The sequence below is a fragment of the Marvinbryantia formatexigens DSM 14469 genome, assembly GCF_025148285.1.
Classification (GTDB): Bacteria; Bacillota; Clostridia; order Lachnospirales; family Lachnospiraceae; genus Marvinbryantia; species Marvinbryantia formatexigens.
Map to the genome: position 1 here is coordinate 3,973,528 of NZ_CP102268.1, position 230,686 is coordinate 4,204,213.

The 230,686-nt window shown below is 50.7% G+C and carries 228 protein-coding genes, 1 tRNA gene, 1 other RNA gene, 3 pseudogenes and 2 riboswitches (1 of these 235 cut by a window edge); of the genes and pseudogenes, 215 read left to right on the forward strand and 18 right to left on the reverse strand.

Translation table 11 applies throughout. The features are described from left to right. On the forward strand, positions 1 to 92 hold the final stretch of the coding sequence (locus NQ534_RS18505) for a hypothetical protein (protein WP_040784594.1). The gene continues 340 nt to the left of window position 1, outside the view; 92 of the gene's 432 nt are visible here — the last part of the coding sequence; its start codon lies off the left edge, out of view; it ends in the stop codon at positions 90 to 92. 191 nt (positions 93 to 283) lie between these two features. Beyond that, complete coding sequence (locus NQ534_RS18510) at positions 284 to 616, forward strand: hypothetical protein (protein ID WP_006863422.1); 333 nt, start codon at positions 284 to 286, stop codon at positions 614 to 616. 148 nt (positions 617 to 764) lie between these two features. On the opposite strand, the gene NQ534_RS18515 is transcribed toward NQ534_RS18510, so the two are convergent. After that, positions 765 to 1,292, reverse strand: coding sequence for a PadR family transcriptional regulator (locus NQ534_RS18515; protein ID WP_006863421.1), 528 nt, complete (start codon positions 1,290 to 1,292; stop codon positions 765 to 767). 122 nt (positions 1,293 to 1,414) lie between these two features. Here NQ534_RS18515 and NQ534_RS18520 point away from each other — a divergent pair, with 122 nt between their 5' ends. The 10 genes and pseudogenes from NQ534_RS18520 (at position 1,415) to NQ534_RS18560 (ending at position 9,178) form a co-directional block, all read left to right on the forward strand. Continuing rightward, complete coding sequence (locus NQ534_RS18520) at positions 1,415 to 2,800, forward strand: MATE family efflux transporter (RefSeq protein ID WP_006863420.1); 1,386 nt, start codon at positions 1,415 to 1,417, stop codon at positions 2,798 to 2,800. Positions 2,801 to 2,811: 11 nt separating this feature from the next. Continuing rightward, positions 2,812 to 3,000, forward strand: coding sequence for a cysteine-rich KTR domain-containing protein (locus NQ534_RS18525; protein WP_006863419.1), 189 nt, complete (start codon positions 2,812 to 2,814; stop codon positions 2,998 to 3,000). A gap of 338 nt (positions 3,001 to 3,338) precedes the next feature. Continuing rightward, the gene (locus NQ534_RS21975; RefSeq protein WP_006863418.1) at positions 3,339 to 3,800 is read left to right on the forward strand and encodes a hypothetical protein; all 462 of its coding nucleotides are present in this window, start codon (positions 3,339 to 3,341) and stop codon (positions 3,798 to 3,800) included. A 565-nt stretch (positions 3,801 to 4,365) separates the two neighbouring features. Next, positions 4,366 to 4,765, forward strand: a pseudogene (locus NQ534_RS18535) (type II toxin-antitoxin system PemK/MazF family toxin). Between the two features lie 42 nt (positions 4,766 to 4,807). Continuing rightward, positions 4,808 to 4,993, forward strand: a complete 186-nt coding sequence (locus NQ534_RS18540; protein WP_040784591.1) for an excisionase — start codon at positions 4,808 to 4,810, stop codon at positions 4,991 to 4,993. Between the two features lie 176 nt (positions 4,994 to 5,169). Further along, positions 5,170 to 5,874, forward strand: coding sequence for a site-specific integrase family protein (locus tag NQ534_RS18545; RefSeq protein WP_330371637.1), 705 nt, complete (start codon positions 5,170 to 5,172; stop codon positions 5,872 to 5,874). 11 nt (positions 5,875 to 5,885) lie between these two features. Beyond that, complete coding sequence (locus NQ534_RS21980; protein ID WP_006863414.1) at positions 5,886 to 6,203, forward strand: tyrosine-type recombinase/integrase; 318 nt, start codon at positions 5,886 to 5,888, stop codon at positions 6,201 to 6,203. A 407-nt stretch (positions 6,204 to 6,610) separates the two neighbouring features. Further along, positions 6,611 to 7,651 carry a PDDEXK nuclease domain-containing protein gene (locus NQ534_RS18550; protein ID WP_006863412.1) on the forward strand — a complete coding sequence of 347 codons (1,041 nt, stop codon included), beginning with the start codon at positions 6,611 to 6,613 and terminating at the stop codon, positions 7,649 to 7,651. Positions 7,652 to 7,925: 274 nt separating this feature from the next. After that, positions 7,926 to 8,540: a hypothetical protein gene (locus NQ534_RS18555; protein ID WP_006863410.1), complete on the forward strand. Its 615-nt coding sequence runs from the start codon at positions 7,926 to 7,928 to the stop codon at positions 8,538 to 8,540. Then, positions 8,465 to 9,178 (forward strand): P-loop ATPase, Sll1717 family, encoded by a 714-nt coding sequence (locus NQ534_RS18560; RefSeq protein ID WP_416388639.1) that lies wholly within the window; start codon positions 8,465 to 8,467, stop codon positions 9,176 to 9,178. The genes NQ534_RS18555 and NQ534_RS18560 overlap by 76 nt, the downstream gene beginning before the upstream one ends. 320 nt (positions 9,179 to 9,498) lie before the next feature. On the opposite strand, the gene NQ534_RS18565 is transcribed toward NQ534_RS18560, so the two are convergent. Beyond that, positions 9,499 to 10,380 (reverse strand): LysR family transcriptional regulator, encoded by an 882-nt coding sequence (locus tag NQ534_RS18565; protein WP_040784590.1) that lies wholly within the window; start codon positions 10,378 to 10,380, stop codon positions 9,499 to 9,501. A gap of 118 nt (positions 10,381 to 10,498) precedes the next feature. On the opposite strand from NQ534_RS18565, the gene NQ534_RS18570 reads away from it, so the two are divergent. The 8 genes and pseudogenes from NQ534_RS18570 to NQ534_RS21930 all read left to right on the forward strand — a co-directional run bounded on the left by NQ534_RS18570 (position 10,499) and on the right by NQ534_RS21930 (position 16,748). Then, on the forward strand, positions 10,499 to 11,875 hold the full coding sequence (locus NQ534_RS18570; protein ID WP_006863407.1) for an MATE family efflux transporter: 1,377 nt from the start codon (positions 10,499 to 10,501) through the stop codon (positions 11,873 to 11,875). Between the two features lie 58 nt (positions 11,876 to 11,933). Then, a pseudogene (locus tag NQ534_RS18575) lies at positions 11,934 to 12,626 on the forward strand (VapE domain-containing protein); the annotation flags it as partial. A 336-nt stretch (positions 12,627 to 12,962) separates the two neighbouring features. After that, positions 12,963 to 13,067: an excisionase gene (locus NQ534_RS21985; RefSeq protein ID WP_465220232.1), complete on the forward strand. Its 105-nt coding sequence runs from the start codon at positions 12,963 to 12,965 to the stop codon at positions 13,065 to 13,067. 189 nt (positions 13,068 to 13,256) lie between these two features. Continuing rightward, the gene (locus NQ534_RS18585; protein ID WP_006863404.1) at positions 13,257 to 14,456 is read left to right on the forward strand and encodes a site-specific integrase; all 1,200 of its coding nucleotides are present in this window, start codon (positions 13,257 to 13,259) and stop codon (positions 14,454 to 14,456) included. Between the two features lie 238 nt (positions 14,457 to 14,694). Then, the gene (locus NQ534_RS18590) at positions 14,695 to 15,153 is read left to right on the forward strand and encodes a low molecular weight protein-tyrosine-phosphatase (RefSeq protein ID WP_040784620.1); all 459 of its coding nucleotides are present in this window, start codon (positions 14,695 to 14,697) and stop codon (positions 15,151 to 15,153) included. Between the two features lie 45 nt (positions 15,154 to 15,198). Further along, positions 15,199 to 15,700 (forward strand): annotated as a pseudogene (locus NQ534_RS18595) (DUF1653 domain-containing protein). Further along, entirely contained in the window at positions 15,672 to 16,484 is an 813-nt protein-coding gene (locus tag NQ534_RS18600) for an SOS response-associated peptidase (protein ID WP_006863400.1), read from the forward strand. Before NQ534_RS18595 ends, NQ534_RS18600 begins: the two are co-directional and overlap by 29 nt. 75 nt (positions 16,485 to 16,559) lie before the next feature. After that, a complete protein-coding gene (locus tag NQ534_RS21930; RefSeq protein ID WP_074679879.1) occupies positions 16,560 to 16,748 on the forward strand; it encodes a hypothetical protein in 189 nt (62 codons plus the stop codon). Positions 16,749 to 16,926: 178 nt separating this feature from the next. On the opposite strand, the gene NQ534_RS18605 is transcribed toward NQ534_RS21930, so the two are convergent. After that, the gene (locus NQ534_RS18605) at positions 16,927 to 18,267 is read right to left on the reverse strand and encodes a radical SAM protein (protein ID WP_040784585.1); all 1,341 of its coding nucleotides are present in this window, start codon (positions 18,265 to 18,267) and stop codon (positions 16,927 to 16,929) included. A gap of 244 nt (positions 18,268 to 18,511) precedes the next feature. On the opposite strand from NQ534_RS18605, the gene NQ534_RS18610 reads away from it, so the two are divergent. Continuing rightward, a complete protein-coding gene (locus NQ534_RS18610) occupies positions 18,512 to 19,528 on the forward strand; it encodes a hypothetical protein (RefSeq protein ID WP_006863397.1) in 1,017 nt (338 codons plus the stop codon). Between the two features lie 78 nt (positions 19,529 to 19,606). Here the strand turns inward: NQ534_RS18610 and NQ534_RS18615 are convergent, their stop codons facing one another. Next, positions 19,607 to 20,086, reverse strand: a complete 480-nt coding sequence (locus tag NQ534_RS18615) for a TetR/AcrR family transcriptional regulator C-terminal domain-containing protein (RefSeq protein WP_242655392.1) — start codon at positions 20,084 to 20,086, stop codon at positions 19,607 to 19,609. A gap of 269 nt (positions 20,087 to 20,355) precedes the next feature. Here NQ534_RS18615 and NQ534_RS18620 point away from each other — a divergent pair, with 269 nt between their 5' ends. The 11 genes from NQ534_RS18620 (at position 20,356) to tnpA (ending at position 29,736) form a co-directional block, all read left to right on the forward strand. Next, positions 20,356 to 20,616 carry a hypothetical protein gene (locus tag NQ534_RS18620; RefSeq protein ID WP_006863395.1) on the forward strand — a complete coding sequence of 87 codons (261 nt, stop codon included), beginning with the start codon at positions 20,356 to 20,358 and terminating at the stop codon, positions 20,614 to 20,616. A gap of 60 nt (positions 20,617 to 20,676) precedes the next feature. Next, positions 20,677 to 20,808: a hypothetical protein gene (locus NQ534_RS18625; protein WP_260042845.1), complete on the forward strand. Its 132-nt coding sequence runs from the start codon at positions 20,677 to 20,679 to the stop codon at positions 20,806 to 20,808. Between the two features lie 131 nt (positions 20,809 to 20,939). Then, positions 20,940 to 22,223 carry a homoserine dehydrogenase gene (locus tag NQ534_RS18630; protein WP_040784583.1) on the forward strand — a complete coding sequence of 428 codons (1,284 nt, stop codon included), beginning with the start codon at positions 20,940 to 20,942 and terminating at the stop codon, positions 22,221 to 22,223. A 78-nt stretch (positions 22,224 to 22,301) separates the two neighbouring features. After that, positions 22,302 to 23,843 carry a 2,3-bisphosphoglycerate-independent phosphoglycerate mutase gene (gpmI, locus tag NQ534_RS18635; protein ID WP_040784581.1) on the forward strand — a complete coding sequence of 514 codons (1,542 nt, stop codon included), beginning with the start codon at positions 22,302 to 22,304 and terminating at the stop codon, positions 23,841 to 23,843. Between the two features lies 1 nt (position 23,844). Continuing rightward, positions 23,845 to 24,177 (forward strand): DUF3837 family protein, encoded by a 333-nt coding sequence (locus NQ534_RS18640; RefSeq protein WP_006863391.1) that lies wholly within the window; start codon positions 23,845 to 23,847, stop codon positions 24,175 to 24,177. A gap of 143 nt (positions 24,178 to 24,320) precedes the next feature. Further along, positions 24,321 to 25,586, forward strand: a complete 1,266-nt coding sequence (gene eno / locus NQ534_RS18645) for a phosphopyruvate hydratase (RefSeq protein WP_006863389.1) — start codon at positions 24,321 to 24,323, stop codon at positions 25,584 to 25,586. A gap of 69 nt (positions 25,587 to 25,655) precedes the next feature. After that, positions 25,656 to 25,895 carry a preprotein translocase subunit SecG gene (secG, locus tag NQ534_RS18650; RefSeq protein ID WP_040784579.1) on the forward strand — a complete coding sequence of 80 codons (240 nt, stop codon included), beginning with the start codon at positions 25,656 to 25,658 and terminating at the stop codon, positions 25,893 to 25,895. An 87-nt stretch (positions 25,896 to 25,982) separates the two neighbouring features. Continuing rightward, positions 25,983 to 28,112 carry a ribonuclease R gene (gene rnr, locus NQ534_RS18655; protein ID WP_006863387.1) on the forward strand — a complete coding sequence of 710 codons (2,130 nt, stop codon included), beginning with the start codon at positions 25,983 to 25,985 and terminating at the stop codon, positions 28,110 to 28,112. Between the two features lie 20 nt (positions 28,113 to 28,132). Next, on the forward strand, positions 28,133 to 28,606 hold the full coding sequence (gene smpB, locus NQ534_RS18660) for an SsrA-binding protein SmpB (RefSeq protein ID WP_006863386.1): 474 nt from the start codon (positions 28,133 to 28,135) through the stop codon (positions 28,604 to 28,606). 136 nt (positions 28,607 to 28,742) lie between these two features. Next, positions 28,743 to 29,090, forward strand: a transfer-messenger RNA (tmRNA) gene (gene ssrA, locus NQ534_RS18665). A 184-nt stretch (positions 29,091 to 29,274) separates the two neighbouring features. Next, positions 29,275 to 29,736, forward strand: a complete 462-nt coding sequence (gene tnpA, locus NQ534_RS18670) for an IS200/IS605 family transposase (protein WP_006862666.1) — start codon at positions 29,275 to 29,277, stop codon at positions 29,734 to 29,736. A gap of 176 nt (positions 29,737 to 29,912) precedes the next feature. Here tnpA and NQ534_RS18675 read toward each other — a convergent pair whose 3' ends face one another. Then, a complete protein-coding gene (locus NQ534_RS18675; RefSeq protein WP_040782526.1) occupies positions 29,913 to 31,649 on the reverse strand; it encodes an Rqc2 family fibronectin-binding protein in 1,737 nt (578 codons plus the stop codon). A gap of 175 nt (positions 31,650 to 31,824) precedes the next feature. Here NQ534_RS18675 and NQ534_RS18680 point away from each other — a divergent pair, with 175 nt between their 5' ends. From NQ534_RS18680 to NQ534_RS18715, 8 genes are read left to right on the forward strand one after another with little or no spacing between them, the layout of a single operon-like run. Beyond that, positions 31,825 to 32,703 carry a YicC/YloC family endoribonuclease gene (locus NQ534_RS18680; RefSeq protein WP_006861252.1) on the forward strand — a complete coding sequence of 293 codons (879 nt, stop codon included), beginning with the start codon at positions 31,825 to 31,827 and terminating at the stop codon, positions 32,701 to 32,703. A gap of 11 nt (positions 32,704 to 32,714) precedes the next feature. Then, positions 32,715 to 32,987: a DUF370 domain-containing protein gene (locus NQ534_RS18685; RefSeq protein WP_040782523.1), complete on the forward strand. Its 273-nt coding sequence runs from the start codon at positions 32,715 to 32,717 to the stop codon at positions 32,985 to 32,987. After that, a complete protein-coding gene (gene gmk, locus NQ534_RS18690; protein WP_006861250.1) occupies positions 32,977 to 33,600 on the forward strand; it encodes a guanylate kinase in 624 nt (207 codons plus the stop codon). The genes NQ534_RS18685 and gmk overlap by 11 nt, the downstream gene beginning before the upstream one ends. Positions 33,601 to 33,644: 44 nt before the next feature. Further along, positions 33,645 to 34,019: a DNA-directed RNA polymerase subunit omega gene (gene rpoZ, locus NQ534_RS18695; RefSeq protein ID WP_006861249.1), complete on the forward strand. Its 375-nt coding sequence runs from the start codon at positions 33,645 to 33,647 to the stop codon at positions 34,017 to 34,019. Positions 34,020 to 34,042: 23 nt separating this feature from the next. Then, entirely contained in the window at positions 34,043 to 34,708 is a 666-nt protein-coding gene (locus NQ534_RS18700; RefSeq protein WP_006861248.1) for an HdeD family acid-resistance protein, read from the forward strand. Then, positions 34,708 to 36,045, forward strand: a complete 1,338-nt coding sequence (gene rimO / locus NQ534_RS18705; protein ID WP_040782603.1) for a 30S ribosomal protein S12 methylthiotransferase RimO — start codon at positions 34,708 to 34,710, stop codon at positions 36,043 to 36,045. Before NQ534_RS18700 ends, rimO begins: the two co-directional genes overlap by 1 nt. After that, positions 36,029 to 36,565 (forward strand): CDP-diacylglycerol--glycerol-3-phosphate 3-phosphatidyltransferase, encoded by a 537-nt coding sequence (gene pgsA, locus NQ534_RS18710; protein ID WP_006861246.1) that lies wholly within the window; start codon positions 36,029 to 36,031, stop codon positions 36,563 to 36,565. Before rimO ends, pgsA begins: the two co-directional genes overlap by 17 nt. A 15-nt stretch (positions 36,566 to 36,580) precedes the next feature. Continuing rightward, positions 36,581 to 37,822 carry a competence/damage-inducible protein A gene (locus NQ534_RS18715; RefSeq protein ID WP_006861245.1) on the forward strand — a complete coding sequence of 414 codons (1,242 nt, stop codon included), beginning with the start codon at positions 36,581 to 36,583 and terminating at the stop codon, positions 37,820 to 37,822. Positions 37,823 to 37,896: 74 nt separating this feature from the next. On the opposite strand, the gene NQ534_RS18720 is transcribed toward NQ534_RS18715, so the two are convergent. Further along, positions 37,897 to 38,187, reverse strand: a complete 291-nt coding sequence (locus NQ534_RS18720) for a hypothetical protein (RefSeq protein ID WP_006861244.1) — start codon at positions 38,185 to 38,187, stop codon at positions 37,897 to 37,899. Positions 38,188 to 38,196: 9 nt separating this feature from the next. After that, the gene (locus NQ534_RS18725; protein ID WP_143115683.1) at positions 38,197 to 38,520 is read right to left on the reverse strand and encodes a hypothetical protein; all 324 of its coding nucleotides are present in this window, start codon (positions 38,518 to 38,520) and stop codon (positions 38,197 to 38,199) included. A gap of 354 nt (positions 38,521 to 38,874) precedes the next feature. Between NQ534_RS18725 and NQ534_RS18730 the strand changes: the two genes are divergently transcribed. Together NQ534_RS18730 and NQ534_RS18735 are read left to right on the forward strand one after the other, a co-directional pair. Beyond that, the gene (locus tag NQ534_RS18730) at positions 38,875 to 39,042 is read left to right on the forward strand and encodes a hypothetical protein (RefSeq protein WP_157200722.1); all 168 of its coding nucleotides are present in this window, start codon (positions 38,875 to 38,877) and stop codon (positions 39,040 to 39,042) included. Then, a complete protein-coding gene (locus tag NQ534_RS18735; RefSeq protein ID WP_143115684.1) occupies positions 39,005 to 39,238 on the forward strand; it encodes a hypothetical protein in 234 nt (77 codons plus the stop codon). Before NQ534_RS18730 ends, NQ534_RS18735 begins: the two co-directional genes overlap by 38 nt. On the opposite strand, the gene NQ534_RS18740 is transcribed toward NQ534_RS18735, so the two are convergent. Both NQ534_RS18740 and NQ534_RS18745 read right to left on the reverse strand, forming a co-directional pair. Then, positions 39,235 to 39,486, reverse strand: coding sequence for a hypothetical protein (locus NQ534_RS18740; protein WP_006861241.1), 252 nt, complete (start codon positions 39,484 to 39,486; stop codon positions 39,235 to 39,237). The two genes, NQ534_RS18735 and NQ534_RS18740, sit on opposite strands and share 4 nt — an antisense overlap. Before the next feature lie 58 nt (positions 39,487 to 39,544). Beyond that, positions 39,545 to 41,257, reverse strand: a complete 1,713-nt coding sequence (locus NQ534_RS18745; RefSeq protein WP_040782518.1) for a S8 family peptidase — start codon at positions 41,255 to 41,257, stop codon at positions 39,545 to 39,547. Positions 41,258 to 41,404: 147 nt separating this feature from the next. Here NQ534_RS18745 and NQ534_RS18750 point away from each other — a divergent pair, with 147 nt between their 5' ends. Together NQ534_RS18750 and NQ534_RS18755 are read left to right on the forward strand one after the other, a co-directional pair. Further along, complete coding sequence (locus NQ534_RS18750; RefSeq protein ID WP_006861237.1) at positions 41,405 to 42,292, forward strand: S8 family peptidase; 888 nt, start codon at positions 41,405 to 41,407, stop codon at positions 42,290 to 42,292. Between the two features lie 56 nt (positions 42,293 to 42,348). After that, positions 42,349 to 43,440 (forward strand): lactonase family protein, encoded by a 1,092-nt coding sequence (locus NQ534_RS18755; RefSeq protein WP_006861236.1) that lies wholly within the window; start codon positions 42,349 to 42,351, stop codon positions 43,438 to 43,440. A gap of 85 nt (positions 43,441 to 43,525) precedes the next feature. On the opposite strand, the gene aroC is transcribed toward NQ534_RS18755, so the two are convergent. Next, the gene (gene aroC, locus NQ534_RS18760; protein WP_006861235.1) at positions 43,526 to 44,626 is read right to left on the reverse strand and encodes a chorismate synthase; all 1,101 of its coding nucleotides are present in this window, start codon (positions 44,624 to 44,626) and stop codon (positions 43,526 to 43,528) included. 141 nt (positions 44,627 to 44,767) lie between these two features. Here aroC and NQ534_RS18765 point away from each other — a divergent pair, with 141 nt between their 5' ends. The 13 genes from NQ534_RS18765 (at position 44,768) to NQ534_RS18825 (ending at position 59,258) form a co-directional block, all read left to right on the forward strand. Next, on the forward strand, positions 44,768 to 45,622 hold the full coding sequence (locus NQ534_RS18765) for a DUF1751 domain-containing protein (RefSeq protein ID WP_006861234.1): 855 nt from the start codon (positions 44,768 to 44,770) through the stop codon (positions 45,620 to 45,622). A 140-nt stretch (positions 45,623 to 45,762) separates the two neighbouring features. Continuing rightward, positions 45,763 to 47,640 carry an LTA synthase family protein gene (locus tag NQ534_RS18770; protein WP_006861233.1) on the forward strand — a complete coding sequence of 626 codons (1,878 nt, stop codon included), beginning with the start codon at positions 45,763 to 45,765 and terminating at the stop codon, positions 47,638 to 47,640. 113 nt (positions 47,641 to 47,753) lie between these two features. Then, on the forward strand, positions 47,754 to 48,491 hold the full coding sequence (nagB, locus tag NQ534_RS18775; protein ID WP_006861232.1) for a glucosamine-6-phosphate deaminase: 738 nt from the start codon (positions 47,754 to 47,756) through the stop codon (positions 48,489 to 48,491). A 33-nt stretch (positions 48,492 to 48,524) separates the two neighbouring features. Continuing rightward, positions 48,525 to 49,661 (forward strand): N-acetylglucosamine-6-phosphate deacetylase, encoded by a 1,137-nt coding sequence (gene nagA, locus NQ534_RS18780; RefSeq protein ID WP_006861231.1) that lies wholly within the window; start codon positions 48,525 to 48,527, stop codon positions 49,659 to 49,661. Between the two features lie 129 nt (positions 49,662 to 49,790). After that, a complete protein-coding gene (locus NQ534_RS18785; RefSeq protein WP_040782601.1) occupies positions 49,791 to 51,074 on the forward strand; it encodes an O-acetylhomoserine aminocarboxypropyltransferase/cysteine synthase family protein in 1,284 nt (427 codons plus the stop codon). Positions 51,075 to 51,149: 75 nt separating this feature from the next. After that, positions 51,150 to 51,232, forward strand: a tRNA-Leu gene (locus NQ534_RS18790). 54 nt (positions 51,233 to 51,286) lie between these two features. Further along, complete coding sequence (locus tag NQ534_RS18795; protein WP_040782514.1) at positions 51,287 to 52,606, forward strand: MATE family efflux transporter; 1,320 nt, start codon at positions 51,287 to 51,289, stop codon at positions 52,604 to 52,606. Between the two features lie 84 nt (positions 52,607 to 52,690). Then, positions 52,691 to 53,227, forward strand: a complete 537-nt coding sequence (locus NQ534_RS18800; protein ID WP_006861228.1) for a zf-HC2 domain-containing protein — start codon at positions 52,691 to 52,693, stop codon at positions 53,225 to 53,227. A 9-nt stretch (positions 53,228 to 53,236) separates the two neighbouring features. Beyond that, a complete protein-coding gene (gene polA / locus NQ534_RS18805) occupies positions 53,237 to 55,879 on the forward strand; it encodes a DNA polymerase I (RefSeq protein ID WP_006861227.1) in 2,643 nt (880 codons plus the stop codon). Continuing rightward, positions 55,866 to 56,477 (forward strand): dephospho-CoA kinase, encoded by a 612-nt coding sequence (coaE, locus tag NQ534_RS18810; RefSeq protein ID WP_006861226.1) that lies wholly within the window; start codon positions 55,866 to 55,868, stop codon positions 56,475 to 56,477. Before polA ends, coaE begins: the two co-directional genes overlap by 14 nt. Next, complete coding sequence (locus NQ534_RS18815; RefSeq protein ID WP_006861225.1) at positions 56,464 to 57,261, forward strand: MBL fold metallo-hydrolase; 798 nt, start codon at positions 56,464 to 56,466, stop codon at positions 57,259 to 57,261. The genes coaE and NQ534_RS18815 overlap by 14 nt, the downstream gene beginning before the upstream one ends. A gap of 42 nt (positions 57,262 to 57,303) precedes the next feature. Further along, a complete protein-coding gene (locus tag NQ534_RS18820; protein WP_006861224.1) occupies positions 57,304 to 57,576 on the forward strand; it encodes an ACT domain-containing protein in 273 nt (90 codons plus the stop codon). A 317-nt stretch (positions 57,577 to 57,893) separates the two neighbouring features. Continuing rightward, complete coding sequence (locus NQ534_RS18825) at positions 57,894 to 59,258, forward strand: PFL family protein (RefSeq protein WP_040782595.1); 1,365 nt, start codon at positions 57,894 to 57,896, stop codon at positions 59,256 to 59,258. Between the two features lie 367 nt (positions 59,259 to 59,625). Here the strand turns inward: NQ534_RS18825 and NQ534_RS18830 are convergent, their stop codons facing one another. Then, positions 59,626 to 61,050: a tRNA(Met) cytidine acetate ligase gene (locus tag NQ534_RS18830; protein ID WP_074679791.1), complete on the reverse strand. Its 1,425-nt coding sequence runs from the start codon at positions 61,048 to 61,050 to the stop codon at positions 59,626 to 59,628. A 247-nt stretch (positions 61,051 to 61,297) separates the two neighbouring features. Between NQ534_RS18830 and NQ534_RS18835 the strand changes: the two genes are divergently transcribed. The 21 genes from NQ534_RS18835 to NQ534_RS18935 all read left to right on the forward strand — a co-directional run bounded on the left by NQ534_RS18835 (position 61,298) and on the right by NQ534_RS18935 (position 82,161). After that, entirely contained in the window at positions 61,298 to 62,140 is an 843-nt protein-coding gene (locus NQ534_RS18835) for a tyrosine-type recombinase/integrase (protein ID WP_040782593.1), read from the forward strand. 308 nt (positions 62,141 to 62,448) lie between these two features. Next, positions 62,449 to 63,111 carry a CpsB/CapC family capsule biosynthesis tyrosine phosphatase gene (locus NQ534_RS18840; protein ID WP_143115685.1) on the forward strand — a complete coding sequence of 221 codons (663 nt, stop codon included), beginning with the start codon at positions 62,449 to 62,451 and terminating at the stop codon, positions 63,109 to 63,111. A gap of 16 nt (positions 63,112 to 63,127) precedes the next feature. Next, positions 63,128 to 63,877, forward strand: a complete 750-nt coding sequence (locus NQ534_RS18845) for a YveK family protein (protein ID WP_006861218.1) — start codon at positions 63,128 to 63,130, stop codon at positions 63,875 to 63,877. Positions 63,878 to 63,890: 13 nt separating this feature from the next. Then, positions 63,891 to 64,571, forward strand: coding sequence for a CpsD/CapB family tyrosine-protein kinase (locus tag NQ534_RS18850; protein ID WP_006861217.1), 681 nt, complete (start codon positions 63,891 to 63,893; stop codon positions 64,569 to 64,571). A 15-nt stretch (positions 64,572 to 64,586) separates the two neighbouring features. Further along, positions 64,587 to 65,327, forward strand: coding sequence for a LytR C-terminal domain-containing protein (locus NQ534_RS18855; protein ID WP_006861216.1), 741 nt, complete (start codon positions 64,587 to 64,589; stop codon positions 65,325 to 65,327). 22 nt (positions 65,328 to 65,349) lie between these two features. Then, positions 65,350 to 66,777, forward strand: coding sequence for a sugar transferase (locus NQ534_RS18860; RefSeq protein WP_040782508.1), 1,428 nt, complete (start codon positions 65,350 to 65,352; stop codon positions 66,775 to 66,777). Between the two features lie 54 nt (positions 66,778 to 66,831). After that, on the forward strand, positions 66,832 to 67,905 hold the full coding sequence (locus tag NQ534_RS18865) for an NAD-dependent epimerase/dehydratase family protein (protein ID WP_006861214.1): 1,074 nt from the start codon (positions 66,832 to 66,834) through the stop codon (positions 67,903 to 67,905). Next, positions 67,889 to 68,710 (forward strand): DUF4422 domain-containing protein, encoded by an 822-nt coding sequence (locus NQ534_RS18870; protein WP_006861213.1) that lies wholly within the window; start codon positions 67,889 to 67,891, stop codon positions 68,708 to 68,710. The genes NQ534_RS18865 and NQ534_RS18870 overlap by 17 nt, the downstream gene beginning before the upstream one ends. Positions 68,711 to 68,732: 22 nt before the next feature. Then, positions 68,733 to 69,191 (forward strand): PssD/Cps14F family polysaccharide biosynthesis glycosyltransferase, encoded by a 459-nt coding sequence (pssD, locus tag NQ534_RS18875; protein WP_006861212.1) that lies wholly within the window; start codon positions 68,733 to 68,735, stop codon positions 69,189 to 69,191. Then, positions 69,179 to 69,682, forward strand: coding sequence for a PssE/Cps14G family polysaccharide biosynthesis glycosyltransferase (pssE, locus tag NQ534_RS18880; protein WP_416388649.1), 504 nt, complete (start codon positions 69,179 to 69,181; stop codon positions 69,680 to 69,682). Before pssD ends, pssE begins: the two co-directional genes overlap by 13 nt. Positions 69,683 to 70,079: 397 nt before the next feature. Beyond that, positions 70,080 to 70,754, forward strand: coding sequence for a glycosyltransferase (locus NQ534_RS18885; RefSeq protein ID WP_157200721.1), 675 nt, complete (start codon positions 70,080 to 70,082; stop codon positions 70,752 to 70,754). A 1-nt stretch (position 70,755) separates the two neighbouring features. Further along, entirely contained in the window at positions 70,756 to 71,811 is a 1,056-nt protein-coding gene (locus NQ534_RS18890) for a glycosyltransferase (protein ID WP_074679797.1), read from the forward strand. A 212-nt stretch (positions 71,812 to 72,023) separates the two neighbouring features. Then, on the forward strand, positions 72,024 to 73,115 hold the full coding sequence (locus NQ534_RS18895; RefSeq protein ID WP_157200719.1) for an O-antigen ligase family protein: 1,092 nt from the start codon (positions 72,024 to 72,026) through the stop codon (positions 73,113 to 73,115). Continuing rightward, the gene (locus NQ534_RS18900) at positions 73,081 to 74,127 is read left to right on the forward strand and encodes a glycosyltransferase family 2 protein (RefSeq protein WP_040782504.1); all 1,047 of its coding nucleotides are present in this window, start codon (positions 73,081 to 73,083) and stop codon (positions 74,125 to 74,127) included. The genes NQ534_RS18895 and NQ534_RS18900 overlap by 35 nt, the downstream gene beginning before the upstream one ends. Next, on the forward strand, positions 74,124 to 75,113 hold the full coding sequence (locus NQ534_RS18905) for a glycosyltransferase family 2 protein (RefSeq protein ID WP_006861205.1): 990 nt from the start codon (positions 74,124 to 74,126) through the stop codon (positions 75,111 to 75,113). The genes NQ534_RS18900 and NQ534_RS18905 overlap by 4 nt, the downstream gene beginning before the upstream one ends. Beyond that, positions 75,113 to 76,057 (forward strand): glycosyltransferase family 2 protein, encoded by a 945-nt coding sequence (locus NQ534_RS18910; RefSeq protein WP_006861204.1) that lies wholly within the window; start codon positions 75,113 to 75,115, stop codon positions 76,055 to 76,057. Before NQ534_RS18905 ends, NQ534_RS18910 begins: the two co-directional genes overlap by 1 nt. 20 nt (positions 76,058 to 76,077) lie before the next feature. Beyond that, positions 76,078 to 77,517: a lipopolysaccharide biosynthesis protein gene (locus NQ534_RS18915; RefSeq protein WP_006861203.1), complete on the forward strand. Its 1,440-nt coding sequence runs from the start codon at positions 76,078 to 76,080 to the stop codon at positions 77,515 to 77,517. Between the two features lie 9 nt (positions 77,518 to 77,526). After that, positions 77,527 to 78,666, forward strand: coding sequence for a DegT/DnrJ/EryC1/StrS family aminotransferase (locus NQ534_RS18920; RefSeq protein ID WP_006861202.1), 1,140 nt, complete (start codon positions 77,527 to 77,529; stop codon positions 78,664 to 78,666). A gap of 37 nt (positions 78,667 to 78,703) precedes the next feature. Next, positions 78,704 to 79,405: a WbqC family protein gene (locus tag NQ534_RS18925; RefSeq protein WP_006861201.1), complete on the forward strand. Its 702-nt coding sequence runs from the start codon at positions 78,704 to 78,706 to the stop codon at positions 79,403 to 79,405. Positions 79,406 to 79,428: 23 nt separating this feature from the next. Then, positions 79,429 to 80,694 carry an ATP-grasp domain-containing protein gene (locus NQ534_RS18930; protein WP_040782502.1) on the forward strand — a complete coding sequence of 422 codons (1,266 nt, stop codon included), beginning with the start codon at positions 79,429 to 79,431 and terminating at the stop codon, positions 80,692 to 80,694. Positions 80,695 to 80,709: 15 nt separating this feature from the next. Then, positions 80,710 to 82,161, forward strand: a complete 1,452-nt coding sequence (locus NQ534_RS18935; protein WP_006861199.1) for a GH39 family glycosyl hydrolase — start codon at positions 80,710 to 80,712, stop codon at positions 82,159 to 82,161. Between the two features lie 140 nt (positions 82,162 to 82,301). Here the strand turns inward: NQ534_RS18935 and NQ534_RS18940 are convergent, their stop codons facing one another. After that, the gene (locus NQ534_RS18940; protein WP_006861198.1) at positions 82,302 to 83,021 is read right to left on the reverse strand and encodes a DUF554 domain-containing protein; all 720 of its coding nucleotides are present in this window, start codon (positions 83,019 to 83,021) and stop codon (positions 82,302 to 82,304) included. A gap of 153 nt (positions 83,022 to 83,174) precedes the next feature. On the opposite strand from NQ534_RS18940, the gene NQ534_RS18945 reads away from it, so the two are divergent. The 28 genes from NQ534_RS18945 to pgeF all read left to right on the forward strand — a co-directional run bounded on the left by NQ534_RS18945 (position 83,175) and on the right by pgeF (position 109,759). Next, entirely contained in the window at positions 83,175 to 84,038 is an 864-nt protein-coding gene (locus NQ534_RS18945) for a tyrosine-type recombinase/integrase (protein ID WP_040782500.1), read from the forward strand. A 153-nt stretch (positions 84,039 to 84,191) separates the two neighbouring features. Next, positions 84,192 to 85,889 (forward strand): AAA family ATPase, encoded by a 1,698-nt coding sequence (locus NQ534_RS18950; RefSeq protein ID WP_074679800.1) that lies wholly within the window; start codon positions 84,192 to 84,194, stop codon positions 85,887 to 85,889. A 118-nt stretch (positions 85,890 to 86,007) separates the two neighbouring features. Beyond that, the gene (locus NQ534_RS18955) at positions 86,008 to 87,225 is read left to right on the forward strand and encodes an iron-containing alcohol dehydrogenase (RefSeq protein ID WP_006861194.1); all 1,218 of its coding nucleotides are present in this window, start codon (positions 86,008 to 86,010) and stop codon (positions 87,223 to 87,225) included. Further along, on the forward strand, positions 87,222 to 88,598 hold the full coding sequence (locus NQ534_RS18960; protein ID WP_006861193.1) for an aldehyde dehydrogenase: 1,377 nt from the start codon (positions 87,222 to 87,224) through the stop codon (positions 88,596 to 88,598). Before NQ534_RS18955 ends, NQ534_RS18960 begins: the two co-directional genes overlap by 4 nt. An 83-nt stretch (positions 88,599 to 88,681) precedes the next feature. Then, positions 88,682 to 89,680, forward strand: coding sequence for a phosphate acetyltransferase (gene pta / locus NQ534_RS18965; protein ID WP_006861192.1), 999 nt, complete (start codon positions 88,682 to 88,684; stop codon positions 89,678 to 89,680). A gap of 62 nt (positions 89,681 to 89,742) precedes the next feature. Then, positions 89,743 to 90,933 (forward strand): acetate kinase, encoded by a 1,191-nt coding sequence (locus tag NQ534_RS18970; RefSeq protein ID WP_006861191.1) that lies wholly within the window; start codon positions 89,743 to 89,745, stop codon positions 90,931 to 90,933. Positions 90,934 to 91,129: 196 nt separating this feature from the next. Then, entirely contained in the window at positions 91,130 to 92,515 is a 1,386-nt protein-coding gene (locus NQ534_RS18975; RefSeq protein WP_006861190.1) for an NCS2 family permease, read from the forward strand. A 104-nt stretch (positions 92,516 to 92,619) separates the two neighbouring features. Continuing rightward, a complete protein-coding gene (locus tag NQ534_RS18980; RefSeq protein ID WP_006861189.1) occupies positions 92,620 to 93,147 on the forward strand; it encodes a YceD family protein in 528 nt (175 codons plus the stop codon). A gap of 3 nt (positions 93,148 to 93,150) precedes the next feature. Beyond that, entirely contained in the window at positions 93,151 to 93,330 is a 180-nt protein-coding gene (gene rpmF, locus NQ534_RS18985) for a 50S ribosomal protein L32 (protein ID WP_006861188.1), read from the forward strand. A 116-nt stretch (positions 93,331 to 93,446) separates the two neighbouring features. Further along, the gene (gene plsX / locus NQ534_RS18990) at positions 93,447 to 94,472 is read left to right on the forward strand and encodes a phosphate acyltransferase PlsX (protein WP_040782497.1); all 1,026 of its coding nucleotides are present in this window, start codon (positions 93,447 to 93,449) and stop codon (positions 94,470 to 94,472) included. A 2-nt stretch (positions 94,473 to 94,474) separates the two neighbouring features. Continuing rightward, positions 94,475 to 94,705, forward strand: a complete 231-nt coding sequence (gene acpP / locus NQ534_RS18995) for an acyl carrier protein (protein WP_006861186.1) — start codon at positions 94,475 to 94,477, stop codon at positions 94,703 to 94,705. A 67-nt stretch (positions 94,706 to 94,772) separates the two neighbouring features. Further along, complete coding sequence (gene rnc / locus NQ534_RS19000; RefSeq protein ID WP_006861185.1) at positions 94,773 to 95,465, forward strand: ribonuclease III; 693 nt, start codon at positions 94,773 to 94,775, stop codon at positions 95,463 to 95,465. Between the two features lie 3 nt (positions 95,466 to 95,468). Continuing rightward, positions 95,469 to 99,029: a chromosome segregation protein SMC gene (gene smc, locus NQ534_RS19005; protein ID WP_074679803.1), complete on the forward strand. Its 3,561-nt coding sequence runs from the start codon at positions 95,469 to 95,471 to the stop codon at positions 99,027 to 99,029. Between the two features lie 37 nt (positions 99,030 to 99,066). Then, positions 99,067 to 100,002: a signal recognition particle-docking protein FtsY gene (gene ftsY, locus NQ534_RS19010; protein ID WP_006861182.1), complete on the forward strand. Its 936-nt coding sequence runs from the start codon at positions 99,067 to 99,069 to the stop codon at positions 100,000 to 100,002. A 12-nt stretch (positions 100,003 to 100,014) separates the two neighbouring features. Next, entirely contained in the window at positions 100,015 to 101,226 is a 1,212-nt protein-coding gene (ilvA, locus tag NQ534_RS19015) for a threonine ammonia-lyase (RefSeq protein ID WP_006861181.1), read from the forward strand. Positions 101,227 to 101,371: 145 nt separating this feature from the next. After that, positions 101,372 to 101,689 (forward strand): YlxM family DNA-binding protein, encoded by a 318-nt coding sequence (gene ylxM / locus NQ534_RS19020; protein WP_006861180.1) that lies wholly within the window; start codon positions 101,372 to 101,374, stop codon positions 101,687 to 101,689. Positions 101,690 to 101,691: 2 nt separating this feature from the next. After that, complete coding sequence (gene ffh, locus NQ534_RS19025) at positions 101,692 to 103,041, forward strand: signal recognition particle protein (RefSeq protein ID WP_040782495.1); 1,350 nt, start codon at positions 101,692 to 101,694, stop codon at positions 103,039 to 103,041. Positions 103,042 to 103,076: 35 nt separating this feature from the next. Continuing rightward, positions 103,077 to 103,322: a 30S ribosomal protein S16 gene (gene rpsP / locus NQ534_RS19030; protein ID WP_006861178.1), complete on the forward strand. Its 246-nt coding sequence runs from the start codon at positions 103,077 to 103,079 to the stop codon at positions 103,320 to 103,322. 16 nt (positions 103,323 to 103,338) lie between these two features. Continuing rightward, positions 103,339 to 103,566: a KH domain-containing protein gene (locus NQ534_RS19035; RefSeq protein WP_006861177.1), complete on the forward strand. Its 228-nt coding sequence runs from the start codon at positions 103,339 to 103,341 to the stop codon at positions 103,564 to 103,566. 83 nt (positions 103,567 to 103,649) lie between these two features. Further along, complete coding sequence (gene rimM, locus NQ534_RS19040; protein ID WP_006861176.1) at positions 103,650 to 104,156, forward strand: ribosome maturation factor RimM; 507 nt, start codon at positions 103,650 to 103,652, stop codon at positions 104,154 to 104,156. Then, complete coding sequence (gene trmD, locus NQ534_RS19045) at positions 104,153 to 104,887, forward strand: tRNA (guanosine(37)-N1)-methyltransferase TrmD (protein ID WP_006861175.1); 735 nt, start codon at positions 104,153 to 104,155, stop codon at positions 104,885 to 104,887. The genes rimM and trmD overlap by 4 nt, the downstream gene beginning before the upstream one ends. Continuing rightward, the gene (locus NQ534_RS19050; RefSeq protein ID WP_006861174.1) at positions 104,880 to 105,542 is read left to right on the forward strand and encodes a hypothetical protein; all 663 of its coding nucleotides are present in this window, start codon (positions 104,880 to 104,882) and stop codon (positions 105,540 to 105,542) included. The genes trmD and NQ534_RS19050 overlap by 8 nt, the downstream gene beginning before the upstream one ends. Before the next feature lie 115 nt (positions 105,543 to 105,657). Then, entirely contained in the window at positions 105,658 to 106,005 is a 348-nt protein-coding gene (rplS, locus tag NQ534_RS19055; RefSeq protein ID WP_006861173.1) for a 50S ribosomal protein L19, read from the forward strand. Between the two features lie 126 nt (positions 106,006 to 106,131). Beyond that, the gene (lepB, locus tag NQ534_RS19060) at positions 106,132 to 106,716 is read left to right on the forward strand and encodes a signal peptidase I (RefSeq protein ID WP_040782584.1); all 585 of its coding nucleotides are present in this window, start codon (positions 106,132 to 106,134) and stop codon (positions 106,714 to 106,716) included. A gap of 92 nt (positions 106,717 to 106,808) precedes the next feature. Then, positions 106,809 to 107,693: a ribosome biogenesis GTPase YlqF gene (gene ylqF, locus NQ534_RS19065; RefSeq protein WP_006861171.1), complete on the forward strand. Its 885-nt coding sequence runs from the start codon at positions 106,809 to 106,811 to the stop codon at positions 107,691 to 107,693. Positions 107,694 to 107,696: 3 nt separating this feature from the next. Beyond that, the gene (gene rnhB / locus NQ534_RS19070; RefSeq protein ID WP_006861170.1) at positions 107,697 to 108,455 is read left to right on the forward strand and encodes a ribonuclease HII; all 759 of its coding nucleotides are present in this window, start codon (positions 107,697 to 107,699) and stop codon (positions 108,453 to 108,455) included. Positions 108,456 to 108,496: 41 nt separating this feature from the next. Beyond that, entirely contained in the window at positions 108,497 to 108,847 is a 351-nt protein-coding gene (locus NQ534_RS19075) for a YraN family protein (RefSeq protein WP_040782491.1), read from the forward strand. Positions 108,848 to 108,883: 36 nt separating this feature from the next. Further along, the gene (pgeF, locus tag NQ534_RS19080; RefSeq protein WP_006861168.1) at positions 108,884 to 109,759 is read left to right on the forward strand and encodes a peptidoglycan editing factor PgeF; all 876 of its coding nucleotides are present in this window, start codon (positions 108,884 to 108,886) and stop codon (positions 109,757 to 109,759) included. 26 nt (positions 109,760 to 109,785) lie between these two features. Here pgeF and prs read toward each other — a convergent pair whose 3' ends face one another. Beyond that, positions 109,786 to 110,970 (reverse strand): ribose-phosphate pyrophosphokinase, encoded by a 1,185-nt coding sequence (prs, locus tag NQ534_RS19085; RefSeq protein WP_040782490.1) that lies wholly within the window; start codon positions 110,968 to 110,970, stop codon positions 109,786 to 109,788. 144 nt (positions 110,971 to 111,114) lie between these two features. Here prs and NQ534_RS19090 point away from each other — a divergent pair, with 144 nt between their 5' ends. The 37 genes from NQ534_RS19090 to NQ534_RS19270 all read left to right on the forward strand — a co-directional run bounded on the left by NQ534_RS19090 (position 111,115) and on the right by NQ534_RS19270 (position 149,472). Beyond that, the gene (locus tag NQ534_RS19090; protein WP_006861165.1) at positions 111,115 to 112,485 is read left to right on the forward strand and encodes a DUF512 domain-containing protein; all 1,371 of its coding nucleotides are present in this window, start codon (positions 111,115 to 111,117) and stop codon (positions 112,483 to 112,485) included. Then, complete coding sequence (der, locus tag NQ534_RS19095; protein ID WP_006861164.1) at positions 112,478 to 113,806, forward strand: ribosome biogenesis GTPase Der; 1,329 nt, start codon at positions 112,478 to 112,480, stop codon at positions 113,804 to 113,806. Before NQ534_RS19090 ends, der begins: the two co-directional genes overlap by 8 nt. Then, positions 113,806 to 114,459, forward strand: a complete 654-nt coding sequence (plsY, locus tag NQ534_RS19100; protein WP_006861163.1) for a glycerol-3-phosphate 1-O-acyltransferase PlsY — start codon at positions 113,806 to 113,808, stop codon at positions 114,457 to 114,459. The genes der and plsY overlap by 1 nt, the downstream gene beginning before the upstream one ends. Positions 114,460 to 114,474: 15 nt before the next feature. Next, positions 114,475 to 115,482: an NAD(P)H-dependent glycerol-3-phosphate dehydrogenase gene (locus tag NQ534_RS19105; protein WP_006861162.1), complete on the forward strand. Its 1,008-nt coding sequence runs from the start codon at positions 114,475 to 114,477 to the stop codon at positions 115,480 to 115,482. Positions 115,483 to 115,591: 109 nt separating this feature from the next. Beyond that, entirely contained in the window at positions 115,592 to 116,671 is a 1,080-nt protein-coding gene (locus tag NQ534_RS19110; protein WP_006861161.1) for an ABC transporter substrate-binding protein, read from the forward strand. Positions 116,672 to 116,722: 51 nt separating this feature from the next. Then, positions 116,723 to 117,691 (forward strand): ABC transporter permease, encoded by a 969-nt coding sequence (locus tag NQ534_RS19115; protein ID WP_006861160.1) that lies wholly within the window; start codon positions 116,723 to 116,725, stop codon positions 117,689 to 117,691. Next, a complete protein-coding gene (locus NQ534_RS19120; protein ID WP_006861159.1) occupies positions 117,684 to 118,478 on the forward strand; it encodes an ABC transporter ATP-binding protein in 795 nt (264 codons plus the stop codon). Before NQ534_RS19115 ends, NQ534_RS19120 begins: the two co-directional genes overlap by 8 nt. 170 nt (positions 118,479 to 118,648) lie before the next feature. Then, positions 118,649 to 119,077 carry a DUF8180 domain-containing protein gene (locus NQ534_RS19125; RefSeq protein ID WP_040782485.1) on the forward strand — a complete coding sequence of 143 codons (429 nt, stop codon included), beginning with the start codon at positions 118,649 to 118,651 and terminating at the stop codon, positions 119,075 to 119,077. A gap of 14 nt (positions 119,078 to 119,091) precedes the next feature. Then, complete coding sequence (locus NQ534_RS19130) at positions 119,092 to 119,274, forward strand: CooT family nickel-binding protein (protein WP_006861156.1); 183 nt, start codon at positions 119,092 to 119,094, stop codon at positions 119,272 to 119,274. Between the two features lie 53 nt (positions 119,275 to 119,327). Next, entirely contained in the window at positions 119,328 to 120,098 is a 771-nt protein-coding gene (locus tag NQ534_RS19135) for an ATP-binding protein (protein ID WP_040782483.1), read from the forward strand. A 28-nt stretch (positions 120,099 to 120,126) separates the two neighbouring features. After that, complete coding sequence (gene cooS / locus NQ534_RS19140) at positions 120,127 to 122,019, forward strand: anaerobic carbon-monoxide dehydrogenase catalytic subunit (RefSeq protein WP_040782480.1); 1,893 nt, start codon at positions 120,127 to 120,129, stop codon at positions 122,017 to 122,019. Between the two features lie 27 nt (positions 122,020 to 122,046). Further along, positions 122,047 to 122,823 (forward strand): ATP-binding protein, encoded by a 777-nt coding sequence (locus NQ534_RS19145; protein WP_006861153.1) that lies wholly within the window; start codon positions 122,047 to 122,049, stop codon positions 122,821 to 122,823. A 94-nt stretch (positions 122,824 to 122,917) separates the two neighbouring features. Then, positions 122,918 to 125,059 (forward strand): acetyl-CoA decarbonylase/synthase complex subunit alpha/beta, encoded by a 2,142-nt coding sequence (gene acsB, locus NQ534_RS19150; protein ID WP_040782576.1) that lies wholly within the window; start codon positions 122,918 to 122,920, stop codon positions 125,057 to 125,059. 462 nt (positions 125,060 to 125,521) lie between these two features. Beyond that, positions 125,522 to 126,463: an acetyl-CoA decarbonylase/synthase complex subunit delta gene (gene acsD / locus NQ534_RS19155; RefSeq protein WP_006861151.1), complete on the forward strand. Its 942-nt coding sequence runs from the start codon at positions 125,522 to 125,524 to the stop codon at positions 126,461 to 126,463. 31 nt (positions 126,464 to 126,494) lie between these two features. Then, on the forward strand, positions 126,495 to 127,841 hold the full coding sequence (acsC, locus tag NQ534_RS19160) for an acetyl-CoA decarbonylase/synthase complex subunit gamma (RefSeq protein ID WP_006861150.1): 1,347 nt from the start codon (positions 126,495 to 126,497) through the stop codon (positions 127,839 to 127,841). Positions 127,842 to 127,869: 28 nt separating this feature from the next. Continuing rightward, positions 127,870 to 128,655: a carbon monoxide dehydrogenase/acetyl-CoA synthase methytransferase subunit gene (acsE, locus tag NQ534_RS19165; RefSeq protein ID WP_006861149.1), complete on the forward strand. Its 786-nt coding sequence runs from the start codon at positions 127,870 to 127,872 to the stop codon at positions 128,653 to 128,655. Next, the gene (acsV, locus tag NQ534_RS19170) at positions 128,656 to 130,581 is read left to right on the forward strand and encodes a corrinoid activation/regeneration protein AcsV (RefSeq protein ID WP_006861148.1); all 1,926 of its coding nucleotides are present in this window, start codon (positions 128,656 to 128,658) and stop codon (positions 130,579 to 130,581) included. It abuts the gene before it with no gap. A gap of 30 nt (positions 130,582 to 130,611) precedes the next feature. Beyond that, positions 130,612 to 131,250: a DUF3786 domain-containing protein gene (locus NQ534_RS19175; RefSeq protein ID WP_006861147.1), complete on the forward strand. Its 639-nt coding sequence runs from the start codon at positions 130,612 to 130,614 to the stop codon at positions 131,248 to 131,250. An 18-nt stretch (positions 131,251 to 131,268) separates the two neighbouring features. Beyond that, complete coding sequence (locus NQ534_RS19180) at positions 131,269 to 132,954, forward strand: formate--tetrahydrofolate ligase (protein WP_040782473.1); 1,686 nt, start codon at positions 131,269 to 131,271, stop codon at positions 132,952 to 132,954. A gap of 110 nt (positions 132,955 to 133,064) precedes the next feature. After that, on the forward strand, positions 133,065 to 133,694 hold the full coding sequence (locus NQ534_RS19185) for a cyclodeaminase/cyclohydrolase family protein (protein WP_006861145.1): 630 nt from the start codon (positions 133,065 to 133,067) through the stop codon (positions 133,692 to 133,694). 12 nt (positions 133,695 to 133,706) lie between these two features. Continuing rightward, on the forward strand, positions 133,707 to 134,555 hold the full coding sequence (locus tag NQ534_RS19190) for a bifunctional 5,10-methylenetetrahydrofolate dehydrogenase/5,10-methenyltetrahydrofolate cyclohydrolase (protein WP_006861144.1): 849 nt from the start codon (positions 133,707 to 133,709) through the stop codon (positions 134,553 to 134,555). 115 nt (positions 134,556 to 134,670) lie between these two features. After that, positions 134,671 to 134,866, forward strand: a riboswitch (cobalamin riboswitch). A gap of 132 nt (positions 134,867 to 134,998) precedes the next feature. Continuing rightward, entirely contained in the window at positions 134,999 to 135,946 is a 948-nt protein-coding gene (locus NQ534_RS19195; RefSeq protein WP_006861143.1) for an L-lactate dehydrogenase, read from the forward strand. A gap of 78 nt (positions 135,947 to 136,024) precedes the next feature. After that, positions 136,025 to 136,819, forward strand: a complete 795-nt coding sequence (locus NQ534_RS19200) for a CoB--CoM heterodisulfide reductase iron-sulfur subunit B family protein (RefSeq protein WP_006861142.1) — start codon at positions 136,025 to 136,027, stop codon at positions 136,817 to 136,819. After that, positions 136,816 to 137,208 carry a 4Fe-4S dicluster domain-containing protein gene (locus NQ534_RS19205; protein ID WP_006861141.1) on the forward strand — a complete coding sequence of 131 codons (393 nt, stop codon included), beginning with the start codon at positions 136,816 to 136,818 and terminating at the stop codon, positions 137,206 to 137,208. The genes NQ534_RS19200 and NQ534_RS19205 overlap by 4 nt, the downstream gene beginning before the upstream one ends. 6 nt (positions 137,209 to 137,214) lie before the next feature. Next, entirely contained in the window at positions 137,215 to 139,203 is a 1,989-nt protein-coding gene (locus NQ534_RS19210; RefSeq protein ID WP_006861140.1) for a CoB--CoM heterodisulfide reductase iron-sulfur subunit A family protein, read from the forward strand. Beyond that, positions 139,194 to 139,637 carry a hydrogenase iron-sulfur subunit gene (locus NQ534_RS19215; protein WP_006861139.1) on the forward strand — a complete coding sequence of 148 codons (444 nt, stop codon included), beginning with the start codon at positions 139,194 to 139,196 and terminating at the stop codon, positions 139,635 to 139,637. Before NQ534_RS19210 ends, NQ534_RS19215 begins: the two co-directional genes overlap by 10 nt. Then, on the forward strand, positions 139,625 to 140,611 hold the full coding sequence (locus NQ534_RS19220; protein WP_006861138.1) for a 4Fe-4S dicluster domain-containing protein: 987 nt from the start codon (positions 139,625 to 139,627) through the stop codon (positions 140,609 to 140,611). The genes NQ534_RS19215 and NQ534_RS19220 overlap by 13 nt, the downstream gene beginning before the upstream one ends. Further along, complete coding sequence (locus tag NQ534_RS19225) at positions 140,604 to 141,653, forward strand: 4Fe-4S dicluster domain-containing protein (protein ID WP_006861137.1); 1,050 nt, start codon at positions 140,604 to 140,606, stop codon at positions 141,651 to 141,653. Before NQ534_RS19220 ends, NQ534_RS19225 begins: the two co-directional genes overlap by 8 nt. Further along, positions 141,650 to 142,504 carry an FAD/NAD(P)-binding protein gene (locus NQ534_RS19230; RefSeq protein ID WP_040782468.1) on the forward strand — a complete coding sequence of 285 codons (855 nt, stop codon included), beginning with the start codon at positions 141,650 to 141,652 and terminating at the stop codon, positions 142,502 to 142,504. The genes NQ534_RS19225 and NQ534_RS19230 overlap by 4 nt, the downstream gene beginning before the upstream one ends. Positions 142,505 to 142,614: 110 nt before the next feature. Next, a complete protein-coding gene (locus tag NQ534_RS19235; RefSeq protein WP_006861135.1) occupies positions 142,615 to 143,289 on the forward strand; it encodes a 2Fe-2S iron-sulfur cluster-binding protein in 675 nt (224 codons plus the stop codon). A gap of 12 nt (positions 143,290 to 143,301) precedes the next feature. Further along, positions 143,302 to 144,921: an FAD-dependent oxidoreductase gene (locus NQ534_RS19240; RefSeq protein ID WP_040782465.1), complete on the forward strand. Its 1,620-nt coding sequence runs from the start codon at positions 143,302 to 143,304 to the stop codon at positions 144,919 to 144,921. A 149-nt stretch (positions 144,922 to 145,070) separates the two neighbouring features. Continuing rightward, complete coding sequence (locus NQ534_RS19245) at positions 145,071 to 145,913, forward strand: fumarate hydratase (protein WP_006861133.1); 843 nt, start codon at positions 145,071 to 145,073, stop codon at positions 145,911 to 145,913. Beyond that, positions 145,914 to 146,471 (forward strand): Fe-S-containing hydro-lyase, encoded by a 558-nt coding sequence (locus NQ534_RS19250; RefSeq protein ID WP_006861132.1) that lies wholly within the window; start codon positions 145,914 to 145,916, stop codon positions 146,469 to 146,471. It begins immediately after the preceding gene. A gap of 91 nt (positions 146,472 to 146,562) precedes the next feature. Beyond that, the gene (locus NQ534_RS19255) at positions 146,563 to 146,865 is read left to right on the forward strand and encodes a hypothetical protein (protein WP_006861131.1); all 303 of its coding nucleotides are present in this window, start codon (positions 146,563 to 146,565) and stop codon (positions 146,863 to 146,865) included. A gap of 151 nt (positions 146,866 to 147,016) precedes the next feature. Then, complete coding sequence (locus NQ534_RS19260; RefSeq protein WP_040782462.1) at positions 147,017 to 147,472, forward strand: MarR family winged helix-turn-helix transcriptional regulator; 456 nt, start codon at positions 147,017 to 147,019, stop codon at positions 147,470 to 147,472. 96 nt (positions 147,473 to 147,568) lie between these two features. Continuing rightward, on the forward strand, positions 147,569 to 148,927 hold the full coding sequence (locus tag NQ534_RS19265; protein WP_006861128.1) for an MATE family efflux transporter: 1,359 nt from the start codon (positions 147,569 to 147,571) through the stop codon (positions 148,925 to 148,927). Continuing rightward, entirely contained in the window at positions 148,927 to 149,472 is a 546-nt protein-coding gene (locus NQ534_RS19270; RefSeq protein WP_006861127.1) for a flavodoxin family protein, read from the forward strand. Before NQ534_RS19265 ends, NQ534_RS19270 begins: the two co-directional genes overlap by 1 nt. A gap of 89 nt (positions 149,473 to 149,561) precedes the next feature. On the opposite strand, the gene NQ534_RS19275 is transcribed toward NQ534_RS19270, so the two are convergent. Beyond that, a complete protein-coding gene (locus NQ534_RS19275) occupies positions 149,562 to 150,134 on the reverse strand; it encodes a flavin reductase family protein (RefSeq protein ID WP_040782460.1) in 573 nt (190 codons plus the stop codon). Between the two features lie 148 nt (positions 150,135 to 150,282). On the opposite strand from NQ534_RS19275, the gene NQ534_RS19280 reads away from it, so the two are divergent. The 4 genes from NQ534_RS19280 (at position 150,283) to NQ534_RS19295 (ending at position 152,993) form a co-directional block, all read left to right on the forward strand. Then, the gene (locus tag NQ534_RS19280; RefSeq protein WP_006861125.1) at positions 150,283 to 150,618 is read left to right on the forward strand and encodes a winged helix-turn-helix transcriptional regulator; all 336 of its coding nucleotides are present in this window, start codon (positions 150,283 to 150,285) and stop codon (positions 150,616 to 150,618) included. 133 nt (positions 150,619 to 150,751) lie between these two features. Beyond that, entirely contained in the window at positions 150,752 to 151,597 is an 846-nt protein-coding gene (locus tag NQ534_RS19285) for a class II fructose-bisphosphate aldolase (RefSeq protein ID WP_006861124.1), read from the forward strand. A gap of 16 nt (positions 151,598 to 151,613) precedes the next feature. Then, a complete protein-coding gene (locus NQ534_RS19290) occupies positions 151,614 to 152,756 on the forward strand; it encodes a carbohydrate kinase family protein (protein WP_006861123.1) in 1,143 nt (380 codons plus the stop codon). Positions 152,757 to 152,759: 3 nt separating this feature from the next. Next, positions 152,760 to 152,993, forward strand: coding sequence for a hypothetical protein (locus NQ534_RS19295; RefSeq protein WP_006861122.1), 234 nt, complete (start codon positions 152,760 to 152,762; stop codon positions 152,991 to 152,993). Positions 152,994 to 153,021: 28 nt separating this feature from the next. Here NQ534_RS19295 and NQ534_RS19300 read toward each other — a convergent pair whose 3' ends face one another. Continuing rightward, on the reverse strand, positions 153,022 to 154,248 hold the full coding sequence (locus NQ534_RS19300; RefSeq protein WP_006861121.1) for an ATP-binding protein: 1,227 nt from the start codon (positions 154,246 to 154,248) through the stop codon (positions 153,022 to 153,024). Between the two features lie 243 nt (positions 154,249 to 154,491). Between NQ534_RS19300 and NQ534_RS19305 the strand changes: the two genes are divergently transcribed. Beyond that, positions 154,492 to 156,183, forward strand: coding sequence for an AAA family ATPase (locus tag NQ534_RS19305; protein WP_006861120.1), 1,692 nt, complete (start codon positions 154,492 to 154,494; stop codon positions 156,181 to 156,183). A gap of 31 nt (positions 156,184 to 156,214) precedes the next feature. Here the strand turns inward: NQ534_RS19305 and NQ534_RS19310 are convergent, their stop codons facing one another. After that, a complete protein-coding gene (locus NQ534_RS19310) occupies positions 156,215 to 156,949 on the reverse strand; it encodes a YoaK family protein (RefSeq protein ID WP_006861119.1) in 735 nt (244 codons plus the stop codon). A 2-nt stretch (positions 156,950 to 156,951) separates the two neighbouring features. Then, entirely contained in the window at positions 156,952 to 157,215 is a 264-nt protein-coding gene (locus NQ534_RS19315) for a hypothetical protein (protein ID WP_040782456.1), read from the reverse strand. A 279-nt stretch (positions 157,216 to 157,494) separates the two neighbouring features. Here NQ534_RS19315 and NQ534_RS19320 point away from each other — a divergent pair, with 279 nt between their 5' ends. From NQ534_RS19320 to NQ534_RS19390, 15 genes are all read left to right on the forward strand, one after another. Continuing rightward, a complete protein-coding gene (locus NQ534_RS19320) occupies positions 157,495 to 158,394 on the forward strand; it encodes a LysR family transcriptional regulator (protein ID WP_006861117.1) in 900 nt (299 codons plus the stop codon). Next, the gene (locus NQ534_RS19325; protein ID WP_040782573.1) at positions 158,394 to 159,065 is read left to right on the forward strand and encodes a response regulator transcription factor; all 672 of its coding nucleotides are present in this window, start codon (positions 158,394 to 158,396) and stop codon (positions 159,063 to 159,065) included. Before NQ534_RS19320 ends, NQ534_RS19325 begins: the two co-directional genes overlap by 1 nt. After that, on the forward strand, positions 159,055 to 160,047 hold the full coding sequence (locus tag NQ534_RS19330) for a sensor histidine kinase (protein ID WP_006861115.1): 993 nt from the start codon (positions 159,055 to 159,057) through the stop codon (positions 160,045 to 160,047). Before NQ534_RS19325 ends, NQ534_RS19330 begins: the two co-directional genes overlap by 11 nt. A 161-nt stretch (positions 160,048 to 160,208) precedes the next feature. Then, positions 160,209 to 160,976: an ABC transporter ATP-binding protein gene (locus NQ534_RS19335; protein WP_006861114.1), complete on the forward strand. Its 768-nt coding sequence runs from the start codon at positions 160,209 to 160,211 to the stop codon at positions 160,974 to 160,976. Next, the gene (locus tag NQ534_RS19340; protein WP_006861113.1) at positions 160,969 to 162,951 is read left to right on the forward strand and encodes an ABC transporter permease; all 1,983 of its coding nucleotides are present in this window, start codon (positions 160,969 to 160,971) and stop codon (positions 162,949 to 162,951) included. Before NQ534_RS19335 ends, NQ534_RS19340 begins: the two co-directional genes overlap by 8 nt. A 128-nt stretch (positions 162,952 to 163,079) precedes the next feature. Continuing rightward, the gene (locus NQ534_RS19345; RefSeq protein ID WP_006861112.1) at positions 163,080 to 163,685 is read left to right on the forward strand and encodes an RNA polymerase sigma factor; all 606 of its coding nucleotides are present in this window, start codon (positions 163,080 to 163,082) and stop codon (positions 163,683 to 163,685) included. Beyond that, entirely contained in the window at positions 163,639 to 165,264 is a 1,626-nt protein-coding gene (locus NQ534_RS19350; RefSeq protein WP_040782452.1) for a DUF4179 domain-containing protein, read from the forward strand. The genes NQ534_RS19345 and NQ534_RS19350 overlap by 47 nt, the downstream gene beginning before the upstream one ends. Before the next feature lie 189 nt (positions 165,265 to 165,453). Next, positions 165,454 to 165,726 carry a DUF1294 domain-containing protein gene (locus tag NQ534_RS19355; RefSeq protein ID WP_006861110.1) on the forward strand — a complete coding sequence of 91 codons (273 nt, stop codon included), beginning with the start codon at positions 165,454 to 165,456 and terminating at the stop codon, positions 165,724 to 165,726. Positions 165,727 to 165,917: 191 nt separating this feature from the next. Continuing rightward, a complete protein-coding gene (locus NQ534_RS19360) occupies positions 165,918 to 166,592 on the forward strand; it encodes a response regulator transcription factor (RefSeq protein WP_006861108.1) in 675 nt (224 codons plus the stop codon). After that, entirely contained in the window at positions 166,589 to 168,337 is a 1,749-nt protein-coding gene (locus tag NQ534_RS19365) for a sensor histidine kinase (protein WP_006861107.1), read from the forward strand. The genes NQ534_RS19360 and NQ534_RS19365 overlap by 4 nt, the downstream gene beginning before the upstream one ends. Next, positions 168,334 to 168,873, forward strand: coding sequence for a hypothetical protein (locus NQ534_RS19370; protein WP_006861106.1), 540 nt, complete (start codon positions 168,334 to 168,336; stop codon positions 168,871 to 168,873). Before NQ534_RS19365 ends, NQ534_RS19370 begins: the two co-directional genes overlap by 4 nt. Before the next feature lie 107 nt (positions 168,874 to 168,980). Then, positions 168,981 to 169,175, forward strand: a riboswitch (cobalamin riboswitch). A gap of 408 nt (positions 169,176 to 169,583) precedes the next feature. Then, entirely contained in the window at positions 169,584 to 170,066 is a 483-nt protein-coding gene (locus NQ534_RS19375; protein WP_040782447.1) for a complex I 24 kDa subunit family protein, read from the forward strand. Further along, complete coding sequence (locus NQ534_RS19380; protein WP_006861103.1) at positions 170,059 to 171,939, forward strand: NADH-ubiquinone oxidoreductase-F iron-sulfur binding region domain-containing protein; 1,881 nt, start codon at positions 170,059 to 170,061, stop codon at positions 171,937 to 171,939. The genes NQ534_RS19375 and NQ534_RS19380 overlap by 8 nt, the downstream gene beginning before the upstream one ends. Before the next feature lie 12 nt (positions 171,940 to 171,951). Then, positions 171,952 to 173,649 (forward strand): [FeFe] hydrogenase, group A, encoded by a 1,698-nt coding sequence (locus tag NQ534_RS19385; RefSeq protein ID WP_006861102.1) that lies wholly within the window; start codon positions 171,952 to 171,954, stop codon positions 173,647 to 173,649. A 213-nt stretch (positions 173,650 to 173,862) separates the two neighbouring features. Next, entirely contained in the window at positions 173,863 to 175,059 is a 1,197-nt protein-coding gene (locus tag NQ534_RS19390; RefSeq protein ID WP_040782445.1) for an NADP-dependent isocitrate dehydrogenase, read from the forward strand. A gap of 2 nt (positions 175,060 to 175,061) precedes the next feature. Here NQ534_RS19390 and NQ534_RS19395 read toward each other — a convergent pair whose 3' ends face one another. Continuing rightward, entirely contained in the window at positions 175,062 to 177,005 is a 1,944-nt protein-coding gene (locus NQ534_RS19395; protein WP_006861100.1) for an ABC-F family ATP-binding cassette domain-containing protein, read from the reverse strand. A 137-nt stretch (positions 177,006 to 177,142) separates the two neighbouring features. Between NQ534_RS19395 and NQ534_RS19400 the strand changes: the two genes are divergently transcribed. The 52 genes from NQ534_RS19400 to NQ534_RS19655 all read left to right on the forward strand — a co-directional run bounded on the left by NQ534_RS19400 (position 177,143) and on the right by NQ534_RS19655 (position 230,639). Further along, positions 177,143 to 178,462, forward strand: a complete 1,320-nt coding sequence (locus NQ534_RS19400; RefSeq protein WP_006861099.1) for an aspartate kinase — start codon at positions 177,143 to 177,145, stop codon at positions 178,460 to 178,462. Positions 178,463 to 178,521: 59 nt separating this feature from the next. Continuing rightward, positions 178,522 to 179,169, forward strand: a complete 648-nt coding sequence (locus NQ534_RS19405) for a redox-sensing transcriptional repressor Rex (RefSeq protein ID WP_006861098.1) — start codon at positions 178,522 to 178,524, stop codon at positions 179,167 to 179,169. 70 nt (positions 179,170 to 179,239) lie between these two features. Continuing rightward, positions 179,240 to 180,082, forward strand: coding sequence for an NAD(P)H-hydrate dehydratase (locus NQ534_RS19410; RefSeq protein WP_006861097.1), 843 nt, complete (start codon positions 179,240 to 179,242; stop codon positions 180,080 to 180,082). A gap of 158 nt (positions 180,083 to 180,240) precedes the next feature. Then, positions 180,241 to 181,413 (forward strand): alanine racemase, encoded by a 1,173-nt coding sequence (gene alr, locus NQ534_RS19415; RefSeq protein WP_006861096.1) that lies wholly within the window; start codon positions 180,241 to 180,243, stop codon positions 181,411 to 181,413. A gap of 74 nt (positions 181,414 to 181,487) precedes the next feature. Beyond that, on the forward strand, positions 181,488 to 181,844 hold the full coding sequence (locus tag NQ534_RS19420; RefSeq protein WP_040782565.1) for a type II toxin-antitoxin system PemK/MazF family toxin: 357 nt from the start codon (positions 181,488 to 181,490) through the stop codon (positions 181,842 to 181,844). 69 nt (positions 181,845 to 181,913) lie between these two features. After that, positions 181,914 to 182,783, forward strand: a complete 870-nt coding sequence (locus tag NQ534_RS19425) for a hemolysin family protein (protein ID WP_006861094.1) — start codon at positions 181,914 to 181,916, stop codon at positions 182,781 to 182,783. A 14-nt stretch (positions 182,784 to 182,797) separates the two neighbouring features. Next, complete coding sequence (locus tag NQ534_RS19430; RefSeq protein ID WP_006861093.1) at positions 182,798 to 183,526, forward strand: YebC/PmpR family DNA-binding transcriptional regulator; 729 nt, start codon at positions 182,798 to 182,800, stop codon at positions 183,524 to 183,526. A 3-nt stretch (positions 183,527 to 183,529) separates the two neighbouring features. Next, the gene (locus NQ534_RS19435) at positions 183,530 to 184,318 is read left to right on the forward strand and encodes a CFI-box extended C-terminal domain-containing protein (RefSeq protein ID WP_006861092.1); all 789 of its coding nucleotides are present in this window, start codon (positions 183,530 to 183,532) and stop codon (positions 184,316 to 184,318) included. Positions 184,319 to 184,473: 155 nt separating this feature from the next. Further along, positions 184,474 to 185,139: a ClpP family protease gene (locus NQ534_RS19440; RefSeq protein ID WP_006861091.1), complete on the forward strand. Its 666-nt coding sequence runs from the start codon at positions 184,474 to 184,476 to the stop codon at positions 185,137 to 185,139. Positions 185,140 to 185,203: 64 nt separating this feature from the next. Continuing rightward, complete coding sequence (locus tag NQ534_RS19445) at positions 185,204 to 186,082, forward strand: undecaprenyl-diphosphate phosphatase (protein WP_006861090.1); 879 nt, start codon at positions 185,204 to 185,206, stop codon at positions 186,080 to 186,082. A gap of 25 nt (positions 186,083 to 186,107) precedes the next feature. Continuing rightward, positions 186,108 to 189,344: a DNA translocase FtsK 4TM domain-containing protein gene (locus NQ534_RS19450; RefSeq protein ID WP_006861089.1), complete on the forward strand. Its 3,237-nt coding sequence runs from the start codon at positions 186,108 to 186,110 to the stop codon at positions 189,342 to 189,344. 80 nt (positions 189,345 to 189,424) lie between these two features. Continuing rightward, positions 189,425 to 190,318 carry a sulfide/dihydroorotate dehydrogenase-like FAD/NAD-binding protein gene (locus NQ534_RS19455; RefSeq protein WP_006861088.1) on the forward strand — a complete coding sequence of 298 codons (894 nt, stop codon included), beginning with the start codon at positions 189,425 to 189,427 and terminating at the stop codon, positions 190,316 to 190,318. Beyond that, on the forward strand, positions 190,318 to 191,706 hold the full coding sequence (gene gltA, locus NQ534_RS19460) for an NADPH-dependent glutamate synthase (RefSeq protein WP_006861087.1): 1,389 nt from the start codon (positions 190,318 to 190,320) through the stop codon (positions 191,704 to 191,706). The genes NQ534_RS19455 and gltA overlap by 1 nt, the downstream gene beginning before the upstream one ends. 82 nt (positions 191,707 to 191,788) lie before the next feature. Continuing rightward, positions 191,789 to 192,088 carry a Dabb family protein gene (locus NQ534_RS19465; RefSeq protein ID WP_006861086.1) on the forward strand — a complete coding sequence of 100 codons (300 nt, stop codon included), beginning with the start codon at positions 191,789 to 191,791 and terminating at the stop codon, positions 192,086 to 192,088. Further along, positions 192,088 to 192,567, forward strand: a complete 480-nt coding sequence (rlmH, locus tag NQ534_RS19470; RefSeq protein ID WP_006861085.1) for a 23S rRNA (pseudouridine(1915)-N(3))-methyltransferase RlmH — start codon at positions 192,088 to 192,090, stop codon at positions 192,565 to 192,567. Before NQ534_RS19465 ends, rlmH begins: the two co-directional genes overlap by 1 nt. 104 nt (positions 192,568 to 192,671) lie before the next feature. Next, the gene (locus tag NQ534_RS19475; protein WP_006861083.1) at positions 192,672 to 192,941 is read left to right on the forward strand and encodes a hypothetical protein; all 270 of its coding nucleotides are present in this window, start codon (positions 192,672 to 192,674) and stop codon (positions 192,939 to 192,941) included. Between the two features lie 56 nt (positions 192,942 to 192,997). After that, positions 192,998 to 193,459 carry a GNAT family N-acetyltransferase gene (locus NQ534_RS19480; RefSeq protein ID WP_006861082.1) on the forward strand — a complete coding sequence of 154 codons (462 nt, stop codon included), beginning with the start codon at positions 192,998 to 193,000 and terminating at the stop codon, positions 193,457 to 193,459. Positions 193,460 to 193,472: 13 nt separating this feature from the next. Next, positions 193,473 to 194,249, forward strand: coding sequence for an HAD family hydrolase (locus NQ534_RS19485; RefSeq protein ID WP_006861081.1), 777 nt, complete (start codon positions 193,473 to 193,475; stop codon positions 194,247 to 194,249). Beyond that, a complete protein-coding gene (locus tag NQ534_RS19490; RefSeq protein ID WP_006861080.1) occupies positions 194,246 to 194,800 on the forward strand; it encodes a DUF2284 domain-containing protein in 555 nt (184 codons plus the stop codon). Before NQ534_RS19485 ends, NQ534_RS19490 begins: the two co-directional genes overlap by 4 nt. 55 nt (positions 194,801 to 194,855) lie before the next feature. After that, the gene (locus tag NQ534_RS19495; RefSeq protein WP_006861079.1) at positions 194,856 to 195,107 is read left to right on the forward strand and encodes a YabP/YqfC family sporulation protein; all 252 of its coding nucleotides are present in this window, start codon (positions 194,856 to 194,858) and stop codon (positions 195,105 to 195,107) included. Further along, on the forward strand, positions 194,999 to 196,405 hold the full coding sequence (locus NQ534_RS19500; protein WP_074679806.1) for a sporulation protein YqfD: 1,407 nt from the start codon (positions 194,999 to 195,001) through the stop codon (positions 196,403 to 196,405). The genes NQ534_RS19495 and NQ534_RS19500 overlap by 109 nt, the downstream gene beginning before the upstream one ends. Then, the gene (locus tag NQ534_RS19505) at positions 196,402 to 197,424 is read left to right on the forward strand and encodes a PhoH family protein (protein ID WP_006861076.1); all 1,023 of its coding nucleotides are present in this window, start codon (positions 196,402 to 196,404) and stop codon (positions 197,422 to 197,424) included. The genes NQ534_RS19500 and NQ534_RS19505 overlap by 4 nt, the downstream gene beginning before the upstream one ends. Continuing rightward, positions 197,421 to 197,924 carry an rRNA maturation RNase YbeY gene (gene ybeY / locus NQ534_RS19510; protein WP_006861075.1) on the forward strand — a complete coding sequence of 168 codons (504 nt, stop codon included), beginning with the start codon at positions 197,421 to 197,423 and terminating at the stop codon, positions 197,922 to 197,924. Before NQ534_RS19505 ends, ybeY begins: the two co-directional genes overlap by 4 nt. 96 nt (positions 197,925 to 198,020) lie before the next feature. Continuing rightward, positions 198,021 to 199,127, forward strand: a complete 1,107-nt coding sequence (locus NQ534_RS19515; RefSeq protein WP_006861074.1) for a DUF3048 domain-containing protein — start codon at positions 198,021 to 198,023, stop codon at positions 199,125 to 199,127. Between the two features lie 25 nt (positions 199,128 to 199,152). After that, entirely contained in the window at positions 199,153 to 200,817 is a 1,665-nt protein-coding gene (locus NQ534_RS19520) for a putative polysaccharide biosynthesis protein (RefSeq protein WP_006861073.1), read from the forward strand. Between the two features lie 44 nt (positions 200,818 to 200,861). Further along, positions 200,862 to 201,713, forward strand: a complete 852-nt coding sequence (gene proB / locus NQ534_RS19525) for a glutamate 5-kinase (RefSeq protein ID WP_006861072.1) — start codon at positions 200,862 to 200,864, stop codon at positions 201,711 to 201,713. A gap of 15 nt (positions 201,714 to 201,728) precedes the next feature. Beyond that, positions 201,729 to 201,971 carry a DUF896 domain-containing protein gene (locus NQ534_RS19530; RefSeq protein ID WP_006861071.1) on the forward strand — a complete coding sequence of 81 codons (243 nt, stop codon included), beginning with the start codon at positions 201,729 to 201,731 and terminating at the stop codon, positions 201,969 to 201,971. Further along, positions 201,949 to 202,500, forward strand: coding sequence for a 5-formyltetrahydrofolate cyclo-ligase (locus NQ534_RS19535; protein ID WP_006861070.1), 552 nt, complete (start codon positions 201,949 to 201,951; stop codon positions 202,498 to 202,500). The genes NQ534_RS19530 and NQ534_RS19535 overlap by 23 nt, the downstream gene beginning before the upstream one ends. Next, complete coding sequence (locus tag NQ534_RS19540; protein ID WP_006861069.1) at positions 202,497 to 203,747, forward strand: glutamate-5-semialdehyde dehydrogenase; 1,251 nt, start codon at positions 202,497 to 202,499, stop codon at positions 203,745 to 203,747. Before NQ534_RS19535 ends, NQ534_RS19540 begins: the two co-directional genes overlap by 4 nt. An 85-nt stretch (positions 203,748 to 203,832) precedes the next feature. Then, the gene (gene miaB / locus NQ534_RS19545) at positions 203,833 to 205,278 is read left to right on the forward strand and encodes a tRNA (N6-isopentenyl adenosine(37)-C2)-methylthiotransferase MiaB (RefSeq protein WP_040782441.1); all 1,446 of its coding nucleotides are present in this window, start codon (positions 203,833 to 203,835) and stop codon (positions 205,276 to 205,278) included. A gap of 19 nt (positions 205,279 to 205,297) precedes the next feature. Further along, positions 205,298 to 207,925, forward strand: coding sequence for a DNA mismatch repair protein MutS (gene mutS, locus NQ534_RS19550; protein ID WP_006861067.1), 2,628 nt, complete (start codon positions 205,298 to 205,300; stop codon positions 207,923 to 207,925). Between the two features lie 36 nt (positions 207,926 to 207,961). After that, a complete protein-coding gene (gene mutL, locus NQ534_RS19555; RefSeq protein WP_006861066.1) occupies positions 207,962 to 210,193 on the forward strand; it encodes a DNA mismatch repair endonuclease MutL in 2,232 nt (743 codons plus the stop codon). Position 210,194: 1 nt separating this feature from the next. Next, complete coding sequence (gene miaA / locus NQ534_RS19560; protein ID WP_006861065.1) at positions 210,195 to 211,160, forward strand: tRNA (adenosine(37)-N6)-dimethylallyltransferase MiaA; 966 nt, start codon at positions 210,195 to 210,197, stop codon at positions 211,158 to 211,160. After that, positions 211,142 to 212,440, forward strand: a complete 1,299-nt coding sequence (locus tag NQ534_RS19565) for a methionine gamma-lyase family protein (protein ID WP_006861064.1) — start codon at positions 211,142 to 211,144, stop codon at positions 212,438 to 212,440. The genes miaA and NQ534_RS19565 overlap by 19 nt, the downstream gene beginning before the upstream one ends. Then, positions 212,437 to 213,837, forward strand: a complete 1,401-nt coding sequence (locus NQ534_RS19570; RefSeq protein WP_006861063.1) for a BaiN/RdsA family NAD(P)/FAD-dependent oxidoreductase — start codon at positions 212,437 to 212,439, stop codon at positions 213,835 to 213,837. Before NQ534_RS19565 ends, NQ534_RS19570 begins: the two co-directional genes overlap by 4 nt. After that, a complete protein-coding gene (locus NQ534_RS19575; RefSeq protein WP_006861062.1) occupies positions 213,834 to 215,444 on the forward strand; it encodes an NAD(P)/FAD-dependent oxidoreductase in 1,611 nt (536 codons plus the stop codon). The genes NQ534_RS19570 and NQ534_RS19575 overlap by 4 nt, the downstream gene beginning before the upstream one ends. A 481-nt stretch (positions 215,445 to 215,925) precedes the next feature. Next, positions 215,926 to 216,621, forward strand: coding sequence for a RadC family protein (radC, locus tag NQ534_RS19580; protein WP_006861061.1), 696 nt, complete (start codon positions 215,926 to 215,928; stop codon positions 216,619 to 216,621). 68 nt (positions 216,622 to 216,689) lie between these two features. Next, positions 216,690 to 217,709 (forward strand): rod shape-determining protein, encoded by a 1,020-nt coding sequence (locus tag NQ534_RS19585; protein ID WP_006861060.1) that lies wholly within the window; start codon positions 216,690 to 216,692, stop codon positions 217,707 to 217,709. A gap of 24 nt (positions 217,710 to 217,733) precedes the next feature. Beyond that, on the forward strand, positions 217,734 to 218,582 hold the full coding sequence (mreC, locus tag NQ534_RS19590; protein WP_006861059.1) for a rod shape-determining protein MreC: 849 nt from the start codon (positions 217,734 to 217,736) through the stop codon (positions 218,580 to 218,582). Positions 218,583 to 218,591: 9 nt separating this feature from the next. Beyond that, entirely contained in the window at positions 218,592 to 219,113 is a 522-nt protein-coding gene (mreD, locus tag NQ534_RS19595; RefSeq protein WP_006861058.1) for a rod shape-determining protein MreD, read from the forward strand. Further along, entirely contained in the window at positions 219,106 to 222,084 is a 2,979-nt protein-coding gene (locus tag NQ534_RS19600; protein ID WP_040782438.1) for a penicillin-binding transpeptidase domain-containing protein, read from the forward strand. The genes mreD and NQ534_RS19600 overlap by 8 nt, the downstream gene beginning before the upstream one ends. Positions 222,085 to 222,123: 39 nt before the next feature. Further along, the gene (locus tag NQ534_RS19605; protein WP_157200718.1) at positions 222,124 to 222,819 is read left to right on the forward strand and encodes a septum site-determining protein MinC; all 696 of its coding nucleotides are present in this window, start codon (positions 222,124 to 222,126) and stop codon (positions 222,817 to 222,819) included. 93 nt (positions 222,820 to 222,912) lie between these two features. After that, positions 222,913 to 223,704, forward strand: a complete 792-nt coding sequence (gene minD / locus NQ534_RS19610; RefSeq protein WP_006861055.1) for a septum site-determining protein MinD — start codon at positions 222,913 to 222,915, stop codon at positions 223,702 to 223,704. 12 nt (positions 223,705 to 223,716) lie between these two features. Further along, positions 223,717 to 223,953, forward strand: a complete 237-nt coding sequence (locus tag NQ534_RS19615; protein ID WP_006861054.1) for a cell division topological specificity factor MinE — start codon at positions 223,717 to 223,719, stop codon at positions 223,951 to 223,953. Then, complete coding sequence (locus NQ534_RS19620; RefSeq protein WP_006861053.1) at positions 223,922 to 225,025, forward strand: FtsW/RodA/SpoVE family cell cycle protein; 1,104 nt, start codon at positions 223,922 to 223,924, stop codon at positions 225,023 to 225,025. The genes NQ534_RS19615 and NQ534_RS19620 overlap by 32 nt, the downstream gene beginning before the upstream one ends. Before the next feature lie 30 nt (positions 225,026 to 225,055). Then, complete coding sequence (gene mgsA, locus NQ534_RS19625; protein WP_006861052.1) at positions 225,056 to 225,451, forward strand: methylglyoxal synthase; 396 nt, start codon at positions 225,056 to 225,058, stop codon at positions 225,449 to 225,451. Further along, positions 225,435 to 226,484 (forward strand): D-alanyl-D-alanine carboxypeptidase family protein, encoded by a 1,050-nt coding sequence (locus NQ534_RS19630; RefSeq protein ID WP_040782435.1) that lies wholly within the window; start codon positions 225,435 to 225,437, stop codon positions 226,482 to 226,484. Before mgsA ends, NQ534_RS19630 begins: the two co-directional genes overlap by 17 nt. A gap of 62 nt (positions 226,485 to 226,546) precedes the next feature. Further along, the gene (locus NQ534_RS19635) at positions 226,547 to 226,966 is read left to right on the forward strand and encodes a hypothetical protein (protein WP_006861050.1); all 420 of its coding nucleotides are present in this window, start codon (positions 226,547 to 226,549) and stop codon (positions 226,964 to 226,966) included. A 124-nt stretch (positions 226,967 to 227,090) separates the two neighbouring features. Further along, entirely contained in the window at positions 227,091 to 228,476 is a 1,386-nt protein-coding gene (locus tag NQ534_RS19640; RefSeq protein WP_006861049.1) for a biotin/lipoyl attachment domain-containing protein, read from the forward strand. A gap of 32 nt (positions 228,477 to 228,508) precedes the next feature. Continuing rightward, on the forward strand, positions 228,509 to 229,198 hold the full coding sequence (locus NQ534_RS19645; protein ID WP_006861048.1) for a YggS family pyridoxal phosphate-dependent enzyme: 690 nt from the start codon (positions 228,509 to 228,511) through the stop codon (positions 229,196 to 229,198). Positions 229,199 to 229,223: 25 nt separating this feature from the next. Beyond that, positions 229,224 to 229,829 carry a cell division protein SepF gene (locus tag NQ534_RS19650; RefSeq protein ID WP_006861047.1) on the forward strand — a complete coding sequence of 202 codons (606 nt, stop codon included), beginning with the start codon at positions 229,224 to 229,226 and terminating at the stop codon, positions 229,827 to 229,829. Between the two features lie 3 nt (positions 229,830 to 229,832). Continuing rightward, a complete protein-coding gene (locus NQ534_RS19655; protein ID WP_006861046.1) occupies positions 229,833 to 230,639 on the forward strand; it encodes a YlmH family RNA-binding protein in 807 nt (268 codons plus the stop codon). The last annotated feature ends 47 nt before the right edge of the window (positions 230,640 to 230,686 follow it).

Sequence of the window (230,686 nt, forward strand, 5' to 3'; positions counted from 1 at the left end):
GAGATGGTGTGCCAATTCAGCAAGTATTTGATGAAATGTATGATGAAAAATTTCAGATGTTGCGGAATGGAGATTTGAAATACATAAAGTAAAGTGTCTGTTGACATGGGAGTAAGCCTTGAGGGAGTAATCCTTTAGGGCTTTTCTTATGCAGAAATTTATGGAAGGAGGGGATTCCAATGGCAGGTAGAAAGCCAAAGCCTGCAGCGATTAAGGAACTGGAAGGCAATCCAGGTGGAGGAAGAGCTGGGAGAATGTTACTTCTCAGCTTGGAGCATATACGGTGCTTGCTAATGCGAAGGCTATGGTGGAGAAGCATCCGGGATATGAAGTGTATGACTGGAATGGTAAGCAGGGTTATCCTGAGGTGGCAGAGGGTGGCTCTGGAGATGGCATGAGTAATACGGATTGTCCGTTTATAGTGAAGGTAAGTATCCCGGATTTGAATATCAGGAAGGGTGCCGGAACGAATACGGATAAGACGGGTGCTTATACTGGTGTGGGAGTGTTTACTATCACCCAAGTAAAGAGCGGTAGTGGCTCAACACTTGGATGGGGTAAATTGAAATCTGGATTAAGCTGGATTAGCCTGGACTATTGTAAACGAGTTAACTAACACGCTGCTTTGGGAAACGGATGATTTTGTCATTATCTTCGAGATCATCTGCTTCCTGGATTTCAACATATTCTGCAGCAATGATTTTAGATGCCCTGGTTTCAAAAACAGAGGATGATTGAGCTGTTCTTATTATGGGGGATTGTAATTATTCGTATTTTAGTTTTAATTCTTCAATCCATGTTTCAATGGATTGTGCAAGAACGAATTGTTGTTGCAAGACCGCTAATCCTGTTTGTGGGATTTCGGGTACATTTTCTTTCACTTTCAAATTTTCTTCCAGATATGACTTTAGTGTTTTTACATTGGCTTCAATATCTGTTAGACATTTTATTTGATTTTCTGGCGAAAGGGCATCCAGGTTGACAATGACCGCATTAAAATCCAAGAAGATTTGAATAGGCTTTGCGGATATTTCAAACATAAGATTTTCAAGCTGCTTTTCGCCCGCTTCTGTTAAGGAGTAGATTGCCTTTTCTGGCATTTTTCCCTCTTTGACTATGCTACTTGAAATGTATCCCTTTTCCTCTAACTGGATAACTTTTTTATAGATTGACGGAGTGCTGATTTTTACCCATTTTGATATGTTACGGTATTCAACCAATTTTTGGATGTCGTAAGCACTTAGGGCTTCCTTTTTCAGCATTCCTAATACGATTAAATCTATTGTTGCCATGATATTCTCCTTTCTCTATTGACAACTACTATAATTTATAGTAGTATATACAACGCAGTTTTAAATGCTGTAATTTATACTACTATACTTTATATTTAAAGTCAAGAAAAGGAGTGTTAATTATGAATCAACAAAACAAGAAAATGCAACTATTAGGTAACGCACCTATCCCTCAAGCCCTATTAGCAATGGGTATCCCGACAATGATTGGAATGTTGGTAAACGCATTATACAATCTGGTGGATGCTTATTTTGTTGGAGGATTGGGAGAGAGCCAGATGGGAGCAATTTCAGTTGTGTACCCATTAGGACAGGTTGTGGTTGGTTTAGGGCTTCTATTTGGAAATGGGGCAGCATCCTACATTTCCAGATTGTTAGGACGCAATGATAAGGAAAAGGCAAACCAAGTTGTCAGTACAGCCTTATATAGCAGCGTTTTTGTCGGGGCAGTTATGATTATCCTGTCTGTCATTTTTCTAAAGCCGATACTAAGTATTTTGGGAGCGACAGAGAGTATTTTGCCCTATGCGGTCACATATGGAAGTATTTATATTATTTCCTGCATCTTCAATGTCTTTAATGTCACAATGAATAATATCGTGACAAGCGAGGGAGCAGCAAAGACGACCATGTGCGCTCTGCTGATGGGAGCCGTACTGAATATTGCATTAGACCCCATATTTATTTATGTACTGGATTTGGGAGTGGCAGGAGCCGCCATTGCTACTGCAATTTCACAGGTAGTATCTACTCTGGTGTATCTATTTTATATTTTTGAAAAGAAGAGTGTATTTGATTTTAAAATAAAGAATTACTGCCTTTCAAAAGAGGTTGTATCGGAAATTTTTAAGATTGGTATTCCAACGCTTGTGTTCCAGATATTAACAAGCCTTTCCATTTCTATCATCAACAATGCGGCGGCTGATTATGGAGATGCTGCAATCGCAGGAATGGGAGTTGTGACACGCCTTGTTTCAATGGGAAGTCTGACAATATTTGGTTTTATTAAAGGCTTTCAGCCAATCGCAGGGTACAGCTATGGGGCGAAAAAATTCAACCGCCTGCATGAAGCAATTAAAACCTCTATTATCTGGTCAACCGTGTTTTGTGTTGTTTATGGATTGATACTGGCTTTATTTTCAACGTCCATCGTGTCACAATTCGCAAGTGGCAATCTGGAGATGATTAAAGTAGGGGCAAGCTCATTAAGGGTAAATGGAATTTCTCTCATGCTGTTTGGCTTCTATACCGTATATTCCTCATTATTCCTTGCTTTAGGAAAAGGAAAAGAGGGCTTTATTCTCGGAGCTTGCAGGCAGGGAATTTGCTTTGTGCCAGTTATTCTCGTTCTTCCTATGATATGGGGACTGAATGGTATTCTGTATGCTCAGCCAGTTGCAGATGTGCTTTCGGCTATTATTACGGTATTTATGGCTATCCATCTTCACAGAGAATTAAATGAATCAGAAAAGCAAGCGGCTATTGCAGGAACTAATGAAGTACATTAAGGAGATGTTTTATGCAAAATGAAAAATGGGTACTTTGCCCCGTTTGTGGAAACAAAACACGGATAAAAATAAGAGAAAATACGGTACTTCTTAATTTTCCTCTTTTTTGTCCGAAGTGCAGGCAGGAACAGCTTATAAATGTTCAGCAATTAAAAGTAACTATCATCAAAGAGCCAGACGCACAGACGCAGAGCCGATGAATTTGTGAGAGATAAACTCACAGCTCATTGGCTCTTTCTTTTTATACAGAATAGGTTGGATAAGCCCACCGAATAAAAAAACGGAGCTTCGGTGGGCAGTTTTGTCATGCCTATATGAGAAATCCCCCATTCTCTGTTTTGAGTTTGGAGGGATTTTCTTTGTGTTGGTCTAAACCAGACCACCGCTTGATACAAATAGCGGTTTTATACATAGCATCATGTAAAAATAAGGATGATGCGTTAAAAAAAGCCATGCCCGTGCATGGAACTCCTATACCCACAAAGTAGAAGCTAAATATCTACAAAATAGAAATAGATACTCTTATAATCGTAAAGGTGTGACAGCCTTTACGGTTTTTCTTTTGTCGTTTTTTGCAGAACTCTGTAAAAGGCAGATTTGCGGCGTAGGCTGCCGTTTCCCCCCCCGGCCAATCTGGATTTTCAAAAAATTCATATTGATTGGAGGAAACAAATATGGCTTACAACAAAGCCAAAGAAGAAAGAAAATGGCGGCTCTGGAAAGAAGCCGAGGAAAAGAAATTGCGGAGAATTTAGGTGTCAGCGAGGATACCATAGAACGGCTCCGTATTCACGATTGGGCAATATTTAATTCTGACAGACGGTACTATGAGAAGTTGCAGGAAGCAGGTACATATCTGGAAGAAGTTGCCGAGAGTGCCCCGCAATCCGGGGTAAAGACGGTTGATGATTTTCTGGACAGCATCGAAAATGACCGTCTTTATGAAATTTTAATTGAAGTGGACAGGTTTAAAGAAAAATTGAAAAAATTTTTGAGGTAGAGGGGAATTTGACGGTTTCCCATCGGCTACTGGGTGAGAGGACAAAATCCTCCCGCCCAGTTTTCCTTGTGTGGCGAAAACGGGACTGTTCCTTGACAACCGAATACTCATTCGCCAAATACTTCCTCTTTGTGATTGTGATGAGCATAAGCGTGTGCAGCGGTACGCCATGACCTGCCAAATGGCAGCGAGCGATGAAAGGTGGTGAGCCAGTCTTTACCGATTCAAAATATCGGGCAGCTCTCGATTTCGCCATGACCCACAAAGAGAATAATGGTACTCCCGTCCAGTCACAGTCCGAACGGTATCCAACCCGTCACAGGCAATGAGGGCGGCTCTGTCAGAACGACAGTTGAGGTGGAACTCCTGTGGTGTCAGTTCGCTGCTGACCGTTTGGCGACTTCCCATAGCATTTCGGGGCGTCGAGGACAAATTGAAATGCTTTTATCATGATGCCAGATGCAGGGTGGTCTATGGAAACAGAGAATTGTTTATGCTCTCCTAACCTTAATTACTTCCTTGTGTCTGGCTGTTACATAGGCAGGATGTACCTGCCTAAATTCTGATGGGAGGTCAGACACTTATAGAAAGAATTATTAAGCGTGGCGACATTTATTATGCAGAGCTTAACCCTGTTATCGGCTCGGAGCAAGGCGGTACACGCCCTGTACTTATCATCTTGAACGATACAGGAGACAGGCACAGCCCTACCGTAATTGTTGCTGCAATTACAAGCAAATTGTATTCTAAAGCAAAATTACCAACTCATGCTGCTGTTAAGGATTCAGAAATTCTTGAAAAAAATTCGGTTGTTCTGCTTGAGCAAATCCGTACCATTGATAAGCAACGGCTAAAGGAGTTTGTAGGAACTTCTTGATAAAGGTTTTCTTTTATCTGTAGATAAAGCGTTAGCTGTTAGTATAGGGTTTCATTACGTTGATGAGGAGTATAAAGGAGCAAAATAATAATGTAGTGGTACAGATTATTTTATAAAAGGATTCATGTTTATGGCGGAACAGACACAGGTTGAAATAAAGGACAAATTTTGTTTTACTGTTGACGAAGCATCTGCTTACTTTAATATAGGAGAAAAGAAACTAAGGAAGATTGTCACGGATAATTTAGATACTGGTTTTATTATTCAAAATGGAGTAAAGTTTTTGATAAAAAGAGAACAGTTTGAAAATTCTTAGAAGATGTAACAGCGATTTAGAAATTAAAAGAGGAAAAAAGGGTAATTTCATCGGACGGCTGTTGGATATTTCCTTTACGAGTGCCGTCAAAATTTCAAGATAGAAAAAGAGCTTTGCCTATGGTATACTACAATATATCGTGGCAGGGCTCTTTTTCATATGAAAGGAGCATCGAAATGGGCGGAAAAAGACGAGACAGCAAAAAACGTATTCTTCGCAATGGAGAGAGCCAACGCCAAGATGGACGATATGCGTTCAAATACATTGATGCAACTGGTAAACCGCAATTTGTTTACAGTTGGAAACTGGAAAAAACAGATAAAACACCACAAGGGAAACGAGATGACATCTCGTTAAGGAAAAAAGAGAAGTTGATATTGAAAGATATTGACGATGCGATTGTTCCTTGTGGTGGAGAAATGACAGTGTTAGAACTGGTTAGGAAGTATCTGTTACAGAAAACAGGTGTACGGCATAATACCGAAGCTAATTATAACTTTGTTGTGAATATCATCAAAAAAGAGGACTTTGGTAAAAAGAGGATTGACAAAGTTAAATTGTCAGATGCTAAGTGCTGGCTCATCAAATTACAGAAAGACGGGCGTGGGTACAGCACAATCCACTCAGTTAGAGGTGTTGTCAGACCTGCATTTCAAATGGCAGTTGATGATGATTTGATAAGCAAGAACCCATTTGAATTTCAGCTTGCTACTGTCGTGGTTAATGATAGTGTGACAAGGGAAGCGCTTACAAGAAAACAGGAACGGGCATTTTTAGAATTTTTGGAAAATGATAAGCAGTTTTGCAGGTATTATGAGGGAATCTATATCCTGTTCAAAACAGGGCTTCGTATTTCTGAATTACAAATAGAAAGAAGCTGAAAGTTGAACCTATGATAGATGGTAAATGTGGTTTCTTATATTTGGACAAGAACGATATGCCGATGGTGGCTTTGCATTGGGAGAAATACTTTCAACATATTTGTGAGAAGTATAACAGTATTTATAAAGTGCAGATGCCTAAAGTTACACCGCACGTTTGTAGGCATAGGCATACCTTTTGTTCTAATATGGCAAAAAGCGGCATGAATCCAAAGATATTACAGTACCTCATGGGACATTCAGACATGGGCTTAACCTTAAATACTTATACACACATCGGATATGACGATGCGAAAGAAGAGTTAAAACGGGTGTCAAACGCCGAGTAGTAAAATAGCTATATTCCTCTTAAGTTACTACTTTTGAGGGAAAAGATATGCGAATTTATGCTACAATATGCCACAGACAGAAGATAAATGCAAACAAGAAAAAATGCCGAAAAATCAAGAAAATCCAGTAAAATCAAGGAGTTTAAATATATGATAAAAGTATTATTTGTTTGCCACGGCAGGATCTTGAAAAGTCCCGGAAAAGCCTGTAAAATCAATGGCTTCACGGCTTAAAAGGCATTTACTATACCACTACTGCACCATTTTGATTGGGGCAAGAGCCTTGATATGACAAGGGAAAGTGGAAACGAGATGAGATTTGCATTATTGTAGAATTTTGAGGAATATTTTGTTATGATATGAACTGGGTAGACGGCTTCTACCCAATTTAACCGGGAGGGTATTGCATGGAAAATATCGTGACAGGTGATTTTTTCGATAGGGTATTAGAAGTCCTTAAAAAAGCCAGAGAACAAGCAAAAATGGCACTAAATATTTCTATGGTCTATTCCTACTATGAAGTAGGACGGATGATTATAGAAGAAGAACAAAACGGGAAACAGAGAGCTGAATATGGGAAAGCTATTCTTAAAGAATTATCAAAGCGTTTGACAGAGAGCTTAGGAAAAGGATTTTCTGTGGAGAATCTGAAATTGATGCGTAGATTCTATGTAGTATATTCCCAGGATCAAATTGGGCAGAATGTGTCTACCCAATTTGAAAACTTGCCTGTAACAAGAGAAGGGAGAAAATTTTTTCTAAGTTTTTCGCACTATGTATTACTTATGCGTATTCCTAATATAGATGAACGGCATTTTTATGAAATTGAGGCAGTTCGTAATGGATGGGGCGTAAAGGAACTGGGAAGACAATATGACAGTGCATTATATGAACGATTAGCATTGAGTAGAGATAAAGAGGGCATAAAGCGATTATCAGCGGAAGGACAAATAATTGAGAAACCTGAAGATTTATTAAAAGATCCATATGTATTGGAGTTTACAGGTTTACCGGAACTTGCAAAATATTCAGAAACGGATTTGGAAACTAAGATAATTGATCATTTACAGGAGTTCCTGTTGGAATTAGGACGAGGATTTACTTTTGTTGGACGACAAGTAAGATTCACTTTTGAAGATGAACACTATAGAGTGGATTTAGTATTTTTCAATCGCTTATTGCGCTGCTTTGTGCTTTTTGACTTGAAGATTGGACGACTGAAGCATCAGGATATAGGACAGATGCAGATGTATGTGAATTATTATGACCGTAAAGTAAAGTTGGAAGATGAAAATCCGACAATAGGGATTTTGTTATGCAAGAATAAGAATGATGCTGTTGTTGAGATGACGTTACCAGAAGACAATAATCAGATATTTGCAAGCAAGTATCTAACTGTGTTGCCTAGCAAAGAGGAACTGAAGAAGTTGATGGAAAGTGAAAATTAAAAAAGTGCAATTATACTTTAGAAATGGTTGAAGAATGTTCTTGTCAATTCAAAGAGCACGAAAATGATTAAGAATTTTTTAGGAACAGAAGAAAGAGGTATTGCATGAATCAGAGAGGATTTAATGATTATATCAAAAATATGGGGTTGGGAAATTACCCCCCTTTAATTTATATACTGCAGAGAATGAACAAGAGTATGCGGATAAACTATTTGTTAGAGCAGATAATTACGATTCAATAAAAAGCAGTTTTGAGGGTAATAGGAGTATTATAGTGAGGGGGAATAGAGGAATTGGAAAAACTGCACTTCTTTTTGAATTGCAAAGAGGAGTGAATGCCCAAGAGCATTTTCTTTGTATGATTGATGATTACTCTATGTTAAATATAGAGCCCAGTATAGAAGAATACTATAACTTACTTATTCGAAACATGGCGGCCTGTTTGTTTGAATATCTGATTGGCAATGCGAAAAAACTTAAGAGATTAAGCCAAAATGAACGAATTTTTCTATCTATGATATTAAGTCAATATACTACTTCGACGACGAAAAATATATTGGCGCAGAAAATTGAAGCCATACAATTATCAAAACCTAAGAAAATAATAAAAAAGTATATTAATTTAATCCGGTTTATTATAAATTATGGACTTACCGCAGGAACAAATATAGTAAATGATGTTTTGAGAAATTATTATACGTGGCTTCCACCTGTAGAGGAGAACGGAATAAAAAATCTTCTTCCCACAATTAATTTAGATACCGATATAGAATTTGAACGAATTGATGCATCCTATAGCTTGATTATTCAATTATGCGATATATTGAAAAAATTGGATACAGTAGAATTACTATTATTTTGGATAAGTTCGATGAAGATGGTAGAATGAAAAATAATGCAGAAACAGTGTCAAAATTTTTTCTTCCTTTGTTAACGGATAATAAGATACTTGAAAATTCAAATATTCAACTTATTATAAGTGTTTGGAAAATACCGTTTAGAAGAATATTAACAGAAGTTAGAACTCAAAAACATTTTTGCCCGTTATTGTCATGGTCGATGGAGGCGTTAGAAAAGGCTTTGAGTCAAAGATTGTTGGTATTTAGTGATGGTAAAATAGTAGATTATAAATCTTTATTTGATGAGAGTGTTCAAAAGGAAAGTATTGATGAAATTTTTGAATTATCTAATGGAAATCCAAGAGATTTGTGGCATATTTTAAATTGCATATTTATGAAACAATACGAAATAGATTCAAATAGTGATAAGATTTCTGAAAATTCGATACGGAAAGGTATAGTAGAATTTGTGAAGGGATTTAATTTTTATGAATATTATCCGCGTAATCCAAAAGCAAAGTCTAATTCGATAGATATATATAGTTACATAAAACATTTGCAGAAATTAACCACAATAGAATTTACGAAAAACCAAATGAATATACAAGCTAATACAGGAAGTTCTACCAATAATTATGTGGTTGGCATGGAGAATATTGGATTAGTTGTAAACACAGGAAAAAAATAATGGTGGGGTTTTATATAAGATAAATGATCCAAAGGTTATTTACGCAATAAAGAATGGCATCGAAATATCTAAGAAATAGTTTTACTACACCATTTTTGAAAGAGCCTTGAAATGACATAAAAATATAGAGATATGATAGGCGGCAGCTTTCTAAGAGCAAGAAAGCTGTCGCTTGCTTTATGTGCTAAGAAATTATGTTCCTTGTGTTAATGCTCATGTGCGGTAGAGAAGCAACAACAAGAACAAGGCAAGGACAGCCCGTCCTACCGCTATTCCGTAAATAAAAGCAAAATTCATAAGAAACAAAAATAGTAGTTGCATTAACCCAGCATAGAGATAAAACGAGATAATGCTGGATTAGAATTTTTCTGTCCCCATACTGCATGGGAAAAAGCAATTTCATTCTCTCCCTCTAATGGTATGCAAATCAAATTCATTTCATTTTGCCATCGCTTTGCAATAAACTCAGGGACGATTGAGATTCCAATACCGGACGAAACCATAATAGGTATTGTATCAATATCCTCTTGCCGGATAAAATTGGGCATATATCCTGCACCTAAAAATTGTTGTAGTATTTTGGATATATCTTCTTCCAACTGTTCGTCGGTATTATTGGTAATGATTGCTTCTGTTGCGAGTTCTTTTCTGCTTATCCCCGTCCGATAAGACAGAGGATGGCGATGCGACATTGTAACAAAAAGTGGATGCCTGCAAATAAGATGGCTGTTCAATTCGGGATGCAATACGCTGTCAAATCCCACCAAAAATATAATATCCAATTCTTTATCATTTAACTTGTCAAGCAGAGCAACGGGGTTTTCACGGGTAAGTGACACATTTACTCCGGGGTTTTTCTCACAAAAGCACTGTATAACATTCGGAAAATCAGAGGCTTCATATCCTTTGATAAATCCAATTCGTAATATTCCAGATACACCCATCGACACAGATAAAATTTTTTCCTTTGCTTGGACAATTCGGGAAAGAATGGCCTCTGCTTCATGGATAAATACGCTGCCTGCGGGTGAAAGCTCTACTTTTCGTTTGTCACGGATAAAAAGCTCCGTTTCTAATTCCTGTTCAAGTGATTTTATCTGTTGTGTGATGGCTGATTGTGAAATGTAATTCTTTTCAGCGGCTTTTGTAAAATTGCAGAGCCTTGCTGCATCTAAAAAATATCTAAGCTGATTTATATTCATGTAGCGCCTCCAAATCATTAGCATTTACTTATTGTACAATGCGATTATCGAATTAGCAAGTCTATATTTGGTCTGATATAATAAGAAAAAACTTAGAAAAATAAAATTGGAGGTAACTATGGAAACACAAATCGAAAACAAAATGGGAGTCATGCCAGTCAACTCCCTTTTGCTAAAAACAGGGGCGCCCTTAATCTTTTCAATGCTGATTGGTGCTCTGTATAATGTTGTGGACAGTATGTTCGTTGCAAGGTTAGGTGAAAATGCTTTGACATCTGTATCGCTGGCATTTCCAATTCAAAGTATTGTTATCGCCTGTGGTTCTGGTATCGGTGTTGGTATCAGTTCTAATCTCTCAAGATTTCTTGGTCAAGGGGAAAAGCAGAAAGCAAATGCGGCCGCACGAAATGGTCTGCTTGTCGGCGGAGCAATTTATATTTTTTTCCTGCTCTTTGGTATTTGGGGAATCAACTGGTTTTTCAAAATCCAAACCGATATTGCGGAAATCATAGAAATGGGAAGTAACTATTTGCGCATTATTTCCCTCTTATCATTTTTTCAGATCTTTCAGATTATTTTAGAACGGCTTTTGCAATCCACCGGGAAAAGTATTTACAGTATGTATACACAGGTACTGGGGTGTATCGTTAATCTGATTTTAGATCCTATCATGATTTTTGGGTTATTTGGATTTCCTGCTATGGGTGTAACTGGTGCAGCATTGGCAACAATGATTGGCATTTTCTGTGGCATGGTGTTTGCACTGATTTTGAATATTACCAAAAATAAAGAGATTGCTTTTCTTACAAAGGAAAAACTATTAAGTTTGGAAAGAACAAAAGAGATATGCACAGTTGGTATTCCGACTGTACTTATGCAATCCATGTCCGCTATTTTATCGTTTGGTGTAAACAAAATACTGCTCTCGTATTCTGTAACAGCAGCAGCGACATTTGCAATCTTTTTCAAATTGCAGACATTCGTTTGTATGGCGATTTTTGGATTGGATGCTGCGTTGATTCCGATTGTTGCATATAATTATGGAGCAAAAAATTTGGAGCGAATTAAAAAAGCAATATTCCTGAGTGGTATCTATTCTACGTTGATTGGAATGATTGGAACGATTCTGCTGTTTACACTTCCGGAAACTTTTTTGAAAATGTTTGATGCTACGGAAAAAATGCTTGCAATCGGTATTCCTGCAATCAAAATCATGAGTATTTCTTTCTTGTTTGCGGGACTTGGCATTATGGTAAGCTATGCGTTCCAGGGCTTTGGAAAGGGTATTGCAAGTTTGATTATTTCTGCACTTCGTCAATGTATTATCCTGCTTCCACTTGCGTGGTTGTTAAGTAAATTTTGGGGCGTATATGGTGTTTGGTGGTCGTTTTTGATTGCAGAGGCGATTACAGCAGTGATTGCTTTTATCTGGTTACGCATTGAAGAACGGAAGCTGGAAGAAAAACTTTATCATCCGGTGGGTAATGATGTATAGGGAGGTGTTCACATTATGAAAAATCGAAATATTACAATTAGCCGTGAATTTGGCAGTGGAGATGATCGCCACCGCCAATGCCAGAAGCATTGAGGAAATCAAGTCGTTTCTAAGCCGTCAGAAAGAAACCTACAAAGTGCCGTATGAAACCCATCCGGCAGACCGGCTTCGTCAATGCGTGTTCGGAGGAACCACCAACCGGCAGGACTTTCTTCCCCGTGACCGCACCGGCAACCGGCGCTTTATTCCCGTGACCGTGTACCCGGAACGGGCGGAGGTTCACATACTGGACGATGAAGCGGCGGCGAGGGCGTATATCAGCCAGATGTGGGCGGAAGCCATGACGATCTACCGCAGCGGGAAATATAAGCTGTCATTCAGCGCAGAAATGAACGCATACTTAAAAGCCCACCAGCAGGATTTTATGCAGGAGGACACGCAGGCCGGTATGATCTACGCCTATTTGGAGGACTACACCGGCGACAGGGTATGTTCCAAACAGCTTTACGAGGAAGCATTGGGGAACAGCAATCCCCCGGCAGAGTGGGAAACACGGGCGATCTGCGAGATTATGAATACCGGCATTGCAAACGGCAGCATACAGGGCTGGACGGCCTACAAAAGCCCTAAGAGATATAAGAAGTACGGTTCACAAAAAGGCTGGGAGCGTGTCAACCAGTCCCCAGCGGACAAGGCCGGTTTTCGGGAGATCACGGAGGAAGAAGCCCGGCAGATGGAGCTTCCATTCTGAAAAAAGCCCCCGGTTGACAGTTTGGTTGACGTTTCGGTTGACAGTCGGTTGACAAGGAAAAGCTTGATATTCCGGTCATTTCTCCTCTTTGTCAACCATGTCAACCAAGAAATCAAAGAAAAAGTAAAATAGAATAATAGAGCGCCTGTGGATTGTTTTCAAAGTCTTTTGTGCCGGTTGACACGGTTTGGTTGACATTGAAACAGCCTGCGTCACACCAGCCTGACATTGCCTTGTCGGGCATATTTCATTTGCGCAGGCAATGAGCCAAGCGGATATGCTTGCATATCCATTTGGCGACTGCTGCGACAACGATAGTTATGGAGGTAAATGCCTATGAAAGAAATTCCCATCTGGGAAAAGAGCAATCTTAGCCTGGAAGAAGCAGCAGCCTATTCCGGGATTAGAGTAAACAAACTGCGGGACTTTACAAACGATTAAAATTGTCGCTTTGTCTTGTGGGTAGGAAATAAACGATTGATTAAGCGCCGCCTGTTCGACCAGTACATTGAGCAGGCGTATTCAATTTAAGGCTATCTTTTGCAAATAAGTGATGTAAAATCCGGTCTTGATATGATACAATGAGTGTGTCATATCAAGGCTCTTTCTATCACGGAAAGGAGTTTGACAATGTCCGAAAAACGCAAAGACAATAAGGGACGAATCCTGCGGAAAGGAGAGAGCCAGAGAAAAGACCTAATTTATCAGTACCGATACACAGACATTCGTGGAAAGCGGCAGACCGTTTATTCTTCTGACCTGAAAGAACTTCGGGAAAAAGAAAAGGAAATTCAGAAGCAGCTTGACGATGGTATTGACTATGCGGCGGGGAAGATCACTGTAATTCAGCTATTGGAACGCTATATCAGTTTGAAGCAGGGTGCTCGATATAACACCAAAGCCGGGTATAATTTTGTGTTGAACCTGATTAAGAAAGAAGATTTTGGATACCGTCAGATTCGGGATATTAAAGTATCGGATGCCCAGAAGTGGATTATGAAGCTCCACAGCGACGGCAAAGGGTACAGCATGATTACAAGCGTCAAGGGCGTTGTCAAACCGGCGTTTCAGATGGCTTATAACGAAGATATTATCCGAAGAAACCCTTTCGACTTCAAACTGGTGGACGTTGTTTCCAATGATTCGCAGAAGCGTATTGCCATGACTGACGAGCAGCAAAAAATCTGGATGAACTTCATTCGGGAGGATAAAACCTATTGCAAGTATTATGATGAATTTGTCGTGCTACTGGGAACCGGGATGCGTGTCAGTGAATTTTGTGGATTGACAAAGAGCGATCTTGACTTTGAAAATCGCAGAATCTGTGTTGATCATCAGCTTGTCCGGGAACGTGGCGGCAAATACTATGTGGAGAAAACCAAGACTGAGTGCGGTATCCGCTTCATTCCAATGACTGATGATGTGTACCAAAGTCTGAAAAATATCCTTGCCAATCGCCGGAAAATGAAAAAGGAGATTATCGTGGACGGGTACAGTGGCTTCATTCTGATTGACAAAGACTGTCATCCGAAAGTGGCGCTGCATATCGAGAATGAAATGCGGTGGGCGATGAAGAAATATAAGAAGCTGCATCCAGAACAGCCCTTTCCGCATATTACCCCTCATGTGTTCCGCCATACGTTCTGTACGAATATGGCAAATAAGGGTATGGATATTAAGACTTTGCAATATCTGATGGGATATTCTGATGTAGGTGTTACGCTGAATGTCTATACTCATGCCAGCTATGACCGGGCTGCCCAGCAGATGGCAAAAATCGTTGATTTGAGCGAGCAACGAGGAAAATTCGCTGCTTGCAGCGGAATTTGACGAGTGCCGGACAGTGAGGGATTTATTCTTCATGCAAGCAGATTGACACGCTGGAACAGCGGAGAAAATCAGGTTGATTGTACACCATTTTACTACACCAATTACTACACCATTTGTCCGGAAATCTACGCAGATTTATGGAGATTTGCGTAGATTTTGGGAAAAAGCAAAAATCAAAGAAAGTGCCAAAAAGCCCGGAATTACAGGGTTTTACAGGCTTATAAAGGAATATAAAATTATGATAAAAATACTTTTCGTGTGTCACGGCAATATTTGCCGCTCTACGATGTGTGAGAGCGTTTTCACTTACATGGTAAAAGAAAAAGGTCTGGAAAATCAGTTTATAATCGATTCTTGCGCTACCAGTACGGAGGAAATCGGAAATCCGCCGCACAGGGGCACTGTTAAGAAATTACGTGAAGTAAATATACCCATAGTGCCGCATAGAGCCAGACAGATTACATGGAGTGATTATAAGAAGTTTGATTACATCATTGGTATGGATACATGGAATATACGGAATCTTAACAGGATGTTAAAAGGGGATCCGGATGGAAAGGTATATAAATTGCTGTCTTTTGCAGGATCCGAAAGGAATATTGCAGACCCCTGGTATACCGGGAATTTTGATGTTACCTATGATGATGTGGTGGAGGGCTGCAAGGCTTTGCTGGAGCATATTCTGAGTGAGATGTAATAAAAGAACAGAAAATGAAAAATATAATACGGAGGGCTGGCGGAGATGGCAAAAGTAAAAATTGTTAAGAAAAATGATGATTACTCGATAGAATATGAGATAGGAGATATTCTGGAGGTAGAGGGAACGTGGTATGGCGGTGTGCATGTTGCGGGAAGAACGGGGGTGCCGGTATCGCTGGACAGGGAGGAATATATGGAACTGAAGGAAACTCCGGAAACAGGAGGAAAAGCGGCAGAGGATATGCCGGATTCTGCAGAGAAGCTGCCGGATGCGCATGGCATCCGTCCAGGTGATGTGGTGCGTCATTTTAAACGGGAATGGTCGGCTGAAAATTCGTCAGAGTATCTCTACCGGGTACTGACGTTTGCGCAGCATACGGAAACTGGAGAGCTTCTGGTGATTTATCAGGCGCTGTATGCGCCGTATAAAACCAGCGCCAGACCGTATGCGATATGCGATGTTTATGAGCGAGGTGGATCACCAGAAGTACCCGGAGGCGAAGCAGAAATATCGTTTTGAGAAGGAAGAAAGCTGGACGGTTTGAGGAGAGAGCGATGTGCGGACGTTATTATTATGACGATACGATTGCAGAGGAGATAGGAGAGCTGGTGGAGGAAATTGACCGGCGGGTGCTGCGGCAACCGTCCGGAGACATTCACCCGGTGGAGCGTGCACCGGTCCTGTGCGGGACGAAAACACCCGGAGACATTCATCCGACGGAGCGTGCACCGGTTCTGCGTGGGACGGAAACACCCGGAGACATTCACCCGGCGGAGTGCGCGCCGGTTCTGTGCGGGACGAAAACACCCGGAGACATTCATCCGACGGAGCGTGCACCGGTTCTGCGTGGGACGGGGGGCGCCGGGGAAAAGAACCGCCTGCAGTCTCCGGTGTGCGCAAGGCTGATGCGGTGGGGGTTCGTGCAGCCGACAGGAAGAGGTCTGCTGATTAATGCCAGAGCGGAGACGGCACTGCAGCGCCCGATGTTCTGCGAAGGGGTTCTGCACAGACGCTGCGTGATTCCGGCGCGTCATTTTTACGAATGGGATGCCGAAAAAGAGAAGGTGACGTTTTCAAACGGAGACGGGAAAACACTTTTCTTAGCCGGAATCTACAGCCGGTCCGGCGAAGAGGATTGCTTTGTCATTCTCACTACGCAGGCGAATGCATCCGTCCGTGCTGTACATCCGAGGATGCCGCTGGTTCTGAGGGAGAATGAGTGGCAGGACTGGATTTACGATGACCACTTTATGCGCAGGGCGCTTGAACAGACGCCGGACATGCTGAAAGCATATCGCGAGTATGAGCAGCAAAGCTTATTTTGCTGAAAAAGAAGCCCGGTCTGGCAGTACGCAAAATAAAATGATGTTGGGGTAAAATGCCCTGAATATGATGCCTGCGGATTGCGACGCGTAGCTAGTCCTTTAGGGTTACGTGCTTCGCACTTCCACATCTCCGCTTCGCTCCGGTCCGCGCTAAACGGATGTCCACCGGACATCCAGCGCCCTACCCGCTATTCGCATATCGTGGGATATACATCCCATTTTTATGCTCATATCGGGGCGGGGCCCAAGGTCTTACGCCCACTATAGAGCTGGCTCATGTGGGCTTAGACCTTGGGACCCTGGCATCATAAAATACAAAGATATTACGTTAAGCATAAGAACATGTGCGGCAAAACAAAGCAAGCCGGTCTGCATTTTGCAGACCGGCTGAAATTCAGCATACATTGTCCGAATTACCGGAAAATGTAATTTTAGCAATTAAGGATTATTTGTTTGCCCAAAGCTTGTCGGCGGTTTCCTTCCAGTTTTCCGCGTAAGGCGTTGTTTTGTCGCAAAGGGCGTCCGCGCTCTCCGGGCTCTGGTAATCGGTGCTCTTTGCGCCGGTTTCCGCTACCATTGCACGCAGCTTCTCCGGATTTTCCAGCATCGGACACGGACGCAGCATGTTCTCGTTGAACGGCTGGTTGTCATGATAAGCCATAAACAACGGGCTCTTCAGCGCGTCCAGCAGGGAAACATCGTGGATGTTGCAGTTGGAATAGTGGATGAATACGCACGGCTCCACATCGCCCTTGGCATTGATGTGCAGATAGTTTCTGCCGCCTGCGATACAGCCGCCCACATACTGGGCGTCGTTCTGGAAATCCATTGAAAAGATCGCCTTCGTGTTGCGGAATTCGCGGATACGGTGATAAACCGTCTCGCGCTGTTCCGGTGAGGGCAGCAGTGCGGTCGCGGCGTCGTTGCCGACCGGCATATAATGGAAGAGCCAGATAAACAGTGCGCCGCTGTCGATGATATCATCAAAGAAGCGCTCGCTGGTAATGTCCAGATAATTCTGGCTGGTATAACATACGGACATACCAAAAGGCAGCTTGTGGGATTTCAGAAGCTCCATTGCATGTCTTACCTTCTGATAAGCGCCCTCGCCGCGGCGGGAATCGTTTGCCTCCTCAAAGCCTTCCAGACTGATAGCGGGAACAAAGTTTTTCACGCGCAGCATTTCCTGGCAGAATTCCTCGTCAATCAGCGTACCGTTTGTGAAAGACAGGAATTCGCAGTCGGGATGCATTTCGCAGAGCTTAATAATATCTTTTTTCCGTACAAGCGGTTCGCCGCCGGTATAAATATAGAAATAAATGCCCAGCTCCTTGCCCTGGCGGATGATGCTGTCAATGTCATCCAGGGTCAGATTGAGCTTATGACCGTATTCTGCAGCCCAGCATCCGACACAGTGCATATTGCAGGCAGAAGTCGGGTCGAGAAGAATTGCCCAGGGAACGTTGCAGTTTTCACGTTCTTTTACCTCCTTCTGTCTGGCATAGCCCTCTAAACAGGCGTTGAACAGAAAGTTTTCAAAAAAAGACTTGCGCACGCCGGGGTCGAGGTCGTACACGCGCAGAATAAGGTCGTACCAGTTATTTTTTTCTTTCAATACATTGCGCAGGATTGCGCGCTGGCTTTCATACCATCCGTTGGGACAAAAACGGTCGACCATGTCCATCAGCTTCGGGAGATTTTCTTCCGGATTTCCCTCCACGTACTTTAAAGCCTGTGAAACGGCAAATGTCTGCATATGTTGTTTAATTGAGGTAAAGTTACTCATAGAATATTTCCACCTTTCCGCTCCTTTTTGGGAAGCCATTTTATAGGGATTATAGTGGGGAAAAGCGGAAAAGTCATTGGACAGGAGGGACATCCTGTCGAAAAATGAGACAAATCGTCGGAATTGCTGTGTTTTTTGACAAAAATAAGCAAATGTCCCTTGATTTTTTCCGGAAAGACCGCTATTCTGGAAGAAGTGAATTGTATGTACATTTTTATTAACTGCGGAAAGGAACGTGGTACGTATGGGAAGTAATGATACCCCACGTATATTAATAGAAACGATTGTGCGAAAAACGCTGAAGGATATCAAAGCCTCGCCCCGGCGCAGTACGCGGAATCTGGTGGATATGGCGCTGAATTTTTCGGAAGGGCGGTTTCAGCGCAATTTTTTTGAAACGGCGCAGAAGATGCTGGAAAACGGACAGAGTCCGTACTACGCGCTGATTCAGGACACCGTTGCCCATGTGGATACGGAGCGTCTGCTGCAGTTCGGCATGAATCTGGGGTATAATGGCTGCACGGTCGGAGCAAAAAAAATCCGGGAAACAGAGGAAAAGGAGCATTATAATATCCCGTGGATGCTCAGCTTCTATTTTGGACCGGAACAGCTTCCCGGAGACTGTCAGACTTACCAGTCGGCAATTTCTGCAGGGGAGAAGCTGGGAATTCATGTGTGGATGCTGAAGCCCGAAGGATGTGCGCAGGAGGCGCTTGCCCTTGTACGTGAGCACCGCAAAAGCGCGTTTGCGCTGTTCTGCTCCCCGCAGGAAATTACGGAGGAATTTCTGCGGGAGGTCCGGGAAATCAACAATCTGATGATTGTTGTTCATTATGGAAAGGATATGGAAGCTGCATGCCGGAAGCTGCGTGAAAATGGACTTCTGTATGCACTGCACTATACCTACACGCAGGAGGAAACGGAGAAAATACTCGACGGAGGAATGTTTGAGGAAATGCAGCAACTCTATCCGGCGGTCTCCATGCTGTCCGCGGCGCCCGGATGTCCGGAAAATATAAAAGAAGAAATATATGAGTATGTGAAAAAAGCACGGGAGGAGCAGCTATTCCGGACTGTTGTCTGGGAGGCGGACTACGACAGCCTTTTGGTTGACGGCATTATCTCGCAGGATGCCGCGCTGGCGTGGTTTGATACGGAAGGGTGCCTTGTCACTCTGGAGGGCAGGAAGGAAGGCGCGGATTTCCGGCTCTCACAGAGAAGTCTGCCGGATATTCTGAAGCAGGCGTTTCCGAAAAAATAAAATACACCGCAGCAGGACGGTCGTATATGACCGGGCGCTGCGCGCGGTAATACAGAAATGCTGATGCACAAAAAAGCGTCAGCATTCTGTTTCGTGATAGATATCTGCGGCGATTGCCTCAATCACCGGTTTTACCGTGTTTAAAAATTTTTCGGGCGGCATACAGTTTTTGTCCATAAGCCAGCGCTCGGTGGTGCAGATAAGACCGTCCGCCATAAAATCGACGCAGAGCTGCGGAACCTCGTTCTGTCCGATAATTTCTGCAATACGGCTTTGAATCAGCGGATACATGAATTCCCGCAGATGTTCAGAAAAGGAATTCTGCCCTTTAATCTGCAGCGCTTTGCGGTAGAAAGCTCTGTTTTCATAAAAATATTTGCTTGTAATCTCAAAAAAACTCCATTTGTCTGTCGGAGGACTCTTTAACAGCGTAATAAATTCCGTATCAAAAATCCAGTTTACCAAATCATACTTATCCCGGAAATGATAATAAAAGCTTTTGCGGTTCATATCGCATTTGTCGCAGATATGCGATACCGTTATTTTTTCAAACGGCATTTCCTGCATCAGCTCCCGGAGAGCGGAAGCCAGAGCCCGCTTTGTGATATTTGAGTCAGCCAGAGGAATCACCCCTTTTTCTTATGTGTGCAATCCATTTTGCAGGTAAGTATAGCAGAAAATGCAAATTTTTTCAACTGTACAGAAAAAAATACATGAGAGTGCATAAGTGACTTTTAGTCCTGGACGTTCTGGTTTTTCTTGGCATATTCCCTGCGGCGTGGTATGATATAAATAAAAAGCGCAGAATATGAAAAGGGGGCGGTCGGATGTTTACTATCTTTAATTCAAAAAGCCTGTGGGTTGGCAAAGACTTAAAGAAATTCAACCAGATACGGGAGAAGCTGGAGGCAAAACAGATCCCGTATGATTATAAGGTACACAACCGGATGGGGCAATGGAGCGGAAGGGGCACGCTGCGCGGAAACACCGGCAGCCTTGGAACGCCTTTTGACCAGATGTATGAGTATGATATCCGCGTCTACAGCAGGGATTTTGAGCTGGCGGAATACTGTTTGCGGGGAAATTGAAAAAAAACTTTTCAAAGGATGCTTTTTGTGGTATACTACCCCCATATTGGAGGTGCTGTCATGGAATTTAATTTAGCAGTATTTTTTATCGCGATTGCGCTTGTTATTGTGGCGGCAGTTGTTGCCGTTGTCGTATCGGTATCCGGTGCGGTGGCGGGCTTTGCGCACCGCAATCTTGACGAGGAAGAATAGCAGTCAAAAATAAGAGGAGAAAATGTGAGCAGGGGCTGAAAATGGTCCCTGCTTATAGTTGCCATGCATACGACAAAACGTCCGGTGGACTTTTTTAGTGCTGTATGCTCCGGAAGGAAAAGAGAACCGATATGAGAGATAACAAGATTCAGATTGCCCTGTTGGGGCTTGGCACGGTGGGAACCGGTGTCTACAAGGTTCTGGAGAGCCAGAAAGAAGAAATGCTTCCAAAGCTCGGCGTGGAGCTGGAGGTGAAAAAAATCCTTGTCCGCAATCTGGAAAAAGCGGCGGCAAAGGTGGACCGCAGTCTGCTGACAAATAACTGGCAGGAGATTGTGGAGGATGAGGAAATCGATATTGTCATTGAGGTGATGGGCGGCATGGAACCGGCGCGCACCTATATGCTGGAGGCGCTGCGGGCAGGCAAAAATGTCGTTACCGCAAATAAGGACCTGATTGCCACGGACGGCAAGACGCTGATGGACGCGGCAAAAGAGGCGCAGAGAGATTTCTTCTTTGAGGCGTCGGTGGCAGGCGGCATTCCGATTATCCGTCCGCTGAAGCAGAGTCTGGAGGGAAATCACATTTCTGAAATTGTTGGTATCGTGAATGGCACGACCAACTTTATCCTCACGAAAATGACGGAGGAGAATATGGAGTTTGACGAGGCGCTGGCGCTTGCCACAAAGCTTGGCTATGCCGAGGCGGACCCGACAGCGGATATCGAGGGGCTGGATGCGGCGCGCAAGATTGCCATCCTCGCGTCCATTGCCTTTAATTCCCGCGTGACCTTCTCAGATGTCTACACAGAGGGCATCACGAAGGTGACGGCGCGCGACATCCGCTATGCGGGGGAGATGGGCTGCGTGATCAAGCTGGTCGGTGTGGCGCGCAGCACGCAGACGGGTATCGAGGTGAGTGTACACCCGATGCTGATAGACAGCCGTCATCCGCTGGCATCGGTCAACGATTCCTACAACGCTGTATTTGTGCACGGCGACGCTGTCGGCGATACCATGTTCTACGGGCGCGGCGCCGGGGAGCTTCCGACGGCGAGCGCGGTCGTCGGGGATGTGTTTGACATCGCGAAGAATATGCTTTATCACTGCACGGGACATGTGAACTGTACCTGCTACAAGACGATTCCGGTGAAAAAGATGGACGATATCGTCAGCCGTTATTTTATGCGTCTGCAGGTGGAAGATCGTCCCGGCGTGCTCGCGGGCGTCACCAGCGTATTCGGAAACAATAACGTCAGCATCGAACAGTTTATCCAGAAGCGCAAGGAAGGAACGCTGGCGGAGATTGTGGTGATTACCGAGGAAGTGGTGGAGCGCAATTTCAATGATTCGCTGAAGATTCTGCGGACGATGTCGATGATTAAAGAGATATCTGCGGTTATCCGCGTTTATTAAGATGCCGGAAGCGTAAAGCACGGAAATATCCGGGGCATTCTTTACAATATTTCATAAAGAAAGATGAGGAGAAGCAAAATGAGCAAGAAACCGACTGTTTTAATGATTCTGGATGGTTACGGACTGAACAAAAGAGTGGACGGCAATGCTGTCGCCGAGGCGAATACGCCGGTGATGGACAAGCTGATGGCGGAGTGCCCGTTTGTTGAGGGGCAGGCAAGTGGTCTGGCGGTTGGTCTGCCGGACGGACAGATGGGAAATTCCGAGGTGGGACATCTGAACATGGGCGCAGGACGCATCGTGTATCAGGAACTCACCAGAATCACAAAAGAGATTGAGGACGGCGACTTCTTTAAAAACGAAGCGCTGCTGGCTGCCTGCAAAAACGCGAAGGAAAAGAATTCCGCGCTTCACCTTTACGGGCTGGTTTCCGACGGCGGCGTGCACAGCCACATCACACATATTTATGGTCTTCTGGAGCTGGCAAAGAGAGAGGGTCTTTCTAAGGTGTATGTTCACTGCTTCCTGGACGGACGTGATACCCCGCCGGAATCCGGAAAGGGCTACGTGGAACAGCTTGAAGCAAAGATGCGGGAGCTTGGCGTCGGCGAGTGCGTATCGGTGATGGGACGTTACTACGCGATGGACAGAGACAACCGCTGGGACAGAGTGGAAATGGCGTACAAAGCGCTTGTAAAGGGTGAGGGCGTGGAAGCATCCTCCATTACCGGCGCTATCCAGGATTCTTATGATAATGGCAAGACAGATGAATTTGTAATTCCGGCGGTTCTGGTAAGAGACGGAAAGCCGGTTGGCAGAATCGCCGACGGGGATTCCATTATCTTCTTTAACTTCCGCCCGGACCGTGCAAGAGAAATCAGCAGAGCTTTCTGCTGCGACGATTTTACCGGCTTTGCGCGTGAAAAACGACTGGATGTTACCTACGTCTGCTTTACGGAATATGACGAAACCATTCCGAACAAGCTGGTGGCATTCCACAAGGTTTCCATCACGAATACCTTCGGCGAGTATCTTGCTGCGCACGGCCTAAAGCAGGCGAGAATCGCCGAGACGGAAAAATATGCGCATGTTACCTTCTTCTTTAACGGCGGCGTGGAGGAACCAAATGAGGGAGAGACAAGAATTCTTGTAAAATCCCCGAAGGTTGCTACCTATGACCTGCAGCCGGAAATGAGCGCGTACGAGGTATGCGACAAGCTGTGCGAGGCTATCCGCTCCCAGGAGTACGACGTCATCATCATCAACTTTGCAAACCCGGATATGGTCGGACATACCGGCGTGGAGAGCGCTGCGATCAAGGCTGTCGAAGCGGTAGATGAGTGCGTCGGAAAGGCTGTTGCGGCAATTAAGGAAGTAAACGGCCAGATGTTTATCTGCGCGGACCACGGAAATGCCGAGCAGCTTATCGACTACGAGACGGGAGAGCCGTTTACCGCGCACACCACCAATCCGGTTCCGTTTATTCTGGTAAATGCAGACCCGGCTTATACGCTCCGCGAGGGCGGACGCCTGGCGGATATCATCCCGACGCTGATCGAGCTGATGGGCATGGAGCAGCCGGCGGAAATGACCGGAAAATCGCTGCTGGTGCGTAAATAATATGATAAAAGAGCTGGCGCGGGATGCCGTGCAGATTAAAATGAAGGCAAAAGAGGAGAGTCCGCTGATTTCCGTCTATGAATTCTGCTATGCAGCGGGACTTGGGCTGCGGGTAATGGGCATTCCGGCTGCGGAGGCGGAAAAGCTGCGCGGGGAGGAGGACTTTCTGGAGCTGAAAAAGAAGGTGCAGGAGCTTGTAAAGGATTCCGCCGCGTTTGCGGATTACCCGAATGGAGGGCGGCTGCAGAGCCTCATCACGGGCTGCCGCTTCAAGGGGCAGATGGCGCCGGAGGCGTATGAATTGTTTGATATGGGTTATCGGGGAGGAAAATAATGCGGCGCTTTGCCTGCACGGATGTGACAGAGTGGCATCTGCTCTGCCGCATGGCGGGCAGCTTCCCGGTAATTGGAAAATTACAGCAGACATAACCTGAAAAAAACAGGGCACAATATCTCCAGAAGGAGGTATTGTGCTTTATGTTTGAATACAGACAAATCATAGATGTGCTCGGCAGGGAGATTCTGGACTCCAGAGGAAATCCGACGGTGGAGGTAGAGGTGCTTGCGGAGGGCGGGGCGGTTGGCAGGGCAGCGGTGCCGTCCGGCGCATCGACGGGGAAATTTGAAGCGGTTGAGCTGCGTGACGGGGAAAAAAGATACGGCGGACTGGGTGTGACGCAGGCGGTGCATCATATTAATACCATTCTGGCGGATGCTGTGATCGGGGAAAATGTACTGCAGCAGGGACATATCGATAAGATTCTGCTGCGGGCGGACGGAACAAAGAATAAGTCGAACCTGGGGGCAAACGCTGTTCTGGGCGTATCGATGGCGGTGGCGAAAACGGCGGCGCAGAGCCTTGGCATTCCGCTGTACCGTTATCTGGGAGGCATCCGCTCCAATACGATGCCGGTACCGATGATGAATGTGCTAAACGGCGGCTGTCATGCGGATAACACCGTGGATTTACAGGAGTTTATGATTATGCCGGTGGGCGCCGGGCTGTTTTCCGACGGTCTTCAGATGTGCGCGGAGATCTATCACTGTCTGAAGAAGCTGCTGAAAGAGCGGGGGCTTTCCACTGGCGTGGGAGACGAGGGCGGCTTTGCTCCCGACCTGGCGGATACGGAGGCGGCGCTGGAGCTTTTGTGCGAGGCGGTGGAGGCGGCGGGTTACCGTCTGCGCGAGGATGTCTGCTTTGCTCTGGACGCGGCGGCCTCGGAGCTGTATGATGAGGAGCGCCAGGTATACCGTTTTCCGGGAGAGAGCAAAATGCGCGGGGAAACGGTGGAGCGCACGGCGGAGGAGATGATCGCCTATTACCGGGGGCTGCTGGAAAAATTTCCAATTATTTCCATAGAGGACGGGCTCAATGAGGAGGACTGGAGCGGCTGGCAGAAAATGACGAAGGAGCTGGGAGAGAAGGTGCAGCTTGTCGGGGACGACCTGTTTGTGACGAATCCGGAGCGTCTGAGAAAAGGCATTGCGCTCGGCGCGGCAAATGCGATTCTTATAAAGGTAAATCAGATCGGGACGCTCAGCGAGGCGCTGGAGGCGATAGAGATCGCGCAGAAGGCGGGATACCGCACGGTGATTTCCCACCGCTCCGGAGAAACGGAGGATACCACCATTGCCGACATTGCCGTTGCCTGCGGAGCCGGACAGATTAAGACCGGCGCGCCCTGCCGCAGCGAGCGGGTGGCAAAATACAATCAGCTTCTGCGCATTGAGGAACACTTTTAGCATAAAAAACAGTTGAAAAATCTTCCTATCTGTGTTACAGTAATTATGTTTGACATAGGAGGTGGAGAAGTGGGAGTTCTGAGAATCATTCTTACCATAATTTTTATCATTGATTGTATCGCGCTGACTGCTCTTGTACTGATGCAGGAAGGAAAACAGCAGGGACTGGCAAGCCTTGGTGGCGGAATGACAGAAACTTACTGGAGCAAGAACAAGGGACGTTCTATGGAGGGCGCTGTCGTAAAAGTAACAAAAGCGCTTGCAATAGGCTTCATTGTACTGGCGATTATTCTGAATCTGAACTTTTGATGATAAAAACACTCTTGTGGCTGACAAGAGTGTTTTTTATCGATACGGGGAATTTATAAAACAGAAAATATTTTAAACAGAGGTGTTATGGGAAATTTATACGAGGAGCGCAGACAGAAGGTATATGACCTCATCTGCGACCGGCACTATGTGCCCATGAAAATAAAGGAAATCGCTATTGTGATGCAGGTCGCCAGGGAGGACCGCCCGGAGCTGGAGAAGATTCTGGCGGACCTGCAGGCGGATGGGAAAATAGAGTGCACCAAACGCGGAAAGTATATAAAGGCGGAGAGCGTCAGGCTTACCGGTATTTTTTCCGCTACTGCGAAGGGCTTCGGGTTTGTGGAAGTTGAGGGACGCGCGGAGGATGTTTTTATTCCGGAAAATCACGTCGGCGGAGCAATGCATGGGGATACCGTGGAGGTCAGCGTTCTGCCCGGCAGGACCGGAAAGCGCTGTGAGGGCGTTATCACCAAAGTCTGTGAGCGCGCTGTCACCGAGGTGGTAGGTACCTATGAGAAGTGCAGAAATTACGGATTTGTGGTGCCGGATAACCAGAAGATCACGCGTGATATTTTTGTTCCGCAGGAATGGTCGAAGGGCGCGGTGGACGGACACAAGGTGCTGGTGGAGCTGACGGACTACGGCAGCCAGATGAAAAATCCGGAGGGAAAGGTAAAGCAGATTATCGGGCACAAAAACGACCCCGGAGTGGATATTCTTTCGATTGTATACGCGCACGGGCTGCCGCTGGAGTTTCCGGAGCGTGTGCTGAACCAGGCGGCGCGCGTGGCAAAGCCGGTTTCGGAGGCGGACTGCGCAGGAAGGCTCGATTTGCGCGGTGTGACGATGGTGACGATAGACGGCGAGGATGCAAAGGATCTGGACGATGCCGTTTCGCTTTCCTACGATGAGGAAAAAGCAGTCTGGCATCTGGGCGTGCACATTGCGGATGTCACAAATTACGTGCAGGAAAACAGCGCGCTGGACTGTGTGGCGCGCGAGCGCGGCACCAGCGTGTATCTGACGGACCGGGTGATTCCGATGCTGCCGCATACGCTGTCAAACGGCATCTGCTCGCTGAATGCCGGTGAGGACCGGCTGGCTCTGAGCTGCCTGATGGACATTGACGGAAAGGGAAATGTGATTGGGCATGAGATTGCGGAGACGGTTATCTGTGTAGACCGCCGCATGTCGTACACCAGCGTGAAGAAGATCTTGACGGACGGCGACGAGGCGGAGCGGGAAGAATACCGGGAGCTGGTGCCGATGTTTGAACAGATGGAGACGCTGGCGCAGATTTTACGGGAAAAGCGCCGGGCGCGCGGTTCCATTGATTTTGATTTTCCGGAGAGCAAAATTATTCTGGATGAAAAGGGACGTCCGCTGGAGATTAAGCCCTATGAGCGCAACACGGCGACGAAGATGATTGAGGATTTTATGCTGATTGCAAATGAGACCGTCGCGCAGGATTATTACTGGCAGGGACTGCCGTTTGTATACCGCGTGCACGATAATCCGGATCCGGAGAAAATCCGTCAGCTTGCGGTTTTTATCGCGAATTTCGGCTATGGCATCAGAGGCGGTGGCGATATTCATCCGAAGGAGCTGCAGAAGCTTCTTGCCCGCATTGAGGATTCGCCCCAGCAGTCGCTGATCAGCCGTCTGACGCTGCGCTCCATGAAGCAGGCGAAGTATTCGCCGCAGTGCAGCGGACATTTCGGACTGGCGGCAAAGTATTACTGCCATTTTACATCGCCCATCCGCCGTTATCCGGATCTGCAGATACACCGCATTATAAAGGAGAATCTGCGCGGGCGGATGACACCGGAGCGCATACAGCATTACGAAGAGATTCTTCCGGGCGTTGCCGAAAACTGCAGTAAGACAGAGCGGCGAGCGGAGGAGGCGGAGCGCGAGACCGTAAAAATGAAAATGGTGGAGTATATGCATGGACATATCGGCGAGACCTTTGAGGGCGTGATTTCCGGCATGAACAGCTATGGCTTTTTTGTGGAGCTGCCCAATACGGTGGAGGGAATGGTGCATGTCAGCAACCTGATTGACGACCACTATTATTACGATGAAACGACTTATGAAATGACTGGAAGCTCCACGGGCAGAGTATACCGCATGGGGCAGAAAATAAAGGTAATCGTCGCGGACGCCGATAAGGAGCTGCGGACCATTGATTTCCGCCCGGCGGGAGAAGGCTGAAAGAAGAGGAGTGAGGTTAAGTGGGAGCACAGTCTGTCAAACTGATTGCAAATAATAAGAAAGCGTATCACGATTACTTTATCGAGGATACGTTTGAGGCGGGGATTTCCCTCGCCGGTACGGAGGTAAAATCCCTGCGTATGGGAAAGTGCAGCGTGAAGGAATCCTTTATCCGCATTGAAAACGGGGAAGTGATCATTTACGGGATGCACATCAGCCCCTATGAAAAAGGAAATATTTTCAACAAGGACCCGCTGCGTGAGCGCAAGCTTCTGATGCACCGCCACGAGATTAACAAGCTGACCGGAAAAATGAAGGAAAAAGGCATGACGCTGGTTCCTCTGAAGGTCTATTTTAAGGGCAGTCTGGTGAAGGTGGAAGTGGGACTTGCGCGCGGCAAAAAGCTCTATGACAAGCGCGAGGACATCGCAAAGCGCGACCAGAGAAGAGAGGCGGAAAAAGAATTCAAAGAACGCAATACAAATAATACTTGACGCGGGGAAAAACATCATTTATACTATAACTATCCACAAACTATCGTCTGTCAGCCATACAACGTTTGTGCAGCTTCGCATCGCAGCGGATGCTTAAGTCTGTCCTGGACAGCAGCGAAGCCTGCATATAAGATTCGGGGTTGTACTGGTTTCGACGGGGGTTTCGAAGTTGGGGAAGCCATCTGCGGGCCGGGACCGCACAGTAAACCGGAAACTAAATATAAACGCAGACGAACAGTTAGCGTACGCAGCCTAATGGCTGCTGTCGGACTCAGGTTGCTCACAGCCTGAACAACCGGCATCAAATTCTGTGAGGCACTTCACTCTCAAAGCTTTGCGGGGGCGGAAGAACTTATGAAGCTACTGAAGTCAGAAGCCTGTCATTAGGCGTCTGACGGAGGGAATGTAAAAATAATGACTGTGATGGGAGATGCCGCAATGGACAGGCTTTCGGACAGGGGTTCGATTCCCCTCAGCTCCATGTAAAAAGTGCCGTATTTACGGCACTTTTTCTATTATGCGGGGCATCGACCCTGTTGAGTGCGCAAAGCGCACGAAATATCAACCACCCGCTATGCGGGTGCGCGGTGATTGTTATACAAAGAAATCACCTTTACGCCTATAATAGAGGTGTCCAAGCCACTATATAGAAAGGAAAGGTGATTTCAATGGCGAAGAAAGCCAACTCACTTGCACATACAAAGTGGATGTGTAAGTATCATATCGTCTTCACACCAAAGTATAGACGAAAAATGATTTACAATCAATACAAAGAAGACCTAAGAGATATTATAAAACAACTTTGTAATTATAAAGGTGTTGAAATAATAGAAGGTCATCTTATGCCAGACCATATTCATATGCTGGTAAGTATTCCGCCCAAAATAAGTGTATCAAGTTTCATGGGATATTTGAAAGGGAAAAGTGCCCTAATGATGTTTGACCGCCACGCAAATCTGAAATATAAATTTGGGAACAGACATTTTTGGGCAGAAGGATACTATGTCAGCACAGTAGGTCTCAATGAGGACACCATAAAGAAGTACATTCAGGAGCAAGAGAGAGCGGATATTATGATGGATAAATTGAGCGTGAAAGAATATGAGGACCCCTTTAGGGGTAGTCGGTAATACAAACGCCCCTTGAAGGGGCAGCGACGAGTGAAAAGCAAAGTGGCTTGAACGAAGTGAGAGCCAGCGCCTTGAGACGCGGGCCTAGTAACAAAGGCTTATAGCCGAAGCGCGAGCCACCCGTTAGACGGGTGGCAGCGACTCCCGCGAGCAATGAGCCGGGTGCATTTCCGGTTCTATCGGATTTCCTGTATGCCGCTGATATCGGAACCGATGACCATAGAATAGTTGGTGTGGTAGATAACGAAGCCGGGTTTGGCGCCGTTTACTTTTTTCACATGTTTTTTCTCCACGTAGTCGATTTCCACCTTCTCGGCGGCGCGGTTTTTGGAGTAGTAGGCGGCAAGGCGGGCGGCCTCCTCAAAGGTGGTGTCGGGGGGCATTTCGTTGTTCGCCTTCACGATCACATGCGAGCCGGGGGCGCCTTTTGCGTGGAACCACCAGTCGTTTCCGGTGGCGAATTTAAAGGTAAGCTCCTCGTTCTGGTAATTGTTTTTTCCGACGTAAATATGGTAGCCGTCCGAGGAGAGATAGTGGAACGGCTTTGAGGTAACCTTTACGCGCTTTCCGCCGGGATGGCGGCGTATGTAGCCATACTGCGTGAGCTCCTCTTTGATCTGCACCAGGTCCTCCTCCGAGAGGGCGATATCGAGCGCAGTGCCGATGGATTCCAGATGGGAAATCTCGTCCTCCGTCTCATGAATCAGCCCGCTTAAATGCTCGAAGGTGCGCTTCTGCTTGCTGTATCTGTCAAAGTATTTCCGGGCGTTTTCCTGCGGGGAGAGCGTGTCGTCCAGCGGGATTGTGATTTCCTCGTTTGTATAATAATTCAGCGCGGTAAATTTTTTGCTGCCCGGCTCCACGCCGTAGCCGTAGGTGTTGAGCAGCTCGCCGTATATACGGTATTTGTCGCGCTTTTCCGTATCCTTCAGCTGTTTTAGCTGCAGATCATATTTTTTGCGCTCGCGATCCAGCGCGGTCTGCACGATCCTGCGCAGGTCGGCGGATTTCTGCCGGATGCGCGTGACGGCGTTTCTGGCGGCGTAGTAGCTCTCCAGCATCTGGGACACGGTATCGCAGGGCGTCTGCTGCAAATCACGATACATGGTGAGGGGCAGCACCGAAAATTCGACCGGCTCGCTGCCGCGGGTGATGATGCAAGGAGAAAATTCGTGCTCCTTTACGCTGTCCATCAGAAGCTCAAACTGGCGGAACAGGTGGAGCAGCTCGTCATCAGAAAAGCTGTTCGCGCTCCGGGAGGATTCAAGCGATGCGCGGTGGCAGAGCTCCTCGGCGATCAGGGGGCTGATGCCGGTAAACGACGTATAAATCGCCTTTGCGAGCGGCACCGGTCTTCCGGAGATAACCTGCCGGAAAACATCATAGCTGACACTGAGCGGGTCGTGCTTGTTCTGGGTATCCGGAATAAAATATTTCCGTCCGGGAAGCACCTCGCGCACGGAGCTGACCTGCGAGGAAATGTGCTTGATACTGTCGATGATGGTGCCGTCCGGGCTGCAGAAAATAATATTGCTGTGCTTGCCCATGATTTCCACGGTAAGCGTTTTCTGGCAGATATCGCCGAGCTCATTCAGGTGCTCGATATCAAAGTGAATGATGCGCTCCAGACCGGGCTGGCGGATGGCGAGAATTTTTCCGCCGCTGATATGCTTGCGCAGCAGCATACAGAAATTGGGCGCCGTCAGCGGTCCCGGTTTATTTGTTTCGGTAAAATAGATGAGCGGAAGACTGGCGCCCGCCGAAATCAGCAGACGGTAATTTTTGCGCTCGTTTTTTATGGTAAGCATCAGCTCGTCCGGCTCTGGCTGGGCGATTTTGCTGATTCTTCCGCCAATGATGCAGCTTTTAAGCTCCTGCACCATTGCGGAAATGACAATGCCATCTAAAGCCATTCAGATTCATCCTTTCTGAGAAATACAATAACGATTATAGCAGATGCACACAGAACTGGCAAGTTAGAGATTGACTGAAAAATCAAATTGCCGTATAATGTTTAGAGTGGTTATTTATGCCATAAGGGCAGATATGTCTGCCCGCACATTATAACATAAAAAGGGTAATAAAGAAATGATAAAAAGCATGACAGGGTTCGGCCGCGGGGAATACCAGCAGGGCGAACGGAAATTCACGGTAGAAATGAAAGCCGTAAATCACCGGTATTTTGATGTCAGCATTAAGATGCCAAAGAAACTCAGCTTTTTCGAATCCGCAATCCGCGGATATCTGAAAAATGATATCCAGAGAGGAAAGGTGGATGTCTTCATTTCCTATGAGGATATGACGGAGCGAAACGTTTCTCTGAAATATAATGAGGGGATTGCCGCTGAGTATCTGAAATACTTCCGCAAAATGGCGGAGACCTTCCATCTGGAGGACGATATCCGGGTCTCCATGCTCGGAAGATGCCCGGAGGTTCTGACGATGGAAGAGCAGGTAGTGGATGAAAAGGAGCTCTGGGAGATTCTGGAGGGGGCGCTGCAGGGTGCCAGCCAGCAGTTTGCGGAGAGCCGTATCCGCGAGGGGGAGGCGCTGAAGAACGACCTCATGGAAAAGCTGGACGGTATGAAACGCGATGTTGAGGCGGTGGAGAGCCGTTTCCCGCAGATTGTCGCGGCATATCGCGAAAAGCTTACGGATAAGGTGCATGAGCTTCTCGGAGATACGCAGGTTGAGGAGAGCAGGATCGCCGCCGAGGTGGTGCTGTTTGCGGATAAAATCTGCACAGACGAGGAGACGGTCCGCCTGAAGAGCCACATTGACAGTATGCGCGCGGAGCTGGAGCGGGGTGGCAGCGTCGGCAGAAAGCTGGACTTCATCGCGCAGGAAATGAACCGGGAGGCGAACACCATTCTGTCAAAGGCGAACGATCTGGAGACCTCCAATCTGGCAATCAACTTAAAAACAGAAATAGAAAAAGTAAGAGAACAAATCCAGAATATTGAATAGGTGGGAGAAAATTGGCTAGATTAATGAATATTGGATTTGGAAACGTGATAAACACGGCGAAAATCATTGCGGTGGTCTCTCCGGAGGCGGCGCCGGTGAAGCGCATGGTGCAGAATGCCCGGCAGCTGGGCAAGGTAATCGACGCGACGCAGGGAAGACGGACAAAGTCCGTGATCGTCACGGAGAACGATTATATTGTGCTGTCTTCGCTGCAGCCGGAAACGCTGGCAAAGCGGTTCCAGATGATGGGAGACGACGGAAAAGGGGAGAACGATGAAGGCTAGGGGAATATTGCTGGTAATTTCCGGATTTGCCGGGACCGGAAAAGGAACACTTGTCTCGGCGCTGCTGGAAAAATACGATAATTACGCGCTTTCCGTTTCGGCGACCACGCGCAGCCCGCGTCCGGGCGAGGTGGACGGCGTGCACTATTTTTTTAAGTCGCAGGAGGAATTCCGGGCGATGATTCAGGCGGACGAACTGATTGAGTATGCGCAGTATGTGGATAATTTCTACGGGACGCCGCGCGCTTATGTGGAGCAGAAGCTGTCCGAGGGCAAGGATGTCATTCTGGAGATCGAGATGCAGGGAGCGCTGAAAATCAAGGAAAGGTTCCCGGATACGCTGCTTCTGTTCGTGGTTCCGCCGGATGCGGACACTCTGCAGAGCCGTCTGGCGGGAAGAGGCACGGAGACCGCTGATGTTATAAAGAAGCGCCTGCGGCGGGCGGTCGAGGAGACCGCTTATATCAGCCAGTACGATTATCTGGTTGTCAACGATAAAATTGATGTCTGCGTGGAGGAAATGCACGCGATTATCCAGAGCGAACACTTCCGGGTGGACAGGAATCTGGATTTTGTGGAGACGCTCCGCAAAGATATGGAAAAATTCAGGTAGCAGTTTGGAAAATATCACAGACAGAAAATGAGGAGGAAAAAAGTATGTTACATCCATCTTATGCAGAACTGATCAAGGTAGTCAACAGTGAGGCGGAGGCCGGGGAAGAGCCGGTAGTAAACAGCCGCTACTCGATTGTGCTTGCAACAGCAAAAAGAGCGAGACAGCTTATCGACGGCAGAAAGCCGCTGTCCATGCCCGCCATCAACAAGCCGCTCAGTATTGCGGTAGATGAGCTGAGCAAGGGGCTGATTAAGATCCTGCCGGAGGACGCTGCAGAGGAGCTGGAGATCAGCGAGATGCAGGAGGAAGTGGAAACCGCAGAGGCGGCAGAGCCGGATGCGGCGGAAGAGACTGCTGCACAGTCTGAGGAAGAGCCGGAAGAGGAAGCGTCTGCCCAGGAACAGCAGGAAGACTGAAAAGAGGTCCAGGAGGACAGAATATGGAACAGATCAGAGAAGTGAAAAAGAGCTTTTGTGTATTGTCGGCAGCCTATATCGTGCTGGGACTGGTGCTGCTGATATGGCCGGACATATCGGTGAGAACCTTCTGTTATGTTTTTGGCGTCGGCATGATCATTTTCGGCTGCGCCCATATGATTATGTATTTTGTGAAGGATAAGCTGCACAGCGTTATGCAGATGGATATGGTGTGCGGCATCGTCGGAATTGCCACCGGTCTGTATATCCTGCTGAAAATGGAGTACGTGCTGGAAATCATTCCGTTTGCACTCGGCATCGTGGCGCTTCTCGGTTCGGTCGTAAAATTACAGAACGCCTTTGATTTAAAGCGCTTCGGCTCGCGCAGATGGTATATCATGCTGATTTTTGCCGTGGCGCTGCTTGTTACGGGAGCACTGCTGATTGCCAATCCGTTTGAGGGGCTGGAGGTGATCGTCGTTCTGATCGGCGTATCGCTGATCGTGGACGGCGTCGGAAACCTTGCCGGTATTTTCTGGATTGGCTATGTGATTAAGCACCCGCCAAAAGTCAATGCAGAAAAACGCTGCGATGTGGTGGATGTGAATGTGGAGACAGTCGACGCTCCGGAGGAGATTACAGCAGTGGCGCGAAAGGGCGCAGACAGGGGCGATGGAGAAAACGGATGATGAAAATATTATTCATATCGCTTGGCTGTGACAAAAATCTGGTAGATTCCGAGGAAATGCTGGGACTTCTCGCCAGACGGGGTTACACCATGACGGACGATGAGGAGCAGGCGGATATCATTATCATCAACACCTGCTGCTTTATCAATGACGCGAAGGAGGAAAGCGTCCAGACGATCCTGGAAATGGCGGAGCACCGCAAAAACGGAACCTGCCGGGCGCTGATCGTCACCGGATGCCTGGCACAGCGCTATAGAGAGGAAATCACGACGGAAATCAGCGAGGTCGACGCCGTGCTCGGAACCTCCTCCTACGATGAGATCGTGGAAACGGTGGAGCGGGTGCTGGCAGGTCAGAAATACCTGCATTTCCAGGAGCTGGACCGTCTGCCGGCGCCGGATGGCGGGCGTGTGGTCACGACCGGCGGACATTATGCGCATCTGAAGATTGCGGAGGGGTGCGACAAGCATTGTACCTACTGTATTATTCCGCAGATACGCGGGAATTTCCGCAGCGTGCCGATGGAGCGTCTGCTGGCGCAGGCGGAGGAGCTTGCCGGAGGGGGCGTCCGGGAGCTGATCCTGGTGGCGCAGGAGACCACGCTGTACGGCGTGGATTTGTATGGGAAAAAGAGCCTTCATCTGCTGCTTCAGGAGCTCTGCAAAATTAAGGGGATACGCTGGATACGGATTTTATACTGTTATCCGGAGGAAATCTACGAGGAACTGATAGAGACTATCCGCACGGAAAAGAAAATCTGCCACTATCTCGACCTGCCGATCCAGCATGCGTCCAACCGGATACTGAAACGGATGGGACGGCGTACCTCCAGGGAGCAGCTGGCGGAAATCATCCATAAGCTGCGCCGGGAGATTCCAGATATTGCGCTCAGGACAACGCTGATTTCCGGCTTTCCGGGAGAGACGCAGGAGGACCACGAGGAGCTGATGGCGTTTGTGGATGAAATGGAATTTGACCGTCTCGGCGTATTTCCATACTCCCAGGAGGAGGGAACGCCGGCTGCCGCAATGCCGGACCAGATTCCCCAGGAGATAAAGGAAGCGCGCAGGGACGAGCTGATGGAGCTGCAGCAGGAGATTGTCTTTGAAAAGAACGATGCCATGTGCGGCAGAACGGTGACTGCGATGGTGGAGGGGTATCTCACGGATGAGAATGTCTATGTGGCAAGAACGTACGCGGATGCGCCCGGAGTAGACGGTTATCTGTTTATCGAGACGCAGGAGACCCTGATGAGCGGCGATTTCGTGAGGGTGCGCATTACCGGCGCGCTGGAATACGATTTGATAGGAGAGATAGAAGATGAATTTGCCGAATAAACTGACGACACTGAGAATGATTCTGATTGTCCCCTTTGTAATCTGCATGATACTGGGGGGCGACGGAAACTTACGCTTCCTCGCGCTGGCAATTTTTGTGATTGCGAGCATCACGGACTGGCTGGACGGCTACCTGGCAAGGAAGAATCATCTGGTAACGAATTTTGGAAAATTTATGGACCCGCTGGCGGACAAGCTGCTGGTAAGCGCGGCGATGATTTGTCTGGTGGAGCTGGGAAGGCTGCCGGCGTGGATCGTGATTATCATTATCAGCCGTGAATTTGCCATCAGTGGTTTCCGTCTGATTGCCTCGGACAATGGAATTGTCATCGCGGCGAGCTGGTGGGGGAAATTTAAGACCACCGCGCAGATGATAATGATCATTCTGCTGATTGCTGATCTGGGCGGCGTATTTGCCGTGCTGGAGCAGATTTTTATCTGGCTGGCGCTGGCGCTGACGGTTGTTTCACTGGTTGATTATATCTGGAAAAACAGACAGGTTCTGAGTATGCAGTCATAGACAGAGGAGAGGAATATGAACGTAGAACTGATTTCGGTTGGCACGGAAATTTTGCTTGGAAATATTGTAAACACAAACGCGGCGTATCTTTCTGAAAAATGTGCGCTGCTGGGACTGTCTCTGTATTATGAGACCGCGGTGGGCGATAACGAAAAGCGCCTGGAGGAGACTCTGAAAACGGCGCTTTCACGCTCGGACGTTGTAATCCTGTCGGGCGGGCTCGGACCGACGCAGGACGACCTCACAAAAGAGACCGCCGCGCGCGTGATGGGAAAGAAGCTCGTGGAGGATAAGCATTCGCGGGAGCGCATCGAGGAATACTTTAAAAACAGCAGTATGAAGAAGATTACGGAAAACAACTGGAAGCAGGCGATGGTTCCGGAGGGCTGTATCGTGGTGGACAACCAGAACGGCACGGCGCCCGGCATCATCATGGAGGAAAACGGAAAGACTGTGATTCTGCTTCCGGGACCGCCGAATGAATTAAAGCCGATGTTCGAGCACGATATCTTCCCCTACTTAAATAAAAAGCGTCCGGAGGTAATCTATTCCGTGATGGTGAAGCTGTGCGGCGTTGGCGAGAGCGCGGTGGAGACGCAGATAAAGGATTTGATCGATAAACAGACGAATCCGACTATTGCGACCTACGCAAAGACCGGCGAGGTGCATCTGCGGGTGACGGCGAGCGCGCCGGATGAAAAGGAAGCAAAGCGGTTGATCAGACCGATGGTAAAGGAGCTGAAAAACCGCTTTGGCAATGCGATTTATACAATGGATGAGCAGGTGACGCTGGAGCAGGCGGTGATTCAGATGCTGCGCGGACGTGAGCTGACGCTTACGACGGCGGAATCCATCACCGGCGGAATGCTGGCGGCGCGTCTGACGAATGTGCCGGGTGCGTCCGAGGTGTTCCGCCAGGGCTTTGTGACATACTGCAACCGCGCCAAGAGAAAGCTGCTGGATGTGAAGAAGACAACGCTCAAGGATTACGGTGCAGTCAGCGAGAAAACGGCAAAGGAAATGGCGAAAAACGGGGCGTTTATCACCGGCTCCGATGTCTGTATCTCTCTGACAGGAATCGCCGGTCCGGGCACGGAGGAGGATAAGCCGGTCGGACTGGTCTATATGGCGTGCTCCTATCACGGAAAGGTCACGGTCAGAGAATTTCATTTTAAGGGAGAGCGCGCAAAAATCCGTGAGAGCGCGGTGGTGAAGGCACTGACCATGCTGCGGGAATGTATTCTGGCGGAAGACTGACGCGCAGAAGCCTTGCCGGATTCAGATATCCGGCTGGTTGACGTCAGGTATGGACGCCTGGCAGCTCTGCCGCATCAGCGCATCTGCTTCATTTTCTGTATAAGGGAGACCATCTGCTCGATTTTTGCGGTTTCTTCCGGGGATTTTCCCTGCTTTAAAACTTCGAGAATCAGATTCGTCTCTTCATTTGTAAAGGATTTTCCGCTTGATTTTGTCTGGGAGGCTGCTGCCATGAGAAATGGCAGCAGCTCTTTTTGCGATTTACCCTTCCCCTGGTCTGCCAGCGTCATAAGCATCTGCAGCTTGGAAGCGTCGATATTTTTCAGCGCCGGATTGTTCATCCAGCTAAAATCATTATTTGCCATATCCGGACCTCACATTTTCTGGAATTCCTGGTACATTTTCAGGGTCGTCATTAAATTTACCGCCTGGTCGACAGACTGCCGCTGGGCGTCGTTGCAGTACGGAAGAATATCATTCAGAATTTCCTCCGGGCTGGCGGACGGCGCGCTGCAGGCGTGCACCGGATTGCTGTAATAAGAAAGAAGGTTGGAAACCTCCATCATCTTGATATAAACAGAAAAAGCCTTCTGCATGGAGGCGGGCAGATAAGGAATGGCGGCTTTCGCCATCTGGAGCCCTTTTCCGTCCGCAATCCGGTCCACGGCGGTCAGCGGCGCTTTTGCATTCTCTTCCATAGAAAACTCCCTGCATTTCTTTTCCATCATGTATATGCAGAAAGGATGGATTTTATGAATTATGCCGGTCCTCCGGCGCTGCTTTTGAAATGATGTACACCAGTCCGTCGCCACTTTTGGGATGACGTACACCAGTCCGGCGCTGCTTTTGAAATGATGTACACCAGTCCGTCGCCACTTTTGGGATGACATATACCAGTCCGTCGCTGCTTTTGGGATGACGTACACCAGTCCGTTACTGCTTTTGGTATGGCGCACACCAATCTGGCGTGTGCGACATACCGTAGAATAGAATGGCGCTGTTGTCTGAGTCTGACGTAAACAGCAGCTATAAAACAGCAAAAAGGAGTTATTATGAAAAGTCATATTGTAATAGATGGGAATGCGTTTTACGAGGTGGATGAGGAGTGTCTGCGCAGAAAAAAGAGCAGAGCAGAAAATACCGGAGCGGGAAAGGAAAAAGCGGCGAAGGACGGCCGGCAGAATGCGGCGCGCGCACAGCGGGGCGGTCGGCGGACATAGCGCCGCAGACCGGCGACAGAACGAAAGATATGGGAAGATATGGCGCCGCAGACCAGCGACGGAACGAAAGGATATGGCGCCGCAGACAGGCGGCGGAAAAAGATATGGCGTACTGGAAGGTGTGCTGGCAGAGAAAAACCCGGCGGAAAAGCCGGGTTTTTCCGGCTCCGTAAAGGAGCCGGGAAGTAAAGATTAGCAGCAGCCGCCCAGGTTAAAGCCGTTGCCGTTGCCGCAGAAGAGCAGCAGAAGGATAATCCAGCAGCAGCTGTTGTTGTCGCCGTCGCAGCCGCCAAAACCGTTGTTGTTGAACAGGGAAGCCAGAATCAGCAGCCAGAGGATGGTGCATCCGCAGTCTCCGCCGAAAATAGAACGTCCGTTGCCGCAGCCGTTGTCACAGTTGTTGTCACATCCGCATCCGCAGTTTGTAGCTGTTAAATCACTCATGATAAATCCTCCATGAATTTTCTTTACACTTCAAGATATGCAGGTGTGTTCCGGAGTGTTACATAAGAGTTTCAAAAATGCGGTAAAGGTTTAAGGTGCCGTAGCCCCACTCCCGGTTCGGATACACGACACCTCTCTGGCGGACGGCTCCGCGGGTCAGATAATCCTTTACCGAGCGGTTTGTGATAAACTGCGGGGAGGGCTGGTCCTGGTTCCAGTTCAGCAGCAGGGCGACGGCGCCCGCCGTGATGGCGGCGGCAGCGGAGGAGCCGGTGCGGCGGATGTAGGGATTGAGCGGCGGCAGATTTCCGGAGGCGGATGCCGGACCGTAGACGGATACACCCGGAGCGGTGATGTCCGGCTTGGTCATGCCGGTCCGTGTGTTTCCGCGCCCGGAATTGATAAACAGGCTGCCGGTGTAGGCATCGTAGGTGCTGACGGTGATAACGGATTCATCCGTGGAGGGAACCGTGAGCGTGGTGTAGGGGTCCGGGTCCAGAAAGACCGTGCCGGGGGAGAGGAAGCCGTCCACCGGAAGCCACATGTGAAAGGAGCCGAGCGGCGTCTGCGTGCTGGAAACACTGATGCGCCAGATGCCGGGCGTTGGCTTCAGAAACCGCAGAACGATGAGCTGCGCGCCGGAGGTATATTCTGCGATTTCATAGGAAACCTCCAGGACCGTGCGCTCCGCAATGAAGCTGTAGGTGCTGCGCGTGCCCGGACGCGGCGGAATGCGCGGGATGGTCTCACCGAGCGGGGAGGTGATGGAGACACCGTACAAATCGGGGGAATCCGCCCAGATTTCCAGGAAGACCCCGTCCGTATCCTCATCGATCAAAAGCTCCGTTCCGGGGGCGACCATAGAGGGCGACTGCGCCTGGTAAAAATGATGCGCCAGTCCGGTCTCGTTGCCCGCTGCCGCTGTACAGAAGCAGCCAAGATAGTCGAGGATAAAGGAAAGATAGCGCTCCAGCGGGGAATTTCCGCTGTGGTCGCCCTGGTTTGTGCCAAGGCTGATGCAGATGACGAGCGGAAGGCTGTAGCTTGCGGCAAGAGAGAGCAGATAGCGCAGTCCCATCATGATATCGGATTCCTGGAAAGCGACGGCGCCCTCGCGGACAAGAAAATAATCGCGCAGGTTTTGTTTGGCGGGCTTGAGCTTTACCGCCGCAATTTTGCAGGCGGGCGCAGCGCCGGTAAATTCGCCGGAGATATCCTCGCTTCCGGCGGCGACGCCGGCGACAAAGGTGCCGTGTCCATCCTCATCCTTCTGCGGGACGATTTCGTAGGGATTATCAGAGCGCAGGGCGCGGTTGATGTCTTCAGACGTATAGCCGGTGCCGTAGCCCATATCAAAGGGCGGGCTGGCGGAGGGGCGCGTCTGGTCCCAGATGCCGAGAATCCGGGTGTCGCCGGAGAGCGTGCGGAAAGCGGGGCGTGTATAATCAATGCCGGTATCCAGAAAGCCGAGGAGAATATCCTTGCCGCGGTAGCCAAGAGAGGGCTGCGTCTGCACCCGCAGAATCCCGGACACCTCCAGGCTGGTTGTGTCGAGCGTCGTAAAAAGCTTTGGTGTCAGCGAATAATTGATGCCCTGCGGCAGACTGCCGGGAACATTGCGCAGATGAACCATGCCGAAGCGCGCACCGAAAAGCTGCGCGCCAAGATGCGCGTAGGCTTCCAGAAAATTTTCACTGGAAATGGTAACGGGAAGTATGGCGTCAAAATAATCATTGGAATATATTTTGTCCTGCAGGGAAGGTTCCGGCATAGGCTGTTTCCTTCTTTCTTTTATACGCTATAGTATTTTATACGGTGCGGAGGCAGGTTTTGTGACGGTATCTGATCTTTTTACATATAATAATGATGCCAGGGGCAAAAGCTGTCCGGCGAAAGGGTTTCGTGACAGGAGGATTCCATGAACAGAGCAAGAAGAATTATTCATGCAGAGGAGGCGTGGGCGCGCGGACTTACCGGAAAGGGAATTACCGTGGCGGTGCTGGATACCGGTGCGGCGCCTCACCCGGATTATGCGAAGCGGCTCATCTGCTTCAGGGATTTCATCGGCGGACGTCCGGCGCCATACGACGATTACGGACACGGGACTCATGTGACCGGGATTCTCGCCGGAGGAGGCGTGCTGTCAAAAAATTTCCGGGGAATTGCACCGGAGGCGGAAATCGTACATCTGAAGGTGCTGGACAGAAACGGAAACGGCAGACGGGGCGACGTGATTAACGGGATACGCTGGATTCTTAAGCACCGGGAGGAATACGGCATCCGTGTGATGAATATTTCCGTCGGCACGGTGAAGGAGGGGGACGTCCGGGATGAACTGCTGGTGAAGGCGGTGGAGGAGGCGTGGGATGCGGGCATCGTGGTCGTGGTAGCCGCCGGCAATATGGGACCGCAGCCGCAGACAATCACGGCGCCTGGCAACAGCCGCAAGGTGATTACTGTCGGCTCATCGGACGATACGGCGCCGGTGTACTCCGGAAGAGGTCCGACCAGAAACTGTATCTGCAAGCCGGACATTGTGGCGCCCGGCTCCGGGATTGTATCCTGCAACGCAGCGTGGCAGAAGGGGCAGCCCGCCTACTGCCGCAAGAGCGGCACTTCGATGGCGACGCCGATGGTTTCCGGGGCAGTGGCGCTGCTTTTATCAAAGGAACCCTGGCTGACAAATGTGGAGGTAAAAATGCGTCTGATGGAGACGGCGCAGAATCTCGGATGGCCGCACAGCAGGCAGGGCTGGGGACTTCTGAATGTCAGCAGATTTTGCAGAATCTTCTTAACAAATGGATAGAATTATGTTATATTATACAAAGGAGCCGTGCGAAACGGCGGAAAGGACGGACGATTATGGACAAAGAGAAATATGTGGCGTATGTCGGAACCTATACGCACGGCAGCAGTGTAGGCGTTCATGTGTACGATCTGGACGTGGAAAACGGATATATGACGGAACGGGATGTCGTTCCGGTAAATAATGCATCGCATCTTACAAAGTCAGACAATGGAAAATATCTGTATTCGATTGCGGATGAGGGCGTGGAGGTGTTAAAAATAGACCCGGAGACGGGCGATCTTACGCCGATTAATAAAGTGGGTATCGACGGGATGAGAGGCTGCTTCCTCTCGACGGACCACCGGGGGAAATTTTTGTTTGTCGCCGGTTATCACGACGGCAAGGTGACGGTTGTCCACACGCACCGGGATGGACGCCTGGGCAGCGTGATGGATGGAATTTTCCACAAGGGGCTGTTCAGTGTGGCGGAGCGCAATTTCCGTCCGCATATCAGCTGCGTCATGCCGACGCCGGAGCAGAAATTCCTCTGCGTGGTGGACTGCGGTATCGACCATATCAACATTTATAAAGTAAATCCGACCAGCGGAAAATTAAAGCTGCTGGATGTGGTGCGCTGCGAGCTGGAATCGGGCCCGCGTCTGATCCGCTTCAGCAAGGATGGCAGATTTGCCTATGTCAACTGTGAGCTGAGCAATGAAATACTGGTGTACGCCTACGACGGAAGCGGAAAGCTTCCGAAGTTTGAGCTGCTCCAGAAGGTAGATTCCCGTATGGACAAAAAAGAGCTGCGGTGCGCCTGCTCCGGGCTCAGAATATCGCCGAGCGGAAAATATCTGTATACCTCGTCGGCGGGAGACAACAGCGTATCGATTTTCGCGATTGACCAGGAGAAGGGGACGCTTTCCAAAATCCTCTCTCTGCCGATAAGCGGAAAGTATCCGAAGGATATCGACGTTTTTCCGGATGAAAAGACGCTGGTCACGCTCAACCATGAATCAAACGAAATCCGTTTCTTCCGGATCGATTATGAAAGAGGGCTTCTCGTGATGAAGGGAAGACCGATTAAAATTGATACGCCGAACTGTATCCTTATCTCCAGGGTCGGAGAACCGGCTGAGGAGACGCAGCAGACAGTAAACGGGTAAGAACTGGCTGAGGCGATGCGGCAGATAACAGAAAAAGGGGATACCGCCGGTATGGCATCGGCGGTATCCTGCTCTGCAAAGCATATTATTTGTAAAAATCTGTAATGGCGTCCATTCTGGCGTACATGTTGGCGAAGAGGGCATCCACGATCGTGATGGCGGCCATAGACTCCACGACGACGACCGCGCGCGCGGCGATCAGCGGGTCGTGGCGTCCCTTTACGCGGACCGTGAGCGGCTCGCCGCTGCGGGAGACTGTCTGCTGCGGGACGGAAATGGACGGTGTGGGTTTAAAGCCGGCGCGCAGCAGAAGCTCGCTGCCGTCACTGATGCCGCCGAGTGTGCCGCCGCTGTGATTGGTAAGCTTTTGGATGGAGCCTGGCTCCCGGCAGACGAAGCCGTCGTTATTTTCACTGCCGCGCGCCCTGGACGCAGAAAATCCGTCGCCGATTTCAAAGGATTTGACTGCGCCGATGGAGCAGATTGCCTTGGCGAGATTGGCGCTTAACTTTTCGAAAACAGGGTCGCCAAGCCCGGCGGGAAGATGGCGCACGATGCATTCGACAACGCCGCCGGCGGAATCGCCGTTTGCTTTGCACTTTGAAAGATATTCAGCCGCCTGCTCTGCAGCCGCGGCATCCGGCATATTCAGCGGATTGCGGCTGATTTCCGCTTCGCAGAAGCGCGCGGGATCTATCTCCACCGGACCGATGGAGCGCACATAAGAGGTAAAGGAAATACCGAGGGATGCAAGGATCTTGCAGGCAACGGCGCCGGCGGCGACCCTGCCGATAGTTTCCCGTCCTGAGGAGCGGCCGCCGCCGCGGTAATCGCGGAAGCCGTATTTCTTATCGAAGGTGTAGTCCGCGTGACCGGGACGGTAGTAATTTGCGATTTCGCGATAGTCCGCGGAGCGCTGCGTCTGGTTGTAGACAAGCATGGAAATCGGACAGCCGGTCGTTTTTCCCTCAAAGACGCCTGAAAGGATCTCTACGGAATCCTCCTCTCTGCGCGGAGTGGAAAACGCGTTCTGTCCCGGTTTTCTGCGGTCCAGAAATTTCTGTATGTCGTCTTCGCAAAGTGCCAGACCGGCGGGACAACCGTCCACGACGACGCCAAGCGCCCTGCCGTGCGATTCGCCCCAGGTGCTGATCTGAAATAACCTGCCGTATGTAGAACCTGCCATGATATCTGCCTCCTGAAAAAAGTTTATTAATAGTATAGCGAATTATGAAAAGATTGTAAAGTCGTTTGGGCTGATTGACAAATTTTGCGGATAATTCTATACTAGATGAAATAAAAGACAACATGGAAAAGGTGTGGAAGTATGAAGTGGATTATAAAAATGGAACGGAAATATGGCAGATATGCGATTCGTAACCTGTCTGCCTATATTATTGCCCTCTATGCGGCGGGGTATCTGATGGAGCTGCTCAGTCCCAATATCCTTGGGTGGCTGACGCTGGAACCGGCATATATCCTGCGAGGGCAGGTCTGGAGACTGGTGTCGTGGATTCTGATTCCACCGGACAGTCTGGATATTTTTACGATTATCATGCTGTATTTTTACTACTCGGTCGGAAATACGCTGGAGAAGACCTGGGGAGCCTTCCGCTATAACCTGTATATTTTTTCGGGCGTCCTCTTTACGGTAATCGGTGCGTTTATTCTTTACGGTATTCTGCGTATGCAGTACCCCTCCAGTGTGATACCAAGCGTCGGAAGCGCTTTCAGCACATACTATATCAGTATGTCTATTCTGCTTGCGTTTACCGCCACCTATCCGGATGCGGAGGTGCTGCTGTATTTCTTTATCCCGATAAAGATGAAATGGCTGGGAATCGTTTACGGAATATTTATTGTTATCAATTTTATCAACAGCGGCTGGTCGGGCAAGGTGGTCATTATCGCGTCTCTGCTGAACTTTATCGTGTTCTTCCTCAGTACGCGCAACCTGAAGCGGTATTCGCCGAAGGAGCAGAAGCGCAGGCATGATTTTAAGAAGGCGACGGCGCCGACGCGGGTGAAAAACGGGCAGGTTACGCGCCATAAATGTGCAGTATGCGGAAGGACGGAGCTGGACGGCGATAATCTGGAATTCCGGTTCTGTTCGAAGTGCGACGGAAATTATGAGTATTGTCAGGACCATCTGTTTACGCACGAGCATATCCGCCGCTCCTAGCGTATAAAAATGGAAACTGCTCAGCCATCAGACCACAGGTCCGCGTTTCGCTCCGGTCTGTGTCAGACGTGTGCCGCTGGCACACGGCACCCTGCTGCGCAGGATATCCGCTGTTTGCAAAAAATGTTGTGAGGCACGAAATGAAGAAGGTATTTAATTTTAAAATAAAGGCAGGGTGGGCAAATGCGCTGGTGCTGGCGCTGATGCCCCCCCTGACGCTCTGCTGCCTGGAATTTTACACGCATGTGCCGTGGGATCTGACAGTACCGATTTTTCTTTTGAATCTGTTGTTTTACTATCTGCTGTTTGCAGTCTGCAGCTTTGTTTTTGGAAGCACGGCGGTGGGCTATGCGGTTGCGCCGCTGTTTCCGATGCTGTTCGGACTGATTAATTATTTTGTCGTGGACTTCCGCTCCTCGCCGATCGTTCCCTGGGATTTGTATTCGCTGGGAACGGCGGTTTCGGTTGCCGGCAATTATTCCTATACCATTTCCGCACGGCTGGTGCTGGTGGTGCTGGGCTTTCTGCTGATTGCTTTTCTGGGGAGCCGTACCAGTGTCCGCCTGAGAAAGCCGGTGGTGCGGATTGCGGGCGCTGCGGCGCTGGTGCTTTCTATCGCAGTATGGGTGCAGGCTATCGGGACGGATACGGCTGTTTCCGTATTCGGGCTGGATACCACGCTTTTTACGCCCAATGTTCTTTACCGCAACAACGGGCTGACGGTCGGCTTTCTCGGAAATCTGAAATATATGAAGGTGCAGAAGCCGGAGGGATACACGGCGCAGAGGGCGGAGGAGATTGCCGCGCCCTATAAAGAGGATGGACAGGACGCATCCGGTGCGCAGACAGAGCCGGAGGATGAAGCATCGGCTGCGCAGACAGGGACTTTGGCGGCGCAGGAGACGGCGGATATGCCGAATGTAATTGTTATCATGAATGAGGCGTTTTCCGATTTGTCGGTGTTTGGTGATTTTGAGACGGATTACGACTATATGCCGTTCATTCATTCACTGGAGGAGAATGTCATTAAGGGAAACTGCTATGTTTCGGTAAAGGGCGGCAACACGGCAAATTCGGAATATGAATTTCTGACCGGGGATTCGATGGCGTTTCTGCCGGCGGGCAGCGTGCCATACCAGCAGTATATCAAAAAGGATATGCCGTCGCTTGCCAGCTATCTGGGGTCGCTGGGCTACCGGACAACGGCGATTCATCCATACAATGCCTCCGGATGGGACCGGGATGATGTTTACCCCAGACTTGGATTTGATAATATGCTGTTTAAGAATGATTTCTCCAATCCGCTGCTGATTCGCAATTATGTCAGCGATAATTCGGCGTTTACGAAAATCATTGAGCTGTATGAAGAAAAGCAGGCGGACGAGCCTATGTTTGTTTTTGAAGTCACCATGCAGAATCACGGCGGCTACAGCAAGGACGTGGAGGGCTTTGAGGAATCCGTTCATCTGACAGATCTGGAAAATAAGACCACCAGTGTGCGCGCGGCGGAGAAATACCTTACGCTGATGCTGGAGAGCGACCGTGCGTTTGAGATGCTGGTGAATTACTTCGCGGGGCAGGAGGAGGATACCATCATTCTCATGTTCGGCGACCATCAGCCCTCGGATTATGTCACAAACACGATTCTGCGGCTGCTGGGTCTGGAACGTGAGGGCTCGGACGAGGTTTACTTTAATAATTATATTGTGCCCTATATTATGTGGGCGAACTTTGATCTGGACGGGGAAACAGAAGGGGAGGACACCAGTCTGAATTACCTGGGCGGAATGCTGCTGGAGAAGGCGGGCCTTCCTCTGACCGGCTACCAGAAATATCTGCAGGAGCTTCAAGTAACGGTGCCGGTAATCACGGCGAACATGATTATGACGGAGGATGGCGTGCGGTACCGCTATGATGACGGTGAGGAGCTGGTATCTTCACTGCTGGAGGATTATCATATGCTGATGTACAATCATCTGGCGGACAGTACAAACCTTGTCAGTGGATTTTTCGATTAAAAATGATGCCGGTGCAGGACTTTGAAGGCGCACAGCGCGGAAAGTCTGCCGGTATCATAGCCGGGCTTTATCCCGGCATTAATAAATATTAAATATTTAAGGAGGAAAGGATTATGAGATTTGTGAAAGCAAAGGACTACAACGACATGAGCAGAAAGGCGGCAAATATCATCAGTGCACAGGTGATTTTAAGACCGGACTGCGTGCTGGGGCTGGCGACCGGCTCCTCGCCGGTGGGGCTCTATCAGTGCCTGATAGAGTGGTATGAGAAGGGGGACCTTGATTTCTCGGGCGTTACCAGTGTCAATCTGGATGAATACCGCGGTCTTCCGCATGACAACCCGCAGAGCTACTATTATTTCATGAATGACCATTTATTCTCCCATATTAATACAGACCCGGCAAAAACGCATGTGCCGGACGGCATGATTGCGGATGCCGGCGAGGCGTGCAGCCAGTATGACGAGACGATCCGGAGCACCGGCGGCGTGGATCTTCAGCTTCTCGGTATGGGGCACAACGGACACATCGGCTTTAATGAGCCGGATGAGGAATTTGCGAAGGGTACTCACTGTGTAGACCTTGCACAGTCCACCATCGACGCCAACTCCAGATTTTTCGCTTCCCGCGAGGAAGTGCCGACGCAGGCGTACACGATGGGTATCCAGACCATCATGGCGGCGAAGAAGATTCTGGTGGTTGTCAGCGGCGCGGATAAGGCGGATATCGTGGAAAAGGCATTTTTCGGACCGATTACGCCGCATGTGCCGGCTTCCATTCTCCAGCTTCACGCGGATGTGACGGTTGTAGGCGACGAGGCGGCATTTGCGAAAATTGCAGACCGCATTTAAGGGCGGAGGCGACCGGACGGGAGGAAAAATAATATGATAATAAAAAACGGACTGGTATATGGAGAGGATTTCTCTTTTAAAAAAGCGGATATCCAGATAACCGGAGAAAGCTTCGGAGAGATTGCGCCGCAGCTTCCGGCAGACGAAAAAGAGCAGATAATCGATGCAGAAGGGCTGTATGTGATACCTGGTCTGGTGGATATTCATTTTCACGGATGCGCCGGTTATGATTTCTGCGACGGGACGGTAGAGGCATTCGACGCTATCATGCAGTATGAAATGGAGCACGGCGTCACCTCGGTATCCCCGGCAACGATGACGCTTTCGGAAGGGAAGCTTGCGCAGGTCTTTGAGAATGCCGGAAAATATGAGAATAACCGCGGAAGCCAGATACGCGGTATCACGATGGAGGGACCGTTTGTTTCGATGGCAAAGAAGGGCGCGCAGAACGCCAGCTATATTCATCGCCCGGATATGCGGTTCTTTGAGAAGATGCAGAAGCTTTCCGGTGGTATGATACGCCAGGTGGCAGTAGCGCCGGAGGAGGATAAGGATTTTGCTTTTATTAAAGAAGTGAAGGAGCAGACGTGTGCTTCCGTAGCGCACACCACGGCGGATTATGATACGGCGGCGGCAGCCTTTGCGGCGGGAGCCTGCCATGTGACACACCTGTTTAATGCAATGCCGCCCTTTTCACACCGGGCGCCCGGCGTGATCGGCGCAGCCTTTGACGCGAAAAATGTGTCTGTTGAGCTGATCTGCGACGGCATCCATGTACATCCTTCGATGGTGCGGGCAGCGTTTGCCATGTTCGGCGCAGAACGCATCTGCATGATCAGCGACAGTATGATGGCGACCGGCATGGAAAATGGAGATTACGCGCTTGGCGGGCAGCCGGTAAAGGTGGTCGGCAGACTGGCGACTCTGAAGGACGGCACTATTGCCGGTTCGGCGTCCAATCTTCTGGATTGTCTGCGTGTGGCTGTGAAGGATATGGGCATCCCGCTGGCGGATGCGGTGCGCGCGTGCACCGCCACACCGGCGCAATCGCTTGGCTTTTACGGGGAATGCGGCAGCATCAGTGCGGGAAAATCGGCGGACCTTGTGCTGCTTGATAAGGAGCTGAATCTGGTGCAGGTAATCTGCAGAGGAGCTGCAGTCCATAAGTAAAATACCCCACGGTAAGCAATGGAATATCTGACCCTCGCGGCAGAGGGACAAAGGCTGCATTGCGGAGCCATCCGCAGTCTGCAGGAACCGTAAATGCAGCCATATATCAGGATAGAAAAGAGGAACAACATGGAAAAGCAATACAGACAGGAAACGAAATGTATTCAGTCGGGCTGGACCCCGAAAAACGGGGAGCCGCGGATTATGCCGATTATCCAGAGCACGACCTTTAAATATGAATCGACGGAGGAAATGGGACGGCTGTTTGACCTGGAGGAGGATGGCTATTTTTATTCCCGCGTGCAGAATCCGACCAGCGATATGGTGGCGGCAAAGATTGCCGACTTGGAGGGCGGTGTTGCGGCGGTGCTTACCAGCTCCGGACAGGCGGCGAATTTCTATGCTGTGCTGAATATCTGCGAGGCGGGCGACCATATCGTGTCAGCTGCATCCATTTATGGCGGCACGTACAATCTGTTTGGCGTTACTTTAAAGAAGCTTGGCATCGAATGCACCTTCGTGGATGCGGATGCCGACGAGGAGACGATTGCGGCGGCATTCCGTCCGAATACGAAGGTGATGTTTGCAGAGACAATCGCCAATCCGGCGCTGGTGGTGCTCGATATTGAGAAATTTGCGCGTATCGCACACGCGCACCAGGTGCCGCTGATTGTCGACAATACCTTTGCCACGCCGATTAACTGCCGTCCGTTTGAGTGGGGCGCGGACATCGTCGTGCATTCCACCACAAAATATATGGATGGTCACGCCATGCAGATTGGCGGCGCCATTGTGGACAGCGGCAATTTCGACTGGGACGCCTGCGGCAGTAAATTCCACGGGCTGACAGAGCCGGACGAATCTTATCACGGTATCGTTTACACGAAGAAATTTGGAAAAGCAGCCTATATTACAAAGGCAACCGTGCAGCTCATGCGCGACCTTGGCGCGGTGCCGTCGCCGATGAACTGCTTTCTGCTGAATGTAGGGCTGGAGACGCTGGCGCTGCGCATGGAGCGCCACTGCTACAATGCGGGCAGAATCGCGGAGTATCTGAACAGTCATGAAAAAGTGAGCCATGTAAATTACGCCGGGCTGCCGACGGACAAATACTATGCGCTGGCGCAGAAGTATATGCCGAAGGGGACCTGCGGCGTGATTTCCTTCGAGCTGACCGGCGGGCGGGAGGCGGCGGTGCGCTTTATGGACAGCCTGAAGCTGGCGGCAATCGTTACCCATGTGGCGGATGCCCGCACCGGGGTACTTCATCCGGCAAGCCATACGCACCGCCAGATGAACGATCAGCAGCTGAAGGAAGCGGGCGTATCACCGGGACTGATTCGCCTCTCCGTTGGCATCGAAAATGTGGATGACCTGCTGGAGGATCTTGCGCAGGCGCTGGAGCAGGCGTAAATTTGTAAATTATGCTTGCAAAACACAGGCAGGTATGTTAAAATATTTTTCGGTCGATGAGACTGGAAAATATTTGCCGGCGTGTCGGAATGGCAGACGAGGCAGACTCAAAATCTGTTGTGGGCAACCACGTATGGGTTCAAGTCCCATTGCCGGCAGAAGAAAAATGGTGCAGCCAATGGTTGTACCGTTTTTTTATATAAGGAGAAATGATGTTTACAAATGCACAGTTAAGAAAACTGATTTTTCCGCTTGTGATGGAGCAGCTTCTTGCTATCACCGTAGGCATGGCGGACACCATGATGGTATCGCAGGTGGGGGATGCGGCGGTCTCCGGCGTGTCTTTGGTGGACATGATCAATGTCCTTCTGATTAATATTTTTGCAGCGCTTGCCACCGGCGGAGCGGTGGTGACGTCGCAGTTTATCGGGAAGAAGCGCCAGGATCTTGCCTGCCGTTCTGTCAATCAGCTTTATCTTGTCAGCGGCGTGGTATCGCTGGTGATCATGGCGCTGACGCTGATTTTCCGCAGCAGCCTGCTGCATCTGCTGTTCGGCAGCATAGAGGCGGACGTTATGGAAAATGCGCTGATTTACCTTATTCTTTCAGCTCTTTCTTATCCGTTTCTGGCAATTTACAACAGTGGGGCAGCCATTTTCCGTTCGATGGGCAATTCCAGGATCACTATGCTGATTTCCATGCTCATGAACGCGGTGAATATCATCGGAAACGCCATTTTGATTTTCGGATGCGGCATGGGCGCCGCCGGAGCGGCAACAGCATCGCTGATTTCGCGTATGCTCGCCTGCGTGATTATTACCGTGCTTCTTACGAATCAGAAGAAAGAGCTGCATCTGCTGCCGGGAGGCTGGAAGGCGGACTGGACGCTCATCAGGAAGATTCTTTATATCGGAATACCGAGCAGCCTGGAAAACAGCCTGTTCCAGCTTGGACGTGTGCTGGTAGTCAGTATTATTACATATTTTGGAACAGTCCAGATTACCGCAAATGCGATTGCGAACAATCTGGATTCGATGGGAATCCTGCCCGGACAGGCGGTCGGCCTCGCTATGATTACGGTGGTCGGCCAGTGCGTCGGGGCCGGGGATTTTCAGCAGGCGAAAAAATATACCATTAAGCTTCTGAAAATTACCTATGCGATTATGGCGGCGATGATTGTCTGCCTGCTGCTTCTACAGCCGTGGATACTCAGTATCTACAATGTATCGGACGAAGCGCGGGCGCTGGCAAGGACGCTGATTTACATCCATAACCTCTGTGCGCTTGTTCTCTGGCCGCTTTCTTTCGTGCTTCCGAACGCGCTGCGGGCGGCAAACGATGTAAAATATACGATGGCGGTATCCATCTTTTCCATGTGCGCCTTCCGCGTATTGTTCAGCTATATTCTCGGCTATCAGATGGGAATGGGAGCGATTGGCGTATGGATTGCGATGGTGATTGACTGGGTGTTCCGCGTTATCATGTTTACCGCGCGGTTCCTCGGAAACAAGTGGCAGACACACAAGATTTAAAATGTCACCCTTTCCATCATGGGAAGTTTGTGGTATGCTGATACCGTGATAAATAAATGACGGCTATATCAGACAGGAGCAGATATGGATTGTAAAACAGCGCAGCAGAAAATCATGCCCTATATAGAGCGGAAATTAAACGACCGCGAGATGGAGGAATTTATTGAGCATGTCCGCGGGTGCGAGGCTTGCAGCGAAGAGCTGGAGGTCTATTTTACGATTTATTATGCGCTGGCACAGCTTGATAACGAAGAGAATGAGGTTTACAATATAAAGGAGCTGCTGGAAAAAGACCTGAAGCAGGCGGAGGACCGCGTAAAAAAGCATAACATCGTGCGCTTTTACCGGCGGTTTTTTATGACGCTGCTTGGCATCGTGGCAGGCATTTTTCTGATTACGGGAGCGCAGACGCTGCTCACCGGTTCCTTTGAATATACGACGCTCTACAATCTGTTCAGCGTGGAGACTGAGCCGGTCACCTGGATACAGTCGGAGACGCAGGAGAGCGAGCCGCAGATAACAGAAGCGACAGAGCGCGAGACGAACCGCAAACGGCAGCCGATCGTGACGACACCGGAGACGGAGGCGGCAATTCCGCTGTCAGAGACAGTGGCAGAGTAAAGGAGTATTATGCAGGGAAAATTAGTTTTGATTGACGGACACAGTATTTTAAACCGCGCGTATTTCGGGGTGCCGGATCTGACAAATTCGCAGGGGCTGCACACGAATGCGGTTTACGGATTTTTGAATATTATGTTTAAGATTCTGGACGAGGAGCAGCCGGATTATTTTGCGGTCGCCTTCGACCTCCATGCGCCGACCTTCCGTCATAAGATGTACGACGCTTATAAGGGGACGCGCAAGCCGATGCAGGAGGAGCTGCGGGAGCAGGTCCCGGTGATGAAGGAAATGCTGACGGCGATGGGTGTTCCGCTGATGATGCTGGAGGGCTACGAGGCGGACGATCTGCTTGGAACGGCGGCGAAAAAGGCGGAGGCGGACGGACTGACAGTTTCCATTATCTCCGGAGACCGCGATCTGCTGCAGCTCGCCACCGACCGGACTAAAATCCGGATACCGAAAACAAAAAAAGGAAAGACAGAAATAGAAGATTACAACACGGCGGAGGTTGTGGAGAAATATATGGTTACGCCGCCGCAGATTGTCGATTTAAAGGCGCTGATGGGCGATGCCTCCGACAATATTCCGGGGATTCCCGGCGTCGGGGAGAAGACGGCGGGGAAGATTATTTCCGAGTACGGCTCCATAGAGAACGCCTATGCGCATGTGGAGGAGATAAAGCCGAACAAGGCGAAGGAATCCCTCCGGGAGCACTATGATCTGGCGCAGCTCAGCAAAAAGCTGGCAAAAATCAACACGGAAAGTCCGTTTACCCTGGATATGGAGCAGGCGAAAATGGGAAATCTGTTTACGCAGGAAGCTTTTGAACTCTGCAAAAAGCTGGAATTCCGCAATATCCTGCCGCGTTTTTCCTGTGACGCCCCGTCGGATTCTGTCAGCGACAGCTTTGCCGTGGTGACGGATTTATCGGAAGCGGAAGAGGTGTTTGTGCGCGCGCAGAAGAGCGGCGAGATCGGATTTTCCCTGCTGACGGAGCAGGGAGAGCTGTTCGGGCTTGCGCTTGCGCCGGATGAAGAGCATGTATATTTTATTAAAAAGGAAGGCTTTCTGACGGAAGGGTATCTGACGGAAAAATGCCTGCAGCTCCTGCAGGAGGGGCGGATGGCATATACGATAGATTTAAAGGAGCAGCTTGCTTTTTTGCGGGCAGGCATTTCTGACCGGGCGAAGATTGCGGATGCCGCTATCGGGGCATATCTGCTCAATCCCCTGAAGGGGCAGTATCCGTGCGAGGATATCGCAAAGGATTATGCTTCCCTGATGATAAAGGGCAGGGCGGAGCTGTTTGGCAAGGCACCCCTTGCAAAGGTGATGGAGGAGCAGCCTGAGGAGCTGGCGCAGTACGCCTGCTATCTGGCTTATACGGCGAAAGCGGCAATGCCGGTGATTCTTCAGAAGCTCAGAGAGAATCAGATGCTGGAGCTTTTCCGGGATATGGAAATGCCGCTTGTATATACGCTCTACGATATGCAGGAGGTCGGAATCCGCGTCAACGCGCAGGAGCTGAAAGCATACGGCGAGGAGCTTTATGTGCGGATCGTGGAGCTGGAGCAGGAAATCTACCGCGATGCCGGGGAGGAATTTAATATCAATTCCCCGAAGCAGCTTGGTGTTATTTTATTTGAAAAGCTGAAGCTTCCGGGGGCAAAAAAGACGAAGAGCGGATTTTCCACAGCGGCGGATGTGCTGGAAAAGCTGGCGCCAGATTATGCGATCGTGGCAAAAATCCTCGAATACCGGCAGCTTGCAAAATTAAAATCCACCTATGCGGACGGTCTGGCGGGCTTTATCGCTGCGGATGGCAGAATCCACGGCACCTTCAACCAGACAATCACGGCGACCGGGCGCATCAGCAGCACCGATCCGAATCTGCAGAATATCCCGGTGCGCACAGAGCTTGGAAGGCTGCTGCGCAAGGTATTTATTGCAAAAGAAGGATATGTGCTGATTGACGCGGATTATTCACAGATTGAGCTGCGCGTACTTGCCGCGATGTCGGGCGATGAGACGCTGATTGCGGCATTCCGGGACAATGCGGACATCCACCGGCTGACAGCGTCGCAGGTATTTCATATTCCGTTCGATGAGGTGACGCCGCTGCAGCGCAGAAACGCCAAGGCGGTGAATTTTGGAATCGTATACGGTATCAGCGCTTTCGGTCTGAGCGAGGATCTGCACATCAGCGTAAAGGAAGCAGGCGAATATATTGATAAATATTTCCAGACGTATCCGAAGGTAAAGGATTTTCTGGATAATGCCGTAAAAGAAGCGAAGGAGAAGGGCTATGCGGAGACACTGTTTCACCGCCGCCGCCCGGTTCCGGAGCTGAAATCGGGCAACTTTATGCAGCGCTCCTTTGGCGAGCGCGTGGCAATGAATTCGCCGATTCAGGGAACGGCGGCGGATATCATCAAGATTGCCATGATTCGCGTAAATGAGCGGCTGCGGGCGGAGCAGTTTCAATCGCGGCTGATTCTGCAGATACATGACGAGCTTTTAATAGAAGCGGAACCCTCCGAGGTGGAGGCGGTAAAAGAGCTTCTGGCGCAGGAAATGGTGAACGCCGTGCATCTGTCTGTTGCGATGGAAATAGATATGAAAACGGGGAATAGCTGGTATGAGGCACATTAAGGTTCTTGGCATCACTGGCGGCGTCGGCGCCGGAAAAAGCACGATACTGCAGTATCTTGAGGAACACTATCACGCGGAGGTGCTGCAGCTTGATGCTGCGGCGCATGTGCTGATGGAGCCGCATGGGGAATGCTATGCGCCGGTCATTGACGCTTTCGGCAGGGATATTCTGGCGGCGGACGGCACTATCGACCGCGGGAAGCTTTACCGGAAGGCATTTGACGGGGGGCAGGTAGCGAAGCTGAACAGCATCGTGCATCCGCGTGTAAAGGAGTATGTGAAGAACTGGATAGCCGGACGGCGCGCACAGGGCAGGGCGCCGTTTCTGGTGCTGGAGGCGGCGCTTCTTCTGGAGGAGCGTTACGACCTTATCTGCGATGAAATCTGGTTTATTTTTGTGAATGATGAGGTGCGCGCGCAGCGGCTGGCAGCTTCGCGCGGCTATACGGCGGAAAAGACCGCACAGATATTGAAAAATCAGAAGTCAGAAGAGCAGTTTCGCGTGGCCTGCCAGTTTACGGTCGATAACAGCAGCAATCTTCTGGAGGATACCTATAAACAGATAGATAAAGGACTGAAAGAGCATGAATTTGTGTAGCATAGCAAGCGGAAGCAGCGGAAACTGCATTTTTGTCGGGACAGAGCAGACCAGCCTGCTGGTGGATATCGGAATCAGCGCCAGACAGGCGGAAAACGGCTTACATACCATAGACCGGACGCTGCCGGACATCGATGGGATTCTGATTACCCATGAGCATTCCGACCATATCCGCGGTATCGGTGTGGCGGCGCGCAAAGCCGGAATGCCGATTTACGGGACGAGGGGAACGCTGGAGGCGGTAAAGCGCTGTTCCTCACTTGGGAAAATTGACGAAAGTCTTTACCGGGAAATCCGTCCGGACGAGGTATTTCAGATCGGTGATATGGAGATCCTGCCGTTTTCCACCTCGCATGACGCGGCGGAGCCGGTGGCGTACCGCGTAAATTCCGGCGGGAAATCGGCGGCGGTTGTCACAGACCTTGGCGTATATAACGATTATATTGTCGAACACTTGCAGGGACTGGACGCGGTGCTGCTGGAGGCGAACCATGATGTGCGTATGCTGCAGGCGGGAGCCTATCCCTATTATTTAAAGCAGCGTATTTTAAGCAGTCACGGTCATCTTTCCAATGAAAATGCCGGACGCCTGCTGTGCAGAATCCTGCACGACAATCTGAAGAACGTTTTCCTCGGACATCTGAGCCAGGAAAACAACTACGAAGCGCTTGCTTATGAGACGGTCTGCACCGAGGTGACGCTGGGGGATAATCCCTACCGTGCAAAGGACTTTAAAATACAGGTCGCGAAGCGTAATATGCCGTCGGAACCGGCATATATATAAGAGATTCAGAAAATTTTTAGTAGCCAGAAAGGAGCATTTAACATGAAAAAGACAATTATTACAGTAGTAGGAAAGGATACCGTGGGAATTATCGCAAAGGTCTGCACCTTCCTTGCGGAAAACAACGTAAACATCCTTGATATATCCCAGACCATCGTGGATGGCTTCTTCAATATGATGATGGTGACCGATGCCTCCGCTTCCACAAAAGAATTCGGGGAGCTCTCCGCAGAGCTGAAGGCGCTCGGAGAAGTCATCGGGGTCGTTATCAACTGCCAGCACGAAGACATCTTCAATAAGATGCATCGCATCTGAGCCATGCACCCGGTTTTGCAGCGGGCACTGCAGGCTTGCCTGCAAAGTGCCAGATGCAAAGGCGGGTATACGGCGAACGCCGCATCGAGAAGAAGCGAAGCGGATTCGAGATGGGCATGGCGGAGTGGTGAGAAGCAAGGGCGAACATGTATACGGCGAACGCCGCACCTGGAAGAAGCGAAGCGGATTCGGGATGGGCATGGCGGAGTGGTGAGGAGCAAGGGCAAACATGTATACGGCGAACGCCACACCTGGAAGAAGCGAAGCGGATTCGGGATGGACATGGCAGTGAAACGCAGAGAAAGGACAGTAACAGTATGATTAATATTTTTGAAGTTAATGAGACGAATAAGATGATTCAGCAGGAGAATCTGGATGTCCGGACAATTACGCTCGGCATCAGTCTTCTGGACTGCGTGGATTCAAATCTGGAGAGGCTGAATCAGAAAATATACGATAAAATCACCTCGCTTGCCCGGAACCTGGTTGCGACGGGGGATGAGATTGAGCGGGAATACGGCATTCCGATTGTCAATAAGAGGATTTCTGTGACACCGGCGGCGCTTGTAGGCGCGGGAGCCTGCAAAACGCCGGAGGACTACGTAACGATTGCAAAAACACTGGACAGAGCGGCAAAGGAGGTCGGCGTGAATTTTATCGGCGGCTATTCCGCGCTGGTGAGCAAGGGCATGACCGGAAGCGATGAGCTGCTTATCCGTTCCATTCCGCAGGCGCTGGCAGAGACAGAGCGCGTGTGTAGCTCGGTAAATGTCGGTTCTACAAAATGCGGTATTGATATGGACGCGGTGCGTCTGCTGGGTGATGTGATTCTGGAAACGGCGGAGCGTACAAAGGAGCAGGATTCTCTGGGCTGCGCAAAGCTGGTGGTATTCTGCAATGCCCCGGACGACAACCCGTTTATGGCGGGCGCTTTTCACGGCGTAACAGAAGGGGATGCCGTGATTAATGTGGGCGTCAGCGGACCGGGCGTAGTTAAGCGCGCGCTGGAGAAGGTGCGCGGAAAGAATTTTGAGGAGCTCTGCGAGACGATTAAAAAGACGGCGTTTAAGGTAACGCGCGTGGGTCAGCTTGTCGCGCAGGAGGCTTCCAGAAGAATGAATATTCCTTTTGGAATTATTGATTTGTCACTGGCGCCGACCCCGGCGATTGGAGACAGCGTGGCGGATATTCTCTGTGAAATCGGTCTGGAATATGCGGGCGCTCCGGGAACGACGGCGGCGCTTGCGCTTCTGAATGACCAGGTGAAAAAGGGCGGCGTGATGGCGTCCTCCTATGTGGGCGGATTGAGCGGTGCATTTATTCCGGTGAGTGAGGACCAGGGAATGATTGATGCAGTGACAGCCGGTGCGCTGACGCTGGAAAAGCTGGAGGCGATGACCTGCGTCTGCTCGGTTGGGCTGGATATGATCGCGGTTCCGGGAGACACGCCGGCGACGACGCTCTCCGGCATTATTGCGGATGAAATGGCAATCGGTATGGTGAACCAGAAGACGACGGCGGTCCGTCTGATTCCGGTAATCGGCAAGGGCGTAGGAGAGACAGTGGAATTTGGCGGACTTCTCGGACATGCACCGATTATGCCGGTAAACCGGTTCTCCTGTGAAAAGTTTGTAAACCGCGGCGGAAGGATTCCGGCCCCGATTCACAGCTTCAAAAATTAAAATATAGAAACGCTTCTGCTGTTTAAGGGGAAATCTGTCCGGCATATATCCGGCAGCAGACACGTTGCTTTTTTGATTTTGCTGCGCCGCTTATCGGACAGCCCTCTCCGCTAACTCGCCTGCTGCGCAGGCTCAGACATGCTGCGAGGGCTGTCGCTATGCTCGCAAAATCTGCAAAAGCTGCCTATTGTCTGCTGCCGGATATATGCCGTCAGATTTCTCTGCAGACAGCGGAAGCTTACGCTGATTGTTACGTGTTTTTAGCACTTCTGTAATTGCCGCCGGTATTTGAACGCCAGAGCGTTGCCCGGCTTTTTATATCGGTTTGCCCGTTCGATATCCGGAAGATGGCACATGCAGGCGCGGCTTATTCATGGTTGTCATCCGGGATTTTCATGATAAAAATCTGCCGCGTATATTCGCTCATGGCCGGGCAGCCGAATTTTGCGGTGCAGGCGGCTCCATAGATTTCACAGGAGCGGATATCCAGAGCGAGCATCTGCCGGGCGCGCTCTGCGGAAGTGCCGGAATCGTGATAAAACCGGGAGATTACTTTATCGGCGTCAGCGAGTTTTGAGAGAAGCGGAATTTGTCCGCTTTTTTTTATTTGTTCGAATAGTGCGCCGGAAGAGCGGCGAAGTCCGAGGATACGTGCGTAGTAAACAGGGAAGCGCTCAGGTTCAGTGCTCTCTGGCTGCGGCAGTCCAAGCAGAATATGCAGGAGCGCGCGGCGCACCAGGGCTTCTGTGAAGTTGCGTGTTTTGATCAGCTGCACAAAAGAGGAAAAGCTGGTAAACGCATGGCGCATCTGGAAAATCCGGCGGGCAGCCGCCTCCGGAACATCGAAGCAGGCGGCATATGACTGCCAGCTTTCTGCTGTCAGAAGACGGTAGTGCAGCATGGCGGAGAAATCGTCCGGGAAAACCGGAAAGGTGCGCTGCCAGCTATCGGATAAGATGTTGCAGACCTCCGCCGGGACGGAAGCTGCAAGCTGCCGTGGAAAATCTCCGGAAGATGCAGCGCAGGAAGCGGGCGCATCTTTTTGCTGTATTTCCGAGAATAATCTGCGCAGCGCTGTGGCGGAGCAGAGTTCTCCGACAGCTGTATCATGATAGCCGCCGCCCACGCGCTGGATGGTCACGGGTTTTATGGAGCTGCCGGACATTATCAGCGCCTTCAGATATTCGATGGCAAGGATATTGTTGGGTTGCGACAGGATGGACGTAAGCTCACGGAGCAAATCGGATGAGCCCCCTAAAGCTGCATGGCGGTCAGTAAAATGGCAGCCGGATGGGTCATCCGGAATCACATTACTGACAGGAATAGAAGGCTCCTGTGCCAGGTACCACGCGAGCGCCTCCTGCCGCGCAGCGGGAAAGGAAAGCCCCTGCCGCAGCAGCTTCTGCAGCTTTTGCCGGAAAGCATCCGGTTCTGCGGAAAGTATTCGGGCAGCCGCCTGAAGAATAGCAAGATTTCCGCATTCACTTCCAAAGCAGAGATAATCCACGCAGTGAAGCGCGTTCAGCAGCGCGACAGCGCCGCCGGCGAAATATTCGGCGCTTCCGGATGCGTAACAGACGGGCAGCTCCAGTACCAGGTCCGCCCCGCAGCGGACTGCCATTTCTGCCCGCGCAGACTTCTCAATCACCGCGGGTTCTCCGCGCTGTACAAAATCCCCGCTCATTAAAACAAGCAGGAAGTCGGCACCTGTCAGACGCCTGGCTTCCCGGATATGATACGCATGTCCATTGTGAAACGGATTATATTCCGCAATCAGAGCGGTTACTGTCATTGCAGGCTCCTTTCTGCCGCTGGATAGCAGCGATGCATATATTTTTCTGTTTCGCATTATACATCAGCAGGTTTTAAATGTAAAGGAGCATCTATACAGTTGCTATAGGGCAAAGTCTTTTGATATCAACATTCTGGTATATGTTGCTGGCAAATAAGGAAATACTAATAACAAAGAATGGGTAATTCCTTACTGGCTGTAAAGAATATTAACCATGAAATATATTGTAGCAGAAAGGAAGAGAAATATGGAACACTATATATCGGACGAAATGTTGCAGCAATTTGAAAAGATGATGCGAAATGATGAGAAAAGCGATGCCACGGTTAGGAAATATATGCATGATCTGAAGGCTTTTCAGCAATATGCGGAAAAAAAACAACCTGTTACAAAGCAGGTAGTAATTGTATATAAACAATATCTGATGGAACACTATGCGGTGTCAAGTGTTAATTCCATACTGGCAGCATTAAATGGCTTTTTTAAGGAATATGGATGGTATGACTGCATGACAAGGTCCTTGAGGGTACAAAGAAATTCTTTTCGGAGAAGCGATAAAGAGCTTACCAAAGAAGGGTATTATCGTCTGGTAAAAATGGCAGAAAAAAGAGGAAATACCAGGCTGTCACTGATTATGCAGACTATTTGCTCTACAGGAATCCGGGTGAGCGAGCTGGAATTTATTACGGTAGAAGCTCTATACTCCGGAAGAGCAATCGTTTCTCTGAAAGGGAAAACCAGAGCCGTCCTGCTGCCTGCGGAACTGTGCAGGAAGCTTTTGAAATATGTAAGAGCACACAATATCGTAAATGGCTGTGTTTTTGTGAGCAGAAATGGGAATCCACTGGACCGCAGTAATATTTTTCACGACATGAAAGCGCTGTGTGAAACGGCGGGGGTAAGTCCCCAAAAAGTGTTTCCGCATAATCTGCGTCATCTGTTTGCTGTCACATATTATGAGGAAGAAAAAGATATCGCACATCTTGCGGATATCCTGGGTCACTCCAGCATTGATACCACACGGATATATACATTAGTAAATGGGAAAGAACAGGAAAAGCAGATTGATCGCCTGCAATTGGTAATATGAAACACAAAACAACCACATAATACGAATTATGTGGTGCTAATATAGCAATTTTTTACATAACATTTCAAAATCCGAGCTTACTATAGCATAAAAGCACGTTATTTGCAAGTCTTAAATAATAATGTATCCTGTTATTCACTGTTATTTCATGAGATTTTGAACATCGAATATATCAAAACAACCACATAATTCGTATTATGTGGTTGTTTCGCAATATTCTGGAGATGACGGTTTGGAAAAAGAAAATGATCGAGGTTATTGATATTCATTCGCATATTATTCCAGGAGTAGATGATGGATCAAAAGATATGAACATGACGAGAGACATGCTCCGTCTGGCATGGAAAGAAGGAATTCGTGTAATTGTAGCCACACCTCACTATAAATGTGACGGTATGTGCAAAAAGTCGTTTGAATTCCGTGAATATTATGAGAAGGTTTGTCAAGAAGCACGGAAAATTCATCCGGATTTTGCAGTCTTTCTGGGAAACGAGCTGATGGACAGTCATAGCCTTTGTGAAGAACTGGAGGCAGGAAAGGCACTGACAATGGCTGGATTAAATTATGTCCTGTTGGAATTTGCTCCTTCGGTAGACGCCTGTACAATGAAACATTCGCTTCAGCGTATGCAGATGCATGGGTACTGGCCGGTGATCGCCCATGCCGAACGCTATGAGTGCATGCGAAGCAGTCTGGAGTTGACAGAAACGCTGGTAGCAATGGGATGTTATATACAGGTGAATGCTGGAAGTATTATGGGAAAAAATGGGTTCAGAGTAAAAGGATATGTGAAGAAAATCCTAAGCAGAGAGCTTGTGCATTTTCTGGGAACGGATGCACATGACATGGAAAAAAGAAAACCGGAAATACAGAGAAGCGCTGCATGTATTTCGGACAGATATGGGGCAGAGTATACAGCGCGTATAGTATGGGAAAATCCGTGTCAGCTTCTGGCACGGAAAAAAATATAAGTATGGAGAGATACGAATGGAAGAGAATACAAGCTATACAAATGAGATTGAATTTGATTTAAAAGCAATATTCACTGCAGTAAGAGACAGGATTTTTCTGCTTATTCTGGTTGCCGCTGCCGGAATGATCATTACTTATCTTTGTTCAAGGGTTTTTATTACGCCAACTTATGACTCTACAACTAAAATCTATGTTCTGAACAGGCAGAACTCAGATGCTGCAGCTATTACATACAGTGATTTGCAGAGCGCGACACAGCTCACAAAGGATTATATGGAGCTTGTAACTACACGTCCTGTACTGGAAGCGGTAATATCTGCTCTTGAACTGGAAAATATTTCTTATGAAGAGCTGGCGGATAAAATCAGTGTTTCAACAGCAACAGATGGTCGTATTATTTCCATACGGGCTACAGATGAAAATCCGCAGGAGGCGAAAGCGATTGCAGATGAGGTACGGAATGCGGTATCGGCGCAGATTATTAAAGTAATGGATGTGGAAGCGGTAAATGTGGTGGAGGAGGCAAATCTTCCGGAGAAAAAGGCGCGGCCGGCAAATATAAAAAATGCTGTGATTGGTGGTACTGTCGCATTGCTGGTAGCGCTTGTGATAATTCTTATACAGACGGTAATGGATGATCGTATTAAAAATGCGGATGATGTGCAGAATTATCTGGGAGTCAGCGTATTGGGGACCATTCCTATGGATGAAAAAAAACAGCGCAGGAAACAGGTAAAGAAGAAAAAAGCGAAAAAGAAATTCTGAAAGGAGATGCCAGATGGCTAATATAAATATCGATACAATGACAAAGCTTTCTTTTCGCGTAAGCGAGGCATATAAGTCGCTGCGAACAAATATTACATTTTGTGGAAAAGATTGCCGGGTAATTGCGATAACCAGTTGTACTCCGAACGAGGGGAAAAGTAATGTTTCATTGAATCTGGCAGCATCACTTGCAGAAACCGGAAAAAAGGTTCTGTTTATTGATGCGGATCTTCGGAAATCGGTACTGATTGGACGCCTTGGCGTTACTGAAAAAATTGTCGGTCTGACTAATTATATTACCGGGCAATGTGAATTTAAAGAAATTGTATGTACAACCAATTACCCTTCATTACATATTATTTTTCCCGGTCCGGAACCGCCAAATCCGGCAGAACTACTCGGAAGTGAAGCTTTTTCAGACATGCTGGGTCATATGCGGGAGAACTATGATTATGTGATTATTGATACGCCTCCGCTGGGAAATGTGATTGATAGCGCGGTAATCGCAAAGGAGTGCGACGGGGCAGCGATTGTTATCGCTGCAGATGCTGTCAGCTATAAATTTGTCAGAAAAGTAAAGGAACAGATTGAGCGTTCCCAATGTCGGCTCCTTGGAGTGATCTTGAATAAAGTCAGCCTAAATGAAAAGGGATATTACGGAAAATATTATGGAAATTATTACGGAAAAGATTAAGGAGAAACAGAAGGAATGAGAAAATGGTTGTGGACAGTATTCTTGCTTTTTATTTGTATAGCAGGGATAGCGGCTTCTCTTTATCTGTATAAACAAGACGACCGGCAGGGACCTGTTATTACAGTAGAATCAGAAAATGTTACATATTATGCAGGTGGCGATACGTCGGTTTTATTGAAGGGAGTAACGGCGATGGATGAGACAGACGGAGATCTGACCGAAAATATTATGATAGAAGCAATCTATCCGTCAGCGGATGGGACGTCTGCGGAGATTATTTATGCAGTAATGGATAAAAGCAATAATGTGACAAAAGCAAAAAGAAATGTGAAATATGTGGATGAGAGCCAACAGACTCAAGGCGAAACAGATGCGGGTGGACAGATTAAAGAAACGGAACCGCAGATAACGGAGACGCAGGAGGCATCGGAGAAAGCGGAAGCTGTCGGGCGGGAAAGTGAGCTGAAAGAAGCAAAGCTGGCAATTATTAACGGCAGTAATGTGGCGGGAGTAGCGGCTATGTTACAGGAAAGGTTCCGTGAGGAAGGGTTTCAGAATATTTCAATCGGAAGCTATCAGGGGCAGATAGAAGAGACTGTTATTTATACGGAAAATGTGGAATTAGGGGAATTGCTGAAGGAGTATTTTCCAGAAGCGAATATCGAAAATGAAATGGTATCTTCCGGTATCGACATTTCGGTAACGCTTATGGATGCCTGCATTATAGTCGGGCAGACGGATGCAGAAAAACTGTAACTGGTAAAGGAGAGCGCAGGAAGTGTATCGAAAGAAACCAAATGGATGGCTGCGTTTCTGGGATTTTATGCTTATTGATCTTGTATGTATTCAGCTCTCTTTGCTGATAACCTGCAGCTTTTACACGGAGCTTTCCGGAGGCTGGCAGAATATACTTTATCTGAGGATTGCGGTTGTTGCAGGAATGGTACATTTTTTTGTGGTTTTTATGACAAGCAATTATCAGAATGTAATGAGACAAGGTTATTATAAGGAACTTGTAGCTGTTATTCAGCACACAGTCCTGGTAACGGGCAGCACAGTATTGTGCCTTTATCTGATGAAATGTTTGCAGAATTACCGGAGAAGTATTTTTCTGGTAAACGGAATCCTGCAGATACTATTTTGCTATACGGGACATGTCCTGCGAAAAATTAATCTGCAGAAGCGGCGCGGTCTCAACCGCGGCAGCGCTTCTGTTCTTCTGATATCCAGGAATGAATCAGCGGATGAATTTGTGAAGCTGGTGCTGAAAAATAATCTGAAAGAAGATATTTATATTTGCGGAATTGCCATACTGGATGCGAGCCGGATTGGCGGGAGAATAGAGAACATTCCGATTGTTGCAGACCGGGAGAGCACAACAGGTTATCTGCAAAATCATTGGGTAGACGAAGTGTTCTTTAATAAGGATGTACTGCTAAATGAAAAAAAGGCTGTGGATAATATATTTGACGTCTGCATGGAAATGGGGCTGACCGTACATACCCAGCTTGTGACAGAGAATGTGATGGCGGATTACATAGTAGAACGCTTTGCGGGAGACATTGTGCTGACCTACGGTTTGAAACTTGTCAGCACGAAACAGCTTTTTCTTAAGAGGTGTATGGATATTGTCGGAGGAATGATAGGCTGTATATTGACCGGTATATTATATTTGATACTTGCGCCGCTGATAAAGCGGAAATCACCGGGACCGGCAATTTTTTCGCAGATTCGCGTGGGAAAAAACGGAAAATATTTCCGCATTTATAAATTTCGAAGTATGTATATGGATGCAGAAGAGCGGAAAAAGGAGTTCTTTGCGCAAAACAAAATGAAAGATGAACGGATGTTTAAAATGACGGATGATCCCCGTGTAATAAAGGGAATCGGGAATTTTATCAGAAAAACTTCTCTGGATGAATTTCCACAGTTCTGGAATGTGCTGAAGGGAGATATGAGTCTGGTAGGGACAAGACCTCCGACAAAAGACGAATGGGAAAAATATGAGCTGCACCATAAGCAGCGTATGTCTATTAAACCAGGAATTACCGGCATGTGGCAGGTAAACGGCAGAAGTGAAATTACTGATTTTGAGGAGGTTGTAAAGCTGGATACTGCTTATATCATGAACTGGAATCTGGGGATGGACATTAAAATACTTTTAAAAACGCTGTATGTTGTGATCAAACGGTGCGGAGCAGAGTAAGACAAAACACCCGAAAGGCGTGCATTCACCTGCGGAAGGAGCAAAGAACATAAAATGGAACATGTCAGTCTGGAATTGAGCGGTAAAACAATTCTTGTTACCGGGGCGGCAGGCTTTATTGGTTTTAGCCTGATCCGGCGGCTGTGTGACAGCGCAGCAGATATCCGGGTGATTGGGATTGATAATATGAACAGTTATTATGACGTTTCACTGAAAGAGGCCAGGTTGAGAAAGCTGAAAGAACAGAAAGCTTTCCGGTTTTTGCGGGGGGATATTGCAGACAAATCATTTGTAGAAAAGATTTTTTCCGAATATCACCCGCAGATTGTAGTAAATCTGGCTGCGCAGGCAGGGGTGCGCTATTCTATTGAGAATCCGGAGGCATATATTTCCTCAAATATAGTGGGGTTCTATAACATCCTGGAAGGTTGTCGGCACTCGTATCATTCGGGTGGCGTGGAACATCTGGTTTACGCATCCAGTTCATCGGTTTATGGGGCGAATCAGAAAATACCTTATGCCACGGATGATAATACGGATTATCCGGTTTCGCTTTACGCAGCAACAAAAAAATCAGATGAGCTGCTTGCGCACGCATACGCAAAGCTATATGATATACCGTCTACCGGTTTGCGCTTTTTTACGGTATATGGTCCCTGGGGAAGACCTGATATGGCATATTTCAGTTTTACGGAAAAGCTGCGCAGCGGTCAGAAGATACCGATTTTCAATCATGGGCACTGTATGCGGGATTTCACTTATATTGATGATATTGTAGAGGGGATTGTGCGGGTCGTACAGAAAGCGCCCTCCCGGAAAAAAGGAAAAGACGGGCTGCCTGTTCCGCCATGTGACCTCTATAATCTGGGAAATGGACATCCGGAAAATCTGCTTGATTTTGCGGATACGCTTCAGCAGGAGCTGATTCGCGCGGGTGTGCTGCCGGCTGTTGATAATTTTGAAAAATGCAGGGAATTTAAGGCGATGCAGCCAGGGGATGTTGCAGTTACCTATGCGGATACCGTGCCATTTGAGAGAACATTTGGATTTAAACCATCGACCTCCCTGCGCGACGGGTTGCGGAAATTTGCAGAGTGGTATGGGGATTTCTATGGAAGGATCAGTTAAAATTATCGTAGCAACGCATAAAAAATACTGGATGCCAGACGATGCGATGTATCTTCCGGTATTTGTTGGTGCAGAAGGAAAAAAAGAGATGCTGTCCGCTTCCGAAGAATTTTCCGGATACGCAATGGATAATGACGGAGAGAATATTTCAGAGTTAAATGCTGGTTTCTGTGAACTGACAGGTCTGTATTGGGCATGGAAAAATCTGAATACGGATTACATTGGACTGGTGCATTACAGACGCCATTTTTGTATGCGAAGATCAAAAAATACGTTTGATTGTGTTCTGAAATATGAAGATATCAGGAAACTGCCTGGTGAAATTCAGATAGTTGTTCCGAAAAAACGTCATTATTACATAGAAACATTGTACAGCCATTATAAACATACGCACTATGCGGCTCACTTAGAGGAAACCCGTAAGATTATCTGTGAAAAGTACCCGGAATATTTTCGAAGCTATGAGAGGGTTCTGCGGCAGTCGTCCGGACATATGTTCAATATGATGATTATGAAACGAGGACTTCTGGATATATATTGTACATGGCTTTTTCCCATACTGTTTGAACTGAAGAGACGGGTGCATATGCCGGAGCATTCAGAGTTTCAGGGACGGTTTTACGGAAGAGTAAGTGAAATATTATTTAATGTGTGGCTGGATTATCAAATAAAAGAAGGAATTGTTAAAAAATCAGATATTAAAGAACTTTCATGGATTTTTATGGAAAAAACAAATTATCGGAAGAAGGTATGTTCCTTTTTGAAGGCGAAATTTTTTGGGAAAAAGTATGAGCACAGCTTTTAGCCCGTGACATGGAGGGAAAACTATGAAAAAGGTATGCTTTATCTGCAGCGCGGGTGGGCATCTGGAACAGATCCGGCAGCTGCAGCCTATTGCAAACACTTATGACTGCTTTTATGTGACGGTGAAAACAAAGGCTACAGAGCATATAAAAGAAAGAAAATATTTTTCAGATGACTTGAATCGTAAATCAAAATTCGCTGGAATTATCAGCATATGCCGTATGTTCTTTCAGCAGATGAAGATTTTCCTTCTGGAAAAGCCGGATGCGATTATTACAACAGGAGCTGCCGTTGCAATTCCGATGTGCATAATCGGTCATTTCTTTAAAAAGAAAGTAATTTATATCGAAAGTTATGCGCGTATGAACAGTGTAAACCGGTCCGGAAAAGTAATTTACAGAGTTGCGGATTTGTTTATTGTTCAGTGGCAGGAATTGCTGCGGTATTATCCGAAAGCAGTTTACGGGGGGTGTATTTATTGATTCTGGTAACAGCAGGCGGTGTCCGGGAATTTCGGTTTGACAGGCTTTTTCGGATTATAGATGAATTGTGCGGGGAAGGAATCCTGCGGGGCGAAGAAATTATTGCGCAGCGCGGATATAGTACGTATCAACCGAAAAACTACAAAACGTTTGATTTTATTGAAGCCGATGAATTCAAAAGACTGGTCAGCGGCGCCGCCTTTATCATCTCTCATGCGGGCACGGGAACCGTTGTTCCGGCTGTGAAGGCCGGGAAGAAGATTATTTTATTTCCGAGATTAAAGGAATATCATGAACATCTGGACAATCATCAGCTTGAAATTTGCAGTCTTTTTTTAAAAAAACGTTATGCACTGGTGGCAAGAAATAAGAGAGAACTGACGGATTGCATATCTAAAATTGGGAGCTTTACGCCCGAAGCGTTTGTTTCAGATAACAGCAGAATAGTTCGACTGATCATGTCATGTATTGAGGAAAACAGGGAAGTGTAAAATGAAAATACTTATGATTGGAAATTCTCCGAAAGTACATGGCGGAATATCGGCTGTGATAAGGCAGATAAGGGAATATGACTGGAAATCTGAGGGGATACGTATGGTGTTTATTCCAACATTTCGGGGCGGGTGCAATACTCAGAAGCTGCTATATTTTGTATGGGCATATTGCAGAATTGTCTGGACGATGGTTGTTTTTAAACCAGATATTGTGTATATGCATATGTCGCATCACGGAAGCTTCGATAGAAAAAATGCAGTTCACAGGCTGTGCAGAATGTTTCGGATACCGGACATTATACACCTGCACGGTTCGGAATTTGTTAGATGGTATGGCGAATGTTCTGCAAAAAAAGCTGAAAAAATAAGAAAACTGTTGCGGGAGTGTGGCTGCATGATAGTTCTCGGACAGGAATACAACAGACAGATTCATGAGATAGAACAAGCCAGTAGAACGGTTATTCTGAATAATGCAGTTATTGTTCCGCAAATACATACAGAATGGAAAGAATGTCTGCAGGTCTTATTTCTTGGGGTATTGATTAAGAGAAAAGGCGTTTCTGATTTGCTGGATGCAATTCGGCTTCTGAAGGAGAGAGGAAAGCTGAAATCGGTACATTTTGTGATTGCGGGAAGCGGACCGGAAGAAGAAGCGCTGAAAAAACAGGCGGAGGACACCAGTATTACAGATGCGGTTTCCTTCGTCGGCTGGATAGAAGGAGAAAAAAAGATGAGATTGCTGGCAAAAAGTCACATACTGGTTCTGCCTTCTTACAATGAGGGGCTGCCGGTAGCAATATTGGAAGCCATGAGCTATGGTATGCCGGTGGTGGCTTCGGCAGTAGGAGATGTACCGGAAGCGGTGATACATGGATATAACGGATATCTGATAAAGCCCGGAGATACCGGAGAGCTGGCAAATGACCTGGAGAAAATGATGGATAGAGAACACTTCCTGAAATTGTCAGAAAATGCAAGACAACTGGTAATTGATAAATTTTCTGATAAACAGTATTTTCATACGCTGACAGAACTTTTTTTTCGTACAGAAAAAAGAAAGAGATTATAGGATGAAAGAGATTATATTTATAACACCGGATCTGGCGAACGGCGGGGCAGAACGAGTTACGGCAATTCTCGCGGAGGAATTGGCGCGTCAGAGCATTCGTGTCTATTTAGGTTTTATGAAGGATTCTAAAAAAGCGTATGATGTTTCAGAGCGGGTACAGATTTTGTATTTTTTTTCGGAAAGTAAAGTAAAACCGGTGCAGATAGCAAAGAAGATTATCCGGCTACGCAGATTCCTGAAGCAGCACCAGGAAGCGTCAGTTGTTGCAATGCTGCCATTTGAAACCTTGTATACGCATATTGCATGTATAGGGCTGCCGAACAGAACGGTATTTTCTTTGCGGAATGATCCGAAAAATATGAAAGGCATATCCGGCGGCATTATCAGAAACATAATATACGTAAAAGCAGACAGGATTGTGTTTCAGACGGAGACTGCAAAAGCCTTTTTTTCAAAAAGAATTCAGGAGCATAGCTGTGTGATACCAAATCCGGTCAGCAAAGGGCTGCCTGCTCCGTACACGGGAGAAAGGAAGAAAGAGATTGTTTCAGTAGGCAGGCTGGAGCCTCAGAAGAATCATACGCTTCTTCTGGAAGCATTTGCAGATATTCACCGCAAGCATCCTGACTGGAAGCTGGTCATATATGGACAGGGGTCGCTTCTTAATAATCTAAAAGAATTATGCAGGAAACTGGGTATTTTCAATGATGTACAGTTTCGCGGTTTTATTTCCGATATTCCGGAGCATATTGCGCAAAGCGGAATGTTTGTTCTGGCATCAGACTATGAGGGAATTTCCAACGCAATGTTGGAAGCAATGGCGATGGGAATACCCTGCATCTGCACAGACTGCCCGGCGGGCGGAGCTCGGATGATGATAAAAGATCATAAAAATGGAATTTTGGTGCCGGTGGGAGAAAAAAGCTGTCTGGCGAGGGCCATGCTGGAGCTTATCGAAAATCCCTCCCTTGCGGACACTTTATCAGAAGAAGCAGTAAAAATACGTGACACATTGTCGGTCGGGAAGATTGCGGAGAAATGGAGGGAGCTGCTGTGAAATCTGCAGGAAATGCTGTTCTGCGTATCCGGATAAATTCAGATTTTTTATGTGACGCAGCGCTGTTGCTTTATTTCTGTGTACTGTTTGGGCACCAGCAGGAAAATATGACAGATATGCTGCTCAGATATGGGAGTCTGGCTTTTCTGACCGGGACACATTTTTTCCTTTGTCCGTGTTTTAAAAACGCAAAGGGAAATCCAGTCTTCAGAATGGGAAAATTTGAGCTGTGGATGATTATACTATGGCTGTACGGCGCAGCATCCTCATTCTGGAGCATTGATGCATCGAATGCATATGGCGTTCTCTGGAATCTTCTGAAAACAATGCTGGCATGTTTTATGATACGTCCGCGGCTGAACAGTCGAAGGAGAATAGACCGTGTACTTGCATTGCTGTTAGCAGCGCTTGTTTATATGCTATTATTACTGGTTGTCCGGACACCAGCTTCCGCATGGGGAACTGAACGGATCGGAGAGGTAATCGGACAGCATTCGAATGAGATTGGGAGACTGGCTTCGCTGGGAGCGTTGCTTTCCTTTTATTTTATGACCAGGAAAAACAAAATATCTGTTTCTTATGCAATACCATTTATGGCATTTATTATGACCGGATTTATGACCGGGTCTAAAAATGCGATTTTAATTATTATTTTTCAACTTGCAGCGTACTGGATACTGATATCGAAGAGCTGGATAAAAATATTTGAGATTGCGTTTGTTGCAGTGGGATGTGTTTTCATTTATTGGCTAATCATGAATAATCAGATGTTGTATCAGCTTGTCGGCATCAGGGTGGAACGGATGCTTAACCTGTTTATAAGCGGCGAAAACGTGGATGGCAGCACTTCGGAGAGACTGTATTTTATCAGAACTGCATGGCAGTTGTTTAAAGCGCATCCTGTTTTTGGAATCGGAATGAACAATTTTTCTGCATACCTGGCGTCCATTGGCTATTCAAATCCGGTATACAGCCATTGCGGGTTTTTGGAGTTACTGTCAACGCTGGGCATTCCCGGGTTCTGCGTTTATTATAGTATGCATTTCAGGATTGCTGCAGGATTATGCAGACCAGCATTGAAAAGAGATAAAATGGCGGCGGTTCTTCTGGCACTGTGCCTGCGGGTACTGTTGTTTGATGTTTCCACGATCAGTATGTATACCTATAATATGTACATTACGCTAATGATTGCGTATTGTTTTATGCTGAAGAAAGAGGAAAAAAACGGATTGCATGCGGAAACAGCGGCAAAAAAGGAGGGAAAGCGGTGTGGCGACGGTCAGTGTACTGATTCCTGTATATAATATGGAAACATATATCCGCCAGTGCCTGGATTCTGTGCTCGCCCAGACCTATACGGATTTCGAAGTGATTATTTGTGATGACGGTTCTGTTGATTCCGGTGGAATGCTGTGCGATAAGTACGCAGAAAGAGATACCCGGATTACCGTATTTCATAAACAGAATGAGGGGATATTGAAAACGCGCAGATTTCTGCTGGAGCGCGCGAAGGGAACCTTTGTATTATGGGTGGATGCGGATGACTGGATAGAGGAGGATTTATTAAAAAAGACAGTAGAATGCGCTTGGAACACTGGCAGCGATGTTGTGATGTTCGGATATTGTAAGGTGACGGACGCCGGAGAAAAAATAAAATACGCTACCGATGCTTATCCTAATTACAGCATTTACAGAGGGAAAACGCTGCACAGGATTTACCGTGACTTTGTATCCTCTTCAGAGCTGAATTATTTGTGGCAGAAGCTGATTGCAAGAAAATTGTTTTCTGATGAAGATACAGAGGATCCTTTCGGGCATAAGTATGTCAGCGGAGAGGACAAGCTTTTGCTAATTCCCGTTTTTAGTAAGGCAAAGTGTATTTCCTATATAGCGGAACCTCTTTATTTTTACCGCATGAGCCAGTCCGGTTCCGGAAGAAATTTTAAGCTAAACTATTTTTCAGATTCTATTCAGGTAGGAAAGCGTGTGCTTTGCTTTTTAAAAACGGTTCATGCGGACACTGAAGAAAACCGGGCGAAATACTATACCGGATATCTTTTGAGCATGACAAGAGCGTTGGAATCTGCTGTACATAGTTGCCGGTTTGATACAGCTTTGCTGAAAAAGACCTTTCGCCAGGTTTATGAATCAGAGTTCTATCAGACAGCAAAAAAATATGAATACAGATTTTCCGGAAGCCTTTTAGACCGTATAGTATACGCCTTGTTTCGCCGACAGTATTTTGGCATGTTGATTTATTTACTCAGATTTGAAAAACGTTTGTTGGACATATGTAGAACGGGTGAAAACGTATGAAGAAAGAAATTATGGTGTCCATTTTAACAACAGCGTACAATCATGCTCCTTATATTGCGCAGGCTTTGGATAGCTTTTTGATGCAGAGAGCATCGTTTGCGTTTGAGGTGATTGTCCATGATGACGCATCGTCAGATGGGACGGCGGAGATTATCCGTTTATATGAGGAAAAACACCCGGATATTATCAGAGGAATTTATCAGAAAGAAAATCAGTTTTCAAAAGGAAAAAATCCATATGATTTTATGATGCCGCTTGTGCGGGGAAGATATATTGCGCAGTGCGAGGGCGATGACTTCTGGTGCGATAAAGATAAAATCCAGAAGCAGGTGAACTATATGGAAGCGCATCCGGAATGTTCCTTTTGTTTCTGTAATTCGTACAATGTGGATTTGCAGTCAAATATTTTGAAGAAAGTTTCCCCGGTAGAAAAAAGCAGAGTTCTATCAGACCGGGAAATGATTGCAAAGCCTGAGATTTATCTTGCAACGGCCGGCACCATGTATAGAAGCAGGGATAGCGCAGAGTTCCCGAAGGAACTCATGGCAGGAGAAGCCGGAGATATTCCTCTGCGGAATTTTCTGATGCTGAGGGGAAATGCGTATGGTTTCGCGGACAGGATGGTCTGCTACCGCGTCATGGTTCCCGGATCATGGTCTGACAGATATGCGGAAGAGGCAAGGAATCATCCGGAGAAATTCATAGAAAAAAATTTGCTGTATCTTGCTTATTATAAAAATTTCGATCGGTATACAAACGGAAAGTATCACGAAGAACTGCTTCCGCATATAAACAAACGGCAGTTTGTGGATTACAAGATGCGTTCAGACTGGAGAGCACTGCACGAAGAGCCGTACAGACCTATGTTCCGGGAGCTGCCTGTGAAGCAGAAGGGGATTATTTTTATAAAATATTATTTCCCGTGGATCGTAAAGTTTTATCGGTATATTCGATATGGGAAATCAGGATTGGAGAAGAAATACTAATGGCAGTTTCAGAAAACAACAGATACCCATTAATCAGTGTGATCGTCCCGGTATATATGGTTGAGCCATATCTGGACAGATGTATTACAAGTATTGTACGACAGTCCTTCCGGGATATAGAGGTGATACTGGTGGATGACGGAACTTTGGACAACTGCGGAAAAATGTGTGATGATTGGGCGAAAAAGGACAGAAGGATTCGTGTATTTCATCAGAAGAATTACGGGCTATCGGCGGCAAGAAATACGGGAATCAATCATGCACAGGGAAAATATCTGTGCTTTGTTGATTCCGATGATTACATAGAGACAGATATGCTGGAAAAGCTTTTGGCTGCGCTTCTAGAACAGCAGGCGGATATGGCAGTCTGTAATTTTGTATATGAATATGAAAGAGCAGAACAGATATATAGAAAGAATCCGGAAAGCTATCAGAATGACATAGACCAGACGATTACTGGAAGAGAGATTATGTTGATGGCGGAACAGGGGAAGCACTCTTATTGCGTGGTCGCCTGGAATAAGCTATATAAACGCAGCCTGTTTGAAAAATTGCGCTATCCGGAGGGAAAGATACATGAGGACGAATTCGTATTTCATCATATAATGTCCGCTTGTCAGAGAGTGATATGTCTGCGGTATACCGGTTATCATTATGTTCAGCGCGAAGGAAGTATTATGCATAGAAATGATAGCATGCAGGACGCAGCAGAGGCTTTTCTTGAACGGTGTAGATTTTTTCTGGAAAGGGACGACCGGCAGATGGCGCTTCTAAGTGAAGGAGAAGCACTATCGGCAATAAAACGGATGCAGAAACATACGTGCAGAAGAGAGCGGAGACAGATACAAAAAGAATATTGGCAGATCGTAAAAATACTGTCTGGTAGAAAGGATATTTCTTTTTATACCTTGCTGAAGCGGTTCATCTGGTGTCGGATTTTCTGAAATACAGGGATGGGAATACAATGACAGATAGAAAATTTGTTTTTATGAATATGCTGTGGCGCTTTGCAGAACGTATCGGCGCGCAGGGAGTATCTTTTCTGGTTTCTGTGATATTGGCGCGCTTTTTACTTCCAGAGGAGTATGGCGTTGTTTCGCTCATAATGGTATTCACGTCAATTTTAAGTCTGTTTATTGATGCCGGGTTTAAAAATGCACTGATTCAGAAAAAGGATGCTGACCAGCTCGATTATTCTACGGTATTTTATTTTAACGTCGGCATGGGGATTCTGCTTTATCTGGTAATGTTTGGAGCAGCGCCGGCGATTGCCCGCTTCTATGGTGAGTATACATTGGTACCGTATATCCGCGTGATGTCTTTGACGTTGATTCTTGGAGGCATTAATGGCGTACAACAGGCAATCGTCGCAATACGTATGCAATTTAAACGTTTTTTTTATGCAACGCTTGGCGGGACATTGGTTTCAGCAGCGGTAGGTATATGGATGGCATATAGAGGCTATGGTGCGTGGTCGCTTATCGTACAGCGCCTTGTTAATCAGACGATGGATACCGTTATTTTGTGGATCACAGTCCGGTGGAGACCTTCGCTGGCATTTTCTGCCGACAGGCTGAAGCCAATGTTTGCTTATGGAAGTAAGATTTTTCTTTCTTCGCTGATGAATAATGCAACAACAAAGCTTGCCAGCCTTTTAATCGGATTGTTTTATTCTGCGGAAGAACTGGCATATTACGAAAAGGGAAATCATATTCCGGATCTGCTGATTGCAAACGTGCAGACATCAGTGCAAAGTGTTCTGATGCCGGTAATCGCAAAACAGCAGGATGAAAGAGCGGAGGTAAGGATAATTCTCCGGCGTTCGATTATGACAAGCAGTTATATTATTTTTCCGTGTATGACAGGTCTTGCGGCGTGTGCAGCTCCGCTTGTGCGTCTGCTATATACCGAAAAATGGAATATTATGATTCCTTATATGCAGATTTTTTGCATTGCTTATATGCCCTGGCTTATACATACTGCAAATCTGCAGGTGATACAGGCACTTGGATACAGCGATATTTTTTTGAAAATAGAGCTGATAAAACAGGGACTGGATTTTGTATTGATCCTTGTTGCCCTGCCGCATGGTCCCCTGGTGCTCGCTGAAGCATATGCTCTGGAAGCATTGATTGCATTTTTTATTAATGCGTACCCGAACAAAAAACTGGTAGACTATGGCTGCCGGGAGCAAATGCGGGACATTTGTCCCGTGCTCCTGTTGAGTATATTTATGGGAGTATGTGTATTGGCGGTGGGACAGCTTCCGTTGGCAGATATCTGGAAGCTCCTGCTGCAGGTGATATCCGGCGTTGCTGTTTACTTTGGGGGGTCTGTGATTTTTAAACTGGAAAGCTTTACTTATATGCTGAAATTTGCCGGTGATTTTTTTCGTAGGAAATAGAACGGCTTGATGGGAGGAGGAAAAATGGGAATGGATAAAATATTTGTTACGCGTTCTTCGATGCCGGAGCTTGCGGAATATGTGACGGAAATCAGTGGGATGTGGGAGAACCACTGGCTGACTAATATGGGACCTAAACATCAGGAGTTTCAGTCAGAATTAGAGAAATATCTGGGAGTAGAAAATGTGGAGCTGGTAACAAATGGGCATATGGCATTGGAGCTTACGCTTCAGGCAATGCATCTGCAGGGCGAAGTGATTACAACGCCGTTTACCTTTGCATCTACAACACATGCGATTATCCGCAGCGGACTGAAACCGGTGTTTTGTGACATTGATCCTGTCACATATACGATGGACGTCCGGAAAATCGAAGCGCTGATCACCGATAAGACTTGTGCGATCCTGCCGGTACATGTTTATGGAAATGTCTGCGATATAGAAGAAATAGAGCGAATCGCGCATAAATACGAACTGCGAGTGATTTATGACGCGGCACATGCTTTTGGAGAGACCTATAAGGGAAAAGGAATCGGAAGCTTTGGAGATGCTTCATGCTTCAGCTTTCATGCTACAAAGGTATTTAACAGCATTGAGGGAGGGGCAATCTGCTTCCAAAATAAAAATCTTGGGAAAACAATTTATGAGTTAAAGAATTTTGGAATACACGGTCCGGAGGAAGTGTGTGCGGTAGGTGCAAATGCAAAGATGAATGAGTTCTGTGCGGCAATGGGAATTTGTAATCTAAGACATGTGGAAGAAGAAATTGCAGGGAGAAAGCGGGTGTCTGACCGGTATCGGCAGCATCTGGAGGGAACGGACGGTTTGATTCTGAATATACAGCAGAATGGCGTACGTTCAAATTATGCGTATTTTCCAATTATAATAGATGAGAAAAAGTTTGGCGCGGGCCGCGCAGAGATATCAGACAGGCTTGCGGAGCAGGGAATATATGTGCGAAAGTATTTTTACCCGCTGACCAGTGCCTTTGATTGTTTTCACGGGGAATATGACGTGTCGGAGACACCGGTAGCCCTGCATATCAGCAAACGGGTTCTGACTCTGCCGCTGTATGCCGGTCTCGATATGAAAGACGTGGACCGCATATGTGAAATTATTTTACAATGCAGGAAGCAGAGCTTACGATAACCGGTGAAAAAGTGATTGCTTAAAGAGGAGGAAATTTATGAAGCTTGGTGTCATGCAGCCATACTTTTTTCCATATATCGGTTACTGGCAGCTTATGAATGCAGTGGATACATATGTGATTTTTGATGATGTTGCATATATCAAAAGAGGCTGGATTAACCGAAACCGGATTAAAATGAATGGGACGGTACAGAGAATTGGCATTTCGATAAAGCATGCGAGCCAGAATAAAAAGATAAATGAACTGTATCTGGCGCAAAGTGAAAAGGAGACAGCAGGGTTTTTCCGGAGTCTTGAACTGTCTTACAAAAAAGCGCCATATTACGACCGGGGAATGGCGATTGCTGAAAAAGCGTTGTGCGGTGGCAAAGAAAATCTTGCAGAATTTCTTGCGGAAAGTATGTTTATTGTAGCAGATTATCTGGGAATACATACAAAGTTTCTGTTTTCGTCCTCGCTGGAGAAAGATGAATCCCTAAAGGCACAGGATAAGATTCTGGAGATTTGTCATATCCTGGAAGCGGATACCTACATAAACGCGGCAGGTGGCAGGGCGTTGTATCATCCGGATGTTTTCAGAAAACAAGGAATTGAGCTTAGATTTCTGGAAACAGATGGAGATATCGTGTATCCGCAGGGAAAGGGGGATTTTATTCCAAATCTTTCGATTCTGGATGTCATAATGTATAACGAAAAAGAGGATATCAGACGGCTGTTGGAAAAATATACGTTTTGTTAAAAAAGAGAGAGGAATCATTGATTATGAAACAGAAATTATTATTTATGGGAATTGATACAAGTACCAGGGATGCTGTAGCCTATGCCAGAAGCATTGGCGTGGAAACAATTATTACGGATGCCAGACCTTTTGGGAGCAGTCCGGTGAAACAGATGGCAGACCATGTCTGGCAGATTGACGTGAAGAACCTGGATGAGCTGCAGGCGCGTTGCAAAAAGGAACAGATTACCGGGATATATGCCGGCAATCACGAATTCTGTCTGGACATGACAAGGGAACTGACGCGGCGGCTGGAACTGCCTTTTTATGCTTCCGAAGAAGGATGGGCGTGTGCAAGGGATAAAGCAAGATTCAAGGAACACTGCATGGCAGTCGGGCTGGATGTGCCACAGCGGTATTTTGTGAAAAAACCATATACACAGGAGATGTTCGCGAAAATTTCGTATCCGGTGATTGTAAAACCGGTGGATGCCTGCGCGCAGAGAGGTTTAACTTTGTGCGGCAGTGAGGAAGAACTGATCACAGCGTATGAAAAAGCGCTGCAGTATTCACAGAAAAAGGAGGTTATTGTGGAAGAGTTTATAGAGGGTGAAGAAGTATCAATGGAATACTTTTTCCTGGATGGGCATCCGGTTTTTTGCCGCATAAACGACCTTTTGCCGGTTTCTGTAAATAATCGTCCCATTTTTTGTTTTATCTGGCAGCAGAGCAGGCACAAAGAAAAATATCTGCGGGATACCGCCGACAAAACAGATGCACTATTTCAACGAATGCAGTGCTATTTAGGAGCTGCTTTCCTGCAGGCGATTTATCGTGACGGGAAGTATTACTTTCTGGAATTTGGATACCGGATAGACGGAATTGGCTCATGGACTACAGAGAAAAGGATTGACGGCTACAGCAAAGTAGAAAGAATGGTTGATCTTGCGCTCGGCAGGCCATTCTCACCGAAACAGATTATTTTGCCGGAAAAGAACGGTGTCGGGGCGTTATATTTGCCGCTGGTCAAAGCCGGTAAAATAGATGCTATTTCCGGTCTGGAGACAGTACGGTGTATGGAGGGGGTAGATGTTTCTCTTGAGCGTTTTCATATAGGAGATGAGATCAAAGAATCAAAGGATATGTATCAGCTTGCTTATTATCTTGGAATCTGGGCGGAGAAGGAGGCGACGCTACTCGACAGACTGAAAGAAATTCAGTCTCTGCTGAAAATATGTGACCACGACGGAAATAATCTTTTGATACCATTTGACGGAGCAACTGTTCGCGAAATACTTCGCGACATATAAAAAGCAGAAAATAGAATGAAAAAGAAAAGTTTTTTAAAAAGAATAACAGCACTGGCGACCGGATTTCTGGTAATCGGAATTGCCATACCGTACTTTACAGAGACAGCGGATGTGCTGGTTGATTTTTCAGAGGGAAAAGGGGAGATCCGTGCGGTCAATGGCATAAATAACGGACCGAAATCCGGGTATCAGGGAGACGGGCAGTGGTCTCTGGATGCAACAGAAATTTACCGTGAGCTTGAAATACCTTTTGTGCGTACGCATGATTCAGAGTATCCTTACGGCAGTGACCGATTTATAGATATTCACTGTATATTTCCGGACTTTTCAAAAGATCCGGAAGATCCGGATGCGTACAATTTTGAAGGAACAGACGAGTATCTTGTTGCGATTGCAGATGCGGGAGCAGAGGTGTTTTTGCGCCTTGGAGAATCTATTGCACCGATCGGGGATGAGATAGACGAGGTATGGCGGGAACGTGATAAGAACCAGTATATTCATCCGCCGGAGGATTATGAGAAATGGGCCGCTGTCTGTGAACACATTATACGTCACTATAATGAGGGGTGGAATGACGGATTTCATATGGATATTACTTATTGGGAAATCTGGAACGAGCCGGATACCGGCAGGATGTGGACGGGAAGTCCGGAAGAGTTTTACGAGTTGTATAAAGTGACGGCACGTTATTTAAAGGAAAGGTATCCGGACATTAAAATCGGCGGCTGCGGTTTTTCTTCCGTTTCAGAAGAGGCGGTTGAAGAGTTCCTTTTGGCGATTACAGCGGATGGAACAGAAACCCCTCTTGATTTTTTTAGCTGGCATACCTATTCGGATTCTCCCGGTTCCATTGCAGGGAAAGCGGATCTTGTGCGAAGCACGTTGGACGCAAATGGGTATGAAGATACGCTTAGTGTGATCAGTGAATGGAATTATACTGCAGGATGGAATGAAGCGGACTACACAGAAACGTGGGAAGTAATCCGTTCTCAGAAGGGCGCGTCATTTATTGCTGCGAGTATGATTACAATGCAGGAGCACGATGTGGATATGGCAATGTATTATGACGGACAATTCGTTTCTGATCAAATTGCCTGGTGCGGTCTTTATCTTTCGGAGGAAGAATTACTGCCGGGGTATTATGCCTTTGCAAATTTCCGGCAGTTGACAGAAAAGAGCCGGCAGGTAACTGTCACTGGCAGTCAGACGGAAAAAGCGAATTTGGATGGACTGTATGTATGTGCAGCAGCAGGGGGTACTAATGGCATCCTGCTTACAAACTATAATCCGGATACAGAAGCGGCTCTGTCATTCAGCCTGAAGTTTACCGGATGGAAACACCGGGCAGTAATTACCAGATACAGCGCCGGGAACCCGGAAGGAGAAGGAAGCACATGCTTTTTGTGGATGAACCGTCTGGAAATTGAGCTTGAACCTTATGAAATTATGTATATTGAACTGAAATAAACAGATGTTGCATTTCTATTGTTATTTATCTTAGTTAATTTCATATCATGGGACAAACACATTTGTCTCATGATATCTCTGCGATTTTTGCGTAATATACTTCTGAACCCCGAAAAACGTTCTCAGTGGACCACTTCTTTTCACAGCAGCGGCAGAATTACAAGATGATAAATCACAGGTCCAAGAATAGCCGGCAGCATATTTGCCAGTCGGATGCCCTTGTTCCAGAGCAGATTGATGCCCACGCCGGTAATCAGCACCGAGCCCATCATGGATAAATCACCGATGAGCGCATCCGACAGAAACGGCTGGATGACGTGTGCAAGCAGTGTAATGCTTCCCTGGTAAATGCCGAGGGGGATGGCGGCGAACGCCGCGCCAATACCCATTGTGGAGGCAAAAATCAGTGTAATCACGCAGTCGAGCGCTGCTTTTGCGGTGAGCATGGAAAAATCGCCTGTCAGACCGTCCTGCAGCGGACCGATGATTGCCATAGCGCCGATACAGATTACCAGCATATTTGCCATGAAGCTTTCCACAAAACGCGCATCCTTAGAGGCGCCGACCGCTTTTTTGATGCGCTCGCCAAGAACCGTGAGGCGCTCCTCAATCCGCAGCAGCTCCCCGATCAGGGTGCCAGGCACCAACGAAAAAATAATCAGCATCGTTCCGGTGACTGAAAAAGCGCCGTTTTCGTACACCAGCATTTCCAAAAGAACGCCGCTGATACCGATAAACAGCGTACAGAGTCCGAGTGCGTGCATCAGAGATGTTTCGTATTTTTTTATTGCCCCGGCATTGATAAATCTGCCGAGGACGCCGCCAAGTATGACGGCGGCTACATTAATCAGTGTGCCCATACATTTCTTTTCCTGTTCGTATTTTCTGTTTCGAATTATACATCAGCAGACCGCTGATGTAAAGAAGCATTTACTGTGTAAACCGCGTGTGAGCAAATGCTATTCGCGTATAATGGTTGGTATACAGTACTAGAAAACAGGGAAATACTAAAGATGAAAAGAAAGGAAAATGAAATGGAACATGTTATAACAGAAGAAAGACTGAGGATGTTTGAGCAATCGATGCGCAGGGATGAGAAAAGCGATGCCACTGTCCGGAAGTACCTGCATGACCTTCTGGCTTTCCGGGAGTATACGGGCGGAGGATGTCCGGTTACCAAGGAGGTTGTAATTGCGTACAAACAGTACCTGATGGGGCGGTACGCCGTGGCAAGCGTAAATTCCATGCTGGCGGCATTAAATTGTTTTTTCAAAGAGTACGGATGGTATGACTGCGTGGTGAAATCCCTGAAGGTGCAAAGAAAATCCTTCCGGCGAAGTGACAGAGAGCTTACCAGAGAGGAATACTACCGGCTGATAAGCACCGCCTGGGAAAAGGGAAATGTCCGGTTGTCACTGATTATGCAGACCATCTGCTCCACCGGGATACGTGTGAGCGAGCTGGAGTTTATTACAGTGGAGGCGCTGCGCAGTCGCAGAGCAACGGTTTCCCTGAAGGGAAAAACAAGAGTTGTACTGCTTCCGGCGGAATTATGCCGTATACTCCGGAAATACGTGAAAGAGCACAATATCTCAGAAGGCTGCATTTTTGTGAGCAGGAGCGGGAAGCCGCTGGACCGCAGCAACATATTTCACGATATGAAAGCGCTGTGCGAGACTGCCGGGGTAAATCCGGAAAAAGTATTCCCGCACAACCTGCGCCATCTGTTTGCTATCACTTATTATGATGTGGAAAAAGATATTTCACATCTGGCGGATATTCTCGGACACGCAAGCATTGATACGACCCGCATTTATACAATGGTAAACGGTGAAGAACAGGCAAAGCAGATTGACAATCTGAAGCTTGTGATATGAAAAAAGAACCATATAGTGCGTATGTTTTCTGAATTTCAGAGCCCGGAAGCCGGATGATTGCTTGAAATAAAAAGGCGCTTATAGTATGATAATAATACATAGCAGAAAATTGTACGGTGTATTATATGTGTTATCAGAGAGGTGTGTTTTCGTATGCTGAAAAAACTGCCGGTTGGAGTTGACGGGTTTAAAAAAATTATCACAGAGGATTTTTATTACGTAGATAAAACAATGTTCATAGAGGAGCTTCTGCAGAACTGGGGCGAAGTCAATCTTTTTACCCGCCCGCGCCGGTTCGGGAAAACGCTTATCATGGATATGCTGAAAAACTTTTTTGAGATAGGCAGTGACAGAAATTTATTCGATGGTCTGAAAATTTCGCAAAAAAAAGAGTTATGCGAAATGCATTTGGGACAGTATCCGGTAATATCGCTGACGCTGAAAGATGTAAGCGGAGAGGATTTTTCTTCTGCGCGAAATGCACTTTGCAATAAAATCGGAAAAGAAGCACTGCGATTCCGCTTCCTTGCTGACAGTACAAAGCTGTCAGAAGAGGAACGTGCCATGTATATGCAGCTTATCCGGGTTGGAAATGACAATGGCGCTATTTTTACGGTGCCGGATGCCGTTCTTGTAGAAAGCCTTGGGACGCTTACGCAGCTTCTTGCAAGGCATTATGAGAAAAAGGTGATTGTTCTGATTGATGAATACGATGTGCCGCTGGATAAGGCATATCAGAACGGATATTATGATGAGATGATACCTTTTATCCGCAGTCTGTTTGGAAATGTGTTGAAAACGAATGATAATCTGCAGTTCGCCGTTCTGACTGGGTGTATGCGAATTTCACGGGAAAGTATTTTTACAGGATTGAATAATTTGAAAGTATATACCGTCATGGATACCAGATTTGACGAATATTTTGGCTTCACCGACGCAGATGTGGATACGATGCTTGCATTTTACGAATTGACGGCTTATAAAAATGTAATGCAGGAGTGGTATGATGGGTATCTTTTTGGAAAGGCTGGCCTGTATTGTCCGTGGGACATTATTAATTATTGTGATAAATTACTTGCGGACAGAGATTCGGGACCGGAAAACTATTGGGCGAATACGAGTGGGAATGATCTGATACGCCGTTTTATTGAAAAAGCAAATCAGACGACGAGAGATGAGATTGAGCAGTTGATTTCCGGCAGACTGATTCAGAAAGAAATCAGACAGGAGCTGACATATCGGGATTTTGACAGCACTATCGAAAATCTATGGAGCATATTGCTGACGACCGGATACCTAACGGTCAGAGAACGTATTTCTGCCAGAGAATATAAACTGGCGATACCAAATGCAGAGATAAGAGACTTATTTGTTACGCAGGTGAAAGAGTGGTTCCGGGACATATCGCGGGCGGATACGGCGAGAATCAACCGTTTCTGCGAGGCGTTCCCGGCAGGGGATGTTTTGCGGATACAGGAAATGCTGCACGATTATCTGTGGGATTCCATCAGCGTGCGGGACACAGCTGTGAGGAGAAACATGAAAGAAAACTTTTATCACGGCATGGTGCTCGGTCTGCTTCAGAGCCGGGAAAACTGGCTGGTAATATCCAATGCGGAGCTGGGGGAAGGCTATAGCGATATTGCCATCTGCACGCCGGAAAAGACAGGTATCGTAATAGAACTGAAATATGCGGACGATGGCAATCTGGAAAAAAGCTGCGCGGAAGCGTTGGATCAGATTGAAGAGCGGAAATATGCGGATGGTCTCAAAAGAAAAGGGATGAAAAAGATTCTGAAATACGGCATGGCATTCTGCGAAAAGGAGTGTATGGTGGCGATGACGGAATAGTTTTTTCGAAGCTTGCGCTGTCTGCTTCACTGTGGTAAGATTGGAGCCGGACAGGAGGAAATGACTGTCAGTGTCCGGCTCATAGCTGCCGGAATATTATACAAGGGAGAATGAAAAAATGAATATTTGTGTGAGAGGCGGCTGCCGCATTTTTCAGAAGGTTATGAAATACGGCATGTACTTAATGCCGTGGCGGACGCCGGAGGTAATTGAGGGAGAGGACGGACTGATACGGCTGGCGGAGAAGCTGAAAGAGGAGGCGTATCATTGCGTGCTGGTGGTGACGGACAAAAATCTGGCGGAGATCGGGCTGCATCTGGAGCTGACGGACGTGCTGGAGATGTATGAGGTGCCGTATGTGCTGTATGCGGATACGATTCCGAATCCGACGATTTCCAATATAGAGGAGGCGCTTGCTCTTTATAAGGAGGCGCAGTGTGAGGCAATCGTGGCGATTGGCGGCGGCTCGGCGATGGACTGCGGCAAGGTGGTGGGCGCGCGTGCGGCAAAGCCGCATCAGCCGGTCCGGAAAATGAAGGGCATTTTAAAAATACATAAAAAGACGCCGCCGTTTTACGCCATCCCGACAACGGCAGGTACCGGCAGTGAGACGACGCTTGCCGCTGTCATCACGGACGAGAAAACAAGGCATAAGTATCCGATCAATGACTTCCCGCTGATTCCGGATTACGCGGTGCTCGATGCGGAGCTGACGCGCAGGCTGCCGCGGCAGATTACGGCGACGACCGGCATGGATGTGCTGACGCACGCTGTGGAGGCGTATATCGGAAACAGCAACACAAAGAAAACAACGGAACAGGCAAAGTGCGCGGTGCGGCTGGTGTTTGATTATCTTTACCGTGCGTATAAGGATGGCGACGACATGGAGGCGCGCGGCTTTATGCAGGAGGCGTCCTTCCAGGCGGGCGCGGCGTTTACGAGGGCATATGTGGGGAATGTCCATGCGATGGCGCACGCGCTCGGCGGCGCCTACCGAGTTCCGCACGGACTGGCAAATGCGGTGATCCTGCCGTATGTTCTGGATTATTATGGAAAAGCTGTCTATAAGAAGCTTTCTGAGCTTGCAGATGTGGCGGGAATTGCCCTGGAGGAAAACAGTGAGGAAGAAAACGCGAAGCTTTTCATTGCAAAAATACGTGAGCTGAACCGCAAAATGAATATTCCGGAGAAAATCAGCGGCATTCGCGAAAAGGATATTCCGGTGCTCGCCGTCTGGGCGTCGCAGGAGGCGAACCCGCTGTATCCGGTGCCGGTGATTTTTGGACGAAAGGATTTCCGCACGCTTTATCGCCAGATTATGGAGGAAAAGAAATGAGTACCTTAATTGAAGAAGCTGTCAGCAGGCAGCGCGCAAATTTTAATAAGGGTGTTACCAGAAGCTATGAGTTCCGCATCGAGCAGCTAAAAAAGCTGCCGGCGTGGATTCATGCGCACGAACAGGACATTTACGACGCGCTTTACGGGGACTTGAACAAGGCTCCGTTTGAGTGTTATGCGACGGAGATCGGAATCGTGCTGGACGAGGTACAGTATATGCTGAAGCATCTGCAGGGCTGGATGAAGCCGCAGCGTGTGCGCACGCCGCTTACGCAGTTTCCGTCGCAGTGTTTCCGCCTCAGCGAGCCCTACGGCGTCGTGCTGATTATGGCGCCCTGGAATTATCCCTTCCAGCTTTCGCTGGCGCCGCTTGTCGGGGCGCTTGCCGCCGGAAACTGCGCGGTGATAAAGCCGTCCGCCTACGCGCCGCATACATCCGCGCTGCTTGCCCGGATGGTGCGCGAGCTTTACCCGGACTGGCTGGTGACGGTGGTGGAGGGCGGAAGAGAGGAAAATTCCGCTCTGCTTGAGCAGCGGTTCGACTATATTTTCTTCACGGGCGGCGTCAGCGTCGGAAAGCTGGTCATGGAAGCGGCGGCAAAGCACCTCACGCCGGTGACGCTGGAGCTGGGCGGAAAAAGTCCCTGCATCGTGGATGAGACGGCGGACATCAGGCTTGCCGCCCGCCGGATCGTCTGGGGGAAATTTTTAAATGCCGGCCAGACCTGCGTGGCGCCCGATTATCTGCTGGTGCAGAGCAACGTAAAGGAACGGCTGGTGGCGGCGATGAAGAAGGAAATCCGCAGGCAGTTCGGAAAAGAGCCGCTGGAAAATAAAAACTATCCGAAAATCATCAACGAAAAGCATTACCGGCGTCTGGTCCGCCTGATGGAGGACTGCGGGATACTGGCGGGCGGAAAAACGTCGGATGTTTCTATGAAAATTGAGCCGACCATTCTGGATCAGGTGCATGGGGAAAGCCCGGTGATGCAGGAGGAGATTTTCGGACCATTATTCCCGGTGCTCACCTTTGATACGCTGAAGGAGGCGGCCGCCTTTGTGAACGGGCGGGAGAAGCCGCTGGCGCTTTATCTGTTTACAAAAAATAAAGAGAATGAAAAATACATTCTGTCGCACGTCTCCTATGGCGGCGGCTGCATCAATGATACCGTCGTCCACCTGGCGACGCCGCATATGCCGTTCGGCGGCGTGGGCAGCAGCGGCATGGGCAGCTACCACGGAAGAGAGAGCTTTACCACCTTTTCCCACCAGAAAAGCATCATGAAAAAGGCACTCTGGCTGGATCTGCCGCTGCGCTATGCGCCGTACCGGAAATGGGCGCTCTCTGTTCTAAAAAAAATACAGAAGTAATATGGCGATTACGTGTTGAAAAATTGTATTTTAGTGGGTATAATGGATTTATATTGTAAAACAATGAAAGGAGTCAAAGAATCATGGGATTTATTGACGTAATCAAAGAAAGAGCAAGAAGCAATAAAAAAACGATTGTGCTTCCGGAGACAGAAGACCGCAGAACTTTTGAGGCTGCGGAGAAAATTCTGAAGGAGGGCATAGCGGACATCATCCTGGTAGGCAGCGAGGAAGCTGTCAAAAAGGGCGGCGAAGGGCTGGACCTTACCGGCGCGGTGGTTATCGACCCGGCTACTTCCGATAAAACACAGGGTTACATAGACAAGCTGGTAGAGCTGCGCTCCAAAAAGGGCATGACGCCGGAGCAGGCGAAGGAAATCCTTCTGAACCAGTATCTCTACTATGGCGTTATGATGGTAAAAATGGGCGATGCGGACGGTATGGTTTCCGGCGCATGCCATTCCACAGCAGATACCTTAAGACCGTGTCTGCAGATTCTGAAAACGAAACCGGGCACAAAGCTGGTATCCGCTTTCTTCCTTATCGTAGTTCCGGACTGCGAATACGGCGCAAACGGCGCATTTGTATTCGGCGACAGCGGACTTGTGCAGGACCCGAATCCGGAAGAGCTGGCAGCGATTGCCGCATCCTCCGCGGATTCCTTCCGCCTGCTGGTACAGGAGGAGCCGGTGGTGGCTATGCTTTCCCACTCCACAATGGGAAGCGCAAAGCATGCGCTGGTTGACAAGGTAGTTGAGGCGACAAAGATTGCCAAAGAGCAGAATCCGGGTCTGAAGCTGGACGGCGAGCTGCAGCTTGACGCGGCGATCGTTCCGAGCGTAGGTTCCTCCAAGGCTCCGAACAGCGACGTTGCCGGAAAAGCGAACGTTCTGATCTTCCCGAACCTGGATGCCGGAAACATCGGCTACAAGCTGGCGCAGAGACTGGCAAAGGCAGAAGCTTACGGACCTATCACACAGGGTATTGCAAAACCGGTGAACGATCTGTCCCGCGGCTGCTCTGCAGACGATATTGTCGGCGTTGTAGCTATCACGGCGGTACAGTGCCAGGCTGAGGACTAAGAATATCTGCGGCTCTGCCTGGGCGGAGCCGCTTTGAAAAATATCCAGGAGGAAAAGTAGAAATGAATGTTTTAGTTATTAACTGCGGAAGCTCATCCCTGAAATACCAGCTGATCAATTCGGATTCCGAGGAAGTGCTCGCAAAGGGTCTCTGCGAGAGAATCGGCATCGACGGAAGACTGGTTTACCAGAAGGCGGGCTGCGACAAGGAAATCACCGAGGCGGCTATGCCGACGCACAAGCAGGCGATCCAGATGGTGCTGGATGCACTTGTAAACGAAAAGACCGGCGCGATCAAATCCCTGAAAGAGGTGGAGGCAGTCGGCCACAGAGTCGTACACGGCGGAGAGAAATTCGCAAGCTCTGTTGTGATCAACGACGAAGTACTGAAGGCGATCGAGGAGTGCAACGACCTTGCGCCGCTGCACAACCCGGCAAACCTCATCGGCATCAATGCCTGCGCAGAGCTGATGCCGGGCGTACCGATGGTAGCTGTGTTCGATACCGCTTTCCATCAGACTATGCCGGAGAAGGCATATCTTTATGGACTTCCGTATGAATATTATGAGAAATACGCTGTAAGACGCTACGGCTTCCACGGAACAAGCCACAGCTTTGTTTCCAAACATGCTGCAGAGTTCCTTGGTCTGGATCTGAACGATTCCAAAATCATCGTGGCGCATCTGGGCAACGGCGCTTCCATCAGCGCAGTACAGAATGGCAAATGTGTGGATACCTCTATGGGTCTGACACCGCTTGAGGGTCTTGTAATGGGTACCCGTTCCGGCGATATCGATCCGGCGATCATGGAGTACATCGCAAAGAAGGAAAATCTGGATATCGCAGGCGTGATGAATGTGCTGAACAAAAAATCCGGCGTGTTCGGTATTTCCAAAGAGCTGTCCAGCGATTTCCGCGACCTGGAGGATGCGATGAACGACGGAAATAAATATGCGGCGGCGGCTATAGAAGTATTCAGCTACCGTGTGGCAAAATACATCGGCTCCTATGTGGCGGCGATGAACGGCGTGGATGCGATCGCATTTACCGCAGGCATCGGCGAGAATGCGCCACTTGTCCGCGAAAAGGTACTTGGCTATCTTGGTTACCTTGGCATTACGCTGGATGCGGAGGAGAATAAGAAGCGCGGAGAGGATCTGGTTATCTCCACTGCGGATTCTAAAGTAAAGGTTGCAGTCATCCCGACAAATGAGGAGCTGGCGATCTGCCGCGAGACCGTAGCGCTCGTATAAGGACTGCCGCAAAATGCGCGCAGACCCCGGCGCGTAACGGGTTCTGGGTATATCTGCGGATATTTTTGTGAACAGAGTAAACAATAAGAAAAGAGGTCCGGCGGGATGGAAAGCGTGCCGCCGGACTGTTTTGTTGCTAAGCATCCGGAGGAAGCTGCCAGTGGCAGGTTCCGCAGGTTTTGTAAGGAGAGAGAAAATGCTGGAAAAACTTTTTAAGCTGAAGGAAAATAACACAAATGTAAAAACAGAAGTAATTGCCGGTATTACCACCTTCATGACGATGGCGTATATTCTGGCGGTAAACCCGAATATTCTTTCCGCAGCCGGAATGGACCGCGGCGCAGTATTTACGGCGACTGCGGCGGCATCCTTCCTGGGCACGCTTTTTATGTCGCTTTTTGCGAATTATCCGTTTGCACTGGCTCCGGGCATGGGGCTGAACGCCTACTTTGCCTACACGGTCGTACTGCAGATGGGCTATTCCTGGCAGGTGGCTCTGGCGGCGGTATTTATTGAAGGTATTATTTTTATTCTGCTGTCTCTGTGCAATGTGCGGGAAGCGATTTTCAATGCCATCCCGCTCAGCCTGAAGCATGCGGTCAGCGTCGGCATCGGGCTCTTCATCGCGTTTATCGGTCTGCAGAATGCCAAAATCGTGCTTGCAAACGGAAGCACGCTGGTAGGGCTGTTTTCCGTGGAAAGCTTCCAGAGCCTGAACGACGGTGCCGGTTCCTTTAATGATGTGGGAATCACGGTTCTGCTTGCCGTGATTGGCACGCTGATTACGGCGATTCTGGTAGTGAAAAAGGTGAAGGGAAATATTCTCTGGGGAATTCTGATTACCTGGCTGCTCGGTATCGTCTGCCAGCTCTGCGGTCTGTATGTTCCGAACGCGGAGATAGGTATGTACTCCCTGCTTCCGGATTTCTCCGGCGGTATTTCCGTGCCGTCCATCGCGCCGATTTTTGCAAAGTTTTCTTTCAGCGGCGTTCCGGTTCTGCAGATGATCGTGATTGTATTCGCCTTTTTGTTTGTCGATATGTTTGATACGCTGGGAACGCTGATCGGTGTGTCTACAAAAGCGGGAATGCTCGATAAGGATGGAAAGCTTCCGCATATTAAAGGCGCGCTGCTTGCGGATGCCTGCGCGACGACGGCGGGCGCCGTGATGGGTACCTCCACCGTTACCACATTTGTGGAGAGCGCCTCCGGTGTGGCAGAGGGCGGAAGAACCGGTCTCACCTCTGCGGTGACGGCGATCCTGTTTGCGCTTTCACTTTTGCTTTCCCCGATCTTCCTGGCGATTCCGTCCTTTGCGACGGCTCCTGCGCTGATTATCGTGGGCTTCTATATGCTCAGCAATGTCGGAAGCATTGATTTCTCCGATGCGGGAGAGGGTATCCCGGCATTTATCTGCATCGCGGCGATGCCGATGTTTTACAGCATCTCCGAGGGAATCGCAATGGGCGTGATTTCCTATGTTGTTATCAATGTGCTGAGCGGAAAAGCAAAGGAAAAGAAAATCAGCGTGGTCATGTATGTGCTCTGTGCGCTGTTTATCTTGAAATATCTGTTCATATAGAGTAACTGCCTGGCCGTGCGGCAAATCAGAAACAAATGTCAAAAAACTGATTGACAAAAGTATAGCGGATAGTTATAATATTCAAGTATGGATAGGAGGATGTCATGCTGATAGACTTAAACGAAGTGATAAAAAACGACGGAAGAGTGATGCAGACAGACGTCATGCCGGAAATGAAGCAGTTTGTTTCAAAAATGGGAGCATTTCCTATCGTTATGCAGCAGCCGGTTTCCCTGGAGATTCGGAACATGGGAGACAGAAAGCTGCAGATTACGGGGAGTACCGTGCTGACGGTGCGTATTCCCTGTGACCGGTGTCTGGAGGACGTCGATGTCACGCTGGAGCTGTCTTTTGAAAAAGAGGCAGATTTGAATAAGAGTGAGGCGGAGAGCCAGCAGACGCTGGAAAATTTTGTTTATGTAGAAGGGTACAGTCTGGATGTGGATAAACTTGTTTATTCCGAGCTGCTGGTGAATTGGCCGTCCAAAGTGCTTTGTAAAGAAGACTGCAAAGGAATTTGCAGTATCTGCGGAACCAATTTAAATCAGAATACCTGTAACTGCAGGAAAGAGGAAACAGACCTGCGGATGGCGAAAATCCAGGAGATTTTTAACAAATATAAGGAGGTGTGAACGATGTCTATCTGCCCGAAGAATAAATCTTCCAAAGGAAGAAGGGACAAAAGAAGAGCAAACTGGAAAATGACTGCTCCGAACCTTGTAAAGTGCAGCAAATGCGGTGAGCTGATGATGTCCCACAGAGTCTGCAAGAACTGCGGAACCTACAACAAAAAAGAGATTATCGCTCAGGATTAATCAGAGACAAAATGAGGCTTCCCACTTTTCGGGAGGCCTTTTTTCGCGCAAAATATATGTTGATTTTTAAAACGATGTCCTGTATGATAGTGAATAGAGATAAAGGAGATGATTGGATGGAGGAAAGTGTACGGGTAGTTGTCGATGCTATGGGCGGGGATTATGCTCCGGTGGAGCCGGTTCACGGAGCAGTGGAAGCTGTACTCGCTGATGAAAGCGTCCGGGTGATCCTCACCGGAAAGCGTGAGGTCATAGAAAAGGAGCTGGCAAAGTATACTTACCCGAAAGACCGGATAGAAATTGTCCATGCAGAAGAAGTGATTGAAACCGGAGAGCCGCCGGTAAATGCCATCCGCAGGAAAAAGGATTCCTCGATCGCGGTAGGTATGCGGCTGGTAAAGAAGGGGGAAGCGGATGCGTTCGTCTCCTCCGGCAGCACCGGGGCTGTGCTGGTTGGCGGACAGCTTCTTGTGGGCAGGATCCGTGGTGTGGAGCGGCCACCCCTGGCGCCGCTTATTCCTACCGAAAACGGCGTGGCGCTTCTGATTGACTGCGGTGCAAATGTGGATGCACGTCCATCCCATCTTGTCCAGTTTGCCAGAATGGGTTCCGTCTATATGAAAAATGTGTTAGGCATTGAAAATCCGCGCGTCGGCATTGTCAATATCGGTGTGGAGGAAGAAAAAGGGAATGCCCTGGTAAAAGAGACATATCCTTTATTAAAAGAGTGCCCGGATATCAATTTTGTCGGCAGTGTGGAGGCGCGGGATATCCCCGCCGGAGCATGTGACGTCGTTGTCTGTGAGGCGTTTGTCGGCAATGTGATCTTAAAGCTCTATGAGGGCGTGGGCGCGACGCTGATCAAAAAGATAAAGCAGGGACTGATGACAAGTCTGCGCTCTAAGATTGGCGCGATTCTGATAAAACCGGCGCTGAAGGAAACAGTAAAAACCTTCGATGCCACACAGTACGGAGGAGCCCCGATGCTCGGTCTGAACGGACTGGTGGTAAAAACACACGGAAGTGCGAAAAACGGCGAGATAAAAAATGCCATTATGCAGTGTGCACAATTCAAAAAACAGCACATCAGCGAAATTATGAGAGAGCTGTTTAGGGAAGAACAGAATAATCAGGAGGGATAATTATGGAATTAGAGAAATTGCAGAAAATTATTGCGGAAGTTATGAATGTGGATGCGGATGAGATTACCACGGATATGACCTTTGTGGATGACATCGGTGCGGATTCGCTGGATGTTTATCAGATTATTATGGGCATCGAAGAGGAATTTGATATTGAGATTCCGACAGAAGAAGCGGAAAAAATCGTTTCGGTAGGCGATGCGGTAGAAGCAATCAGAAATGCAGTGAATTAATGATTACTTATTTCGTGGGAGAGCGCCGGATAAAGCGCTCTCTTCGCATGTTAAGGAGTATGGAAGGATGTCAAGAGATATAAGCGAGCTGGAGCAGATGACGGGATACAGCTTTAAGGATAAGGAGCTGCTGGAAAATGCGCTCCGTCACAGCTCATATGCAAACGAACATAAAAAATATCACCTAAAGGATAACGAACGTCTGGAATTTCTCGGCGATGCGGTGCTGGAGCTGTCCAGCAGCGAATACCTGTACCGTCATTACCCGAAAATGAAGGAGGGCGAAATGACGAAGCTGCGGGCGAGCATCGTGTGCGAGCCGACGCTGGCACAGTGCGCGGCGGCGATCGAGCTTGGCTCTTTTCTGCGGCTGGGCAGAGGCGAGGAGCAGACGGGCGGACGCCACCGCGATTCCGTTGTCTCCGACGCGATGGAGGCGCTGATTGGCGCGATTTTTCTGGATGGTGGTTTTACTAGTGCGAAAGAATTCGTAAACAGATTTATTTTAAACGGGGTAGAGCATAAAAAACTCTTTTTTGATAGTAAAACTATCCTGCAGGAAATCGTGCAGAGCTCCTACAAGGGAGAGGCAATGTCCTATCATCTTCTGCGCGAGGAGGGACCGGAGCACGACAAGACCTTCGTGGTGCAGCTCTTTATCGGCGATAAGGGCTTTGAGGAAGGGCGCGGCAGGACGAAAAAGAGTGCCGAGCAGGAGGCGGCATACCGTACTATGATGATTTTGAAAGGACAACAGTAATTTATGTATTTAAAAAGCATCGAAGTGCAGGGGTTTAAGTCTTTTGCAAATAAGATGAAATTCCAGTTCCACAACGGGATTACCGGCATTGTGGGACCGAACGGCAGCGGAAAGAGCAACGTGGCGGACGCCGTCCGCTGGGTGCTTGGCGAGCAGAGCGCAAAACAGCTCCGCGGCGCCAACATGCAGGACGTCATTTTTTCCGGCACGGAGAACCGCAAGCCGCTGGGCTTTGCCTCGGTCGCCATCACGCTGGATAACAGTGACCACCAGCTTCCGACGGATTACTCGGAGGTGACGGTGACGCGCCGCCTTTACCGCTCCGGAGAGAGCGAATATCAGATTAACGGGACAAACTGCCGTCTGCGCGATATCCAGGAGCTTTTTTATGATACCGGTATCGGAAAAGAGGGCTATTCCATCATCGGACAGGGACAGATCGATAAAATCCTCAGCGGAAAGCCGGAGGAGCGCCGCGAGCTGTTTGACGAGGCGGCGGGAATCGTGAAGTTTAAGCGGCGCAAGCTTACCACGCAGAAAAAGCTGGAGGATGAGAATAATAATCTGACGCGCGTGCGTGATATCCTCTCGGAGATTACCCGGCAGCTTGGTCCGCTCCAGAAGCAGTCTGAGAAGGCGAAGATTTATCTGCAGCGCAAGGAAGAGCTGAAAACGCTGGATATCAACATGTTCCTGCTGGAGGACGGGCGCGTAAAGGCGCAGCTTGAGGAGGTCTGCCAGAAGATTTCCATATCGGACGGCGATATTGCCAGGGCGGGCGAACAGCTGGAGGCGGCAAAAAGCGAGTACGAGGCGGCGGAGCAGCGGATGGAAGGACTGAATACCGCCATCGCAGAAAAGCAGAACCAGATACATCAAAGTGAGATCGACCGCCAGCAGATGGAGGGGCAGATCGGGCTTCTGAAGGAGCAGATACGTTCGGCGCAGATGAACGATGAGCATTATGAAAAGCGCATGGCGGACCTGTCAGAGGAGCTTGCGGAGCGTGTCCTTCGGCAGAAGCAGGAGCAGGAGAAGCTGCAGGCGCTGCATCAGGAGGCGCAAGCGGCAAAAGCGCAGGAAAAGGAGCATGAGCAGCTTCTGGGGCAGCTTACCCGCGAGGTATCTGACCTGGAGACGGAGATTGCGCAGGGGCAGTCCGGGCTGATTTCGCTGATCAACCAGCGCAGCGTCACAAAGACAAACCTTTCGCGCTATGACACCATGCTGGAACAGATTCAGATACGGAAGGCAGAGCTGACGGGACGTCTCCTGACGGCAAAGGGAGAGGAGGAGAGCCTCTCCGGAAAGCGAAAAGAGCTGCAGGAGGAATATGATAAGACCGTTGCAGCGATTGAGAAAATGGTCGCCGATAACAGCGTGATCGAGCAGGATATCCAGAAGCTTCAGGAGGCGCTGACGCAGAAAAACCGTTTCCTGGAGGAGGCGAAGACGGCATACCACCGCGAAGCGTCACGGCTGGAATCGCTGCGCAATATCACGGAGCGCTACGACGGCTACGGCGTCAGTATCCGCAAGGTCATGGAGCAGAAGGCTGTGCAGCCCGGTCTGCACGGCGTGGTAGCGGATTTAATAAGGACACAGAAAAAATATGAGACCGCCATTGAGACGGCGCTTGGCGGAAGCATCCAGAATATCGTCACGGATAATGAGGAGACGGCAAAGAGCATGATTGCCTTCCTGAAGAAGAACCGTTACGGGCGTGCCACTTTTCTTCCGCTGACAGCCATCCGCAGGCGCGGCGGTCTGGCGAAGGAGCAGGCGCTCTATGAGCCGGGAGCGGTCGGCGTCGCCAGCACGCTCGCCGAGGCGGACGAGATTTATGAAAATCTGGTGGAATACCTGCTGGGACAGACGCTGGTGGTGGATACGATTGACAACGCGATTGCCATTGCCAGAAAATACCGGCACAGCCTGCGTATCGTCACGCTGGAGGGCGACCTGCTCAGTCCGGGCGGCTCAATGTCCGGCGGAGCCTTCAAAAATTCCAGCAATCTGCTGGGAAGAAGGCGCGAGACGGAGGAGCTGGAAAAGAGCGTTGCCAAAAAAAACGCCGAAGTTTTGCAGACACAGAAGGATATCGAGGCGCTGCGGGAAAAAAGGCAGCAGCAGCGCCAGGAGCTGATGACGCGCACGGAAAAGCTGCAGCAGCAGTATCTGCTTCAGAATACCGCCCGCCTGAAGCTGGAGGAAATCGATGGTCAGACGAAAAAGAACCAGAGCGGCAACGAGCAGCTTGGACGCGAGGCGGCGGAGCTGGAGGAGCAGATAGCGGATATCGGCGTACAGAAAAGCGCGCTGACGGAGGAGCTGGAGAAATCGCAGGCGCATGAGAAGGAGCTGGAGGAGCAGGTCGCCGGCCGGAGGGCAGAGCTGGAAGAGAAACGCCGTCTGCAGGAAAAGCAGAGCCAGGTGACGGCGGCGGCGCGCACGAGAACGGCGGAGCTTGCGCAGCAGGAGACATTTGCCGCCGATACGGCGGCGCGCCTGGAGAGCGAGCGGCAGAGCCTTATAAAGGAGCAGGAGCAGATTTGCGCAGACAGGCAGGGCTTCGGGGACGAGACGGCGCAGAAGACGGCGCAGATCGCCCGCATAGAGGAGGAGCTGGAGCAGACGGCACTTTCCGGACAAGAGCAGCAGGAGCAGCTTGATGCGCTCATGCAGGAGCGGCAGGAGGTATCCGCGGCGCATAAGGGCTTTTTTGAAAAGCGTGAGGCGCTTTCCGGACAGATGAGCAGTCTGGACAAGGAGAGATACCGCCTGGAGAGCCAGAAGGAGCGGCTGGAGGATTACCGCGAGCGGCAGATCAACTATATGTGGGAGGAATATAATCTGACGGCGAGCGAAGCGGCGGCTTTTGAGGATAAGGAGCACGAAAATCCGGCGAAGCTTAAGAAGCGCATTGCGGAGCTGAAGGGAGAAATCAAAGCGCTTGGTCCCGTCAATGTAAACGCCATCGAGGAATACCGCGAGACGGCAGAGCGCCATAAATTCCTTACGGAGCAGCACGACGACCTGGTAAAGGCGGGGGAGGCTCTGAAGGATATTATCAAAGAGCTTGACAGCGGGATGCGGAAACAGTTTGCGGAAAAATTTGCCATCATGCAGAAGGAATTCGCCAAATCCTTTAAGGAACTGTTCGGCGGCGGGCACGGAACGCTGGAGCTGGTGGAGGACGAGGATATTCTGGAGGCGGGCATCCGCATTATCGCGCAGCCGCCCGGCAAGAAGCTGCAGAACATGATGCAGATGTCCGGCGGAGAAAAGGCGCTCACGGCGATCGCATTGCTTTTTGCCATCCAGAACATGAAGCCGTCGCCTTTCTGTCTGCTGGATGAGATCGAGGCGGCGCTGGATGAAAATAACGTGGCGCGCTACGCAAACTATCTGAAAAAGTTGACAAAGAATACACAATTTATTATTATTACTCATAGAAGGGGAACAATGGCGGCAGCAGACCGCCTCTACGGAATCACCATGCAGGAGAAGGGAGTTTCCACGCAGGTCTCCGTAAATATGGTAGAAGAGGAACTCGATAAATAGGATGCAGGGCATTTAAGTCCTTGAGAGGAGGAGCTTTATGGAAGAAAAAAAGGGTTTTTTCAGAAGACTGGCAGAGGGGCTTTCCAAGACGAGAGATAATATCGTATCCGGTATTGACAGCATTTTCAGCGGTTTTTCCAGTATCGACGAGGATTTTTATGAGGAAATCGAAGAGACGCTGATCATGGGCGACCTGGGCATCAATGCGACGACTGCGATTATTGAGGACCTGAAGAAAAAGGTGAAGGAAAACCACATCAAGGAGCCGTCGGAGTGCAAGCGCTATCTCATCGAGAGCATCCGCCAGCAGATGGAGGTTACAGAGACCGCCTACGAATTTGAGAACCGCACCTCGGTGGTGCTTGTTATCGGCGTAAACGGCGTCGGCAAGACGACAAGCGTCGGAAAGCTTGCCGGAAAGCTGAAGGACCAGGGGAAGAAGGTCGTGCTTGCGGCAGCGGACACCTTCCGCGCTGCCGCCGGGGAACAGCTCTCCGAGTGGGCAAACCGCGCCGGTGTGGAGATTATTTCCGGGCAGGAGGGCAGCGACCCGGCTTCCGTGGTCTATGACGCGGTAGCGGCGGCGAAGGCGCGCCATGCGGACGTGCTGCTCTGCGATACGGCGGGCAGGCTTCACAATAAAAAGAATCTGATGAATGAGCTGGGAAAGATTAACCGCATTCTCGAAAAGGAATATCCGGAGGCTTACCGGGAGACGCTGGTCGTCCTGGACGGAACCACCGGACAGAACGCGCTTGTGCAGGCGCGTGAGTTTGCCGAGGTTACTAATATTACCGGCATCATTCTGACAAAGCTGGACGGAACGGCGAAGGGCGGTATCGCCATCGCCATCCATTCGGAGCTCGGCATCCCGGTGAAGTATATCGGTGTGGGCGAGAGCATTGAGGACCTTCAGAAGTTTAATGCGGAGGAATTTGTAAACGCGCTGTTTCTGACAGACGATAAAGAATAAAGGGGAAGAAGTATGCTGACATTAGAGAAGTTTGAAGAAGCGTCGGAGGTAGTAAAAAGAGTCACACAGGAGACAAAGCTGGTGTACAGCAAGTATTTCAGCGACCAGACGGGCAACCGTATTTATTTAAAGCCGGAGAATATGCAGATTACCGGCGCATATAAGATTCGCGGCGCTTATTACAGTATTTCGGTGCTGCCCGAAGAGGATCAGAAAAAGGGTCTGATTACGGCGTCGGCGGGCAACCACGCGCAGGGCGTCGCCTATGCGGCGAAGGAGCTGGGCGTAAAGGCGGTGGTCGTGATGCCGGTGACAACACCGCTCATGAAGGTAAACCGCACGAAGAGCTACGGCGCAGAGGTGATTCTGCACGGGGAGGTCTACGATGAGGCGTGTGAGTACGCTTATCAGCTTGCCGAGGAAAAGGGCTATACCTTTATCCATCCGTTTGACGACCTTGCCGTTGCCACCGGACAGGGCACGATTGCGATGGAGATCGTCAAGGAGCTGCCGCTGGTAGATTATATTCTGGTGCCGGTGGGCGGCGGCGGTCTGGCGACCGGCGTCTCCACGCTTGCCAAAATGCTGAACCCGAATATCAAGGTAATCGGAGTGGAGCCGGCGGGGGCAAACTGCCTGCAGGCATCGCTGGAGGCGGGCGAGGTAGTAACGCTTCCGGATATCAATACCATCGCGGACGGCACGGCGGTAAAGCGCCCCGGCGAGAAAATTTTCCCGTATCTGCAGAAAAATCTGGACGGCATCATCACGATCCAGGATGACGAGCTGATCGTCGCTTTCCTCGATATGGTGGAAAATCACAAGATGATCGTCGAAAATTCCGGACTGCTCACGGTGGCGGCACTCAAACACATGAATGCAAAGAACAAAAAGATTGTTGCCATTTTAAGCGGCGGAAACATGGACGTCATCACCATGTCCTCGGTCGTGCAGTTCGGACTGATCCAGCGGGACCGCATTTTTACGGTATCCGTGCTGCTTCCGGATACGCCGGGCGAGCTGGTGCGCGTCTCCACGGTAGTCGCAAAGCTGCAGGGTAATGTCATCAAGCTGGACCATAACCAGTTTGTCAGCACCAACCGCAGCAAGGCGGTGGAGCTGAAAATCACGATGGAGACTTTTGGAACCGAGCACAAAAACCAGATCGTGCAGGCACTGGAGGAAAACGGCTTCAAGCCGCGCGTCATCCGCACAAGTCTGTAGCAGATTTGCGAAGCGGATTTCAAAGGGATCTGCAAAAGTGCTGTGAACGGAAAAAAACAGCAGCGTAAAATTTCTGTATGCGGTGTCAAGAAAAAATACTTGACACCGTTTCCTTTTTGTATTATGATAGCGAAGGTGATGACAGATGGAACGGATTGTAGAGCAGACATTGCTGTTTGATTTTTACGGTGAGCTTCTGACAGAGCATCAGCGGAATGTTTATGAGGATGTGATTCTCAATGACTGCTCCTGTGCGGAGGCGGCGGAGCAGTACCATATCAGCCGGCAGGGCGTGCACGATTTAATCAGACGGTGCAACAGGACGCTGGAGGATTACGAGGCAAAGCTGCATCTGGTGGAGAAGTTTCTGTCTATCCGCAAAAAGGCTGAACAGATTCATGCGCTCGCAGAGGGGCATGAGGAGATAAGGAAAATTGCAGGCGAGATTTTAGAGGAGTTGTGAAGATGGCATTTGAAAGCCTTTCCGATAAATTACAGAATGTGTTTAAGAACCTGCGCAGCAAGGGGCGTCTGACAGAGGCGGATGTAAAAGCCGCTCTGAAGGAGGTCAAGATGGCGCTGCTGGAGGCGGACGTCAGCTTCAAGGTGGTAAAACAGTTTATGAAGTCCGTGCAGGAGCGCGCTGTCGGTGCGGATGTCATGACAGGCTTAAATCCCGGACAGATGGTGATTAAGATCGTCAACGAGGAGCTGGTCGCGCTGATGGGCTCCGAGACCACGGAAATCGCGCTGCGTCCGGCGGGAGAGATAACCGTCATCATGATGGTCGGTCTGCAGGGCGCGGGCAAGACGACGACGACGGCAAAGCTTGCCGGAAAGCTGAAGTCAAAAGGGCGGGTGCCGCTGCTGGCGGCATGTGATGTTTACCGTCCGGCGGCGATACAGCAGCTTCAGATAAACGGAGAAAAGCAGGGCATCGAGGTCTTCTCGATGGGCGATAAGCAGAGCCCGGTAAACATCGCCAGAGCGGCGGTGGAGCACGCGAAGAGCCGCAACATGAATGTGGTGATTCTGGATACGGCGGGGCGTCTTCACGTCGATGAAGAAATGATGGACGAGCTGGTGCAGATTAAGGAAGCGGTGCATGTCGACCAGACGATTCTGGTGGTCGATGCCATGACCGGTCAGGACGCGGTCAATGTTTCCGAAATGTTCAACGAGAAAATCGGTATCGACGGCGTTATCCTGACAAAGCTGGACGGCGATTCCCGCGGCGGCGCGGCGCTTTCCATCCGTGCGACCTGCGGCAAGCCGATTCTGTATGTCGGCATGGGCGAAAAGCTGTCCGACCTGGAGCAGTTTTATCCGGACCGCATGGCTTCCCGTATTCTCGGCATGGGCGATGTCATGAGCCTCATTGAAAAAGCGCAGGCCACCCTCGATGAAAACAAGGCGAAGGAGCTTGAGCAGAAGATTAAAAAGGCGAAATTCGGCTTTGACGATTATCTGGAAAGCATGAACCAGATGAAAAACATGGGCGGTCTGTCCGGTATTCTTTCCATGATGCCCGGAATGGGCGGAAGCAAGATGAAAAATCTGGAGGGAATGATTGATGAGAAGGCGCTTGCGCGCAACGAAGCGATTATCCTGTCCATGACGCCGGAGGAGAGAGCGAATCCGGATATCTTAAATCCTTCGCGCAAAAAACGCATTGCCGCCGGATGCGGCGTCGATATTGCGGAGGTAAACCGGCTGGTAAAGCAGTTTGAGCAGACCAGAAAGATGATGAAGCAGATTCCCGGAATGACGGGAGGCAGAGGTGGTAAAAGAGGAAAATTTAAATTTCCCTTTTAAATAAACAATGATTGCATCCAAGGAGGTGAGTTGAAATGGCAGTAAAAATCAGATTAAGAAGAATGGGACAGAAGAAAGCTCCTTTCTATAGAATTGTAGTTGCAGATTCCAGAGCTCCGAGAGACGGAAGATGTATCGATGAAATTGGTACCTACAATCCGAACACTGACCCGAGTGAGTTTAAAATCGACGAAGAACTGGCTAAGAAATGGCTTGCAAATGGCGCACAGCCGACAGAGGTTGTAGGAAAGCTCTTCAAGCTGGCCGGTATCGAGAAGTAGAATAGGGGTGGCGGTAATGAAAGACTTAGTAGAAGTAATTGCCAAATCTCTGGTAGAACATCCGGAAGAGGTCGTAGTTACGGAGAAAGAAAGCGGCAAAACTACCGTGATTGAACTGAAAGTAGCCCAGTCTGATATGGGAAAAGTTATCGGCAAACAGGGCAAAATTGCAAAAGCAATCCGCGCCGTTGTAAAAGCTGCGGCGTCCAGAAGCGATAAAAAAGTGGTTGTTGATATTGTGTAATGCAAAAAAGAATCCCGCCCGCGGGGTTCTTTTTTAACAATACGGGAAAGATATGAAATGCAGGAAAGATATGGAGGAGATTTATGGAGCAGTATCTGCAGGTGGGCGTGGTTTCTTCCACCCACGGGATTCGCGGCGAGGTGAAGGTGTATCCGACGACAGACGACGCCGCCCGTTTTAAAAAGCTCAAAGAGGTTTTTGCGGAGACAAAGCACGGCAATGTGCCGCTTGCCATTGAGCAGGTGAAATTTTTCAAAAACATGGTGATTCTGAAATTTAAAGGAATCGACAATATTAATGATGTGGAAAAATACAGGGGCTGTCCGCTGCTTGTGACGCGGGAAAATGCGGTGAAGCTGGCGCCGGGAGAATATTTCCTGTGCGATTTAATCGGACTGTCCGTTTCAACCGATACCGGGGAGGAGCTGGGCACCCTCACGGAGGTCATCCGCACCGGCGCCAACGACGTCTACGTGGTAAAAACAAAAAATGAAAAAGAAGTCTTGATACCGAACACAAAAGAATGTATTATAGAGGTATCTCTGGAAAAAAATACAATGACGGTTCATCTGCTGGAGGGGCTGCTGTGAAATTTCATGTACTGACACTGTTTCCCGAAATGATTGAAAACGGACTGCACACAAGCATTACGGGCAGGGCAATCGAGAAGGGGATTCTTTCGCTGAACACCGTAAATATCCGTGATTTCGCGGGAAATAAGCATGGCAAGGTGGACGATTACCCGTATGGCGGCGGGGCAGGCATGGTAATGCAGGCGGAGCCGGTATACGGCGCATATAAATCCATAGAGGAGCAGGCGGGCAGAAAGCTGCGCACCATCTATCTCACGCCGCAGGGACAGACCTTTCATCAGAAGATGGCGGAGGAATTTTCACGCGAGGACGAGCTGGTCTTTCTGTGCGGACATTACGAGGGGATAGATGAGCGTGTCCTGCAGGAAATCGTCACGGATTTCGTATCCATCGGCGATTATGTGCTGACCGGCGGAGAGCTGCCTGCGATGGTTATGATTGACACTATCTCGCGTCTGGTGGAAGGGGTACTGAATAACGAAAGCTCCGCAGAGACGGAATCCTTCCAGGATTCCCTGCTGGAATATCCGCAGTACAGCAGACCGGAGGTATGGCGGGGCAGGGCTGTTCCGCCCGTACTGCTGTCCGGGCACCACGCGAATGTGGAAAAATGGCGAAGGGAGCAGTCGGTGCTGCGCACTGCCAGATGGCGACCGGATCTGCTGGAAAAGGCAGATCTCACCGAAAAAGAAAAAGCGATGGTGAAAGGAGAAGAAAACGATGTTTGAAGATTTGGGAAAGAAGCTTGGAGACCTTGCACAGAATGTCGGGGACCTCGCACAGGTAATGGTAAAAAAGACCGGAAAGCTGGCGGAGCTTGCAAGCCTGCATACGAAGGTGCTTGCCAAGAAGAAAAAAGCGGACGATGAATTCACCGCGCTCGGCAGGGCGTACTACGAGGCGCACAAGGACGCTGTCGGCGAGTTTGAGGACAGAATTATCGGCATCAACAATATTTACAATGAGATTGCCGCTCTGGAGGAGGAAATCAAAGCGCTGAAGGAGCAGCTGTCCGATGAGGATAAAAAATTTGCCGAGGAGATGGAGCAGGACACGGAGGACATCATCAACGAAGCAAAAAAAGCGGTCGCCGATGCAGCGGACGCAGTGAAGAGTGCGGCGGACGAAGCGCAGGCGGAAAAAGCACAGGAGACGGCGGAAGCGGCGGACGAAGCACAGGAGGCGGAGACGGCGGAAGCAGCGGACGAAGCACAGGAGGCGGAGACGGCAGAAGCGGCGGACGAAGCACAGGAAACGACGGACGCGGCGGAAGAAAAACCGGAAGCAGAAGAGAAAGCGGAGGCGGAAGAAGCCGGAGCTGGAGCGGACGAAGCGCCGGAGGCAGAAGCCGGCGGCACCGCTGAAGAAAAGGCAGAAGAATGATATTTGTGCTTGCTTTTTCTGCTGCGGCATGTTAGAATAGTCTACGTTGTGATAAAAGAGATGGTCCTCTGTTACGTATGTATTATGAACATCCAGAAGAATAAGGAGGCACACAATGCAGGAAATTATCAGAAACATCGAAGCAGCTCAGTTAAAGGCTGAGGTTCCGCAGTTTCATGTGGGAGACACCGTTCGCGTTTACGGTAAGATCAAAGAAGGAAACCGTGAGCGTATCCAGGTATTTGAAGGTACTGTTCTGAAGAAACAGGGCGGAAGCAGCCGCGAGACCTTCACGGTAAGAAAAAATTCCAACGGAGTTGGCGTGGAAAAGACATGGCCGTTACATTCCCCGAACGTGGAAAAGGTAGAGGTAGTAAGACGCGGTAAAGTAAGACGTGCAAAACTGAACTACCTGAGAAATCGTTCCGGTAAGAGTGCAAAGGTAAAAGAACTGGTGAAATAAAAAGCGGGAAGGGCTGTCTGATTCTGATGCGGACAGCCTTTTTTGTCACGCTTATGCGGGCGCGTCCGCAGAAGAGAAATGCGCGTGCGTGATTTTTTCGCGCGCAGATGTAAAGAGGAGGATGGCATGAAAAAAAAGGGCAGAGGAAGCAGAAAAAGGCAGAAGGAAAAAAGAACCCTGCGGCAGAAAATCAGCAGCGTGCTGCTCTGGATTTTTGAAATCGCTGTGGTCGTCCTGTTTGCATTTGTTCTTGTGTATTTTTTCGGGCAGACACGCACAAATGTCGGACAATCTATGGAGCTGACGCTTGCGGACGGGGACAGGGTCCTGCTGAATACGCTCTCTTACCGCATAGGAAGCCCTGAGAGAAACGATATTATTGCATTTAAGCCGAACGGAAGCTCCACCAGCCATACGCACATCAAGCGCGTTATCGGGCTTCCGGGCGAGACTATCCAGATTAAAGACGGCATGATTTATATAAACGGCACGGTCTATCTGGAGAAGACGGACTATCCGCTGATGAATAACAGCGGACTTGCCGACGAGCCGATTACTCTGGGAGTAAAGGAATATTTTGTGCTCGGCGATAACCGCAACGACAGCGAGGACAGCCGCTATGCGGACATCGGGCTGGTGAATTTTGATTATATCGAGGGAAAGGTGTGGTTTCGTATCTCGCCGTTTGATTCCTTCGGGCTGATAGACTGATGCCGGGGATGGAGGGTGCGCATGTCGCAGAAAATCCGGAGGCATCACAGACTGATAAATGATGACGATATTGTATTTTCAGAGAGGTTTTTATGAATTATCAATGGTATCCCGGTCATATGACGAAAGCGAAGCGTATGATGCAGGAGGACATAAAACTGATAGACGTGATTATCGAGCTGGTGGATGCGCGCATTCCACAGTCCAGCCGGAATCCGGACATCGATGAGCTTGGAAAAAACAGGGCGCGTGTGCTGCTGCTCAATAAAGCGGACCTGGCGGACGCCGCCGGATGCGAGGCGTGGATCGAGCACTTCCGGGCGAAGGGGTATTATGCAGTCGCCCTGGATTCCAGACGGAAAAACGGAATGAACGCGCTGGGCAGGGTTCTGCAGGAGGCGTGCCGTGAAAAGATAGAGCGCGACCGCAAACGCGGGATTTTAAACCGTCCGGTGCGGGCGATGGTCGCCGGAATCCCCAATGTTGGAAAATCTACCTTTATCAACACCTATGCCGGAAGGGCATGCGCGAAGACGGGCAACCGTCCGGGCGTCACAAAGGGAAAGCAGTGGATACGCCTCAACAAAAATGTGGAGCTGCTGGATACGCCTGGGATCCTCTGGCCGAAATTTGAGGACCAGACGGTCGGGCTGCGCCTGGCGCTGATTGGTTCCATCCGCGATGAGATTTTAAATACGGAGGAGTTGGCGCTGGAGCTGATTACTTTTCTGAAGACGCGCTATCCGGGGCTTCTGGCGCAGCGCTATGCCTGCGCGGAGGAAGGAACGCCGGTTGCCGTGCTGGATGAGATTGCCGTGGGCAGAGGCTGCATCCGCAAGGGAAGCGAGCCGGATTATGAAAAGGCATCGGCGCTGCTGCTGGACGATTTCCGCAGCGGAAAACTGGGGAGAATCACGCTGGAATTTCCGGACAATACTCCCGGAGAGCATGAGCAGACCGCCGGAGGTGAAGCGTAGGAGATGCAGAAGAAAATAGCAGAGATAAAAGCGGAGCTTGAAGCAGCCAGCCGGGAAGAGCTGTCAGGATGTCTGCAGAAATACGCGGCGGATGAAAGAGCCGGGGCGAAGGCGCTGGTGCAGCGCTTTCAGAAAAAGCTGGAAAAAGAGGCGCAGGAGGATGAGCGCCTCAGCAGAATGCTGCATTACGAGCGGCTTTATGAGAAGTACACGTATATCTGCGGCATAGACGAGGCGGGCAGAGGTCCTCTGGCGGGACCGGTGGTCGCCGGTGCGGTCATCCTGCCGAAGGGCTGTACCATCCGTTATCTGAATGATTCCAAGCAGCTCTCAGAGAAAATGCGTGAGCAGCTGTACGATGAAATCATGGAGCGGGCGGTGGCGGTCGGCGTCGGCATGGCGTCTCCGGCGCGGATCGATGAAATTAATATTCTGCAGGCGACCTATGAGGCGATGCGCGACGCAATCGGCGCTCTTTCGGTACGCCCTGATATTCTTTTGAACGATGCGGTGCGGATTCCGGGAACGGATATTGAGCAGGTGCCGATTGTGAAGGGCGATGCAAAGAGCCTGTCCATCGCCGCGGCAAGCGTGATTGCCAAGGTGACCAGGGACCGGCTGATGAAGGAATACGATGCGCTCATGCCGGAGTACGGCTTTGCCGCACATAAGGGCTACGGCTCTGCAGCACATATCGAGGCGCTGCGCCAGTATGGGCCCTCGCCGATTCACCGGGCAAGCTTTTTGAAAAACATATTATAAAAGCCCGGTCTCCATGCGGGAACGTTGTGGGAGGAATATTTTTGAATAAAAGAGCAATCGGAAGCGAATATGAGAAGCGCGCGGCAGCCTATCTGGAGCAGTGCGGTATGTGCATCCTGGAATACAATTACCGCATCCGCAGCGGGGAAATCGACCTGATTGCGCGGGACGGCAGGTATCTGGTGTTCGTGGAGGTGAAATACCGCGCAAACAGCCATCTGGGAACGCCGCTGGAGGCGGTGGATGCGCGCAAGCAGAAAACCATTGTCCGCACAGCGCAGTGTTACCTGCTGCAGCACGGATACAGCGCGGAAACGCCATGCCGTTTTGATGTAATCGGCATTGACGGAGAGCAGATCACGCACGTAAAGGATGCTTTCTGGGGTGGCTGACGGGAGAAACTGTTTTCTGACGGGAGGAACTGTCTAATGGAAGATACGGGAAAAATTGTCTGGAAGCGCAGCGGGCAGCAGCCTGTTCTGCGCACAAATGAAAAAGACGGCGTCGTGTGGCTGACGTATCCGTCGCTGGAGAAGCTGGACGGCATTGTACACGGCTTTTCCACACGGCTCGGCGGTGTGAGCACGGGACATCTGTCCTCCATGAATCTGAGCTTTTCCAGAGGTGACGACGAGGCGAATGTCCGGGAGAATTACCGGCGCATTGCCGCCGCTATCGGCTTTCCGGAGGAGAAGCTGGTGTTTTCCGACCAGACGCATACCACGAATGTGCGTGTCGTCACGGAAGCTGACTGCGGCAAGGGCATTTGCTTTCCGCGCGATTACACGGACGTGGACGGGCTGGTCACAAATGTGCCGCAGATTGTGCTTGCCACCTTCTATGCGGACTGCGTGCCGCTGTATTTTGCCGACCCGGTGAAGAGAGCGGTCGGTCTTTCCCATTCCGGCTGGCGCGGCACTGTGGGTAAAATCGGAAAAGTCACGGTACAGACCATGCAGGAAGCATTTGGCTGTCGTCCGGAGGATATCCGGGCGGCAATCGGACCTTCTATCTGTCAGGAATGCTACGAGGTGAGCGGAGATGTTATCGATGCCTTCCGGGAGGCGTTTGACGCCCGCTATTACGATGAACTGTACTATCGGAAAGAAAACGGAAAATACCAGTTAAATCTGTGGCGCGCAAATGAGATTATTCTGGAGGAGGCAGGCATTCTGCCGGAGCATATTTCCGTCACCGATATCTGTACCTGCTGCAACCCCAGGCTTTTGTTTTCCCACCGCGCCTCACACGGAAAGCGCGGAAATCTCGCCGCCTTTCTCGGACTGCGGCAGGAAAATCCATAGCCGGTATCTTTTTCTGAGCGGAATATTTACACGGCTTCCGAAGCTCTCATCTTTGCAAGAAGCTGATTGATTTTGTAGGTCGGGGAGATAATATGCTCGATGGAAACGTCATGATTCAGGGAATCGATGATGCTTGCCAGAAAGCCGGTCATGTCCGCCTCCTGATAATACGGTTTTGTAAACAGCTCCGGGTCACGGTAATTCAGATTCGTCGTTATAATCTTGTCCAGATAACCCTTTTGATAATATTCGTCGAACTTATCAAAGCCGTCCGTAAACAGTCCGAAGGTCGTGCAGACAAATACGCGCTTCGCGTTGCGGTCCTTGAGCTGCTTTGCCACATCCAGCATACTTTCGCCGGAGGAAATCATATCGTCCACGATGACCACATCCTTGCCGCTCACGGAATCGCCGAGAAATTCGTGCGCGACGATAGGATTCTTGCCGTTTACGATGGTAGAGTAGTCGCGGCGCTTGTAAAACATTCCCATATCGACGCCGAGAATCGTGGAAAAATAGACCGCACGGTTCATGGCGCCCTCATCCGGGCTGATAATCATCAGATGGTCGCTGTCGATTTTGAAATCCGGCGTGGAGAGCAGGATCGCTTTCAGAAACTGATAGGTCGGCATAAAGGTGTCAAAGCCGATCAGCGGCACGGCGTTCTGCACGCGCGGGTCGTGCGCGTCAAAGGTAAGAATGTTGCTGACGCCCATCGCCGCAAGCTCCTGCAGGGCGAGCGCGCAGTCGAGAGATTCTCTTCCGGAGCGCTTGTGCTGCCTGCCCTCATAGAGGAACGGCATAATGACGTTGATGCGCTTTGCTTTTCCGTCGCTGGCAGAAATGATGCGCTTTAAATCCTGGAAATGATTATCCGGCGACATATAATTGGTGTAGCCGCAGACCTTGTAGGTGAGGCTGCAGTTTGTGATGTCCGCCAGAATAAAAAGGTCGCTTCCGCGCACAGAGGTGTTTATGATACCTTTTCCTTCTCCGGTGCCGAAGCGCGGGCAGGCGCAGTCCACAAGAAAAGAATCCGCCGCATATTCCGCATAGGCGATGCTGTCGGCGGGCAGGGTGGGGTTGGTGTGCCTGTATTCTACGAGATGCTGGTTTACCTGCTGCGCAAAGTCGCGGCAGCCTTCCAATGCGGCTATTTTGAGCGGCGCAAGTGGGATAGAGTGACGCAATGGGTCAAACAAATCGGACATGAGGACCTCCATAATATGTACATTTTACAAAATATTTCTATGTCCAGTATATCCGTTCGGATGGCGCACGTCAAGAAATTTGTCGCTTAGGTTGCATTTTTGCGGCAAATTTAGTATGATAAGCAGCAAAGGAGTAAATTTCTGATGAAGAATAAGAAAAAGCATATCGTCAGCCGTGTGCTGGAGGGGAGCATCGCAGAGGAGCTGGAGATCTCCCCAGGAGACGAGCTGGTTTCCATTAACGGACAGCGGATACGCGATATCCTGGATTACCGGTATCTGTGCAACGAGGAGGAGTTACTCGTTCTGATACGGAAGCCGGACGGCGAAGAATGGGAGCTGGAGATTGAGAAGGAGTTTGAGGAGGACCTTGGGCTGGAGTTTGAAAACGATTTTATGGACGACTATCACTCCTGCCGCAACAGGTGCATCTTCTGTTTCATCGACCAGATGCCGCCGGGAATGCGAAAGACGCTGTATTTTAAGGATGACGATACCAGACTTTCTTTTTTGCAGGGAAATTATGTGACCCTGACGAATATCGGCGAAATGGATATGGAGCAGATACTCCGGTATCATCTGTCGCCGATTAATATTTCGTTCCAGACAATGAATCCGCAGCTTCGCTGTAAAATGCTGGGCAACCGCTTTGCGGGCGAGGCGCTGAAAAAGGTCGACCGTCTTGCGGAGGCGGGCATCGAAATGAACGGGCAGATCGTGCTCTGCAAGGGCGTCAACGACGGGGAGGAGCTGGAATACTCCATCCGTCAGCTTACGCGCTATCTGCCGTATCTGAGAAGCGTATCCGTGGTTCCGGTCGGACTGACGAGGTTCCGCGAGGGGCTGTATCCGCTGGAGCCGTTCACAAAAGAGGATGCGCGCGCGGTGCTTGGGACTATCCACCGCTGGCAGGAAAAGCTGTACAGAGAGCACGGCACGCATTTTATCCATGCCGGGGACGAGTGGTATCTGCTGGCGGAGGAGGAGCTGCCGCCGGAGGAGACCTACGACGGTTATCTGCAGCTTGAAAACGGCGTCGGGATGCTGCGGCTGTTTCAGGAGGAAACGACGCAGGCCATACAGGAGCGCACCGGCGATGCGCGCAGTCACAGTGTATCGCTTGTGACGGGACTGCTGGCGGCTCCGTATATCAGACGGGCGGCGGAGGCGCTGGTACAGAAATATCCGGGCGTATCCGTGCAGGTCTATCCGGTAAAAAATGAATTTTTCGGAGAGCGGATCACGGTATCGGGGCTTCTGACGGGACAGGATATTATCCGGGCGCTGCGGGATAAACCGCTCGGCGATGCGCTGCTGCTCCCGTGCAGTATGTTTAAGAGCGGCGAGACAGTATTTCTGGACGATATTACCTTAAAGGAACTTGAGGAGACTTTACAGACAAAAGCCTGTATTGTAAAATCAGGCGGAAAGGATTTTGTGCATGCCGTCCTTCTGGAGGAGCAGGACGAGGAAGGAAAAACGGCACAGCCATATGAGGTGAAAGACATTGAGTAAACCGATCGTAGCGATAGTAGGAAGACCGAATGTGGGAAAATCCACATTGTTTAACGCGCTGGCAGGCGAAAATATTTCCATCGTGAAGGATACGCCGGGCGTGACGCGGGACCGCATTTACGCGGATGTGGAATGGCTGAATTATCAGTTTACCCTTATTGACACCGGCGGAATCGAGCCGGACAGCAGCGATGTGATTCTCTCGCAGATGCGCGAGCAGGCGCAGATCGCCATTGACACGGCGGATGTGATTATTTTCATGGTGGACGTAAGGCAGGGGCTGATTGACGCGGACTCCAAGGTGGCGGATATGCTGCGCCGCAGCCGTAAGCCGGTGGTTCTCGCCGTAAACAAGGCGGACAACTATGAAAAATCCCTGCCGGATGTATACGAATTTTATAACCTCGGCATCGGCGACCCGCAGCCCATCTCCGCGGCGGGAAAGCAGGGGCTCGGCGATATGCTGGACGTGGTAGTCGGCTATTTTACGGAAAACGGGCAGGAGGAGAGGGAGGACGACCGTCCGCGCATCGCGGTGGTGGGAAAGCCGAATGTCGGCAAATCCTCCATCATCAATAAGCTGCTGGGCGAAAACCGCGTGATCGTCTCCGATATTGCCGGAACGACCAGGGACGCCATCGACACGGCGATTACCTGGGGCGGCAGAGAATATGTGTTTATCGATACCGCGGGACTGCGCCGGAAAAACAAAATCAAAGAGGAGCTGGAGCGCTACAGTATTATCCGCACGGTGACGGCGGTGGACCGCGCCGATGTGGTGGTAGTGGTGATCGATGCCGTCGAGGGTGTGACGGAGCAGGATGCAAAGATTGCCGGGATTGCGCATGACCGCGGCAAGGGAATCCTGGTCGTCGTAAACAAATGGGACGCTATCGAAAAAGACGATAAAACCGTTTACAAATACACGGAGAAAATCCGGGAGACGCTCTCCTTTATGCCGTATGCCGAGATTATGTTCGTGTCCGCCCAGACCGGACAGCGGCTTGCGAAGCTCTTTGACATGATCGATATGATCGTGCAGAATCAGTCGATGCGGATCGCGACCGGCGTGCTCAACGAAATCCTCTCGGAGGCGGTGGCGCTGCAGCAGCCGCCCTCTGATAAAGGAAAGCGCCTGAAGCTGTATTACATCACGCAGGTTTCCGTAAAGCCGCCAACTTTCGTTATTTTTGTCAATGACCGTGCGCTGATGCACTTTTCTTATACGCGCTATCTGGAAAATAAAATCCGGGATACCTTTGGATTCCGCGGAACTCCGCTGAAATTCATTATCCGGGAACGAAAGGAAAGAGAAAAATAATGTGGATTCGTATCATCTGCGTGGCTATCGGCTACGCGTTCGGACTGTTTCAGACAAGTTATATTATCGGCAGGCTTCACGGCATTGATATCCGTGAATACGGCAGCGGAAATGCCGGCACCACGAATATGCTGCGTACAATGGGGACAAAGGCGGGACTTCTGACCTTTTTCGGCGACTGCATAAAATGTGTGCTGGCGGTCGTGCTGGTGCGCATCTGCTTCGGAAAGGCGCACGCGGATATTCTGCCGCTGCTGGAGCTTTATGCTGCCGCCGGGGTCATCCTCGGACATAACTTTCCGTTTTATCTGCATTTCCGCGGAGGCAAGGGGATTGCGGCGACTGCAGGGCTGGTGCTCTCACTGCATCCGGTGATTGCGGTCTGCGGCATCATCACGTTTTTTACGGTATTTCTTCTGACGCATTACGTCTCCCTTGGGTCGCTTCTGGTCTATGTGGGACTGGTCATCGAGATTATCGTGCTGGGACAGACCGGGGCGTTCGGCATGGAGCAGCAGTATCTTGTGGAAATGTATATCGTGACGATTCTGCTGGCGGCGATGGCGTTCTGGAAGCACCGGGAAAACATAAAGCGGCTGCTTGCGGGAACGGAGCGGAAGACTTATTTATTTAAAAAGAATAAAAAAGAGTAACAGGAGGAGCTTTATATGGCAAAGATTGGTATTATCGGCGCGGGAAGCTGGGGAATCGCACTTTCTGTGCTGCTTCACAACAACGGACATGAGGTGAGCGTCTGGTCAGTTATTCCGGAAGAAATTGCGATGCTGAAGGAAAAGCGGGAGCATGAGACGAAGCTGCCCGGCGTCCATCTGTCGGAGGACATTCTTTTTACGGACGATCTGCAGGAAATTACGGCGGACAAAGAGGTGCTGATTATGGCGGTGCCGTCCCCGTATACGCGCAGCACCAGTAAAATGCTGAAGGGGCTGTTAAAAGAAGGACAGATCGTTGTGAATGTGGCGAAGGGCATTGAGGAGACGACGCTTGATACGCTGACGGATATTATCGAGGAGGAGCTTCCGGGCGTAAATGCGGCGGTGCTCTCCGGACCGAGCCACGCCGAGGAGGTGGGACGCGGCATCCCGACGACCTGTGTGGTGGGTGCGCACGATGCGCAGACAGCGAAGTATCTGCAGAATATCTTTATCAGTCCGGTGTTCCGCGTCTACACGAGTCCGGATATGCTGGGCATCGAGCTGGGCGGCGCGCTGAAAAACGTGATTGCCCTGGCGGCGGGCATTGCGGATGGGCTGGGCTACGGCGACAACACGAAGGCGGCGCTGATTACCAGAGGTATTGCGGAAATCTCGCGCCTGGGAACCGCGATGGGCGGCAGACCGGAAACCTTTTACGGACTTACCGGCATCGGCGACCTGATCGTGACCTGCGCCAGCGTGCACAGCCGCAACCGCAGGGCGGGCTATCTCATCGGGCAGGGACGCACGATGGAGGAAGCGATGGCGGAGGTAAAGATGATTGTGGAGGGCGTTTACTCTGCAAAAGCGGCGCTGACGCTCTCACAGAAATACAATATCGAAATGCCGATCGTAGAGCAGGTAAATAAAGTCCTGTTTGAGGGAAAACGCGCGGACGAGGCGGTAAACGAGCTGATGATGCGCGGACCAAAGAGCGAAAGCGGAGGACCTGTCTGGTAGAATGCAAAATATTGCTTGACGATTCTGTAAAATGGGTGTATATTTTTACTAACGTGCTTTAAACCGTTAAAGCGAAAGCGTAATTCAGCAGAAAAGAGGAGAATGAGCAATGAAAAAAGTAATTTCTAAGGTTCTTGCAGCCGGTATGGCAGTTTCTATGACAGCGGCGCTCGGCGTGGCAGTAAATGCGGAGGATACCACATATAATATCGGTATCTGCCAGCTTGTACAGCATCCTGCACTGGATGCGGCTACACAGGGCTTTAAGGATGCGCTCACAGAGAAGCTTGGCGACCAGGTTGTGATTGATGAGCAGAACGCGTCCGGCGATTCCGCAAACTGCGCGACGATCGTAAACCAGTTTGTATCCAACAATGTAGACCTTATCATGGCGAACGCAACGGCGTCCCTGCAGGCGGCTGCTGCGGCAACAGGAGATATCCCGATTCTCGGAACCTCCATCACCGTATACAATGTAGCGCTGGACATTCCGGATGAGGAGTGGACAGGCTCCACCGGCACAAATATTTCCGGTACCTCAGACCTTGCACCGCTCGATGAGCAGGCGGCAATGTTCACGGAGCTGCTTCCGGATGCAAAGACCGTCGGTCTTCTGTACTGCTCCGCAGAGCCGAACTCCGTATACCAGGTAGATACTGTAAAGGCGGCTCTGGAGGAAGCGGGCGTTACCTGCAACGTATACACCTTTGCGGATTCCAATGATATCGCGTCCATCACGACGACAGCGGCGGCAGAGTGCGATGCGCTCTATGTTCCGACAGATAACACGGCGGCTTCCAACACAGAGATCATCAACAATATCTGCGAGCCGGCAGGCGTTCCGATCATCGCGGGCGAGGAAGGTATCTGTGAGGGCTGTGGTATTGCAACTCTTTCCATCAGCTACTACGACATCGGCTACAAGACCGGTGAAATGGCTTATGAGATTCTGGTAAACGGCGCTGATGTCAGCACCATGCCGATTGAATTTGCTCCGCAGTTTGTAAAGAAATACGTTCCGGAAAGATGCGAAGCACTTGGCATCACAATTCCGGAAGGCTACGAAGCTATCGGAGCAGACGCTGAGGAAGAGACAGAAGCGGCGGAAGGTGAGACGGAAGCTGCAGAAGAAACAGAAGCGGCTGAAACAGAGGCTGTAGAAGAAACAGAAGCAGAAACAGAAGCATAAATACGAAATAGTAAGGCAGTAAATCATTACAGCGGACTGTCGCGGACAGAGATGTCATGCGGCAGCCCGTCGTTTTGCGGTGGAGGAAAAGCTGTGAACATTGGAAATCTTTTTAATGCATTGCCAGGCGCCTGCGCCCAGGGGCTTATCTGGGGAATTATGGCAATCGGCGTATATATTACCTATAAAATCCTGGATCTGGCGGATTTAACTGTGGACGGCACCATGTGTACCGGCGGCGCAGTCTGTGTCATGATGCTGCTGAACGGATACTCCGTGCCGGTGGCGCTGGCATGTGCGTTCGGCGCGGGAATGCTTGCCGGGCTTGTGACGGGCATTTTTCATACGGCGATGGGAATCCCGGCGATCCTGTCCGGAATCCTGACGCAGCTTGGTCTGTATTCCATCAATCTGCGCATTATGGGCGGAAGAGCGAATCAGGCAATCAGTGTGGATAAATATCCTCTGATCGCTTCTCTGCGCAATATCAAGGATGTGCCGTTTTATAAAAATACGATTTTTATCGTTATCATTTTTATCGTGGTTATTATTGCGCTGCTGTACTGGTTCTTCGGAACCGAGCTGGGATGCGCCATCCGCGCTACCGGTTCCAATCCGAATATGTCCCGTGCGCAGGGCATCAATACAGATCTGAGCAAAATCATCGGTCTGATGCTCTCCAACGGCATTGTGGCGCTCTCCAGCGGCCTGTACGCCCAGTACCAGGGCTTTGCGGACGTCAACATGGGACGCGGTGCAATCGTCATCGGTCTTGCCGCTGTAATTATCGGCCAGGTGGTGTTCGGCAGATTTGCGCATAACTTTGCCGGAAAGCTGATTGCGGTAGCGCTCGGCGCGATTATTTATTATCTTGTGCTGCAGGTGGTGCTCTGGCTCGGACTGAATTCCAACGATCTGAAGCTGCTTTCGGCGCTTGTGGTCGCAGTATTCCTTGCAATTCCGCATCTGAAAGGGAAATATTTCTCAAAGGCAAAAAAAGGAGGTGCCGGCCGTGCTTAAACTGATTGGAATAAAAAAGACCTTCAATCCGGGGACGGTCAACGAAAAGCAGGCGCTCTGCGGCGTTGACCTGGTATTAAATGAGGGCGATTTCGTGACAGTCATCGGCGGAAACGGCGCCGGAAAATCCACCACTCTGAACGCCATTGCCGGCGTGTGGCCGGTGGATGAAGGCGAGATCATTATCGACGGCATCAATGTAACGCGGCTTCCGGAATATAAGCGCGCGAAGTATCTCGGACGCGTGTTCCAGGATCCGATGACCGGAACGGCATCCAGTATGCAGATTGAAGAAAATCTGGCGCTTGCCTCCCGGCGCGGGCTGCGGCGCACTCTGAAGAGCGGCATCAATGCGGCGGAGCGGGAGCGCTATAAGGAGAAGCTGAAGATTCTGGACCTCGGTCTGGAGGAGCGGCTTACCGAGAAGGTGGGACTTCTCTCCGGCGGACAGCGCCAGGCGCTGACGCTTCTGATGGCGACCTTGAAAAAACCGAAGCTTCTCCTTCTGGATGAGCACACGGCGGCGCTCGACCCGAAAACGGCGGCGAAGGTGCTGGAGGCGACCGACAAGATTATCGCCCGCGACAATCTGACCGCCATCATGATCACGCATAATATGAAGGACGCCATTGCACACGGCAACCGTCTGATTATGATGCACGAAGGAAAAATTATCTACGATGTGGCGGGAGAGGAGAAAAAAAATCTCAAGGTTTCCGACCTTTTGCAGAAATTTGAACAGGCAAGCGGTGGCGAATTTGCAAACGACCGTATGATGCTTGCATAGCAGATGGAAAAGACAGAACTGTCGTCAGGCAATCTGTCTTTTTTGTTTTTTTAAAGTACAATTTCGTTGTTGAGATTTCCAGTTTAATATGCTATACTATCCCATAGTAGGGGATACTGCAATCCCCTGTCAAAAAATTAACAATATCATAAGGAAAGGAGGCTATAGAAGTGCATATTGTAACGGACGAAAATGGCAATGTCTGTACACACACCCATACGCATGAGCACACGCATACCCATACGTATGAGCACTCTCATCCGCATGAGCATGAGCATGGCGCAGAGGAAAATCATGAGCACAGCCATGAAGACGGACAGTGTCATCAGCACGGAGACCACTGCCACAGTCATGCGGGGGGAGAAGGCTGTCACGGATGCCAGGACGGCGGAGCATCACCGGCGGACAAAAACGCCGCGCTTCTGCAGTATATGCTGGATCACAACACGCATCATGCGGCGGAGCTTGACCAGATGGCGGACAAGCTGGCGGCGGACGGTCATGAGAAGGCTGCCGAACAGATCCGCAAAGCGGTGGATGAGTTCCAGAAAGGAAATCTCTATCTTGGTCTCGCGTTGTCCCTGGTAAAGGAAGCATAACGGAGGTGAACAATATGTGCCTTTCCACCGTTGTAAAAAAGAATCAGCCTGACTGTGTTCTTCTGGAATACGTCAGTAAAATTGAAGTAAATGGAAATCTTATCACCCTGACAGACGTAATGGGCGAGCAGAAAACGGTAGAGGGAACCATCGCGATGGCGGACCTCACCGGCGGCAGAGTGGAAATCAACTGCTGATATGCCCGGACATCTGCGTGTCAGGTAAAGGAAACAATAAGGAGCGCGAATTTATGTCATTTACGATTGCAGTCGCCGGAAAAGGCGGCGTCGGAAAAACCACATTATGCGGTCTGTTTATCCAGTATCTCTGTGAACAGGGAAAACGCCCGGTGCTGGCGGTGGATGCGGACGCAAACTCAAACCTGAATGAAGTCCTCGGCATCGACGTTGAAATGACGCTTGGCGATATCCGCGAGGAAATGTCCAAAGCGGAGGCTTCCGGAAATTCACAGATTCCGGTGGGGATGACGAAGGCGGATTACATGGAATTTATGTTCAGCCGCTGTCTGGCGGAGGAAGATGATTATGATATGCTGGTGATGGGGCGTTCGCAGGGAGCAGGCTGCTACTGCTATGTAAACGGACTTCTGCAGGCACAGCTTCAGAAGCTGGCGCCGAATTACCCGTATGTTGTCGTGGATAACGAGGCGGGCATGGAGCATATCAGCCGCGGCATTCTGCCGAAGGTGGATATGATCCTGCTGGTGAGCGACTGCTCCAGGCGCGGCGTGCAGGCGGTCGGACGAATCGCGCAGCTCACAAAAGAGCTTGGTCTGAAACCGGAAACGATGGGACTGATCGTCAACCGTGCTCCGGAGGGAAGGCTGAATGAGGGCACGATGGAGGAAATCGAAAAGCAGGGGCTCACCCTGCTGGGCGTTGTGCCGCAGGACGCCGAGGTTTACGAATATGACTGTGCCGGCAGACCAATGGTAGATTTACCGGAAACCTCTCCGGTGAAGCAGGCGCTGCACAGTATCATAGATAAGTTAAAGATTTAATATTATAACCCAGTCAAGGAGGATTATGATGGGAGACTTTAAGCTGACAACAGTAGAAGAAATGGAAGCGGCTACCGAAAAATTGCTGGAGACCGGCAAAAAAGTAGGCGCAGACGGATGGCAGTACCGTGTGAAAAACCAGACACCGCACTGTAAATTTGGCGAGACCGGTATCTGCTGTAAGATTTGCTCAATGGGTCCGTGCCGTATTACACCCAAGGCACCGAAGGGCATCTGCGGATGCGACGCTCACGGTATCGTAGCGCGTAACTACCTGAAATTTACGGCGGGCGGCTCTGCTACGCATTCTGACCACGGCCGTGAGATCTGCAACACGCTGTATCATGCGAAGCCGGAAGGTCCGTACAAGGTAAAAGACCCGGAGAAGCTGATTCGCATCGCGAAGGAATGGGGCGTGGAGACAGAAGGAAAGGATATCTATGATCTTGCCCATGAAGTGGCAATCCTTGGTCTCAGCGAGTATGGTAAGGTGTTCGGTCATCAGAATTTCCTGAAGAGAGCACCGCAGCACACACAGGAAATCTGGGAGAGAGAGGAGATCGCTCCGCGCGCGATCGACCGCGAGGTATCCTGCTCCCTGCACATGACGCATATGGGATGTTCCTCAAAGCCGGAGGCGCTGATCCGTCAGTCCCTTCGTTCCGGTCTGTCCGACGGATGGGGCGGTTCTATGGCGGGCACCGAGTTCTCGGACGTGCTCTTTGGAACGCCGAAGCCGGTTGACACCGAGGCAAACCTGGGCGTTATGAATAAGGATAATGTAAATATCGTTGTACACGGACATGACCCGTCACTTTCCGAAATGATCTGCGAATATGCGGATGATCCGGAAATGATTGCCTACGCAAAGAGCAAGGGCGCAAAGGGCATCACGGTTTCCGGTGTCTGCTGTACTTCCAACGAAGTGGCAATGCGCCGCGGAATCCCGATGGCAGGAAACTTCCTCCAGCAGGAGAACGTGGTGCTGACCGGTGCATGTGAAGCAATCGTGGTAGATGTACAGTGTATCTTCCCGGCGCTTGGTCCGTTAAGCAAATGCTTCCACACCAAATTTGTGACGACCTCTCCGATCGCACAGATGCCGGATTCTGAGTTTATTCGTTTCCATGCGGATACCGCTGCAGAGAACGCAAAGGCAATCGTAAAGATGGCAATCGATAACTTTGAAAACAGAAATCCGGATCTTGTATATATCCCGGATATGAAGCAGAAGGCTACAGTAGGCTACTCTGTGGAGGCAATCGTAAAGACGCTGGACGGCGTTACCAACTCCCAGGTAGATGAAACAGGTACCACAAAGCCGCTCATCGAGTGCATCACCTCCGGTGTTATCCGCGGTGCAGTTGCGATGGTTGGCTGCAACAACCCGAAGATCCGTCCGGACTATGCGCACATCGAGCTGATGAAGAAGCTGATCGCAAACGATATTATCGTGGTGGCATCCGGATGTTCCGCACAGGCTGCAGCAAAGGCAGGTCTGATGGATAAGGAAGCGAAGAACCTCTGCGGCGCCGGTCTGAAGAGAGTCTGTGAGCTGGCAGATATTCCGCCGGTACTTCATATGGGTTCCTGTGTGGATATCAGCCGTATGATGATTCTTGTTTCAGAGCTGGCAAAGGATTCCGGACTGAACATTTCCCAGCTTCCGGTAGTGGGGTGCGCTCCGGAATGGATGTCCGAAAAAGCGGTTTCCATCGGAAACTACGTAGTAGCAACCGGTATCGATACCTTCCTTGGCGTAGACCCGTATGTATCCGGTTCCGACCAGGTAAGCAAGCTGCTGACAGAAGGCTTAAGAGACTGGGTAGAGGCTGCTTATACAGTGGAAAAGGACATCGAAAAGCTGGTTGACCTGATGATTGAGAGAATCGAAGAGAAACGTACAGCTATTGGCATCTAAAATCATACATAAGGTGGATGAGACACTATGAAAATTGCAGTGACCGGTAAAGGCGGCGTTGGTAAAACAACGTTTGCCGCTACCCTTGCAAGATTATATGCAGAAGAAGGGAGACCTGTCCTGGCGGCGGATGTGGATCCGGACGCGAATCTGGGGCTTGCGCTTGGCTTCTCGGAGGAGGAGCTGGAGAAAATCGTTCCGATTACCAAAATGCGCAAGCTCATCGAGGAGCGTACTGGGGCAAACGAGGACAATACCTTTTACCGCATCAACCCGAAGGTGAGTGATATCCCGGATACCTATGGAAAGGTGTGCAACGGCGTGAAGCTGCTCGTGCTGGGCACCGTGGATACAGCCGGAAGCGGCTGTGTGTGCCCGGAGCATGTCATGCTGAAGCGCATCATCAATAATCTCGTGCTCCACAGGGAGGACGTTGTGATTCTGGATATGGAGGCGGGTCTTGAGCATCTCGGACGCGGCACGACATCCGGCATGGACCAGTTTGTCGTTGTCATCGAACCGGGCGCCAGGAGCATCCAGACCTATGCCAATGTCAAACGTCTCGCGACGGAGCTTGGGGTTAAGCAGGTACGGGTGGTCGCAAACAAGGTGCGTGATGAGAAGGATGAGGAATTTATCCGCGCAAGGATTCCGGCGGAGGATCTGCTGGGCTTTGTCCATTACAGCACGGAAGTGATCGATGCGGACCGCAGCGGCGCTTCTCCCTATGATTTCAGCAAATCTGCAGTGGAAGAAATCCGGAAGATTAAAGAAATAATCGACCGGACGGCAGAACAGCCGTAATCCGGCAGACAGACTGGTGTTCCTGAAAACCGGACAGACATTAAGATGTGATGATTCTTTATTTAAAGTGAAACGATGAATGGAGGAAATTACGGTGACTTTATTTGATGTTGTATTTAGTGGAAACGATACTGTGTATGGACTGACAGAAAACGCTGTCGACGCAGCTATCGCACAGCACGGTGCGGATAAGGCAGTTGCTTTTCCGGACACCGCATACAGCCTGCCGTGTTACTTCGGGGTAACCGGAACAAAGATTTCCAACCTCGGCGACATGAAGGCTGCTCTCGGAACAATTAAATCTCTTATGACCAGAGAAAAACGTCTGAACGATGTATTTATGTCCGGTATTGCTACGGCGCTCTGCGCAGAGTTTATTGAAGCGCTGAAATACATCGACGGTGCAGCTCCCTACGAGGCTCCGTGCTACGGACATCTGGGTGATGCGATTATCCGTGAGCTCGGTGTTCCGCTTGTAACCGGCGATATTCCGGGCGTTGCAGTTATCCTTGGCTCCGCTCCGACCGCACAGGAAGGTGTGGACCTGGTAAAATCCTACCAGGCACAGGGTATTCTGGTTACGCTGGTTGGCGGTATTATCGACCAGTGTGAAGAGCTTGGCTACAAGACCGGCGCAAACGTGCGTGTAATCCCGCTTGGCAAGGATGTGACCAGCGTTGTTCATGTAGTATCCGTTGCAGTGCGTGCAGCACTGATCTTCGGCAACATCCAGGGCGGCGATGCTTCTGGTCTGATGGAATACACCATGAAGCGTGTACCGGCATTTGTAAACGCGTTCGCTCCGCTTGACCCGGTTATTGTTGCATGCGGCGCAGGCGCTATCGCACTCGGCTTCCCGGTAGTTACCAACGATGTGGCAACCGCAGAGGCAGTTAATATCAAGGTTCCGAAGAGCCTTATCGTGCAGCCGGATGTCAGCAAGTTCAATGCGACCTCCCTGGAAGCACGCGACATTAAGATTAAAATTACACATATCGATATCCCGGTTGCTTTTGCTTCCGCATTCGAGGGCGAAATTATCCGCCGCGGCGATATGCAGGTAGAATTCGATGGCTCCCGTGTGGACTGCTTCGAGCTGGTACAGACGAAGGATGCTTCCGAAGTGGAAGACCACAAGATCGAGGTCATTGGACCGGATATTGATGAAATGCCGGAAGGCAGCAAGCAGAGCATTGCGTATGTGGTAGAGGTAGCCGGCAAGACGATGCAGGCTGATTTCGAGTCCGTATTTGAGCGTAAATTCCATTCCTACCTTAACTGCGTGGAAGGTATGATGCATACCGGACAGCGTGATATGATCCGTATCCGTATCAGCAAGGATACCTATAATGCAGGCTTCCGTCTGAAACATATCGGCGAAGTGCTTTACGCTAAGGTAAAGAGCGAATTTGCTGCAGTTGTGGACAAGTGCCAGGTGAAGATCTGCACCGATGCGGCAGAGTGTACAAAACTTCGTCATGAGCTGGCTACTCCGGTATATGACAAGCGCGACGAGCGTCTGACCACACTGACAGACGAGGGCGTTGACGTATACTACAGCTGTATCATGTGCCAGGCATTCTCACCGAGCCACGTATGTGTGGTAACACCGGAGAGACTTGGACTTTGCGGCGCCGTTTCATGGCTGGATGCGAAAGCAACCAACGAGCTTGATCCGCAGGGACCGTGCCAGGTAATCACGAAAGAAAGACCGATCGATGAAAGAATCGGTGAATATGAGGATGTAAACGAAGCAGTACGCAAGTTCTCCCAGGGTGCTCTGGAAGACGTATCCCTGTACTCCATCATCGAAAAGCCGATGACGAGCTGCGGATGCTTCGAGTGTATCTGCGGTATCGAGCCGCTGTCCAACGGTGTCTGCATCGCAAACCGTGAGTACGCAGGCATGACCCCGATCGGTATGACCTTCTCAGAGCTGGCTTCCATGACCGGCGGCGGTGTACAGACACCGGGCTTCATGGGACATGGTAAGCACTTCATCGCTTCCAAGAAGTTCATGAAGGCAGAGGGCGGTATCGAGCGTATCGTATGGATGCCGAAGGAACTGAAGGAGCAGGTAAAAGACAGACTCAACGCAACCGCAAAAGAGCTTTACGGAATCGACAACTTCACCGATATGATCGGCGACGAGACCGTGGCAGAAGATCCGGAGACACTGCTGGCATTCCTGGAAGAAAAAGGACACCCGGCACTTACAATGGAACCAATGATGTAAGCAATCAAAATCGGCTCCGCCGATTTTCGGGTGCGAACGCAGTGAGCAGCCGTTATGACGTGCAAAGCACGGCATGATTGCTTAACGAGGAAAAATGCGCAGCATTTTTCTGAGTCTAACATGATTCAGCAACGTGAAACACCCAAATGTAACGAAATCTTTGAGCTGCGCAAGCAGCGGCAGACGTGCTTTTGCACGTCTGGATTCCGGAGTATAAGGTGTGCACGTGGCGGGAAAAATGCGCAGCATTTTTCTGAGTCTAACATGATTCAGCAGCGTGAAACACCCAAATGTAACGAAATCTTTAAGCTGCGCAAGCAGCGGCACCCGCGCATCTGCGCGGCTGGATTTACCAATTTGTTTTTCCCCGCGCGCCGGCAGGCAACACCCGGCCGGCCGGGGTGCGGTTAAAAAAATGCATAGAAAAATGCAGTAGATGTTTTATGAAGGAGGAAATTTAAAATGCCGTTTACAGCAAAATCAGGAAAGTTCAATGCCAGCATTAAGACAGTAACCGTTGGCACCGGCGACAAAGCGATTACTCTTGGCGGAGAAAACGTTCTGCCGTTCTACACTTTCGACGCACCGATTGAAAACGCACCGAAGGTAGGTATCGAGATCACAGATTTCGGTATGGAAAATGAACTGGAATGTGTAAAAAAATACTATGAAGGATGCACCACACTGGCAGATATCGCAAAAAGAGCTGCTTCTTTTGAGGGTGTAGACTTCTTATGCTTCCGTATGGAGGGCGGCGATCCCAACGGAGCAAACAAATCAACAGAGGAACTGATGGCTGCACTGAAAGAGGTTGCAGAGGCAGTGGACTGTCCGCTGGTTGTTGCGGGCTCCAAGAACGCAGAAAGAGATGCGGAGCTTCTCTCCAAGGCTGCGGAAGCAGTACAGGGAAAGAATGCCATTATCCTTGCGGCAAGAGAAGAAAACTACAAAACAGTCGGCGCTGCTGCCGGTCTTGCATACAATCAGATTGTCGGCGCGGAATCTTCTGTTGATATCAACCTTGCAAAACAGTTGAATGTATTACTGACACAGTTAGGTGTCAATGCCTCCAGCATTGCAATGAACGTAGGTACCGCGGCTGCAGGCTACGGTTATGAGTACGTTGCATCGACCATGCAGCGTGTAAAAGCAGCGGCTTTGTCCCAGAACGATACACAGCTCCAGATGCCGATCATCACACCGGTAGCATCTGAGGTATGGGGCGTAAAGGAAGCTGTTACAACCGAAGCTGATATGCCGGAATGGGGAGACCAGGAAAGACGTGGCGTAGATATGGAAGTACAGACTGCAGCAGCCGACTTAGCCTGCGGCTCCAATGCTGTAATTCTGAAACATCCGACATCAATCGCAACTATTTCCAAGATGATTAAAGAATTAGTTTAGTATAATTGCTGTTAAGGAGGAAGAAAGAATTATGGCACTCAAAGGTCTGGATATATTCAAATTATCACCGAAGAAAAACTGTAAGGAATGCGGAAGCCCGACATGTATGGCTTTCTCTATGAAGGTGGCGCAGGGCGCGGTTGACATCAACGCCTGCCCGTACTTCTCAGAGGATGCAAAGGCTCAGTTATCCGAGGCTACCGCACCGCCTATGAAGACAGTAAAAGTAGGTACCGGAAGCGAGGAATTTGCACTCGGCGGCGAGACGGTTATGGAACGTCACGAGAAAACATTTGTCAGCAAGACAAGATATGCCGTTGCTCTGTGCAACTGCATGAGCGCGGAAGAAATCGACGCGGCTCTGGCTGGCATTCCGAAAGTAGATTATGAGCGTATCGGCGAGAGAATGTACGTGGAAATGGTATACGTAAACTACTCCGCAGACGGCGCAACTGATTATGTAGAGCTGGTAAAGAAAGCAGCGGCACTCGGCAGAACGCTGATTCTTGGCTGCACCGATGTGGAAGTGGCAAAGGCGGCTCTGGCTGTATGTAAGGACGGCAAGCCCATCCTGAACGGCGCGACACCGGAAAACTATGCTGAAATGAGCGCAGCAGCAACCGAAGCCGGCGTAGTGCTTGGCGTTACCGGCGCTGATATCAATGGATTATACGACACTGTAAAAGCACTGGAAGCTCTTGGAAACAAGAATCTGGTGATCGACACCACGGGAGCAACTGTAAAGGAGACCTTCGCAAACACGGTACGTGTCCGCAAGGCGGCCATCAAGGACGGCGACAGAAGCTTTGGTTATCCGTCCATCGTAAACCTGGTAAAGGTTGCAAAGGATGACATGCATCTGCAGTCTGCACTGGCAGCGGTATTCACCATCAAATATGGTTCCATCGTTGTTATGCAGGAAATGACCTATTCTGAGGCACAGCCGCTGTATGGTCTGCGTCAGAACATCTTCACAGACCCGCAGAAGCCGATGCGTGTGGAGCCGGGTATCTACCCGCTCAACGGTGCGGATGAAAATTCCATCTGTCTGACCACCGTAGACTTTGCGCTTACATATTTCCTGGTATCCGGCGAACTGGAGCGCTCCGGCGTACCGTGCAATCTGATCATCAGCGATGCGGGCGGACTTTCCGTACTGACTGCATGGGCTGCTGGAAAGCTGTCTGCCGGAACGATTGAAAAGTTCTGGAAAGAGCAGGATATCGAAGGAAAAATCAAGAGCCGCAAGCTCATCATTCCGGGTAAGGTTGCTGTCCTCAAGGGCGAGATCGAGGCGAAGCTTCCGGGCTGGGAGGTTATCATTGCCCCGGCAGAAGCTGCACAGTTAGTAAAATTCTTAAAAGATATGAACCTTTAAAATTTATTATCTAAGGAGGATAACACAAATGGCAAAATTTATTACGATTGGTGAAAGACTCTCCACCACTGCTCCGGCAGTAAACAAGGCTTTCACGGAGAGAGACCCGGAACCGATTCTGAAAAGAGCGAAACAGCAGCTCGACGCTGGCGCTACTTATCTGGATGTGAACATCGGACCGGCTGAGAGCGACGGCGAGGATCTGATGAAGTGGGCAGTACAGCTCCTTCAGAGCGAATTCGACAACGTTCCGCTGGCACTGGATACCTCCAACAAAAAGGCTATCGAGGCTGGTATTTCCGTTTACAACCGTTCCAAGGGAAAACCGATTGTAAACTCTGCGGATGCTGCAGGCAGAATTGAAAACATCGACCTTGCTGCTGCAAACGACGCGATCGTTATCGCGCTCTGCAACGGCGAAGGTATTGCAAAGGACAACGACGAGCGTATGGGCTACTGCCAGATGCTGCTTGAGAGAGGTCTGGAGCATGGTATGGAAGCGGAGGACCTCTGGTTCGACCCGCTGTTCCTGGTTGTAAAGGGTATGCAGGACAAGCAGATGCAGATTCTTGAGTGTATCAAAATGTTCTCTGATATGGGACTGAATTCCACAGGCGGTCTGTCCAATAACTCCAACGGTATGCCGAAGCATATCCGTCCGATCATGGATTCCGCTATGGTTGCTATGGCTATGATGCAGGGTCTTACCTCCGCGATCGTAAACCCGAACGACCTGCGTCTGATGGAGACTATCAAGTCCTGTGATGTATTGAAGAACAACACTCTGTACGCAGATTCCTATCTGGAGATTTAAATGTTTAAGGTAACTTTTAAGTTTGAAAACAGCGAAGATGTCAGCGTCTTCGCTGCTTTCGGTGAAAACCTTCTTGAGGTAGCGAGAAAAACAAATGTAGCTATCGACGCGCCCTGTTCGGGGAATGCTTCCTGTGGAAAATGCCGCGTAAAGCTGGTCGGCGGGACACTGGACTCGAAAAAGACGCGCCATATCAGTGATGAGGAGTATGCGCAGGGGTGGCGCCTGGCCTGTGTCAGCAAAATCTGCGATAACGTAGAGGTGCTGGTGCCGGATATTGCGTCCGCTTACCGCAGCCGCATGAAAGTAGCGGATTTGAGCTCACCGGACGAAATTAAAATTTTCGACGACTTAAAAGGACAGGTATGTGAAGCAGGTATTGCATTAAAAAATGATATGGAGGTTGTATCCATTAAAATGGATGTGCCTTCTCTGGACGACACGATGCCGGATAACGAGCGTCTCACCCGCGCGATTACAGAAGCGACCGGTATGCAGATCGTCCGTATTCCTTACGCAGTTATGAAAAAGCTTGCAGTTGTGCTGCGTGAGAGTAATTTTGACGTGCAGGTTGTATGGCGCAAAAACGCCAATGATGTGTTTGTTTACGATGTCCTGCCGAAGGATAAGCCGGCGGTGGTTGCCGGACTGGCGGTGGATATCGGAACGACGACGGTTTCCGCGATTATTATCAATATGCTGGACGGCAGCATTCTCGCAAAGGGTTCCTCCGGAAACGGACAGATCCGCTACGGCGCGGATGTCATCAACCGTATCATTGAATCGGTGAAGCCGGGCGGCAGCGAGCGCCTGCAGAAGGCTGTGATCGAAGAGACCATCAATCCGCTGATCGATACGATGTGCAGACAGGCGAAAATCAGTCACAACAGCATTTACCGCATGAGCGTGGCGTCCAACACCACCATGAATCACCTGCTGTTCGGGCTGAACGGCGACAGTATCCGCACAGAGCCGTATATTCCGACGTTCTTCAAGACGAATTCCATGTATACGGCGGATATCGGCATCAAAACAAATCCGTGTGCGCACATTATTGTGGCGCCGAACATTGGAAGCTATGTGGGCGGCGATATCACGGCGGGCGCGTTTGTCAGTATGCTCTGGAACAAACCGGAATTTTCGCTGTTTATCGACCTTGGAACGAACGGGGAAATTGTGTTCGGCAACTCGGACTTTATGTTCAGCTGCGCCTGCTCGGCAGGACCGGCGTTTGAGGGCGGCGATATCAGCTGCGGTATGCGTGCGACAGACGGTGCGATTGAAGCCTGTACGATTGATAAAGAAACAATGGAGCCGACTTTTACCGTTGTGGGAGGGGAGGGCACAAAGCCGATCGGACTTTGCGGTTCGGGTATCATTGATGTGATCGCGGAGCTTTTCCGCTGCGGCATCATCAGCCCGAAGGGCAAATTTATCCGGGAGGGCGCGCGTGTCCGTCACGACCAGTACGGCATCGGGTCCTATGTGCTGGCATTTGAAAAGGATGCCGGTTCTGTAAAAGACGTGGAAATCAACGAGGTGGATATTGACAACTTTATCCGTGCGAAGGGCGCGATTTTCTCCGCAATCCGCACAATGCTGTCATATTGCGACTTTGATGTATCCATGATTGAGCATGTGTATGTGGCGGGCGGTATCGGCAGCGGCATCAATATGAAAAACGCTGTCCGCATCGGGATGTTCCCGGATGTTCCGCTGGAATTATACGAATATATCGGAAACTCTTCACTGGTGGGCGCTTATGCAATGCTGTATTCCAGTGAAGCGGAGCGCAAGGTTTACGAGGTGGCAAAGAATATGACTTACCTGGAGCTGAGCGCCATCACATCCTATATGGATGAATTTGTGGGAGCGTGCTTCCTTCCTCACACGGATGCATCGCTTTTCCCAAGCATTACAGAATAAATTTTAACGCGTTGGCAGATAGGAGCAGACATGATACCAGAATACGCAAAAAACAGCAAAGAAGATATCCCTTTTGGGCAGTATATGGAGCAGTATCAGCAGATGGACCCGATGGAGTGCGCATCGCGCACGGGTCTTCCTTTTGATGAGGAAACACAGTGCTTCCGGATGCGGATGCTGCAGAAAGAATATCTGATTTCCTGGCCGGAGCTTATCGTGACGCGGGCGGATGCGCAGGATGAGACCTACGCCGTGCTCGCGGAGGAGACTCCCGCAAAGATTCTGGCGCTGCGCTTTTTGCTGCACGGGGTATCGTCGCAGTCCACCGGGAATTTTCTGACTTACCGGGAGGTTCCAAGCGGCGAGGTTTATTTCCGTCAGTTTTCCGGCAGATGCCTTTCACGGCTTGCGTACGGCTTTGGCTTTAAGCCGGAAAAGCTGGCGGCGGCTTTTGAGCAGTTGGGGGCGAAAAAGCTTTCTCACGGGGATGTTTCTTACGAGCTGGAGATTATCAACAATTATTTTGTACGGTTTATACTCTGGACCGGGGATGAGGAATTTCCTCCGAGTACGCAGATGCTTTTTTCCGACAATTTTCCGCTGTCCTTCACACCTGAGGACATGGCGGTCGTCGGGGACATCAGCATTAATACGCTGAAAAAAATGTAACTATTTATGGAGGGTATTATGGGATTCAAATCAGACATTGAAATTGCACAGGAGACAGTGATGCAGCCGATCACCGAGATCGCGGCAAAAGCGGGCATCGACGAGAAATATCTGGAGCAGTACGGAAAATATAAAGCAAAAATCGATTACAATCTGCTGAAGGAGACAGATGCCGAGAACGGCAAGCTGATCCTGGTGACGGCAATCAACCCGACGCCGGCAGGAGAGGGAAAGACCACCACCTCCGTGGGTCTGGCAGACGGTCTTTCCAGAATCGGCAAGAAGGTCATGGTTGCGCTGCGTGAACCGTCCCTCGGACCGGTATTCGGCGTAAAGGGCGGCGCTGCAGGCGGCGGATACGCACAGGTAGTCCCGATGGAGGACATCAACCTTCACTTCACAGGCGACTTCCACGCGATCGGCGCGGCAAACAACCTGCTGGCAGCAATGATCGACAACCACATCTTCCAGGGCAACGCGCTGAACATCGACCCGCGCAAGATCACCTGGAGACGCTGCGTGGACATGAACGACAGACAGCTTAGAAACGTGGTAGACGGTCTTGGCGGAAAGACAAACGGTATGCCGAGAGAGGACGGCTACGATATCACGGTAGCATCCGAGATCATGGCAGTGCTCTGTCTGGCAAGCGATATCACCGACCTCAAGAAGAGACTTGCGAGGATCATCGTAGGCTATACATATGGAAAAGCTTCCGAGCAGAAGCCGGTAACGGCGGGCGACCTGCACGCAGAGGGTGCAATGACCGCACTTCTGAAGGATGCCCTGAAGCCGAACCTGGTACAGACACTGGAGCACACCCCGGCGATCGTGCACGGCGGCCCGTTCGCAAACATCGCACACGGATGCAACTCCGTAACCGCAACCAAGCTGGCATTAAAGCTGGCTGACTATACGGTAACAGAGGCTGGCTTCGGCGCAGACCTCGGTGCCGAGAAATTCCTGGATATCAAGTGCCGTATGGCGGGACTGAAGCCGAACGCGGTTGTCATCGTGGCAACAGTGCGTGCGCTGAAATACAACGGCGGCGTGGCAAAGGCGGATCTCAACAATGAGAACCTGGAGGCTCTGGAGAAAGGTCTTCCGAACCTGCTGAAGCATGTTAGCAACATCACAAATGTTTACAAGCTTCCGTGCGTGGTTGCAATCAACGCATTCCCGACCGACACGAAGGCGGAGCTTGACCTTGTTGAGGCAAAATGCAAAGAGCTTGGCGTAAATGTTGTGCTTTCCGAAGTATGGGCAAAAGGCGGCGAGGGCGGTATCGCACTTGCGGAAGAGGTTGTGAGACTGTGCGAGCAGCCGAATGACTTCACCTTCGCGTATGAGCTGGATGGCACCATCGAGGATAAGCTGAACGCGATCGTACAGAAGATCTACGGCGGAAGCAAGGTAGTTCTGACAGCAAACGCACAGAAGCAGGCGAAGGAGCTGACCGCGCTCGGTTACGAGCACTGCCCGATCTGTATGGCAAAGACACAGTACAGCTTAACCGACGACCAGACGAAGCTCGGCGCACCGACCGGCTTTGAGGTAACGGTACGCAACCTGAAGATCTCCGCAGGCGCAGGCTTCATCGTAGCGCTGACCGGCGAGATCATGACCATGCCGGGACTGCCGAAGGTACCGGCTGCAGAGCGCATCGACGTGGACGAGAACGGAAAGATTTCCGGATTATTCTAACCCTTCGGGTCAGAGCACTCCGTGCAGGATGCGCACGGACGCAAAAGGAAGGGCGTCCGGCGCGCAGAAAACGCAAGCGTTTTCTGAATAAATTCAGGAGGTAGTTTATAATGGGATTTTCTACAGTACCATGTAATGAATTTGTGGAGGTACTTGCTTCAAAGGCTCCGGTTCCGGGCGGCGGCGGCGCTTCCGCACTGGTGGGCGCAGTTGGTACGGCGCTTGGAAATATGGTAGGAAGCCTTACGGTCGGCAAAAAGAAATATGCGGACGTTGAGGCAGAAATGGTGGAATTGAAAGCAAAATGCGACCAGCTTCAGAAGGATTTTCTCCGTCTGATTGAGCGCGATGCAGAAGTTTTCGAGCCGCTCTCCAAAGCATACGGTATGCCGCGGGAGACGGAGGAAGAGAAAGCGGAAAAAGCGCGCGTTATGGCAGTCGTATTAAAGGATGCCTGCTCCGTTCCTATGGAAATCATGGAGAAATGCTGCGAGGCGATCGATATCATCGCAGAATTTGCTGCAAAGGGCTCCACGCTTGCCATCAGCGATGCCGGTGTCGGCGTTGCGTTCTGCAAGGCGGCGCTGAAGGGCGCAAGCCTTAACGTATACATCAATACAAAATCAATGGCGGACAAAGAGCTCGCTGCAGAGCTGAATGCAAAATGCGATAAAATGCTGGAGGAATACACCGTAAAGGCGGATGAGATCTTCGACAGCGTTCTTTCGAGACTTAAATAGGAGGAAAAAACAATGGCAAAACAGTTATTGGGCAAAGAGGTAACGGCTGCATTGAATGAAAGAATCAAAGCGAACGTTGCCGCATGCCAGGAAAAGGGCGTAAATCCGACGCTGGCAATCATCCGCGTAGGAGAAAATCCGAGCGATATTTCTTACGAGAAGGGTGCGACGAAGCGCTGCGAGACACTTGGCGTAGCCTGCGAAAAAATCCTCCTTCCGGAGGATGTTGCGCAGGAAGAGCTGCTGGCAGTGATCGACAAAGTAAACAAAGATGACAAGATCCACGGCGTTCTTTTGTTCCGTCCGCTGCCGAAGCATCTCGACCAGGCGGTTATCGAAAACGCGCTGGCTGCAGAAAAAGACGTGGACTGCATGACAGACCTTTCGATGTCCGGCGTATTCACCGGCAAGAAGATCGGTTTCCCGCCGTGCACACCGCAGGCATGCATGGAGATTCTTGACCATTACGGCATCGACTGCACCGGCAAAAAGGCAGTTGTTATCGGCAGAAGCCTTGTTGTCGGAAAACCGGCGGCAATGATGCTGGTAAAGAAAAACGCAACCGTAACCATCTGCCACACCAGAACGGTGGATATGCCGTCCGTTGCAAGAGAAGCTGACATCATCATCGTAGCTGCCGGACGCGCAGGCGTTGTCGGCGCTGAGTATGTAAAAGAAGGTCAGACCATCATCGACGTCGGCATTAACGTAAACGCGGAAGGCAAGCTCTGCGGCGACGTGGATTACGCAGCCGTTGAACCGATCGTAGACGCGATCACCCCGGTACCGGGCGGCGTTGGAAGCGTAACCACCTCCGTGCTTGTCGGACATGTGGTAGAAGCGGCAATGAGAACCTTATAAAAAATCAGAGCAATGATAAAATGGCGCAGCCTGCGGGCTGCGCTTTTTTTGTCAAAAAAATAACAATAATAGTATTGACAAAAAAATAACGATGTGGTATTCTCTGTATGTGCAAAAGAATAGCGAGGTATCAGGTGAAGAGGTCTTGCAAGGCAAGGCTCTGGAAAGAGGGAATCAGGTGAAAATCCTGAGCGAACTGGTCACTGTATTCAGGGAGTGAACTTCAGTAACCATTGCATCCCAGATATGTGAGAAGGTGAAGGGAACGGCGAACTGTAAGTCAGGAAACCTGCCTGATACACAGGATGTGCTCCAGACACAGCACAGGCATCCGACGGTCATAGGGTAGAAGAGCCCTATGGTTTATTTGGTGTGTCTGCTTATGGGAACAGACGCATTTTTTGTACCAAAATCCTCTATCTAAGAAAGGAGAACACACATTTATGAGCAGCAAAATTACGATTATCGGAGCAGGAAGCGTAGGATCAACGATTGCCTACACACTTTCCCAGAGAGACATCGCATCACAGATTGTACTGATTGATATCAACAAGGAAAAGGTTGATGGCGAGGTCATGGACATTGAGCAGGGAACCTGCTTCCGCGATCCGGTATCCATTATCGGCGGCGAATACGAAGATGCCAGAGAATCCGATATTGTAATCATTACCTCCGGTGTAGCAAGAAAGCCGGGGCAGTCCAGAATCGAACTCACTCAGACAAATGTAAACATCTTAAAACAGATTACGCCGGAAATTGTAAAGGCAGCGCCGAACGCACTTTACATCATTGTAAGCAATCCGGTAGACATCATGACTTACGTGTTTACGAAAATTTCCGGACTGCCGGAGAACCAGATTATCGGTTCCGGTACGCTTCTGGATACGGCACGCCTGCGCTGCGGTCTTTCCGAGCATTTCGGCGTGGCACAGAAAAATATCCATGCCTACGTATTCGGTGAGCACGGTGATTCCTCCTTTATTCCGTGGACGGGCGCATATATTTCCGGCGCGCACATTGATGAGTATTATCAGACAATGAAATCCCTCGGAGCTGACATAGAGGAGCTGGACCGCGAAGCCATGACTGAATATGTGCACAAATCGGGCGGAAAGATTATTGCGAACAAGGGAGCGACCTTCTATGCAATTTCCGCTGCAGTCTGCAAGCTCTGCGATACTCTGGTAGCGTCCTCTGATTCGATTGCAACCGTATCTTCTATGATGCACGGCGAGTACGGCATCGACGATGTATGTTTAAGCACACTTACGCTGGTGGGACCGAACGGTATCCGCGGCAAGGTTCCGATGCGGATGAGCAAAGAAGAAATCGAAAAGCTGCGTGCAAGCGCAAAGGTGCTGAAAGACGTTATTGCACAGATTGAACTGTAAACGCTGCCGGGAGGCGGCAGTTTACATGCGGCAGAACATCCCGTCGGGACTGCTGCATGGAAAAAGGTAGGAGGAACTATGAAATACAGTTATTATCCGGGATGTACCCTGCGGACGAAGGCGAAAGACCTGGATGCCTATGCAAGAGCTTCGGCGCGTGCGCTCGGCTTTGAGCTGGAGGAGATTGAAAACTGGCAGTGCTGCGGCGGCGTTTATCCGCTGGGAAGCGATGAGATTGCCACGAAGCTTTCTTCTGTACGCGCGTTGAACGAGGCAAAGGAAAAGGGCCAGGAGCTTGTTACGCTCTGTTCCGCCTGTCATCATGTCATCAAGCGCGTGAACGACGACATGAAGCATGTGGAGGACATCCGCACAAGGGCAAACAATTATATGCAGCTTGAGACTCCCTACGCCGGGGAGACGACGGTGCTGCATTATCTGGAGGTTTTAAGAGACCGCGTAGGGTTTGATGAACTGAAGAAAAAAGTGGTAAATCCGCTTACGGGCAGAAAAATCGGCGCCTATTATGGCTGTCTGCTTCTGCGTCCGGGCAGCGTGATGGCGTTTGACAATCCGGAAAATCCCACGATTATCGAGGATTTCATCCATGCCATCGGAGCAGAGCCTGTTATTTACCCGTACCGCAACGAATGCTGCGGCGGCTACATTTCCCTGAAGGAAAAAGAGCTTTCAAAGAACATGTGCGACACGATTATGGAGAGTGCGTCCGGCTTCGGCGCAGAAATGCTGATCACTGCCTGTCCCCTGTGCCTGTACAATCTGAACAAGAGCACGAACGGAAAGCTTCCGGTATACTATTTTACAGAGCTTCTCGCAGAGGCGCTCGGTGTCAAAGAGGAGGTGGCGAAGTGAACAAGACCGCAAAAAAGCAGGCGGAGCTGATTCAGGAAATCAGCGGCGTCAATCCTTTAAAATGTATGAAATGCGGAAAATGTTCCGCAACCTGCCCCTCATATGATGAAATGGACATCAAACCGCACCAGTTTGTATCTTATGTGCAGCACGAAAACATTGAGGCGCTGGTACAGTCAAAGACACTCTGGAAATGTCTTTCCTGCTTTGCCTGTGTGGAGCGCTGTCCGCGGGATGTAAAGCCCGGCAAGCTGATTGACGCGGCAAGACAGATTGTCGTGCGTGAGCGCGGAGCAGATTATCTGCAGCCGGATGAAATTCCGGAGCTTCTTGATGAGGAGCTTCCGCAGCAGCTTTTAGTCAGTGCATTCAGAAGATACAGGAGGTGAGCACAGATGCAGAGAATAGGAGTGTTTGTCTGTCATTGCGGAAGCAACATCGCCGCAACGGTGGACGTAAAGAAAGTAGTAGAAATGGCTCTGCAGGAACCGGGCGTGGTTCATGCGGAGGATTATCAGTATATGTGCTCGGAGGCAGGTCAGGCGAAGATTGCTGCAGCAATCAAAGAGAAGAATCTGACAGGCATCGTCGTATGTTCCTGCTCGCCGCGTATGCACGAGACGACCTTCCGCAAGGCGGCGGAGCGCGCCGGCCTGAACCCGTATATGGTGGAGATCGCCAACATCCGTGAGCACTGCTCCTGGATACATAAAGATATCGAAGAAGCTACCAAAAAGGCGGTCATCCTTGCGCGGGCAGCCATCGCAAAAGTAAATCTGGATGCCCCCTTAAAGCCTGGCGAGAGCCGGGTTACAAAGCGTGCCCTGGTAATCGGCGGCGGAATCGCCGGCATCCAGACAGCGCTGGATATCGCTGACGCGGGCTACGAGGTGGATATCGTGGAAAAAACGCCGAGTATCGGCGGCAGAATGTCGCAGCTCGACAAGACCTTCCCGACCCTGGACTGCTCGGCATGTATCCTCACCCCGAAGATGGTGGAGGCGGCAGCCCACGAGAAAATCAGAATCTATACATACAGTGAAGTGGAAAAGGTGAGCGGCTTCGTTGGCGACTTCACGGTCGATATCCGCAAGAAGGCGCGCAGCGTGGACATGGACAAATGTACCGGCTGCGGCGTGTGCCAGGAGAAATGCCCGTCCCGCAAGACGCCCAGCGAATTCAACCGTGGGCTGAACACCAGAAGCGCCATCTATACGCCGTTTGCACAGGCGATTCCGAATGTACCGGTGATCGACCGCGAGCACTGCATCAAGTTTAAGACCGGCAAATGCGGCGTGTGCGCGAAGGTCTGCCAGGCAGGCGCCATCGACTATGACCAGAAGGACGAGATTATCACAGAGAAATACGGTGCAATCGTGGTTGCAACCGGTTTTGATACCATTAAGCTGGACAATTACGACGAGTACGCCTACAGCCAGAGCAAGGATGTCATCACCTCCCTGGAGCTGGAGCGTATCATGAATGCCGCCGGACCGACAAAAGGTCATCTGGAGCGCCTCTCCGACGGAAAAGCGCCGAAGGAAATGGTATTCATCCAGTGCGTCGGCAGCCGCTGCTCAGACAGCAGAGGAAAGAGCTACTGCTCGAAAATCTGCTGCATGTACACGGCGAAGCACGCCATGCTCATCCGCGACAAATATCCGGATGTGAATGTGACGGTGTTCTATATTGATGTGCGTACGCCGGGCAAAAACTTCGATGAATTCTACCGCCGTGCGGTGGAGCAGTACGGCGTCAATTATATCAAGGGCCAGGTTGGCAAAGTAGCGCCGCAGCCAAACGGCAGACTGCTTGTGCAGGCGTCTGATCTGCTGGATAACCGGCAGATTAAGATGGAAGCCGATATGGTCGTTCTGGCGACCGCCATCGAGCCGAACCCGGATGTCCGCAAGATTGCGACCATGCTGACAGCAAGCATCGATACTAACAACTTCCTCACGGAAGCGCACGCAAAGCTGCGTCCGGTGGAATCTCCGACAGCCGGTATTTTCCTGTCCGGCGTCTGCCAGGGACCCAAAGATATTCCGGAAACAGTTGCGCAGGCGGGCGCGGCGGCTGTAAAGGCAATCGGTCTGCTTGCAAAGGATAAGCTGCTGACGAACCCGTGTACGGCGCAGTCCGATATCCTGCTCTGCAACGGCTGCTCATCCTGTGCGAATGTCTGCCCGTACGGAGCAATCACCTATGAAGACAGGGAAGTAAACGACCACGGCATCCGTGAGACGCGCCGCATCGCAGTCGTAAACAGCGCGCTGTGTCAGGGCTGCGGAGCATGTACCGTTGCCTGCCCGTCCGGAGCGATGGATCTGCAGGGCTTCTCGAACAGACAGATTATAGCGGAGGTGGATGCAATATGTCGATAGAAAAGAATGAAGAATTTAAACCGAAAATTGTCGCTTTCTGCTGTAACTGGTGCAGCTACGCGGGCGCAGACCTGGCTGGAAGCAGCCGTCTGACCTACCCGGCGGACGTCAAGATCATCCGCGTGCCCTGTTCCTGCCGTGTCAACCCGATGTTCATCCTGAGAGCATTTGAGAAGGGCGCGGACGGCGTGATCCTGTGCGGCTGTCATCCGGGCGACTGCCACTACAGCACCGGAAACTATTATGCGCGCAGACGTATGACGCTGCTGTTCTCCATGCTGGACTTCATCGGCGTGGAAAACGGACGCACCCGCGTGGAATGGGTTTCCGCCGCGGAGGGCGCGAAATTCTCCGCAACCATGAACGAGTTTGTGGAGAAGATCTACTCGCTCGGAAAGAACGTAAGATTGGAGGATTTAAGATGCAGGAATTAATTAACCGTGCAAAAGAGCTGCTGGCAGACGGAACGGTTGCGCGCGTCCTTGGCTGGAGAGCCGGCGACCTGCCTTATAATCCGGAACCGGCTTACTTTGAAAACGCGGAAGAACTGCAGGATTTCGTGTACAACGGATTCTGCGGGGCGAATTTAAGCAAATATATGATAGAAGCCTCCAAACTGGAGGGAAAGACCCTGGTCTGCCTGAAGCCGTGCGACACCTACAGCTTTAACCAGCTCTTAAAGGAGCACCGCGTGGACCGCGAAAAAGCGTACATCATCGGCGTGGGCTGCAAGGGCAAGCTGGATATTGAAAAAATCAGAAAACAGGGCATTAAGGGCATTGAGCGCATCGACGGGGCGGAAATTGAGGACGCCTGCGATACGCTGACGATCCAGACTATTTACGGAGAAAAGAGCTGCGCCTATAAGGATGCCATGCTGGAGCGCTGCCATGTCTGCAAGGGCAAGGAGCACCAGATTTACGACGAGCTGATCGGGGATTCTGCGGACACCACGGACGCGGACCGCTTTGAGGAGGTGCGCCGCATCGAGGCGATGAGCCCGCAGGAGAAGTTTGCTTTCTTCCAGAAGGAACTGAGCAAATGTATCCGCTGCAACGCCTGCCGCAACGTATGTCCGGCGTGCAGCTGCCGCAAATGTGTATTTGACAGCACAAAATTTGACAGCTCCCAGAAGGCGAACGCCGATTCCTTTGAGGAGAAAATGTTCCATATTATCCGTGCCTTCCATGTTGCCGGAAGATGTACGGACTGCGGAGAGTGCAGCCGCGTATGTCCGCAGGGAATTCCTCTGCACCTGTTTAACCGGAAGTTTATCAAGGATATCAACGAGCTTTACGGAGAATACCAGGCGGGCGAAGATATCACGGCGGATACGCCGCTGACGCACTTTACCTTTGACGACGCCGAGCCGGGAATCGTTGCAGAGAGGGGGAAGGAGCATGTATAAGATTGCGAAAGAAAACCTGCCGCAGCTTTACCGCCGCATCGCGGAAAAGAAGGAGTTGTATCTGCCGCTGGAAATCGGCGGACAGACAAACTTCGCGGTATGGGAAGAGGGCGATACGGTAGCCCTTGATGTGCTGAAGACCGTGAAATCCCCCAAGGATGCTTTTTTCCCGCAGAGTGAGAATCTCTATACCTGCAAGCGTGAGGGAAAGAAGATTTCCATCGAGCCGCAGGCGCTGAAGGAACAGGAATTTGTGGTATTCGGCATGAAAGCCTGCGATGTGCAGGGCGTGCAGGTGCTCGATAAGGTCTTTCTGGCGGAGCCGGTGGATTCCTTCTATGCGGCGCGCCGCGAACACGGAACGATCGTCGCCCTCGCCTGTCACGAGCCGGAGGAAACCTGCTTCTGCAGGGTGTTCGGCATCGACTGCGCAGACCCGGCGGCGGACGTTGCCTGCTGGATGATAGAAGAGGAGCTTTTCTGGAAGCCGCTTACCGTAAAGGGTGAAGCGCTCACAGAAGAAGTGCGTGATCTGCTCACGGAGGCAGAAGGGGACAGCGAAAAAGTGGAGGCGGAAAAAGAAAATATCCGCCGCATTGTGGAGAAGCTGCCGTACAGCCATCTGTCATTAGAGGGCTGGAACGGGGAAGCCCAGAAGGAGAAATTCGATTCCCCGCTCTGGGAGGAGCTGTATAAACCGTGCCTGGCGTGCGGAACCTGCACCTTCGTATGCCCGACCTGCCAGTGCTACGATATCAAGGATTACGATACCGGACATGGCGTGCAGCGCTACCGCTGCTGGGATTCCTGCATGTATTCCGACTTCACCATGATGGCGCACGGCAACAACCGTACCAGTCAGATGCAGCGGTTCCGCCAGCGCTTTATGCACAAGCTGGTGTACTTCCCGGCGAATAACGACGGTATGTATTCCTGTGTCGGCTGCGGACGCTGTGTGGAAAAATGCCCGGCATCCCTGAATATCGTAAAAGTAATTAAAAAGTTTTCGGAAGAAAAAGCAGCGGGAGGTGAACAGCAGTGAGCGAATGTACCTGTCATAAAAATTATACCAGAGATACGCTGATTCCGATGGTGGGCGTGATTACCGACATCCGCCAGGAAACGCCGGATGTAAAGACGTTCCGCGTCAACGCGCCGGAGGGCGGCAAGCTGTTTGAACATATGCCGGGACAGTGCGCAATGCTCTGCGCGCCCGGCGTCAGCGAGGGTATGTTTTCCATCACCTCCTCGCCGACAAATAAAGAATTCCAGGAATTCAGTATCAAAAAATGCGGAATGCTGACGGATTACCTGCACAGCCTGCAGGTGGGCGACGAGATTACCGTCCGCGGTCCTTACGGCAACCACTTCCCGGTTGAGACAGAGCTGAAAGGGAAAAATCTGCTGTTTATCGCCGGTGGTATCGGTCTGGCGCCGCTGCGCTCCGTCATCAATTATGTGCTTGACAACCGCGCTGATTACGGCACCGTCGATATCCTCTACGGTTCCCGTTCGGCGGACGACCTTGTACAGCTCAAAGAAATCCAGGAGGTCTGGAGCAAAGCAGAGGGCGTCAATGTATATCTGACCATCGACCGCCCGCAGGAAGGCTGGGACGGACATGTCGGATTCGTACCTGCCTACTTGAAAGAGCTGGAATTTGCCACCGACAAGACGGCGCTTATCTGCGGACCGCCCATCATGATAAAATTCGTGCTGGCGGCGCTCGTGGAAATGGGCTTCTCTAAAGAGCAGGTCTACACCACCCTGGAGCTGCGCATGAAATGCGGAATCGGAAAATGCGGCAGATGTAACATTGGATCAAAATATGTGTGCAAAGACGGTCCCGTATTCCGCTGCGACGAAATAGACGAAATGCCGAATGAGTATTGAACACCAGTTCTGCCATTCAGTAACCGCATAAGGCAGACCGCGCAGATTTATCTGCGAAGGACCGTGCTTTGCGGTTTGAATATACGGAGTGTAAGAAAGGACAAACAATTATGGAAAAAATGGTAAACGTATATTTTTTCGGTAAGAAGTACAGCGTGCCCGCCGACCTGACGATTATGACCGCGATGGAATACGCCGGTTATACGTTAAAGAGAGGCTGCGGCTGCCGCCACGGTTTCTGCGGCGCCTGTGCGACGATTTACCGGATCAAGGGGAAAAATGAATTAAAGACCTGCCTTGCCTGTCAGACACAGGTGGAGGAGGGCATGTATGTGGCAAGCATCCCGTTTTTCCCGACAGATAAAAGAACCTACGATATCAACGAAATCAAGCCGGACCAGCGCATTATGATGGAGCTGTATCCGGAAATCTACAGCTGCATCGGCTGCAATGCCTGTACAAAGGCATGTACGCAGGATCTGAACGTTATGCAGTATATCGCATATGCGCAGCGCGGCGAATTTGAAAAGTGCGCCGAGGAATCCTTCGACTGCGTAAGCTGCGGCTGCTGTTCCGTAAGATGTCCGGCGGGCATTTCCCATCCGATGGTGGGACTGCTGGCGCGCAGACTTACCGGAAAATATATCGCTCCGAAGGCGGAGCATCTGGAGAAGCGCGTGGAGGAGATTCATTCCGGCGCTTACGACGAGATGATCGAGCAGATCATGCAGAAGCCGATCACCGAAATGCAGGAACTTTACAACAACAGAGAAATTGAGGAATAAGGAGGGTCAGACATGTACACACCATATCCAGAGTCTATGATGGAATCCGTCAGAAAAGTAGAGGCTACAAGAGAAGCGCGTATGGCGGCGGAACCGAGACGTCTGACCGCAGAGGAAAAAGACAATCTCCTTAAAGAATTCCATCCGGATTACAGAGAAGAAGCATTCGAAGAAATCAAAGTAGGTCCGAACAAAGGACAGAAAGCAAACAAAGAGCTGGTACATCTTCTGCATTCCAACAGCCGTCTGCTGAACAGTAAGACAGATTTAAGCAACCCGGATTACGATGTGGATGTGCTTGTTATCGGCGGCGGCGGCGCGGGCGCGTCCTGCGCGATCGAGGCGCACAATGCCGGCGCGAATGTGATGATCGTCACCAAGCTTCGCATCGGCGACGCCAACACCATGATGGCGGAGGGCGGCATCCAGGCGGCGGACAAGGAAAATGATTCGCCGGTACAGCATTATCTGGACGCTTTCGGCGGCGGACACTTTGCCGCAAAGCCGGAGCTGGTAAAACGCCTTGTTATGGAAGCGCCGGACGCCATCAAGTGGCTGAACGAACTGGGCGTGGAATTTGACAAAGAAGACGACGGACGGATGATCACCACGCACGGCGGCGGTACTTCCCGGAAGAGAATGCATGCGGCAAAGGACTATTCCGGGGCGGAGATCATGCGCACCCTGCGCGACGAGGTGCTCAACCGTCAGATTCCTGTGGTAGAATTTACCTCCGCTGTGGAACTGATCAAGGATGACAAAGGACAGGTGGCAGGCGCGGTTCTGCTGAATATGGAAACAGGCGATTATTCGGTTGCCAGAGCAAAGACCGTTGTACTTGCAACCGGCGGCGCCGGACGGATGCATTATCAGGGCTTCCCGACATCAAACCACTACGGTGCGACCGCAGACGGTCTGATCATGGGCTATCGCGCGGGAGCAAAGCTCCTTTACCAGGATTCCATCCAGTATCATCCGACAGGAGCCGTTTACCCGTCGCAGCTTCTGGGCGCGCTGGTTACGGAAAAGGTGCGTTCCCTGGGCGCACAGCTTGTCAATGCGGAGGGCGAAGCTTATATCCATCCGCTGGAAACACGCGACGTCAATGCCTCCGGCGTTATCAGAGAGTGCCAGGAGGGACGCGGCGTTGAGGTGCCGGGCGGACAGAAGGGCGTCTGGCTGGATACGCCGATGATCGAAATCCTTGGCGGAGAAGGCACGATTGAAGCGCGGATACCGGCAATGTTCCGTATGTACATGAAGTATGGCATTGATATGAGAAAGGTTCCGATTCTTATCTATCCGACGCTGCATTATCAGAACGGCGGCGTGGAGATTGAGGCGGACGGCTTCACAAAAGCTATCCCGAACCTGCTGGTGGCAGGCGAAGCGGTGGGCGGTATCCACGGAAGAAACCGTCTGATGGGCAATTCGCTGCTGGATATCATCGTGTTCGGTCGCAACGCCGGAAAAGCGGCTGCTGCAAAGGCGAAGGATGTGACGCTTGGCGCTATGACGCTGGAGCACGTTGAGAAATACGCAGAGGAGCTGGCGGCTGCAAATGCGACAGAAGAGGGCGTATCCCCGCTGCTGCTTCCGAAGTATGCACGTCACGAATCGGCTGTCGAGTAAATCAATTACTGTTCACTCTGTGCATAGCAACCTTCGCAGATAACAGCAGGTGCCTGAGGCTGGCGTGAACAGCAACATAAATTATTCATCCTTCCGGGGCAGAAGACCACAGCGTCTCTGCCCTGCGGAGGCCGGAAAGGAGCATTCATATGCGTGAAATAAATGCAGGTCAGATTACAGATGTGGTGGAGCGGCTCTGTATCGAAGCGAACGAGCACCTTCCGTCCGATGTAAAATGTGCGATCAAAAACTGCCGCGCCTGCGAGGACGGCGAGATTGCAAAGGGCGTGCTGGATAAAATTATTGAAAACTATGAGATTGCCGACGCGGAGAACGTGCCCATCTGCCAGGACACCGGTATGGCGTGTGTTTTCCTGGAAATCGGGCAGGATGTACATATCGTCGGAGGCGACCTCTCCGAGGCGGTAAACGAGGGCGTCCGCCGCGGATACGATAAGGGCTATCTGCGCAAATCCGTGGTAAAGGACCCGGTGCGCCGGGGCAATACCGGCGACAATACCCCGGCAATGATTTATACAGAAATCGTACCGGGCGAGCAGATTAAAATCACTGTCGGTCCGAAGGGCTTCGGCAGCGAAAACATGAGCGCAATCCGCATGTTCAAGCCGTCCGCAGGACTGCAGGGCATCAAGGATTTCATCATTGAGACGGTGGAGACAGCGGGACCGAATCCATGTCCGCCGATGGTTGTCGGCGTCGGCATTGGCGGCACCTTCGATAAAGCGGCGCTGCTTGCGAAAAAAGCGCTGATGCGCCCGATCGATTCCGAAAATCCGGATCCGTTCTATGCCGATCTGGAAAAGGAAATGCTGGCGAAAATCAACGAGCTTGGCATCGGACCGCAGGGCTTTGGCGGAAAGACAACGGCGATCGGTTTAAATATTGAGACGATGCCGACGCACATTGCCGGAATGCCCTGCGCCATCAATATTAACTGCCATGTAACGCGCCACAAAACGGAGGTGATTTAGATGGAAAAACATATCACACTGCCGCTCACCGAAGAGCTTGCAAAAACGCTTCATGCCGGGGATACCGTGTATCTTACCGGAACCATTTATACATCCCGCGACGCCGGACATAAGAGAATGTGCGAGGCGCTTGCGCGCGGGGAAAAGCTTCCGTTCGACCCGACGGATGCCACCATCTACTACGTCGGACCGACGCCGGCAAAGCCCGGACAGGTCATCGGCTCTGCCGGACCGACCACCAGCGGTCGTATGGACGCTTATGCGCCGACTATGATGTCTGTGGGAGCGCGTGGCATGATCGGAAAGGGCGCCCGTCTGCCGGAGGTCGTTGAGGCAATGAAAAAATACAGCGGCGTCTACTTCGGAGCCATCGGCGGCGCCGGAGCACTGCTGGCAAAATGTATCAAAAAAGCCGAGCTGATCGCTTACGAGGACCTTGGGGCGGAGGCGCTGCGCAAGCTCTACGTGGAGGAAATGCCGCTTTTTGTCATCATCGACAGCGAGGGCAACAACCTGTATGAGAGCGGACGCGCCGCTTATCTGCAGCAGAAGAAATAATACCGCCGCTTCTGCCTGCCGGGTACGCTGACAGAATGGAACACTGCATCCTGCCAGCGCGGCGGCAGAGGGCGGAAACAGGAGGAGAAAAATGACAGATTTATTAGAGGCACTGATGATACTCTGCTTCGGGCTTTCCTGGCCGATTTCCATCCGGAAATCCTGGACGTCCAGAACCGCCAAGGGAAAAAGCCTGTTTTTTGAGTTCTTTATCTGGATTGGATATGTTTTCGGAATCATCCGCAAATTCATGCTCTGGAGCACTGGCGCCGGAACGGGCTGGCTGTTTTACCTCGGCTGGTTCTTCTATGTGCTCAACATCGTGGAAATCACCATCGATATGGCGCTTTATTTCCGCAATGTAAAGCTTGACAAAGAGCGCGACGGAAAATAAAAAGAACAGTAATGCTAATTATACTATAGCAGGGTCAGATTTCCATGAGAGGTCTGACCTTTTTTATTAGTCTTAAAACTGGACTATTGACAAGCTGATATTTACATGATAAAATAGTCCCAAAATAAGACTAAAGAAAGAAGTGATATAAATGGATGATTCCCGGATTGCCAGACAGGTATCCCGGTTTTGCGAGGAATGTCATGTAATAAATATGGTTTACGAGGATTACGCGCGCACTCTGGATATTTCGTATACCAGCCTGCAAATTTTAACAATGATTATGTTCACGGAAGAATGTACACAGAAGACAATCTGCGAAAAAACATTTCTTCCGAAGCAGACAGTGAATGCCGTTATTACAGGATTTTACAAAAAAGGAATTATTGAGCTGCGGGAATTGCCCAGCGACCGGAGAAACAAGACCATTCATCTGACAAAGGAGGGAACTGCGTATGCAGAACAAATCGTTCCCAAAATCCGGAAAGCGGAATATGCAGCCTTTGAAAAACTGACTTCCGAGCAGAGAGAAAGCCTGCTGGAAGCCATCCGGATTTACCGGATCGGTTTTCGTAACGCCATGCTGGGAGAGACTGATAATAAATAAACCACCGATAAACGATCCCCCTTGAAAGGGGGATAAATAAAAAGCGATTAGTCCCAAAATTGTACATTATAAAATATTGACTAAAGGAGAAATGAAATGGCAAAAACGATTGATATGACGCAGGGAAAACCGTCAAAATTGCTTTTACAATTTGCGTTCCCTGTTTTGATTGGAAATTTGTTTCAACAGCTCTATACACTGGTAGACCGCGTAATTGTCGGTCAGTTTGTAGGAGCGGATGCTTTTTCGGCGGTAGGCTCAACAAACGCATTGTCTATGATGTTTATGTCCATGTGTATGGGAACCGCGATCGGAACGGGCGTGGTGGTTTCCCAGTATTTTGGCGCAAAAGATCAGAAAAATACGGCGAAAGCCATTGCAAACGGGGCGTATGTAAACGTAATTGTAGCGCTTATTATGACGGTTATAGCATTACTGGCTACAAAGCCGATTCTTATTCTGCTAAACACACCAGCTACGCTTATGGATGACGCAGTTTCTTACATGAGAGTATTTATGGGAGGTCTGCTTGCGGTATCACTCTACTATACACCTTTTTCAATTTTAAGGGCATTGGGGGATTCAAAAACGCCGCTGATTTTTCTTGCCTTTTGCAGCATATTGAATATCATTCTCGACATTATTTTTGTTGTCCCGCTGGGAATGGGTGTGGAAGGTGCTGCGATTGCTACCGTAATGGCACAGGCGATTGCTGCGGTTTTATGTATGATTTATGCGTTCAAAAAAGTGCCGCAATTCCATGATGCGGTTCATTACATGAAACCGGACAGCAATATTATCCGTCAGACATTGAAAGTTGGAATACCGACAGGATTCCAGTATTCGCTGATGTATATTTCCAGTATTGCTCTGCAGCGTGTTGTAAATGGTTTTGGGGAAAGTGTGATAGGCGCTTTCACATCTACGACTCAGATTGAACTATTAGTACAGCAGATTTACGCCGCACTTGGTACAGCAATGGTAACGTATACAGGTCAGAACATTGGCGCCGGAAAAACAGACCGGGTAAAGCAGGGAATGTGTTCTGCCATGAAGATAAGCGGAATCGTATCGGTGATTCTGCTGGTCGTTTTCTGGCTGGGCGGCAGACTGATTATGAGTATTTTCGTACCGGATAAAGATATTATCGCATTAGCTTCCAGCGGTATCCGCATTACAAGCCTGTTCTTTATGGCGCTGGGAGTTGTGCAGGTACTTCGCTATTTGCTGAATGGAGCCGGAGATTCCGTATACGCCTTAGTAAACGGTATTGTGGAAATTATAGCCCGTATCGGATTTGCTTTTCTGCTGACGGCGGTTCCGTTCATCGGTATGTGGGGAATCTGGCTTACAACAGGGCTTACATGGCTGGTAACAGCAGTATTTGCCCTCTGGCGTTACAGAAGCGGTGCATGGATGTCAAAATCACTTGTGAAAGGAAAGGAGAATGAATAATGAAAAAGAAACTATTAGTTTTAGCGGGCAGCGCCCGCAAACGGGGAAATTCTTCCTTGATGGCAGATGAATTTATCCGGGGAGCAAAAGAGGCAGGCCATGACGCTGAAAAAATTTATTTAACAGATAAATCGGTCGGCGGCTGTCTGGGCTGCGGAGCCTGCCAGCGTAACGGCGGACAATGTGTACAAAAAGACGACATGAATGAGATTTACGAAAAAGTGAAAAACGCAGATGTGATTGTCTTTGCTTTTCCCGTATACTTTTATACCTGGAATGGACAGATGAAAACGGTTCTTGACCGTTTGTATGCAGTGGAACCGCTGCTGAAAGACAAGACTTTTTATATGCTGGCATCCGGGCAGGCTCCAACGGAAGAATACATGACAACCATGATTGACAGTTTCCGCAGGTATATCGGCTGTTTCCGGGCAGGCGGAAATACAGAGGGAGGATTTGTCTTTGGATATGGTACAGATAAACCGGGAGATGTTGTAGGAACTTCCGCAATGGAAAAGGCTTATGAGATGGGCAGGGCTCTGTAAAATGAATTGACAGACAGGAAGAAAAGAACACGGAGAAATTTCTCAGACGGCTGGCAGCCCTCCCTGGTAAAGGAAGGGCTGTTTTTATCTTATTTTTTCATGAGTCCGGCACCGGCGTTCCATGCCTTTCCCACCTTTTCTCCCGTCACATAATAACCGTGCTGGAACTGGTCGAAAATAAGGGCATGAAGCTTTGCAGGGTCAACCTTTCCATTGTCGGAGAGAACGGCTTCCTCCGCTTTCACATTGACAATTCTGCCAACAATACCGGATACATATTCGGTATCCAGAATGTCCAGCAGCTCACATTCCATGACTACGGGAAACTCCTCAATGACCGGAGCATGAACTTTGTCACTTTTGACTGCTGTGTAGCCGGTGCGCTCAAATTTGTCGTTTATTTTATTTCCGGATGCGATTCCGAAGAAATCGGCGGCGTCCATGTGCGCTTCGTCAGCCAGCGCAACAGTAAAGGCTCTGCTCGCTTTAATATTCAGCCATGTTTTCTTTCCTTCACCGATAAAAAGGATAATCTTGTCCTCATCACATATCTGTCCCCACGCAACATTCATGACATTGACCTTTTCATTCTCGTCATAAGCTGCGACCATCAATACAGGCATGGGATACACTGCCTGCACAACCCCCAAATCTTTTTTCATGATGTCATGCCTCCCTGTATTTTTTGCTTGTATTTTTTCAGCAGCAGGAATTGACATTCCCTGTCTGCTGATATTATAATTATACAAAAAGCAAGAGTAAAATCAAGTACCTACTTTAAAGACAGGTACTATCCCGGAGGAAAGTATAATGAGTAAGCATTGCATTGCAGATGCAGATTTTGAGAAAACTGGATACAGCTACACGCTCTCTTTAATTGCAGGAAAATATAAACCGGTAATTCTTTACTGCCTGATGGAATATGAGCCTGTACGGTTCAACGAAATGCAGCGCTATCTGAAAAAGGTTACGGATAAAACACTGAGCCAGCATCTGAAAGAGCTGGAAGCTGACGGTCTCATCGTGCGCAAAGTATACCCGCAGATACCTCCCAAAGTGGAATATTCGCTGACTGACCGCGGGCATTCTCTTATGGAAGTTTTAGATAAGCTTTGTGATTGGGGAAATGAAAACCGGCTTCCATAAATCAGTGATTTCCGGAATGCCGTGTTATTGTTCCAACGTTCACAGTAACATGCTATCTGGCATGGATATGAGTTGAAAGCTTCCGGGAAATCGAATATAATATAGGAAAACCACAGGAAAGCGGGGAAGAAAAATGCTGGTTACAATGAATGATATTTTATTACCCGCCAGGAAAGGCGGATACGGGGTCGGTTTTTTCAACGCGGTAAATGTAGAAATGGCAAGGGCGGTCATTGAAACGGCAGAAGAGCTGCATGCCCCTGTCATGATTGGTACGGCAGAAATCCTGCTTCCATTCATGAGCCTGGAGCGCGTGGCAGAGTATCTGATTCCTATGGCGCAGAAGGCAAGTGTGCCGGTTGCCGTCCACTATGATCACGGACTCACTTTTGATGGCTGCATACATGCTTTAAAAGCGGGATTTACGTCTGTGATGTATGACTGTTCAACGTGTGACTATGAGGAGAACAAAGCGCGTCTTGCAGAAATGGTGAAAATCTGCCATGCAATGGGCGTGACCGTCGAGGGTGAGCTTGGACATGTCGGGGATAATGAAGGCGCCGGAAAGCTTACAAATCCGTGTGATTTTTATACGAATCCGGAGATGGCGGCCGATTTTGTATCCGCCACGGGAGTGGATGCGCTGGCGGTGGCGGTAGGAAACGCGCACGGAGACTATAAGTTTCCTCCGAAGCTGGATTTTGAGCGCATTCTGGCAATTTCCGATGAGACGAAAATCCCGCTGGTTCTTCACGGAGGCAGCGGACTGGCAGATGATGATTTTAAGATGGCGGTGAAAAAGGGAATCTGCAAAATCAATATTTTTACGGACCTTGAAAAGGCGGGAAGAGCGGGCGCTCAAAAAGCACTGGACGAAGGCGTGCCGAGTCTGACAAAAATGATACCTTACGAAATAGACGCCATGAAAAAAGTTGTGGAAGAGAAAATACGCCTGTTCGGTTCCGACGGAAAAGCGTGAAAAGGGCTGAAAGATTATGAGAAAAAAGATGATTGCCGCAGGACATATCTGTATAGACGTTACGCCTGCGTTTGAATGTGAAAAACAGAACCGTCTGGAGGATATCCTGGCTCCCGGAAAGCTGGTGAATGTCGGACAGGCACAGTTTCATCCGGGAGGGACTGTCTCCAATACGGGTCTCGCCATGAAATTCCTTGGGGCAGACGTGTTTCTTATGGGAAAAACCGGCGACGATGCATTTGGGACCATGCTGATACAGAAATTAAAAGAAAGGGACGCGGCGGACGGCATGATTGTTTCCTCCGGACAGAATACCTCTTATTCCGTGGTACTGGCTGTTCCCGGCATAGACCGTCTTTTTCTCCATCATCCCGGAGCGAACGATACGTTTACGGCAGACGATATTGATTATGATAAATGCAGGGAGGCGGTACTTTTTCATTTCGGGTATCCGCCTGTCATGGCGCAGATGTACCGGCAGGAGGGCAGTGAGCTGGTAAAAATGTTTGCCAGAGTAAAGGAATGCGGCTGTCTGACATCACTGGACATGGCGGCAATGGATGAAGCATCGGAAGCGGCACAGGCGGACTGGATAAAGATTTTCAAAAATACGCTGCTCTATGTAGACTTTTTCCTGCCAAGCATTGAGGAGCTGATGTTCGCTGTCGACAGAGAGCGCTATTACCGGCTTTTGAAAAAAGCCGACGGCAGGGATATGACAGAGGTAATTTCCGTAAAGGAGGATGTCGCGCCTCTGGCACAGCTTCTTCTGGATATGGGCTGCAAAATAGTGCTCATCAAGTGCGGAGCACCGGGTTTTTATTATAAGACAGCCGGCAGCAGTGCGTTTGAGCAGATGGAAAAACAGAGTGGTATTGATTTCTCCGGATTTTCCGGAAAGGAAGGCTTCGAAAAAAGCTATATGCCGGATGCGGTAATTTCCGGGACAGGAGCGGGTGATACGACCATCGCAGCCTTTCTTACCGCAATGGTGCAGGGCTATCCCTTTGAAAAATGCCTCCAGCTCGCATCCGCGACAGGAGCCTGCTGTGTGGCTGCTGCGGACGCGCTCGGCGGATTAAAAACCTTTGAGGAACTGGAAAATAAAATAAATGCCGGATGGAAAAAGAACGGAGAGCAGGATATGCAGGGAGACTGATATATGGATACATATATGCTGGAAAAAATTTATGATGTATTTTTGAACCCGATTTATGTAATAAAAGATGGAGAGGAAGGCATCTGTTTCCCTTCAAAAGAAATATATCAGTCACCGTTTGAAAGAGACCAGAGCCTTTGCAATGATATTCTTGCACGGGCAAAATCAGGACCGGAGCCCTATCTTTATCTGGAAAATGAGAATAGTGATGGTAACAAAAGGCAGTTTTTCCGCTGACTTTTGTCACCCACAATGCTTCTTCTTGTTAGATTAAGTTACAGGGAATGAAACAGTTTTTGGTATCAATCGGAATGACTTCCTCACACATACAGATAATACCGCCGCTGCCTCGTTCCAGATTTACTTTATCAAGCAGCTCATACTTTTTGACTTCCCGCCGGTCAGGGTTTGCGGATTTTTTAATTTCCAGCGGATGGATTATGCCATTTTGCTCCACAAACACGTCGATTTCTTTTGCATTGGAATCTCGGTAATAGGTTAGGTTGGCTTTAGAAGGCGCATAAGCAAAATTTTTGAGCAGTTCAATCACTACATAGTTTTCAAAATAGTGTCCGCTGGCCGCCCCATTCATCAGAGTGTCCCTGGTAAGCCACATCGACAGATAAGCAGACAGACCCGTATCGCAAAAATACAGCTTTGGCGTTTTCGTAAGACGTTTCAGTTCGTTATTAGCATAAGGCGGCAGCAGATAGATAATACCTAAGCCCTGCAGCAGACGTAACCATTCCTTTGCCGTTGGCTGTGATATTTCCGCTGCGTCTGCCAGTGTCTTATAATTGACCTGTTCCGCAACCAGGGCGGCGCAGGCATTCAGAAATTTGCGGAAACGGACCGTATCCGTAATGCCGCCTGCTTCAGAAACATCCCGCATGAGGTATGTTTCAATATAGGAGTTAAAATATTCCTGCCTTTGCTCCGCATCTGCCAGCAATGCGTCCGGCATCCCTCCACGCCAGATATGTTCAAACACATCTACAATGTCATTCTTTTTTGTAAGAGGCTGCCTTTGCAGGAAGCAAGGCAGTGAAAAATCAAGCTCATTAGGGAAATCCACTCCTTCAACCTCGTTCTTTGACAAGCTGTAAAGTTCCAGAATTCCGATTCTTCCAGCCAGCGTATCACGGATATTTTTCATCATCTTGTATTGCTGTGATCCGGTCAGCCAGAATAATCCCCGTTCTTCGCTTTCGTCACACATAATCTTAATCTGTTCAAACAGCTCCGGCGCTTTTTGTATTTCGTCAATGATAATCGGCGGTTTATAGGTCTGGAAAAACAACACCGGATCAGATTTTGCAAGTGTCCGCGCCATAGTGTTGTCCATAGAGACATAGGTACGCTTTTGTTCCGCAGCCAGGTGCTTCAGCATGGTCGTCTTTCCTACCTGCCTTGCACCTGTTACAAGAACCGCCTTAAAAAAAGAACTCATGCGTAAAAATTTGCGCTCCAATTTGCGCTCCAGATATTTCATTGCCCGGCCTCCTTAAATTATGAAAATATAAAGTATACTTTATTTTATCCTAAAAATAAGTCTGTGTCAACCATCCTGAAAATTTTTCTGCTAGTAATATACCAGAAAGTACTATTCTATACAGGATGACTGGATATTGGCTGCGGCGGCAGGACAATGCAGCATAATGTTTCTGTATGACAAATTCTCTTGCAACAAAGGGGAGTTTTATGGTATGGTAAGCATGATAGGAGTGTGGATAGAATGGTAAAAGTGAATCTGCCGTATGGCATTGACCTTTTTGAACAAGTGCGCAGCAGGAATTGTTATTACGTTGATAAGACTGACTTTATCCGGGAATTGTTAAATGAGGAATTCACGGTCAACTTGATTACCAGACCGCGCCGCTTTGGAAAGACTCTTACGATGAGCATGCTTGCAGAATTCTTCGATATCCGCAAGGATAGCAGGCAGATGTTCGAGGGGCTTGAAATAGCAAAATATACGGATTTCTGTGCGGAATGGATGAACCAGTGGCCGGTTCTGTTCCTGACTCTGAAGGACGTGGATGGGGACAGCTTTGAAGATGCATATGGGCTTCTGCAATATACAATATCTGTGCTTTGCATTGAACACAGTTATTTGACAGATAGCGATAAGGTTGACAGTGCGGACAAAGAGCGTTTCATTCGACTGAAAAGTGAAAATGGAACCGTGTCAGATGTAAAGGGCGCCTTGCTCACGCTGCTCCGCATGATGAAAGCACACTATGGCAGGGAAGTGATTTTACTTGTCGACGAGTATGACGTCCCGCTTGCGAAAGCCAGCGACAACGGATATTATGAGAAAATGCTGAACATCATTAAAAAGTTTCTCGGCATGACGTGGAAGTCCAATCCGAACTTAAAATTTGCGGTGGTGACAGGATGCCTCCGGATTGCGAAAGAGAGCATCTTTACAGGAGCGAACAATTTTATATCCGATTCAATATCCAGTAAAAAGTACCAGGATTGCTTCGGGTTTAGTGAGCCGGAGGTGATTGCATTGCTGGATGCCGCTGAATTGCAGGACGCTTTGCTTGAAATGAAAAAATGGTATGACGGGTACCTCTTTGGCAGTAAAGAAATATACTGCCCGTGGGATGTGATTAACCATGTCAGGGCTTTGATGACAGACCCGGATGCGAAGCCCGGAAATTACTGGATTGACACGAGCCACAATAATATCATCCGGCGTTTTATCGACCATCCGCAGATTAATGTCAACGAGAAGTTTGAGACGCTGCTGGGGGGCGGCGTGATCCAGGAGCCGGTCCGCGAGGATCTGACCTACGATATTGCCCATTCCACAGAGGATAACCTGTGGAGCATCCTGTATCTGACAGGTTATCTGACACAGGTCCCGCAGGAGAAACTTCCGGAGGGAATGCAGCCGGAGGACGGAAAAATGGCGCTGCGTATTCCGAATGAAGAAGTAAAGTCCGTGTTTGGAAGTACGGTAAAGAAATGGTTCGAGGAAAAAATAGCGGCACAGGACCGCACTGCCCTGTTTGAAGCATGGTGGGACGGCGATGCGGAAAAGCTGACGCAGGAGATTACGGATATCCTGTTTGACACAATCAGTTATTTTGACTATAAAGAGGATTACTATCATGCGATGGTCACGGGTATGTTCCTGGGCGCGGGATATGCAGTGAAGTCAAATTCAGAAGCCGGGACCGGCCGGGCAGACGTCATTATAAAAGAGCAGCGTCGCAGGCGTGCGCTTGTAATTGAGGTGAAATGGTCCGGAAAGAAAGGAAATGGGGACAGTCTGGAAAAAGAATGTGCGGATGCGCTTCAGCAGATTGAGAAGGAGCAGTATAAGAAAAACCTTGAGCTGGAAGGCTATAAGACCGTACTGTGTTATGGGGCTGCATTTCGTGGGAAAACCTGCCTGATAAAGCTTGTAGGCTGAGGTGGGATAATATGCAGACACCTCTGTGGATTTATGGTATCAGCATCAAAATAAATCCGGCCAGCAGAAGCAGGCAGGATACCCAGATTGCGCGCAGTCCCAGAACCAGGATGAGACGGCTGCCCGCTCCGGCGCCAAGCGCAAAGAAAAAGATAATGCCGAAATAGTGCAGTGCTTTGGAAAAATCCTGCCGGTTGTGCGTGATGCGGCAGGCGCAGAGGGATTCCACGCCGCTGCGGATATTTCCGATACACATGGTGCTGGCAAAGGAATAGCCGTTCACTTTCCGGAAAGCCTGCACCTGCATGGCGCAGGAAAAGGATACCAGGGCGTTTGCCGGAAGATTCAGCGACTCCGGAAGAAATCCGACAAAAAACAGCAGAAGCACCTCCAGCATAAGGACAAGCTGCCGCCAGTGCAGCCGCCCCTCAAAGAAACGATGAAACCGCCTCGTACGCCGGACACATTGCCGCTGCCTGTCCGCCCATCCGGCTGTCATCTTCCGGCAGAAATGCCGGATCATCTCCGCTGCCGCCACTCCGAGGGCAAAGGAGAGCAGCGGCACGAGATAGCGGAGGGCTGTATGCCAGTTTTTTGCGAAAAGACTTTCACTGAGCAGAACAATATTTCCGGTCTGCGCGTTGGCAAATACGCTGCCGCGGGTAAGATACGTGTAGGCATCCTGCAGTCCGCCCGATGCGGACAAAAAAGCCGCTGTCAGAAAGGCTTCGGACATCTGCCCGTGGGAAGGTAGCTTTTTCTTCATGGTTACACAGCCTTCCGTCCCGGAAATGTCAGCACCAGTGCGCTGTAGCTCAGCATAAATCCGGACAGATATGCCAGAAACATCTGTGAGGATGGTGCTGTAATAATTTTGTTCACTGTTCCGATAAGAAACCCGGCGCAAAGCGCGGCGAGCGCAGCACAGGTAACAGGATTAGCCGCTTTCTTACCGGAAATCTGACGGACAAGCTGCACGGCGATGGCCACGCAGAAAGCCAGAATCATAAGCAGTTCCATAATCTCTTCCATAACAATTCCCTCCATTTTTCTGCAGCGTCCCGTTCGCTGTGTCGAAGTAAACAGCACCAGGAGACGCTTGCACATTCGCAGCGCTTATACTATAATAGAAAACAAAGAATATGTAAAATGTATGTTTCGCATTTAATATATATCAAAATGACATGATAATGCCAGCGGCACCCATCTGGCAACGACCGGAGTGAAGCAAAGAGTTACTGTGAACGATGTGAACAGTAACAGCAAAGACGCACAGCGCGGAAAAATCCGCTGGCTTTATAGGAGGGCAACGTGTATATCAGCTACGATTATTACCGGGTATTTTATTATGTGGCGAGATACCGCAGCTTTACGCAGGCGGCAAATATCCTGCTGAATAATCAGCCGAACGTCACCCGCACGATTAAGAATCTGGAGCGGGAGCTGGGCTGTACGCTGTTTGTGCGCTCCAGCCGCGGCGTTTCCCTCACGCCGGAGGGGGAGAAGCTCTACGCGCATGTCCGCATCGCGGCGGAGCATATCCAGGAGGGCGAGCAGGAGCTGCTGCTGGACAGGGGGCTGCAGAGCGGCGTGGTTTCCATCGGCGCCAGCGAGGTGGCGCTGCACTGCCTGCTGCTTCCGGTGCTGAAACAGTTCCGGGAGCTTTATCCGGGCATTCGTCTGCGGGTATCAAATTATTCCACTCCGCAGGCGGTCGACGCGCTGAAAAACGGTCTGGTTGATTTTGCGGTGGTAACGACGCCGGCGGACACCTCCCCGCAGATGAAACTGAGCGTTCTGCGCACCTTGCGCGAGCAGGCAATCTGCGGTCCGGCATTCGCCCATCTGGCGGGCAGAAAAATCTCCCTTGCAGAGCTGGCGCAGTACCCCGTCATCTGCCTGGGAACGCAGACCAAAACCTATGCACTGTATCACGACTGGTTTCTGCAGCATCATCTGACGCTGGCGCCGGATATCGAGGCGGCGACGGCGGACCAGATTCTGCCGATGGTAAAGAACAATCTCGGCATCGGCTTCGTTCCGGAAGAATTTCTGAAAAATGAAACAGAAGGGGAGGGTATCCGGCGGCTGCAGCTTGCGGAGGAGGTTCCGGAGAGGGCTATCTGTCTGATAAGGCATACGGAGCATCCGCTGAGCATCGCCGCCGCGAAGCTGGAGCAGGTGCTTCTGGAAAAGGAGAGGACATCATGATTTATAAAATATTAATTGTGGAGGATGACCGCGTGATTGCGGATAAAATATGCGAATATCTGGCTTCCTTCGGATACGAGGCGCAGGTGGCTAAAAATTTCGCCAATATCACGGCGGAATTTTCCTCCTTCCTGCCGCATCTTGTACTGATGGATATTTCCCTGCCGTACTACAACGGCTACTACTGGTGCAGTGAGATCCGCAAGATCTCCAAAGCGCCCGTCATCTTTATTTCCTCCGCCTCCGACGACATGAACATCATCATGGCGGTCAATTACGGGGCGGATGATTTTCTGGCGAAGCCCTTTGAGCTGACGGTACTGACCGCAAAAATCCAGGCGGTGCTGCGCCGTACCTACGATTTTGCCGGGCAGACCAGTATCCTGGAGCACCGGGGTGCGGTGCTGAATATGGACAACACCACGCTGCTTTATGATGACAAGGTAGTGGAGCTGACGAAAAACGAGTACCGGATTCTGCGCATCCTGATGGAAAATAAGGGGCGTGTGGTGAGCCGCGACACGATTATGGCGCGTCTGTGGGAGACGGACAGTTTTATTGATGATAACACGCTTACCGTCAATGTCACAAGGCTTCGAAAAAAGCTGGAGCAGGCGGGGCTTTACGATTATATCGTGACGAAGAAAGGAATTGGTTATCTTGTGGAGTAAATATCTGATCGGTTATCTGAAGCGCATCTACAAGGTGCTGCTGTGGTTTCTGCTGCTTACCGGCTGCTTCTGTCTTGTCTATTTTCTGTATGATCTGCCGGTCTCCGCTGCGCTTTATGCGGCGCTGCTTTCCGTCGCCTGCGGACTGCTTTTTCTGATATTCGACTTTCTGCGCTATGTATCGCATTGCCGCAAGATTGAATTTATGCTCTCGCAGGAGCTTCCGGTGCCGGAGGATTTTCCGCTTCCCTTCGATTATCTGGAGGAGGAATACCAGGCGCTTATCCGGAAAATTTACAGAAACCGGATTGACGAGCAGGAGCGCTCCGCCATACAGTATGCGGATCTGATTGACTATTACACGCTGTGGGTCCATCAGATTAAGACGCCGATTTCCGCCATGAATCTGCTGCTGCAGACTGAAGAAAGCCCTCATGCCGGGGAAATGTCGCTGGAGCTTTTTAAAATCGAGCAGTATACGGAAATGGTGCTGCAGTATCTGCGGCTCGGCAGTACGGCAAACGATTTTGTCCTGCAGACGTATGACCTGGACGATATGATACGCCAGGCGCTGCGCAAATATGCCCGCATGTTTATCGGCAGGAAGCTGTCTGTCAATTTTTCAGAAACGCACCAGAAGGTGCTGACCGATGAGAAATGGATGGTATTTGTTATCGAACAGCTTTTATCAAATGCCCTAAAATATACCAACGCCGGAACGATTTCCATCTACGGCGCAGAGGGAGGGCAGGGCTTTGTGATAGAGGACACCGGCATCGGCATTTCCGCGGAGGATTTGCCGCGCATTTTTGAGAAAGGCTACACAGGCTTTAACGGCAGGCGGGATAAGAAAGCAACCGGGCTTGGACTTTATCTGTGCAAGCAGATTCTCGATAAGCTGGGGCATCGCATAGAGGTGGCATCGGTGCCGGGCACCGGTACGAAAATGACCGTAATATTTCCGAATCTTTCAAAATTGTAAGGCTGGACGGGGAAATGTAAGCCAAAGCTATGGCAGCGCATTTCCCCGTATTGTATATTTAGCATAAAGACAGCGCCCGGAAGGTTACTGCGAGTAAAGTGAACGGTACCCCTGGAAGCATTTGCGGGCGGGCGCTGCAATCAGAAAAAGGAGGATATACAATGCCATTATTAGATGTCACTCATTTGAAGAAAGTATATACGACCCGCTTTGGCGGAAACCAGGTGGTCGCTTTGAAAAACGTCAATTTTTCGGTGGAGCAGGGCGAATATGTTGCGATTATGGGCGAGAGCGGGAGCGGAAAAACCACGCTCCTCAATATTCTTGCCGCGCTCGACAAACCGACAGGCGGAGACGTGAAGCTGAACGGAAAGAGCCTGTCCGCTATCACGGAAAAGGAGCTGGCGGCTTTCCGGCGCACGAATCTCGGTTTCGTGTTCCAGGATTTCAATCTTCTGGACACCTTTTCCCTGGAGGACAATATCCTGCTGCCGCTGGTGCTCTCCGGGTGCAGCTACAGCCAGATGGAGGAGCGTTTAAACAACATTGCCTCGAAGCTTGCCATCTGCGATATCCTGAAAAAATTTCCCTACGAGGTGTCGGGCGGACAGAAGCAGCGCGTGGCGGCGGCGCGGGCGCTGATTACCAGACCGAAAATCGTCCTGGCGGACGAGCCGACCGGCGCGCTCGATTCCAAAGCGTCGGAAAACCTTCTGAAGCTGTTTTCCGATATCAACGCGGAGGGGCAGACCATTCTGATGGTCACGCACTCCACGAAGGCGGCGAGCTATGCGAAGCGCGTTCTGTTTATCCGTGACGGCGAGGTGTTTCATCAGATATACCGCGGGGAAATGACGAGCGAGGAAATGTTTGAGAAAATTTCCAATACACTGACGATTCTGCAGACAGGTGGTGAGCTTCATGCGTAGGGGACTGTTCCGCACGATGGCGTGGACCAATATCCGCAATAACCGCCGTTTTTACGTGCCGTTTCTGCTGACTATCATTCTGACGGCGGCAATGTTTTATAATATGTGCAGCGTAAGCCGGAATCCGGCGTTCACGGAGGAAGCGGCAATCGCAATGGTTCTGGAATTTGGCGTGTATATCATCGGGATATTTGCCGTAATCTTTATTTTTTATACAAACAGCTTTCTTACAAAGCGCCGGAAGCGGGAGCTGGGGCTTTACCACATCCTCGGTCTGGAAAAGCGTCACATCAGCTCTATTATGGCATGGGAAACGCTTTATCTGGCGTTCGCCGGCATTGCGGGCGGAATCGTCGCCGGACTTTTGCTGGACCGGCTGATGTTTCTGATTATTTTAAAGGTATTCCACTATCCGGTTGCGATAGAGTACCGGATTGATTCCTTTGCCGTGCGCACCACGCTGCTGGTGTTCGCCGCCATCTTTTTGCTGATTATGCTGTACAACATACATTCCATCCGGAAGGCTTCTGCGATAGAGCTGCTAAAGAGCGGCAATACCGGGGAGCGCGAGCCGAAAACGCGGTGGCTGATTGCTGTTATCGGGCTCGTCTGCATGGTGTCCGGCTACTACATTGCCATCACGACGGATAATATCCTGGACGCGCTGACCAAGCTGTTTGTCGCGGTGCTGCTCGTCATGGCGGGCACCTATTGCCTGTTTCTCGCCGGAAGCGTGGCGCTTCTGAAAATGCTGAAGAAGCGGAAAAGCTACTATTATCGCACAAATCATTTTGTGGCGGTTTCCGGAATGATATACCGCATGAAGCAGAACGCGGTCGGGCTTGCCAATATCTGTATTCTCTCAACCGGCGTGCTGCTGGTGATTTCCACGACCGTCAGTCTCTATGCCGGGATGGAGGAAATCGTCATCGCCCAGCATCCGACGGAGCTTGCCGTCACGTATTCCGACAGCAGCCCGGAGCAGAACCAGGCACTGGAGGAGATGATTGAAGAGACGGCATCGGAGCTTGGCATTACGCTGAAAAATTATGCCGCCTACCAGTCGCTCAGTATCACCTTCGTGCAGCGGGAAAATGAGCTGCTGGCGGATTCTTCGGTGGAAGACCGCAGCGCCGTCTCCTACGATGACCTTGCCGCCGTTACGATGATTTCCGCCGAAACCTATGAGCGCATGACGGGAGAGCGGCTGCAGCTTTCCGGAAACGAGGTCGCCATCTGCCATGAGAAAGGAACACTGGCGGACACCTTTCAGATGATGGGCGAGACCTACACAGTTTCGGAGCACCTGGAGAGCTTCCCGGTCAGCAATGAGATGGCGCAGATCGTGAAAGGCTGGTTTAATATCGTCGTGAGCAGCGATGAAAAGCTCTCCGAAATCGACCGCCTGCAAAAAGAGGTCTTTTCCTACCCAAGCTCTCTGAAATATGAGGTACAGTTTGACACAGAGGGCGGGCAGGAGACGGCGGACACACTGTATAACACCCTGCTGCAGAAAATGGAGGAGACGGAGGGAATGCCGCTGTATCTGGTCGGAAACCGCTATGAATTCCGCGCACAGAATTATGTGATGTATGGCAGCATCCTGTTCCTCGGCTGTTATCTTGGCGCATTGTTTTTGATGGCTACGGTTCTGATTATTTATTATAAGCAGATTATTGAGGGCTATGAGGACCGCGAGCGCTACGCCATCATGAGAAAGGTCGGTATGGACAGACGCGAGATCAAGCAGTCCATAAAAAGCCAGATTCTGATTATGTTTTTCCTGCCGCTGGGAACAGCTCTCATCCACTGCCTTGTTGCTTTTCCGCTGATGCGGCAGATACTGCAGGCATTTTATATGAACAACACGCCGCTGTTTGCCGGTGTGACCGCCGTGGTGGCAGGTATTTTCTCTATCTGTTATATTCTTGTTTACAGAATTACGGCGCGGAGCTATTATCATATTGTAAGCTGAAAAAAGTCTGAAACCTTTTGCCCCTTTTTTTCATCTAATGATTGTAAGACGAAAGCAATATTGCACATCATACAAGTCCGGATGAAAAAAGGGGCTGTTTGCCTCCAGAAAGAAAGGAGGGCTATAAAATGATACAGCTTGTAAAGCGCGCGATGAAGTCGGATACGGATGCATTTCTGGAGCTGATGGAGCGCAATTCTCTTGCAATGTACAAGGTAGCCCGTGGAATTTTAAATAACGATGAGGATGCGGCGGACGCCATTCAGGATACCATCCTTACCTGCTTTGAAAAGCTTCATACGCTGAAGAAGCCGGAGTATTTCAAAACCTGGATGATCCGCATTCTGATTAACGAATGCAACAGTATCCGCCGCCATTACAGCAATCTGAATCTGCAGGAGGATTTTGCGGATATTCCGCAGAGCGACGTGTCTATCGCGGAATTTGAGTTTAAGGAAATGCTGGAGACCGTGGATGAAAAATACCGTGTCGTGCTGATCCTGCACTATGTGGAGGGCTTTAAGCTCTCGGAGATTGCCGCGATTCTGGAGCTGAATGAAAATACGGTAAAGACCAGAATTGCGAGAGCCAGGCAGCAGCTGCGGGAAGCCTATGCGGATACGCTGCCCGCCAGCCCGCGGAAGGTTACTTATTATTCTGACGCAGACAGGAAAGGAGAAGGACAGAATGAACAGACAGAGCGATTTCACTTCATCAGAAGCACATTTGGATAAAACAATAGAGCAGGTACTGCAGCGGGATTTTGCGCTGCCTGACGCGGTAAAGAGGGCGCAGAGCGGGGCGTTTGATAAAATCCGCGCAGAAGCGCAGGCGCGCACCGGAAAGGAAACGAAAAAGGGACGCGGGCGCGGCAGGAGAAAAGCGCTTACGATTGCCGGTACGCTGGCGGCATCGGCTGCCGTGTTCTCCACCATCTGTATCTCCAACCCGGCGTTTGCGGCAAATATTCCGCTGGTGGGACATGTATTTGCAGAAATCGGCAGTTCTCTTGGTTTTTCCGGCGATTATGAAAAATACGCGACATCGCTTCAGGAAGCAAAGAGCGGCGCCGCAGCGGAAGAGCAGATTGTGTCCGCAGTTGACGGACAGACAGCGCCTGCCGGAGCAGAAGCTGCGGCGACCGGTGCAGACAAAAGCTACAGCCAGACCTTTAACGGCGTTACGGTTACTCTTTCCGAGGTTTACTGCAACGACATGTCTTTAAATGTGGCGCTGGTTGTCCGGTCGGAGGAAGGCTTCCCCGACATCAGAAAAGATGAGGACGGAAATGCCTACCTGTATCTGAGGAACGGCACGCTTCTTACAGACTACTATCCGGAAGCAGTCCCCATTACTGAGCCTGTAGAAGGAAGACTGACGGATGAGCATACCTTTGCCGGAGTTATGCGCTTTGACCTGGTCTATACCACAGAATCTGTCCAGGACGAGTATTTTGAAGCACGGAATGATTTCTTTGCGGAGAAGCTTGGCATCAGCAGAGAGGAGCTGGATACTGCGGCGTCCGATGTATATGACCGGCTGAGAGAAATTCTTGGCACGGATGTGCTGAGTGCTTCTGTAATAGCATCTGCCGGCGGACCGGACATAAAAGATTACACAGCTTATTATGAGGTTCCGGAGGATTTTTCTGTCACGCTGAAATTTGATAAGGTCGTTGCCGACCTGGCGGAGGCCTCCCTTCCGGCAATGCCGCAGGAGCTGGTAGATGAATATAAATATAATGCTGCTCTAGCGGAGCATGGTCTGGATATCGATGACTATGAGAATTTCACGGAGGAAGAAAAACAGATTGAGCACCAGCTATTTGAAGAGCAGCAGCGGAAGTATGACGAGCTTTATCCGGATGCAGGAATATTCCCGAACCGCTACGAAAACTGGTGGAAGGAGGGCGAATGGGATTTCACCTTTGGAGTATCAAAAAATACGGCTGATTCACAGGTGCTGGAAATCAATGATTTCGATGAGAGCGGACTTGGCGTGACCAGGGTTACGAAAACGCCGTTTGAGATTGTCGTAGAAATGCAGAGTCCGTCGGAGAGCTCTTCTCCCTCCGGAATGGGATATTTCCTGACGGCTCTGGATGAAAACGGAAAGCGGCTTCCCTATGGTTCCGGCAGTTCTACGAATACCTTTGCGGTGCAGGGGCAGGAAATCAGCCGGATAGATGTATATATCTGCGACTATGAGGACTTCATGAGCATAAAAGGACGGCTCCTGTCCGGCGAAGGTGCGGATAACAGGACGCTTCTGGAGGAAATGGCGCTGTATCATAAAGAAATTGTATTTGAATAAGAGCTGTTTGCAGAGCCGTTTCCAATCCGCTTTCCCGGATTCCTGCTTTTTTCGGAACAGAACTTTTCCTTTACAGCATCCCGGAAATCCGGTATAGTAAAAGACGGATGCGCGCTTCCGGCAGAGAATGAATCCGGCGGCGCGCATCCGCATCTGCATCGCAAAAGTCTGCACGGGAGGAAAAACGGAATGCTGAATTATATTGTTCTTATCTATCTTGCCGCTGTCAATCTGCTCGCTTTTGGCACATTCGGACTGGATAAATACCGGGCGGTAAAAGGAAAATGGCGCGTGCCGGAGCGCAGATTATTTCTGCTTGCAGCGGCGGGCGGCTCCGCGGGAGCGCTGCTTGGCATGTATGTGTTTCACCACAAAACGCAGAAACATAAGTTTACGGTCGGGATGCCGCTTATCCTGGCGGCACAGTGTCTTCTGGCTGTTTCTATACTGCATCAGTTATAGTAATGGTTACTGCCGTGTTGACTGCAGGTGCAGCAGTCTGCACGGCGTTTTTGCTGCCATTCATACGGCAGGAACGTCCGGAGGACGTTTTAGTGCACGGAAAAAGCATTTGTTTGCCGCAAAGGATACAAAAAGGATATAATTTTATGCTATATTGTAAATAAAGAGCAGGTGGGAAGGAAATTGGTGAGATGGATCAGAAGCTTTTGGTTGTGGAGGATGATCGGCGTCTGCAGGAGATTATTTCCGATTATTTTGAAAGCAAGGGCTGGCAGGTGAGGGTGACAGATGACGGAGAGGAAGTGCTGGAAAAAATACAGACAAATTCCTATCAGTTAATTCTTCTGGATGTTATGCTTCCGGGAGAGAACGGATTTACTATCTGCCGGAAAATACGGGAAATCAGTGATGTCCCGGTTATTTTCATCACGGCGCGCGTACAGGAAGAGGACGAATTAAATGGCTACGCAATGGGTGCGGATGATTATGTGACAAAACCATTTTCACTGCCGGTATTATATGCGAAAGTGACTGCACTCATTGGGAGAATGCATGGCAGTTCTGCAGGCAGGCGGATTCGTGCAGGAGACATCGAAGTCGATGTGCGTACACATGAGGTGTGGTCCGGCGAAGAGCGATGTGAGCTGCCTCCAAAAGAATATGAGCTGCTTTTGTTTTTTCTGGAAAACCCCAAACGCATATTTAGCCGTGAACAGCTGCTGATTCGCTTCTGGGGATATGATTTTGATGGAAATGAGCGCGTTGTAGACAACCATATAAAAAAGCTTCGGAAACTTCTGGGAAAAAGCGGAAGCATGATCCGGACGATCAGAAAGTCCGGCTACCGGATGGAGGTGATTCCATGAGGTCGGGAAAAAGATGGCAGGCGTTTGTTGCAGCGGGATTCATAATACTATATTTGACAATTATGCTGGCATGCACATTTCTTGTGAAGGGGAAATATCTGAATGAATTTGAGCACAGCTTTCAAACGCAATTAAGCAGTCTGACAGAAGTGATAGAAACGCTGGGAAATGCAGAAGAAGACAGCGGAGAAGATATGGAAGAAGCTGTGAAAGGAAAAGAAGCGTCATACCAATATCTGGTATCAACTGTACTTCTTCATTCCAAATATCAGCAATATGCGGCGGTTTTTTATGATAAGGAAGGCAAAATTGCAGTACGGAGCCAGTATGCCAGCGCAGTGCAGAACTATCAGGATTACAGGCTGGGAGCTCAAAATGTTTTTTCGCTATCTTCATTTTTTTCGGAGGAAGAAATTGACCGACTGGCACGGTATGCACTGGAAAGGCAGGAAGAGCTTCGCGCTCACAAACCGGAAAAATATCGTTTTCTGGGAAAGATAGCAGAGGAAGACGGCAGTTTGCTTGGCCTTTTTGTTCAGAGAGTATTCTGGCAAACAGATATAAGCATTGAGGATGGAGAGCAGGACCCATTTACCGGTTCGAAATCAGAAATTTCATATTCGGACGATAAAAATGATGCGGTAAGCTATGTGCAGACCGGCAGTGAGGTTGTATGGGAATGGGAGAGCCGGGACGCCGAAGAAATGACGGTGGGCACAAGGCAGATAAGCCTTGTATTTCCGGGGCTGACCTATGGCTACAGAGACTGGAAGCGCTGGAAAAACAGCGATTATCTGCAGCATACGGTGCCGGAAGACCTGGAAAACTACTACGGTTCTTTCAGTGAAAAGGTGCGCATGAGCTCCGAAGCATTTCAACCGCGCTTTAAAGAAGATTATACGGTTTCTATCGGAAATCGTACCTGTGACCTTACCCTGCTCAGCGAGTGCAGACCCTGGGCAGCAGCGATGGATTATATGAAATATGTCTATCTGGCAGGTTTTCTTTTGATGACCGCCTGTATGACGGCAGTGATGTTTGTCGTTCACAAAAACGAAGAGCGACGGTCAAGGCTGGAAGAAAACCAGCGTGATTTTATCAATGCGATGGCCCATGAAATGAAGACGCCCCTTGGGATTATTCGCGGTTTTGCAGAAAATCTGCAGGAAAATACCGTGGCAGAGAAAAAAGACTATTATTTGCAGCAGATTATCGGACAGACGGAGGTAATGGACAGTATGGTTGCAGACATTATCGGAGCTGCAAGATTGGAATCACAGCATCTGGTGCTGCAGAAAGAAATGATTTCCGTGAACAATCTTCTGCGGAAACAACTGGGAAAATTCGGACCGCTGATAGAAGAAAAAGGGGTATCTCTGCAATTTTCCATGCAGGAAGTGTTTGAACTGGAAGGCGATAACAAATATCTGGAGAAGGCATTTGCCAATCTGATTGACAATGCCGTCAGCTATTGCGACAGGGGCGGTATCATTAAGATCGTCACGGATGCACAGGGATGCCGGATAGAAAATACCTGTGCGTCCGTACAGGAGGAGGATGTACAGCGTGCTTTTGATATTTTTTATCGGGGAAAGCGCACTGCATCTGCAGAAAAGCATCTCGGAATTGGTTTGTATCTTGCCAGAAAAATTTTAAATTTGCATGCTGTACGGATTACTGCTGAAAAGACACCGGATGGATTTCGCGTGACATGTAAAAAAACAGGGGGGAAGCGTAGATTATGAAAAGAATAATGGCAACGGGATTGATAATGGGAATGATGTTTATAAGCGGCGGCTGTGATCTGCAGGACGGAACTTTTGTATTTAATCTGAATGGTGAGGCGAAGATAGAGAAGGAGACAGAAGCTGTCGCATCAGAAAAATACGTATCTGTGCAGACTGAGCATTTGCAGCAGACAGAGTACTCAGAGCAGACAGAGTATTCGCAGCGGGTTGCAGAGACGGTCAGTCGCAAGCCGCTATTCCGGGATGAGGATGGAACAATCCACGGTCCTCAGCTTAATCTGGGAGAAGGCGGAACGCCGGTGTATGACTATGATATTGAAGATTCACTGGCGGCGGCGCCGCAAGAGTGGATAAACTATACGTATCCGGGCAGAAAACAGTCGTATCTCTCCCCGTCCGGGACATGGCTGTTTAAGGACACGGACGGAACTATTCATGGCGCGCAGATTGGAACCACAGATGCAGGCTCTATTTTGTTTGATTATGAATTCGATATTAATGAAATTCCGGAAGAGTGGAAAAACTGGCAGTAGTTACTATTCACTCCGTTTTCAGTAACCTGGAAGTAACCGTATGCTGGATGAGAGCAGAAAAAGTGATTGACAAACATACACAGGCGCACTATACTATAGTTGTGTAATTGATAATTGCTGTATCAAGTGCAGAGCAGTCATACATACTGTTTTGAAGAGGGAATTGGGTGAGAATCCCAAGCGAACCGGTCACTGTGTTCAGAGAGCGGACTCCAATATGTCATTGCGTCACCCATGACGCGAGAAGGCGGAGCGAGCGCAGACCTGTAAGTCAGGAAACCTGCTTGATATATGAGATGTGCTCCTGGTTATAGCGCAGCATCCAACCAAGCCGCTTCGCGGTTTGTGAATGTGACTGTATGGGTGAACAGTTACTTGATTTTTTGGAAATCTCAGAGCAAGGAGAATACACAACATAATACCTCCTTCATACCGTCCGATGCAGAATAGCTGACATTTCTGCAGAATACGGAATGGGTTCCCGGCAGGGCTTACCTGCCGGGATTTTTTTCGTTTCAGAAAAAACAAAAATGCCTGCGCATAAAAGCCGCATCACAGAAGGACTGGCAGGCGAAAGAGCGTCGCCTCTTTGTTAATAAAATGTCCATGCCGTTAAATATATATCATTTATTGTAATTTTGAACATAAAATGATATGATGAAGAAAAACATATTGTGCAGGTTTTCTATAACAACAAAGGAGGACAAAAGATGCTAGACCAGACTTTTTATCAGAAAGCGGATGAAATCATCGCGTTCTATGGTAAAAAACCAGCTTCCCTGATTCCGATTATGCAGGATATCCAGGGGGTGTACCGTTATCTGCCGGGAGAGCTGCTCACTTATGTGGCGGGGCAGATCGGCATCACGGAAGCGAAGGCGTTCAGCGTCGCAACCTTTTATGAAAACTTTTCTTTTGAGCCAAAAGGGAAATACATCATTAAGGTATGCGACGGAACGGCGTGCCATGTGCGCAAATCGGCGCCGATCCTGGAGGCTTTCCAGAAGGAGCTGGGACTGAGCGCCAAAAAGCATACAACCGACGATATGCTGTTTACCGTGGAGACGGTTTCCTGTCTCGGCGCATGCGGGCTTGCCCCGACTGTGATGGTAAATGAGGACGTGCATCCGAAAATGACACCGGAAAAAGCAATCGATTTAATACGGGAATTGAGAGGTGACCAGCATGATTGAAAACAGAGAAGCTTTGATTCAGGCGGGCGAAGCCGCAAAACAGGAGCTTGCCTCTTATGACTGCCGGATTCTCGTCTGTTCCGGCACCGGCTGCATCGCGACCGGTTCCCAGAAAATATATGAGGAATTTCTGAAAATTGCAAAGGACGAGCCGGGTATCCGGATTGATTTCGCCCCGCACGGACAGGGTGAGCATGTCGGCATCAAAAAGACCGGCTGCCAGGGCGTCTGCGAGCTCGGCCCGCTGGTGCGCATCCAGAAGGGCGACCAGGTAGTGCAGTACACGAAGGTGCAGCTTTCGGACTGCCGGGAGATTTTTGAGCGATCGGTAAAGGGAGATGACGTAATAGAGAGCCTGCTGTATAAGCAGGGCGGCATTTCCTACAGAAGCCCGGACGAAATTCCGTTTATTGCAAAGCAGACGCGCATCGTTCTGGAAAACTGCGGCAAATTTGACGCGGAATCTTTCGATGAATATCTGGCGGGCGGCGGCTTTTCGGCGTTCCAGAAGGCACTGTTTGAGATGACGCCGGACGAAGTGGTCGACGTGGTCGACAAATCCGGGCTGCGCGGGCGCGGGGGCGGCGGCTTCCCGACCGGAAGAAAATGGAAGCAGGTTGCGCGCCAGGCGGAAAAAGAGCGTTACGTGGTGTGCAACGGCGACGAGGGGGATCCCGGCGCTTTCATGGACGGCTCCGTCATGGAGGGAGACCCGTACAAGCTGATCGAGGGCATGATGATCGCAGGCTATGCGGTCGGCTCGGAAAATGGTTATATCTATGTGCGCGCGGAATATCCGATGTCAGTCGCGCGGCTGAAGCACGCGATCGCGGAGCTGGAGGCAAGGCATATGCTTGGCGATAATATCCTTGGCACAGACTTTTCCTTCCACATGCATATTAACCGGGGCGCCGGCGCCTTTGTGTGCGGCGAGGGCAGCGCGCTGACGGCTTCCATAGAGGGAAATCGCGGAATGCCGCGTGTCAAGCCGCCGCGTACCGTGGAAAAAGGGCTCTGGGCGAAGCCGACGGTATTAAATAACGTGGAAACTTATGCAAATGTCCCGAAGATCGTACTGGAGGGTGCAGACTGGTACCGCAGTATCGGAACGGAGGGCACGCCGGGGACAAAGACCTTCTCCCTGACGGGCTCCATCCAGAATACCGGTCTGATCGAGGTGCCGATGGGCACGACGCTGCGCCAGATTATCTTTGATATCGGCGGCGGTATGAAGGACGGCGGCACCTTTAAGGCAGTGCAGATCGGCGGACCGTCCGGCGGCTGTCTGACGGAGCAGCATCTGGATGTGCCGCTCGACTTTGAATCCATCAAAAAATACGGCGCGATCGTCGGCAGCGGCGGTCTGGTTGTTATGGACGACCACACCTGTATGGTCGAGGTGGCGAGATTCTTCATGAGCTTTACGCAGCGGGAATCCTGCGGAAAATGCGTGCCGTGCCGCGAGGGTACCAAGCGTATGCTGGAAATCCTGGAAAAAATCGTGGCGGGGAAGGGCGAATTAGAGGATCTGGACCGTCTGGAGGAGCTTGCCGGTATGGTAAAGGACATGGCGCTGTGCGGTCTTGGAAAGAGCGCGCCGCTTCCGGTGCTCAGTACCTTACGTACCTTCCGGAAGGAATATGAGGAGCATATCGTGGATAAAAAATGCCGGGCGAAGGTCTGCCAGGCGATGCGCCGGTTTGTCATCAACCCGGAATATTGCAAGGGCTGCGGAAAATGCGCGAAAAACTGTCCGGTCGGAGCGATCACCGGCGTCCGCAGGGAATGCTATCATATTGATCCAAATATCTGTATTAAGTGTTCAGCTTGTAAGGACAACTGTGCATTTGATGCCATTTATGTTGAAGCATAGGGAGGAACGAATATGGGAACCATGACAATAGACGGTAGAAAAGTAACATTTACCGATGAAAAGAATGTCCTGTCCGTTATCCGCAATGCCGGCATCGACATTCCGACACTCTGCTATCATTCCGAGCTTTCCACCTTCGGCGCCTGTCGTCTGTGCACGGTGGAGGATGACCGCGGGAAAACCTTTGCCTCCTGCTCGGAGGAACCGAGAGACGGCATGGTCATTTTTACCAACACCGGAAAGCTGCGGAAATACCGCAAGCTGATTATCGAGCTTCTGCTCGCCGCGCACTGCCGCGACTGTCTCACCTGTGAGAAGAGCGGGGACTGCAACCTGCAGACGCTGGCAAAGCGCTTCGGCGTGATGGAAGTGCGTTTTGAGAACTATAAGGAAAGACGGCCGCTGGATTTCAGCTCGCCGTCGATCGTGAGAGACCCGAACAAATGTATTCTCTGCGGAAACTGCGTTCGCGTCTGTGAGGAGCTGCAGGGCATCGGCGCGCTCGGCTTTGCGCACCGCGGCTCCGACGCGATGGTGATGCCGGCATTTGACCGGGAAATCGCGACGACGGACTGCGTAAACTGCGGGCAGTGCCGCATCTTCTGTCCGACGGGAGCTATCAGCATCCGCCACAACCGCGGCGAGGTGTGGGAGGCGCTTTCCGACCCGGATACGCGCGTGGTGGCGCAGGTTGCCCCGGCGGTGCGCGTGGCGGTGGGCGACGCCTTTGGTCTGCCAAAGGGCAGGAGCGTGATGGGAAAAATTGTAAACGTGCTGCACCGGATGGGCTTTGACGAGGTATACGACACCACCTTCGGCGCGGATCTTACTATCATGGAGGAATCCGCCGAGTTTCTGGAGCGCGTGCAGAGCGGGGAAAAGCTGCCGCTTCTGACCTCCTGCTGTCCGGCATGGGTGAAATTTGTCGGCGAGCATTATCCGGAATTTGAAGAAAACGTATCCACCTGCCGTTCCCCGCAGGGAATGCTCTCCGCGGTCGTGAAGGAATATTTCCGCGATCCGGCGAACAGCGGCGGGAAAAAGACGGTGATGGTATCCATCATGCCGTGTACGGCGAAAAAGATGGAGGCGAACCGCCCCAACAGCTATACGAAGGGCGAAAAGGATACCGATTTTGTGCTGACGACGACGGAGCTGATCGACATGATTAAAACGACCGGCATCGACTTTGCGGAGCTGGAGCCGGAATCCTCCGACATTCCGTTCGGCTTTGGTTCGGGCGGCGGCGTCATCTTTGGCGTGACAGGAGGCGTAACGGAGGCGGTCATCCGCCGGCTGGCGCCGGACCACGCGAAAGAAACCTTCCAGGAAATCGCAGAATGCGGCGTGCGCCAGGAGGGCTTTATCCGTGAATTTTCCATTCCGTACAACGGCACGGAAATCAGAATCTGCGTGGTGAGCGGACTGGCAAATGCGCGTACCGTGATGGAGCAGGTAAAGAGCGGCGAAAAAGAATATCATCTGATAGAGATTATGGCGTGCCGCCGCGGATGCATTATGGGAGGCGGACAGCCGCGTCTTGCCGGAAAACGCACGAAAGCGGCGAGAACCGCCGGTATCTATCGCGCGGACAGTGTTTCGGTCATCAAAAAGTGCGATGAAAATCCGATGGTTGCTTCCCTGTACGAGGGCTTCCTGAAAGGAAAGGAGCACGAGCTGCTGCACAATCACAGCTTCTGTGCAAAGTAAAATACCCTGCTGCAGGCATACCACCTGGCTTATTGCCAGCGGGAATAAATACATATCGGAATTTTAAATGGGACCTGCCAGGCGCAGGTCCTGTTTTCGTTGCCGTGCATACGACGCAGGGAAATCTTACCGCCTGAATTTCTTTCGAGCTTGACAAGTCCGGATGGATTGGATAAAATTTGATAAACGATTGTATGAATGAGGAGGAAAATTATGAGTAAAATTGCGATGAAGACCCCGCTTGTGGAAATGGATGGCGATGAAATGACCAGAATCCTCTGGAAGCTGATTAAAGAGGAGCTGATTCTGCCGTTTGTGGATTTAAAGACGGAGTATTATGACCTGGGACTTCAGAAGCGCAACGAGACGGATGATAAGATTACCGTCGACAGCGCGCTTGCCACGAAAAAATACGGCGTTGCCGTAAAATGCGCAACGATTACCCCGAATGCCGCGCGCGTGAAGGAGTATAATCTGAAGGAAATGTGGAAGAGCCCGAACGGGACCATCCGTGCGATCCTGGACGGAACGGTATTCCGCGCGCCGATTATCGTAAAGGGCATTGAGCCGAACGTGCGCACCTGGAAAAAACCGATTACGATTGCAAGACATGCCTACGGCGATGTTTATAAGGCGACGGAAATGAAGGTGCCGGGAGCCGGAAGAGCAGAGCTTGTTTTCACGGATGAAAACGGAAACGAAACGCGCGAGCTTATCCATGAATTTAAGGGAAGCGGCGTGCTGCAGGGAATGCACAACCTCACCAGCTCCATCGAGAGCTTTGCGAGAAGCTGCTTCGCCTATGCGCTCGATACGAAGCAGGACCTCTGGTTTGCAACTAAGGATACTATTTCCAAAAAATACGACCATACCTTCAAGGATATCATGCAGGAAATTTTTGACGCGGAATATGCGGACAAATTTAAAGAAGCAGGCATCACCTACTTCTATACGCTGATCGACGACGCGGTGGCGCGTGTGATGAAGTCGGAGGGCGGCTACATCTGGGCGTGCAAGAACTACGACGGCGACGTTATGAGCGATATGATCTCTTCCGCCTTCGGTTCCCTTGCCATGATGACCTCCGTGCTGGTTTCCCCGGATGGCTGCTATGAGTACGAGGCGGCGCACGGGACCGTTCAGCGCCACTATTATAAGCATCTGAAAGGCGAGGAGACCTCCACAAACTCCGTTGCCACCATCTTTGCCTGGAGCGGCGCGCTCAGAAAGCGCGGCGAGCTGGATAATCTTCCGGAGCTGATGGCATTTGCGGACAAGCTGGAGGCGGCAACCATCGCCACCATCGAGGAGGGCAAAATGACAAAAGACCTTGCGCTCATCACCACCCTGGAAAATGTCACGGTATTAAACAGCGCGGACTTTATCCGCGCGATCCGGGAAAAGCTTTAATACTACATCAGTGTCTCCCAGAGCTCATACAATTCTTCGAGCTTCTGGGAGATTTCATATTTCTCCTTATTCAGCTCGATACAGCGGGCGGCATCGGAATAGACCTCCGGCTGCGCAAGCAGTTCATCAAGCTCGCCGTCACGCTGCTCCAGCGCCTGGATCTGGTCCTCTGTTTTTTTCAAATCATTTTTGCGCTTGCGCTCGCGCGCCTGTTCTTCCTTCTGCTGTCGCCAGCTGCGCTTTTCCTCCGATTCTTTGTTCTCTGCTGCGGCAGAGGAAGCGTTTCCGAAAAGCCCGGCGGCACCCTTTTCCGATGCCTGCGGTGCGTACACGCGCGTCAGCTCATCCTTCTTTTCCAGATAATAATCGTAATTTCCGATGTAATTTACCAGCGTATTTCCGGTAAGCTCCAGAATGCGGGAAGCCGTCTCGTTGATAAAATAGCGGTCGTGCGAAACATAGAGCACTGTGCCGGTGTACTGGTTCAGCGCATGCTCCAGGATCTCTTTCGAGGTAATATCCAGATGGTTGGTCGGCTCGTCCAGAATCAGAAAATTCGCCTCGGAGAGCATCAGCTTGGCAAGCGATACGCGCCCGCGCTCGCCGCCGCTTAAATCGGAAATCCGCTTAAATACATCGTCACCCGTAAACAGAAAAGAAGCGAGCACATTGCGGATCTGCGTATTGGTCAGCGTCGGATACTCATCAGAAATCTCCTCAAACAGCGTTTTCTCCATATGAAGCACATGATGCTCCTGGTCGTAGTAGCCGATATGTACCTTGCTTCCGAGAGAGAAGGAGCCGGCGTCCGGCTCACACACGCTGTTTAAGATTTTAAGGAGCGTCGTCTTTCCAGTGCCGTTGTCCCCGATGATGGCGACCTTTTCCCCGCGCTTTACCTCAAAGTTTAAATCGGAAAAAAGCGTGAGCGGACCGAAGGCTTTGGAAAGCCCCTCCACTTTAAGCACATCATTTCCACTGGTAATGCGCGGCTCCAGGCGGATTTTCATTTCGCTGGCGACCTCCGTCGGCTTTTCCAGACGCTCGATTTTATCAAGCATCTTCACGCGGCTCTCGGCGCGTTTGATGCTCTTTTCACGGTTAAAGGAGCGCAGCTTTGTGATGACCTCCTCCTGGTGTTTTATTTCCTGCTGCTGATTCAGGTACGCCTTCATCTGCGCCTCGCGCAGCATCGCCTTCTTTTCAGCATAGGCGCTGTAATTTCCGGCAAAAACAGAGGCGTGTCCGTTATCCAGTTCGATAATCTTTGTCACTACCCGGTTCAGAAAATAGCGGTCGTGCGCCACGATCACCACAGCGCCCGGATAATTCTGCAGATAGACCTCCAGCCAGGCGATCGAATTCATGTCCAGGTGGTTGGTCGGCTCGTCCAGGAAGATGATATCGGGCTTCTGCAGCAGCAGCTTGCCGAGCGCAACGCGGGTTTTCTGCCCGCCGGAGAGCGTATCGATGCTTTTGGAATACTCTTCCTCGGAAAAACCGAGTCCTTTTAAGATGCCGTTGATCTCGCTGCGGTAAGCGTAGCCGTTTTTGTTTTCAAATTCCGTGCTGAGCCGGTTGTAGGTCTCCAGCGCCGCATCCAGACGCTCCCCGTCCAGCCCCTTCATTTCCTGCTCCAGAGAGCGGAGGCGTTCCTCCAGCGCAATGATTTCCTGCCGGGTGGTAAGCAGCTCTCCGTAAATCGTGTTGCTTCCGGTAACGGCGTCGTGCTGCGCCAGATAGCCGATGGAGGTGCCTTTCGCAAACACCGCCTCGCCCTCGTCCGCCTGCATCTGCTTCATGATGATCTTCAGCAGGGTGGATTTTCCGGCTCCGTTGATGCCGACCACCGCCGCCTTTTCGCGCTCTTCAATGTGGAAGGAAACATCCTTCAGAATTTCATTAGTTCCAAATGCCTTTGATATATGACTGCATGTTAAAATCATGTTTTTATGTTCCTTTTTACTGTTTTTTAGGTTAGTTTATCACATTGCATCAATTTGTACTAGCTTTTTTCAAAGAAATGAAGTAAAATAGTTTGAGTTTAAAATGTGATAATCGATACACAGGAGGAATCTTTGGGATGAAAAAGGTTGTGAAATTTGGCGGAAGCTCCCTCGCCAGTGCAGAGCAGTTTCAGAAGGCGGGAAGCATTATCCGTGCGGAAAAGAGCAGAAAATATGTGGTGCCGTCCGCTCCCGGCAAGCGCTTTGACGGGGATACAAAGGTGACGGATATGCTCTACGACTGCTACGAAACCGCGGTCAGCGGACAGGATTTCGAGCAGAAGCTGGATAAAATCAAAGAACGCTACTATGAAATTATCAAGGGACTGCATCTGGATTTGTCGCTGGAGAAGGAATTTGCGCAGATTCACGATTACTTTAAAAACGGCGCCGGAAGCAATTATGCCGCTTCGCGCGGAGAATATTTAAACGGCATCATCATGGCGGCATATCTTGGCTTTACCTTTATCGACGCGGCAGAAGTCATTTTCTTCCGGGAGGATGGCAGCTTTGACGCCGACAAGACCGACAAGATTCTTTCCGCACGGCTGAAAAAGACGGAATACGCCGTGATTCCCGGCTTTTACGGCGCGATGACAAACGGAAGCATCCGCACCTTTTCCAGAGGCGGCTCCGATATCACCGGCTCCATCGTTGCGCGGGCGGTAAAGGCGGACATTTATGAAAACTGGACGGACGTTTCCGGCTTTCTGGTAACGGACCCGCATATCGTGGAAAATCCGGAGCCGATTGAGACGATCACCTACCGCGAGCTGCGCGAGCTTGCCTATATGGGCGCTTCCGTGCTGCACGACGAGGCGATTTTCCCGGTAAGATGCGAGGGGATTCCCATCAATATCCGCAATACGAACGACCCGTCCGCACCGGGCACGATGATCGTGGAGAGCACCTGCAAAAAGCCGAAATACACCATCACCGGCATTGCCGGGAAAAAAGGCTTTGCGGCTATCAACATTGAAAAGGACCGCATGAATTCGGAGGTCGGGTTCGGACGCAAGGTACTCAGTGTATTTGAAGATAACGGGATTTCTTTCGAGCATATTCCCTCCGGCATCGATACCATGAGCGTATTTGTCCATCAGTCTGATTTTGAGGAGAAGGAGCAGAAGGTGCTTGCGGGCATTCACCGCGCGGTATCGCCGGATTATCTGGATATGGAGGCGGACCTGGCGCTGATCGCGGTGGTCGGACGCGGCATGAAATCCACCAGAGGAACCGCGGGCAGAATTTTCTCGGCGCTCGCCCACGCGAATATCAATATCCGCATGATCGACCAGGGCTCCAGCGAGCTGAACATCATCATCGGTGTGAGCAACAGCGATTTTGAGAAGGCGATCCGGGCAATTTACGATATTTTTGTGACGGTACGTCTCTGATTGACATTTTTTTCACATTGATATATAATGGAGTATCATAGATTTCGGAGGGGATTCTGGTGGAAGAAAAGGAAATTTCAAGGGCAGTCATAAAGCGCCTTCCCCGTTATTACCGGTATCTTGGCGAACTTCTTGACAGTGGTGTGGAGCGTATCTCCTCCAATGAGCTGAGCGACCGCATGAAGGTGACAGCGTCGCAGATACGCCAGGATTTGAATAATTTTGGCGGATTTGGCCAGCAGGGATACGGTTACAATGTAAAATTTCTGTATCATGAGATAGGTAAGATTCTCGGACTGGATAAAACCTATAACATGATTATTCTGGGCGCGGGTAATCTCGGACAGGCTCTCGCAAACTATGTGCGGTTTGAAAAGCGCGGTTTCCGCATTATCGGCATGTTCGACGTCAATCCGCAGCTCATCGGGAAAAAAATCCGCGGCATTGAAATACGTATGATGGATGAGCTGCCGGATTTTCTGGCGGAAAATGACATTCAGATCGCCACACTGACGCTTCCGAAGGCGGCGGCGGAGGAGGTGGCGGTAAAGCTGGTGGAATCCGGCATCAAAGCCATCTGGAATTTCGCACATACAGATTTGCATCTGCCGGATGACGTGGTAGTGGAGAATGTTCATCTGTCCGAAAGTCTGATGCAGTTATCGTACAACATCACAAAGAATCAGCGCGACAGAAATACAAAGTAAGTGACGGGGCTTCTGCAAATATTTTTGCGGCGGCCCTGTTTCCGTGGAATGAAAGGAAGGAGGCGGCGCTGTGGAAACGATTTACTGTCCGCAGAAGCTCTCGGAGGTGCTTCCGCGGCGGACGGCGGATTCCTTTAAGGGCACCTACGGAAAGGTTCTGGTGGTGGCGGGGAGCCGCAACATGTGCGGAGCCGCGTATCTTGCCGGAAAAGCGGCGTACCGCACGGGCGCCGGGCTTGTTTATATTTATACGGAGGAGTGCAACCGGGTGATTCTGCAGCAGCTCCTCCCGGAGGCGGTGCTGCTCACCTACGATGTGCAGAATTGGAAGCCGGAGGCGCTGGATGATTGTCTTCGCGGCATGACGGCGGTGAGCGCTGGCTCCGGTCTTGGCACGGGGGAAGTAAAAAAAGAGATTTTACGGCATATCCTGGCGGCGGATTATCTGCCGCGCGTGCTGGATGCGGATGCCCTGAATCTGCTGGCGGCGGATGAAACGCTCTGGGAAGTGGCGAAGGAGCCTTTTATCATCACGCCGCATATCGGGGAAATGAGCCGCCTGTGCGCTCTGCCGGCGGCAAAGCTGAAGGCGGCTCCGGCAGAAACGGCAGCGGCGTTTTCCGCCGCGCACCGGGTCATCACCGTTCTGAAGGACGCAAGGACTGTGGTCTCCGACGGGAAGGACTGCTCCTGGAATACCTGCGGAAACAATGGCATGGCGACCGGCGGGAGCGGGGATGTGCTCGCCGGCATCATCGGCGGTCTGCTTGCGCAGAAGCTGCCGCTCTTTGAGGCGGCAAAGCTTGGCGTTTATATCCACGCGCTCGCGGGGGATGCCGCCGCGAAGGAGCGCGGCACCTACTCCATGATGGCGGGTGATATCCTGGAACATATTTTATACGGCGTCTCGTAGAAAAGCTGCCCCCAGTTACGGAAAGCGGCAGTGTCCGCCGCCCGGAGATTCCGGCGGCGCAGATAGTTTCGGTCAAAAACCGTCCGGAAATCCCGGCGGCGAAGATAGTCTGGGTCAAAAAAACATCTGCGGCAGAAGGTCCGCAGAGGAGGAAGATTATGAAAAATTACAGCAGGGTATATGCGGAGATCGATCTGGATGCGATCGCATATAATTTTGAATCCATGCACAGAAATATTCATCCCTCGGCAGGGATGATAGCGGTCATCAAGGCGGACGGCTACGGACACGGCGCCGTTCCCATCGCACGGCTGGCGGAGCCGCTGGACTATATCTGGGGCTTTGCCGTAGCCACCGCCGAGGAGGCGCTGCAGCTTCGGACCGCCGGTATCAAAAAGCCTGTCCTCATTCTTGGCTATGTCTTTGAGGAGCATTATGAGGAGCTTATCCGCGCGGACATCCGTCCGGTGGTATTTAAGCTCTCTATGGCGGAGCAGCTGTCAAAGGAGGCGGTGCGCCAGCAGAAAAACGCCGTCATCCACATCGGTCTGGATACCGGCATGACGCGCATCGGTTTTCCGTGCACGGCGGAGAGCCTTCTGGAAATCATGCTGATAAGCAGACTTCCGAATATAAAAATCGAGGGCATATTTACGCATTTTGCGCGGGCGGACGAAACCGATAAGACCTCTGCGCAGAACCAGCTGGAGCATTTCCTGAAGTTTACAGACAGCCTGAAGGAAAAGGGGGTGGACATTCCTCTGCGCCACTGCTCCAACAGCGCCGGCATCATCGATATGCCGTATGCCAACTTAAATCTTGTGCGTGCCGGTATCAGCATTTACGGAATCTATCCTTCCGAAGAGGTCTGTAAAGAAAATGTCCCGCTGAAGCCGGCGATGGCACTGAAAAGTCATATCACCCTGGTTAAGGAGGTGGAGGCGGGCGTTGCCGTCAGCTATGGCGGCACCTTTGTCACAAAGCGCAAAACCCGCATCGCCACCATACCTGTCGGCTACGCGGACGGCTATCCGCGCCTTCTGTCGAACCGCGGCAGAGTGCTGATCCACGGCAAAAGCGCTCCCATCCTCGGCCGTGTCTGCATGGACCAGTTTATGGTGGATGTGACAGAAATTCCGCAGGCACAGGAGCTGGATGCGGTCACGCTGCTGGGAGAGGACGGGGAAAGCGTCCTTTCCGTGGAGGAGCTCGGCGGGCTCTCCGGCCGGTTCCCCTACGAATTTGTCTGTGATATCAGCAAACGCGTGCCGCGGGTCTATAAAAAGAACGGGCAGGTTTCGGAACAGAAAGATTTCTTCGACGTATATTGATAAAAACGCATATTTGATAAAAATTGGGAAATACTCCAGTCAGTACCAGAATGAAATGATGGAGTGTGAAATTTGTGATTATCAGACGAGGAGATATTTTTTATGCGGACCTGCGTCCGGTCATCGGTTCCGAACAGGGAGGGATACGTCCGGTCCTGGTTATTCAGAATGACGTGGGAAACAAACACAGCCCGACCGTGATCGTCGCCGCGATTACTTCAAAAATGAATAAGGCGAAGCTCCCCACCCACATCGGGATCGAAGCAGAGCATTACGATATCGTGAAGGATTCCGTGATCCTGCTGGAGCAGCTCCGCACAATCGACAAAAAGCGGCTGAAGGATAAGGTGTGCCATCTGGACAGCGATATTCTGCGCCGGGTAGACCGGGCGCTGATGATTAGCCTTGAACTGGATACATACCTGTCTTGACGGGCGCTCTGAGAAATGCTATGATAATTTGATGGGAGAAACACACTGGAAGAGAAAGGAAGAACGCACGTGTTAAAATCTTTGAGCGGATTGCTGTCCAGAAAACTTGGCAAAAATCCGTCCGGGTCTGACGAGTACGAAGAAGAAATTATATCTATGGTAAACGAGGGACATGAGCAGGGTGTCATCCAGGAGTCCCAGGCGCAGATGATTCAGAATATCTTCGACCTTACCGACAAGGAGGCGCAGGATGTCATGACGCACCGCCGCAATATCACGGCGATCGAGGGCACCATGAATCTGAAGGATGCGCTTGCCTTCATGCTGGACGATACGCATTCCCGGTTCCCGGTATATCTGGATAACCTGGATAACATCATCGGTATATTGTTTCTGAAGGACGCCATGCGCTGGCACACCAGAAATCCCGATTACGACAACTGGCAGATCAAGGATATCCCGTCCCTGCTGCGCAAAGCGGTCTTTATTCCGGAGACGCGGGATTTAAGTCCCCTGTTTAAGAGTATGCAGACGCAGAAGCTGCAGATGGTCATCGTATCCGATGAATACGGGCAGACCGCCGGTCTGGTCGCGATGGAGGATATTCTGGAGGAGATCGTCGGAAATATCCAGGATGAATACGATAACGACGAGCCGGTGATTGAAAAAGCGGGCGACGATTTCCTCATATCCGGCTTTGCCCCGCTGGACGAGGTAAGCGAGGCGCTGCAGCTTTCGCTGGATGACGTCGAGTTCGAGACGCTGAACGGTTTTCTGATTTCCAAGCTCGGCAGGATCCCGTCGGACGACGACCGCTCGGAAATTATCACGGACGGCTACAGCTTCCGCATTCTGAGCGTCGCCAACAAAACCATTGAGCGGGTGCGCGCGCATCGGCTTCCCGAAGAAAAAAAAGAAGAAGATGAAGAAACGAAATAAGGAGAGATAAAAGTATGTCAGGACATTCAAAATTTGCCAACATCAAGCACAAGAAAGAGAAAAATGACGCGGCAAAGGGTAAAATCTTTACCATCATCGGAAGAGAAATCGCCGTTGCCGTAAAGGAGGGCGGTCCCGACCCGGCAAACAACAGCAGACTGCGCGACGTCATTGCAAAGGCGAAGGCGAACAACATGCCGAACGACACCATCGACCGCGGAATCAAAAAAGCGGCGGGCGATGCGAACGCCGTAAACTACGAATACGTTTCCTATGAGGGCTACGGTCCGAACGGCATTGCCATCATCGTGGAGGCACTGACGGACAACAAAAACCGCACGGCGGCAAACGTAAGAAGCGCTTTCACAAAGGGAAACGGCAGCATCGGCACGCAGGGCTGTGTCTCCTACAGCTTTGATAAAAAGGGACAGATGATCATCGACAAGGAAGAATGCGACATGGACGCGGATGACCTGATGATGCTGGCGCTGGATGCCGGAGCGGAGGATTTTTCGGAGGAAGAGGACAGCTTTGAGATTATCACCGACCCGGATGAATTCGGTAAGGTGCGCGAGGCGCTGGAAAAAGAGGGTCTTGTCTTTGCTTCCGCGGAGGTGACGATGATTCCGCAGAATTACGTTGCATTAACCGACGAGACAGCACTGAAAAATCTGCAGAGAACGCTCGACCTTCTGGATGAGGACGACGACGTGCAGAACGTATATACAAATCTGGAGGAATAATCTATGGCGGAAAACACTTATCTGACTGCGCTGCACGGGATGGAGGAGCTGATTCTGGACGCCAGGCAGTTTGTCCCCATGTTTTCCAGAAAAAATTACAGCAGTGCATTTCAGAAATACTATGAAGCCCACACTGCCACCTTCCAGGCTGTGGAAACAGGCTATCAGAATGCCATCGACAAAACGCAGTATGTGTTTAATATGGCGCAGGCGGCGGTAACTCCGGCGGCGGAGGCTGCCAATAAGCCCGCCGGCAAATCCAAAAAAGAAAAAGAGCTGATAGACTGCAATCTGAGCATGGTGGTGTATGTTTTCCCGGCGATCCTTTATTTTAAGGGGGAGAGCGCCGGGGCACTTACGGATGAAATGCTGCGGCAGTGGAAGGAGCAGTTCCCGAAAACCAATCTTTCCGCGGCGCCCTATGAGGATATCGAATCCGGGTTTCATAAAAAATGGTGCTATATCACGACGGCGGTCTGTGAGACCTTCGGCAAGCCGGATGACTGCTACGAGCTGACGGTACTGCGCAATTACCGCGACAGCTACCTGCAGAGCCAGCCGGACGGGGAGGAAATCATCCGGGAATACTACGATGTCGCCCCCACGATCGTGAAGCACATCAACCGGCAGCCGGACAGGAAGGAGATTTACCGCAGTATCTGGGATACCTACCTGAATCCCTGCCTTACGATGATTGAAAACGATGAAAAAGAATCCTGTCGCGAGCTGTATACTGAAATGGTGCGCACGCTGCAGGAGCGCTACTTCTATACAGACCGTCAGAAGAAATAACAGTCAAAAAAAACAGCGTACAAAAGGATTTCTTATGGAAAGCCATTTGCAGGCTGTTTTTGCTGTGCAGAATCTTTTATGCCGGGAGGTATTTTGCGTATAAAAACGGACGCGGCGGAAATACTATGTGCATGATTCGATGAGGAGAAGGCACAATGGCAAAAAATGAGGAAACGAAAAAAGAAACTGCAGAAAATAAAGAAGAAAAGCTGAAGGAATTCGGGCAGGTGACATTAAGTCATAAAATCCATCTGATTACGATTATCGGTGAGGTGGAAGGACACGAATGTCTGCCCGCCAACACAAAAACCACGAAGTACGAGCATATTCTGCCGCAGCTCGCCGCCATCGAGGACAGCCGGGAAATCGAGGGCGTCCTGATTCTTTTAAATACGGTCGGCGGGGACGTGGAGGCGGGACTTGCCATCGCGGAAATGATTGCGTCACTGTCCAAGCCGACGGTCTCCCTGGTGCTGGGCGGAAGCCATTCCATCGGCGTGCCGATTGCCGTGTCCGCTGATTATTCTTTTATTGTAGAGACCGGCACGATGGTCATTCATCCGGTGCGCATGAGCGGCACCGTCATCGGCGCCCCGCAGACCTACGATTATTTCCGGCAGATGCAGGACCGCATTCTCGGCTTTATTTCCGGCCACTGCAGCGCAACAAGGGACCGGCTGGAGGAGCTGATGCTGGATACCGGGATGCTGACAAAGGACCTCGGTACGATTCTTGTAGGAAGCCAGGCGGTGGAGGAGGGGATCATCAACCAGGTGGGCGGCATCAGCGACGCCATGAAAAAAATCCACAGTCTGATTTAGCGTTTGTATCTCCCGCAAAATTATGATATACTGAAGTTGATTTTTTTATGCGGGGAGAAAAGCTATGTCTATTTTACAGTCGATATTCCTTGGAATTGTCCAGGGCTTAACAGAATTTCTGCCGGTCAGCAGCTCCGGTCATCTCGTCATTCTCCAGAATTTTCTGGGCATCGGAAACGACGACACGCTTTTATTTGATGTGCTGCTGCATTTCGGCACGGTCATTGTCATTATCTGTGTATTCCGGAAGGACATTTTGCGGATGCTGCTGGAATCCCTGCGGATGCTTGCGGACGTCGTCTATAATATCCAGACGAGGCTGCATAACCGCCGCGAACAGGATGCGAAGCGCTGCCGCAAAATCGTACATAATAATTACCGGAGGTTTGTCGTCCAGGTGCTGGTCTCCGCCATCCCGACAGCCGTCATCGGCTATGCTGCGCGGGACCTTGTATCTATCGCCAGCCAGACGCTGATCGTTCCCGGTGTCTGCCTGATTTTAAATGCGGGACTTCTTCTGGTGGCGGATGTCACGGAGGCGGGACACCGGATTCCGAAGGATGTCAGCTACACGAACGCGTTTATGATAGGCGTAGCCCAGGGGCTTTCCACGCTTCCCGGTCTGTCCCGCTCCGGTACGACGATTGCCGCCTGCCTGCTGAGCGGCTTTGAGAAAAAATTTGCTGTGAAGTATTCTTTTATTATGGCGATTCCGGCGATTCTGGGAGCCGCAGTCCTGGAGCTTTTCCGCGTGGATTACTCCAGGCTTGCCATATCACAGTTTTTTATTTATCTTGCAGGTGCGGCAGCCGCCGGTATCACCGGATATTTCTGTATCCGGAAAATGCTGGTAATCGTCCGCAGAAAACGTTTTAAGGGATTTGCTGTATACTGCCTTATTCTTGGTATTGTCGCGATTGCAGGCTATTATATACAGCGCTGACCGTTTGTGAGGAGAGATTATATTTATGGAAACAAAGAATAAAAAGGATATGGATTCCTCAAAGAAGCCGTCCGGAACAAAGGCGCGCGCACAGAAATCTTCCGGCAGCCGCACGTCGGAAGGCTCTGCCAAAAAAGGAAGCGCAAAAAAGACGGATGGCTCTGCCAAAAAAGGAAGCGCCAAAAAGACGGATAGCTCCACCGGGAAAGGGAGCGCGAAAAAGACAGGTGCCGCCGCAAAATCCGGCGGCGCAAAGTCCGCGGGCGCCGCGTCTTCAGAACGTGCCGGAAACAGCGGCACGGCGGGTACGCGCACTGCAGCCCGCCGCCGCGAAATCGATGTTCCCGATATCCGGCGGGCGCCGGGCACGCCGGTGTTTGCGGAGGTCTTTCTCTGGATTCTGATTGCCCTTTGCTTGATTTTGTTTTTGAACAATATCTTTGCCTTTGGAGTGAAGGCGCTGGATACGGTCAGCGGCTTCTTTTTCGGTGTGTTCGGCGCCTGCGCGTATCTGGCGCCGCTCCTGGTGGTCTTTCTGGCGGCGTTTATCATTGCCAACCGTGCAAGCCTTCCGTCCTGGGTGAAATCTGGGGCAATTTTTATTTTCTTCCTGTGTATCTGCGCGTTTACCGAGCTTCTCTCCGGAAGCTTTGACGGCGCGCGCGTTTTTTCCGACTATTATGCGGCTGGAAGAGATCTGCGCGCCGGCGGCGGTGTCGCCGGCGGGCTTCTTTGCCGGATACTCTGCCCGGTATTTGGACAGGTCGGAGCGTGGATTCTGCTGATCGTGCTGCTGATTATCTGCGCGGTCATCATCACGGAGCGCTCGCTGTTTGACAATCTGCGCAGAAACGGCAGCCGCGCCTATCGCCGGGCAAAGGAGGATTCCCGCGCGAAGCGGCAGATGCATGATTTGAAGAAAGAAAAAAACAAGCTGCAGAAGCAGCGCCGGATGCAGGAGGAGATTGAAAGGCTGCGCGCCGGGGAGGACGAGGAAGAAATCCGCCTCCAGGTGCGCAGACCGCGCCGGGCAAATATTGTTTCGGGCGTGATGGAGGATACCAGGCTGGACCCGCACATGCCCGCCTCGGAGGAAATCCACGAGGTGGTGCCGCGTATGTCCCGCCAGAGTGATGCGGCGAGGAGCCGGAGCGCCTCCGGGCAGCCGGAGAGATTTTCGCAGGCGGATATTTTTGCGCAGACCGGGGCGTCTGTACAGACAGAGAAATTCGCGCAGACTGGAGAACCCATGCAGGCGGAGCGGCATTCACAGACCGGGGCGTCCATGCAGGCGGAGCGTCATCCACAGACCGGGGCATCCATGCAGGCGGAGCAGTTTTCGCAGACCGGATCGTCCGCGGCGCCGGAGGAAGTGCAAAAGCCGCAGGAGCTGCATTTTACTATCCAGCGCGGCGACGACGCGCAGGAAAACGTGATACCGGCATTTTCGGTTGCCGATCTGGGCGCCGGGGAAGACAGATCAGAGGAACCGTCTGAAATGCGGGAGAGCGTGCCATCCGCCGGTGAACCTGCGGATTATGAGCAGGAAATGCCAGAGGTACGCTCGTTCCAGAGCAGAGCGGCGGTCCGCACACAAAGCCTGTCCCCGGATACAGGGGATATGCCGGATACTTCACAGGATACTCCGGCAGCCGCCACAGGCGCGCCGGAAATGCCCGTGGGCAGCCGGAGCCTTAAAAATCCCAAATCCTCCCGCGCGGAGCAGGAAAAAGAGCTGGACAACGTGGCGCAGGAGATTGCGCTGTCGGAAGAGCAGCCAAAGCCCGCCTATGTATTTCCACCGCTCTCCCTGCTCACAAAACCCGCCCGCGGACGAAGCGGCGGCAGCGACCGGGAGGTGCGGGAGACAGCCGCAAAGCTGCAGCAGACGCTGCGTAATTTTGGTGTGAACGTAAATGTGACAAACGCAAGCTGCGGTCCGGCGGTCACGCGCTACGAGCTCACCCCGGAGCAGGGCGTAAAGGTAAGCCGCATCGTCAATCTCGCCGACGATATCAAGCTGAACCTTGCCGCTTCCGATATCCGTATCGAAGCGCCGATTCCCGGAAAATCGGCGGTTGGCATCGAGGTGCCGAACAAGGAGAACAGCACTGTGCTGCTGCGCGAGCTGCTGGAATCGGAAGAATTTAAAAATGCAAAATCGAATTTAAGTTTTGCCGTCGGAAAGGACCTTGCCGGAAAGGTGGTCGTGGCGGATATCGCGAAAATGCCGCATCTGCTGATTGCAGGCGCCACCGGCTCCGGAAAATCCGTCTGCATCAACACGCTGATTATGAGCATTCTCTACAAGGCGGACCCGGAGGACGTCAAGCTGATTATGATTGACCCGAAGGTGGTGGAGCTGAGCGTGTACAACGGTATCCCGCATCTGTTTATCCCGGTTGTCACCGATCCGAAGAAAGCGTCCGGCGCGCTGAACTGGGGCGTCGCCGAAATGACGGACCGCTACCAGAAATTTGCTGAATGCGGCGTGCGTGATCTGAAGGGCTATAACGAGAAGATTTCGCAGCTCACCGATATTCCGGAAGAGCAGCGGCCGAAAAAGCTTCCGCAGATTGTCATTATCGTGGATGAGCTTGCCGATTTGATGATGGTGGCTCCGGGCGAGGTGGAGGACGCTATCTGCCGTCTGGCGCAGCTTGCGCGCGCGGCGGGCATCCATCTGATTATCGCCACGCAGCGTCCGTCCGTCAATGTTATCACCGGTCTGATTAAAGCAAATATGCCCTCCAGAATTGCATTTTCCGTGTCGAGCGGTGTGGATTCCCGCACCATCATCGATATGAACGGCGCGGAAAAGCTGCTCGGAAAGGGCGATATGCTCTTTTATCCGCAGGGGTATCAGAAGCCGGTGCGTGTGCAGGGCGCGTTTGTCTCCGATAAAGAAGTCAGCAATGTGACGGACTTTCTCACGCAGAAAAATGATGTTTCCGGCTATAAGCAGGAAATGGAGGACCGCATGACGCAGGTAGCCCAGGCGTCCGTATCCCTTCCGGGAGCCTCCGGCGGGGCAAACGAGCTGGATTCCAACTTTGCCGAGGCAGGCCGTTTCATCATTGAGAAGGATAAGGCGTCTATCGGTATGCTGCAGAGAGTCTTTAAAATCGGCTTCAACCGGGCGGCGCGTATCATGGACCAGCTCTCCGAAGCCGGCGTTGTCGGCCCGGAGGAGGGCACAAAGCCGCGCAAGGTACTGATGACGATGGAAGAATTTGAACGATATATCGATGATTACGTATAAAAATTCTTGCAGTTTTTTTGGCTTTGCGGTATAGTTAAGTTAAGTGCCTGTGCACATCATCATGGAGGAGGAAAATTTTTATGTACAAGATTTTGAAAGCAGGGAAACTTGCAGGCAATATCTACGAAATGGTTGTTGAAGCGCCACGAGTTGCAAAGCATTGCCTGCCCGGACAGTTTGTCATCGTCAAGATGGATGAAGTCGGCGAACGTATTCCGCTGACCATCTGCGACTATGACAGAGAAGCGGGCACAATCACGATTGTATTCCAGCCGATCGGCGCATCCACAGAGAAGTTTACATACTTAAAGACAGGCGATTCCTTCCGCGATTTTGTCGGCCCGCTCGGACGCCCATCCGAGCTGTGCGAGGAGGAAAACCTGGAGGAGACCAGGAAGAAGAAAATCCTGTTTGTTGCCGGAGGCGTCGGAACCGCACCTGTTTACCCGCAGGTAAAATGGCTGCATGAGCATGGAATCGACGCGGACGTTATCATCGGCGCAAAGACAAAAGAGCTTGTCATTCTGGAGGACAAATTCCAGGCGGTATGCGGCAATCTGTATATCACTACCGACGACGGCTCCTACGGCAGAAGCGGTATGGTTACAAAGGTAATCGAGGACCTTGTGACGACCGAGGGCAAGACCTACGACCACTGCGTGGCGATCGGTCCGATGATCATGATGAAATTCTGCTGCCTGACAACGAAAAAATACAATATCCCGACGATCGTCAGCATGAACCCGATCATGGTGGACGGAACCGGTATGTGCGGTGCCTGTCGTGTCATGGTGGGCGACGAAGTAAAGTTCGCCTGCGTGGACGGACCGGAGTTTGACGGACATGCGATTGATTTTGACGCAGCTATGAAGCGTCAGGCAATGTATAAGACAGAAGAGGGACGCGCCCTGTTAAAATTGCGTGAGGGAGATACACATCACGGCGGATGTGGAAATTGCGGAGGTGACAAATAATGGGAGACGTATTAAAGAAGGTTCCTGTCAGAGAGCAGGCGCCGAAGGTAAGAGCAGCAAATTTTGACGAGGTATGTCTCGGTTATAATAAAGAAGAAGCGATGGAGGAGGCTGCGCGCTGCATTAACTGTAAAAATGCAAAGTGCGTGACCGGATGTCCGGTAAACATCAATATTCCGGGCTTCATCCACGAGGTAAAAGAGGGCAATTTTGAGGAAGCTTACCGGATTATTTCCGAATCCTCCGCGCTGCCGGCAATCTGCGGACGTGTGTGCCCGCAGGAGAGCCAGTGCGAGGGAAAATGTATCCGCGGGATCAAGGGCGAGGCAATCTCCATCGGAAAGCTGGAGCGCTTCGTTGCAGACTGGGCGCGGGAGAACGGCATCAAACCGACGGCTCCGGCGGAGAAAAACGGCAAAAAGGTGGCTGTTATCGGTTCCGGTCCTTCCGGTCTTACCTGCGCGGGCGACCTGGCAAAGCTTGGCTACGATGTGACCATTTTCGAGGCGCTGCATGAGCCGGGCGGAGTGCTTGTTTACGGTATTCCGGAATTCCGTCTTCCGAAGCTGGATGTTGTGGCAAAGGAAGTGGAGAATGTAAAAGCGCTTGGCGTTAAAATTGAGACAAACGTTATCATCGGACGCTCTATCACCATCGACGAGCTGATGGATGAGGAGGGCTTTGAGGCGGTATTTATCGGCTCCGGCGCCGGACTTCCGATGTTCATGGGTATTCCGGGAGAGACGGCGAAGGGCGTATTCTCCGCAAACGAATACCTTACCAGAAACAATCTGATGAAAGCCTTCCGTGAGGATTACGACACCCCGATCGTGCGCGGCAAGAAGGTGGCAGTCGTCGGCGGCGGAAACGTTGCGATGGATGCTGCAAGAACAGCGCTCCGTCTCGGTGCGGAAGTACATATCGTTTACCGCAGAAGTGAGGCAGAGCTTCCGGCGCGTGTGGAGGAGGTTCACCACGCAAAAGAAGAGGGCGTTATCTTCGACCTTCTGACAAACCCGAAGGAGATTCTGGTGGACGAGAACGATGCAGTTGCGGGCATGACCTGCATCCGCATGGAGCTGGGCGAGCCGGATGCCTCCGGAAGAAGACGTCCGGTGGAGATTCCGGGTTCCGAATTTACGCTGGATGTAGATACCGTAATCATGTCGCTCGGTACCTCTCCGAACCCGCTGATTTCCTCCACGACAGTCGGTCTTGACACCAACCGCCGCAAATGCATCATTGCCGACGAGGAAACCGGTAAGACCTCCAAGGACGGCGTATATGCCGGTGGAGACGCAGTTACCGGCGCAGCAACGGTTATTCTTGCAATGGGTGCCGGAAAAGCCGCTGCAAAGGGTATTCATGAATTTTTAAGCAGCAAATAGGACGGATGCCGGAGGGCACGCAAAAGCAGCAGGGCAGTCCGTCTGCGCTGCTGCATACAGGATTTGAGCAGGAGGTTAGTGCATGGTAAGACATATTGTAATGTGGAATTTTGTGGAAACACTCTCTGATGAGGAAAAGAAGGCAGCCGGAGCGAAAATGAAGGAGATTCTGGAGCCGCTGAAGGAGGTCGTTCCGGGCGTGGTATCCCTGGAGGTCATTGTCAACGAGCTGCCGTCCAGCAACCGCGATGTTGCGCTGATTGGCGACTACGAATCCGTGGAGGCATTAAACGGCTACACGATCCATCCGGCGCATGTGGAAGCGGGAAAGTATGTCAGAAGCGTTACCTGCAACCGCTCCTGCCTGGATTTTGAGCTGTAATGCGCATCACAGTCATAGCGGTCGGAAAAATTAAAGAAAAATACTTCACAGGCGCGATTGCAGAATATGCAAAGCGCCTGTCGCGGTATTGTAAGCTGGAAATCATCGAGCTGGCGGACGAAAAGACGCCGGAGGGCGCCAGCGCCGCGCTGGAGCTGCAGATTAAAGAAAAAGAAGGTGACCGCATTCTGAAAGCCCTCCGCGAGGACGCCTACGTTATCGCCCTCGCCATTGAGGGAAAAAAGCTGACCTCCGAAGGGCTGGCGGACTTTATCGAAAAGCGCGGCATTGCCGGGGACAGCCATCTTGCGTTCATCATCGGCGGCTCTCTCGGACTTGACGCGCGCGTCCTGCGGCGCGCCGACTGTCTTCTCAGCTTCTCCGACATGACCTTTCCGCACCAGCTCATGCGCGTCATATTGCTGGAGCAGATATACCGGAGTTTCCGCATCATCCATCATGAACCGTATCACAAATAAATGCGAAATTCAAGAAAGCATAAAAGCATCTGGAGAAACGTCAAGAGGAATAAAACGATTGATCAGGAGATGTGATTTTAATTATTACGTGGAGGTAATAGAATATGATGTACCCATATATGACTTTAGCGGATGAAACGGAAATTGTACATTCACAGATAATAGAAGAAAACAATGTGCAAAAAGTAATCGTACATTTTGAACGTCCTACAGAAGACGGATTTGATTCTGCAAGATGTGAACTGCCAACGTATAAATGGATTCTAAAGGACGGGTATTCCGAAGAAGAGATTGCCATGTTTGAACAGTTGCTTCGCAGCAATGCACACCTTCTGTATAAATATGCTGCGAATGGAGGGATTCAGATTGCCTAGTTTATTTACGGTAGAGAGCGGACAGACGCAGACCTGATCTGCAAAAAGGAGACAGCATGAACATACGTATCAGAAACGCGGAAGAAGAGGATTATACCGCTGCGGAGAGTATGATGCGGCAGGTACATCAGATGCACGCAGACTGGCGGCCGGATATTTTCCGGTATCACGAGCCGGTCCTGCCGCAGGAGTTATTTGAACAGGCTGTAAAGGAGAAAACTTTTTTCCTTGCAGAATATGAGGGGCAGACAGCCGGTATTTTATACATCCGGTACCGTCACATCGAAGACCCGGTTCTTGTCACAAGAAATACTATTTTTGTGGATACGATGGCGGTCGATGAGCAGTACCGCGGGCGCGGAATCGGACATGCCTTCTTTGATTTCCTCAGAGAATTAAAGCGGCAGAAGGGCTTTGACGGAATCGAGCTGGAGGTAAATGCCAGAAATACGGCTGCCCGCAGGATGTATGAGGAATATGGGTTTACGGTGGAATCACTCAATATGGAGCTGTTATAACAGGGAGGATGCTATGCATTATCAGTATATTTTATTTGACCTTGACGGAACGATTACCGAATCGGGGCCGGGGATCATGAATTCTGTGCGCTACGCCGTACAGAAAATGGGTTTCCCGGAGCTTCCCAAGGAAACGCTGCGGAAATTTGTCGGACCTCCGCTTGCCGATTCGATGCAGAAATACTGCGGCATGACGCCCGCCGAAGCAAAGGAGGGCATCGCCTGCTACCGGGAATATTATACGTCAAAAGGGATTTTTGAAAACAGTCTCTATCCGGGCGTGGAGGACATGCTGAAAAGGCTGCAGAAGGGCGGAAAAATTCTGGCGCTTGCAACCTCAAAGCCGGAGCAGTTTGCAAAGCAGATTCTGGAATATTTTCACATTGATGACTGCTTCACGGTAGTTTGCGGCGCGTCGATGGACGAAAAGCTGGTGGAAAAGGCGGCAATCATCACCTGTGCGCTGCAGGCGCTTGGCATAGATGAGGCGCAGAAAAAAGATGTGCTGATGGTCGGCGACCGCGAGCACGACGTTCTGGGTGCAAAAGCAAACGGGCTGGATGCACTTGGCGTGCTTTACGGTTATGGAAATCTGGCAGAGCTGAAGGACGCAGGCGCCGCCTATATTGCCCGGACAGCAGAAGAAGCAGCGGACATGATTCTTGCAGAATCGCAGGAAACATCAGAACCATTATTCGCAGAACCACAGGAAAGTTCCGTATCATCTTTGTCAGAATCGCAGGAAACGCCCGGACCGTCTCCAGCAGAATCAGAGGAGCTTCCACGATGAGCGGCACAGCGGCGCCGCAGCCGGAGCTTTCCATAGACGACATTATCTGTCAGTATCCGGTCTGCCAGTATGCAGTTCTGGATGTGACGGAAATTCCCTTTTCCGAAAAAGTACGCCATATCTGCCGGACAGAATGCGGGCGCTACGGAAAATCCTGGTCATGCCCGCCTGGCGTCGGCGAGGTGGAGGAGTGCCATAAAAGATGTCTGCAGTACGAAAAAACGCTGGTATTCACCACGCTTGCCGAGGTAAGCGACGCTTCTATCCTGTCGGAAACGCTTGCCACGCGCGCCGGACACGAGGAGGTTACGCGCGCCCTCGTCCGGGAGCTTAAAGAGCGCGGCGCGGACTGCCTGCCGCTCTCCAGCGAGTCCTGCCAGATCTGTGAAAAATGTGCCTACCCGCAGCCCTGCCGCCATCCTGGCTATGCCATCCCGTGCATCGAGAGCTACGGCATCCTCGTCACGGAAATCGCCGAAAAATGCGGTATCGACTTTCTGTACGATACGCACACCGTAACCTGGTTCGGATTAATATTTTTCCGGTGCTAATTTCCCCGGCTCCTCATATACTGTTTAATAAAAAGCAAAGATAGTGGGGAGTTCGATGAAGAAGCTTGCCTCGGCGATGGGCATCCCGGAGGATTTATCGGAGAAGGCGGCTTTGCTGGAGCTGACCGGACAAAATGCCCTGCGGGTGGAAAACTATCTGGGCATTATCGAGTATTCGGATTCGCGTCTGCTTCTGCAGTGCAAAAACTGCCGCCTGGAAATCTGCGGACAGCATTTATTTATCGAATCTTATGCGCGGGAGGAGCTGCAGCTTCGCGGACGTATCGAACAGATACACTATTTCTGAAAGGAGAGATTTGTCTGGTCAGACAACTGCTCCGTCTTGGAAAAGGGTATGTCAGAATTCACCTGTGCGGCGGCACCTGCGAGCGCTTCCTGAATCTCTGCGCCAATCACCGCATTTTCTTATGGGATATCCGCCCCGTGCAGAAGGGCTATGAGGCGAATATTTATCTGAAGGACTTTTTCGCGCTGAAGCCGCTGGCGGCAAAATGCCGCACCCGCATACGCGTATGCAGAAAATGCGGGCTTCCTTTTTTTCTGCACCGGCACCGGAAGCGCAAAGTATTTGCCGTCTGTATTCCCGCCTGCGGGGTTTTCATTTTTTTCCTGTCCTGCTTTATCTGGAACATTTCCATCGAAGGGAACCTCAGTATCAGCCGTCCGGTGATGATGGAATATCTGATGGAGCAGGATATCGGCTATGGCACGCCGAAGCGCACGGTAGACTGCAAACAGCTTGCCGCCGATCTGCGCAGCGACTTTCCGAATCTTATCTGGGTATCGGTAAAACTCTCCGGCACTGAGCTTTCCATCAGCGTAAAGGAAAACACAGACGCCCTCTCAGAGACTGACAAAATCGCAGACGCAGAGACGGGCAGCGCGGCCGGACAGCGCATGTCCGCTGCGCAAAATTCGTCCGCCACCAGTGACCTTGTCGCGGAGGAGGACGGCGTGATTGTAAAAATGATTACCCGTGAGGGCACGCCGCTCGTGCAGGAGGGCGACAGCATTACAGCGGGAGACGTGCTTGTGAGCGGAGAGCTGGCGATTACGGACGACAGCGGCAGCATCGTATCTTATCGCTACTGCACGGCGGATGCCGATATCTACATAAAAACAACGCTGCAATATCACGATTCCTTTCCGCTTGTGCACGATACCGCAGAATATACCGGCAAAAAACGCTACGGCTTTTATATAAAGCTGTTCGGCAGATATTTTGGCGTCAACCTCGGCCTGGATGCTTTTGAGACGGCGGATATTATCGGAAAAGAGCGCCAGCTCTGCCTTCTGAAGGATTTTTATCTGCCTGCCGCTGCAGGCATTCTGCAGGCAAATGAATACCGGATTACCGCCAGAGCATACGAAAAAGAAGAGGCGGAAGCCATCGCCGGGGCAAACTTACAAAAATTTCTGGCAGAAAATGAAGAAAAAGGGGTTCAAATATTTGAAAATAATGTTAGAATAGATGTGAGTGCGACTGCCTGTCAGGCGGACGGCACTGTTACCGTCGTCAAAAAGACCGGCAGGGCAGCGCACACAGAAAAAACGGACCTCCGGCAGGAAGGAACAGATGAATGAGTATTGTGGAAGCAACGGTGGAAATTCCATCACAGCTTGAGAGCAACGTGTTCGGCCAGTTTGACGAGCACGTGAAAAAAATTGAGAAGACACTGAACGTCACCGTGATAGCAAGAGACGGGACCATAAAAATACTTGGCAGCGCGCAGGCGTCAAAGAAAGCGGCGGATATCCTCACACAGCTTCGCCGTCTGGCGGAAGCGGGAAATATCATCACCGCGCAGAATGTGGATTATGCGCTTGCGCTTTCCTTTGAGGACAAAGAGAGCGCTATTGTCGAAATCGACCAGGATATTATCTGCCACACCATTAACGGAAAGGTAATCAAACCGAAAACGCTCGGACAGAAGGAATATGTGGACGCGATGCGCAAAAGCATGATTACGTTCGGCATCGGTCCGGCGGGCACCGGAAAGACATACCTTGCTATGGCGATGGCGATACAGGCATTCAAAAACGATGAGGTAGGGCGGATTATCCTCACCCGTCCCGCTATCGAGGCGGGAGAAAAGCTCGGCTTTCTTCCGGGCGATCTGCAGAGCAAGGTGGATCCCTATCTGCGGCCGCTTTACGACGCGCTCTATCAGATTATGGGACCGGAAAGCTTTCAGAAAAATATGGAAAAGGGGCTGATCGAGGTCGCCCCGCTCGCCTATATGAGAGGACGGACGCTGGATAACGCTTACATCATTCTGGATGAGGCGCAGAACACGACGCCGGCGCAGATGAAAATGTTCCTCACGCGTATCGGCTTCGGCTCCAAAGTGGTGATCACGGGCGATATGACGCAGAAGGATCTGCCCTCCGGCACACAGTCCGGTCTGGATGTGGCGGTGAAGGTGCTTAAAAAGGTGGAGGAAATCGCTTTCTGCACGCTGACAAGCAAGGACGTTGTGCGTCATCCGCTGGTACAGAAGATCGTACAGGCTTACGAGGAGTATGAAAAGAAGCAGCGCCCGGAAAAAGCGCCGCGTGACAGAAATACGTATGCCGGGAAACGGCGGGGAGGAAGCAGATGACTATTTATATGGATAAAGAATGCAGTGCTGATCTGCCATTCGACTGGGAGGATATTGCGGTAAAAGTTGTGGAGGCAGTGCTGGACTATACAGACTGTCCCTATGAGGCGGAGGTTTCCGTCACACTTACGGACGATGCTGAAATCCGCACGATCAACCGGGAACAGCGCGGCATCGACGCTGCCACGGACGTACTGTCGTTTCCGATGGTATCCTACGAAATTCCGGGAAATTTTGATTTTCTGGAGGAAGAGCCTGCGGACTGTTTCCATCCGGACAGCGGCGAGCTGATGCTCGGAGATATCGTGATTTCCGTCGACCATGTATACGCCCAGGCAGAGCAGTACGGACATTCCCTGCTGCGCGAATATGCGTTTCTTCTTGCGCACAGTATGTTCCATCTGATTGGCTACGACCACATGACGGAGCAGGAGGCTGCGGAAATGGAGAGAAAACAGGAGGAAGTCCTGGAGAGATTAAATATTACGAGAGATTTATGATGCCAGGGTCGAAAGGGACAGACCTGCATGGCAAAGGCATCACAATCGGGAGCTTTTGAAACCAGTATCATTTTATCTTATTAAGGAGGGGTAACTATGAAAGCAAAAGCATTTACAGCAATGACAGTTCTTGGCATTTTAAGCCTCTGCCTGTCTGGCATCGGCATCACGGCGGGCGCGGAGGATTCGTACAATCCGTCGTGGAAGGAGACGGCGCCGCGCAGCGGAGCGCTTCTGGAGACGCCGGATGAAAACGGGCAGGTACACAGTTATCTTACCGGAAAGCTGACAGATGCCTCCATCGCGCAGGTGCGCCCGATGTCCATTATGATCAACAATATTTCTGACGCCATGCCGCAGGCGGGCATTTCCCGCGCGGACGTGGTATACGAGGCGCCGGTGGAAGGCGATATCACGCGTCTGCTCGCCTTTTTTGAGGATTACGCCGATCTGGATAAAATCGGACCGGTCAGAAGCTGCCGCGACTATTTCATCGATTTTGCAATGGAATTTGACGCTATCTACACCCACTACGGGCAGGCGGTCTACGCATTTGACCTGCTGAATTCCTCTATGGTGGACAATATCAGCGGTCTGCAGTACCAGGATTCCGTCGGAGAAATCCTCGGCTATGCCGGAGAGGACATTTTCTACCGCACAGACGACCGTCCGGCGCCGCACAACGCCTACACAAGCTACAGCGGGCTGATGACGGCGGTGGAGCGCAACGGCTACAGTATGCAGTATGCGGACGATTACAGCGGACATTTCCTCTTTGCGGCGGACGGGGAGCGCGTCTCCTATTCTGACGGCACCGCAACCTATATCCGTCCGAGCCTTTACAGCAACAGTCCGTATTTTGAATATGATGCCAGCAGCGGGCAGTATCTGCGCTATCAGTACGGTGGCGCGCAGATCGACGAGCTGACGGGCAGCCAGCTTGCATACGACAATGTCATCATCCAGTATTGTCCGGTGCGCGCATACGACGACAACGGCTATATCGATATTGACACGCACTCCGGCGGCTCCGCCATTCTGTTTACCAATGGCACCTTCCAGAACGCTACCTGGAGCAAGGACGGCAATTACGGCGTGACGAGATATTACGACGCTTCTGGAAATGAGCTGAAGATCAACCAGGGAAAGACCTGGGTCTGCATTGTGCAGGATACGAGAAACGGTGATACGCTGATTCAGTAATCGCCGCGCAGGAGGAAACAGGCAAGTGGGAAGTAAGAAAAACAATCAAAACTTTTTAGTGCAGGGAACGATTCTGGCAGTCGCCGCCATCGTTGCGAAGATTATCGGTATGATATACCGCATTCCGTTATCCCTGATTCTGGGAGACGAGGCGTATTCCTACTATGGAACGGCAAATGAGATTTATACGATTCTGCTCATGATCTCCACCTTCAGCCTGCCGCTTGCGGTATCAAAAATGGTGTCGGAAAAGGTGCACCTCGGCGAATGGAAAAATGCGCAGAAGATATTCCGCTGCTCCATGAAATTTGCGGTTGTGAGCGGGGCGGTCATGTCGATTCTCTGCTTCCTGCTTGCCGATGTTATTACCGGAGCCATTATGAAGGTGGGCAACGCCGCTTACGCGCTGCGCGTGCTCTCCCTGGCTATTTTTCTGTTCGCCATCACCGGCGTACTGCGCGGCTTTTTCCAGGGACATGAGACAATGGTCCCGACCGCTCTGTCGCAGGTGGTGGAGCAGATCGTCCACGCGGTGGTTTCCATCGCGCTTGCAGGCGTGCTTTTAAATTACGGACGCTCTTTAGAGGGGAAGGACGAAAGCTTTGCCTCGGCGCTCGGCGCCGCCGGAGCTACGGCCGGAACAGTTGCCGGCGTGCTTGTGGCGCTTATCATGCTGCTCGTGGTCTACTATTCCTTCCAGAAATCCTACCGGAGGCGGATGAAAAACGACCCGACAAAGCATCTGGAATCCGACCGGGATATTTATTACGCCATTATCATGACGATTCTTCCGGTCATTTTAAGTACGCTGATCTACAATATCAGCCCGTCGCTTGACCAGGGCATCTTCAACAACATTCTGGCGGGGCAGGGCTACACCAGCCAGCAGTATAATACCATCTACGGCATTTACCTGAGCAAGTACCGCGTGCTGATGAACGTGCCGCTCGCGCTTGCTTCCAGCCTGTCGCCCTCGGTGGTTCCGACCCTGACGGCGGCTATGGTGGACGGAAATTATAAGGACGCGCGTCTGAAGGTGCGCTCCACCATGCGCTATACCATGATCCTCACCATTCCCTGCGCAGTCGGAATGGCGGCGCTCGCGCATCCGATTATGGCGATGCTCTACAACGACTGGCGCGCGCTTCCGGCAGGCATTATGCAGGCGGGTGCGCTGATGATCGTGCTTTTTGCAATTTCCACGCTTTCCACTGCGGTTCTGCAGGGTATCGGACGCATGAAGGAGCCGGTCATCCATTCCGCGATTTCCCTCGCCATCCATGTCGTCGTACTGGTCATCCTGCTGAAGCAGTTCCGTCTGAATATTTATGGAGTTATCTATGCGAACACGCTGTTTGCATTTATTATCTGCATTCTGAATGCGATTTCTATCAAACGTCATCTGCACTACCGCCAGGAGCTGCGCAAGACGTTCCTGATACCGCTGCTCGCCTCCGCAGTCATGGGCGTTGCCGCATACGTTATCCATTATGTGATCAACAGCCTTCTGAAGCTGCTGTTCATAGACTGGGCGTCCAACGCGATTGCGACGATTATCGCGATTCTTGCAGGGGTAGTTATTTATATATTCCTGCTGATTAAGCTGCGCGGCATCCGGGAAAGCGAGATTGCAGATCTTCCGAAGGGCGCATTTCTGGTGCGCGTGCTGCATAAGATTCATTTTCTGTAGAAAAATCCGGCGGCACAGGACATAAGAAAAGAAGGCAGGGATAATTGTTGGATTACAGAGAACGCTTAAAAGATAAAAAACGTATCATCATCAAAATCGGTTCCTCGTCGCTCACGCACACGACGACAGGGGCTCCCAATCTGACGAAGCTGGAAATCCTCGTGCGGGAGATATGCAATCTGCGCAATATGGGGAAGGAAGTGATTCTGGTGTCCTCCGGCGCCATCGCGGTGGGCTGCAGCGCTATCGGAATCAAAAGGCGGCCGGTGCAGGTCGATGTCCAGCAGGCGTGCGCGGCAATCGGACAGGCAAAGCTGATGATGATTTACCAGAAGCTGTTTGCGGAATACGGGCACATGGCGGCACAGGTGCTGATGACGAAATACACCATGACGGATTCCGTCAGCCGCCAGAACGCTTTTAACACCTTCCGCGAGCTTTTATACCTCGGCGCGGTGCCGATTGTAAATGAAAACGACACGGTTGCGACCTATGAAATCCAGTTCGGCGATAACGATATGCTCTCGGCGCTCGTGGCGTCGCTCACGGAGGCGGACCTTCTGATTCTGCTCTCCGACATCGACGGACTGTTTACCGACGACCCGCATGAGAATCCGCACGCTTCCTTCATCAGTCTGGTGGAGGAGCTGGACGAGGGGCTGTTCCGGATGGGAAAAAGCACCAGCAGCAGCGGTGTCGGGACCGGCGGCATGAGCGCAAAGCTGGCGGCGGCAAAAATCGCCACAGCATCGGGCGCGGATATGATTATCGCGAACGGCGCGGATTTTCATATCATACATAAAATCCTGGAGGGCAGGGAATATGGAACGCTGTTTGCCGGGAAAAAGGACCCGCATTTTTCACTTGTAGATTATTTAGACAGGGAGCATCCGTGACAGAAGGAGAGAACAATGGGTATCACAGAAGCAAAGATTACAAGAATCAACGAGCTTGCGCGCAAGTCGAAGGCGGAGGGGCTTACTGAAAAGGAACGTATGGAGCAGGCGGCGCTCCGGCAGGAGTATATCGCCGCTATCCGCAGCAGTCTGCGCAGCCAGCTTGACAATATCAATATCCAGGAAAAGGATGGCAGTATCACAAATCTGGGAGAAAAATTTGGAGCACAGGCGGATGATGGAAAAAAAGGAAATTAGGAAACTCATTTTTGCAAGACGCCGGGCGGCGGACCCGGAGGTACTGCTTGCAGACAGCCAGATTATCTGCAGAAAGGTAATGGAGACAGAAGCGTTTCAGGATGCTTCTGCCATTTACGTTTATATGGACTGTAAGGGAGAGGTGTCTGTAAAGCCGCTTCTTAAGGAAGCCTGGCGGCTGGGAAAACGGACGGCGGCTCCGCGCGTGACAGGACCGGGGCAGATGCGCTATTATTATATTTCCTCCTACGCGGACGTCGCTCCGGGGTATTATCAGATACCGGAGCCGGTCACACAGGAGGAGGCGCATGATGAGACGGCTCTTTTAATTGTGCCTGGCGTGGCATTTGACCGTCAGCGGCACCGCTGCGGCTACGGACAGGGCTTTTACGACCGTTATCTTGCGGAGCATACCGGTCATCCGACGATTGCGCTCGCCTTTGATTTTCAGATTATGGAGCAGGTGCCGGCGGACGCATTCGACAGGCTGCCGCAGATGCTGATTACCGAAAAGGAGGTATTTCAATGAAGCTTTCACTGACAGAAATCGGGACACGGGCGAAGGCGGCGGAGCAGCCGCTGCGCACGCTTGGGCGCACGGCAAAGGACGCGGCGCTTTTAAAAGCGGCAGAGGAGCTGGTGGCAAAAAGTGACATGCTGCTTGCCGCCAATGCACAGGATATCAGAAAGGGCGAAGAAAACGGCATGAAGCCGGGCATGATCGACCGCCTGCGCCTGACGCCGGAGCGCATTGCCGGCATGGCGGAGGGGCTTACGCAGCTTGCGGCGATGGAGGACCCCATCGGGGAGGTCATTGGCATGAAGCGCCGCCCGAACGGGCTTTTAATCGGGCAGCAGCGGGTGCCGCTCGGCGTTATCGGCATCATCTACGAATCGCGCCCGAATGTGACGGCGGATGCCTTCGGTCTTTGCTTTAAGGCAGGGAACGCTGTAATTCTGAAGGGCGGAAGTGACGCCCTGCTCTCCAATATCGCCATTGTGCAGGTCATCCGCGACGCGCTTGCCGCCTGCAATGTGACGCCGGACGCCATCCAGCTTATTGAGGATACCAGCCGCGAGACTACCACGGAATTTATGAAAATGAACGGATATGTGGACGTGCTGATTCCGCGCGGCGGCGCCGGACTGATTAAGGCGGTGGTGAAAAACAGCACCGTTCCGGTCATTGAGACCGGCACCGGCAACTGCCATATCTACGTTGACGAGAGCGCCGACCTGCAGATGGCGGTCGATATTATTTTCAATGCAAAGACACAGCGGATCGGCGTCTGCAACGCCTGCGAATCCCTGGTCGTACACGAAAAGATCCTGGATGCGCTGCTTCCGGCGCTGAAAGCGCGCCTGGATGAAAAGCAGGTGGAGCTGCGCGGCGACGAGGCGGTCTGCCGGACGATTCCGGATGTGAAGGAAGCGACGGAGGAGGACTGGGGTACGGAATATCTTGACTATATTCTCTCCATCAAAACCGTCGCATCGCTTGACGAGGCGATTGCGCATATCAACCGCTACAATACCGGGCACTCGGAAGCCATCATCACGCAGGACTACGCAAATGCCCAGCGCTTTTTAAATGAAATTGACGCGGCGGCAGTGTATGTCAACGCCTCCACACGCTTCACGGACGGCTTTGAATTCGGCTTCGGCGCGGAAATCGGCATCAGCACGCAGAAGCTTCACGCGCGCGGACCGATGGGGCTGACGGCGCTTACCTCCACGAAATATATTATCTATGGAAACGGACAGGTTCGTCCGTAAGATATATTTGCAAAAAAAGCGGGTGGGCCGCCGGTGGCACCCCCGCTTTACAACAGGTCAGAAAGGAACAGAGAACCCAAAAAGAATGTATAATGAAATCAATCTGGATGAGATAAATTTAATGCAGGAGCCGCCCGCCGCGGAGCCGGGGAGACAGTATTACTTCATGGCAAAATGCCGCGCTCTGGTGCGGGAGCTTTCCGGAAAGCTTGGCAGGCAGCCGCAGGCGTGCACCAAAACCTTCGGCTGTCAGATGAACGCCCGTGACAGCGAAAAGCTTACCGGCATCCTGGAGCTTATCGGCTATACTATCACGGAGGACGAGCACGCGGACCTTGTCATTTATAATACCTGCACGGTGCGGGAAAATGCCAATCTGAAGGTCTACGGAAGACTGGGCGTGCTGGGCGGCATGAAGAAAAAGCAGCCGCACAAGCTGATTGCCCTCTGCGGTTGTATGATGCAGGAGCCGGAGGTGGTCGAAAAAATCCGCAAAAGCTACCGCTTTGTGGATTTAATCTTTGGAACCCACAATATTTATAAATTCGCCGAGCTGCTGGCGGCGTGCCTGGAGGGGGACGGCATGATTATCGACGTCTGGAAGGATACCGATAAGATTGTGGAAAACCTGCCGGTGGAGCGCAAATACCCCTTCAAGTCCGGCGTGAATATCATGTTCGGCTGCAACAATTTCTGCAGCTACTGCATTGTTCCCTATGTGCGCGGACGGGAGCGCAGCCGCGAGCCGCGGGAGATTCTCCGGGAGATTGAGCGCCTCGCCGCCGACGGCGTGGTGGAGGTGATGCTGCTCGGACAGAACGTCAATTCCTACGGGAAAAATCTGCCGGAGCCAATGAGCTTTGCGCAGCTTCTGCGCGAGGTGGAGAAAATCGACGGCATAAAACGCATCCGCTTTATGACCTCGCACCCGAAGGACCTCTCGGACGAGCTGATTGAGGTGATGGCGTCGTCGGAAAAAATCTGCCGCCACATGCACCTGCCGCTGCAGTCGGGCAGCAGCCGTATCTTAAAAATCATGAACCGCAGATACACGAAGGAGCAGTATCTTGCGCTGGTAGAGAAGCTGCGCCGGGCAATTCCGGATATTTCCCTGACGACGGATATTATTGTGGGATTTCCGGGCGAGACGGAGGAGGATTTCGAGGAAACGCTGGACGTTGTGCGCCGGGCGCGCTATGACAGCGCCTTCACCTTTATTTATTCGAAGCGCACCGGGACGCCTGCCGCCGCTATGGAAAACCAGGTGCCGGAGGAGGTTGTAAAAGAGCGTTTCGACCGCCTGCTTGCGCTGGTGCAGGAAATTTCCGGGGAAATGGCGGCAAGGCTGACCGGACAGACGCTGCCGGTGCTGGCGGAGGAAGTCAACAGCCAGGACGCGTCCCTGCTTACCGGCAGGCTCTCGAACAATCTGCTGGTACATTTTCCGGGAGACGCTTCTCTGATTGGAAAGATCGTGGACGTGCATCTGCAGGAATGCAGGGGCTTTTATTATATGGGAGAGAGGTACTAACGTGGAACAACTGACACCAATGATGCAGCAGTACCTGGAAACAAAGAAAAATTATCCGGACTGTATTTTGTTTTACAGGCTGGGTGATTTTTATGAAATGTTTTTCGACGATGCGCTGACCGCATCGAGGGAACTGGAAATTACACTGACCGGCAAAAACTGCGGTCTTGAGGAGCGCGCGCCGATGTGCGGCGTGCCTTATCATGCCGTGGACAATTATCTGAACAAGCTGGTATCAAAGGGTTACAAGGTCGCCATCTGCGAGCAGATGGAGGACCCGAAGCTGGCGAAGGGTATCGTAAAGCGCGAGGTCATCCGCATTGTCACACCGGGCACAAATCTGGACACGCTTGCCCTCGATGAGACGCGGAACAATTATCTGATGTGCATTGTCTGCATGGCGGACCGCTTCGGCGTATCGGTCGCTGATATCTCCACGGGCGCCTATCTGGTGACGGAGCTTGATTCGGCGCGCAAGCTGACGGATGAGATTTTCAAATTTTCACCAAAGGAAATCATCTGCACGCAGGCGTTTCTGATGAGCGGAATCGATGTGGAGGATTTAAAAGCGCGGCTCGGCATCACCATTTACACGCTGGACGACTGGTATTTTGACGACGAGCTCTGCCGCCGCGCGCTGACGGAGCATTTTCATACGGAGAGCACCGACGGACTGGGGCTGGGTGATTTTAACTGCGGCGTGATTGCAGCGGGCGCGCTTCTGCAGTATCTGATTGAGACGCAGAAGACATCCATCAGCAACCTGACGCAGCTCACCCCGTACACCAGCGGAAAATATATGGTGCTGGACAGCTCGACCAGGCGCAATCTGGAGCTTTGCGAAACGCTGCGGGAAAAGCAGCGGAAGGGCTCTCTTCTGTGGGTGCTGGACAAGACAAAAACGGCGATGGGCGCGCGTATGCTGCGCAGCTTTATCGAGCAGCCGCTCATTGATATCGACGAGATTGAGCTCCGCCAGCAGGCGGTCGCCGAGCTGAAGTCAAATGCCATCGCGCGCGAGGAAATCCGCGAATATCTCAATCCGGTGTACGATCTGGAGCGTCTTATCAGTAAAATCAGCTATCAGACGGCAAATCCGCGCGATTTAGTTGCTTTTAAGAGCTCCCTTTCCATGCTCCCGCACATCAAATACATCATGGGCGATTTCAAGAGCGCTCTTTTATGCAATATCCGTGAGGACATCGATGTTCTGGAGGACCTCTGTACGCTGGTGGAGCAGTCCATCATTGAGGACCCGCCGATTTCCATCCGGGAGGGCAATCTTATCCGCGACGGCTTTCACGAGGAGGTGGACCGCCTGCGGCAGGCAAAAACCGAGGGGAAAACCTGGCTTGCCGATCTGGAGGCGAAGGAGCGCGAAAAGACCGGCATCAAAAACATGAAAGTCAAATACAACCGCGTGTTCGGATATTATCTGGAGGTCACCAATTCCTATAAGGATATGGTGCCGGATTATTATACCAGAAAGCAGACACTTGCAAACGCCGAGCGCTACATCACGCCGGAGCTTAAAGAGCTGGAGGATGTGATTCTCGGCGCCGAGGACCGTCTGGTCTCGCTGGAATACGAGCTGTTCTGCGAGGTGCGCGACAAGATTGCATCGGAGATTCTGCGCATCCAGAAGACGGCAAAGGCAGTCGCTGGCATCGACGTCTTTGCGTCCCTGGCGCTGGTCGCGGAGCAGAATAATTACGTATGCCCGAAGATGAACAGCCGCGGTCTGATACAGATTCGCGACGGACGTCATCCGGTCGTGGAAAAAATGATTAAAAACGATATGTTTATCGCCAACGATACGCTTCTGGACAACCACAAAAACCGTATCTCCATCATCACCGGACCGAATATGGCGGGAAAATCCACGTATATGCGGCAGACGGCGCTGATTGTGCTGATGGCGCAGATTGGCTCGTTCGTTCCGGCGTCGGAGGCGAAAATCGGCATTGTCGACCGCATTTTCACGCGCGTGGGCGCGTCGGATGACCTTGCCTCCGGGCAGAGTACCTTTATGGTGGAAATGACGGAGGTGGCGAACATCCTGCGCAACGCCACGTCGGACAGCCTGCTGATACTGGATGAGATCGGGCGCGGCACCAGCACGTTTGACGGTCTGAGCATTGCCTGGGCGGTCGTGGAGCATATCAGCAACCCGAAGCTGCTGGGGGCGAAAACGCTGTTCGCCACCCATTATCACGAGCTGACAGAGCTGGAGGGCAAGCTGTCCTCGGTAAACAATTACTGCATCGCTGTCCGGGAGCGCGGGGATGATATCGTCTTTTTGCGAAAAATCGTAAGAGGCGGCGCGGATAAGAGCTACGGCATCCAGGTGGCAAAGCTTGCCGGGGTACCGGACAGCATTATTGAGCGCGCCAAGGAGCTGGTGCAGGAGCTGAGCGACGCCGATATCACGGAGGCGGTTCATGAGGCGAAGGTGGAGGGCAAAAGTACAAAACCGAAGAAGAAAAAATATGACCAGGTCGACCTTGACCAGATGACCCTGTCAGATACGGTGAGCGATGAGGACGTGCTGAAGGAATTAAAGGAAATCGATATATCCACGCTGACGCCGATCGAAGCGCTGAATGTGCTGAACCGGCTGCAGAGCCGCCTGAAAAACCGCTGGTAGAGCACAACATCATATGGTAGGAATGGAGCATGATGAATGAGAGAAATTGCGGTACTTGATGAGCAGACGATTGATAAAATAGCGGCGGGAGAGGTCATCGAACGTCCGGCTTCCATTGTAAAGGAGCTGGTGGAGAATGCCATTGACGCCGGGGCAAATGCCGTTACGGTGGAAATTAAGGACGGCGGCATTTCCCTTATCCGCATCACAGACAACGGCTCCGGTATTGAGGCAAAGCAGGTGCCGGTTGCTTTCTGGCGCCACGCGACCAGCAAGATCCGCAAGGCGGATGACCTTCTGGACGTCACCTCGCTGGGGTTCCGCGGGGAGGCGCTTTCCAGCATCGCGGCGGTCTGCCAGGTGGAGCTGATTACGAAAACGGCGGACAGTCTGACCGGCGTCCGTTATCTGATTGAGGGCGGAAAGGAAAAAAGTCTGGAGGAAATCGGCGCGCCCGATGGCACTACCTTCCTCGTGCGCAATATTTTTTACAATACACCGGCGCGCAAAAAGTTTCTGAAAACAGCGCAGACGGAGGCTGGCTATATCAGCGATATGGTGGAGCGCATCGCGCTTTCCCATCCGGAGGTCTCCTTCAAATTTATCGCCAACAACCAGACAAAGCTGCATACCTCCGGGAATCATCAGTTAAAGGATATTATTTATCATATTTACGGGCGCGATATCGCGGCGAATCTGATTGAGATTTCCGCCGGAACGGATTCCGTCCGCATAAATGGCTTTATCGGGAAGCCGGTCATTTCCCGCGGGAACCGCAACTATGAAAATTATTTTGTGAACGGGCGCTATATCCGCAGCAATATTATCGCAAAGGCTATCGAGGACGCCTATCACACGTTTATGATGAAGCATAAATATCCGTTTACCGTGCTGAATTTTACGATCGACGGAAAGCTTCTCGATGTCAATGTCCATCCGGCAAAGCTGGAGCTGCGTTTCGCGGAAAATGAGGAAATGTACCGGATTGTCTATGAGGCGGTGCGAAATGCGCTTACTCACCGGGAAATGATTGTCCAGGTGGGTATCGGGAAGGAGGAGGCGCAGAAAAAGGAGACGCCAAAGGGCAGGCTCCCCGCGCCGGAGCCCTTCGAGGCGGTACGACGCAGTCTTTCACAGGTGCGCGAACGTCCTGCCTACGCGAAAGAAACGGCGCCGGGAACCGCTGCCGCCATGCAGACAGCCTCCCGGAGGGCGGACGATGTGGACCGCATGCGGGCAGACAGTACCATTCCGGGACCGGGCGGCACACAGGCGGCAGGCACTATTCAGGGACCGGATGGCACACAGATTGAGCGCACGATTCCAAAGCTTGTGCCGCCGGATGCATCTGCGTGGCGCAGCCGGATGTCTGCGCAGACGGCAGAAACAGTTTCTTCTCCGGCATTTCCGGATAGAACGACCGCCGCAGAGGCATCCACGGAAGAAATCCCGGAGTGGGAGAGGGCGCTCAATCTGCAGCCGGAGGCAGGCATGTCCGGTAATCCCATGCAGGCGGAGGAAGCCGCTTCCGGTAATTCCGCGCAGCCAGAGGCGCCTGCGACCGGTAATCCCGTGCAGGCGGAGAAATCCGCTTCCGGCAATTCCGCGCAGCCAGAGGCGCCCGCAGCCGGCGTGACCGGTGAGCAGATGAGCCTTTTTGAGGATGACAAGCTGCTCTCGAAGGAGCATGTGAAGGAGCACCGCATCATCGGGCAGGTGTTTGATACCTACTGGATCGTGCAGTTTAAGGACAAGCTGTTTCTGATCGATCAGCATGCGGCGCATGAAAAGGTTTTGTACGAGCGCATGAAAAAATCGATGGAGAAGCGGGAGTTTACCTCCCAGCTTTTAAATCCGCCGGTCATTCTGACCCTGAGCATGGCGGAGGAGGAGCTGCTGAAGAAATACCAGGAGCGTTTCCGGGAAATCGGCTTTGAAATTGAAGAATTCGGGGGACGGGAATACGCTCTGCGCGCCGTTCCCGACAATCTGTTCGGTCTTGCGGATAAGGATCTGTTCCTGGAAATGCTGGACGGGCTATCCGCGCAGACCGACGCGCTCAGCATTGAGACGATTGACGATAAAATAGCAACCATGTCCTGCAAGGCGGCGGTAAAGGGAAATTCCCGCCTGTCGACTGCGGAGATCCATGCGCTGATCGATGAGCTGCTCACCCTGGAAAATCCTTACAACTGCCCGCACGGCAGACCGACGATTATCTCCATGTCAAAATACGAAATTGAGCGCAAGTTTAAAAGGATTGTTTGATATGACAAAAAAACCGTTACTGATTCTCACCGGACCGACTGCAGTCGGCAAAACGGCGCTGTCCATCGCACTGGCGAAGGCGGTCGGCGGCGAGATTATTTCCGCCGATTCCATGCAGGTCTACCGCGGGATGGACATCGGCTCCGCAAAGATCACCCGCGAAGAAATGGCGGGCGTGCCGCATTATCTGATCGACGAGCTGGAGCCGCAGGAGGAATTTCACGTTGTCCGTTTCCAGGAGCTGGCAAAAAAATATATGGCGCAGATTTACGAAAAAGGCAAAATCCCCATTCTGGTCGGCGGCACCGGCTTTTATATCCAGGCGGTGCTCTACGACATCGACTTTACACAAAATGACGGCGACAGCAGCTACCGCAGAGAGCTGGAGCAGCTTGCGAAAGAGAAGGGATGCACTTATCTGCATGACATGCTTGCCGCCGTGGACCCGAAATCGGCGCAGGAAATCCATGCAAACAATGTGAAGCGCGTTATCCGCGCCCTGGAATTTTATCATGAGAGCGGAACTCCTATTTCCGCGCACAATGAATGCCAGCGCCAGAAGGAATCCCCCTACAACGCCGCTTATTTTGTGCTGAATGAAAACAGGCAGACGCTGTATGAGCGGATTGACCGGCGGGTCGATGAAATGCTGAAAAACGGTCTTCTCGATGAGGTGCGTCATCTGAAAGCACAGGGCTGCACCGCCGGGATGGTTTCCATGCAGGGGCTTGGCTACAAGGAAATTCTGGATTATCTGGACGGAAACTGCACCCTTGAGGAAGCCGTTTACCGTCTGAAGCGCGACACGCGCCATTTCGCAAAGCGCCAGATTACCTGGTTTAAGCGGGAGCGGGAGGTTATCTGGCTTCAGAAAGAGGAGTTTGGCGGAAGCGGGGAAATCCTCGCTTATATGCTGGATATTATAGAACATCAGAGAGGAATATCGATATGTCACAAATTGCAATAGAAGAAATGTATGAACAGCTTGGCATCAGCCGCCAGGTATATGATTTCGGGCAGAAAATAGAGCAGGAGCTTATGCCGCGATTTGCCGAAATACAGAAAACTGCGGAATACAACCAGCTCAAGGTCATCCGCGCCATGCAGAAATGCCGCGTCAGTGCCGAGTGCTTCCAGTCGGGCACCGGCTATGGCTACAATGATATCGGGCGCGACAAACTGGAGGAAGTTTATGCTAATGTGTTCCACACCGAGGCGGCGCTGGTGCGCGCGCAGATTACCTGCGGGACACATGCTCTCGCCGTGGCACTCTCCGGAAATCTGCGTCCGGGCGATGAGCTGCTCTCCATTTCCGGAAAGCCCTACGACACGCTGGAGGAGGTCATCGGCATCCGCCCATCCAACGGCTCTCTGGCAGAGTACGGCGTCAGCTACCGCCAGGTGGACCTGCTTTCCGACGGAAGCTTCGATTTTCCAGGTATCCGGGCGGCGATCCAGCCAAATACGAGACTTGTAGAAATCCAGCGCTCCAAAGGCTACCAGACGCGTCCGACGCTTTCTGTGCAGGCAATCGCAAAGGCTATCCGTTTTGTAAAGGAAATCCGTCCCGATATCGTGATTCTCGTGGACAACTGCTACGGCGAGTTTGTGGAATGCCAGGAGCCGAGCGATTTCGGAGCGGATATGGTGGTCGGCTCTCTGATTAAGAATCCAGGCGGCGGTCTGGCTCCGATTGGCGGCTATATCGCCGGAACCCGCACCTGCATTGAAAATGCCGCCTGCCGTCTGACCTCTCCCGGTCTCGGACGCGAGGTGGGTGCTTCCCTCGGCGTAAACCGCGACTTTTTCCAGGGACTGTTTCTGGCGCCGACGGTGGTGGCAGGCGCGCTGAAGGGAGCAATTTTTGCCGCCAATATTTATGAGCGCCTCGGCTTTAAGGTGGTGCCGAACAGCACAGAAGACCGCCACGATATCATCCAGGCGGTCGAGTTTGGCACGCCGGAGGGATTGGTTGCTTTCTGCGAGGGCATCCAGTATGCGGCACCGGTGGACAGCTACGTGACGCCGGAGCCCTGGGCAATGCCGGGCTATGACAGCGATGTTATTATGGCGGCGGGCGCCTTTATCCAGGGTTCTTCCATTGAACTGAGCGCGGACGGTCCCTTGAAGCCTCCCTATGCCGCCTATTTCCAGGGCGGTCTTACCTGGGAGCACGCAAAGCTTGGTATTCTGCGTTCCCTGCAGCGTCTGGCGGAAAAAGGCATCGTCTCTCTGGAGGAGCTATGAAAAAAATTATTGTAATCGGCGCCGGAGCCTCCGGTATGCTTGCCGCAATCACTGCGGCGCGCCAGGGGGCTTCGGTTACCATTTTAGAGGGTATGGAAAAGCCAGGAAAGAAGCTGCTTATTACCGGCAGCGGGCGCTGCAATCTCACGAATCTCCGGCAGGAGATAACATGCTACCGCGGGGCGGATTCCGCTTTTATTTCCGGTATTCTGCGGCAGCTTCCGGTAAAGGATACCCTGGCTTTTTTCCGGGAACTCGGACTGCTGACGGTGTCGCGCGACGGCTATGTCTATCCTGTCACCGGACAGGCTTCCTCGGTGCTGGAGGTGCTGCTGCTGGAAATCCGGCGTCTTGGCATTAAGCTGAAATGTACAGAAAAGGTAACTGCTATTCGCAGGGAGGACAAGCTTCTTGTGAAAACCGCCGGATGGACGTATGAGGCGGATGCGGTGATTTTGGCTGCCGGTTCCAAAGCAGCGCCCGCGACAGGCTCTGACGGGAGTGGATATTCGCTGGCGAAGAGCTGCGGGCATTCCCTTGTCACGCCAAGGGAAGCGCTTGTTCCGCTGGCCATTCGCGAGAGCTGGGTGAAAAAGCTTTCCGGGCTGCGGATGCAGGCGTCCGTCACGCTGGAGGGACACACGGAAACCGGCGAGCTGCAGTGGACGGATACCGGCATTTCCGGCATCGTTGTTTTCCAGCTCAGCCGCTACGCCGTGTGCGCACTGGCGAAGCAGCAGGAGAAGCAGATATCCGGCGTTCCGGTGCAGCTTGACCTGCTTCCTTCTGTTTCCGGGGAGGCGCTGCTTTCGCATCTGCAGCAGTTGCAGGCTCTGCGGGATGGCCGCAGCGCGGAAAGTCTGCTTGCCGGTGTGCTTGCAAAAAAAGCCGCCGGACCACTTCTGCAGGCGGCGGGCATTTCCCCGTCCGAAAAGGCGGAAAGGCTGGATGGCGGGGCGCTGCAGCGTCTGGTAAAAGTAATGAAGCAGCTTACCCTCACGGTGTCCGGATGCCGGTCGTTTGAGCAGGCGCAGGTCTGCCAGGGTGGCGTACGTCATACGGAAGTGGACGCGCAGACGCTGGAATCCAAAAAAATGCCGGGACTTTATATCACAGGAGAGCTGCTTGACGTGGACGGCATCTGTGGAGGCTATAATCTTCAGTGGGCGTGGGCAAGCGGCTTTGCCGCCGGACGGGCGGCGGGCAGCCAGGAGAAGATGGCAGCCACCAAAGCGGCGGGCAGCCAGGAGAAGATGGCAGCCGCCAAAGCGACAGACCGTCCGGAAAGAGAACAGTGCTGCAAAGCGGCAGACCATCCGGAAAGAGAACGGTGCTGCAAAATGGCAGACCGTCCGGCTGACAATGCGTCGGAGCGGGCAGAAAGGAGCACATTATGAATAAAATCCGGATTTCCCAGATAAAGCTCCCGGTAGCGTACACGGAGCAAGATTTGAAGAAAGCGGCGGCAAGGGCGCTGCGCATCCCCGTAGCGCAGATTACGTCTCTGACGGTTTGCAGGCGTTCCATTGATGCCCGGAAAAAGCCGGATATCCGCTATATTTTTACAGTGGATGTCACGGTGTCCGCAGATGTCCGCGCTCTTCTTAAGAAGCACAGGAGCGCCGATATTTCCCAGGCGGAGGAGGTGCCCTACCAGTACCCCGTACCCGGAAGTGAGACGCTCACGCAGCGTCCCGTGATTGCCGGCTGCGGTCCCGCCGGGCTTTTCTGTGGTCTGCTGCTGGCAAGATGCGGCTACCGCCCGCTGATTCTGGAGCGCGGCGAGGACGTGGATGCCCGCACGGCGACCGTGGAAGCATTCTGGAAGACCGGCACCTTGAAGGAGCAGTCTAACGTACAGTTCGGAGAAGGCGGCGCCGGAACTTTTTCGGACGGCAAGCTGAACACGATGGTGAAGGATCACGCTGGCAGAAATCGTTTTGTGTTGGAAACCTTTGTGAAGGCGGGCGCCAGCCCGGATATTCTTTACGTAAATAAACCGCATATCGGCACCGACGTGCTGCGCACCGTCGTAAAAAACATCCGCCGGGAAATCGAATCGCTCGGCGGCGAAGTGCGCTTCGGGCAGCAGGTTACGGATTTTGCCGTAAAAAACGGACGGCTCTCTGCAGTCATCGTCAACGGCACGGAGGAGCTGGAATGCAGCGTATGCGTGCTCGCCATCGGGCACAGCGCCAGGGATACCTTCGCGCTGCTTGAGAAAAAGCAGATTCCCATGCTGGCAAAGGCGTTTGCCGTCGGTCTGCGCATCGAGCATCCGCAGGAAATGATAAATCTCTCCCAGTACGGGCAGGGATATCCGCAGCAGCTTCCCGCCGCCGACTATAAGCTCACCGGCAGGCTGAAAAACGGCAGGGGCGTTTATTCCTTCTGTATGTGTCCGGGCGGCTATGTCGTCAATGCTTCCTCGGAGAAGGAGGCGCTCGCCGTAAATGGCATGAGCTACCGGGCGCGCGACGGCAGAAATGCGAACAGCGCCATTGTGGTTACGGTGACGCCGGAGGATTATCCGGAAAAGGGCGTTCTGGGCGGCGTGCAGTTTCAGCGCAGTCTGGAGCGGATGGCATACCGCGCGGGCGGCGGAAGTGTGCCTGTGCAGCTTTTTGAGGATTTCTGCGCACACCGCGCGGGCAGCGGCTTCGGGGATGTGCTTCCTTCTATAAAAGGCGCTTATTCCCTGGCTAATCTGCGCGACAGCCTTCCCGGATTTCTCGGAGATTCCCTGGAAGAGGGGGTCCGGCTGTTTGACAGTAAAATCAGAGGCTTCGCGCGCGGCGACGCGCTGTTTTCCGGTGTGGAGAGCCGCACCTCCTCACCGGTACGCATCCTGCGCGGAGACGATTTTACCTCCCCCGGTCTGCCCGGTCTTTACCCCTGCGGGGAGGGCGCCGGATACGCCGGCGGAATCACCTCGGCAGCGATGGACGGGATGAAATGCGCGGAGGCGATTATACAAAAATATAGGCGGGCTGCGACCTCATAGCCCTGCAGTGGAACTCTTCAGCCATGCAGACCACAGCCCGCCCTTTTTCAAAGGCGTCGCTGCTACGCAGCTTTCGGCTTCCAGAACCCCGTACACAGTTCAGCGAGCGCCATTCGCAAAGCCGCTCCTTCGGAGCTTTTCCGCTGCTGTGCAGCTCCCTTTGCTCATGAAATGGCGCTCCCCTCATAGCCCTGCAGTGGAACTCTTCAGCCATGCAGACCACAGCCCGCCTTTTTCAAAGGCGTCGCTGCTACGCAGCTTTCGGCTGTGGTTGCTGGCTATACGCCATATGTCAAATCACCGAAACGTCTGCTTACATGCAAGCATGAGACAGCCGTTTCGGTGATTTGCCGCATGGCTGAAGAGTTGGTCACAAATTTTTAAGGAAATGATGTATATACTTTTGAAAAAAAATGTGCTATCATTGGTGTGATTATAAGGCATAGTTTGTTTTCCTGCCGGGAAAGAAGCATTGTCTGCCATGAATCATATTACCATGAAACAGCTTCCGGACGATGAGCGTCCCTATGAAAAATGCTTGAAATGCGGGGCGGGCGTCCTGTCAGACGCCGAGCTGCTTGCGGTTATTCTGCGCACGGGCGCGAAGGGGATGACCAGTGTCGAGCTGGCAAGGGAGATTTTAAGCTTTCCGAAGCCGCAGCCGGGGCTGTCCGGTCTTTATCATCTTTCCGCCTCCGCGCTGTGCGATATCAAAGGGGTCGGAAAGGTAAAAGCTGTCCAGATTCAGTGTATCACGGAGCTGTCGCGCCGTATCGCAAAGTCCGTCGCCTCAGAGGGAAACACCTTTACCAGTGCGCAGGCGATTGCGGATTATTATATGGAAGATTTCCGGCACCTTCAGCAGGAGCGTGTTTTTCTTCTGAGCTTTGATACAAAAGGGGAGCTGCTCAGTGAAAAAACGATTTCTGTGGGCACGGTCAACCAGTCGTGCGTCTCGCCGCGTGAGATTTTCCTGGAAGCGCTGTCATGCCGCGCAGTGTATGTCATTCTGCTGCACAACCATCCGAGCGGCAATCCGCAGCCAAGTCCGGAGGACCGGCTTCTGACCATGCGCGTTCACGAATCCGGAAAGCTTCTGGAAATTCCGCTGATGGACCACATTATACTGGGGGACAGGCGTTATTTCAGCTTCCGGGAAGAGGGGTTTATTAAATAATCTGATGATGCCGGGATGAAAAACCATGTGCTTCACGCGTCATCAGGAAAATTACGAGGGATGAATGAATGTTACTGCACAATGCACTTGGGATTGATTTCGGCACGGATACCATCAAAATCTGCGACCGCAAAAACCGCATTACCGTTTGTGAAAAAAATATGATTGCAGTCCGCGACGGCCGGATGATTGCTGTCGGGGATGCTGCATACGACATGTATGAAAAAACACCCGTAAACGTCAAAGCAGAATGTCCGATGGTACACGGGGTTATCGCACAGCAGAAAAACGCCGAGCTGGTGCTCTCCAGTCTTATCAGAAAAAGCCGTCACCTGCTGTCCGGACGGCCCGCCATCTATATTGCCGTACCGCGTGATATTTCGGCGGTGGAGAAGCGGGCATATTACAATGTGCTCACCGGCACCGTCCAGGCGGGAAGAATTTTTCTGGTGGACAAAGGCATCGCTGATACCATCGGCGTCGGCGTTTCAATGGAATCGCCGCGCGCGAGTATGCTCGTCAATATCGGCGCCGGCACCACGGAAATCTCTGTTGCCGCAGGCGGAAAAATTCTTTTAAGCAAAACGCTGCAGATTGGCGGCAACAATCTGGACGAGGATATCGCCACGATGGTGCGCCGCATGTTCCATCTGAACATCGGCATGAAAACAGCGGCGATTCTCAAAAACCGGCTGGCATATCTGCTCGACGGTCCGGCAAACTCCCTCACGGTGTTCGGCATCAGCACGATTTCCGGACTGCCGGTGAGCGCGGAAATCACCTCGATGGCGGTCAGTCTTGCCATCGCCGGAACGATTGAAAACATCACCGCCGAGCTGCGCGGCATCATCGACAGGCTTCCGCCGCAGTTTCACCGCGACATTATGGAGGCGGGGCTGTGCCTTACGGGCGGCACCTCGCTGATTCCGAATCTTTCCGATTATATGCGCCGGGAGCTTGGTATTCCGATTGCTATGGTGCGTGAGCCGGGGCTTACCACGCTGCGCGGGATTCAGATGATCATGAACCACCCGGAGCTTTCGGACTGTACCTTTTCGCTGAAGGATCTGACCGGAACGACTATTTAAAAGACTTACAAGACAGAGGTAGCTATGAAGAAAAATCACATAAAGAGTAAAACGCTGCTGTTTATTCTTTCGATTGTCAGCGGCATCATTATCATACTGAGCTTTGTGCTCGATTTTTCCGTCAATCCGCTCAACTATGCGGCGGGTTATGTGCTGACGCCGCTGCAGTCCGGCATCAACCAGGTGGGCGGCTGGCTCTCCGGAAAAATGGATTACTTTGAGGATAACCTGAATCTGGTGGCGGAAAACGAGCAGCTCCAGGCGCAGGTGGACGAGCTGACCGTGGAAAATACACAGCTTCTGCAGGACCGCGAGGAGCTGAACAGCCTGCGCGACCTTTACGCGCTTGACCACAAATACGAGAGCTATGAAAAGGTCGGCGCCCGCGTGATTTCCAGGGAAAACGCCGGAAACTGGTTCAGTATGTTCACCATCGACAAGGGCTCTGACGACGGGCTGGAGGTCGATATGAATGTGCTTGCGGGAGCGGGACTTGCCGGCATCATCACGGAGGTCGGTCCGAATTATTCCAGAGTGCGCGCAATCATCGATGATTACAGCAATGTAAGCGCCGAGATTTCCGAGACGCACGATACCTGCATCATTGCGGGGGATCTTTCGCTGATTGACGATGGCTATATCAATCTTGTCAAGCTGGACGACCCGGATTCCAAAGTGAAGGTCGGGGATACCGTTGTAACCTCCAATATCAGCGACAAGTTTCTTCCGGGAATTCTGATTGGCTATGTTACCGAGATACATACCGACTCCAACAATCTGACGCGCTCCGGGTATGTCTCCCCGGTCGTCGATTTTAAATCCATCAAGGAAGTGCTTGTTATCAAGAACCTGAAGCAGAACACCAGCGAATAGGAGGATGCCATGAGGACGAAACTGATTCTGTTTGCCACGATGCTGGTATGCCTGCTGCTGCAGTGCTCCCTGTTTCCGGCAATTTCCATCGCCTCCATCACACCGAATCTGATGATTGTTTTTACCGTCTCCTTCGGACTGATGCGAGGAAAGCGCTCCGGACTGATTCTCGGCTTTCTGTGCGGTCTGCTCACGGACCTCATGCTGCCGGATCTCTTTGTCGGGCTGCGCGCCTTTGTTTACATGTTTATCGGATATTTCAGCGGTTACTGCTATCATATTTTTTATGATGAGGACATTAAAATGCCCGTGCTGCTGACCGCGGCAGGCGATTTTGTCTACGGCTGCCTCTTTTACATTACCAAATTCCTTCTGCGCGGCAGAATCGATTTGTTTTACTATATCCGGCGCATTATACTGCCGGAAATGATTTACACCATTCTTCTCACGATAATATGCTACCGCATTTTCCTGCTGCTGAACCAGAAACTTGAAAAAATGGACAAAAGGAGTGTAGGCAGTTTTGTTTAAACGATTTCGAAAAAAAGCAGTTAAATTGTTAAATTCCAGGATGCTGATTCTCAGTGTCCTGTTTGTGGTGCTTGCCTGCGTGCTTGTGCGCAGACTGTTCGACCTTCAGATTGTAAACGGGGAAACCTACCAGGAGACCTTTACCACGCAGATACGCAAGGAGACGACGATTCCGAGCACCCGCGGCTGTATCTATGACAGCGAGGGGCAGCTGATTGCCTACAATAAGCTGGCGTATGACGTTACCTTCCAGGACGTCGGCAGCTACGAGGGCAGAAATTATCACAACTCCGAAACAGGAGAGGATGAATATCTCTATGCCAGCGATGTGCGCAATCTGACTATCAACGGCTATCTTTACCAGATTATGCAGATTCTGTATGCGAACGGAGACGACGTCTATACCGGCAGCTTTGCCGTTGAGATTGACGACGCCGGACAGTATACCTTTACAAGAAGCGGTTATAATCTGCTGCGCTTCAAGGCGGACGTTTACGGAAAGCCATATACCACCGCGCCGGAGGACGAGGAGGTGGATTCCACCCAGGTGCTGACGGCAGAGGAGGCGGCTGTGACGGCGGAGGAGCTGGTGGCAGAGCTGGGCAGCGACGATATGTACGGCGTCAATACGATTTCTGAGTACCCGGAGGACCTGCTGGCAGAATATGGTCTTGTAAAGGATATCTCCAGAGAAGATGCGCTGAAAATGATTGCGATGCGCAGTGCGATCAACCAGAACAGCTACCAGAAATATGTCTCCACCACGATCGCGCGCGACATTTCCGAACAGTCGATGTCCAGTCTGATGGAGAGCAAGGGCTATTATGTCGGCGTGGATGTGATCGAAAGCTCTATCCGTGTGTACAACAACAGTCCGTATTACTCCAATATCATCGGCTATACCGGACAGATTTCCGCGGAGGAGATCGAGTCCCTCAACGAGGAGCTTGGCAGGGAGGTATACGATATCAATGATATTGTCGGGAAGGTTGGCCTGGAGGCATATTTTGAGACGCAGCTTCAGGGCACCGACGGCAAGCAGGTGGTCTATGTAAACAACCTCGGAAAGGTGCTGCAGGAGGATTCCGCCGTAGAGCCGCAGGCAGGAAATGATCTGTACCTCACGATCAATTCCGATTACCAGGAGGCGGCGTATCATCTGCTGGAGCAGTATATTGCCGGTATCATTTATGATAAAACGCTGGATCTAAAAGAATTTGACAACAAATCGGTCAGCACGGATGATATTGTTATTCCGGTATACGACCTGTACTATGCGCTTTTTGAAAATAATATACTGAGTGTCTCCCATATGGAATCCGATGAGGCGACAGAGCTGGAGCAGCAGGTTTACCAGATGCTCCAAAAACGGGAAGAAGAGATTTTCGACGATCTGCTCGCCGAGCTTCTCTCTGATTCGCCGCGGCCGTACAGCGAACTGGATACGCCGATGCAGGTCTACATGTCCTACCTTGTGGATACAACGCTGCCGGAGCTTGGCATCTTAAAAACAGATTCGATCGACAAAACGGACGACACCTATATCGCCTGGATAAACGACGAGAGCATCAGCTTAAAGGAATATCTGACTTATGCGATCTCGAAGGACTGGCTGGATGTTTCCGGCATCATGGAGGAGAGCGAATTCTGGGATTCGGACGAGATTTTTACAAACCTCTGCGCTTATCTGGAGGAATATATCGCCGACGACCGCGCCTTCAGCAGAACTGTCTACCGCTACATGGTGGAGGACGACACGTTAAGCCCGCAGACGCTCTGCCGCCTGTTGTTTGACCAGGGCGTTCTGGAGATGGACGAGGCGGCATACAGCGGTCTGCAGGACGGCAGCGTTTCAGCCTATGATTTCATCCGCGAGAAGGTGTATTACCTGGAAATCCCGCCTTCCAAATTTGCGGTGGCGCCGTGCTCCGGCTCGCTTGTGGTGGTGGATCCGAACAACGGCAATGCGCTGGCGGTCGTTACCTATCCGGGCTATGATAACAACCGGCTTGCAAACGATATGGATGAGGAATATTTTGAGGAGCTGGTATCTGACGCCTCCAGCCCGTTCTATAACAAAGCAACACAGGAATTGACAGCGCCCGGTTCTACCTTTAAAATGGTAACAAGCGTTGCCGGCGTTATGGAGGGTGTGATCGGCGTGGATGAGGCGGTCAACTGTACCGGTAAATTTGAGGATGTCGACCCGCCGATCAACTGCTGGATCTATCCGGGATATCACGGTCCTGTCACGCTTTCGACGGCGCTGCAGGAATCCTGCAACTATTACTTCAACACCATCGGTCTGCGCCTGGGCGACGTGGGCGATGCAGACGGGAATAAGGACGACGCCACCGGTATCGCAAAGCTCACAAAGTATGCCGAAATGTTCGGCCTCGGCGATGAGACCGGCATTGAGATGGATGAGAGCACTCCGCAGATCTCTGATAACGCGATGGCTCCCTCCGCAATGGGACAGGGACGCCACGCCTACGCGACCATACAGCTTGCAAGATACGTGGCGACGATCGCCAACGGCGGCACCTGCTACAATCTGACGCTGCTGGACAAGATTACCGATTCAGAGGGACGCACTGTTCTGGAACAAAATCCGACAATTCACGGTTATGTGGAAGCGGACGATTATCTCTGGAACGCGATCAAGACCGGTATGAATCAGATGGTAAAAAATAATACGTATATTCAGGATGTCGGTATTGAAATGGCAGGAAAGACCGGTACCGCCGAGGAAGCGGGCGTGCCGAGCCACGCGCTGTTCGTCGGCTATGCGCCGTATGACGAGCCGCAGATCGCGATCGCCTGCCGTATCACAAACGGCTATTCGTCCGGCCTGGCTGCGCTACTTTCAAAAGATATGATACAGTACATCTTCAATCTTAAAGATAAAGATGAGCTGATCACCGGTCACGCCTCCTACAACGGCGCGATCAGCGGCGCAAGAACCGACTAAACAGGAAAGAGTGAGTAAGCAATGAAAAGTGGTCCGGTAATGATAAAAAGCAATAAATACGGGCTGGTTGTGCGGCTGGACGGCGAAATGCCGTTCGCCGAGCTGACGGAGGCGGTCGCCCGGAAGTTTAAAGAGGCGGCAAATTTCTTCCAGGATGCCAAAATGGCAGTCACCTTCCAGGGAAGGGTGCTGACAAAGGACCAGGAGGACCGTCTGGTAAACGCCATCGTCATGAATTCCCGCATCCATGTAATCTGTATTGTCGATGAGCGGCCGGAGGAAGCGGAATATTACGAGCACGCCATCCGGCTTGCCGGGGAGGCGGAAGCGCGGCAGGGACAGTTTTACCGCGGGAATCTGCGCGGCGGACAGACAATGGAATCGGAGACCAGCATCGTCATTCTCGGCGATGTCAATCCCGGCGCTTCGGTGGTATCAAAGGGAAACGTCGTTGTGCTCGGCTCCTGCCGGGGCAACGTCTATGCTGGAGCCTCCGGCAACCACGACTGTTTTATCGCCGCGCTTGTCATGAAGCCGGTCCAGATACGGATCGCCGATAAAATGGCGCGCAGTGCCATCGCAAAGCGCTCCGACAATGCGGAGTATGCGCTGGATCCAAAGATAGCCTACATAAAAGATAACCATATACATGTAAAGAACCTCGTGCGCAGCACGCTGGAGGATATGCTCGGCACCGCTGACGCACCAGAGGAGAAAAAGCAGAAGGATGGCTGATAGCTTCCCAAAAAGGAGCCGTGCAGGGTTTTTCTGCAAAAAACATAGGATAAACGGGGAAGTGCCCAGATTATGCTATGTGGAGGAAGAAAAATGAGTGAAGTAATCGTAGTGACATCCGGCAAAGGCGGCGTCGGAAAGACGACAGCAACCGCAAATATCGGCACCGGGCTGGCAAAGCTGAATAAAAAGACCGTCCTGGTGGATACCGATATCGGTCTGCGCAATCTGGATGTCGTCATGGGACTGGAAAACCGGATCGTCTACAATCTGGTGGACGTTATCGAGGGAAACTGCCGTCTGAAGCAGGCGCTTATCCGGGACAAGCATTATCCGGATCTGTTTCTTCTGCCGGCGGCGCAGACGCGGGATAAATCCGCGGTCACGCCGGAGCAGATGGAAAAGCTGACCGACGATCTGCGGCAGCATTTTGAATATATTCTGCTGGACTGCCCGGCGGGCATCGAACAGGGCTTCCGGAACGCCGTAGCGGGCGCAGACCGCGCAATCGTTGTGACAACGCCGGAGGTTTCCGCCATCCGGGATGCGGACCGCATCATCGGTCTTCTGGAAACGGGCGGCATGAAACAGATCGAGCTGCTGATTAACCGGCTGCGTCCGGACCTCATCAGCAGGGGAGATATGATGTCGGTGGAGGACGTCTCGGAAATCCTGGCCATGCCGCTGATCGGCGCGGTGCCGGACGATACCAGCATCGTCGTATCCACTAACCAGGGGGAGCCGCTTGCGGGGAGCGCAACGCCCTCCGGACAGGCATTTTTCAACGTGGCAAGGCGTCTTCTTGGAGAACCGGTGGAAATACCGGATTTTTCCAGGGGAAGCTCCTTCTTCCAGAAAATGAAAGACTTTTTCCGGAAGGGTTAGGAGGGTGCTTCCATGCGTACAAACAGGACTTCCTGTACCATTGCCAGAGACCGGCTTGAGCATCTGCTGCTTTCCGAAAAGCTGCAGGTAAGCCCGGAAGCGCTGGCGCAGATGAAACGGGAGCTGCGCGCTGTCATACGCAGATATGTCAGCCTGGAGCACACCCGCCTGAATGTACAGATACAGTTGATAAGCGAAACAAAACAAGGGGAAGAACATGTTAAAACAATACAGATTAAGGGACTATAAATTCAGTCTGGTGCTTCTGACGACGGTGCTTTCCATCATCGGCATCCTGGTGATCGGCAGCGCGGACAAGTCGCTGCAGAACAGGCAGATCGTCGGACTGGTCGGCGGACTGATTCTCATGGTGATCGTATCACTGACCGATTATGTCTGGCTGCTGCGGTTTTACTGGATATTTTATTTTATCGGACTTGCGCTGCTGGCGGCGGTACTGGTTGTCGGCTCGTCGGGCGGCGGCGCCACGCGCTGGCTGAATATCGGCGGAATCACAATGCAGCCCGCCGATCTGATGAAAATCTTTCTGATTATGTTTTACGCGCAGTTTTTTTCAAAGCACCAGGATGACTTAAGCAGCTTTAAGGTGATTATTTTTTCCGTCATTATTGTAGCGATACCGGCAATTATGATCCAGCAGCAGCCAAACCTTTCCACTTGCATCTTGACACTGGTTTTATTCTGTGTTATTTATTTTGTTGCGGGATTAAGTTATAAGGTCATTGCCGGCATTCTGGTTCTTATGGCGCCGGTGGCGGCAATTCTTGTGGGAATCGTGCTGCAGCCGGGACAGACGCTGATAAAAAACTACCAGCTTCTCCGTGTGCTCGCCTGGCTGTATCCGGACCAGTATCCGGATGAGGCGCGTCAGCAGCTCACCTCCATTATGGCGATCGGCTCCGGTCAGCTCTATGGAAAGGGGCTGGAGACGACGGCGGTGGAATCCGTCAAAAACGGAGATTTCCTTGCTGAGGCACAGACAGACTTTATCTTTGCCGTTGTCGGGGAGGAGCTTGGCTTCCTCGGCTGCTGTATTGTTATTTTATTGGAGATTCTGATTGTTCTGGAGTGTATCTGGATAGGGCGCAATGCGCGCGAGTTTTCCGGTACGCTGTTATGCTGCGGCATGGGGGCGCTGATCGGCATACAGAGCATCATGAATATTTGTGTTGCAACCGGTCTTATGCCGAACACGGGTCTGCCGCTGCCGTTTGTCAGCTATGGTCTGACTTCGCTGATGACATTCTTTATCGGTATCGGGCTGGTGCTGAATGTGGGGTTGCAGGTAAAAAAATACTGATGTGTTGCAAAATGAAGGAGGCGGTTTTATATGAACATCGGGTTAATTGCACATGATTCAAAAAAAGGACTGATGCAGAATCTCTGCATTGCATACCGGGGAATCCTCGGAAAGCATACGCTGTACGCGACCAACACGACCGGGCGTCTCGTTGAGGACGTCACCGGGCTGAACATTAACAAGTATCTTGCCGGACATCTCGGCGGGGTCCAGCAGATGGCTGCCCAGATCGAGCAGAACCAGATGGATATGGTGATTTTCCTGCGCGACCCGCTGCAGCCGAAGTCACATGAGCCGGATATCAAGAATATCTTCCGGCTCTGCGATACGTACAATGTTCCGCTGGCGACCAACCTGGCTACCGCGGAGATGCTCATCAAGTCCCTGGACAGAGGGGAGCTGGAGTGGCGTGAGATGTACCGGTAACAGCCGCCAGGAGCGGGCAAGAATAAGAAGGGCGCAGCGCCGCAACGCGATATTGCTTCTGGTGCTGGTGTTCACTGTTGTCGTGCTTGCGGGAATGCTTGTATTCTGGTTTGTGTTCCGCTCACACGAAATAGAGATTACTGATCCGTACCGGATTACGGACAGCACCTTCGGCGTCCGCACAGAGAGCGCGACCGCAAACCGCGCCGACCCGTTTACCGACGGGCTCTGCGTCACGGCGGGCGATGTCTCTTTTGACGGCATCAGTCTGGAGTACGCCGAGGCGGGCGCGATGATGGATCTGTCAGAAGAAAATGTTCTTTATGCAAAAAATGTCCATGAGCGGCTCTATCCCGCCAGTCTGACCAAGATTATGACGGCGCTGGTGGCGCTGAAATACGGCAATCTGGACGACGTGATCACGGTCGATGAGGTAGCGCTGGATATCGACCCGGAATCCTCCGTGTGTTATCTGGAGCTGGGCGACCAGTACACCCTGCGGCAGCTTATCTACGGGCTTTTGATTGCGTCCGGAAACGACGCCGGAAACGCGATCGCCTACCATGTGGGCGGCAGCATCGAGAATTTTGTCGCCATGATGAACCAGGAGGCGGCTTCCATCGGCGCGACGAACACGCATTTTATGAACGCCCACGGTCTGCAGGACGAGAACCATTATACAACGCCGTATGACATCTATCTGATGTTCCAGGAGGCGCTGAAATACGATGTGTTCCAGGATGCCATCAGCAAACAGAACTTTACCGTCACCTACACGGCGGGAGACGGAGAGCAGTATGAGCGCACCTGGTATGCGACCAGCTATTATTTTACCGGCGAGGCGGCCGCACCGGACGGTGTGACGGTATTCGGCGGCAAAACCGGAACGACAGATGAGGCGGGCTCCTGTCTGGCTCTGCTGTCAAAGGACGCTTACGGGAATTCCTATTTCAGTGTTATTATGAAATCGGATAACAAAGCGGACCTCTATGAAGAAATGAACGAGTTGTTGTCCATTATCAACAAAAAGTAGTTGTAATTTGTGAAGCAGTGCATTATAATTGTACATATACGAAACTTAAGGAGGAGATTACAATGATACAGATCATAGCGGGGAATAAGGGAAAGGGCAAAACCAAACATTTACTTGAGAAGGTAAACACGGAAATTAAATCTGTACACGGTAATATCGTTTATCTGGACAAGAGTTCACAGCACATGTACGAGCTGAATAACAAAGTCCGTCTGATTGATACTTCAGAATTTATGCTGACAAGTCCGGACGCATTCCTGGGATTTGTCTGCGGAATCATTTCACAGGACCATGACCTGGAGCAGGTCTATCTGGACAGCTTTTTGAAAATCGCGAGCCTGGAGGGCGGCGATGCAGCCTCCATGCTTGATAAACTGGAAAAACTCGGAGAAAAATATCAGATTACCTTTGTAATCAGTATTTCAATGGATGAACACGAACTTCCGGAAAATATGCAGAGCAAAGTAATCGTTTCTCTTTAATTTTTTACATAACAGGATTTATGCCGGATAAATCTCTTTATCCGGCATTTTTTATCTTACGGGAGCCGCCGGAAGACGGTTTGTTCTTCGCGCTCCCGCAGTCCCATATGATAAGGAGTGGCTAATGGCAATTATCCGGAAACCCGAAAAGAAAAAAGTGGTAAAACTTCATCAGCATTCCATCCTGAATATCGGTACGATCACCTTCGGTATCGTTTTCGTATACCTTCTGATATATCTGGTCATGTACCTGACGAACGACCGCATTACCGCCTACGAAGTCACCGCCGGTTCGCTGTCCGGCAACTACCGTTATACGGCGATTGCCCTGAAAAGCGAGGAGCTTATCACCTGCAGCGAGGCAGGACCGATCCACTATTATGTGCGGGAGGGCAGCAAGGTCGGCGTGGGCAGCGGCGTGTACTCCATTGGCGCAATCGACCTTGCCGGTTCCACGACAGAGGAGGACCTTGCAGAGCTGGATGACAGCAGCTACAACAGTCTGCGCAGCATTGCCTCCACGTTTGCCGGCAATTATTCCCCGATTTCGTATCAGGATGTCTACAATTTCAAAGCGGACGCCCAGACGGCGATGATTGAGCTGCTCTCAAAAAATATCCTGGATTCCACGGAGCAGGGCGTCAGCGCCGGTCTGAATCTGATTCCTTCTGCGGAGGCGGGTATCGTGGTCTATTCCACGGACGGCATGGAGGATTTAAACGCCGAAGAAATTACCCTCGATATGTACAGCCGCAAAAACTACAGCCGGGAAAATCTGCGCATGAAGGAGACGGTAAGCGCCGGAGACGTGGTGTACAAGCTGATTACCAGCGAGGAATGGTCGCTTGTGATTCCGCTTGATAAGCAGACTGCGATGGAGCTTGCCGATTCTAATATGGTCCGTTTCCGTTTTATGGAGGATGGTTCGGCGTTTAATGCGGATTTCAGCATCATCCAGAACGGCTCCGACTATTTTGGAAAGCTGGATATCAGCAACTCCGTCATCCGTTTCGCCGGGGACCGTTTTGTGGAGATCGAGCTGCTGCTCAACCGCCAGAGCGGGCTGAAGATTCCCAATACCGCCATTGCCGAAAAGGTATTTTACCGGATTCCGAAGGAATATGTGACAGAAAACGAGCAGACAGAAAACGAGATCACGCTGCGCAAGGAAACCTACGACACGGACGGCTCGGCAGTCGTGCGCATCGTCACCGCCACCGTCTATGATAAGACCGACACGGACTATTACGTGGATACCTCTCTGTTTGAGGAGGGGGATTACGTACTGATGAAGGATTCCTCGAAGCGCTATCAGATTTCCGATACGAAAACGCTGACCGGCGTCTACAATATTAACAAGGGCTATCCGATTTTCCGCGAGATTACCATTCTCGACGAAAACGAGGAATACTGCATTGTGGAGAGCAACTCCGCCTACGGTCTGGCACAGTATGACCAGATTGCGCTGGATGCCTCCGCCGTGAGAGACGACGGTACACTGGAAGAATAAAAGACAGAAAAAGCAGAACAGGAGTGACAGGCATGGTAACAGAAAATTACAGATATGTGCGTGGAAGAATCGACGAGGCGTGCCGCCGCGCGGGCAGAGACCCGCGGGAGGTCACGCTGATTGCCGTGAGCAAGACGAAGCCGGTATCCATGATAGAGGAGCTGCTGCCGGAGGGCGTGCTGGATTTTGGAGAAAACAAACCGCAGGAGCTGAAGGAAAAGTACGAGGTGCTCCCGAAAAATCTCCGCTTCCATATGATCGGGCATCTGCAGCGCAACAAGGTAAAGTACGTGATTTCGCGCGCCTGCATGATACACTCGGTCGATTCGCTGCGCCTTGCGGAGACGATTCAGGAGGAGGCGGCGAAGCATCAGCTTATCATGCCGGTGCTTGTGGAGGTAAATATTGCACAGGAGGAATCCAAATTCGGTCTGTCCGCTGCGGAAACGCCGGATTTTGTACGGGAGCTCTCCAGATTCCCGAATCTTTGTGTAAAAGGTCTTATGACGATCGCGCCGTTTGTGGAAAATCCCGAAGATAACCGGGTGCATTTTCGAAATTTATACAATTTATTTATTGACATTAAAGCGAGAAACATTGATAATGTAGATATGTGTATTCTCAGCATGGGTATGACAAACGATTACGAGGTTGCCGTTGAAGAAGGCGCTACACATGTGCGCGTGGGCACCGGAATATTTGGTGAGCGCAATTATCAATGACATTTGAGAGAGGGATATAGTTAGTATGAGCATTTTAGATAAGTTTTTAAATGCAATGAAACTGAACGACGACGATTACGATGACGACGATTTTCTGGACGATGACGCCGAGGACGATTACGAGGAGCCGCGTCCGAAAAAGAGTCTTTTCCGGAAATCAGCAAAGGAAGAGCCGTTGGATGATTTTGACGATGAGGCGGATGATGAGCCGGTAATGCGCAAATTTACCCGGCAGAACACCACAAAGAATGTCAAAACCACACAGGCAAAGCCAAAGGCTGCTGCTTCCTCCGCCGGTGCGTCGAAGGTTTCTCCCATCCGCAGCAGAAAGGGCGCAAACGATATGGCGGTCTGCGTCGTAAAGCCGAAGAGCATGGAGGATGCGCGGGAGATCACGGAGACACTGCTTGCAAACTGTACGGTCGTCCTCAATATGGAGGGGCTCGACCTCGACCTTGCGCAGCGCATCATTGATTTTACCTCCGGTTCCTGTTATGCGATCAACGGAAACCTGCAGAAAATCAGCAATTATATCTTTATCATCACGCCGGCGGCAGTCGATGTATCCGGCGATTTCCAGGATATCCTGAGCGGCGCTTTCGATATTCCGTCCATGAATTATAATTATTAAGCCATGAACTACGAAGAAGAGCTGTTTCAGAAAAGGCTGCTGGAGCTTGCAAAGAAGGCGGACAGCAGAAATATTGTCACCTTTACGGATTTTCTTAATTTAAACGAACTGAATATTTACCATCAGAGCGCCGGAGCTCTTTCGTTTGTAAAATGCGTTGGCTTTGGCGGATATGAGCAGGCGGAGCGTCAGATACTTGCTTTTATACCTGATGCTCTTTGTTACTTTACGGAGGATTTTGCGGACCGGACGGATTTTTCCGTCGCGCTGCGTCAGTCTGTCCGATATCCCATTTCCTGTCTGCGCATCGAACCGCAGAATAAGAAGTTTTCCGGATCTCTTTCGCACCGCGATTTTCTCGGCGCGGCTTTAAATACCGGCATTGAGCGCAGCACCATCGGGGATATTCTTGTAGAGGAGAATGCCGCCTGGATGTTCTGTCTGGAGCGGATGGCAGATTTTCTCTCAGAAGCCCTCACGCGCGTCCGGAACACGCCGGTCAATGTCCGGCAGGTTCCGCCCGAAAAAATCGATTACGCGCCAAAATACGAGCTTGTGCGGGGTTCTGTCGCCTCGGTGCGGCTGGACAGCCTGCTGGCGCTTGCGTTCGGCGCCTCCCGGAGCAGCCTTGTGGGGCTGATCGAGGGCGGGAAGGTGTTTGTCAATGGTCGTCTGATTACCTCAAACGGCTATAAGGTAAAAGAAAACGATCTGATTTCCGCGCGCGGGCTGGGACGCTTCCGTTATCTGGGCGTCAGCAGCAGCACGAAAAAGGGACGGCTGATTGCGGAAATTGAAAAATACATCTGAGATATTACTGTTTACCACAGCCTGTTCAGGCTGCGTGGACAGTAACG

Excerpts from the sequence above, each read along its gene's own strand:
- aroC (WP_006861235.1), bottom strand. The coding sequence starts at position 44,626 with ATGGCAGGTTCTACATACGGCAGGTTATTTCAGATCAGCACCTGGGGC.
- NQ534_RS18570 (WP_006863407.1), top strand. The coding sequence starts at position 10,499 with ATGGAAACACAAATCGAAAACAAAATGGGAGTCATGCCAGTCAACTCC.
- NQ534_RS19455 (WP_006861088.1), top strand. The coding sequence starts at position 189,425 with ATGTACAAGATTTTGAAAGCAGGGAAACTTGCAGGCAATATCTACGAA.
- NQ534_RS19450 (WP_006861089.1), top strand. The coding sequence starts at position 186,108 with ATGGAAACAAAGAATAAAAAGGATATGGATTCCTCAAAGAAGCCGTCC.
- NQ534_RS19645 (WP_006861048.1), top strand. The coding sequence starts at position 228,509 with ATGGTAACAGAAAATTACAGATATGTGCGTGGAAGAATCGACGAGGCG.
- rimM (WP_006861176.1), top strand. The coding sequence starts at position 103,650 with ATGGAGCAGTATCTGCAGGTGGGCGTGGTTTCTTCCACCCACGGGATT.
- NQ534_RS18550 (WP_006863412.1), top strand. The coding sequence starts at position 6,611 with ATGGAAAATATCGTGACAGGTGATTTTTTCGATAGGGTATTAGAAGTC.
- acsD (WP_006861151.1), top strand. The coding sequence starts at position 125,522 with ATGCCGTTTACAGCAAAATCAGGAAAGTTCAATGCCAGCATTAAGACA.
- NQ534_RS18825 (WP_040782595.1), top strand. The coding sequence starts at position 57,894 with ATGATTAATATTTTTGAAGTTAATGAGACGAATAAGATGATTCAGCAG.
- NQ534_RS19355 (WP_006861110.1), top strand. The coding sequence starts at position 165,454 with ATGCTGAATTATATTGTTCTTATCTATCTTGCCGCTGTCAATCTGCTC.
- mutL (WP_006861066.1), top strand. The coding sequence starts at position 207,962 with ATGAGAGAAATTGCGGTACTTGATGAGCAGACGATTGATAAAATAGCG.
- NQ534_RS19390 (WP_040782445.1), top strand. The coding sequence starts at position 173,863 with ATGAGTAAAATTGCGATGAAGACCCCGCTTGTGGAAATGGATGGCGAT.
- NQ534_RS19375 (WP_040782447.1), top strand. The coding sequence starts at position 169,584 with ATGCTAGACCAGACTTTTTATCAGAAAGCGGATGAAATCATCGCGTTC.
- NQ534_RS18590 (WP_040784620.1), top strand. The coding sequence starts at position 14,695 with ATGATAAAAATACTTTTCGTGTGTCACGGCAATATTTGCCGCTCTACG.
- NQ534_RS18515 (WP_006863421.1), bottom strand. The coding sequence starts at position 1,292 with ATGGCAACAATAGATTTAATCGTATTAGGAATGCTGAAAAAGGAAGCC.
- NQ534_RS18765 (WP_006861234.1), top strand. The coding sequence starts at position 44,768 with ATGAAGTGGATTATAAAAATGGAACGGAAATATGGCAGATATGCGATT.
- mutS (WP_006861067.1), top strand. The coding sequence starts at position 205,298 with ATGATGCAGCAGTACCTGGAAACAAAGAAAAATTATCCGGACTGTATT.
- eno (WP_006863389.1), top strand. The coding sequence starts at position 24,321 with ATGTTTGAATACAGACAAATCATAGATGTGCTCGGCAGGGAGATTCTG.
- acsE (WP_006861149.1), top strand. The coding sequence starts at position 127,870 with ATGGCAAAATTTATTACGATTGGTGAAAGACTCTCCACCACTGCTCCG.
- NQ534_RS19190 (WP_006861144.1), top strand. The coding sequence starts at position 133,707 with ATGGCAAAACAGTTATTGGGCAAAGAGGTAACGGCTGCATTGAATGAA.
- NQ534_RS18835 (WP_040782593.1), top strand. The coding sequence starts at position 61,298 with ATGGAACACTATATATCGGACGAAATGTTGCAGCAATTTGAAAAGATG.
- NQ534_RS18715 (WP_006861245.1), top strand. The coding sequence starts at position 36,581 with ATGAACGTAGAACTGATTTCGGTTGGCACGGAAATTTTGCTTGGAAAT.
- minD (WP_006861055.1), top strand. The coding sequence starts at position 222,913 with ATGAGTGAAGTAATCGTAGTGACATCCGGCAAAGGCGGCGTCGGAAAG.
- NQ534_RS19215 (WP_006861139.1), top strand. The coding sequence starts at position 139,194 with ATGTCGATAGAAAAGAATGAAGAATTTAAACCGAAAATTGTCGCTTTC.
- NQ534_RS19640 (WP_006861049.1), top strand. The coding sequence starts at position 227,091 with ATGGCAATTATCCGGAAACCCGAAAAGAAAAAAGTGGTAAAACTTCAT.
- NQ534_RS19260 (WP_040782462.1), top strand. The coding sequence starts at position 147,017 with ATGGATGATTCCCGGATTGCCAGACAGGTATCCCGGTTTTGCGAGGAA.
- NQ534_RS19180 (WP_040782473.1), top strand. The coding sequence starts at position 131,269 with ATGGGATTCAAATCAGACATTGAAATTGCACAGGAGACAGTGATGCAG.
- rnc (WP_006861185.1), top strand. The coding sequence starts at position 94,773 with ATGTCAAGAGATATAAGCGAGCTGGAGCAGATGACGGGATACAGCTTT.
- rlmH (WP_006861085.1), top strand. The coding sequence starts at position 192,088 with ATGCGCATCACAGTCATAGCGGTCGGAAAAATTAAAGAAAAATACTTC.
- nagB (WP_006861232.1), top strand. The coding sequence starts at position 47,754 with ATGAGATTTGTGAAAGCAAAGGACTACAACGACATGAGCAGAAAGGCG.
- NQ534_RS19490 (WP_006861080.1), top strand. The coding sequence starts at position 194,246 with ATGAGCGGCACAGCGGCGCCGCAGCCGGAGCTTTCCATAGACGACATT.
- NQ534_RS19305 (WP_006861120.1), top strand. The coding sequence starts at position 154,492 with ATGGTAAAAGTGAATCTGCCGTATGGCATTGACCTTTTTGAACAAGTG.
- ylqF (WP_006861171.1), top strand. The coding sequence starts at position 106,809 with ATGAATTATCAATGGTATCCCGGTCATATGACGAAAGCGAAGCGTATG.
- ilvA (WP_006861181.1), top strand. The coding sequence starts at position 100,015 with ATGCTGACATTAGAGAAGTTTGAAGAAGCGTCGGAGGTAGTAAAAAGA.
- NQ534_RS18895 (WP_157200719.1), top strand. The coding sequence starts at position 72,024 with ATGGGAAAATTTGAGCTGTGGATGATTATACTATGGCTGTACGGCGCA.
- NQ534_RS19290 (WP_006861123.1), top strand. The coding sequence starts at position 151,614 with ATGAGAAAAAAGATGATTGCCGCAGGACATATCTGTATAGACGTTACG.
- plsX (WP_040782497.1), top strand. The coding sequence starts at position 93,447 with ATGGAGGAAAGTGTACGGGTAGTTGTCGATGCTATGGGCGGGGATTAT.
- gpmI (WP_040784581.1), top strand. The coding sequence starts at position 22,302 with ATGAGCAAGAAACCGACTGTTTTAATGATTCTGGATGGTTACGGACTG.
- NQ534_RS19315 (WP_040782456.1), bottom strand. The coding sequence starts at position 157,215 with ATGGAAGAGATTATGGAACTGCTTATGATTCTGGCTTTCTGCGTGGCC.
- NQ534_RS19445 (WP_006861090.1), top strand. The coding sequence starts at position 185,204 with ATGTCTATTTTACAGTCGATATTCCTTGGAATTGTCCAGGGCTTAACA.
- NQ534_RS18915 (WP_006861203.1), top strand. The coding sequence starts at position 76,078 with ATGACAGATAGAAAATTTGTTTTTATGAATATGCTGTGGCGCTTTGCA.
- NQ534_RS19440 (WP_006861091.1), top strand. The coding sequence starts at position 184,474 with ATGGCAAAAAATGAGGAAACGAAAAAAGAAACTGCAGAAAATAAAGAA.
- NQ534_RS19540 (WP_006861069.1), top strand. The coding sequence starts at position 202,497 with ATGAAGCTTTCACTGACAGAAATCGGGACACGGGCGAAGGCGGCGGAG.
- NQ534_RS18545 (WP_330371637.1), top strand. The coding sequence starts at position 5,170 with ATGGGCGGAAAAAGACGAGACAGCAAAAAACGTATTCTTCGCAATGGA.
- NQ534_RS19235 (WP_006861135.1), top strand. The coding sequence starts at position 142,615 with ATGGAAAAAATGGTAAACGTATATTTTTTCGGTAAGAAGTACAGCGTG.
- NQ534_RS18720 (WP_006861244.1), bottom strand. The coding sequence starts at position 38,187 with ATGGCAAATAATGATTTTAGCTGGATGAACAATCCGGCGCTGAAAAAT.
- acsV (WP_006861148.1), top strand. The coding sequence starts at position 128,656 with ATGTTTAAGGTAACTTTTAAGTTTGAAAACAGCGAAGATGTCAGCGTC.
- NQ534_RS18855 (WP_006861216.1), top strand. The coding sequence starts at position 64,587 with ATGAGAAAATGGTTGTGGACAGTATTCTTGCTTTTTATTTGTATAGCA.
- NQ534_RS18785 (WP_040782601.1), top strand. The coding sequence starts at position 49,791 with ATGGAAAAGCAATACAGACAGGAAACGAAATGTATTCAGTCGGGCTGG.
- NQ534_RS18885 (WP_157200721.1), top strand. The coding sequence starts at position 70,080 with ATGATAGTTCTCGGACAGGAATACAACAGACAGATTCATGAGATAGAA.
- NQ534_RS18930 (WP_040782502.1), top strand. The coding sequence starts at position 79,429 with ATGAAACAGAAATTATTATTTATGGGAATTGATACAAGTACCAGGGAT.
- NQ534_RS18920 (WP_006861202.1), top strand. The coding sequence starts at position 77,527 with ATGGGAGGAGGAAAAATGGGAATGGATAAAATATTTGTTACGCGTTCT.
- NQ534_RS19480 (WP_006861082.1), top strand. The coding sequence starts at position 192,998 with ATGAACATACGTATCAGAAACGCGGAAGAAGAGGATTATACCGCTGCG.
- NQ534_RS18950 (WP_074679800.1), top strand. The coding sequence starts at position 84,192 with ATGCTGAAAAAACTGCCGGTTGGAGTTGACGGGTTTAAAAAAATTATC.
- NQ534_RS18680 (WP_006861252.1), top strand. The coding sequence starts at position 31,825 with ATGATAAAAAGCATGACAGGGTTCGGCCGCGGGGAATACCAGCAGGGC.
- NQ534_RS18630 (WP_040784583.1), top strand. The coding sequence starts at position 20,940 with ATGAGAGATAACAAGATTCAGATTGCCCTGTTGGGGCTTGGCACGGTG.
- NQ534_RS19295 (WP_006861122.1), top strand. The coding sequence starts at position 152,760 with ATGGATACATATATGCTGGAAAAAATTTATGATGTATTTTTGAACCCG.
- NQ534_RS18525 (WP_006863419.1), top strand. The coding sequence starts at position 2,812 with ATGCAAAATGAAAAATGGGTACTTTGCCCCGTTTGTGGAAACAAAACA.
- NQ534_RS19570 (WP_006861063.1), top strand. The coding sequence starts at position 212,437 with ATGAAAAAAATTATTGTAATCGGCGCCGGAGCCTCCGGTATGCTTGCC.
- NQ534_RS18755 (WP_006861236.1), top strand. The coding sequence starts at position 42,349 with ATGGACAAAGAGAAATATGTGGCGTATGTCGGAACCTATACGCACGGC.
- NQ534_RS21980 (WP_006863414.1), top strand. The coding sequence starts at position 5,886 with ATGATAGATGGTAAATGTGGTTTCTTATATTTGGACAAGAACGATATG.
- NQ534_RS19240 (WP_040782465.1), top strand. The coding sequence starts at position 143,302 with ATGTACACACCATATCCAGAGTCTATGATGGAATCCGTCAGAAAAGTA.
- NQ534_RS19380 (WP_006861103.1), top strand. The coding sequence starts at position 170,059 with ATGATTGAAAACAGAGAAGCTTTGATTCAGGCGGGCGAAGCCGCAAAA.
- NQ534_RS18910 (WP_006861204.1), top strand. The coding sequence starts at position 75,113 with ATGGCAGTTTCAGAAAACAACAGATACCCATTAATCAGTGTGATCGTC.
- NQ534_RS19255 (WP_006861131.1), top strand. The coding sequence starts at position 146,563 with ATGACAGATTTATTAGAGGCACTGATGATACTCTGCTTCGGGCTTTCC.
- NQ534_RS19050 (WP_006861174.1), top strand. The coding sequence starts at position 104,880 with ATGTTTGAAGATTTGGGAAAGAAGCTTGGAGACCTTGCACAGAATGTC.
- NQ534_RS19245 (WP_006861133.1), top strand. The coding sequence starts at position 145,071 with ATGCGTGAAATAAATGCAGGTCAGATTACAGATGTGGTGGAGCGGCTC.
- NQ534_RS18520 (WP_006863420.1), top strand. The coding sequence starts at position 1,415 with ATGAATCAACAAAACAAGAAAATGCAACTATTAGGTAACGCACCTATC.
- NQ534_RS18625 (WP_260042845.1), top strand. The coding sequence starts at position 20,677 with ATGGAATTTAATTTAGCAGTATTTTTTATCGCGATTGCGCTTGTTATT.
- NQ534_RS18925 (WP_006861201.1), top strand. The coding sequence starts at position 78,704 with ATGAAGCTTGGTGTCATGCAGCCATACTTTTTTCCATATATCGGTTAC.
- NQ534_RS19650 (WP_006861047.1), top strand. The coding sequence starts at position 229,224 with ATGAGCATTTTAGATAAGTTTTTAAATGCAATGAAACTGAACGACGAC.
- NQ534_RS19225 (WP_006861137.1), top strand. The coding sequence starts at position 140,604 with ATGTATAAGATTGCGAAAGAAAACCTGCCGCAGCTTTACCGCCGCATC.
- NQ534_RS19505 (WP_006861076.1), top strand. The coding sequence starts at position 196,402 with ATGAGTATTGTGGAAGCAACGGTGGAAATTCCATCACAGCTTGAGAGC.
- rplS (WP_006861173.1), top strand. The coding sequence starts at position 105,658 with ATGCAGGAAATTATCAGAAACATCGAAGCAGCTCAGTTAAAGGCTGAG.
- radC (WP_006861061.1), top strand. The coding sequence starts at position 215,926 with ATGAATCATATTACCATGAAACAGCTTCCGGACGATGAGCGTCCCTAT.
- NQ534_RS19110 (WP_006861161.1), top strand. The coding sequence starts at position 115,592 with ATGAAAAAAGTAATTTCTAAGGTTCTTGCAGCCGGTATGGCAGTTTCT.
- NQ534_RS19430 (WP_006861093.1), top strand. The coding sequence starts at position 182,798 with ATGTCAGGACATTCAAAATTTGCCAACATCAAGCACAAGAAAGAGAAA.
- NQ534_RS18740 (WP_006861241.1), bottom strand. The coding sequence starts at position 39,486 with ATGAGTGATTTAACAGCTACAAACTGCGGATGCGGATGTGACAACAAC.
- mgsA (WP_006861052.1), top strand. The coding sequence starts at position 225,056 with ATGAACATCGGGTTAATTGCACATGATTCAAAAAAAGGACTGATGCAG.
- NQ534_RS19335 (WP_006861114.1), top strand. The coding sequence starts at position 160,209 with ATGCCATTATTAGATGTCACTCATTTGAAGAAAGTATATACGACCCGC.
- NQ534_RS19250 (WP_006861132.1), top strand. The coding sequence starts at position 145,914 with ATGGAAAAACATATCACACTGCCGCTCACCGAAGAGCTTGCAAAAACG.
- NQ534_RS18675 (WP_040782526.1), bottom strand. The coding sequence starts at position 31,649 with ATGGCTTTAGATGGCATTGTCATTTCCGCAATGGTGCAGGAGCTTAAA.
- NQ534_RS18620 (WP_006863395.1), top strand. The coding sequence starts at position 20,356 with ATGTTTACTATCTTTAATTCAAAAAGCCTGTGGGTTGGCAAAGACTTA.
- NQ534_RS18540 (WP_040784591.1), top strand. The coding sequence starts at position 4,808 with ATGGCGGAACAGACACAGGTTGAAATAAAGGACAAATTTTGTTTTACT.
- coaE (WP_006861226.1), top strand. The coding sequence starts at position 55,866 with ATGAGGCACATTAAGGTTCTTGGCATCACTGGCGGCGTCGGCGCCGGA.
- NQ534_RS19105 (WP_006861162.1), top strand. The coding sequence starts at position 114,475 with ATGGCAAAGATTGGTATTATCGGCGCGGGAAGCTGGGGAATCGCACTT.
- NQ534_RS18970 (WP_006861191.1), top strand. The coding sequence starts at position 89,743 with ATGAATGTTTTAGTTATTAACTGCGGAAGCTCATCCCTGAAATACCAG.
- NQ534_RS19400 (WP_006861099.1), top strand. The coding sequence starts at position 177,143 with ATGAAAAAGGTTGTGAAATTTGGCGGAAGCTCCCTCGCCAGTGCAGAG.
- NQ534_RS18800 (WP_006861228.1), top strand. The coding sequence starts at position 52,691 with ATGGATTGTAAAACAGCGCAGCAGAAAATCATGCCCTATATAGAGCGG.
- ffh (WP_040782495.1), top strand. The coding sequence starts at position 101,692 with ATGGCATTTGAAAGCCTTTCCGATAAATTACAGAATGTGTTTAAGAAC.
- NQ534_RS19395 (WP_006861100.1), bottom strand. The coding sequence starts at position 177,005 with ATGATTTTAACATGCAGTCATATATCAAAGGCATTTGGAACTAATGAA.
- NQ534_RS19615 (WP_006861054.1), top strand. The coding sequence starts at position 223,717 with ATGCGTACAAACAGGACTTCCTGTACCATTGCCAGAGACCGGCTTGAG.
- NQ534_RS19360 (WP_006861108.1), top strand. The coding sequence starts at position 165,918 with ATGGATCAGAAGCTTTTGGTTGTGGAGGATGATCGGCGTCTGCAGGAG.
- ybeY (WP_006861075.1), top strand. The coding sequence starts at position 197,421 with ATGACTATTTATATGGATAAAGAATGCAGTGCTGATCTGCCATTCGAC.
- lepB (WP_040782584.1), top strand. The coding sequence starts at position 106,132 with ATGAAAAAAAAGGGCAGAGGAAGCAGAAAAAGGCAGAAGGAAAAAAGA.
- miaA (WP_006861065.1), top strand. The coding sequence starts at position 210,195 with ATGACAAAAAAACCGTTACTGATTCTCACCGGACCGACTGCAGTCGGC.
- NQ534_RS18845 (WP_006861218.1), top strand. The coding sequence starts at position 63,128 with ATGGAAGAGAATACAAGCTATACAAATGAGATTGAATTTGATTTAAAA.
- NQ534_RS18905 (WP_006861205.1), top strand. The coding sequence starts at position 74,124 with ATGAAGAAAGAAATTATGGTGTCCATTTTAACAACAGCGTACAATCAT.
- NQ534_RS18820 (WP_006861224.1), top strand. The coding sequence starts at position 57,304 with ATGAAAAAGACAATTATTACAGTAGTAGGAAAGGATACCGTGGGAATT.
- NQ534_RS18585 (WP_006863404.1), top strand. The coding sequence starts at position 13,257 with ATGTCCGAAAAACGCAAAGACAATAAGGGACGAATCCTGCGGAAAGGA.
- NQ534_RS19265 (WP_006861128.1), top strand. The coding sequence starts at position 147,569 with ATGGCAAAAACGATTGATATGACGCAGGGAAAACCGTCAAAATTGCTT.
- NQ534_RS19385 (WP_006861102.1), top strand. The coding sequence starts at position 171,952 with ATGGGAACCATGACAATAGACGGTAGAAAAGTAACATTTACCGATGAA.
- NQ534_RS19350 (WP_040782452.1), top strand. The coding sequence starts at position 163,639 with ATGAACAGACAGAGCGATTTCACTTCATCAGAAGCACATTTGGATAAA.
- NQ534_RS19575 (WP_006861062.1), top strand. The coding sequence starts at position 213,834 with ATGAATAAAATCCGGATTTCCCAGATAAAGCTCCCGGTAGCGTACACG.
- NQ534_RS19340 (WP_006861113.1), top strand. The coding sequence starts at position 160,969 with ATGCGTAGGGGACTGTTCCGCACGATGGCGTGGACCAATATCCGCAAT.
- NQ534_RS19475 (WP_006861083.1), top strand. The coding sequence starts at position 192,672 with ATGATGTACCCATATATGACTTTAGCGGATGAAACGGAAATTGTACAT.
- acsC (WP_006861150.1), top strand. The coding sequence starts at position 126,495 with ATGGCACTCAAAGGTCTGGATATATTCAAATTATCACCGAAGAAAAAC.
- NQ534_RS19115 (WP_006861160.1), top strand. The coding sequence starts at position 116,723 with ATGTCATGCGGCAGCCCGTCGTTTTGCGGTGGAGGAAAAGCTGTGAAC.
- tnpA (WP_006862666.1), top strand. The coding sequence starts at position 29,275 with ATGGCGAAGAAAGCCAACTCACTTGCACATACAAAGTGGATGTGTAAG.
- NQ534_RS18940 (WP_006861198.1), bottom strand. The coding sequence starts at position 83,021 with ATGGGCACACTGATTAATGTAGCCGCCGTCATACTTGGCGGCGTCCTC.
- NQ534_RS19300 (WP_006861121.1), bottom strand. The coding sequence starts at position 154,248 with ATGAAATATCTGGAGCGCAAATTGGAGCGCAAATTTTTACGCATGAGT.
- ftsY (WP_006861182.1), top strand. The coding sequence starts at position 99,067 with ATGGAAGAAAAAAAGGGTTTTTTCAGAAGACTGGCAGAGGGGCTTTCC.
- NQ534_RS18795 (WP_040782514.1), top strand. The coding sequence starts at position 51,287 with ATGTTTACAAATGCACAGTTAAGAAAACTGATTTTTCCGCTTGTGATG.
- NQ534_RS18615 (WP_242655392.1), bottom strand. The coding sequence starts at position 20,086 with ATGCCGTTTGAAAAAATAACGGTATCGCATATCTGCGACAAATGCGAT.
- NQ534_RS19285 (WP_006861124.1), top strand. The coding sequence starts at position 150,752 with ATGCTGGTTACAATGAATGATATTTTATTACCCGCCAGGAAAGGCGGA.
- NQ534_RS19515 (WP_006861074.1), top strand. The coding sequence starts at position 198,021 with ATGAAAGCAAAAGCATTTACAGCAATGACAGTTCTTGGCATTTTAAGC.
- mreD (WP_006861058.1), top strand. The coding sequence starts at position 218,592 with ATGAGGACGAAACTGATTCTGTTTGCCACGATGCTGGTATGCCTGCTG.
- NQ534_RS19485 (WP_006861081.1), top strand. The coding sequence starts at position 193,473 with ATGCATTATCAGTATATTTTATTTGACCTTGACGGAACGATTACCGAA.
- NQ534_RS18725 (WP_143115683.1), bottom strand. The coding sequence starts at position 38,520 with ATGGAAGAGAATGCAAAAGCGCCGCTGACCGCCGTGGACCGGATTGCG.
- NQ534_RS19620 (WP_006861053.1), top strand. The coding sequence starts at position 223,922 with ATGTTAAAACAATACAGATTAAGGGACTATAAATTCAGTCTGGTGCTT.
- NQ534_RS18980 (WP_006861189.1), top strand. The coding sequence starts at position 92,620 with ATGCTGATAGACTTAAACGAAGTGATAAAAAACGACGGAAGAGTGATG.
- rpoZ (WP_006861249.1), top strand. The coding sequence starts at position 33,645 with ATGTTACATCCATCTTATGCAGAACTGATCAAGGTAGTCAACAGTGAG.
- NQ534_RS19565 (WP_006861064.1), top strand. The coding sequence starts at position 211,142 with ATGTCACAAATTGCAATAGAAGAAATGTATGAACAGCTTGGCATCAGC.
- NQ534_RS18605 (WP_040784585.1), bottom strand. The coding sequence starts at position 18,267 with ATGAGTAACTTTACCTCAATTAAACAACATATGCAGACATTTGCCGTT.
- NQ534_RS19530 (WP_006861071.1), top strand. The coding sequence starts at position 201,729 with ATGGGTATCACAGAAGCAAAGATTACAAGAATCAACGAGCTTGCGCGC.
- NQ534_RS18840 (WP_143115685.1), top strand. The coding sequence starts at position 62,449 with ATGAACATGACGAGAGACATGCTCCGTCTGGCATGGAAAGAAGGAATT.
- NQ534_RS19310 (WP_006861119.1), bottom strand. The coding sequence starts at position 156,949 with ATGAAGAAAAAGCTACCTTCCCACGGGCAGATGTCCGAAGCCTTTCTG.
- pgeF (WP_006861168.1), top strand. The coding sequence starts at position 108,884 with ATGGAAGATACGGGAAAAATTGTCTGGAAGCGCAGCGGGCAGCAGCCT.
- NQ534_RS18955 (WP_006861194.1), top strand. The coding sequence starts at position 86,008 with ATGAATATTTGTGTGAGAGGCGGCTGCCGCATTTTTCAGAAGGTTATG.
- NQ534_RS19185 (WP_006861145.1), top strand. The coding sequence starts at position 133,065 with ATGGGATTTTCTACAGTACCATGTAATGAATTTGTGGAGGTACTTGCT.
- miaB (WP_040782441.1), top strand. The coding sequence starts at position 203,833 with ATGTATAATGAAATCAATCTGGATGAGATAAATTTAATGCAGGAGCCG.
- NQ534_RS18735 (WP_143115684.1), top strand. The coding sequence starts at position 39,005 with ATGCGGCGCGCGCACAGCGGGGCGGTCGGCGGACATAGCGCCGCAGAC.
- NQ534_RS18745 (WP_040782518.1), bottom strand. The coding sequence starts at position 41,257 with ATGCCGGAACCTTCCCTGCAGGACAAAATATATTCCAATGATTATTTT.
- NQ534_RS21985 (WP_465220232.1), top strand. The coding sequence starts at position 12,963 with ATGAAAGAAATTCCCATCTGGGAAAAGAGCAATCTTAGCCTGGAAGAA.
- NQ534_RS18850 (WP_006861217.1), top strand. The coding sequence starts at position 63,891 with ATGGCTAATATAAATATCGATACAATGACAAAGCTTTCTTTTCGCGTA.
- prs (WP_040782490.1), bottom strand. The coding sequence starts at position 110,970 with ATGTCCGATTTGTTTGACCCATTGCGTCACTCTATCCCACTTGCGCCG.
- NQ534_RS19345 (WP_006861112.1), top strand. The coding sequence starts at position 163,080 with ATGATACAGCTTGTAAAGCGCGCGATGAAGTCGGATACGGATGCATTT.
- rpmF (WP_006861188.1), top strand. The coding sequence starts at position 93,151 with ATGTCTATCTGCCCGAAGAATAAATCTTCCAAAGGAAGAAGGGACAAA.
- NQ534_RS18730 (WP_157200722.1), top strand. The coding sequence starts at position 38,875 with ATGAAAAGTCATATTGTAATAGATGGGAATGCGTTTTACGAGGTGGAT.
- NQ534_RS18945 (WP_040782500.1), top strand. The coding sequence starts at position 83,175 with ATGAAAAGAAAGGAAAATGAAATGGAACATGTTATAACAGAAGAAAGA.
- NQ534_RS19535 (WP_006861070.1), top strand. The coding sequence starts at position 201,949 with ATGATGGAAAAAAAGGAAATTAGGAAACTCATTTTTGCAAGACGCCGG.
- NQ534_RS18750 (WP_006861237.1), top strand. The coding sequence starts at position 41,405 with ATGAACAGAGCAAGAAGAATTATTCATGCAGAGGAGGCGTGGGCGCGC.
- NQ534_RS18815 (WP_006861225.1), top strand. The coding sequence starts at position 56,464 with ATGAATTTGTGTAGCATAGCAAGCGGAAGCAGCGGAAACTGCATTTTT.
- NQ534_RS19200 (WP_006861142.1), top strand. The coding sequence starts at position 136,025 with ATGAAATACAGTTATTATCCGGGATGTACCCTGCGGACGAAGGCGAAA.
- plsY (WP_006861163.1), top strand. The coding sequence starts at position 113,806 with ATGTGGATTCGTATCATCTGCGTGGCTATCGGCTACGCGTTCGGACTG.
- NQ534_RS18610 (WP_006863397.1), top strand. The coding sequence starts at position 18,512 with ATGGGAAGTAATGATACCCCACGTATATTAATAGAAACGATTGTGCGA.
- NQ534_RS19280 (WP_006861125.1), top strand. The coding sequence starts at position 150,283 with ATGAGTAAGCATTGCATTGCAGATGCAGATTTTGAGAAAACTGGATAC.
- NQ534_RS18865 (WP_006861214.1), top strand. The coding sequence starts at position 66,832 with ATGGAACATGTCAGTCTGGAATTGAGCGGTAAAACAATTCTTGTTACC.
- rpsP (WP_006861178.1), top strand. The coding sequence starts at position 103,077 with ATGGCAGTAAAAATCAGATTAAGAAGAATGGGACAGAAGAAAGCTCCT.
- gmk (WP_006861250.1), top strand. The coding sequence starts at position 32,977 with ATGAAGGCTAGGGGAATATTGCTGGTAATTTCCGGATTTGCCGGGACC.
- cooS (WP_040782480.1), top strand. The coding sequence starts at position 120,127 with ATGGGAGACTTTAAGCTGACAACAGTAGAAGAAATGGAAGCGGCTACC.
- NQ534_RS19635 (WP_006861050.1), top strand. The coding sequence starts at position 226,547 with ATGATACAGATCATAGCGGGGAATAAGGGAAAGGGCAAAACCAAACAT.
- mreC (WP_006861059.1), top strand. The coding sequence starts at position 217,734 with ATGAAGAAAAATCACATAAAGAGTAAAACGCTGCTGTTTATTCTTTCG.
- NQ534_RS19270 (WP_006861127.1), top strand. The coding sequence starts at position 148,927 with ATGAAAAAGAAACTATTAGTTTTAGCGGGCAGCGCCCGCAAACGGGGA.
- NQ534_RS18960 (WP_006861193.1), top strand. The coding sequence starts at position 87,222 with ATGAGTACCTTAATTGAAGAAGCTGTCAGCAGGCAGCGCGCAAATTTT.
- acpP (WP_006861186.1), top strand. The coding sequence starts at position 94,475 with ATGGAATTAGAGAAATTGCAGAAAATTATTGCGGAAGTTATGAATGTG.
- NQ534_RS19655 (WP_006861046.1), top strand. The coding sequence starts at position 229,833 with ATGAACTACGAAGAAGAGCTGTTTCAGAAAAGGCTGCTGGAGCTTGCA.
- NQ534_RS18770 (WP_006861233.1), top strand. The coding sequence starts at position 45,763 with ATGAAGAAGGTATTTAATTTTAAAATAAAGGCAGGGTGGGCAAATGCG.
- NQ534_RS19275 (WP_040782460.1), bottom strand. The coding sequence starts at position 150,134 with ATGAAAAAAGATTTGGGGGTTGTGCAGGCAGTGTATCCCATGCCTGTA.
- NQ534_RS18890 (WP_074679797.1), top strand. The coding sequence starts at position 70,756 with ATGAAAGAGATTATATTTATAACACCGGATCTGGCGAACGGCGGGGCA.
- NQ534_RS18565 (WP_040784590.1), bottom strand. The coding sequence starts at position 10,380 with ATGAATATAAATCAGCTTAGATATTTTTTAGATGCAGCAAGGCTCTGC.
- NQ534_RS19585 (WP_006861060.1), top strand. The coding sequence starts at position 216,690 with ATGTTACTGCACAATGCACTTGGGATTGATTTCGGCACGGATACCATC.
- NQ534_RS18830 (WP_074679791.1), bottom strand. The coding sequence starts at position 61,050 with ATGACAGTAACCGCTCTGATTGCGGAATATAATCCGTTTCACAATGGA.
- pta (WP_006861192.1), top strand. The coding sequence starts at position 88,682 with ATGGGATTTATTGACGTAATCAAAGAAAGAGCAAGAAGCAATAAAAAA.
- NQ534_RS19495 (WP_006861079.1), top strand. The coding sequence starts at position 194,856 with ATGAAGAAGCTTGCCTCGGCGATGGGCATCCCGGAGGATTTATCGGAG.
- NQ534_RS19035 (WP_006861177.1), top strand. The coding sequence starts at position 103,339 with ATGAAAGACTTAGTAGAAGTAATTGCCAAATCTCTGGTAGAACATCCG.
- alr (WP_006861096.1), top strand. The coding sequence starts at position 180,241 with ATGAAAAATTACAGCAGGGTATATGCGGAGATCGATCTGGATGCGATC.
- NQ534_RS19435 (WP_006861092.1), top strand. The coding sequence starts at position 183,530 with ATGGCGGAAAACACTTATCTGACTGCGCTGCACGGGATGGAGGAGCTG.
- NQ534_RS18560 (WP_416388639.1), top strand. The coding sequence starts at position 8,465 with ATGCGATATATTGAAAAAATTGGATACAGTAGAATTACTATTATTTTG.
- NQ534_RS18870 (WP_006861213.1), top strand. The coding sequence starts at position 67,889 with ATGGAAGGATCAGTTAAAATTATCGTAGCAACGCATAAAAAATACTGG.
- pgsA (WP_006861246.1), top strand. The coding sequence starts at position 36,029 with ATGAATTTGCCGAATAAACTGACGACACTGAGAATGATTCTGATTGTC.
- smc (WP_074679803.1), top strand. The coding sequence starts at position 95,469 with ATGTATTTAAAAAGCATCGAAGTGCAGGGGTTTAAGTCTTTTGCAAAT.
- NQ534_RS19210 (WP_006861140.1), top strand. The coding sequence starts at position 137,215 with ATGCAGAGAATAGGAGTGTTTGTCTGTCATTGCGGAAGCAACATCGCC.
- NQ534_RS19195 (WP_006861143.1), top strand. The coding sequence starts at position 134,999 with ATGAGCAGCAAAATTACGATTATCGGAGCAGGAAGCGTAGGATCAACG.
- rnr (WP_006863387.1), top strand. The coding sequence starts at position 25,983 with ATGGGAAATTTATACGAGGAGCGCAGACAGAAGGTATATGACCTCATC.
- rimO (WP_040782603.1), top strand. The coding sequence starts at position 34,708 with ATGAAAATATTATTCATATCGCTTGGCTGTGACAAAAATCTGGTAGAT.
- ylxM (WP_006861180.1), top strand. The coding sequence starts at position 101,372 with ATGGAACGGATTGTAGAGCAGACATTGCTGTTTGATTTTTACGGTGAG.
- NQ534_RS19090 (WP_006861165.1), top strand. The coding sequence starts at position 111,115 with ATGAAGAATAAGAAAAAGCATATCGTCAGCCGTGTGCTGGAGGGGAGC.
- NQ534_RS19220 (WP_006861138.1), top strand. The coding sequence starts at position 139,625 with ATGCAGGAATTAATTAACCGTGCAAAAGAGCTGCTGGCAGACGGAACG.
- NQ534_RS18975 (WP_006861190.1), top strand. The coding sequence starts at position 91,130 with ATGCTGGAAAAACTTTTTAAGCTGAAGGAAAATAACACAAATGTAAAA.
- NQ534_RS19465 (WP_006861086.1), top strand. The coding sequence starts at position 191,789 with ATGGTAAGACATATTGTAATGTGGAATTTTGTGGAAACACTCTCTGAT.
- NQ534_RS19370 (WP_006861106.1), top strand. The coding sequence starts at position 168,334 with ATGAAAAGAATAATGGCAACGGGATTGATAATGGGAATGATGTTTATA.
- polA (WP_006861227.1), top strand. The coding sequence starts at position 53,237 with ATGCAGGGAAAATTAGTTTTGATTGACGGACACAGTATTTTAAACCGC.
- NQ534_RS18935 (WP_006861199.1), top strand. The coding sequence starts at position 80,710 with ATGAAAAAGAAAAGTTTTTTAAAAAGAATAACAGCACTGGCGACCGGA.
- pssD (WP_006861212.1), top strand. The coding sequence starts at position 68,733 with ATGAAAAAGGTATGCTTTATCTGCAGCGCGGGTGGGCATCTGGAACAG.
- NQ534_RS19145 (WP_006861153.1), top strand. The coding sequence starts at position 122,047 with ATGAAAATTGCAGTGACCGGTAAAGGCGGCGTTGGTAAAACAACGTTT.
- rnhB (WP_006861170.1), top strand. The coding sequence starts at position 107,697 with ATGCAGAAGAAAATAGCAGAGATAAAAGCGGAGCTTGAAGCAGCCAGC.
- NQ534_RS19175 (WP_006861147.1), top strand. The coding sequence starts at position 130,612 with ATGATACCAGAATACGCAAAAAACAGCAAAGAAGATATCCCTTTTGGG.
- nagA (WP_006861231.1), top strand. The coding sequence starts at position 48,525 with ATGATAATAAAAAACGGACTGGTATATGGAGAGGATTTCTCTTTTAAA.
- NQ534_RS19605 (WP_157200718.1), top strand. The coding sequence starts at position 222,124 with ATGATAAAAAGCAATAAATACGGGCTGGTTGTGCGGCTGGACGGCGAA.
- NQ534_RS18640 (WP_006863391.1), top strand. The coding sequence starts at position 23,845 with ATGATAAAAGAGCTGGCGCGGGATGCCGTGCAGATTAAAATGAAGGCA.
- gltA (WP_006861087.1), top strand. The coding sequence starts at position 190,318 with ATGGGAGACGTATTAAAGAAGGTTCCTGTCAGAGAGCAGGCGCCGAAG.
- NQ534_RS19135 (WP_040782483.1), top strand. The coding sequence starts at position 119,328 with ATGTCATTTACGATTGCAGTCGCCGGAAAAGGCGGCGTCGGAAAAACC.
- NQ534_RS19130 (WP_006861156.1), top strand. The coding sequence starts at position 119,092 with ATGTGCCTTTCCACCGTTGTAAAAAAGAATCAGCCTGACTGTGTTCTT.
- NQ534_RS18700 (WP_006861248.1), top strand. The coding sequence starts at position 34,043 with ATGGAACAGATCAGAGAAGTGAAAAAGAGCTTTTGTGTATTGTCGGCA.
- NQ534_RS19365 (WP_006861107.1), top strand. The coding sequence starts at position 166,589 with ATGAGGTCGGGAAAAAGATGGCAGGCGTTTGTTGCAGCGGGATTCATA.